Origin of the sequence: Methylobacterium indicum (assembly GCF_017347565.1) — a bacterium.
Classification (GTDB): Bacteria; Pseudomonadota; Alphaproteobacteria; order Rhizobiales; family Beijerinckiaceae; genus Methylobacterium; species Methylobacterium indicum.
The window spans coordinates 3,787,844-4,013,049 of sequence record NZ_AP024145.1 but is presented as its reverse complement, the minus strand read 5'-3'; the positions used below and the strand labels follow the sequence as shown (position 1 = coordinate 4,013,049).

The window sequence follows — 225,206 nt, the reverse complement described above, 5'->3', positions numbered from 1 at the left end:
CGGTGACCCGCCACTACCGCGAGCACCAGAAGGGCAAGGAGACCTCGACCAACTCGATCGCGTCGATCTTCGCCTGGACCCGCGGCCTGTCGCACCGCGCCAAGCTCGACTCGAACGCCGACCTCGCCAAGTTCGCCGAGACCCTCGAGAAGGTCTGCGTCGACACCGTCGAGGCCGGCTTCATGACCAAGGACCTCGCGCTGCTGGTCGGCCCCGACCAGAAGTGGCTCTCGACCACCGGCTTCCTCGACAAGATCGACGAGAACCTGAAGACCGCGATGGCGGTCTGAGCCGAGGCGGCCGGGCCCCGCGCCCGGCCGTCCGGCCCCGCGCCCTGCCAACCCGCCCGAGGCCGTCCGGCCCCGGGCGGGTTTTTTCATGGGTTCAGGTCACGCCCGTCGGCCCGTCGAGCACCGCCCGCACCCGGCGCGCCAGCTCCATCCGGCGATAGGGCTTGTTGATGATCTCGAACTCGGTACCGCCGGCATCGGTGCGCTCCAGCGAGGCCTCGGCGTAGCCCGTGGTGAGCAGCACCTTGAGGCGGGGCTGGCGGCGGCGCGCCTCGCGGGCGAGCATCACGCCGTTCATGCCGCCGGGCATGATCAGGTCCGAGAACAGGAGATCGACCTTGTCGCCGCCGTCGAGGAGTTCGAGGGCCTGGCGGCCGTCGGTGGCGAGCAGGGTGGTGTAACCGAAGTCGCGCAGGATCGCCCGGGCGAGCTCGGCGACGTCGCGGCGGTCGTCGACGATCAGGATCGTCTCGGTGCCCGAGCGGCCCGCCCCGCGGGTATCGGGGCCCGGCGCCGGGCGCTCGTCGCTGTCGCTCATCGGGAAGTAGAGCCGCACGGTGGTGCCGTGGCCGGCGCGCGACTCGATCACGACGGTGCCGCCGGACTGCTTGGCGAAGCCGTACACCATGGCGAGGCCCAGCCCCGTGCCGCGGCCCTCCTCCTTGGTGGTGAAGAACGGCTCCATCACCCGGGCCAGGATCTCGGGCGGCATCCCGGTGCCGGTGTCGGAGACCGAGACCGAGACGTAGCGCCCGGGCTGGGGCAGGCCGGAGGGCAGCTCGTCGGCGTCGAAGACGTGGTTCTCGGTCCGGATCGTCACGGTGCCGCGGCCCGGCAGGGCGTCGCGGGCGTTGATCAGGATGTTGAGCAGCGCGACCTCGGTCTGGGTCGGGTCGATGCGGGCGTTCCACAGCCCGTCGGCGAGTTCGGTCTCGACGCCGACCTCGTCCCCGAGGGTGCGGCCCGCGAGATCGCGCATGCCCTCGACGAGGTTGTTGAGGTTCACCGACCGCCCGTCGAGGCGCTGCTTGCGGGCGAAGGCGAGGAGCTGCTGCGTCAGGGTGGTGGCGCGCTCGGCGGCGTTGCGGATGTTGTCGACCGCCCGCATCATCCGGCGCGGGTCGGTCGCCGGGTCCTGCAGACCCGAATGCAGGATGTCGACGTAGCCGACCACCACCTGGAGCAGGTTGTTGAAGTCGTGCGCGATGCCGCCAGTGAGCTGGCCCAGCGCCTCCATCTGCTGCGACTGGCGCAGGGCCTCCTCGGCGTCGCGCCGGCGCGACACGTCGAGCTGCGAGCCGAAGAAATAGACCAGCTCGCCGCTCGGATCGTAGACCGGCGAGATGAACAGCGCGTTCCAGAAGGTCGAGCCGTTCTTGCGGTAGTTCAGGATCTCGGTGGCGATCTCCTTGCGCTCGGCGATGGCGCGGCGCACCTCCGCCACCGTCTCGCGATCGGTCTCGGGCCCTTGCAGGAAGCGGCAATTGCGGCCGACCAGCTCCTCGGGCGTGTAGCCGGTCATGCCCCGGAAGGCCTGGTTGGCGAAGATGATCGGATTGTCCGGCTGGCGCGGATCGGTCACGATCATCGGCATCCGCGTCATCTCGACGGCGGCGAAGAAGATGTCGCTATGGTGGTCCGAGACGTCGGTGGGCACGTCCGCCACGGTCGGCCGGGTCCCAAGTTCGGTCGGCGTTCGCTTCGCACTCATCGTCGTTCCGCTGGCCCCCGGCCTCTCGTCCCCGCGCCCCGCATCAGATCCTACACCCGGCCTCTTCGTACAACGGGGAAACCCGCCGTCGGCGACCGCGACCGGGCGTCGCTCCACAATCCGGCCCGGGCCGGCGCGCCCGGACGGCAATCATCCACCAGTCCGCCGGCCGACCGTAACGGATATCCCCCAAGGAAACCACGCCGCCGCGACTGGGATCATGCCGACCCCGCCCCGCGATGGACTTCGGACCGCCAATCCCGGATCTGGGAGAGACGACCGCGCGGCTGTCGCCGTTACGCCGCCCGGCGCCTGGTCGCGCCGGTCTCCGCCGCGCCCGACAGCGCCAGGGCGGCGTCGAGGGCGTCGCTGATCGTCGTGACCACGATGTCGGCGGAGGTCGCCCGGCGCAGGCGGTCGCGCCCGGCCGGGTCGCGCTCGCGCCACACCGCCACCATGACCCGCACGCCGGGAATCGCCCGCCGGGCGAGGCGGGCGGCGAGCCGGATGTGGGAGGTGCTGATCGGCTCGATATAGGACAGGCAGACCAGGGCGACGCCCTCGAGTTCCGGCCGCTCGCCCTTGTTGAGGGCGTCCTGGCTGGTGGTGCGGGCGTTGAGGCCGTGGCGCCCCATCACCTGGGCCAGCATGCCGGCGGCGGCGGCGTCGAACGGCCCGCGGGCCGCCACCACCAGGACGGGCGCCGGCCCGCGCCAGGCCGGGCTCAGATCCTCGGCCCGGCGCACGATCGCGGTCGAGGCCCGGTCGGGGCCGAGGGCGGCGACCGCGGCCTCGGTCTCGGCGCTGCGCAGGGAAGCGGCCTTCTTCGACACCGGCATGGCGCCCAGCGTCGTCACCACGGTCTCGATCGCCTGGCCGACGGCCTGCTGGCGGTCGGCGGCGAGCGCCCCGCTCGCCCGGTCGTTCTGGGCGAGCCGCAGGCCGCCGAGCGCGATCTCGTCGTAATAGGTCGCCAGCGCCCGCTCCTTCAGCACCTGGCGGGCCTTGTCGATCGCCTCGAGCGGGTCCCCGGCCAGCATGCGCTGGTAGAAGATCTCGGAGGGCGCCAGCGCCGGGCGGTCGCCCAGCATCACGTCGAGGAAGGCCAGGCGCTCGACGTGGCGGCCGAGCACCACGAGGCAGACGGTGATCGGGGTCGCGAGCACGAGGCCGACCGGCCCCCACAGGAAGGTCCAGAGCGTCGCGGCCAGGATCACCGCCACCGGCGAGAGACCGGTGGAGTGGCCGTAGAGCAGGGGCTCGACGACGTGCCCGGCGATCGGCTCGACCACGGCGAAGAGCAGGAGCGTCGCGATCAGCATCGACCAGCCCGGATCGACCGCGGCGGCGAGCATGAGCGGGAAGGCCATGCCGATGACCGCGCCGATATAGGGCACGAAGCGCAGGATCGCCGCGAGCACGCCCCACAGGATCGGGCTCGGCACGCCGATGACCCACAGACCGATCGCGATCACCACCCCGAAGGCGAGGTTGAGGCCGGCCTGGGCGAGGAAGAAGCGCGAGAGGCGGGCCACCGCATCGTCCATCGCCGCCGTGGTGGCGCGCAGATCGCCGGAGCCGGCGAGCCGGATGGCGCGGTTGCGCAGGTCCTCGCGCTGGGCGAGGAAGAACAGGGTGAAGAGCAGGATCAGGCCGACCGTGGCGAGCGGATGCAGCACCGGCGCGACCACGCTGCCCAGGGTGGAGAGGAGCCCGGCCTTCGGCTCGCGCACCTCGACCAGCATCGGCTTCTCGGGATCGGTGGGGCCCCGCGCCTTGGCGGGCTCCGGCGGCTGCAACTCCTGGCTCAGGTCCTGCACCGACTGGAACAGCCGCTCCAGGGTGGCGCCGCCGCCGGCATTCGCGCGCAACGCCCCGATCTTCTCGCGCATCGTCACGGTGTAGCGCGGCAGGTCGGAGGCGAGCTGCGAGGCCTCGTTGGCGATGAGGAGACCGAGGCCCCCGATGCCCCCGAAGGTCGCCAGCACCACGACCAGCACGGCCAGCGAACGCGGCAGGCGCCGGCGTTGCAGACCCCGCACCGCGGGCGCCAGCACGAAGCTGAGCAGCACCGCCAGCGTGATCGGCATCAGCACGTCCCGCCCGAGGGACAGGATCGCCCCAATGGCGAGAACCAGCAGGCAGGTGGCCAGGGCCGTGAACACCGGCATCGCGTCGCGCAGGCGGCGCGCCGTCACGGGATCGTCGATCATCAAACGCGCACCTGCATCAGCCGCGGACCGGCCGGGGTCTTGTCGTTACGGGGCGGCCGGCGTGCCGAGGGCGGCGCCGATCTGGGTCAGGAGCTTCGAGAAGTCGACCGGCTTCGGGTGGTAGTCGTCGCAACCGGCCTGAATCACCTTCTCGCGGTCGCCCGACATGGCGTGGGCGGTGAGCGCGATGATCGGGATCCGGGCGGTCTCGGCGTCGGACTTGAGCGCGCGGGCCGCCGACCAGCCGTCGAGAACCGGCAGGTTCATGTCGAGCAGGATGATGTCGGGCCGGCTGGTGCGGGCCTTCATCACGCCCTCCTCGCCGTCATGGGCGAGCACCACCTCGTAGCCCCGCCGCTTGAGCCGCCGGGAGAGGAAGTCCCAGATTTCCTCATGGTCCTCGACGAGAAGGATCTTTGCCACCGCCCGCACTCCGCGCTCGCACGATCCCCGGGGCGGCCGAGCCGCCCCGCAGGATCTTCGCCTGTCCGACTGGGCCGTCCTACACGGCCCTTCCCTGGCTGACGCCCGGGGAGGGCGAATGTTTCCGCCCGCTCTCCCAAAGTGGGCGGATCCGCCCGGATGTCACCCCTCGTGCGGCAAGCCGAACGCGACGCTCTCGGATTCCGCCCGCTCGAAGGCCTGGATGACGTGCTGGTAGGAGCGCCAGGTCTCGCTGGCATGGTCCACGTCCGTCGGGCGCAGCACGAACATCAGCATCGAACGGCCGGTGACCGCGTAGGTGTCGCCGACGGCGAAGCGGGCGAGGTCCTGGGTATCGGGCAGGTTGGTGTCGAGCACCCGCATCCAGGCATCGCCCCCCACCACCTCCGGCAGGGTGAACTCCACCATGTCGTGATGGGCGTTGAACAGGAGCATCAGGGTCGCCTCGCCGCCGCGGCGGTGGATGCCGCTCGACTGCGCCCGGCCGTCGAGGACCACGGCGAGCGCGCGGGCGCCGCCGTCGTTCCAGTTCTCCGGGGTCATGTCGGTCCCCGAGGGCGTGAGCCAGCTCACGTCCTTGACGCCGAGTTCCGCGTCGTAGGCACCGGTGAGGAACCGGCCGCGGCTCAGCATCGGCAGCGACCTGCGCAGGATCAGCAGGCGCTGGGTGAACTCGGCGAGGTCGCGTTCGTCCTCGCCGATCCCCTCCCAGTCGATCCAGGAGATTGCGTTGTCCTGGCAATAGGCGTTGTTGTTGCCGCGCTGCGTGCGGGCGAACTCGTCGCCGGCGAGCAGCATCGGCGTGCCGCGCGACAGGAGCAGCGTCGCCAGCAGGTTGCGCATCTGGCGCAGGCGCACCGCCTTGATCTCGGGATCGTCGGTCGGGCCCTCGGCGCCGTAATTGTACGAGAGATTGTGCGAATGGCCGTCGCGGTTGTCCTCGCCGTTCGCCGTATTATGCTTCTCGTTGTACGAGACGGTGTCGGCGAGGGTGAAGCCGTCATGCGCGGTGATGAAGTTCACCGAGGCCCAGGGGCGCCGGCCGCGCTTGTTGAACTTGTCGGCCGAGCCGGTGAGGCGGGAGGCGAGGGCCGGCAAAAGACCCTCGTCGCCCTTCCAGTAGCCGCGGACCTCGTCGCGGAAGCGGTCGTTCCACTCGGCCCAGCCGGGCGGGAAGCCGCCGACCTGGTAGCCGCCCGGGCCGCAATCCCACGGCTCGGCGATCAGCTTGACCGAGGAGAGCACCGGGTCCTGGCGGCAGGAATCGAGGAAGCCGCCGCCCTCGTCGAAGCCGTAGGGCTCGCGGCCGAGGATCGTCGCGAGGTCGAAGCGGAAGCCGTCGACCCTCATCTCGGTCGCCCAGTAGCGCAAGCTGTCCGTCACCATCTGGAGCACCCGCGGGTGCGAGAGGTTGACGGTGTTCCCGGTGCCGGTGTCGTTGATGTAGTAGCGCTTCTGGTCGGGCAGCAGCCGGTAGTACGAGGCGTTGTCGATCCCCTTGAAGGAGAGGGTCGGACCCTTCTCGTTGCCCTCGGCGGTGTGGTTGTAGACCACGTCGAGGATCACCTCGAGGCCGGCCCCGTGCATCCGGGCCACCATCTCCTTGAATTCGGAGAAGGCGAAGTCCGGCACCGCGGCGTAGCGGCGGGCGGGGGCGAAGAACGAGAGGGTGTTGTACCCCCAGTAATTCACCAGGTCCTTTTCCAGCAGGTAGCTGTCGTTGACGAAGGAGTGGATGGGCAGGAGCTCGACCGAGGTGACGCCGAGGCTGCGGATATAGGCCAGCACCTCGGGGGTGCCGAGGCCCGCATAGGTGCCGCGCAGGCGCTCCGGCACCGCCGGGTGCAGCTTGGTGAATCCCTTGACGTGGGTCTCGTAGAAGACCGTCTTGTCCCACGGCACGTTCGGCTTCTGGTCGCGGCCCCAGGTGAAGGCGGGATCGATCACCCGGCACTTGCGGGTGAAGGGGGCGCTGTCGCGGGTGTCGAAGGTGGTGTCGTCGCCGCTCTCCATCACGTAGCCGAAGAGCGCCGGGTTCCAGGTGACGGAACCGACGAGCGCCTTGGCGTAGGGATCGAGGAGCAGCTTGTTGGGGTTGAAGCGGTGGCCGGCCTCGGGCTCGTAGGGGCCGTGGACCCGGTAGCCGTAGATCGTCCCGGGGCGGGCGTCGGGCAGGTAGCCGTGCCAGACCTCGTCGGTGTATTCGGGCAGCTCGATCCGCTCGATCTCGGTCTCGCCGGTATCGTCGAACAGGCACAGCTCGACCTTGGTGGCGTGCGCGGAGAACAGCGCGAAGTTGACGCCGAGGCCGTCCCAGGTGGCGCCGAGCGGAAAGGGCTGGCCCTCGCTGATGTTGCGGGTCGCCCGGACGAGGGGCGAGGCCGCGGGGGCGGCCGGGGCGGGCTTGGACGTGAGTTCCATGTTCATGGGGGCGTTCGACGATCCCGGAGGCGAGAAGCCTGACTGTGGGCTGAACGCGCCGGACCTCGCCCAAGCTCCCCCGCCGTCGTCAAAATTTCATGGCCGCGGCCGCGTGGCCGCAAGGGTGCCGGGGTACAGGGTGGGACCATGGGTCCGGGACCCCGATCTCGGGCGTCGGGACCGCGATCGCACCACGGCGCGGGGGAGCCGCCGGCCGCCCTCGCGGGTTACCGGAGGGTGCAGACGGGGAGTCGGATGGGCGTGACGGTCGCGGACGTGATGAGCAGGGACGTGGAGTTCATCGCCGGGGAGGCCCCCGTGCAGGAGGCGGCGGTGCTGATGGGCGAACTCGATGTCGGCGCCCTGCCGGTCGGCACGGCGGATGCCCTCGACGGGGTGATCACCGACCGGGACATCCTCTACCGGGTGGTCGCCCAGGGGCTCGATCCGAGCAGGGCCCGGGTGAGCGAGGCGATGTCGCGCCCGGTCGTGTCCTGCGCCGAGGGCGATCCCCTGCGCACCGCCCTCGACCTGATGGCCGCCCACCACGTCCGGCGGCTGCCGGTGCGGGATGCGGGCGGGCGCGTCACCGGCTGGGTCACCCTGGCGGATCTGTCGCGGGCGCTGCTGCACGGCGGCGACGCGCTCCAGACCTCGCTCAAGCGTCTGACCGAGGAGGCGTGAGTGGCTCGGCGGCCGCGGCGGCGTTCGCCGCCGCGTTGGCGCGCTCGGCCTCCAGGATGGTCTGGCGGGCGAGGTAGCGGGTGACCAGCGCCTCGACGTCGCGGATGGTCTCCTCGACGAGGTGGGCCTGGAGCAGGGCGCGGGGCTCGTCGGGGGCGAGGTTCTCGCGCTCCTGGAGCCGGCGCATCGCCTGCTTGACCACCTGGTAGACCGCCTCGCGCTCCTCGCGGCTCATCGCCGGGGAGACCGCCCGGGCGACCAGGTCCGTGAAATCGGACATCGGGGTGCTGCTCGTCCTTGCCTTCTCGGACGCGATCCGTCGCGCCCACGGCCCACCTCATCGCACGACGCGCGCCCGGATCGAAGCCCCGGGCGGGAGCCCGACCGGGCGGGAGCCCGGCTACATGTTGTGGTCCTTGACGCCGGCGATGAGCAGGCTGCTGCAGCCCCACAGCACCATGAAGGCGAAGAACGCCACGAACAGGGCGTGGCCGCGCATCGGCACGGTGGAGAGCTCGGGCCGGGTCGGGGGCACGAAGACCGAGAGGTAGACGTGCTGGCGGTTCGCCGCCACCCGGGCACGGTCGAGCATGACGGTGGCGGAGTCGTTCAGCTTCTCGGCGATGGTGCGCTCGACCATCAGGCCCTCGTATTCGAGGATCGCGTCCGAGACGGGCTTTCCGCCCACCGCCATCCCGTCGCTGGTGAGCGAGTCCTCGAGCTGCTTGATCTGCTGGTTGGTGGCGGCGACGCTCGCGACGATGGTCTGGATCGAGCGGGACTTCTCGTCGAGGCCGGAGCCGCGCAGCACCTGGAGGTCGTTCTCCGACTTGATCTTGTCCTTGCGCAGGGAGAGCAGCGTGGTCATCGTCGCCTCCGCCGACTTCGCCGGATCGATGATGCCCCAGCGGTTGCGGAACTCGCGCAACGCCAGATGGGCCTTGCGCAGCCGCTCCTCGGTCGCCGCCAGGTCGTCCTTGCTGTGCTTGAGCATGTCCTGCTGGGCGCGCGACGAGATCGTGTTGATCAGCGCCTCGGCCCGGGCGACGACGTGGCGGCTGATCGCCAGGGCGTCGTCCGGCGTGAAGGCCTGCACGGTCAGGGTCATCACGCCCGAGACCAGGTCGATGTGGACCTGGACGCGCTTGCGCCAGTACTTCAGCAGTTCCTCGACCGGCTTGTCGCCGGAATAACGCGTCCAGAAATCGCCCTCGTCGCGGGTGAACATCCGGACGATGTCGAGCTCCTTCTGGGCGCTCTCGAGCATCGGCTGGCTCTCGATGTATTCCTTGACGATGTAGCTGTCCTGGCTGTTGTTCTTCTGGATCAGCGACGAGAACTCGCCGAGCGCGACGTTGCCCATCGGCTCGACCTCGCCGCGGACGGCGAAGCGGGCCTCGACCACGTACTGGTCGGCCGCGAAGACGAACAGGTAGATCCCGATGACCGCCGTCGGCAGCAGCACGAAGATGCCGATGTTGCGCAGGAGGCGGGCCAGGACGCGGTTCTGCATCCCCTCGCCGGGCAGGAGCGGCAGGCGGGTCCAGCGCAGCGGGTTGAGCAGGGCCGGGAGCCGGCTTCGGCCGTCGGCGGGGGCGATCGGCTCGACCGTCTCGGCGTTGCGGCGCAGGTCGGGCACGGTGCGCCGCGCGAACGCGATCATGCTGCCGAGCCTGTCGCGCCGTTTGACCTCGTCCGCGTCCATTCTGCCTGCTTTCCCGTGCGGCGCCGGCCGCGTGCGTGACCCCGAGGGCCAGGGTCTGCGGATGCTGCGGTTTTCGGCCTTTTTAATGGCGCCTCATGCCCCGGCGTCGTCCCGGAGTGCGGCGGCGAGGCGGTCCCAGGCCGGGACGTCGGGCGGCAGGCCGAAGCGCAGGCGCGCCGGCGCGGCCTCGAATCGGCGCACGAAGATCCCGGCCCGCCCGAGGCGGTCGAACAGGCCCGGCCCGTCGGGGAAGTCGGCGGTGCGAAACAGCTTCGTGCCGCCGACGATCCGGCCGCCGGCCTCGGCCAGGAGGGCGTCGAGCCGGGCGGCGTCCCGGCCCCGCGCGACGTCCGCCTCGCGCCGCCAGGCGGCATCCGCCAGGGCCTGCCGCCCGACCGCGATCGCCGGTCCCGACACCGCCCAGGGCCCGATCCCGCGGCGCAGGACACCGACGAGCGGCTCGCCCGCCACCGCGAAGCCAAGGCGCAGGCCGGCGAGCCCGTAGGTCTTGCCGAAGGAGCGCAGCACCAGGCAGGCGGGCGGCACCGCGCCGCACAGGCTCGCGACGGGTTCGAGGTCGGCGAAGGCCTCGTCGACCACGAGCCAGCCGCCGCGCGCGGCGAGGCCGGCGGCGGCGGCCGCGAGGTCCGGCAGGGGCACGACCCGGCCGTCCGGGTTGTTGGGGGTGACCACCACGGCGACGTCGGCCTCGCCGATCCCGGCGAGGTCGCCGACCGCCACGACGGTGTGGCCGGCCCGGGCCCAGGCGGCCGCGTGCTCGGCATAGGTGGGGCCGACCACCGCGACGCGGCCGGGGGGCCGCAACCGCGGGACGAGGTCGATCAGCGCTTGCGTGCCCGGCGCCGCGACGACCCGCTCCGGCGGGGCGCCGTAGGCCTCGGCCGCCGCGGCTTCGAGGGCGGCCAGGTCGGCCTTGGCCGGCAGCCGCGTGAAGGCGCTGGCCTCGAGCGCCGGCCACGGATAGGGGATCGGATTGATCCCGGTCGAGAGGTCGATCCAGGGCCGGGGGGCCTGCGGAAACAGGAAGCCCGCCTCGCCGAGGTCGCCCCCGTGCCGGATCGGCCCCTCCGCCGTCTCGTCCAATCGCCCGTCCAACCGTCCGCCCCTCGCGATGACCGCCCTGACGCACCCGCCCGACAGCCTCGTGCTGCTCGTCCTCGCCCTCGCGATCGAGGCCGCCCTCGGCTATCCGGACCGCCTCTACAGGCTGGCCGGCCACCCTGTCACCTGGATCGGTGCCCTGATCGCCGCCCTCGACCGCGGCCTCAACCGCGAGGGGGAGTCCCCGCGCTGCCGGCGCGCCGCCGGGATGCTGGCCCTCCTCCTCGTGCTGGCAGCGACGGGCCTTGCGGCGCTGGCCCTGTCGCTCGCCTGCGGGGCGCTCGGAGGGGCGGGCCTCGTCCCCTGCGCCCTCCTCGCCGCGAGCCTGCCGGCGCAGCGCAGCCTGCACGACCACGTCGCCCGGGTGGCGGCGGACCTGCGGCGCGACGGGCTCGCCGGGGGACGGCGGGCGGTGGCGATGATCGTCGGGCGCAACCCCGAGACCCTCGACGAGGCCGCCCTCTGCCGCGCCGCGATCGAGAGCCTGTCGGAGAACTTTTCCGACGGCATCGTGGCGCCGGCCGTCTGGCTCGGGGCCGGCGGCCTGCCCGGGGGCGCGCTCTACAAGGCGATCAACACCGCCGACAGCATGATCGGCCACCGCACGCCCCGGCACGAGGCCTTCGGCTGGGCCGCCGCCCGCCTCGACGACCTCGTCAACCTGCCGGCCTCGCGGCTCACCGCCGGGCTCATCGTGGCGGCGGCCGCGCTCACGCGGGGCGCCTCCGCCCGCGGGGCGCTGGCGGCGGTGCGGCGCGACGCCGGCCGCCACCGCTCGCCCAATGCCGGCTGGCCCGAGGCCGCGATGGCCGGGGCGCTCGGCCTGCGGCTCGCCGGCCCGCGGGTCTACGGCGCGACGCGGGTCGAGGATGCCTGGATGGGCTCGGGCCGGGCGGAGGCGACGGCCGACGACATCGCCCGGGCGCTGGTGCTGTACCGCCGGGCCTGCCTGCTGCTGTGGGGGCTGGCGGCGGGGCTGGCGGGGATCGCGGCGCTGGTTTGAGCGCTCCCCAGTCCGGCTCGATCGTCTCGCGCGCCGCACCCGGGACGGGCGGGATCTCGGCGGCCCGGTCGCGCAGGGCGCGCGGGATGGCACCGAGGGCGGGATCGTCGAAGGACAGGTGGGGCGGGTGCGCCCCACCCAGCCGGCGACGAGGCGAGCCTGAGCAGATTTCGCCGAAGCGGACACCGGTTCGGCGGCAGCGGCGGAATCAGGTCGACCCTGAAGCCGTCCCGGTTCACCGCCCGGAAACTGCCGGCTCCGGTCGGCGCGAACGAGCTATCGACGCTCCGCAGGAGGCCGATCATCCCCTCCCGCTCGAGATCGGTCCCGGGCCACGCCTCGGCGACGAGGCTTAGGCGGGCGCGGGCGTCGAGGAGGCGATCGATGTCGCCGGTGGCGAGATGGCCGCTGGCGATGCGGCGCCCCGCCAGACGCTCGTCGGCGGAGAGGGCGTGAGTGCCGACGACCCGGCCCCACCCCGGGGCAGCCCGGAAGCGGTATCGGTGTCACGCGCGCGGTGGGTCACGCGCGCGATTGTCAGTTCCGCGCCACCGCGAAGCGGGTCTTTAGCGCATCCCAGCCCCGGACGAGCTTGCGCAGCGCCTCGAAGGGGCGGATCTCCGGCCGCTCGCCCTTCGGATGGACCACCACGGTGGCGGTGCGCCCGACGGTGAGGCGCTCGCGGTCGACGGAGACATCGAGGGCGACCCGCACCGGCACGCGCTGGGCGAGGCGCACCCAGGCGAAGGTCGGGTTGACGTTGGCGAGCAGGCTGGCGCTGGCGCCGCGCTCGCGGTCCTCGATGCCGGCGGCGACGCTCTCGACCCGGCCGGTGATCGGCCGATCCTCGCCCATCAGCTGCACGGTGACGGGATCGCCGGGATGGATGCGGCCGAGCTTGGTCTCCTCGAAATAGCCCTGGACGTGCAGGGTGTCGCCGTCGACGAGGGCCATCACCGGCTTGCCGACCGCCACGTAGGCGCCGGGGCGCAGTTCGAGGTTGCTGATGCGGCCGTTGACCGAGGCGCGCACCTCGGAGCGGGCGAGGTTGAGCTTGGCGAGATCGCGGTCGGCCACCGCCTGGTCGTGGGCGGCCCGGGCGCTCTGCTCGGTGGCGAGCGCGGCTTCGAGCTTCTGCTGCGACACGACGTTGTCGCTGAGCTGGCGGTAGCGGGCGAGGTCGGCCTCGGCCTGGACCAGGGTCGCCTTGCGGCCGGCCACCACGGCCTCCGCCTGCCGCAGGGCGAGGGCGAAGCGATCGGGGTCGATGCGGAAGAGCAGATCGCCGCGCTTGACCTCCTGGTTGTCGTGCACCGCGACGTCGCGCACGAGGCCGGAGACGTCGGGGGCGACGCCGACCACCTCGGCCCGCACCCGCCCGTCCCGGGTCCAGGGGGCCTCGAGGTAGTAGTCCCAGAGCGCCGTCCCGACGACGAATGCGAGGGCGAGCAGGACGGCGGTGACGGCGAAGCGGCCGAGGAAGGCGAGCGCGCGGGTCATGATCTTCGATCTTCAGGTCAGGCGGCCGGCGAGCGTGACGACGCCGCCGAGGCACACGAGGTAGAGGCAGAGGTCGAACAGGGCCCGGTGCCAGACCAGGCGGTAGAGCCCGAGCGCGCCGATCAGCCGGCGCAGGACGAGATTGAGCAGGAAGGCGACGACCGCCCAGACCAGCAGGGCCGGCACGAAGACGCCGTAGAGGTCGATGTCGGCCATCAGGCGGCCTCCCTCGCGCGCAGGGGGGCGCCGACGGGCGGCGCCTCGGGAAAGAGCGCGCGGCGCAGGCCCGCGAGCCCGAGCAAGGCCTCGCGCCGGCCCGCGGCCGCAGCCCCCGCGCCGATGACGGCCAGCGCCGCGTCGATATCGGCGAGCAGCGGCGCGGAGGCCGGGCCGCGCGGTCCCTCGTAGTGCAGGGCCACCGCGTCGAGGGCGGCGTCGAGAGCCGCGACCGCGCCGGGCGGCAGGCCGTGGCGGGCGCGGCGCAGGGAGACGAGATTCATGCCGACCCGGAGCGCACCCAGGGTGTCGATCCGCGACAGGTCGCTGTCGGGCCCGGCGGCGGCCAGCCGCGGCACCAGGAGGCCGAGGCGGTCGAGCATCAGGTGGGCGAAGGCGGCCCGGTCGCCCCGCCCGCGCCGGCGCGCCGCCCGGGCGAGGTCGGCCCGGCTCGCCGCCACGAGGCGGCGGGCGCCGTGCTCGGCCCCGACCGAGCGCACCAGCCGGGTCACGACGGCGGCGAGGACGATGCCGACGACGAGCGCCAGGGCCGAGTTGACGTAGGCGCCGAACTCCGAGGCGTAGCGGTCCTGGATCGCCAGGAGGGCGTTGCCGTTGACCCCGAGCGCCAGCCCCACCGGCATGGTGCGGGGAATGGTCATCAGCAGGCCGCACAGGACGAGGGGCGGCGCCAGCACGAGCACCAGGGTGGCGAAGTCGTGGACCTGCGGCAGGATGCCGAACAGGAGCACGCCGATCGCCGCCGCCGCCACCGCGGTCCAGGTGGCGAAGCCCAGGATCGCCGGGGCCGGATCGTCCTGGGTGGCGAAGAGGCAGCACAGGACCGCGCCCATCATCGCCGCGGTGGCGCCGTCGGGCCAGGCGGTGGCGATCCAGGCCGTCACGCAGGCGAGGATGGCGAGGAAGACCCCGAGGGCGGAGCGCAGGGCCATGCCGTGGTCGCGGTGGCGCGGGGCGCGTCCGCCGAACTCGCCCGCGAAGGCGAGCGGGCGGCGGGGAGCGCGCTCGCCGCGGGCGATGCCGTCCTGGAGCGCCCGGCAGTCGCGGCCGATCGCCACCAGTTCGCGCAGGCGGTCGAGGAGGCTCGCCCGCACCAGCGCGGTCCAGAAGCCGGGACGGGCGGGGGAGAAGAGGTCGGCGTCGTCGGCCGCGGCGATGCGGGCGAGCAGCGCGTCGGCCTCGGCCGCCGGGGCGCCGGCTTCCGACCAGGCGGCGACGTCGGCGAGCAGCGTCCTCAGCGCCGGATCGAGGCCCGCGAGGTCGCGCAACGCCGCGATCCGGTCGGCCAGCGAGGACAGGACTGGCAGCAGCATCAGCATCCGGCCGCGCAGGAGCTGGACCAGCGGCACCGCCCGGCTCTGCGCCGAGGCGTCGTAGGCGAGATGGGTGGCGAGCGCGTCGATCTCGGCGGCCTCCGCGGCGAGCCGCAGGCGCCGCGCCCGGATTGCCGGCGCCTCGATGGCGCCCGACAGCACGTCGGCGGTCCAGCGCCCGGTCTCGCCGAGCCAGGTCCCGACCCGGGCCGCCAGCACCGGCCCGACGGATTCCGGCAGGACGAGGCCCGCCACCAGGGCGGCGCAGAGGATGCCGAGCGTGATCTCCTCGGCGCGCGACACCGCGGTCTCGAAGATGGTGTCGGGCGCCGTCACCGCCGGGAAGCCGATCAGCGCCGCGGTGTAGCCGGCGAGCATGAACAGGTAGGCCCGCGGCGAGCGGTCGAGGAGCGAGAGGTAGAGGCAACCGGCGGTCCAGAGCGCCAGCGCCAGCGTCAGCATCTCGGGTGCGCCGACGAGGGGCGGCACCAGCACGACCGCCATTGAGACGCCCGCCACCGTGCCGACCACCCGGTAGACGGCCTTCGAGCGGGTGGCGCCGGAGAGCGGCTGCATGGTGATGTAGACGGTCGCCATCGCCCAGTAGGGCCGCGGCAGGTCGAGCCACAGGGCGAGGCCCAGCGCGAGGAGCGCGGCACCCGCGATCTTCAGGGCGAACAGCCATTGGCGCCAGCCGGGCAGCATCAGGCGCGCCCTCCGGCGGCGGGCGCGTCGGACGGGCAGAGGCCCGCGCCCTTCGGGCCCTGGGCCTGGAGCGCGCGCAGGACCCGCAGGGCCGCCCGCAGGTCGTCGTCGCCGAGTTCCCCGAACACCGCCTCGCGCAAGCCGTCGAACCGCGCCTCGATGGCGGCGGAGCGGGCCTGCCCCTCCGGGGTCAAGGCCAGCACCTTGGCGCGGCGGTCGGTCGGGTCCTCCCGGCGGGTGACGAGGCCGGCCTCGCCGAGCTGGTCGAGGAGGCGCACCAGGCTCGGCCCCTCGACGCCGAGAGCTTCGGCCAACGCCGTCTGGCGCAGGTCGCCGCCGAGCCGGCCGATCAGCAGCAGCGGCAGCGCCGTCGCCTCGGTCAGCCCGTAGGCGGTCACGACCTCGTCCGCCGCCCGGCGCCAGACGCGGCCGGACTGGAGCAGGGTGAGGGTGAGGGTTTGCAGGAGGTCGCGTCGCATCCGGTCGCCCCGCCATCGAGGTACGGTCGTTGATCGTGCTTATTGATAGGATGCTAACGATCCGACGGGAAGCGTTCGCGACGCGTGCCGGCCATGCGCGGCGACGGCCTCGATGCGGCCTCGATGCGGCGGATCCGGCGGGCCTGCGGCCGTGCCTCGACGAGCCTGGCGTTGCGGATGGCGTACCGAGGAGGGGAGCGAAGTCCTCCCGTCCACCCGGAACCGTCCGGTTCGCGCCCCACCCGTTCCGAAACCCGGCTCGGGCCGCGACGCTTCCTTCGGTCGCCGATCCGGCGTCCAACGTGACGAGGGGATGGAGCTTCGCTATCACGATCGCCCAGGGATGGCGTCGGTCGCCAGGGGGCAGGCTCAACTCTCGATGGACAGCGATGTGCACCGCCTCTCGCGCGACGAGCTTGAGGCAGAAATTGCGCGCCTGCGGGCGAAGCTGGCTCGGCAGTCGGACCTCGACCCGGAAACGTCCCGTCAGCGGCCACGTCCCGCTCCGGCGGATGCGGACGTGCTGTTCTCCGCCGTCGACCAGACCAGCCTGCCGATGATCCTCACGGATCCCAACCAGGACGACGAGCCCATCGTCTTCACGAACCGCGCCTTCCTCGACCTCACGGGCTACGGCGTCGACGAGGTCGTCGGGCGCAACTGCCGCTTTCTCCAGGGTCCGGACACCCAGCCCGACCGCCTCGACGAGATCCGCGCCGCGCTCCGCGACAACCGCGATCTCACCATCGAGATCGTCAATCACCGCCGCGACGGCACGCCTTTCGTCAACGCCCTGTTCATCGGTCCGGTCTTCGACGGCGAGGGGCGGCTGCGCTACCGCTTCGGCAGCCAGATCGACGTCACCGAGGCGCACCGCACCCGGCTGCGGCTGGCCGAGAGCGAGGAGCGTCAGCGCGCCATCTTCAACAGCGCCAGCGAGATGGCGATCCTCGTCACCGATACCGTGGGCCGCGTGACCGACTGGAACGTCGGGGCCGAGCGCATCCTGGGCTGGTCGGCGGAGGAGATGCGCGGGCAGACCATCGAGCGGATCTTCACGGCCGAGGACCGGGCCCGGGGGCGCCTGGAGGAGGAAATGGCGGTCGTCCTCCGCGACGGGCATGCCGAGGACGTCCGCTGGCACCTGCGCAAGGACGGAGGTCGATTCTACGCGGTCGGCGACATGACCTCGCTCCGCGGCGTGGACGGAACGCATCGCGGTTTCGTCAAGGCGATGAGCGATCGCACCGAGCAGCGCGACGCCGCCGCCAAGCACGAGGCCGATGCCGAGTTCATGCGGGGCGTCCTGGCCTCCTCGGCCGACTGCATCAAGGTGCTCGACCTCGACGGCTCCCTGACGTTCATGAGCGAGGGCGGCCGGAAGGTGATGGAGGTGAGCGACTTCAACCTCATCAAGGGCTGTCCCTGGCCCGGCTTCTGGCAAGGTCAGGGGCATGCCGAGGCCGTCGCGGCCCTGGCCAGGGCCAAGGGCGGCGGTGTCGGACATTTCCAGGGGACCGCCGACACCTTCCTGGGCAATCCCAGGTGGTGGGACGTCCAGGTCACGCCGATTTTCGGCGCCGACGGCCGGCCGGAGAGGATCCTGTCCGTCTCCCGCGACATCACCGAGCAGAAGTCGCTCGAGGCGCGCCTGGCGGCGGGCGAGGCGCATTGGCGGGGCCTCTTCGAGCGCCTGAGCGAAGGGTTCGTCGTCGGCGAGGTCGTGCGCGACGCGACCGGGCGCATCACGGATTGGCGCTACACCGACGTCAACTCCGCCTGGGGTCGCCTCGTCGGGATTGATCCGGACAGCGTCGTGGGGCGCACGGTCCGCGAGGTGCTCCCCGGCATCGAGGACGCCTGGGTCAGCGAGTTCGCCGACGTGGTCGAGACGGGCCAGCCCGTGACCTTCGTCCGGCAGGTCGGCACCCTGGCGCGATGGTACGAGGGCCGCGCCTTCGCGCTGGGCAGCGAGCGCTTCGGCGTGATCTTCCTGGAGGTGACCGAGCGGGTGCAGGCCGATGCCCGGCGCGACGGCCTGCTGGAGCTGGGAGAGCGGCTGCGCGCCGACATCGACACCGAGGCGATCGCGATGGCGGGCTCGGCGATCCTCGGACGCGTGCTGGGCGTCGGCCGGGTCGGCTACGGCACGGTCGGTTCCGACGGCGAGAGCTTCGTCGTCGAGGAGGACTGGACCGCGGCGGACTTCCCGACGCTCGCCGGTCGCTACCGCATGGACGATTACGGCCTCTACGCCGAGGACCTCCGGCAGGGACGGGCGGTCGTCATCGCGGACGTGCGGGACGACCCGCGCACCGCCGCCTCCGCCGCGACGCTGGAGGCCGTCTCCGTCCGCACCCTGGTCAACCTGCCCGTCTTCGAGAAGGGCCGGACGGTGGCGGTGCTGTACGTCAACGACGACCGCCCGCGCTCCTGGAACGAGCAGGAGATCGCCTTCATCCGTCAGATCGCGGAACTGACCCGCCAGGCGGTCGAGAGACGACGGGCCGAGGAGCGGCAAGACCTGCTGAACCACGAGCTGTCCCACCGGCTCAAGAACACGATGGCGATGGTCATGAGCATCGCGCACCAGACCCTGCGCGCCATCCCGGAGCGCGAGCCGGTCGAGGCGTTCGAGAAGCGCATCCGGGCGCTGGCCTCGGCCCACGACCTGCTGCTGCGCAGGAACTGGACGGCGGCGGACCTGGGCGCGGTGTGCCGCGAAGTCCTGAGCACCGTGGCCGACGGTCGGCGTTTCACCCTCGACGGCCCCGACGTGCCGCTCGGCCCCGGGGCGGGTCTCTCCGCGTCGCTGCTCCTTCACGAGCTGGCGACCAACGCCGCCAAGTACGGCAGCCTCTCGGGAGACGAGGGGGGCGTCGAGCTGCGCTGGTGGATCGAGAGCGGATCGGGCGAACCGGAGCTGGTGCTCCGCTGGCGCGAGCACGGCGGACCTCCCGTGGTCGCTCCCACCCGGCGCGGCTTCGGATCGCGCCTGATCCGCACGGGCCTCGTCGGAACGGGTGGGGTCGACGTGACCTATCATGCGGAGGGGCTCGTCGCGATCATGCGGGCGCCGCTGGTCGAGGTGCAACGCGCATGACGGCAGGACGGACGACCGACGGCGGATCGCGGCCGGTGGTGCTCGTGCTCCAGGACGAGCCGATCCTCGCGATGACCATGAGCGATTTCGTCGAGGAGGCGGGCTGCGAGGCGGTGGTGGTCCGCACCGCGCAGGCGGCGATCCGCATTCTGGAGGCGCGCACGGACATCCGGGTGGTGTTCGCCGACCTCGATGTGCGCGGCTCGACGACGGGGCTGAAACTCGTGGCGACGATCCGGGATCGCTGGCCGCCGATCGAGCTCGTGCTGACGGGTGCGCTGGCGCCGGACCTCGACGCGATCCCGGCGCGAGGCGTGTTCTGCGACAAGCCTTTTCGCGAAAGCAAGATCGTCGAGGCCATCCGCCACTTCGCCGCCTGAGCGGGGAGCCATCGGCTCGCGCGGGCGGCACGCCGGAATCGGGCGCGCCGCCGGGGAGCCCGGGAGCCGGACGCCCCGACGGATCGGACGCGGTCGGGGGCTGACCCGCGCACGGCCGAACCGATCCGGTTCCGCCCTGACGGCGTCCGCCCCTACGGCTTGGCGGCGGAATCGCGCTCCGGCGTCCAGTCGACCTCGACCACCCGCTGGCCGTCCTGGCGGTTGTAGCGCAGCGCCGTCTGGCGCATCGCCTGCAGGGCCTTGGCGTCCTCGGCCCGGGGGCACTGGACGGGATCGTGGGCGCGGTGGGTGCGGTCGAGCATCTGCGCGAAGGCCGCGTCGAGGGACGGTATCGCCGCGACGGTGGAGAACGGCGCCGACAGGTAGACGGTGCGGCCGGGCCCGCGGGCGAGGCAGTAGCGCCAGTCGGCGGCGGCCGGCGCCGCGGCCAGCACGGCGGCGGCCAGGGCGCCGAGACGGAGGATTCTCATCGGATCGGCTCGGCTCGCGGCTTCGGGGGCGGTCCCGATGCGCGAGCCTTGCGGCCTCAGCAAGGCAGGATCGGCGCGATCCGATCAGACGCGGCGATCAGGCCCGGGCGGCCTCGGCCTCCGCGGCTTCGAGGCTCAGGCTCCACACCCGGGCGCCGTCCTCGGCGACGAGCCAGGCCTCGCCGGTGCGGTCCCCGAACATCTCGTCGGCCTGCCCGAGCACCCGGGCGGCGGCGTGGCGCACCGTCGGCGCCTGGATCGGCATGTCGTGGAGCGGACGGATCCGGCCTCGCTCGCGGATGATGGATCGCAATCGGTAGAGGGGCATGACGAGCGAACTCCGGAAGACGGGTGGGGTCCTGGCGGCCCCGGATGTCTGGCGTGAGCGGCGGTAGCCTCGTTGTCTCGAACCCTTGTTTCGCTCCCCGGCGATAACGGGAAACGTGTCTCGCAGCGTTCGTTCCACCACGGATGGATCCGCTGCGAATTCGTGGCCGCGGTCGCCTTGGCGGACGACACGAGGTGTCTTGTAACGCGTCCCCCGGATCGTTCAAGACCTGACGTTAAGCGACTCGCCTGCCGCAAGGGTATGGTAAACCAATCCGGGGCCCGGCCGCCAAGGCTAAGTATGCGGTCGGGGCTTGCCGGCGCGGGCCTGCCCGCCACCGCCAGGCCCTTGATCGCGCCCCGCCTTTTCCGCCGGAGCGGTATCCAGCGCCGTCGAAGATGATCTAGGGAGGAGATCGGACGCGGGCCGCGCGCCGTGCGAGGCCACCGGGACCGCCCCCACCAAAGGGGGAGGCCCCGGACGGGACGGCGGCCGCGCGGGAAAGGGACGGACACGATGGCAACGAGGGTCGCCTGCATCGGCGAGTGCATGATGGAGCTGTCGGAGCGGCCCGACGGCAGCCTGCTGCGCGGCTACGGCGGCGATACGCTGAACACCGCCCTCTACCTCGCCCGGCTCGGGGTCGCGGTCGATTACGTGACGGCGCTCGGCGACGATCCGTGGAGCGAGGAGATGCGGGCGGCCTGGGCGGCCGAGGGCATCGGCACCGACCGGGTGCGGCGCCTGCCGGGCCGGATGCCGGGGCTCTACATCATCCGCACCGACGGATCCGGCGAGCGCAGCTTCCACTACTGGCGCGACAGCGCGGCCGCCCGCGACCTTTTCTCCGGCCCCGGCGCCGCCGAGACCCGGGCGGCGCTGGCGGAGTACGACCTCGTCTACGCCTCCGGCATCAGCCTGTCGCTCTACGGCGAGGACGGCCGGGCGGCGCTCGCCGAGACCTGCCGGGCCGTGCAGGCGAAGGGCGGACGGGTCGCCTTCGACACCAATTACCGGCCCCGCGGCTGGCCCGACAAGGCGAAGGCGCAAGCCGCCTTCCGCGACGCGATGGCGGCGGCCGACCTGATCTTCGCCTCAAGCGAAGATCTCGACTGGCTCTACGGGCCCGAGGGCGAGGAGGAGGTGCTGCGCCATCGCGGCCGCTGCGAGATCGTGCTGAAGGGCGGCGGCTCGCCCCCCGGCGTGCGGGTGCTCGTGGGCCAGGACGACGTGAGCGTCCCGGCCTCGCCCGTCGCCTCGGTCGTCGACACCACCGCGGCGGGCGACAGCTTCGCGGCCGCCTACATGGCGGCGCGCCTCGCCGGCCGCTCCCCCGCCGAGGCCGCCCGGCACGGCCACCGCCTCGCCGGCACCGTGATCGGGCATCGCGGCGCCGTGATCCCCCGGGCGGCGATGCCCGATCTCTCCCTCACCCCCGACCAGGACGACCAGCCATGACCGCCGATTCCCGCGCCCGCCGCCTCGACGCGCTGCTCGCCGCCTCGCCGGTGATCCCCGTCATCACCGTGCCGGAACTCGCCCATGCGGTGCCGCTCGCCCGCGCCCTGGTGGCGGGGGGCATCACGACGCTCGAGATCACCCTGCGCACGCCGGTGGCCCGCGATGCGGCGCGGGCGATCATGGCGGAGGTGCCGGAGGCGGTGGTGGGTCTCGGCACGGTGCTGAATCCGGCCGACCTCCAGGCCGCGCACGACCTCGGCGCCCGCTTCGCGCTGAGCCCCGGGGCGACGCCGGAGCTGCTGGCGGCCGCGGCCGCCAGCGACATGGTGTTCATGCCGGGCATCGCCACCCCCTCCGACCTGATGCAGGTGCTGGCCGCCGGCTTCACGGTGGCGAAGTTCTTCCCCGCGGTGCCGGCCGGCGGCATGGCGGCGCTCAAGGCGCTCGGCGGCCCGTTCCCGCAAGCCCGCTTCTGCCCGACCGGCGGCATCGGCGAGGCCGACGCCAAGGCCTGGCTCGCCCTGCCGAACGTCGCGGCGGTGGGCGGCTCGTGGCTGGCGCCGGAGGCCGAGATCCGCGCCGGCAACTTCGCCGCCATCACCGAGCGGGCCCGCCGGACCCTGGCGGCCCTCCAGTAACACGCCGGAAAAGTGCCCGCGCCGCCCCGGTGTGGCGCGGGCACAACGCCAACTTCGCAACTGCGAAGCTTCGCCGGATTTAAGCTTGGCTTTGGATCGTGGGCGTTTACGGCTTGGCCATTGGTTCCGCCGTACGGTGCCGGACGCGTTCGCACCGTCCCGTCCCGCGCTTCCCCATCCGAGAGGCTTTCATGCGCCGCTTCGTTCCCGCCCTGGCCGGGCTGGTCTGCGCCGTCACCGCCTGGGCGGCGCCCGCCGCCGCCTACGAGATCGACCCGCTCACCCGCCAGCCCCTGGACCAGCCGCTCACCGTGACGGTGCGGTCCCCTGCCGCCGCGGCCGCCGCCGTCGATCCCCTCGACGCCGCGGTGCCGAAGCTGAGCCCGATCCCGCGCGAGACGGTGGCGTATGCCGGCCCCTACGGCGCCGGCACCATCGTGGTCTCGACCGCCGAGCGCCGTCTCTACTACGTGCTCGGCAACGGTCAGGCCCTGCGCTACGGCGTCGGCGTCGGCCGCCCGGGCTTCACCTGGAACGGCGTCCAGACCATCTCGATGAAGCGCGAATGGCCCGATTGGCGCCCGCCGGCCCAGATGATCCGCCGCCGGCCCGACCTGCCGCGCCACATGAAGGGCGGCCCCGAGAACCCGCTCGGCGCCCGCGCGATGTATCTCGGCGGCTCGCTCTACCGCATCCACGGCTCGAACGAGCCCGAGACCATCGGCACCGCCGTCTCCTCCGGCTGCATCCGGATGACCAACGACGACGTGATGGACCTCTACACTCGCGCCAAGGTCGGCACGAAGGTGATCGTGCAGCGCTGATCGGCGCAGGCATCGTTCTGTCGAGTGAAGAGGCCGGCCCTGCGCCGGCCTTTTTCGTGTTCGTGCGTCCGATATCTTGATCGCATGGCGCGGGTGTCCCCCCTCCCCCCTCTGCGGGGGAGGGGACGCCGCTTCCAGATAGGGCTGAACCGTTCTGACGGTCGCTCCCTGGAACAGCGTCGCGCTGCCCCTCTCGGCGGGACTTCGTCCCGCTGCCCCGGCTCCGCCGGGCACCCTCCCCCGCAGAGGGGGAGGGGAAAGCGCCAGACTTCCTAATGGCTTGGTCCCCTTCACCGCCCCAGCCCCACCGGCCTCCCCCGCATATAGGCCTGGGGCGCGCAGCCCATCTCGCGGCGAAAGGCGTACACGAAGGCCGAGGTCGAGCCGTAGCCGAGCGTCATCGCGGTGCGGGTCACGTCCATCCCGCCGCCCATCAGCTCGATCGCCTTGAACAGCCGCAGGCGCCGGCGCCAGGTGCGCAGGCTCATGCCGAGCTCGCCCTCGAAGCGGCGGGCGAGCGTCCGGCCCGACAGGCCGACGGCCCGCCCCCATTCATCCGGTCCCCGGGCATCGGCCGGCTCGGCGTAGAGCGTCTCGCAGAGCGCGGTCAGCGGACCCCCGCGCGGCCAGGGCAAGGCCCCGGGCAGGGGCGCGGCGCGGCGCAGCTGGTCGAGGATCAGTCCGGCGACGCGGCCGGCATAGCCGTCGTGATCCGGTTGCCCGTCGAGCGCCGCCGCCTCGACGATGAGGGCCTGGAGCAGGGGCGAGACGCCGAACACCGTCGCTCCCCCGGGAAGCCCCGCCCCGGCCGCATCGGCGATCCACAGGCTGCGGAACTCGGCGCCGAGCAGCGAGCCGACCCGGTGCCGGTGCCCGGTCGGCAGCCACACCGCCTGCTCGGGCGAGATTACGAAGGAGCGGCCGTCCACCGCCACGGTCAGCACCCCGGAGACGGCGTAGACGACCTGGTGCCAGTCATGGGCGTGCTCGGGAAAGGCGTGGCGGGCCGGGATCGACTGGACCCGCACCGTCAGCGGCTGCGGCGCCCGCGAGCCGGGTGGCGTCTCGATCGTCTCCCACCGCATGGCCGGGCTCCATTTTGGCCGCCAGTCTACAGGGACTGGCACCCCGTCGAAATACGGACAGGCGGTGCTCCGCTATGCAGGGGCGGTTCACCGTTCAAGACCCCCGTCATGGCCCATCACGACCGCCGCTTCCTGCCGCTCTCGACCGCCTCCGACCTTGCCGCCGCGCAGTACCGCGAGGGCATCGACCTGATGCTCGCCGCCTGGCCGGGCGCCGCCGAGGCGCTCGATGCGGCGATCGCGGCCGATCCCGGTTTCGCCCTCGCGCATGCCGCCCGGGCCCGCCTGCACGCGATGCGCGCCGAGCCGGCGGCGGCGCGGGCCCGCATCGCGGTGGCGGCCGAGCGGGTGGCGCAGGCCGGGACCGAGCGCGAGCGCAGCCACGTCGCGGTCCTGTCGCTGGCGATCGACGGCCGGTCGGGAGAGGCCCTGGAGCACGCGCTCGCCCACGCCGAGGCCTGGCCGCGCGATGCCCTGATCCTGTCGATGCCGCTCGGCGCCTTCGGGCTCCTGGCCTTCTCGGGACGGGCCGACCACGACCAGGCCCGGGTCGATCTCTGCGAGCGCCATGCCGGAGCTTACGCCCCGGACGATTGGTGGTTCGCAATCTCCCGCGGCTGGGCCCTGACCGAGAACGGCGCCGTGGCGCGGGGCCGGGCGCTGACCGAACGGGGTTTCGGGCTGCGGCGGGAGAACGCCAACGGCGCCCACGCCCTGTCGCACGCCCTGTTCGAGGACGGGGCCGGCGAGGAGGCCGAGGCGCTGATCGCCGGCTGGCTGCCGGGCTACGACCGCGCGGGCGTCCTGCACGGCCACATCGCCTGGCACGCCGCCCTCGCGGCGCTGGAGCGCGGCGATGCGCAAGCCGCCCTCGCCCTCTACGGCGCGCATGTCCGGCCGGGGGTGACGGCGGGGCTCGCCCTCAACGTCGTCACCGACGCCGTCTCGCTGCTCTGGCGCCTCTCGGCCTACGGCCACGCCGTCCCGGCCGGCCTGTGGGACGAGGTCCGGGCCTATGCCGCGCCGCGCTTCGGGGAGGCCGGCTTCGGCTTTGCCGACGCGCATATGGGGTTGCTCGCCGCCGCGACCGGCGACCGGGCGGGCGCGGCATCGCGCATCGCGGATCTCGTCGCCCTCGTCGAGGCCGGCACCCTGGCGGCGGGGCCGGTGGTGCCGGCGGTCTGCCGCGCCGCCCTCGCCTTCGCGGACGAGGAATGGGAGTCGTGCGTGCGGATCCTCGAACCCGTCGCCGCCGAGGTGGTGCGCCTCGGCGGCAGCGGCGCCCAGCGCGAGGTGATCGAGGACACGCTCCTCGTCGCCCTGATGCGCGCCGGGCAGACCGAGAGGGCGCACACGCTCCTCGACCGGCGCCTCCACCGCCGCCCCTCGCCGCGCGACGCGCGCTGGCAGGCCCAGCTCACCGCCTGACGAGACGAACGATGTCGAACCCCGCCATCCCCGCCCCGACGGACGCCGTCGGCTCCGCCCCGTCCGGCACCGGCAACGTCCTGCGCCTCGCCGTGGCGCAGGCGCTCGCCGGCGCCAACTCGGTCGTCGTCTACGCCACCGGCGCCGTCATCGGCAGCCAGCTGGCGCCGGACCCGGCCCTCGCCACCCTGCCGGTCTCGATCTTCGTCGTCGGCATGGCCGCCTGCACCCTGCCGGCCGGCCGCATCGCCCGCCGCCACGGCCGGCGCGCGGCGTTCCTCGCCGGCACCGGCTGCGGCGTGCTCGTCGGCCTCCTCGCCTCGCTCGCGGTGATGCTCGGCGCGTTCTGGCTGTTCTGCCTCGCGACCTTCTTCGGCGGGGCCTACGCGGCGGTGGTGCTGTCCTTCCGCTTCGCCGCCGCCGATTGCGTCGCGCCGGAGCGCCGACCCCGCGCCCTCTCGGCCGTGATGGCCGGCGGGGTCTTCGCCGGGATCATCGGGCCGCAGCTCGTCAGCCACACCATGGCGCTATGGCCCGCGCACCTCTTCGCCGCGACCTTCCTGGCCCAGGCCGCGGTGGCGGCCCTGTCGGCGGTGGTGCTCGCCGGGGTGCGGCTGCCGGGTCCGACGAGCGCCGATCTCTCGGGCGGGCGGCCGCTCGCCGTCATCGCCCGCCAGCCCCGCTTCGTCACCGCGGTGGTGTGCGGGGTCGTGTCCTACCTGCTGATGAATTTCCTGATGACGGCGGCGCCGCTCGCCATGCACCTGTGCGGCCTGACGCAGGACGACGCCAATCTCGGCCTGCAATGGCACGTCATCGCCATGTACGCCCCGAGCTTCTTCACCGGGCGGCTGATCGCGCGCTTCGGCGCGCGCCGCGTGGTGGCGGCGGGGCTCGCGCTCACCGCGGGCGCGGCCCTCGTCGGCCTGTCGGGGCTGGACCTCGCCCATTTCTGGATCTTCCTGGTCCTCCTCGGCATCGGCTGGAACTTCGGCTTCGTCGGCGCCTCCGCGATGGTGCTCGAATGCCACCGGCCGGAGGAGCGTACCCGGGTCCAGTCGCTCAACGACTTCGCGGTGTTCGGCACGATGGCGGTCGGCTCGTTCTCCTCCGGCGGGCTCTTGGCCCATTACGGCTGGGAGGTCGTGCTGTGGGTCTCGTTCGGGCCGCTCGCCCTGGCGGTGGCCGCGCTCGCCGTCGCGGCGGCGGCCGCGCGGCCCGCCCCCGCGGCCGGCTGACGCGCTCAGCGCCGCCGCGCCGGCTCGCGGCTCAAGTTGCGGGCCGCCAGTTCCTCCTCGTAGCGGGCGAACCGCGTCGCCTGCTCCTCGCCGAGGCGGCGCAGGAAGTCGAAGGCGTAGATCCCGGTATCGTGCATGTCGTCGAAGGTGAGCTTCACCGCGTAGTTGCCCACGGGCGCCACCGACAGGATCTCGACCTCGCGCTTGCCGGGAATCCATTGCCGCTCGGAGGGGGCGTGGCCCTGGACCTCGGCCGAGGGACTCTCGACCCTCAGGTACTCCGCCGGGAGCGCGTAGGCCGCACCGCTGGCATAGGCGACGTGGAGGGTACGCTTGTCGCGCGAGAGCCGGATCTCGGTCGGCCAGTCGGCGTCCGTGTTCGCGTCCGTCATGGCTGCGCGTCTCCCTGCTGCGCCGGCGTCGCTTGCCGGTCGGCCTGCGAGCGCTCATATGCAGACGGGACGCCGGCCGCCAGTGCCGCGCCCGAGGAAAGCCGTCTCCGTCGAGGATTGCAGCCGCATGTGGGGCCCCCGTACCGACGATCCGATGCCGGCGGCGTCCGTGCCGGCACGGCCCGCGCCGCTGATCGATCCGTTCCAGCGCGCGATCACCTACCTGCGCGTCTCGGTGACCGACCGCTGCGACCTGCGCTGCGTCTACTGCATGTCCGAGGACATGGCGTTCCTGCCCAAGCGCGACCTGCTCACGCTGGAGGAGCTGGACCGGGTCTGCTCGGTCTTCGTCGAGCGCGGCGTGAGGAAGCTGCGCATCACCGGCGGCGAGCCGCTGGTGCGGCGCGACATCATGCGGCTGTTCAAAAACCTCTCGCGCCACCTCGCCTCCGGGGCGCTCGAGGAGATGACGCTCACCACCAACGGCACCCGCCTGCGCCAGCACGCGGCCGAGCTGGCGGATCTCGGCATGCGCCGGATCAACGTCTCGCTCGACACCCTCGACCCGGACAAGTTCCGGGCGATCACCCGGCGCGGCGACCTGCCGACGGTGCTCGACGGCATCGCGGCGGCGCGCGAGGCCGGCCTGAAGGTCAAGATCAACGCCGTGGCGCTGAAGGGCGTCAACGAGGACGAGATCCCGGCGATGCTCGACTGGGCCCACGGGCTCGGCATGGAGATGACGCTGATCGAGGTGATGCCGCTCGGCGACATCGAGCCCGACCGGGTCGACCAGTTCCTGCCGCTCTCGGTGGTGCGCGAGCGCCTCTCCGAGCGCCTCACCCTCACCCCGCTGCCCGACCGCACCGGCGGCCCGGCCCGCTACGTGCGGGTGGAGGAGACCGGCGGGCGGCTCGGCTTCATCACGCCCCTCACCCACAATTTCTGCGAGAGCTGCAACCGGGTGCGCCTGACCTGCACCGGCCAGCTCTACCTATGCCTGGGCCAGGAGGACGCCGCCGACCTGCGGGCCGCCTTGCGCGCCTCGCCCGACGACGCCGTGGTGGCCGAGGCGATCCGGGAAGCGATCACCCGCAAGCCGAAGGGCCACGACTTCGTCATCGCCCGCGCGGCGAAGCCCGCGGTGCCGCGCCACATGAGCACGACCGGGGGCTGACGTCCCCGTTTCCCACGCCCCCCTCAGATCCGGAACCCCATCCTGAGCGCGCCCCAGTGCCGGCCATGGACCCGGATCGGGCTCGCGACCTCGCGCAGGGGAGGCCGGCCGGCCTCGTCCTGCGGGCAGGCCTGGACCAGGAAGGCCCGGGTCGAGCGGGCCGCCGACAGGCCGATGCGGTCGTCGTAGAGCCGGCGCTGGCGGGCGTGCAGGGCGTTCCAGGCCGGGTCGCCGGCCCGCGGCGCCTGGGCCTGGGCCCGGTTGTGGACCGGGGCGTAGCCGTTGCGGTCGACCGCGATGCAGAACGCCGTGCGGGGATCGGCGAGCAGCAGCGGCTCGAGGATCGGCGGCAGGATGTCTTCGAGGACCGGCACCGCGGCGGTGAGGTAGTGCGGCGGCTCGATGCCGGCGACCGGCCGGTAGGTCGTGTCGAACAGGGCGTGGCGGGCGAGGCGGCCCTCGGCCAGCACCTGCTCCAGCGCGGTGCCGACGGCCGCCGCGCCACCCGTCGCCGCCGCGATCAGCGGCCGGTTCTCCTCCTCGATCGCCACCAGGGCGTCGCGCATGCGGCCCTCGGAGGCGGCATCGCCCAGCGTGCAGTGCAGGCCCCGCGGGCTCGCGCCGACGACCTGGACCTGCATCCGGCCGAGGCCGCGCAGGTCGAGGGACAGGCGGGCGCCGACCGGCGCGGCGCAGCCCTCCGGCGGGGCGAGGAGCAGCCCGCCGCGGCTCACGTCGAGCACCCGTCCGAGGCCCCAATTGCCGACCCGGACCGCGAGATCGACCGGGTAGCGGTCGTGCTCGCGCCGGTCGCCGATCTCGGCCTGGCGCAGGGACGCGACGGTGCGCCCGGCGAGCCCTCCGGCGAGGCCCGCGACACCGGCGCCGACGGATCGGGCGGTCTCCATCCGCCGGGCCGCCTCGCGGGCGGCGGCCGCCGCCGCATCGGCGTCGCGGTCGACGAGGTCGGTCGCGGCGAAGAGGTCCTGCGCCGTCCCGGCGAGGTGCCGGGCCGCCGACGCCTGGGCCTGCGCCGCCGCCTCGGCGGTGGCGATCGCCGGACGCAGGCCGGCGAGCGAGGTCGCGACGCTGCCCGCCGCCACAGCCCCGGGGCCGGAGAGGCGGCGGTTCAGCGCCCGCACCGCCTCGACCGCCCGGGCGGCGTCGGCCGACAGGAGCTTGAACTCCTCCGCCATCTGCCAGAGCGTCCCGCCGCCGGTCCCGGCGCGGACGGCCTCGACGGTGGCGCCGAGGGCGAGGCGGTTGGCCTGGCGGGCCAGGGTCGCCACCGCCTCGACGAGGCGGGCGGAATCCTGTGCCGCCTCGGCCATCTCGGTCTCGAGGACGCGGCTCTGGGCGTCGGTGCGTTCGAGGTGGCGGGCGGCCTGGACCAGCACCCCGGCAAGGCCGTCGGCTTCCCCGGCGAGCGTGTCGGCGGCGGCCCCGAGGGCGAGGCCCCGCGCGCCCACCGTTCCGGCGCCGGCCGCCAGGGCGTCGAGGTTCCGGGCGAGGGCCGCGGCGTCCGAGGCCGCCGCGGCGGTCTCGGCGCAGCCGTCGCGGGCCGCGACCCCGACGGCGCGGGCGGCCCGCACCAGTTCCGCCTCGACCCGGTCGACGGCATCGCGCCCGGCCCGGTCCACGTCGCGCTCCGGCTCCCCGGCCGCCGGCCCGACGACGGGGAGCGGCGGCAGGATCTCGACCGTGTCGGCGCGGTCGCGGGGTGGATGAGGCGGGCGAAAGCTCAAGCGCATGGGCGGATGAGAGCGCGCGATTGTCTAAGGAGCGGTTAACCCTGACGGCGGGTTACCGTCGCCGGCGTGCGGGACCCCGGACGGGCTGCACGAGTTGCCTCCGCGGGCGTGGCCGTGGCAGGGTCCGCGCCGCCGTCGCGCGCCCGATCCCGCATCGGTCCCGCCCCGAGATGCCCCCCGGACGATCGTCCCCCAGTCGTCCCCTACGAGAGAACCCTGCCGGATGAGCCGCCTGCTCTCCCGCCTCCTGCTCCTGTCGCTGCTGGCCGCCCCGCCGGCCCTCGCCGAGCAAGCCCCTCCCCTGCCCTCGCCCGTGCGCATCGCCACCGAGGGCGGCCGTCCGCCGTTCAACTACGTCGAGGACGGCAAGCCGGCGGGGTTCGAGGTCGCCCTGGCCCAGGCCCTGTGCGAGCAGGCCAAGCTCACCTGCACGATCGTGCTCCACCAGTGGGACGGCATCATCAAGGGCCTGGAGGCCGGCGAGTACGACGCCATCATGGCGGCGATGGCGATCACCCCGAAGCGGGCCGCCCGCATCGCCTTCACCAAGCCGTACCTGCGGGTGCCGTTCTCCTACGTGGTACGGCGGGATTCCTCCCTGTCGAACCCGACCCCGGAGACATTGCGCGGGCTGACGATCGGGGTTGCGGCGCACGGGCCGCAGGTCGCCTTCCTGGAGCAGCGGGTGCCGGGCGCCACGATCCGCACCTTCGACACCCTCGCCGACGCGACCCTCGACCTCAGGGCCGGCCGGGTCGATCTGGTGCTCGGCGACAAGCTCGAACTCACCACCTTCCTCTCCCGGCCGGAGGGCGAGGCGTGCTGCCGCCTCGTCGGCGACGTGCCTCCCGGCGAGCCGCTCCTCGGAGAGGGCGCCGGCATCGGCCTGCGCAAGGGCGACACCGCCCTGCGCGAGGCCTTCGACCGGGCGCTCGCCGCGCTGATCGCCGACGGGCGCTACGACCGCATCCGGGCGAAATACGTCCCGTTCGATACCAAGTGACGACACCCGGGTGACGGCGCCCGTTTGACGGGCGTAGGCGCGGCTCACTACACCGGGGGCCGACCGCCGTGGAACGACGGCGTGGGAGGATCAGCGCATGGCAAAGGTCGCGTTTCTGGGTCTCGGCGTGATGGGAGGGCCGATGGCCCGTCACCTCGCCGCCAAGGGCCATGACGTCACGGTCTACAACCGTACCAAGGCCAAGGCGGACGACTGGGTGAAGGCTCACGGGGGCCGGGCCGCGGCGACGCCCCGGGAGGCGGCGGACGGCCAGGAGATCGTCTTTGCCTGCGTCGGCAACGACGACGACCTGCGCCAGGTCACGACGGGGCCGGACGGCGCCTTCTCGGCGATGGGCCAGGGCACGGTCTTCGTCGACCACACCACCGCCTCGGCGGAGGTGGCCCGCGAACTCGCGGCGGCGGCCGAGAAGGCCGGCTTCGGCTTCATCGACGCCCCGGTCTCCGGCGGCCAGGCCGGCGCCGAGAACGGCGTGCTGACGGTGATGTGCGGCGGCGATGCCGACACCTTCGCCCGGGTCGAGCCGGTGATCGGGTCGTATGCCCGCGCCTGCCGGCTGCTGGGGCCCGTCGGCGCCGGCCAGCTCGCCAAGATGATGAACCAGATCTGCATCGCCGGCCTCGTCCAGGGCCTGTCCGAGGCGGTGCATTTCGGCAAGCGGGCCGGGCTCGACATCGAGGCGGTGCTCGACGTGATCTCCAAGGGCGCCGCCGGCTCCTGGCAGATGGAGAATCGCGGCAAGACCATGAACGAGGGCAAGTTCGAGTTCGGCTTCGCCGTCGACTGGATGCGCAAGGACCTGTCGATCGTCCTGGCGGAAGCCCGCCGCAACAAGGCCAAGCTCCCGGTGACGGCGTTGGTCGACCAGTTCTACGCCGAGGTGCAGAGCCTGGGCGGCGGGCGCTGGGACACGTCGAGCCTGATCGCCCGGCTGGAGAAGTAGGAAGCGGGCGAGAGGCCCCGCGGCGCTGCCGCGGGGCTTTTTCAGGATCAGGCGCGCTGCGCGGCTTCGGGATCAGGCGCGCTGCGCGGCTTCGGGATCAGGCGCGCTGCGCGGCTTCGGGATCAGGCGCGCTGCGCGACTCGGGCCCGCGTCAGCTCGATCGCGGTCTGGGTCATGCAGTTGTCCGCGAAGTCGTTGAGCAGCACGACGAGCTGGTCGTTCGAGAGGTTCTTCGGGACGTTCTCGAGCAGCCAGGGATTGGTCACGGCATCGAACCGCCCCTTGGTGGACAGGAGAGGCGAGGACGCGTCGCTCAGCGACGTGACCGCGGCGGCGATCACGGCCTTGCCGGCGCTGGTGGCGGTACCCTGCATCTGCAGCACCGTGTAGTCATGCCCCTTCTGGCCGGCGGCGTTCATCCCGGCCAGGGCACCGACGATCGTCGCGGGATCGACCGTCGCGTAGGCGCCGTCATCGTACGAATCGTACTTGCTCGTCTCCCCTTCGATCTGGTTGAGGAAGATCAGCCGGGTGTGGGAGGCGACGAGCGCGGCGTAGCTCTGCGTCAGCGCGGTCTTGTCGCCGATGACGAGCGGCGAGGCCGGCTTCACGTTGGCGATCGCCTGGTCGAGATCCTGCTGCACTTGCGCCGCCGTCGGCTTCATGGCCGCATCGGAGAAGCCCTGCGTGTTGGCGCTGACCACCACGATCTCGGTCGGATGCTTGTCGAGCCAGGCGATCACGTCCTGCAGGAAGGCGACGTAAGCATAGCCGGGGATCACGCTGTGCTGGTGGTAGCGCACGCCCGGATTGAACGACGCGATTTTCGGGTAGAGCGTGCCCGGACGATAATCGAAGTAGCGGATGCCCAGGTCGAGCATCGTGGGGATCGTGTCCTTCTGCGTCAGCGCCAGGTTGGCGATCGCCCGCGGGGCCTGGGCCATCGTCAGGTCGCCCACGAGCGTACCGAACACCGACAGAATCGACAGGCCATCGAGGAGCTTCTTGGCATCGGGACCGGCGAGGACCGCCGTCACGGTGCTCAGCGTGAACATGCCGGCATCGTGGGCGCCGGGCAGGACGAAGCTGTTGAGGGGCGCGGCGGACAAGGCCGGCATGGCCTCGGCGAGGGTGCCCATCCAGTTGGCATGGCTGTCGGTCACGTAGACGTAGAGCTGGTCCTGGTCGGTGAGCGGCTTCACCCCCGGCCCGGCATCGTAGAACCCGTAGGACACGGCATAGCCGGACGTCACGGTCGACGGCGTCTTGAGCATGTTCGCCATGCTGCCGCCGCCGAGATTGCCGGTCAGCGAGCTGATCTCCTGGCTTCCACCGAGCAGCACGGTGCCGTTCTGGAGGGCCTGCCACGCCAGGGTACCGTCGAAACTCAAGATTCCAGAGATGTTCCCGGAATCGATCTGGAAACTCTGGTGCCGGAAGTTGTTCGACGGCCCACTGACACCGCCCACCTTGGGACCTGTCACGTTGACGCTGAAATAATCATTCGATGAAAAGGTAAAATAATCGACGCCCTTGCTGACCATATTGATGCTCCATGGCAGGGCATCCCTCACCCCCGCACGGACCAACATGGAGCCGTCGCCTTAAGAGCGAGTTTATTACATGATCTAACGTTTCGGCGCCACCCTCGCGGCGATATCTGGAATTTCAGATCTTCATGAACAGTCGCAAGAATTTAGCGTCTGTCAGCTGGCTATACGATGACTCGCCGATCCTTCCCGAATGACCGGGAGGGGCACAACCATCGCTCACGACAGCCCGGCCGGCCGCTGCGACGCCGGCCGGCCGTCGTGACGGACCGCCCTACTTCCCCACCAGGCACCCCACCGCCTCGCGCCAGCCGGCGAGCCGGCGCTCGCGTATCACCGGCTCCATCGCCGGGGCGAAGCGGCGCTCCAGGCGCCAGTGGTCGGCGAAGTGCTCGGGCTCCGGGTAGAGGCCGCAGGCCAGCCCGGCGAGGTAGGCCGCCCCCAAGGCCGTCGTCTCCTTCACCTCGGGCCGGTCGACGGGAGCGGCCAGAAGATCGGCGAGGCGCTGCATCGTCCAGTCGGAGGCGACCATGCCGCCATCGACCCGCAGCACCGTCGCGCTCCCCTCCCCGTCCGACCAGTCGGCCCACATGGCGGCGAGGAGATCGGCGGTCTGGAAGCAGACGCTCTCGAGCGCCGCCCGGGCGAGCTCGGCCGGGCCCGTGCCACGGGTCAGCCCGAACAGAGCGCCGCGGGCGTCGGGCTCCCAGTAGGGCGCACCGAGGCCGACGAAGGCCGGCACCAGGTAGACGTCCTGGGCCGGGTCGGCCCGCTCGGCGAGCGCCCCCGTCTCGGCCGCCGATTCGATCACGCCGAGCCCGTCGCGCAGCCACTGCACCGCGGCGCCGGCGACGAAGATCGAGCCTTCGAGGGCGTAGGTGCGCCGGCCGTTCAACTGGTAGGCGATGGTGGTGAGGAGCTTGTTCGTCGAGGTCACCGGCTGGTCGCCGGTATTGAGGAGGGCAAAGCACCCGGTGCCGTAGGTCGACTTGACCATGCCCGGCCGGAAGCAGGCCTGGCCCACCACCGCCGCCTGCTGGTCGCCGGCGACACCCCGGATCGGGATCGCAGCGCCGAACAAATCCGGGTCGGTCTCGCCGAAATCGCCGGAGGAATCGCGCACCTCCGGCAGCATCGCGGCCGGCACGCCCAGAAGCCCCATCAGCTCCTCGTCCCAGGCACCGCGATGGATGTCGAAGAGGAGCGTGCGCGAGGCGTTGGTGGCATCGGTGACGTGGAGCCGCCCGCCGGTGAGCCGCCACAGGAGATACGAATCGACCGTGCCGAAGGCGAGCTCGCCGGCCTCGGCCCGGGCGCGGGCGCCGGGCACGTTGTCGAGGATCCAGGCGATCTTGGTGCCGGAGAAATAGGGATCGAGGATCAGGCCGGTCCTGGCCGTGACCAGCGGCTCGTGGCCGGCCTCCTTCAGGCGGGAGCAGATCCCGGCCGAGCGGCGGTCCTGCCAGACGATGGCGCGGTGCACCGCCTCGCCGGTGCGCTTGTCCCAGACCAGCGTCGTCTCGCGCTGGTTGGTGATGCCGATCGCCGCGATGTCCCGCGCCGTCACCCCGGCCTGCCGCATCGCCGCCCGGCAGGTCTCGAGGGTGGTGCGCCAGAGGTCCTCCGGCTCGTGCTCGACCCAGCCCGAGGCCGGGAAATGCTGGGGGAACTCCGCCTGGGCGAGGCCGGCGATCGAGGTGTCGGGCCGGAACAAAAGGGCGCGCGAGGAGGTGGTGCCCTGGTCGATGGCGAGGATGAGGGAGGACATCGGGAGGCTCTTTCGCGCGGTGCGTTAGAGGGGTGGCGGCTCCAGGGTGGCGAGGCCGATCGCGTCGGCCGCCCGGCGAAGTCGCGCGTCGAAGGTGGCGAAGGGCAGGCCGGTGACCTGGAGCAGCGCGAGGTGCAGGGCGTCGGGGCCGCGCACGCCGAGGGCGGCGTCCTCGACGATGGTGCGGGCGAGAGTGAACATCTGGCGGGTGATGGTCATCGGACGGCCAAAAGTCTTGCGCCAAGCTTCAAATTCGCTCACGGCATTACGAGCGAGAGCATCGCTGAGCGTCCTCTCTCTGACGAGACGCGAGATCGTGGCGGAGAACTCCAGAACCACGAGGTCCGACACGACCGGCGTTACGTCCGGCGAGGAGATCCACGTCCTGATCCGGACACTCTGCGATCCGAGTATGATGATCGGCACCAGGATGTTGGTGTCGCAATAAACTCGGCTCACAAGCACTCATCTCGCATCTGACGGATGAGGGACGTCGAGTCGAAGGGCTTGAGCGGGACGACCTGATTCGCCTTGATGCGATCCATCTCCTCCTTCGTCATCGGCCGCGGCTCGGTCGGGACGAGCTTGACGAGATCTTCGTCGAGGCGGGTGATGATCACCTCCTCCCCGTCGGTCGCCTTGGCGAGCAATTCGGGCAGACGGGTAATGGCGTCTTCCAGCGTGTAATAGGCCATGACAGGCTCCGTGACGGCACCGGCCGCCAGGATAGCGGAGTCCGGCCGTCCGCGGAAAGGAGAGCCGGGGCTCGCGCGCCCCGGCTCCCGCAAGGTCAGCCGCGCTTCGGCGGCGAGGCCGGCCAGCTCTTGATGAGCGTATCGTAGTCGATCGTCTCACCCTTCGGCTTCTCGTCGGCGAGCTTGCGCTGGGGCGCCAGCGTGCCGTCCTTCTTGGCCTGCTCGTACCAGTGCTCGGCCGAGGTCTTGGGGTTCAGCTTCGGGCCGCACTCGCCCTGGACCTTGGAGCGCTCCAGGCGCGCCATCACGTCGTCCTGGGCGTTGGCGAGCGCATCCATCGCCGCCTGCGGGGTCTTGGCGCCCGAGGAGGCGTCGCCGATGTTCTGCCACCACAGCTGGGCGAGCTTGGGGTAGTCCGGCACGTTCACGCCGGTCGGGGTCCACTGGGTGCGGGCCGGCGACCGGTAGAACTCGACCAGGCCGCCGAGCTTCGGCGCCCGCTCGGTGAAGGACTTGTCCCAGATGTCGCTCTCACGGATGAAGGTGAGGCCGACATGGCTCTTCTTCAGGCTGACCGATTTCGAGACGATGAACTGCTGGTACAGCCAGGCCGCCTTGCGGCGCTCGAGCGGGGTCGACTTCAGCAGGGTGAGCGAGCCGGCATCCTGGTAGCCGAGCTTCATGCCCTCCTTCCAGTACGGCCCGTGCGGCGAGGGCGCCATGCGCCACTTCGGCGTGCCGTCCTGGTTCATCACCGGCAGGCCGGGCTTCACCATGTCGGCCGTGAAGGCGGTGTACCAGAACATCTGCTGGGCGACGTTGCCCTGCGACGGCACCGGGCCCGACTCCGAGAAGGTCATGCCGGCGGCTTGCGGCGGGGCGTACTTCTTCAGCCAGTCGACGTACTTGGTGACGGCGTAGACCGCGGCCGGGCCGTTGGTGTCGCCGCCGCGCTCGATCGAGGAGCCGACCGGACGGCAGCCCTCGATGCGGATGCCCCACTCGTCGACCGGCTTGCCGTTCGGGATGCCCTTGTCGCCGTTGCCGGCCATCGACAGCCACGCATCGGTGAAGCGCCAGCCGAGGGACGGATCCTTCTTGCCGTAGTCCATGTGGCCATAGACCTTGACGCCGTCGATCTCCTTCACGTCGTTGGTGAAGAAGTCGGCGATGTCCTCATAGGCCGACCAGTTGACCGGCACGCCGAGCTCGTAGCCGTACTTGGCCTTGAACTTCTGCTTGAGGTCGGCGCGGGTGAACCAGTCGTAGCGGAACCAGTACAGGTTGGCGAATTGCTGGTCGGGAAGCTGGTAGAGCTTGTTGTCCGGGCCGGTGCCGAACGAGCGGCCGATGAAGTCCTCGAGGTCGAGGGTCGGCGAGGTGACGTCCTTGCCCTCGCCCGTCATGAAGTCGGAGAGCGCCACGGTCTGGCCGTAGCGGAAATGGGTGCCGACGAGGTCGGAATCGTTGATCCAGCCGTCGTAGATGTTCTTGCCCGACTGCATCTGGGTCTGGATCTTTTCCACCACGTCGCCCTCCTGCAGGAGGTCGTGGCGCACCTTGATCCCGGTGATCTCGGAGAAGGCCTTCGCCAGGGTGCGGGCCTCGTATTCGTGCGTGGTCAGCGTCTCGGAGACGAAGTTGATCTCCATGCCGGCGAAGGGCTTCGCCGCATCGATGAACCACTGCATCTCCTTGAGCTGGTCCTCCTTCGACAGGGTCGAGGGCTGGAACTCGGTATCGACCCAGCGCTTGGCCTCTTCCATGCCCGCGAAGGCATGGCCGGCGGCGAGGCTGAGAACCAGCGCGCTCGCGGCCGTGAGCAGGTGATGGCGTGTCATCTGGCGTATCCTCCCTGGTGAATGCTGCGGCGGGCTCGCCCCGCCGATTGGTCGTTTCTTGCGCATCGCCCGGTGACGGGGCGATGTCGCTGTTCGCGCGCTTGGGCTTCAAGCCCTCACGCGAACCGGAACATCGCCGCCCCGTAGACGAGCGAGAGGGCGAGCGCCCATTCGAGGCTCGGGCCGACGAGGCCGAGCCAGGCGAGATTGATGAAGGCGGCGCCGACCAGCGTCAGGAAGAGCCGGTCGCCGCGGGTCGTCGGAATCCGCAGGATCCCGACCCGCTCGGTCTCCGGGCGACACACCGCGAGCGCGGTCATCAGGGCGAGCAGGCCGGCGATGACCGCGAAGAAGATCGCGGTCTGCCAGGTCCAGGCCATCCAGGCGAAATCGAGCATCGTCCGGAACTCCCGATCAGACCCGACCGAGGGCGAAGCCCTTGGCGATGTAGTTGCGCACGAACCAGATCACGAGCGCGCCCGGCACGATGGTGAGCACGCCCGCCGCCGCGAGCAGGCCCCAATCCATGCCGGCGGCCGAGACCGTGCGGGTCATGGTGGCAGCGATGGGCTTGGCGTCGACCGAGGTGAGCGTGCGGGCGAGCAGCAGCTCGACCCAGGAGAACATGAAGCAGAAGAAGGCGGCGACGCCGATGCCCGACGCGATCAGCGGCATGAAGATTTTGACGAAGAACCGCGGGAACGAGTAGCCGTCGATCGCCGCGGTCTCGTCGATCTCGCGCGGCACGCCGGACATGAAGCCTTCGAGAATCCACACCGCCAGCGGTACGTTGAACAGGCAATGCGCCAGGGCCACCGCCCAGGGCGTGTCGAACAGGCCGACCGCCGAGTAGAGGTTGAAGAACGGCAGCGCGAACACCGCCGGCGGCGCCATCCGGTTCGAGAGCAGCCAGAAGAACAGGTGCTTGTCGCCGATGAAGCTGTAGCGCGAGAACGCGTAGGCCGCCGGCAAGGCCAGACCGATCGACAGGACCGTGTTGATCGCCACGTAGGACAGCGAGTTCAGGTAGCCGCCATACCAGCTCGGATCGGTGAAGATCCGGATGTAGTTGTCGAACGTGATGGCATGCGGCCAGAGTGTCATGCCGGAATTGATTTCCTGGTTGGTCTTCAGGCTCATGTTCACGAGCCAGTAGATCGGGACCATCAGGAACAGGAGGTAGAGCGTCATCACGACGTGGCGCGGGCGCATCAGGCGGCCCTCCGGTCGAGCGGGATGGTGGTGGCGGGGGCCAAGCTGCCGGCGGCAGCCGCATCCGCCGGGTCGTCGGCCAGCACCGTGCGGTTGCCGGCATCCACGTTGGTCATCACGGTGTAGAACACCCAGCAGACGCTCAGGATGATGAGGTTGTAGACCAGCGACATCGCCGCCGCCCGGCCGAGATCGAACTGTCCCAGCGCCAGCTTGACGAGGTCGATCGACAGGAAGGTCGTGGCGTTGCCGGGCCCGCCGCCGGTGAGCACGAAGGGCTCGGTGTAGATCATGAACGAATCCATGAAGCGGAGCAGCACGGCGATCAGCAGGACGCGGCGCATCTTCGGCAGCTGGATGGTGCGGAAGATCGCCCACTGGCTCGCCCCGTCGATGCGGGCGGCCTGGTAATAGGCGTCCGGGATCGACTTGAGGCCGGCATAGCAGAGCAGCGCGACGAGGCTGGTCCAGTGCCAGACGTCCATGGTCACGATGGTGACCCAGGCGGCGAGCGCGCTGCCGGCGTAGTTGTAGTCGATGCCGAGGCTGTTGAGGGTCGCGCCCAAGAGCCCGATATCGGTGCGGGCGAAGACCTGCCAGATCGTGCCGACGACGTTCCACGGGATGAGGAGCGGCAGGGCCATCAGCACGAGGCAGAAGGCGACCGAGCGGCCCTCCCGCGGCATCGACAGCGCCACCGCGATGCCGAGCGGCACCTCGATCGCCAGGATGATCGCGGAAAAGAGCAGGTTGCGCCACAGCGAATCGAAGAAGCGCTCGCCGAACTGGGTCGACGGGTCGAGCAGCTCCTGGAACCAGCCGAGGCCGTTCCAGAAGAACTGGTTGTTCCCGAACGTGTCCTGGAACGAGTAGTTGACCACCGTCATCAGCGGCAGTACCGCCGAGAAGGCGACGACGGCGAAGACCGGCAGGACGAGGAGCCAGGCCTTCTGGTTGACGGTCTTGGTCATGCGGCCTCCCCGGGCACCAGGGCGCCGTCGGCGTAGATGTGGATCTGGCGCGGATCGAGGGTCAGCGCCGCTTCCGTTCCATCGAGGCTCTGGCCCTCGGCCACCGTGGCGACGAGCGGCCGGCCGCCGAGTTCGACCCGGGCGAGGCGCTGGCGGCCGATATCGTCGATGCGCTTGACCTGCACCGGGAGCCCGAGGCCCTTCGGCGCGAGATGCACGTATTCCGGCCGGACGCCGAGCTCGATGCGCTTCGCCGTCGGCAGGTGCGGATAGTGCCGGGCGAGCGGGATCGCGTGGCCCTCGATCGTCGCGGTCGCGCCCTGCACCTCGGCGGGAAGCAGGTTCATCCCCGGCGAGCCGATGAAGTGGCCGACGAAGGTGTGGGCCGGGCGCTCGAACAATTCGTCCGGCGTGCCGGTCTGCACCACGGCGCCGTCATGCATCACCACCACCGTGTCGGCGAAGGTCAGCGCCTCGGTCTGGTCGTGGGTGACGTAGATCATCGTCAGGTCGAGCTTGCGGTGCAGCTCCTTCAGGGTCGAGCGCAGCTGCCATTTCAGGTGCGGGTCGATGACGGTGAGCGGCTCGTCGAACAGGATCGCCGCCACGTCCGGGCGCACGAGGCCCCGGCCGAGCGAGATTTTTTGCTTCATGTCCGCTGTCAGGTTGTTGGCGCGGCGGTCGAGCACCCGGGTGAGATCGAGAAGGCCGGCGATCTCCTCGACCCGCGACCGGATGGTGGCGGGCGCGACGCGGCGGTTCTTCAACGGGAAGGCCAGGTTCTCCCGCACCGTCATGGTGTCGTAGACGACCGGGAACTGGAACACCTGGGCGATGTTGCGCCCCTCGGTCGGCACCGTGGTGACGTCGCGGTCGTCGAACAGGATGCGGCCGCGGGTCGGGACGACCAGCCCCGAGATGATGTTGAGCAAGGTGGACTTGCCGCAGCCGGAGGGCCCGAGCAGCGCGTAGGCGCCGCCCTGGCGCCAGACGTGGTCGATCTCCTTGAGCGCGTAATCCTGCGGGCCTTGCGGGTTCGGCCCGTAGGCGTGGGCGAGATGGTCGAGGGTGATGCGGGCCATGGATCTCCCCTCCGGATCAGGCCGCCGCCGGCAGGTCGAGGGCGGCTTTGCGGCCGCTCTCGTCGAACACCAGGACGTGGCGGGGATCGAGATGGACGGTGACCGGCGTGCCGGGCTCGAGCCGGCGCACGCCCGGGACGAGGGCGATCAGGCGGCTCTCGCCGGCATCGGCTTGCAGGTCGACATGGACGTAGCTCTCCGAGCCGGTGATCTCGGCGACCGAGACGGTGGCCGGCAGCGTGATCGATTCGCCGGGCAGGGGATCGAGGGAGAGGTGGTGGGCGCGAAAGCCGATCGCATAGGCGCCGTCCGGCACGCTCGCGAGCGGGCCGGTCGCCCGGACCTGGCCGCCGGTCGGCAGGGTGACCCGGCCGCCGCCCTTCACGATCCGCAGGGTGTTGAGCGGCGGGTCGGAGAAGACCTTTGCCGTGACGAGGTCGTCGGGCCGGCGGTAGACGTCCGGCGTCGGGCCGACCTGCGTGACGCGGCCCTGGTGCAGGGTGGCGGTACGCCCGCCGAGCATCAGGGCCTCGGCCGGCTCGGTAGTAGCGTAGACGAAGATCGCCCCAGTGGCCGCGAAGATGCGCGGCAGTTCCTCGCGCAGTTCCTCGCGCAGCTTGTAGTCGAGGTTCGCCAGCGGCTCGTCCATCAGCACGAGGTCGGCGCGCTTGCAGAGCGCGCGGGCGATGGCGGTGCGCTGCTGCTGGCCGCCCGAGAGTTCGAGGGGCTTGCGCTTCAGGTAGGGGGTGAGCCGCAGCAGACCCGCCGCCTCCTGCACCCGCGCCTCGATTTCGCCCTTCGCCACACCGGCGACCCGCATCGGCGAGGCGATGTTCTCGTAGACCGAGAGCGAGGGGTAGTTGATGAATTGCTGGTAGACCATCGCGACGTTGCGGCGTTGCACCGGCAGCCCGGTCACGTCCTTGCCGTCGGCGACGATCCGTCCCTCGCTCGGTGCCTCCAGCCCGGCCATCAGGCGCATCAGGGTGGTCTTGCCGGCGAGCGTCTGGCCGAGCAGCACGTTGAGCGAGCCCTTGGGCAGGACGAGGCTCACGTCGCGGATATGCGTCTCGGGGCCGACCCGCTTGGTGACGCTCTCCAGGATCAGGGTCATGGCGCCCTCCCGTCCATTCTCGAAAGTCAGGCCGCGTCGGAGGCGGCGGCGGCGCGGCGCATGAACGCGTCGAGGGCCTCGGCCTCGGCCGGGGTGACCCTAAGGCCGAGCTTCGAGCGGCGCCAGAGCACGTCCTCGGCGCGCGACGCCCATTCGCGGCGCATCAGGTGGCGCACCTCGCGCTCGGTCAGGTCGGCGCCGAACAGCCGGCCGAGATCGGCCAGGGACCGGGCGCCGCTCAGGATCTCGCGGGCATCGGTGCCGTAGGCCCGCACCAGCCGGGCGACCAGCGTCTCGGGGATGCCCGGATGCTGGCGCGCGAGGCCCGCCACCACGTCGTCGTAGCTCTCCTTCGGGAAGTTGCCACCTGGCAAGACCGCGCCCGAGGTCCAGGGCGCCTTGGCCGCCGCCGGCAGGTGGTCCTTCAGCCGGTCGAGCGCCGATTCGGCGAGCCGCCGGTAGGTGGTGATCTTGCCGCCGAAGACCGAGAGCATCGCCGGCTGGCCCTCCGGCGCGTCGAGGGTCAGCACGTAGTCGCGGGTGGCTTCCTGGGCCTTCGAGGCGCCGTCGTCGTAGAGCGGGCGCACGCCGGAATAGGTCCACACCACCTCGTCGCGGGTCACCGGCTCGCGAAAATATTCGCTGGCGGCGGCGCAGAGATAGGCGATCTCCTCCTCGCTCGCCTTCACGTCGGCGGGATCGCCCGTGTAGTCGCGGTCGGTGGTGCCGATCAGCGTGAAGTCGCGCTCGTAGGGGATCGCGAAGATGATGCGCTGGTCGGCGTTCTGGAAGATGTAGGCCCGGTCGTGCTGAAACAGGCGGCGCACCACGATGTGGCTGCCCTGGACCAGCCGCACGCCCTCGGTGGAATTGGCCCGCGCCACGCCGGTGAGCACGTTCGCCACCCAGGGGCCGGCGGCGTTGACGAGGGTGCGGGCCCGCACGGTGTCGCGGGCGCCGGTCTCCCGATCCTCGGCGGTGATCTCCCACAGCCCGTCGGTACGGGCGACGGTGACGACCCGGGTGCGGGTGCGGATCACCGCGCCGCGCTCGGCGGCGTCGCGGGCATTCAGCACCACGAGGCGCGAATCCTCGACCCAGCAATCCGAATATTCGAAAGCGCGGCGAAAGCCGGCTTTGAGCGGTTCGCCGGCGGGATCGCGGGTGAGGTCGAGGGTGCGGGTGCCGGGCAGGCGCTTGCGGCCGCCGAGGTTGTCGTAGAGCAGGAGCCCGAGGCGCAGGAGCCAGCTGGGGCGCAGACCCGAATGGTGCGGCAGCACGAAGCGCAGCGGCCAGACGATGTGGGGCGCCATGCCCCACAGCACCTCGCGCTCCATCAGGGCCTCGCGGACCAGGCGGAACTCGTAGTGTTCGAGGTAGCGCAGGCCGCCGTGGATCAGCTTGGTCGAGGTCGAGGAGGTGCCGCTGGCGAGGTCGTTCTGCTCGAACAAAACTACCGAGGCGCCGCGACCCACCGCGTCGCGGGCGATGCCGCAGCCATTGATGCCGCCACCGATCACCGCGAGGTCGAACACCCCGCGCACATCGCCGGGCTGCTGCCTGGGGGCCAAGCTGGGGGCCAAGGCCACCTCCCTGTCGGAGCCTTTCGGCTCTTTCGTTTGCATCCTGGCGCGAATCTAGCCGCAGCCAAACGCTGACGCAAGCGAAACCGAAAGGGATGGGGCGCGAACGAAAGTCTGATGCTTTCGGTTCGGGTGCCTTGCGGTTTCGGCTATTCCGCGGCGTCGGAGGTCTCGTGCGTGTTCAAGCCCGCTTCGACCAGCTCGACGCGGTAGGCCGCGCACATCTCCCGGAGAGCCGCGGAGGGCAGCGCGTCGGTGACGAAATAGTCGAGCTCGCGCAGGTGGCCGACCCGGATCGGCGCCGAACGTTCGAGCTTCAGCTTGTCGGCGACCAGGATGACCCGGCGGGCATTCTCGATGATCGCGCGGGCGACCCGCACCTCGCGGTAGTCGAAATCGAGCAGCGTGCCGTCCTCGTCGATCGCCGAGGCGCCGATCACCGCGTAATCGACCTTGAACTGGTTGATGAAATCGACCGCCGCCGAGCCGATCACCGCCCCGTCGGCCCGCCGCACCGGCCCCCCGGCGACGATCAGGTTCATCTTCGGGTGGCGGTAGAGCAGGGTCGCGACGTTGAGGTTGTTGGTGATGACCAGCAGGTCCTCGTGGTCGCCGAGCGCGCGCGCCACCTCCTCTGTGGTGGTGCCGATATTGATGAACAGGGAGGCGTTGTTGGGGATGAGGCGCGCGGCCGCCTCGCCGATCGCCCGCTTCTCGCCATGGGCGACGAGGCGGCGCGCCTCGTAGGAGACGTTCTCGACGCCCGAGGCCACCACGGCGCCGCCATGGATGCGCGACAGGAGCCGGCTGTCGCACAATTCGTTGAGGTCCTTGCGGATCGTCTGCGGCGTCACCTCGAACCGCGCCGCCAGGTCCTCGACGCTGACCCGGCCGTGCAGGCGGGCGAGGGCGAGGATGTCCTGCTGGCGTTGGGAAACCTGGTCGATCACGACGCGCATGCCTTGGTGTTAGCCCGTTGGGGCGCTTCTTGCGCGCCGAGGCGCGGGGGTGCGCATTGTCGGGGGAAGCGCGGGTGGGCGCAATCGGGATAGCCAATCCGAAGCGACGCTTGGCCAGACCACCCTGCTGGCGAAATACCACTTCTTGGTATATATGAAATGTGGAGGTGACCATGGCCCGCAACACGTCGGTTTCGCTCGGCGAGCACTTCACTCAATTCATCGATCGGCAAGTCGACGGCGGTCGATACAACTCAGCCAGCGATGTGGTTCGCGCTGGATTACGCCTGCTTGAAGAGCGAGAAGCAAAGCTTGATGCGTTGCGATCAGCTCTGATCGAGGGAGAAGCCAGTAGTGAGTTCCAGGATTTCGACACCGAACATTTTCTGAAATCCATGCGTCAGTCGGACGAGCAGTAGGTGCGTATCCGGCTCTCAGCCGCCGCTCGCCGTGACCTGTCTGGCATTTGGTCCTACTCGGCCGAAAAGTGGGACAGGGCACAGGCTGACCGATATATTCGGGTGATCGCGGATGGCTTCGATCGCCTTGCCGCCGGCACCGCGAAAAGCCGTAGCGCCGATGACATCAGGCGCGGCTACTTCAAACTCGTGGTCGGTTCACATGTCGTCTTCTACCGAAAAGGCGCCAGTGACGTCATCGAGGTCGTCCGCATCCTGCACCAGCAGATGGACTTTGATCGCCACCTGTGATGCGGCAGCGCTTTCGGCCGTGGTCGGGATGCGCTCTTCACACGATCCCCCACGCCCGGTACCGCCGCCGTTCCGTCAATTCCCGCGGCCGGGCGGAGCCCAGTTCCGCCAACATCCCCTCCACCGCCTGCGGGGTGACCGCGAGCGCTCGCGCCGCGCTCGCCACCGTGATCAGCGGCGTGCCGACGAACAGGTCGACGAGTTGCGGCAGACGCGAAGTCCGGCGCCGTCCGGCGCAGGCGCGCAGCATCACCTCGCGGGCGAGCGCCAGGCGGTCGAGGTCCCGCGCCATCAGGCGGGCGGCGGTCTCGACCGCGCCGAGGAGGCCGGCCAGGCGCTCGGGCAGAGGCAGCGCCCGCGACCAGCGCGCCCGGCTCTCGCGCAGGCCCAGCGCCAGGGCGGGCAGGTGGGCCCTGGCCTTGCCCCGGGCCCGCAGCAGGGCCGCCGCGGCAAGCGGCCCGCGATGGCCCTGGCGCGGCGCCGGGTCGAGGACCAGCCAGGCATCGAGGGCGATGGCGGCCGCCAGCACCGCCGGCAGGTCGCGGGTCTCGTCGAGCACCCGGCGCCAGGCGGCGACCGGGTCGTCCTGCGCGGCACCGGCCGGGATCGGCGCCCCCGCCTCGTGCGCCGCGAGGGTGCGGCGGGTGCGGGCGAGGAGGCGGTCGATGGCCGCGAAGTCGTCGTCGACGGCGTCCGCCTCCAGCAAGCCGCCCTCCTCGTCGTCGTCCGGCCTGCGCGAATCGGAGCCGGCGAGCAGGGCCCAGCCCTCCGCCGAGAAGGCCCAGCCCGGGGCCGCGGCGGCGAGCCGGCGGCGCTCGGCCAGCACCGCGACGGCGCGGCCGAGCGCCAGGTCCGGGCGGCGCACGTCCATCGCCGCCTCGTGCAGCACCAGATCCTCCAGGGCGACGAGCTCGCCCTCGAGATGCAGGGCGGCCTGCGCGTCGAACAGGTGCGCCCGCGCGCGGGCGCCCTCGGCAAGGACCGGATCGGCCCGGGCGAGGCGCTCGTCGAGGCGCACGAGTTCGTCGGAGGCGACATCCAGCGGCGCGGCGAGGCGTCGCCAGGCCGTCGGGAGCCGGATCGTGTCGAGATCGTAAACCATTGCGGCGGCACGATACGGATTCTCAATCCCAACGGAACCGGGTCTTGGCTTGGTCTTGGCTTGGGTCCACCGGCGATCGCGATCGGGGTCGGTGGCGCGGCCCGAACCGGGTCGCCGCAATTCCGCTGCCGCGGCGGCGTATTGACCGGTCCGATCCGACGGCCCTAGAGCATTTTCCGACGAAGCGGGGTCCGGTTCGTCGAAAGAAAATGCGGCAAGATCAAAGACCTAGGGCAGCGCCTGGTCGCAATGCGATCGGGCGCTGCCCTAGGGCGACGGGCCGCCCCCTCCGATCCAGCATGCCCGACATCTCGCCCCCGCCCCTCCCCTCCCCGGTCGCCATCGGCATCACGGTCTTCCGTCCGACGCCGGAGCAGGTCGCCGCCCTCCTCGCCCGGGCGGAGGCCGAGACGCGGCGAACGATCGTGTTCGACAATGGCGGCCTGCCGCCCGAGGCGGTGGCCCGGCTGTGCGCCGGCGGCGGCGTGGTGCTGTCGGCGGACGGCAATATCGGGGTCGGCGGCGCCCTCGACGCGATCGCGCGGGCCGCCGCCGCGGCGGGCGCGGGCCAGGTTCTGCTCCTCGACCAGGACGCCGCCTTCACGCCCGGTCAGGTCGCGGACCTGGAAGCAGCGATGGCGCAGCTGCGGGGATCGCATCCGCCGCCGGCGGTCGTCGGACCGCGGCCGGAGGCGGCGCCGGGCCGCAAGGCGCCGACCTATCCGCGCCGGCCGGGCGTACCGGATCGCGACGGGCTCGTGCCGGTGGAGTTCCTGGCGACCTCGGGCTCCCTCGTCGATCTCGCCGCCTATGCGGAGATCGGCCCGTTCCGCAGCGACTTCTTCATCGACGGCGTCGATCTCGAATGGTGCTTCCGCGCCTGGGCCCGGGGCCATGCCTGCTGGATGGAGCCCGGGACCGCCCTCCCCCACCGGGTCGGCGCCGGGGTGATCCGGTGGCGGGCGCTCGGCCTCGAGATGCCGCGACAGCCGCTGTTTCGCATGGCGGCCTACCTGCGCAACAGCGTCTATGCCTGGCGTCTGCCGCACGTGCCCCGGCGCTGGAAGCTGCGCCAGGCCGCCTACCTGCCACTCCAGGCCCTGCTCGTCTGGGCCGATTCCGGCTATCGCCCCGCTGTCGCGATGCGGCTCGCCGGCGCCGTGGCCGACGGCCTGCGCGGCCGGCTCGGGCCGCCCGAAGGATTGCCATGACGTCCGGGACTATCATGCCCCCCGCCCTCGACGTGGTGATCGTCAACTGGAACGGCGGCGCCCTGCTGCGGGCCTGCCTCGCCAGCCTGGCGACGGCCGAAGCCGCCCTCGGCGACGCCCTCGCCCTGCGCGTCGTCGTGGTCGACAACGCCTCGACCGACGGCTCGCTCGCGGGGCTGCCGCCGCTGCGCCACGGCGCGACGGTGGTCGCCAATCCCGACAACCAGGGCTTCGGGCGGGCCTGCAACGCCGGCGCGGCGCGGGGCGAGGCCGCCGCGATCCTTTTTCTCAACCCCGACGCGCGGGTCACCGCCGAGGCGCTCTTCGGTGCCCACGCGGCCCTGATGGCGGACGAGGGCACCGGCATCGTCGGGGCGCAGCTCCTCGACGAGGCGGGTGCCGTGCAGCGCGCCTGCGCCCGGCGGCCGACCGCCCGCTCGCTCCTCGGCCAGGCGCTCCTCCTCGACCGGGCCGGCCTCGTCCCCTCCCACTTCATGACGGAGTGGGACCACGGGGAGGATCGGCCGGTCGACCAGGTGATGGGGGCCTTCCTGATGATCCGCCGCCCGCTGTTTGCGGCGCTCGGCGGCTTCGACGAGCGCTTCTTCGTCTATTACGAGGATGTCGATCTCTGCGCCCGGGCCTGGGACGCGGGCTTCGCGGTGCGCCACCTCGCCGGCATCTCCGTGCGGCACGAGGGCCAGGGCACCACCCGGGCGGCCAAGGCGCACCGGCTCGCCTGCTTCCTCGAGAGCCAGATCCGCTACGCCGCCAAGCATCACGGCCGGGCGACCGCGCTCGCCCTCGTCGCCACGGCGTTTTGCGCACAGGTGCCGTTGCGCCTCGTCCAGGCGCTGGCGCGGCGCTCGGTGGGGCAAGCCGGCGAGGTCCTGCGCGGCGCGGGGATGCTGGCCCGCCGTCTTCCCGGCCTCGCGCGGTCCGCCGGTCCGTCGCCGCGCTGATCCCCTCCCCCGTGCCCCCTTCCCCCTTCGAGTCCAGATGAGCCCGCCATGCGCGCCCTGATCGACCTTCTCCGCGCCATGACCCCGCGCGAGCGCCGCCGCGCCGGGCTGATCGGGGCCGGGCTGGCGCTCGCGGCCCTGCTCGAGGTGGTCGGCGTCGCCTCGGTGGTGCCGTTCCTGACCCTCGTCGGCGATCCCGGGGCGGCCTCGCGCATCCCGGCGCTGGGCGCGATCCGCGACGGGCTCGGGCTGACCGACGACCGCGGCTTCCTGATCGTCGTCGGGCTCGCCGCCCTCACGGCGATCCTCGTCACCTCCTGCGTCAATGCCGGGCTCACCTACGCCCAGCTGCGCTTCAGCCACGCCGTCGGCTACGGCTTCGCCCGGCGCCTGCTGTTCCGCACCGTGGACCGGGAGCGGTTGTTCTTCTCCACCGCCAACAGCGCCGAGCTCGCCAAGACGATCCTGAGCGAGACCGACCGCCTCGTCGTCGGCGTGCTCACCCCCGCCACCGTCATCGCCTCGCGGGCGACCTCGGCGCTCGCCGTGATCGCGTTTCTGCTCGTCGTCTCGCCGCGCCTGGCGCTGATCCTCGGGGCCGGGTTCGGCGGCCTCTATGTCGGCATCTTCCTGGTGGTGCGGGCGCGGCTCGCCCGCATCGGCGCCCGGGCGGTCGCCGGCAACGAGGCCCGGTTCCGGGTGGTGCACGAGACGATCGGCGGCCTGACCGAGCTCAAGCTCTACGGCCGGGCGGAAGGCTTCGCGAGCCGGTTCGAGGCGCCGGCCCGGGCCTACGCGCAGGCGAGCGCCGAGAGCCTGCTCACCGGGCAATTGCCGCGCTTCGTCATCGAGGCCCTGGCCTTCGGCGGCGTCATCGTGGTGGTGCTGTTCGCGCTCTCGCAGGGGCTCGACACCGCCGGCATCCTGCCGCTGCTCGGCCTGTTCGCCTTCGCGGGCTACCGGATGCTGCCGGCGTTCCAGAACGTGTTCAACGCGCTCGCGCTCCTGCGCTTCACCCTGCCGGCGGTCCGGCTCGTGGTCGACGCCCTCGCGGGCGAGCGGGAGCCCGTCCGCCGCAACCCCGAGCGGCTGCCGTTCCGGGACGCGATCCGCCTCGAGCGCGTCGGGTTCGACTACGAGCCCGGCCGTCCGGCCCTCTCGGACATCGATCTGGTCATACCCGCCCACACCACGGTCGGCCTCGTCGGCCGCACCGGCTCGGGCAAGTCGACCCTGATCGGGCTGATCCTCGGCTTCCTCACGCCCACCACCGGCCGCCTCGCGGTGGACGGGGTCGCGCTCGAGGCCGGCACCCTGCCGGCCTGGCAGAACCGCATCGGCTACGTGCCGCAGGACATCTTCCTGGTCGACGGCACCATCGCGGAGAACATCGCCTTCGGCCTCGACGCGATCGATGCGGGCGCCGTCGAACGGGCGGCCCGGCTCGCCGGCGCGCACGACTTCGTCGCCGCCCTGCCGGAGGGCTATGCCACCCGCGTCGGCGAACGCGGCGCCCGGCTCTCCGGCGGCCAGCGCCAGCGCATCGGCATCGCCCGGGCGCTCTACCACGACCCCGACGTGATCGTGTTCGACGAGGCGACCTCCGCCCTCGACGACGAGACCGAGGGCGTGGTGATGCGGGCGGTCCAGGGCCTCGCCGGCACCCGCACCCTGATCATGATCGCCCACCGCCTCACCAGCCTCGCGGGGGCCGACGCCGTGCACGTCCTGGAGGGGGGACGGATCGTCGCCTCGGGCCCGCCCGGCGAGGTGCTGCCGCCGTTGGCACGAAGAGCGGAGCCTTCGACTGCGGCGTGATCCGGCAGCATCGCCCCCAGGCAAGCCGGCTCATTACCGAGAAAGTCGATCCCGATCTGCCTTCGACCAAGTCAATCGGCAATGAGAGCGTTTCATTAAGCACCCTGACGTACGGATGCGTATCCGCGACGCCAGGGCCGGTCGATGATCCTCAAGGGTAACCTGTCCACGAAGCTGACGCTGATCGCCGGATCGGCGATCGGCGTGACCGTTCTCGCCTTCGTCGGCGTCGCCGGATGGACGGCGGCCGAGCGGACGAACGCGGAGATCCTGCAGCTCGCCGCCGAGAAGGCGGCCGGCACGACGGCCCAGACCTCGATCCAGATCGTCGACGCGATCTCCGCCAGCCGGGCGCTCGCCGCCACGATGTCGGGGCAGCTGAGCGGCGGCGCCGTGCGCAAGACCGATGCGGTCGCGGCGGCCAAGTCCCTGATCCAGGACTACCCGGCCATCTTCGGGGCCTGGATGTCGGACACGACCGACAAGCGGGCGGCCAAGTCCCTGACGGGCTCGGGCTTCGAGAACGAGGCCGGCCTCTTCACCCCGTACTGGACCCGCAAGGACGACGGCACCCTCGATTTCGGGACCTTCCCGATCGTCGCCACGGAGGAATGGTACGCCAGCCCGGTCACGTCCGGCCGGAGCGTCCTCGTCGAGCCCTACGTGACCAACCAGGGCCAGCTCGTGACCTCGATCAGCTCGCCGCTCAAGGTCGATGGCCGGGTGGTCGGCGTGGCCGGGGTCGATATCCGGCTGAGCGGGCTCGCGACCACCTTCGCGGCCTTGCAGCCGTTCGAGGGCGGGCGCGTCCTGCTGCTGTCGAATGCCCGCAAGTGGATCGTCCCTCCGCAGAGCGAGCTCCTGATGAAGGAGTATGACGGGGTCGGGGCCCAGGAGGTCGCCGCCGCCCTGGCCGACCGGCATCCGCGCATCCTCCGGGGCAGCCCGGACGGCGCGGTCCGCTTCGTCTACCCCTTCACCCAGCCGGGCATGAACACGACCTGGGCCCTGGTGATGGACGTGCCGGCCGCGGCGTTCACGCAGCCGATCTACCGGCGCGTCGCCGAGACTGCCGCGGGCGGGCTCCTGATCCTCCTGGTCCTCGTCGGCGTCGTCGCGGCGGCGAGCCGGACCCTGATCGGCACGCCGCTCAAGCGGTGCCTCGATACGGTCCAGGCCCTGATCGACCGGCGTTACGACGTGACGATCACCGGCACCGCGCGCGACGACGAGATCGGCCGGATCAGCCGGGCGCTCGAAGTGTTCCGGGACAAGGCGCACCAGGCCGACCTCCTGACGAGCGAGAGCGAGGCGGAGCAGCAGCGCCGGGTGGCCCGCGCGCACCGCATCGACCGGCTCGTCTCCGACTTCCAGCACACCATCGCCGGCTCGCTCGGGATCGTCACCTCGGCGGCGACCGAGCTCGACGCCACCGCCCGCTCGATGACCCAGGTCGCCGACGACACCAACGGCCAGGCCGTCGCCTCGAGCGCGGCGGCCGAGCAGACGGCCATCAACGTGCAGACCGTGGCGGCGGCGGCCGAGGAGATGGTCTCCTCGCTCCAGGAAATCGAGCGGCAGGTGCTGCGCTCCAACGAGGTCGCCGGCCATGCCGCTCACGAGGCCGCGGCGACCGGAACCGCCATGGCGGCCCTGGGCAGCGCCACCGACCAGATCGGCGCCGCCGTGACCCTCATCTCGACCATCGCCGCGCAGACCAACCTCCTGGCGCTCAACGCCACCATCGAGGCGGCGCGGGCCGGCGAGGCCGGCCGCGGCTTCTCGGTCGTCGCGGCAGAGGTCAAGGAACTCGCGAGCCAGACCGGCCGGGCCACGGAGGAGATCACCGGCCAGATCGGCGCGATCCAGGCTGCCACCGGCCAGGCGGCGGAGGCGATGAGCCGGATCAACCGCACCATCGCCGGCATGAGCGAGATCAGCGCCGCGATCGCCGCGACGGTCACGCAGCAGACCGCCGCCACCGGCGAGATCTCCCGCAACGCCAGCGAGGCGGCCCATGGCACCCGCGACGTGTCGCACAACGTGTCGCGGGTGCTGGCCTCCTCCGGCGAGACCGGCAGTGCCGCCGCGCAGGTGCTGAGCGCCGCCGCCGCACTGGCGTCGCAATCGCTCGCCGTGAAGCGGGAGGTCGACGGCTTCCTGCGCGACATCCAGGCGGCCTGATCCCTTCCAGGCCGCCCTCCCCGTCCATGCCCTCCGACCCTCCGCGTCACGCGGAGGGTCTTTTCGTCACCACAGCGTCTGGCGCGCCCGCTCGGCCCAGGCCTCGTCATAGGCCGTGCCACCGACACGGCCCTCGCTCAACCCGGCCAGGATCTGGCCGGGACTCGGCAGGCTCTTCGGATCGACCTGCGCGTCGGCGCGCCACAGGCCGGAGCGGATCAGCGCCCGGGCGCACTGGAAATAGACCTCCCCGACCCGGATCACCATCACGGTGCGCGGCGCCCTGCCGTCGATCGCGAAGGACGCGCACAGGTCCGGATCGTCGTCGATCACCGCGCGGCCGTTGACCCGCAGCGCGTTGCCGACGCCCGGGATGAGGAACATCAGCCCGACCCGGGGATCGCGCACGACGTTGCGCAGGCTGTCGATCCGGTTGTTGCCGCGGCGGTCCGGCAGGAGCAGCGTCGTCGGATCGGCGACCCGCACGAAGCCCGGGCGGTCGCCGCGGGGCGAGCAATCGAGCCCTTCCGGACCGACGGTCGCGAGCGACACGAACGGCGCCGCGGCGATGAAGGTGTGGTAATGCGGCGTGATGTGGTCGGCCACCTTGACGGTCGAGGCTTCGCCGACCGCACCGAGATCGCCGTAAACCCGCTCAAGGTCGGCCACCGTTTCCAGGATCGCCATCGGCTCGTCTCCCCCTTCGCGATAACCGCGACCGGCTTACGGGCCGGTGGGCACCGACGCTATCGAATTGGGCTTACGGCCCCGTGACGTCCGCTCGAGGAGCACGGCTTGGCCGGAGTCGCCGCGCGGCCGCAGTTGCCATCTGGCAACCCAGGACGGCTGAAGGCTGGTTAATGATCGTTAACCAAAAAGCGTTTGCGTCGTCACGGCCAGGCTGGCATCGTCTTACGGAATTTTTCCGCGACGCGCTCGAAAGCCGTAAATGCCAGATTTGCCGCAGGAGCAGGCACCCGCCGCAGCCTCCGACCGCCCCTCGATCACCCGGATCATCGCCGAGGATGGCAATGCCCTGTCGAGCGAGCTGAACGCGCTGCGGCGCACCCTCTTTCCCCCGGCCTCGCACAAGCTGCTGCGCTCGTTCTCCTCCGGCGAGGCGGCGAAGCTGATCGGGGTTGCGGACGGCTACCTGCGCCAGCTCTCGCTCGCCAGCAAGGGTCCTCAGCCGGAGATCGGCCCGGGCGGGCGCCGCTCCTACACGCTCGGCCAGATCAACGAGCTGCGCCAGCTCCTCGACGACGGACCGAAATCGAAGCGCTACGTGCCTCACCGCTCGGGCGCCGAGCATTGCCAGGTGCTGGCCGTCGTGAACTTCAAGGGCGGATCGGGCAAGACAACCACGGCGGCTCACCTCGCCCAGTACCTGGCTCTGCGCGGCTACCGGGTGCTCGCGGTCGACCTCGACCCGCAGGCCTCGCTGACCGCCCTCCACGGCTACCAGCCGGAATTCGACGTCGGCCCGAACCAGACGCTCTATGCCGCGATCCGCCACGACGACGAGCAGAAGCCGCTCGCCGAGGTCGTACGAAAAACCTACTTCCCGGGCCTCGACCTCGTGCCCGGCAACCTCGAACTGATGGAGTTCGAGCACGACACCCCGCGGGTTCTGGCCGACCGCAATGCCGAGCCGTTCTTCGGCCGCATCGCCACGGCGCTCGGGAGCGTCGCCGACGATTACGACGTGATGATTCTCGACTGCCCGCCGCAGCTCGGCTTCCTGACGCTCGGCGCGCTTTGCGCCGCCACCGCGATGCTGGTGACGGTGCACCCGCAGATGCTCGACGTGATGTCGATGTGCCAGTTCCTCTTGATGGCCTCCGACCTCCTGGGCGTGGTGCAGGAGGCTGGGGCCGATCTCGACTACGACTTCCTGCGCTACGTCGTGACGCGCTACGAGCCGTCCGACGCGCCGCAGACCCAGATGGTCGGCTTCATGCGCTCGCTCTTCCGCGAGCGGGTGCTCACCCATCTGATGCTCAAATCGACCGCCGTGTCGGATGCCGGCCTGTCGAAGCAGACCCTCTACGAGATCGGCCGCGAGAGCTTCACCCGCGCCACCTACGATCGGGCGATCGAGGCGCTCGACGGGGTCAACGGCGAGATCGAAGGCCTGATGCACCGCGCCTGGGGACGCGTGCCGGCATGAAGCGCAAGGACGCCCTGCGCGCCGCCCTCGGCGCCCGCTCCCTCGACCGCGAGACGCCGCCGGCCGAGTTGCCAACTGGCAACCCGGTCGAGGCCCCGGCCACCGATCCCGCCACCGAGGCACCCCGCCAGCTGGTGCGCTCCGGCGCCGTCGGCGCCATGGGGCGCAGCCTCGGGCGCATCGCCAGCGCGGCGGCGGAGGCCCGTGCCATGGTGGCGTCGGGCGACCGGGTGGTCGAACTCGACACCGCCCTCGTCGACGGCTCCTTCGTCAAGGACCGCCTGTCGGTCGATCCGGAGGAGCATGCCGCCTTCGTGGCGCTGATCCGCGAGCGCGGCCAGCAGGTGCCGATCCTGGTCCGGCCGCATCCGTCCGAGGCCGGCCGCTATCAGGTCGCCTACGGCCATCGCCGGTTGCGGGCGGCGATCGAGCTCGGCCGCCCGGTCCGGGCGGTGGTCAAGACGCTCACCGACGAGGATCTCGTCGTCGCGCAGGGCCAGGAGAATTCGGCCCGGGCCGATCTCAGCTATATCGAGCGGGCCCTGTTCGCGATCGCGCTCGAGGATCGCGGCTTCGACCGCGCCACCATCATGGCGGCGCTCGCGGTGGAGAAGACCCAGCTCTCGCGCCTGATCGGCATCGGCCGGGCGGTACCGGTCGACATCGTGACGGCGATCGGCCCGGCGCCGAAAACCGGCCGGCCGCGCTGGACCGCCCTCGTCGAGGCGCTCGCCCGCGAGGGCGCCGGCGAGGTGGTCGGCCGCGTCCTGGCAACGCCGGACTTTTCGGAACTGTCCTCGGACGACCGCTTCGCCCGGCTGTTTTCGGCGCTCACCGCGCCGGCGCCGCGGCCGGCGCCGGTGCCGGCGGTCTGGACCACGCTCGGCGGACGGCCGGTGGTGCGGATCGACCGCGGCCGCCAGGGCACCCAGCTCACCGTCGACGACAGCCTCGAACCGGACTTCGCCGCCTACCTGATCCAGAGTCTTCCACAGCTCTACGCGGCGTTCGCCGAGTCGAAGACCCGAGACGACACCGATTAAGGTTCGTCCCATCTCCGAACCGGAGCGACGAAGACTCTCCGGTTAGCCACACCGATTCACAGGAATCTGGCGCTCTGCTTCGGAATCTCGCCCGACTCGACTCTGTCGAGTCGGGTTTCGCGCGTTAGGACTCCAACCCAACAGAGTCACGATGCGCGCCCGAAAGCCCGCATCCGCCTGCGGAGCCCCTTGGTGGAGATGACGACCCCGCCGCCATCCGTCCTCGAACCGGTCGAGGGCGTGCGCGACCCCGACCTCCTCGAGATCGTCGAGAAGGCGCGCGGCAGCGTCGCCTACAAGGCGACGCTCGCCTTCGTGCGCGCGAGCCAGGCCAAGCGCGACGCCGAGTCGGAGGCGCGCGACAAGCTGGTGGTGCTGAAGGCCGAGGCCGCCGCCGAGCGCGCCCGGCTGCCCCGCAACGCGCGCCGCCGCGACATGGTGCGCGAGGTGATCGAGAACGAGCCGGCGGCGCCCGAGAACATCCAGCACATCCACTCGGTGCTGGCGCTTTGCGGCCTGCCGTATCGCGAGCCGAAGGGCGTCACCAACGTTTCGCGGGAATACGGCCGCAACACGCTCGCCATCAATGCCGGCCGGCTGATCAACCCGACGACCGGCGAGATGGAGATGCAGGGGCTGCCCTACGGCCCGAAGGCCCGGCTCCTCCTGCTGCATCTCTGCACCGAGGCGGTGCGCCAGCGCAGCCCGAAGGTCGAGGTGGCGCAGAGCATGTCGGGCTTCATCCGCGACATGGGTTTCCCGGTCACCGGCGGCGAGCGCGGCACCCTCAAGCAGTTCAAGGAGCAGCTCAACCGGCTCGCCGCCTGCTCGATGCAGATCGGCCTGTGGGACGGCACCCGCGCCTCGACCCTCAACGTGCCGCCGTTCCGGCAGATGGACGTGTGGCTGCCGCTGCACAACCACCCGGACCAGGGCCTCCTATGGTCCTCGACCATCACCTTCCACCGCGAGTTCTACGACAACCTGATCCAGCACGCCCTGCCGGTCGACATCCGGGCCGCCCGGGCGTTTGCCGGCTCGGCGCGCAAGCTCGACCTGCTTTTTTGGGTCGGCTACCGGCTCTCGCGGCTGGAGCGGCCGCTGCGGCTCACCTGGGACAACCTCTACAAGCAGTTCGGCAGCGAGAACGGCTCGATCCGATCCTTTCGCCAGGAATTCCGCAAGGACGTCGCCCATCTCACCGAGGTGTTTCCGCGCCTGCGCCTGACCCTCGACGACGGCGGCATGCAGCTCTTGCCCTCCGATCCGAAGGACCTCCTGGTGCCGCCCAAGGCGGCGCTGGCGAATAGGCGAGCCCGCGCAAGGGCTTGATTCCGCCGACTTGCCTACGTGGCCGTCTCGTCGAGGGGCGGGACGTCGGAGGCGCACGACGCCTCGCGCCTCGAGCGTAGGATCGTCGACGTCGAGTCATGCCCGCTCATAGGATTTATTTCCTTTTATTCGGGAATGATGACGGGATCGGTCCGGGCGTAGCCGGTTAGATCGCCAGCGGACTCGCCGGAGGACGATCTTCCCGTCGAATGAACGCGAAAATCCGGTCTCCGGCAGGAGCGGCCGCGCCGCGAGGTGAGTGAACGGGAAGACGCGCCGTTCCGTATTCGGGCCGCCCCATCTGCCGGGGGGCGCACAGACCGTCGTCATCCCTGTTGCCAGTTGGCACGATCATGGGACGCGCACGCCGAAGCGCCACTTGGCGCCGAGATCGCGGCTGCGCCAGTCCGGCGTGACACCGGTCAGCCGGTCTCGCATCTCCGCCGGCCATGCCTCATGCGGAAAAAAAACCGCGCCGCCGGTTTCGCGAGCGGCGCGCAAGTCTCTCGCCGCGCTCCGGAGTCGTCGTTCGTGTCTCGCCCGGCTCTCCGCCTCGATGCGCAGCCTCGTGCATGTTCAGCGCACTCATCGACGCGATGATCGAGGGTTTTTTAGAGCAGAAATCTGGTTTTTTATTTTGTATTCAACCTCAAGGCAGCAATATTCGAGATATATACTTATATAAACAGTAAATCTACATCAGATTATCATTCGCCTTTTCTCTCGCTGCTGCCGCGGCGCGCGCCCGTCCTACGCCGAGTTGCCTACGCTTCGCCCGCAGCTGACAGACGTGCGGGCACGCTGAATTGCCTACGCCCCCGGACGCCGCCGCTCGCCCCGGAATCGGAGCCTTGTCCGTTGAGATTCCGCATCTTTTTCAGGATCAGGACCGCGCAGACCCGCCTACGGTCCGTCACCCGATCGACGCCGACTTGCCTACGCTCGTGCAGGCCGACGCAGGATCCCGGTAACCCTCGGGGGCGGCCGAGTCGTGAGTCGCGCCAAAGTATTGCCGACCTCCAGCAACGCCCGGCGAGTCGAGCGAGAGTCCCGCATCGGGACGGCGAATCATCAGACATCGTAGAGGTGAGTCGGTTCCCGCGGCTCAAGCCTCGGCTCGACTCATCCCCGGGGAAACGCGGCCGGCTGTTCTGGGCTTTGTGGGGCGACGACTCGGGGATTGCGAGGCTCAGACGCGCCGCCTCGGGCCTCAGGACTCTCGGCTCCGGTCGAACGACGGGCCCGACGTCTGACATCGGAGCCGGGAGGGCAGGGCGCTCCCACCGGGTCAGGCCGCGATCCGCCTCTCCGCCGATCGAGCCCTGGAACCCCCTAAATCCCGATCCCCAAATCCCTTTTTATGAGAGATTCAGAATCTAGATTCAGAGTCTGAATCCGTAGAGCTATATGGGTATTATATGGGGTGGCGATTTTCCCTTGCCGATCAAGGGCTTGACCCCTATTCGCGTAGGCAGGTCTGCGCGGTCGCGTAGGCAACTCGGCGCAGGCCCGTAGGCTCGTCTGCGTGGAATCCGGGGGGCCGGGAAGGCGACTCTGCGCAGGCCCGTAGGTTACTCGGCGCAGGGCCCCGATTAACAGCTTGGAAAGCTGTGTGAATCGCGGATGGCCCGCCGTAGGCAACTCGGCGTGCCGGTCGGGGCCCGCGGCAGGCCCCGGCGAGGCCCGATTCCGGGCTCGCGCCCGACGTCGATTCTCGCCCCCGGCACGGGCGGAGCCCGAAACCCCGGATTCTCCGCCAGGAGGCCCGTGGAGGCCCGTCCGTCCCGAGGACAGTTGTACGGCACCTGCCGGCCCCGAATCCAGCTCAGCGGCGATCCTGGCGGCTTGGCGCGGGTTGTCCCACGGCTATGCCCGAATCCGGCGCGGGCCCCGAGCCGGACCGATCGCGTTGTGGTCCAAGGCCTTGCGACTCGGGCCGAGGCCGTTGTCCCCGCTGCCGTCAACAGGCGACCGGGATTCCGGGGGCTGGTGAGGCGGTCCATCCACAGCCCCGGTTGACACCCCCTCGAAACCGAACAAAACAGGAACATATTCGGGTTTCGGTCGGTGATGGGCATGAGATGCGACAGGCCGGGCGGGAACGGCAGCTCGCGGCGTTGCGCGAGCAGATCGGCGGGCTGGCGCCCGAGGCGGCGGGACGTCCGGTCCTGTCCTTCGGCGTCGACCCGATCGACACCCATCTGCCGGGCGGGGGCCTACGCCTCGGCGCGGTGCACGAGGTGCTGGCCGCGGGCCCGGTGGACGGGGAGGGGGCGCTCGCGGCCCTGTTCGTCGCCGCTATCCTGGCCCGGCTCCCCGGCCCGGTCCTGTGGTGCCTCACCCGCCGCGACCTCTTCGCCCCCGGCCTCGCCGCGGTCGGGCTCCATCCCGACCGGGTGCTCTACGCCGAGACCCGGCGCGAGACCGAGGTGCTGCCCACCATGGAGGAGGGGTTGCGCCATCGCGGCCTCGCGGCGGTGGTCGGCGAGGTCGCCCGGCTCGGGCTCACCCCGTCGCGCCGGCTCCAGCTCGCCGCCGAGGGCAGCGGAGGCCTCGCCCTGGTGATCCGCCGCTGGGGCGCCGCCGTGCCCGAGCCCAACGCCGCCGCCACCCGCTGGGGCGTCACCGCGGCGCCCTCTCCCGCTCTTCCCGTTCCGGGCCTGTCGCGGGCCCGCTGGACCGTGGCGCTCGTCCGCGCCCGGGGCGCCGAGCCCCGCACCTGGCTCCTCGAGGCTCCCGATGCGAAGGGTCGTCTGCGTCTTCCTGCCGAGCTGGCCGACCGACCGCTGGCGGCGCCGGCACGGCGGGCTGCCGCCGGATGAGCCGGTGGTGGCCGCCGGCCAGGACGGCCCGCGCCGGGTGCTCACCGCCGTCGACCGCGCCGCCCGGGCGGCGGGCCTGCGCCCCGGCCTCGCTCTGGCCCAGGCCCAGGCGATGGTCCCGGGCCTCGCGGTGATCGCCGCCGACCCGGAGGGCGACGCGGCGGCGCTCCACCGCCTCGCGGCCTGGTGCCTGATCTACGCGCCCCTCGTCGCCCCCGACCCGCCGGACGGGATCTGGATCGACGTCGCCGGCGCCGCCCACCTGCAGGGCGGCGAGGCGGCGTTGCTCGGCTCCCTGCGGCGGCGCCTCGCCCGGGCCGGCTACCGGGTGCGGGTGGCGCTCGCCGACACGCCGGGCGCCGCCTGGGCCGCCGCCCGCTGCCTGCCGCCGGAGACCGTGCTGCCGCCGGCCGGGCAGCGCCCCCACCTCCTCGACCTGCCGCTCTGGGCCCTGCGCCTCGATCGGGGGACCGTCTCGGGTCTGGCCCAGCTCGGCCTCACCCGGGTCGCCCATCTCCTCGACCAGCCCCGGGGGCCGCTGCGCCTGCGCTTCGGCGAGGAGCCCGGCCGCCGCCTCGACCAGGCTCTCGGCCACGCCCCCGAGCCGCTCGCCTATCTCGCGCCCCCGGCCGAGCACGCCGTGCGCCTCGCCTTCCCGGAGCCGATCGGGGCGCCCGAGACCCTGGCCCGGGTGGCCGGGCGGCTCTGCGCCATGCTGGCCGAGGCGCTTACCCGGCACGGGCTCGGGGCACGCCGGCTCGACCTGGTGTTTCGCCGTGTCGACGGCCTCGACCAGGCGGTCAGCGTCGGCACCGCCCGGCCGAGCCGCGACCCCACCCACCTCGCCCGCCTGCTGACCGAGCGTCTGCCGCAAGTCGATCCCGGCCACGGCCTCGACGAGGCGCGGCTGTCGGCTCTCCGCGTCGAGCGGCTGGATGCGCGCCAGCTCGCCGCCCCCGGCGAGGAGCCGGATTCCGACGCGATGGCCGAACTCGTCGACCGGCTGGTGCTGCGCCTCGGGCCCGGCCGGGTGTTTCGCCGCAGCCCGGTCGAGAGCGAGTGGCCCGAGCGGGCGGTGCGCCGGGTCGCCCCCTTGAGCCCCGCCACCGGCGTCACCTGGCCCGCCGACCTGCCGCGGCCCGGCCGGCTGCTGCCCGTGCCCGAGCCGGTGGCGGTGCTGGCCGCGCTCCCCGACGCGCCGCCCACCGCCTTCACTTGGCGCGGCACCCGCCGCCGGGTGGCGCGGGCCGACGGGCCGGAGCGCATCTTCGGCGAGTGGTGGCTCGCCGAGGACGAGGTCGCGGCCACCCGCGACTATTACCGGGTCGAGGACGAGACCGGCGCCCGCTACTGGCTGTTTCGCGATTGCCTGACCCGGGAGGGCGCGCGCTGGTGGCTGCACGGCCTGGGGGAGGCGTGATGCGCCGGATCGCTCGACGCTTGCCGGCTGCGACCGAGGAATTTCATCCTACCCGCGACCTCATCCTGAGGTGTGGAGCGATCGGAGATCGCGGAGCCTCGAAGGAGGGCTCCAGGGCTCTCGGAGAGATCTGGAGCCCTCCTTCGAGGCTCCCTGCGGTCGCACCTCAGGATGAGGTCGTGGTGTGCGAGAGGAGAAGTGCTGGCGAGGCGACCGTCGGCAGCCGGTCGCGCCCCCGATGAGCATCGAGCTCCAGGTCACCACCCACTACTCGTTCCTGCGCGGCGCTTCCTCACCCGAGGAGCTTTTCGCCACGGCCGCCCTCCTGGGCATCCGGGCGCTCGCCGTCACCGACCGCAACTCGCTGGCCGGCATGGTGCGGGCGCATGCGGCGGCGCGGACCACCGGCTGCCGCCTGATCGTCGGCTGCCGGCTCGACCTGGCGGAAGGCTGGAGCCTGCTCGTCTACCCGACCGATCGGGCGGCCTATGGCCGGCTCTGCCGCCTCCTCACCCTCGGCCGATCCCAGGAGCGCGCGCCCCGTGGCGGTTGCCACCTGACAACTGGCGACGTGGCGGAGTGGAGCGAAGGGCTGCTCGCGGTACTGCCCGCCGACCGTGCCGACGCGGTGCTGACGGAGCGCCTGCGCCTCCTGAAGGGGATCTTCGGGACGAATCTCTCCTGCGGCCTGTCGCGCCGCTTCGGCGTCAACGACCACCTGCGGCTCTCCGACATCGCCGGTCTCGCCCGGGCGGCGCGGGTCCCGACCGTCGTCCTCGGCGACGTGCTCTACCACGTCCCGGAGCGGCGGATGATGCAGGACGTGGTCACCTGCATCCGCCTGAAGACCACGATCGAGGCGGCGGGCTTTGCCCGCGAACGCCATGCCGGGCGCCACCTGCACGAGCCCTCCGAGACCGCCCGCCTGTTCGCCCGCCACCCGGAGGCGCTGGCCCGGGCCGCGGCCATCGCCGAAGCCTGCCGCTTCTCCCTCGACGAGCTGACCTACACCTACCCGGACGAGGCCGGCGAGGACGGCCGGCCGGCCCAGGTGCGGCTGGCCGCGATGACCTGGGAGGGGGCGGCGAAGCGCTTTCCGGCCGGGGTGCCGGAGGCGGTCCGCAAGCAGCTCGCCGACGAGCTCGATCTCGTCGACTTCAAGGGGTACGCGCCGTACTTCCTCACCGTCGAGGCGATCGTCCGCTATGCCCGCTCCCAGGGCATCCTGTGCCAGGGCCGTGGCTCGGCGGCGAATTCGGCGATCTGCTACTGCCTCGGCATCACGGCGATCGATCCGGTGGCGCAGGGCCTGCTCTTCGCCCGCTTCATCAACGTCACCCGCGACGAGCCCCCCGACATCGACGTCGATTTCGAGCACGAGCGCCGGGAGGAGGTGATCCAGTGGATCTACGCCACCTATGGCCGCGCGCGCGCCGCCCTCACCGCCACGGTGATCCGCTACGGGGCCCGCGGCGCGGTGCGGGAGGTCGGCAAGGTGCTGGGCGTGCCCGAGGACGTCACCGGGGCCCTCGCCCGCCTGGTCTGGGGCTGGTCGCGCGACGGCGTCGGCGAGCGCGAGGCCAAGGCGCTCGGCCTCGACCTCTCGCAGCGCCGCTTGCGCTTGACCCTGGAGATCGCCCGGGCGCTGATCGGCACGCCGCGCCATTTCGGCCAGCATCCGGGCGGATTCGTCCTCACCCTCGACCGGCTCGACGATCTCTGCCCGGTGGTCCCGGCCCGGATGGAGAACCGCCAGATCATCGAGTGGGACAAGGACGACATCGAGACCCTGCGCTTCATGAAGGTCGACGTGCTCGGGCTCGGCATGCTCGGCTGCCTGCGCCGGGCCTTCACGCTGCTCGCCGAGCACCGGCCCGAGACGAACCCGCCGCGGGAGATCGCCGACATTCCGCCGGACGACGAGCCCACCTACGCGATGATCCGGAAGGCCGACACGATCGGGGTTTTTCAGATCGAGAGCCGGGCCCAGATGGCGATGCTGCCGCGGATGCAGCCAAAAAACCTCTACGACCTCACCATCGAGGTCGCGATCGTGCGGCCGGGCCCGATCCAGGGCGACATGGTCCATCCCTATCTGCGCCGCCGCCGCGGGATCGACCCAGTCACCTATCCGACCAGAGAACTGGAGAGCGTGCTCGGGCGCACCCTCGGCGTGCCTTTGTTCCAGGAGCAGGCGATGCAGGTCGCGATCGTCGCCGCCGGCTTCAGCCCCGCCGAGGCCGACGGCCTGCGCCGCGCCATGGGCACCTTCAAGGGCGACGGCACGATCAACCTCTACGAGGAGAAGCTCGTCGGCGGGATGATCGCCAACGGCTACGACCCGGATTTCGCCGCCCGCACCTACCGCCAGCTCGAGGGCTTCGGCTCCTACGGCTTCCCGGAGAGCCACGCCGCCTCCTTCGCCCTCATCGCCTACGCCTCGTCCTGGCTGAAGTGCCGGCACCCCGACGTGTTCGCTTGCGCGCTCCTCAACGCCCAGCCGATGGGATTCTACGCCCCGGCCCAGATCGTCCGGGATGCCCGCGCCCACGACGTCGAGGTCCGGCCGATCGACGTCAACGCCTCGCGCTGGGACTGCACCCTGGAGCCGGCCGGGGAGGGGAGGCTGGCGGTGCGGCTGGGTCTGCGGCTGGTGCGGGGCCTGGGGAACCAGGACGGCGCCCGGCTCGCCACCGTGCGGGAGGCCGACCTGTTTCGCTCGGTCGAGGACCTGTGGCGCCGGGCCGGTCTGTCGCTGAAGGGCCTGCGGAGTCTGGCCGCGGCGGACGCCTTCGCGGGCCTCGGCCTCGATCGCCGCGCCGCCCTGTGGGCGATCCGCGGCCTCGCGCCGGAGCCGCTGCCGCTCTTCGCGGCGGCCGACCGGCGCGAGGCCGCGCCCCTCCCCGAACTCGCCGAGCCGCCGGTGCGCTTGACGCCCTTGGGGGAGGGGGCCGCCGTGGTGGCGGATTACCGGGCGTCGGGCTTGAGCCTCGGCCGCCACCCGCTCGCCTTCCTGCGGGGGGAGCTGTCGCGCGACGGCGTCTCGGCCTGCGCGGCGCTCCGCCGGCTGCGCGACGGCGCCCGGGTGACGGTGGCCGGGCTGGTGCTGGTGCGCCAGAAGCCGGGCTCGGCCAAGGGGGTGATGTTCATCACGCTGGAGGACGAGACCGACACCGCCAACCTAGTGATCTGGCCATCCCTGTTCACCCGCCAGCGCACCCTGATCCTCCAAACCGGCCTGATGGCCGCCCGCGGCCGGGTGCAGCGCGAGGGCGAGGTGATCCACCTCGTCGCCGAGCACCTGATCGACCGCTCGGACCTGCTCGCCCGGGTGGCCGAGGATGCGCCGGGGGCGCCGGGGACGCCGCTGGCGGTCGATGGCGGCCGGGGGGACGAGGCGCGGCGCGGTGGCGGCGATGCGCGGGGCGCGGCCCGGCCGTTGCGGGTCGGAAGCCGGGATTTTCGGTAAGGACGTCTCCTGCCTCCGACCGGGAGGATGGGGTGGGAGGGGGCGAGTGCCCTTGCTGGATGGTCGCTAAGATCTCATCGTTCTAACGAAGGTTATAACGCCTGAGGACATCATGCTGGCGCTCAAGCTCACGGGGATCGGCAATTCGGTCGGCTTCGTGCTCCCCAAGGAAGCGGTTGCACGTCTCAAGGTCGAGAAGGGAGACACCGTGTTCCTCACGGAGACTCCGGACGGCTATCGCTTGACGCCCTACGACCCGACTTTCGAAGAGCAGATGGACAAGGCACGGGAGATCATGAAGCGCCGCCGCAACGCGCTCCGCGAGCTTGCGAAGTGACGCCGTGTTGGGTCGGAGTGGACGTCGTCCTCGCCATTCATGACGAGCAGCTCGCCGAGCATGGCGGTGCCGTAGGAATTCGAGACAGGGCGATGCTCGAATCGGCTCTGGATCGGCCTCGAAACCGTCCCGATCTCGGCGGCTGCCGCAATATCTGCGAACTCGCAGCGTGCTACGCGTTCGGGTTGGCTCGTAATCATGGCTTCTTGGATGGAAACAAACGTGTATCGGCTGTGGTGACCGAGCTTTTTCTCGCGCTCAATGGGTACGAACTGAGCGCGTCAGACGAGGCCGTTGTTCAGACCTGGACCGCCATCGCAGCCGGGGAGATGACGGAGGAGGAGATCATCGCCTGGATCCGACACTTCGCGTCGGGGCCTCCGTAGTCGAGGGATCGTCTTGGCAGATCTCGTGAACGACCCTCACCCCCCGAACCGGTCCGCCCGCGCCTGGTGCCCGGCGAGATCGACCAGATCCGCGAAGGCGCCGTAGCTCGTCATGGCGTCGGCGCGACCGCTCGGCGTACCGTCGCGCCGAAGGACCGCCAGGGTCTCCTCCATCGCCCGCACGGCCGAGAAGAGGGCGCTGAGCGCGTAGAAGGCGAGGCTGAAGCCCATCGCCTGGAGGTCGGCGGCCGTCAGCGCCACCGCCTCGGTGCCGTCGACGATCGATACCACCTTCGGCCCCGGCACGGCGCGGGCGATCGCCTCGACCTCGGCGACGCGCTTGACCCCGTCGACGAAGACGAGGTCCACCCCCGCCTGCGCGTAGAGGGCGGCCCGGCGGACCGCCTCGTCGAGGCCCATCGCCGGCAGCGCGTCGGTGCGGCCGATGATCAGGAGGTCGTCCTCGCCCCGCGCCTCGAGGGCGCAGGCGAGCCGCCGGGCGTTCTCCTCGGCATCGACGAGGCGGATGCCGGCGAGCTGGCCGCAGCGCTTCGGCGCCACCTGGTCCTCCAGGTGGATCGCCGCCACCCCGGCCTGGACGTGCTCGCGCACCGTGCGGTGGATGTTGGCCGGCCCGCCATAGCCGGTATCGGCGTCGGCGACGACCGGGATGGTCACCGCCCGGGTCATGATCCGGGCATGCTCGGTCATCTCGGTCTGCGACATCAGGCCGAGATCGGGCAGGCCGAGCCGGGCGGCCGTGGCGCCGAACCCCGTCATGTAGACCGCCGGGAAGCCGGCCCGCTCGACGAGGCGGGCCGTCAGGGCATCCGCCGCGCCCGGCGCCATGACGATGCCCTGCGCCATCCCGGCGCGCAGCCGGGCGGCGGGGCTGTTTTGCGCCGTCATGCCAGCGCCCCCTTGGAGGAGACGGCATCGGTGCGGGCCTCGTCCTTGAGCTCGGCCCGGGCCGGGATCAGCGCGACGAGGAGCGAGGCGAGGAGCGCGCCGCCGCCGATCACCCACAGGCCGGCGAGGCCGGTGCCGGCCCAGCCCTCGGCCGCGACCTTGAGGTTGGGGGCCACGAAGCCGCCGAGATTGCCGATCGCGTTGATGACCGCGATGCCGCCGGCCGCCGCGGCGCCGCCGAAATACCCCATCGGGAAGGTCCAGAAGATCGGCTGGGCGCTGATCAGCCCGGCGACCGAGACGCAGAGCGCCAGCACGGCGACCAGCGGCGGCAGGTAGCCGGACGCGATCATGCCGAGGCCGGCGCAGAGGAGCGAGACGACCGCGAAGGTCCGCCGGCGCCCGCTGCGCTGGGCGAGGCCCGGCCAGAACGCGCTGACCGCGAAGGCGCAGAGCCACGGGATGCTGGTGACGAGGGTCACGCCGAGGCCGATCTTGGTGCCGAGCAGCGCGCTCACCTGCGCCGGCAGGTAGAAGGCGATGCCGTAGCCGCAGATCGCGATCGAGAAGTAGGTGAGCGCGAAATGCGCCAGCAGCGGGTTGCGGAAGATCGCCCCGAGATGGACCGCGCCGTGCGCCGACTTGGCGGCATTCTCGGTGGCGATCGAGGCTTCCAGGGCCGCCTGCTGGCGGGCCGGCATCCAGGCGGCGTCGCGGGGCCGGTCGGTGAGGTAGACATAGGCCCACACGCCGACGAGCGAGGCGGCCAGGCCCTCGACCAGGAACATCAGCTGCCAGCCCTCCAGGCCGAAGGCGCCGTGCATGTCGAGGAGGAGCCCCGAGATCGGCCCGCCGAGGATGAAGCAGAGCGGCTGGCTCAGGTAGAACAGGCCGAGGATCTGGGCCCGCTCCTTGGCCGGGAACCAGTAGGTCAGGTAGAGCAGCACGCCCGGGAAGAAGCCGGCCTCGGCGATGCCGAGCAGCACCCGCAGCACCGCGAACGAGGTGTCGCCGTGCACGAAGGCCATGGCGGCGGCGAGCAGCCCCCAGGTCACCATGATGCGCGACAGCCAGACCCGCGCCCCAACCCGGTGCAGGATCAGGTTGCTCGGCAATTCGAACACCGCGTAGCCGACGAAGAAGATGCCGGCCGCGAAGGCGAAGGCCGCCTCCGTGATCCCGGTCGAGAGCTGGAGCGCCTGCTTGGCATACGCCACGTTGGCGCGGTCGAGATAGGCGAGCAGGTACATCAGCACCAGGAACGGCACCAAGCGGCGCCGGGCGGTGGCGACGGCGGCCTCGGTCTCCGAGGGCGGTGAGGCGACGGCGGGTGTCATCGGGCGTTTCCCCTTCGTTTGTTGTGGTGATTGTTGTGTCGCGGCTCGCGCGGGCGTCGGCGTTCAGTCCGCCTCGCCCGGCAGGACCTTGCCTGGATTGAGGATGCCGAGGGGGTCGAGCGCCCGCTTGATCGCCCGCATCACCCCGATCGCCGCCCCGTGCTCCAGCTCCATGAACTTGATCTTGCCCGAGCCGATGCCGTGCTCGCCGGTGCAGGTGCCCTCCATCGCGATGGCGCGGCGCACCAGCCGGTCGTTGATCGCGGCGGCTTCCGCCAGCTCCGCCTCGCTCGACGGATCGACGATCAGGCCGAGATGGAAATTGCCGTCGCCGACATGGCCGACCGTGGTGATCGGGAACGAGGCGCCGGCGATGTCCGCCCGGGTCTCGGCAAGGCAGCGCGGCAGGCTGGCGATCGGCACGCAGACGTCGGTGCTCCAGACCCGGCCGTTGGGGCGCAGGGCCTGGACCGCGTAATGCACGTCGTGGCGCGCCCGCCATAGCCGGGCCCGGGCGTCGGCATCGGCGGCGGTCTCGAAGCCGAGCGCGCCGTTCCCTTCGGCGAGCGCGCCCACCAGCGCCATCTGCTCGGCGGTCCCGGCCTGCGTCCCGTGGAACTCCATGAACAGGGTCGGCATCTCGGCGAGCGCGGTCCCCGAGTGGCGGTTCACCGCCGCGATGGTGACGGGATCGAGAAGCTCGACCCGGGCGATCGGCACGCCGCACTGGACGATCTCGACCACGGTGGCCACCGCCGCCTCGACGCTCGGAAAGGCGCAGACGGAGGCCGCGACCGCCTCCGGGATGCCGTGGAGCCGCACCGTCAGTTCGGTGACGATGCCGAGCGTGCCCTCCGAGCCGACCAGCAGCCGGGTCAGGTCGTAGCCGGCCGAGGATTTGCGCGCCCGCGAGCCGGTGCGGATCACCGTGCCGTCCGCCATCACGGCGGTGAGGGACACGACGTTGTCCTTCATCGTGCCGTAGCGCACCGCGTTGGTGCCCGACGCCCGGGTCGCCGCCATGCCGCCGAGCGTGCTCTCGCCGCCGGGATCGACGGGAAAGAACAGGCCGGTGTCGCGCAGGTGCGCGTTGAGCTGCTGGCGGGTGACCCCGGCCTCCACCGTCGCGTCGAGGTCGTCGGCCCGCACCGCAACGATGCGGGTCATGCGGCTCAGATCGAGGCAGACGCCGCCCTGCAACGCCGCGACGTGGCCCTCCAGCGAGGTGCCGCCGCCGAATGGGATCACCGGGACCCGGTGGCCGGCGCAGGCGCGCACGATGCCCGATACCTCGTCGGTCGAGAGGGCGTAGCACACCGCCTCGGGCGGGCATGTCGGGTGGTAGGACTCGTCGCGTCCGTGATGCTCGCGCTCGGGCAGGCTCCGGGTGAAGCGCTCGCCGAGGAGGTCGGTCAGGGCCCGCACCAGCGTATCCGGCAGGCCCGCCCGGAGCGGACGAGCCGCGATGCTTCCTTCCATGACGCCCTCCCGGCGATCCGATCGTTGCGCCGGACCGTGCAGCAATCGGCTGCGTCGATCAAGCATATTGTACCTTGGATACAATAGAAGGATCGGTCGCGGATGGGACGGGGCTGTGCGATAAGCCGGCATGCCCCCGATCCAGCTCGATCTCACGGTTCCGAAGTCGCTCTCCGCCGCCGTCGAGGAGCGGATCCGGGACGCCATCGTGAATGCGGAACTCGCCTTCGGCCAGGCCCTGCCGGAGGATGGGGTCGGCCTCGCCATGGGGGTGAGCCGTACCCCGATGCGCGAGGCCCTGACGCGGCTCCAGGCGCAGGGGCTGGTGGTGATCGTGCCGAAGAAGGGCACGTTCGTGTTCGATCCCTCGCCCGACGACGTCGACCAGCTCGCGGCGTTCCGGCTGATGCTCGAGAGCGAGGCGGTCCGGCTCGGCCTCGCGGTCGCCCCGGAGGCGGCACTCGCCGGCCTGCGGGCGGCGCAAGGGGCGATGGAGCAGGCGCGCCGGGGCGGCGACGGCCGCGCCTATGCCCGCGCCGACACCGTCTTCCACGCCAGCTTCTTCCATCATTGCGGCAACGCCTACCTGGCGAAGGCCTACGAATCCATCGCCTGGCAGGTGGCGGCCTTGCGCGCCCATCTCTCGGTGCCGCGCCTGCATGAGCAGGACACCTCGTTTGCCGAGCACGCGGCGATGATCGGGCATTTCGCGGCGGGCGAGGCGGAGGCCCTGCTGGCGATCCTCGGCCGCCACATCCTGCGCTCCGCCGCGGTCTACCGCGAGGCGATCCGGGTGCGCGGCGCGTAGGGGCCGGCGGCTGCGCCCGCCGGTCGCGGCGGCCCGCCCCGGGCGGGGCGTGCGCCATCCCTCAATGCGCCGACACGCTCCGCCCCGGCACGATGTCGTTGGCGATCACCTCGCCGAACGGGCCGTCGTTGCGGGCGTTCGTCGCCGCCCGGCCGGTGGTGCCGCGCAAGGGGAGCTTGGGGAAGACCAGCTCGGCGAAGCGGTAGGCCTCCTCCAGGTGCGGGTAGCCGGAGAGGATGAAGCGGTCGATGCCCAGATCGATGTATTCCTTCATCCGGTCGGCGACCTGATCGGGCGAGCCGACGAGCGCGGTGCCGGCCCCGCCCCGCACCAGGCCGACGCCGGCCCAGAGGTTCGGCGACACCACCAGCTTGTCGCGCCGGCCGCCATGGAGCTGCATCATCCGGCTCTGGCCGACGGAATCCTGGCGCGCCAGGGTCGCCTGCGCCTTGGCGATGGTGGCGTCGTCGAGGCGCGAGATCAGCGATTCGGCCGCCTCCCAGGCCGCGGATTCGGTCTCGCGCACGATGACGTGCAGGCGGATGCCGTACGAGAAGGTTTTTCCGCGCTTGTCGGCCGCCTCGCGGGCCCGGGCGATCTTCTCCGCCACCCCGGCCGGGGGCTCGCCCCAGGTCAGATAGACGTCGCAATGCTCGGCCGCGACCTCGATCCCGGCCGGCGACGAGCCGCCGAAATAGAGCGGCGGGTAGGGCTTCTGGACCGGCGGGAAGATCAGCCGGCCCTCCTCCACCTGCAGGTGCTCGCCCCGGTAGGTCACGGTCTCGCCGGAGAGGAGCCCGCGCCAGACACGCAGGAATTCGTCGGTCACGGCGTAGCGCTCGTCGTGGGACAGGAACACGCCGTCGCCGCGCAGCTCCACCGGATCGCCGCCCGTCACTACGTTGATGAGGAGCCGCCCGTCCGAGATCCGGTCGAGGGTCGCGGCCATGCGGGCGGCGGTCGAGGGCAGTTGCAGGCCGGGCCGCACCGCCACCAGGAAGCGCAGGCGCTGCGTGAGCGGCGCCAGCGCCGAGGCGACGACCCAGGAATCCTCGCAGGAGCGCCCGGTCGGCAGCAGCACGCCGAAATAGCCGAGCTCGTCCGCGGCCTGGGCGATCTGGCGCAGGTAGGGCAGGGTGACGGCCCGCGCGCCTTCCTGGGCGCCGAGATAGCGGCCGTCGCCGTGGGTGGGCAGGAACCAGAGGACGTCGGTCTGGCCGGTCATGGGGGAACTCCGGGGAATGAGAGTGCGCCTGTTCGGCGGCAGTGATCGAGTTTTCCAACCCGCAACCTCATCCTGAGGTGTCGGTCGATTGAACATCGACTGACCTCGAAGGAGGTCTCCAGGAAGCACAGTGGCTTCTGGAGCCCTCCTTCGAGGCTCACTTCGTTCGCACCTCAGGATGAGGTTGCGGGTGGGGCGAAGCTGGCATCTCGTCGGATTGTTCGATGAACGATCCGTCAGCCCCGCCCATCCAGCAGGTGATCGAGGATGCGCCCCTCCAGGGCCGCCAGGTCCGGGTCGCCGCGCCGGCGCGGGCGGGGGACCGTGACGGGCACGTCGAGGGCGATGCGGCCGGATTCGACGACGAGGATGCGGTCGGCGAGCGCCACCGCCTCGGCGACGTCGTGGGTGACGAGGAGCGCGGTGAAGCCTTGCGCGCGCCAGATCCGCTCGATCATCGCCTGCATGTCGATGCGGGTCAGCGCGTCGAGGGCGCCCAGCGGCTCGTCGAGGGCGAGAAGCCCCGGCCGGCTGACGAGGGCGCGGGCGAGCGCCACCCGCTGGCGCTGGCCGCCCGAGAGGGTGGCGGGCCATTGCTCCGCCTTCTCGGCGAGGCCGACCTCGCGGAGCGCCGAGGCGGCCCGCGTCTTGCGCTCCGCCGCCGTGCCGCCGCGCAGGCCGACCGCGACGTTGTCGAGGACGCTCGCCCAGGGCAGGAGGCGCGGCTCCTGGAACATGATCCGGCGCGGGGTGTCCCCGCCTTCCACCGCGACGCGGCCGGCGCTCGGCGCGTCGAGGCCGAGGATCAGGCGCAGCAGGGTGGACTTGCCGCAGCCCGAGCGCCCGACCACGGCGACGAACTGGCCGGCCGGGATGTGCAGGTCGAGCCCGTCGATGACCGGCCTGCCGCCGTCGAAGCTCTTGGACAGGCCGCGCAGGGTCAGGCCGAGGCCGGCCGTGCTCCGGTCGCGGGCGATCTCGCGGTCGACGGCCTCGCGGCGCAGGGCCGTGCGGGCGGCGGGAGCGCCCTCGAACCGGCGCAGGGTGCTGGCGAACATGGGGGTGATCCTGGGCGCGAATGGGGGTCAGGCGGCGCGGTAGGCGGGGTTCCAGGCGAGGCAGGCGCGCTCGAGCCGGCGGGTCGCGAGGTCGGCGACCTTGCCGAGCAGCGCGTAGATCAGGATCGCCAGCACCACGACGTCGACCAGCATGAACTCGCGCGCCTGCATCGCCATGTAGCCCAGCCCCGACGAGGCCGAGATCGTCTCGGCGACGATGAGGGTCAGCCACATGATCCCGAGCGCGTAGCGCAGGCCGACGAAGACCGACGGCAGGGCGCCGGGCAGCACCACGCGCCAGAACAGCTCGGGCTTCGACATGCCGTAGATCCGGCCCATCTCGATGAGCTGCGGATCGACCGAGCGGATGCCGTGCAGGGTGTTGGCGTAGATCGGGAAGAACACGCCGAGCGCCACCAGGAAGAGCTTGGCCTCCTCGCCGATGCCGAACCACAGGATGACGAGCGGGATCAGCGACAGGTGCGGGATGTTGCGGATCATCTGCACGGTGGTGTCGGTGAGCCGGTCCGACAGGCGCGACAAGCCATTGGCGAGGCCTAAGCCGAAGCCGATGCCGCCGCCGATCAGGAAGCCGGCCGCGGCCCGCAGGAAGCTGACGCCGAGATTGGTCCAGAGCTCGCCGGTCTCGGCGAGCCGCCAGCCGGCCGCGGCGACGTCGAGGGGGGCGGGCATCAGCCGGGTCGAGACCAGCCCGGCCGAGCCGGCGATCTGCCAGCCGACGAGGATCGCGGCCGGCAGGAGCCAGGGGGCGAGGCGCTGCGCCGCGGCGGCAGGGGAGGGGAGGGCGGGCATGGCGAGGTCAGCCGTTCTGGGAGACGGGAGTGCGCAGCGCGTCGGCGATCCGGATCGGCCGCGGGATCAGCGCGAGCGCGTGGAAGCGGTCGGCGACGCGCTGCTGCTCGGCCACCGCGCTCGGTGTCATCGGACCGATGGCGTAGTCGGTGCGGTCGACCGCCCGGCGGGTCGCGGCGAGCGGCACGCCGGTGCCCTTGGAGAGGAGGGCGGCCACCTCGCCGCGGTTGGCCTCGCACCAGCGCGCCACGCTGGCGAGCGCGTCGAGCGCGGCGTCGAGCACCGGGCCGCGCTCGGCCACGACGGACTTGTGGGCGAGGAAGAAGTTGTTGGGCTTGGCGATATCGGTGGCGAGCGCCAGCACCCGGGTCGTGGGCTGCATCTCCGCGATGGCGAAGTACGGATCCCAGATCGTCCAGGCATCGACGCTGCCGCGGGCGAAGGCCGCCGCGGCGTCGGCCGGCGCCAGGGTCACCGGCTCGATGTCGCGGTAGGTCAGCCCCGCCTTCTCCAGGGCCGCGATGGTGAGGTTGTGGGCGCTCGACGCCTTGGCGAAGGCGACGCGCTTGCCCCTCAGATCCGCGAGGGTGCGGATCGAAGAATCCTTCTGCACCAGCACCGCCGCGCCCGAGCCCGCGGCCTCCTGGGCCGCCACGTAGGCGATCGGGCCGCCCGCGGCCTGGGCGAAGACCGGCGGTGCGTCGCCGGTCTGGCCGAGATCGATGGCGCCTAAGCTGATCGCCTCGAGGAGCGGTGGGCCGAACGAGAACTCGACCCAGGCGACGGCGACGCCGAGGGGCTTCAACCGCGCCTCGATCACCCCCTGCTGCTTGGCGACGACCAGGATGCCGTTCTTCTGGTAGCCGATGCGCAGGGTGTCGGAGCCGGCGGCCGAGGCCGGTCGAGCGACCGGCAGGGCGGTACCGGCCAGAGCCGCTGCGAGAAGCGTGCGCCGGTCGATCACCGGGCGCCCCCGGCGACGCGGGCGAGGGGCGCGGCGGCAGCGGCGGCGCGGGCGCCGGCCAGCGTCGCGAGCTGATCCCCGGCCTCCGCCACCCGCTGGCGGATCAACGGGGAGTCGAGGCCGCCGTCGCGGAAGTCGGGATCGGACGCGTAGACCGCCGTCGGGACGGTCAGCGCGGTGAAGAAGCCGAAGAGCGGGCGCAAGGAATGCTCGACCACCAGCGCGTGGCGCGGGCCGCCGCCGGTGGCGGCGAGCGCCACCGGCGTGCCGGCGAGCGCCTCCGGCGCCACGAGGTCGAACAGGTGCTTGAACAGGCCCGTATAGGCGCCCTTGTAGACGGGGGTGCCGACCACGAGGGCGTCGGCCTCCTCCACCGCCTCGACGATGCGCCGGGCCGGCAGCGAGAGCTGGTCGCGGGAGAGCGCGCCGCCGAGGCCGGGGCCGGCATCGACGAGGTCGAAGATCCGCACCTCGACCGGCAGCCGCACGGCGGCCTCGGCGGCGATCGCCTCGACCAGGGTGCGGGTCTTCGAGGGCCGCTGGATGTTGGCGGAGAAGCCGACGAGGCGCAGGCGCGTCATGGAGGTCCGATCCGATGCTTAAGGAGGGCGGCACGGCCGGGGCGTCCCGCCCCCGTGCTGATGCCTCTACGATGCGGCCGGGCCCGAGATCAGTCAATGAAATGAGATTTCAAATGACTGTATAGCAAGAGTTGTTCTTGCCACGGCGACGATGTGCGGGAGAAAATACGGTTTCCCTCCGCTCGAAATCTGGAACGGCGACGCCGCGCCGTGGCGACGGGCCGCCATGCTCGACCGGACGAGGCCGGAACGGGCGTGGTCGCCATGCGGGTCCCGGATCGGCGGATCCGACGGATGTGGCGCACCGAGACCGGCCCGATCGCGCGACGCGGGTATGGGCGCGAGTATGGAATCGGGATTAAATCCGATCCACGAACGTAAGTGGTAATGGAGATCCGCTATATGGAGTGTCAGCCGGCAAAAATAAGACCGGACGGTGTAAAAATACTCTGACTCGACCAGGCTCGCGATGATCGACACCGGCACGGCATTGGGGTAATCGACCGCCTGCGCTGACGGATCGTTTCAGCCGAACCGACTCGACACAGTGCCAGAGCACCTTGCCAGGGGCCCCCGACGATGTTCAACATGTTCAAGTCGCAGACCTCGCTCGACCTCACGCCGCGGACCTGCCTCGCGGTCTCGCTGATCTACTGCATGGGCTCCGACGGCGAGATCGACCCGGAGGAGGTCGGCCATCTGATGTCGGTGCTCGGCCGCCACACCACGCGCCAGCACCTCGAATCCGCCGTCCGCTACGCCCGCGCCACCCAGCCGGCGCAGTTCCTGGCCGACGCGGCGCCCCGCCTGCGCCCGGACCAGCGGCTCTGCATCGTGCTCAACATGATCGACAGCGCCATGGCGGACGGCGAGGCCGAGCCGGGCGAGCAGCGCCTGATCCTGCAATTCGCCGAGGCCTTCGGCCTGTCCGAGCAGGAGCTGACCCCGTACTTCAAGGCCCTGGTGGCGAAGAACGACCGGGCGGTGCTGGACCGGTGAGGGGAGGGGGCGGGCGCGACGTGATCCGCCGGTTTCCGGGATAGGCGCGGATTTTCCCCTCTCCCCGCGGGCGGGGAGAGGACTTCACCCCCCTTGTCGTGGGTGAAGTGAGCGCAGGCGAAGCCGGAGCGAGGGTGAGGGGGTCTTGCCGAGCGAGGCTTTTCCGGAAACACCCCCTCACCCTCGCCCCGTGGGCTTGCCGTGTCCCCGACAAGGGGGACACGGCCCTCTCCCCGCCCGCGGGGAGAGGAGGGATGCGCACGCCCTGCCGCGCCATTGCGGATTGCGGGTGACTGTCTGCCGCCGCGCAATCCTCACACCACCGGGTTCACCAATTCCTCCCCCCGCCGCAGCCGCCCGAGATTCTCGATGAGCAGCGCGATCACCCGGCCCTCGTAGAGGCCGGTCTCGCCGGCGCTGTGGGGCGTGACGATCACGTTCGGCATCCGCCAGAACGGGGCGTCGGCGGGCAGCGGCTCCTCCCGGAAGCAGTCGAGGCCGGCACCGGCGATCCGGCCCTCGGTGAGCGCGCGGGCGAGCGCGTCCTGGTCGACCACCCGGCCGCGGGCGACGTTGATCAGGAGCGCGCCCGGCTTCATCGCTCCGATCGCCGCCGCGTCGATGAGATGTTCGGTCTCCGGCGTCAGCGGGCAGGCGAGCGCCACCACGTCGGCCTCTTTAAGAGCCTCGTGCAGCCGATCCGGAGAAAAGACCGCTTCGACCGGATCGCCCGCTTCGAGCGGGCGCCGTCGCAGGCCGATCACCCGCATGTCGAAGGCCTGGCCCAGCCGGGCGATGCGGGTGCCGATGCGCCCGAGCCCGATCACCAGGAGGGTCCGGCCGCCGAGTTCCTGTTCGCGCCTCGCCGGGTCGGCGATCATCGGCCGCCAGGTCGCGGCGGCCTGGTTCCGCAGGGCCTCGGGCAGGCGGCGGGTGAGGCCGAGCATCAGCGCGAGCGCGTGCTCGGCCACCGCACGCTCGTTGCCGCCCTGCGCGCTGGCGAGCCGGATACCGCGCTCGCGCAACGCCTCCTTAGGGAACTGGTCGGTACCGGCGCTGACCGACTGGACGAAGCGCAGGCGCGGCGCCCGCTCCAGCAGGCTGTGCCGCCACAGCCCCGAGACCACCAGGACCTCGGCCCCCGCCACCGCTTCCTCGAGGGCGGCGACGTCGCGCACCTCGACGAAGGGCTGGGGCGCACCCGCCGCCCGGTAGGCGTCGCCGAGGCGGTAGGCGGCGTGAGCGAGGACGATCGGGCTGGAGGGAGCGGTCATCGGCGGGCGGCTCGGATCCTGCGGTGGAAGCGGGGCCGCTCGAGTTCACACCGGGTCCGTCCCCGAGGCAAGGCAGAACGCCACGCATGCGAAAAAGCCCGCCCCCGCTCGCGCGGGGACGGGCTTCACGACGCGCGAGAGCGGGCTCCCGAACGGGGCGGAACGGGAGCTCGGCTCGATCAGCGGCCGTAGACGTACGGCGCGGCCGGGGCGTAGCCCGGGGGCACCTCGCGGACGAGCACGCCGCGCTCGTCCCGCGGATAGACGACGACGCTGCCGGTGCTGTCGACGGCCGGCGCACCGCCCGGGGCGCCGTAGGCGCGCTCGATGCCGCCGAGCGGGCCGCCGGCCTGCGAGCCGGAGCGGTTGTAGGGCGAGCCGCCCTGGGCGAAGGCGGGGGCGGCGGCGACGGTCAGCAGGGCGGCCGCGAGGGCGAGGCGGGTCTTCATCTCAGTACCTGTCAATCAAAGGGGACCGCTGGGCGGTTTCGCAGCGTCAACCGTCGTGCCGGCAAAAGGTTCGCTGCGACATGTGCGCTGCCGCACGCGGCCGCATCTGGGCGATGCGGCGACCCAGATTAGTTTGGAGCCCGTCTAGCCTGGAGGCCGACGCATGAGCTTCGACATCGTCCTGACGGTGAACGGCACGAGACGCACGATTCCGATCCCGGACCCGCGCGTGACCCTGCTCGACCTCCTGCGCGAGGGCCTGCATCTCACCGGGGCCAAGAAGGGCTGCGACCGCGGCCAGTGCGGCGCCTGCACGGTGCTGGTCGACGGCAGGCGGATCAATTCCTGCCTCGCTTTGGCCGTCAGCCTCGACGGGTCGGAGATCCTGACCATCGAGGGCCTGGCCGAGGGCGACCGCCTGCACCCGGTGCAGGAGGCCTTCATCGCCCATGACGGGTTCCAGTGCGGATTCTGCACCCCGGGCCAGATCATGAGCGCGGTCGGGCTGATCCGCGAGGCGCAGGCCGGCGACGATCCCGAGCGGGTGCGCGAGGCGATGAGCGGCAACCTGTGCCGCTGCGGCGCCTATGCGGGCATCACCGAGGCGGTGCTGGAGGCCCAGAACGCCCTGAGCCAGCACGAGACCCCGCGTCGGGGAGAGGCGGCATGATCCCGTTCGAGTATGTCCGCGCGACCGACGTCGCCGGGGCGGTCGCGGCGGGGTCCGCGCCCGGCGCGGCCTATCTCGCCGCCGGCACCAACCTCCTCGACCTGATGAAGGGCGGCGTCGCCCGTCCCACCCGCCTCGTCGACATCACCCGGCTGCCCGGCCTCGCGGCGGTCGAGCGGCGGGACGACGGCGGCTTGCGCATAGGCGCGCTCGCCCGCAACAGCGACCTCGCGCACGATCCCGCCTTCGCCAAGGCCTATCCCGCGGTGGCCGAGGCGCTCCTCTCCGGTGCCTCGGCGCAGTTGCGCAACGCGGCGACCGCCGCCGGCAACGTGATGCAGCGCACCCGCTGCCCCTACTTCACCGACCCGGGCAGCGCCTGCAACAAGCGCCGGCCCGGCAGCGGCTGCGATGCCGTCGGCGGCGAGACGCGCCTCCACGCGGTCCTCGGCTGGAGCGAGGCCTGCATCGCCACCCACCCGTCGGATTTCTGCGTACCTCTGGTGGCTTTGGACGCGGGCGTCGAGATCGCCGGGCCCGCCGGCACCCGCCTCGTCCCGCTCGAATCCTTCCACCGCCTGCCGGGCGATGCGCCGGAGCGCGAGACGGTGCTGGAGCCAGGCGAACTGATCACCGCGCTCGTCCTGCCGCCGGAGGCCGTCGCCTTCGCCGGCCACAGCCGCTACCTCAAGGTCCGCGACCGCACCTCCTACGCCTTCGCGGTGGTCTCGGCGGCGGCGGCCTTGCGGATCGAGGACGGGCGCATCGCCGAGGCGCGGCTCGCCCTCGGCGGCGTCGCGCTCAAGCCCTGGCGGGCCAAGGCAGCGGAAGGCCTGCTGGCCGGCCGCGCGCCCGACGCCACCGCCTTCCGGGCGGCGGCGGAGGCCGCGCTCGCCGACGCCAAACCCTCCGGCGACAACGCCTTCAAGATCGAGCTCGCCCGCCGCCTCGTGGTGCGGGCGCTCACCGCCGCCGCCGCCGGCACGCCCGCGCGCCTGCCGGCGCTGCCGGGTTCCGTCCTCGCCCCCGCCCCGGAGGCCGCGCATGCCTGAGACCGCTCCCCGCCCGATCCGCCACGGTTCGAATCTCGGCCAGCCGCTCACCCGCCGGGACGGGATCCTGAAGGTGACGGGCGCCGCTCCCTACGCCGCCGACCACCACCCGCCCGGGATGCTCTACGCCGTGATGGCGGTGAGCCGCATCGCCCGGGGCCGGGTCACCCGCCTCGACGTCGCGGCGGCGAAGAACCATCCCGGCGTCGTCGCGGTGATGACGCCGGACAACAAGCCGGTGCTGGCTCAGCACCCGGACGAGAAGCACGACGGCTTCACCTTCCGGCTCGACCTCCTGCAGGACGACCGCGTGCGCTACGCCAACCAGCCGGTCGCGGTGGTGATCGCCGAGACGCTGGAGGCCGCGACCGAGGGCGCCGCCCTGCTCGATCCGGCCTACGAGGTCGAGACCCCGGCGGTCGGGCTCGATGCGGCGGAGCCCTTCACGCCGGCGGCGATCGGCGTCGGCGACCCGGCCGACATGGAGACGGGCGACGTCGCGGCCGGGCTGGCCGGTGCGGCGCACACCGTCGCGGCGACCTACGAGACGCCCGCCCAGTACCACAACGCCATGGAGCCCCACGCCGTCGTCGCCACCTGGGACGGCGACCGGCTCGATCTCGACATGCCCTCGCAGGGGCTGGCGATGGCGCAAGGGCGCATCGCCGGCCTGTTCGGCATCGCTCCGTCGGACATCCACATCCGCAGCCCGTTCCTCGGCGGCGGTTTCGGCTCCAAGGGCATGATCGCGGGTCCCCAGGTGCTCGGCATCATGGCGGCCCGCCTCGTCGGCCGGCCTGTCAAGCTCGTGATGAGCCGCCCCCAGATGTTCGGCCCGGTCGGCCACCGCGCCCCGACCCGCCAGACCCTGCGCCTCGGCGCGGGCGCGGACGGAGCGCTGACCGCCCTCGACCACGAGACGCTCACGGCGACCAGCACCTTCGACGACTTCATCGAGCCGAGCGGCGGCGTCTCGCACACGCTCTACGCCGCGCCGGCTTTGGCTACGCGCCACCGCGCGGTGCGGCTCGATACCGGAACGCCGCTCTTCATGCGTGCGCCCGGGGAGGCCTCGGGCAGCGCGGCTCTGGAGGCCGCCATCGACGAGATGGCGGAGGCCTGCGGGATGGATCCGCTGGACTTCCGCCTGCGCAACTACGCCGAGACCGAGCCGGCCTCCGGCAAGCCCTTCTCCTCGAAGGCGCTGCGGGAATGCTACGCCCAGGGCGCGGCGGCCTTCGGGTGGAGCAGGCGACCGCTGGCGCCGCGGCAGATGCGCGACGCGAACGGGCTCCTCGTCGGCTGGGGCGTCGGCACCGCGACCTTCCCGGCCCTGATGTTCCAGGCCGAGGCGCGGGCGGTGGTGAGGGCCACCGGCGAGGCCTCGGTGGCGATCGGCGCCATCGACATGGGGCAGGGGGCCTGGACCGCGCTCGCCCAGATCGCCGCGGAAGAACTCGGCCTTCCCATCGACGCGATCGATTTCCGCATCGGCACCTCGGACCTGCCGAACGGCGGCATCGCCGGCGGCTCGGCCCACACCGCCACCGCCGGCACGGCGATCAAGGGGGCGGCAACGGATGCGATCGCGCAGCTCTCCGCGCTGGCGACGCAGGACCAGCGCTCGCCCCTCTACGGCGCCGGCAATGCCGGGGTGATCGCCCGCGGCGGCCGCCTGGTGCGGCGCGACGACGAGAGCCGGTCCGAAGCCTTCACCGACATCCTGTCCCGGGCCGGGAAGGACGCCGTGGAAGGCAAGGGCGCGGCCGGGCCCGACGCGGCGCGGGAGCATTACGCCATGCACGCCCACGGCGCGGTCTTCGCCGAGGTGACGGTCGATCCCGATCTCGGCCAGATCCGGGCGACGCGCCTCGTCGGCGCCTTCGCGGCCGGTCGGATCATCAACCCGCGCCTGGTGCGCAGCCAGTATTACGGCGGGATGATCTGGGGCGTCTCCTTCGCCCTGCACGAGCAGGCGGTGATGGACCCGCGCACCGGCCGGCCGATGAACGCCAACCTCGCCGAGTACCACGTCCCGGTGAATGCCGACGTGCCCTCGCTGGAGGCGATCCTGGTCGAGGAGGAGGACCCCCACGTCAACCCGCTCGGCATCAAGGGGGTGGGCGAGATCGGCGTCACGGGAAGCGCCGGGGCGATCGTCAACGCGATCTGGCACGCGACGGGGACGCGAGTGAGAACGCTGCCGGTGACGCTGGACAAGCTGCTGTAGGCGCCGTGACCCCTTCCCCGCAGAGGGGAAGGGGTCGGGCGGCCCGGGTCCTTCTACGTCCCGACCTTGCCCCCGCCCCGTTTCGTGATCGCCACCACCGCCGGGCGCGGCGGCAGGGCGGGGTCGAAGTCGGGCCAGCGGGTCGCCGGATTCTCGAAGGTGGCCGGCTGCGCGGTCGGGTCCTCCTCGTCGGCCTCGCCGGGATGCTGGACGGCGACGAAGAAGGTGGTGTCGTCGGGGGTGAAGTAGGGGCCGCACATCTCGGCTCCCATCGGCACCTGGAAGAAGTGCTTGGCGGTGCCGCGGCCGGGGCCTTGCGTCTCCATCGCCCAGATGCCGTCGGCGCGGCCGGTCTTCGAGGGCGAGTTGCCGTCGGTGGCGACCCAGAGGCGGCCCTCTCCGTCGACCGCGCAATTGTCCGGCATGCCGAACCAGCCGTCCTTCGTGGTCGCCGACGAGAAGGTGGCGCCCACCGCCGCGACCGACGGGTCGCCGCAGCGCACCAGCACCTCCCAGGCGAAGGCCTCGGCCGCGAAGTCGCCGCCCTCGGGCGAGAGCTCGACGATGTGGCCGAAGCGGTTGTCCGGCCGCGGATTCGCGGCGTCGACCTGGTCGGCCTTGCGGCGGGTGTTGTTGGTCAGCATCACGTAGACCTTGCCGGTCTTCGGGTTGGCCTCGACGTCCTCCGGCCGGTCCATCTTGGTGGCGCCGAGGAGGTCGGCGGCCCGGCGGGTCTCGATCAGCAGGTCGGCCTGATCGCGAAAGCCGTTCTCCGGCGTCAGCGGCCCCTGCCCGAACACGATCGGCAGCCAGGCACCGCGCCCATCGGCCTCGAAGCGGGCGACGAAAAGCGTGCCGTGGTCGAGGATGTCGCGGTTGGCGGAGCGGTCGGCCGTGTTCACCGGATCCTTGGTGACGAAGCGGTAGACGTAGTCGAAGCGCTCGTCGTCGCCCTGGAACACGACGTAGCGACCATCCTTCGCCATCGCGCCCGCCGCGCCCTCGTGCTTGAAGCGGCCCATGGCGGTGCGCTTCACCGGCACGCTCGTCGGATCGAACGGATCGATCTCCACCACCCAGCCGAAGCGGTTGGGCTCGTTGGGCTCCTTTCCGAGGTCGAAGCGCTCGTGGAAGCGGGCCCAGCCGTAGAGGTTGCCCGGCAGGCCGAGGCGCTTGTGGTTGCGGGCCTCCGCCGAGCCCTCGGGCAGCCGCCCCTGGAAGTAGTAGTTGACGTTCTCCTCGCAGGTCAGCCAGGTGCCCCAGGGCGTGACGCCGCCGGCGCAGTTGTTGAGCATGCCGAGAACCGTCGTCCCCTCCGGGTCGGCACCGGTGCGCAGGCGGGCCGAGCCGGCGGCGGGGCCGGACAGCCGCATCGGGGTCATGGCGGTGATGCGGCGGGCGTAGCGAGAGTCCGGCACCACCCGCCAGCGCCCGTCCTCGCGCTTCACCTCGATCACCGAGCCGCCATGGGCCGCCATCTCGATCTCGACGAGGTCGCGGTTCATGCCGGCGAAGGCCGCCTTGCCGTCCTGCCGGCCGAGGCCGGGGAACATCAGTTCCTCGTTCGTGTATTCGTGGTTGACGACGAGGAGGCCGTGGCCGGCCGGATCGCTCGCGCCGGGCAGGGGAAAGAAGCCCAGAAAATCGTTGTTGTAGCCGAATTGCTGCGCCTGCGCGGCGGCACTCTGCCGGTGCGGGTCGAAGGCCGGGGCGCCGGGCAGAACGGGATCGCCCCAGCGGATCAGCACCTCGGCGTCGTGGCCCTCGGCGACGTGGTGGCGCTCGTCGGCGCCGGCCGGCAATTCGCGGAACGGGAAGGTCTCCGGTGTCGCCGCTGCGACCGCCCGGGGGACGAGCGTCGCCGAGATCGCCGAGACCGCCAGGCTTCCGGCAAGACTCCCGGCAAGACCTCCGGCCAAACCTCCGCGCAGCACCGCGCGCCGGTCGAAGCGCCGGGCCACGACCTCGCCGAGGGTCGGGTTCGGGCTCGGATTCGAGCCGGCATCCTCGGCCGCCTCGGCCTGCTGCGAACGGTTCAGCGATGGCTGCGTCATCGGGTCCCCTCGGCGCTCCCTGTCATGCAAAACGAGAGCCTACCCGACGGACCATGGCGACCGGATGACGGCGTTCAGCGGTGCGTCCGCGTCCGCGTGCGGGCCGGGAGGGCGCGCACGGACCCGGTGGTCTCGGGTCCGGCGATCCCGGGCGTCGACCAGGGCGCCGGCCGGTCCAGCGGGCGCGCTTCGGCGGGCGAGCGAAGGGTCGCGTCGGGGGCGGTGACGTAGCTGCTCATGAAGGCGCCCCCGGCCGGCTCCCGGTCGCCGCCATTGGCGAGGGCCGCGACGGGCAGGGCGACGAGGGCGGTTGCGACCGCGGCGGTGGCGAAGCGGATCATGACGAGCCTCCTGCCGCAGCGTCCCGGCGTCTCGCATGCCAGCGTCCCACGGGGGCATGGCGGGGCCTGAGCGGCATGGGTCGGATCTAGGCTCGTTCGGTCCGGGACGGCGTGCGCCGCCGCACCCGCAAGGCGCGCCGAAAGGCTTTCGCTTGACGGGGCCTATCGGAGTCGTCGCGGTCGCATCCGCTCCGGCCGTGCCTCACGGCAGCAGGTGCGGGTCCAGCCAGGGCTTCGGGGCCGGGAAGGGCAGGCGGCGGGCGATCCAGTCGATCACCGCGTCGGGCGTGTCGAAGAGGGGAGCCCTGGCGAGGGTCGCGCAGGGGCCGTAGGTCTCGTCCACGCGCCATCGGTGGCGTTGCTCGGGAACCGGAGCGGTGCCGGGCTGCAGGCGCACCAGCCGCGAGACCAGCTCGTCTTCGAGATAGATCAGGCAGGTATCCTGGTCCGTCCCGCCGCAGTTCACCCGGACATGGCGCTGGACCAGCCTGCCCGACGGTCTCGTCCCGGTGCGTCGTCCGAACATCGCGCTCCTCGCGTTCCCGTCTCATGTGCCATCATTGCGATATAAGAAAACGTGAAAAGACTATCGACAATTCATGATGTCGGTTGCAATTCCAGTTGCGCACCCCGTGACTGGCACCGCCTTTCACCGGGAAGCGGCACCTCAACCGATTTTATGGTTAATCAACCGTAAATAGATACGACTCGATTGAGCGTCGCATGTTTCGGCGGGGCGCTCAAGTGGATCGATCGAGCGATCGACTGTCGGGAAGCGAGCGCCTGCTGCCTCGGCCTCGCCCTCGATTGTCGCGCTCGGCGCGACGCGGGGAGGCGCGTCCCGCGAAACCTGCTAGACCCCGTCCGGGCACCGGAAGACCGGGCCGGCGGGAGGAGCGCGGACGCGATGGACGACGAGACGTTTCGGGCCTGGGCGCACCGGGCCGCCGACTGGTCGGTGGATTACCTCGAAGGTGTCGGCGAGCGGCCGGTGCGGGCGCAGGTCGCCCCGGGCGAGATCTTCCGCCAGTTGCCCGAGGCTCCCCCGACCGCGGGCGAGCCGATGGAGGCGATCTTCGCCGATCTCGACCGGGTGGTAATGCCGGGCATGACCCATTGGCAACATCCGCGCTTCTTCGCCTATTTCCCGGCCAATGCCAGCCCGCCCTCCCTGGTGGCGGAGTTCGTCACCGCGGCCCTCGCGGCGCAGTGCATGCTCTGGCAGACCTCGCCGGCGGCGACCGAACTCGAGACCCGGGTGATGGACTGGCTGCGCCAGATGATCGGCCTGCCCCAGGACTTTTCCGGCGTGATCCAGGATTCGGCCTCGGGTGCGACGCTGGCCGCCCTCCTCACCGCCCGGGAGCGGGCGCTCGGCTTTGCCGGCAACGCGCAGGGGCTGGCCGGCGGGCCCACGGTGCGGGTCTACGCCTCGCAGCAGGTCCATTCCTCGGTCGAAAAGGCGGTGCGCATCGCCGGCATCGGCGACGCCAACCTGGTGCGTATCCCCGTCACCGGACCGCTCCACGGCATGGATCCGGACGCCCTCGACGCGGCGATCCGGGCCGACCGCGAGGCGGGGATGGTGCCGGCGGCCATCGTCGCTTGCCTCGGCGGCACCGGCATCGGCGCCTGCGATCCGATCGACGCCGTGGCCGCCGTGGCGCAGCGGCACGGGATCTTCCTCCATGTGGATGCCGCCTGGGCCGGCAGCGCGATGATCTGCCCCGAATTCCGCGACCTGATGCGCGGCGCGGAGCGGGCCGACAGCCTGGTGTTCAACCCGCACAAGTGGCTGTTCACTCATTTCGACTGCTCGGCGCATTTCGTCCGCGACCCGAAGGCGCTGACCGACACGTTGGGCCTGCGCCCCGCCTACCTGCGCACGCTCGGCCGGGACGGCGTCGTCGATTACAACGAGTGGTCGATCCCGCTGGGGCGCCGCTTCCGGGCCCTGAAGCTGTGGTTCGTGATCCGCTCCTACGGCGTCGAGACGCTGCGGGACATGATCCGCGCCCACGTCGCCTGGGCGCGGGAGCTGGCGGAGATCATCGATGCCGATCCCGATTTCGAGCTGACCTCGGCGCCGGTCCTGTCGCTGTTCAGCTTCCGCTACGCCCCTGCCGGTGTGGAGGCCGACGAACTCGACGCGGTGAACGCCCGCCTCGTCGAGCGCATCAACGACGACGGCCGCACCTACCTGACCCAGACCCGCCACGAGAACCGCTTCGTCATCCGCTTCCAGGTCGGCCAGACCACGACGACCCGGGAGGACGTGATGTCGGCGTGGGCGGCGGTGCGGGAACTGGCCGCCGGGTTGCGGGCGGGGTAAGCTGAAGGTCTGGTCACGGCGCGAAAGGCACCCCATTCGTTTCGGAGCGCCCACAGATCTCGGCCCTGACCTGCGCGAAGGCCTCTTCCAGGAACGGGGCGGCGCCCCGGTCGCCGCCGGCCTGGATCCAGGCCTCGATCGCCAGCCGCATCGCGCCGAGGGAGACCATCGCGACGAGGCGCAAGGCCTGGCTGCGGGCGGGGTCCGGCCAGCGCTCGACGAGGGCCTCGTGCAAGGCCCGCTCGTGCAAGCCGTAAGTCGCCTGCTTGCGCGCCTGCAGGGTCTCGTTCGCGCGCAGCACCCGGTCGATGCTGATGAATTCCTGGGTGCGGATGCCCGCCACGAGGTGCAGCATGGCGCCCCGGACGACGTCGACCGGCGCCGCGTCGGGCTGGGCCAGGACTGCCTCGCGCAGCTGCGCGCTGAAACCCCGCATCTGCCAGTCCAGCAGGATCTCTTCCTTCGACCGGAAGTAGGAGAAGAACGTCCGGCGCGAGATGCCGGCGGCCTCCGCGATGGCGTCGAGCGTCGTCGCCTCGTAGCCGCGCTCGCCGAACAGCCGCAGGCCGGTCTCGGCGATCCGCCGCAGCGTCTCCTGGCGCTTGCGCGCGCGCAGGCTCACGGGCTGTCCAGACTCGCTCTCCATGCGGCCTTCTCGCACGACGCTCCCCCCTTGAGAAGCTGCACCCGGTGCAGTAATAAATTTGCACTGAGTGCGATCATGCACTCGGTGAAAGGGAGTCGCGACCATGTCGGGCTGGACGCTGGCCGATCTTCCGTCCCAGGCGGGACGCACCGCGATCGTCACCGGGACCGGGGGCCTCGGCCTTGAGGACGCCCTGGCGCTCGCCGGGGCCGGGGCGGAGGTGATCGTGGCCGGTCGCAATCCTGACAAGGGCGCGGCGGCGCTCGCCCGGATCCGGCAGACGGTACCGGGGGCGCGGGTCGCGTTCGAGCTCCTCGATCTCGCACGCCTCGCCTCGGTCGCCGCCTTCGCCGAGCGGATGGCCGGAGGCCGCGACCGGATCGACCTCCTGATCAACAACGCCGCCGTGATGGCCCCGCCGACGCGGCAGGTCTCCGCCGACGGGCACGAGCTGCAATTCGCCACCAACCATCTCGGCCACTTCGCCCTCACCGCGCGCCTGCTGCCGCTGCTGCGCCGGGCCGATGCCCCGCGGATCGTGTCGCTGTCGAGCGTCGCGGCCCGCAGCGGACGTCTCGCCTTCGACGACCTCCAGGCCGAGCGCGCCTACCGGCCGATGGCGGTCTACAGCCAGTCGAAGCTCGCCTGCCTGATGTTCGCCCTCGAACTCCAGCGCCGCAGCGATGCGGCCGGCTGGGGCCTCGTCAGCGTCGCCGCCCATCCGGGCATCGCCCGCACCGACCTGCTGCCGAACGGCGCCGGGCCCCGCAGCGCGGCCGGCCTGGCGCGGAGCCTCCTGTGGTTCCTGTTCCAGCCCGTCGCGCAGGGTGCGCTGCCGACCCTCTACGCCGCGACCGCACCCGCGGCGAAAGCGGGCGGGTATTACGGCCCGGTGCGCCTCGGCGAGACCCGGGGTGCGCCCGGCCCGGCGCGGATCCCCGTCCAGGCGCTGGACGAGGCGGCCGCCGCGCGGCTGTGGGAGACGTCCGAACGCCTGGCCGGCATGCGCTTCCCGGAGGCCCGATGACCCCGATCCTCGTCCGCCTCGGCACCGCCGCTCTGATCGGCGCGGCGTCCTTCGCGAATCTTCCGGCCTGTGCCGCGAAGGGGGTGGGGCACGAGGGACGGCCCGCCGAACTCCCTCGGGGAGCTGCTTCGTCCCCCCTCGTTCGGGGGCGCGACGTCGTGCGGTCCCCTCCGGGCATGGCGGGAGGAAGCTCGCTCGCCGCAGCTCACCCCCGCCCCGGCCGCTCCGGCGGGGAGCGCAAAGCCGCCTCCACCTCCTCGCGGGACTTGCCCCGCACCGCGTAACCCATCGCCTCGAACCGCTCGATCAAGGGGGGGCTGTCCTCCGCCGCACAGGCGGCCCAGGCGGCCAGCCGCTCGTTCATCGTGTGGAGTTCGGCGGAGGGATCGCGGTGGGGAGGAGGCGTGTCGGTCATCGGGGCGGCCATCCTTGACGACGGAGTCTTGCCGGCGGGAGTCTTGCCGGCGGGAAGACGCAGGGTCAACGCGCCGGCAGCCGTCATGGTTGTGTCTTAAACCGCGCCGCCCTCACTCCATCGTGGGCGCGAGCTTCTTCACTCCCGGCACGTCCTCGCCGAGCCAGGCGGCGTTCTTGGCGGTGCCGTCGAAGGTGGCGCTCGTCTTGAACAGCTCGTACTTGCCCTCCAGCGCGTAGGGGCGGCTGCGGGCGAGCAATTCCGCCACCGTCGCCTTGTCCATCGGCTTGAAGGTCTTCACCGCCTCGAAGGCCTGGTCGAGGTCGCGCTGGTTCTGGATGCCGGTGATGACCACCGAGGTCTGGAGGTTCAGCGAGAAGTGCAGGTACTCGATCGGCTTGATCGGTGCGTCGCTCTTCAGGATCACCCCGTCGCCAAACGTCTTCATGGCGAGCGCCGCGATGCCGTTCTGGACGAGGTAGGGCAGCACGAGGTGGCCGAAGCTGCGGAAATGCGCATCCATCACGTTGAGCGGCATCTGCACGGAGTCGAAGTGGAAGCCGCGCTCGGCCGCCACTTCGAGCATCTGCAGATGGATGCGCGGGTCCTTGTGGCCGGTGAAGCCGATATAGCGCAGCTTGCCGGCCTTCTTGGCCTCCTGGAACGCCTCCATGGCGCCGCCCTCGGCGAAGACCCGGTCGGGATCGTCGTAGCGCAGGATCTCGTGGTGCTGGACGAGGTCGATCCGGTCGGTGCGCAGGCGGCGCAGCGACTGGTCGATCTGCTTCATCGCCTCTTGCTTGGTCCGCCCGTCCATCTTGGACATCAGGAAGACCTTGTTGCGATAGCCGTCCTGCTCGAGGGCGATGCCCATCCGCTCCTCGGAGCGGCCCTCGTTGTAGTCCCAGCAATTGTCCATGAAGGTGATGCCGCGGTCGACGCCTTCGTGGATCAGCCGCGTCGCCTCGGCATCGGTCACCGCGGATTTGCCGAGGTGGAAGCCGCCCATGCCGATCGCCGAGATCGTCTCGCCCGTGCGCCCGAAGGGCCGGTAGAGCATCTCGCCCCGGCGCTCGCCGGGATCGGTGACGAGCGGCAGGTCGGCGGGGTCGTTGGGCCGCGTGTTGGGCAGCGGGGCGGGCGGGGCGTTCACGGCCGCCCCCGCGGAGCCGGAGACCGCGAGACCGGCCCCGAGGGCCGCACCTTGCAGGAAGCTGCGACGTTCCATGGCGATTCTCCGTGAGTCATCGGGAGGCCTCCGCGAGCCGGTTTGCCGCGTGGAGCAGGCGCAGGGCCGCGCAGGCGGCGCCGTAGCCGTTGTCGATGTTGACGACCGCGATGCCGGGGGCGCAGCTCGCCAGCACCGCGTCGAGGGCGGCGCGTCCGCCCTCCGCGACGCCGTAGCCGACCGAGGTCGGTACCGCGATCACCGCACCGGCGACGAGGCCGCCGAGCACGCTGGGGAGCGCCGCATCCATGCCGGCCGCGCAGATGACGATCGGATGGGCCCGGATCTCCTCGATCCGCCGGGTCAGCCGCCACAGGCCGGCCACGCCGACATCGGCGATGAGCGTGGTGGCATGACCTTGGTAGGCCAGCGTCCGCTCGGCCTCGCGGGCCACCGGCACGTCCGAGGTGCCGGCCGCCACGATGGCGATGCGGGAGGGACCGGCGACCGGCCGGGCCGCGCCGAAGAACGCCGTGCGCGAGACCGGGCAGTAATCGAGCCGGTCGCGATAGCTGAGCGCCGCGTACCGCTCAGGGTCGAGGCGGGTGACGAGGAAGCGGGCGCCCCGCTCGTCGGCGGCGGCCAGGATCGCGTCGATCTGCGCCGCCGACTTGCCGGCGGCGAAGACCGCCTCTTCGAGGCCGATGCGTTCGGTGCGGGCGAAGTCGAGGGTGAATTCGTCCTGGAGGCTCACCGGGCCGGCCCTCCCGTCAGGAAGGCGCTGCCGGTGCGGTAGGGCGCGAAGGAGACCGGCGCCGCGGCGAGCCGGGCCGGCGCACGCGCGGCGATGCGGCGGCCGAGATCGGCCCGCATCGCGTCCGGCAGGCCGGCGAGGCTCCGGGGATCGAGCTCGACCACGATGCCGGCGGCGCGCACCCGGCAGCGCACGGCGCTCCTGGGTCCGGTCTCGGCACCCGTCGCCGTCAGATCCTCGCCCACCAGCCGCTCGACGGCATGGATGAAGGCCAGGGTCTCGGGCTCGATGCGGATGCCGGTCTCGACCCGGCTCGACAGGCAGGGGGCCGAGGGCAGGTCCGCCACGGCACCGAGGCCGAGGTCGCGGGCGAGCGCCCGCACCATCGCCTTGCTGAACTCCGCCTCGACGAAGGGATGGCGCACCCCGTGCTCGCGGGCGGCGTCGAGGCCGGGGCGGTACTCGCCGAGATCGTCGAGATTGGCGCCGGACACGATCTGGCGCCCGGTCACCTGCCGGATCGCCCCGTAGAGGTTGGTCTTGCAGAAGAAGCAGCGGTTGACCGGGTTCTCGCGGTAGGCCGGGTCGGCGAATTCCCCAGCCTCGATCACCCGGAGCCGCCAGCCCTCGCGGGCCGCCTCCGCCCGCACCCGCTCGGTCGCCTCGCCCGGCACGGCGGGGGAGACGGCATGCACCATCAGGGGCGGCTCTCGCATCGTGCGATGCGCGATCGTCGCCAGCGTCAGGCTGTCGACCCCGCCGCTCACCGCGACGGCGATCGGCCCGATCCCGCCAAGGACGGTGTCGAGGGGGGCGCTCATCGCTCGTCCTCCGGCCGTTGCAGGGCCAGGCGCTCGGCCTCGCGGCGCAGGGCCTGGCGGGCGGCGTGGCCCGCGGTTGCCAGCGCGTCGTCGGATTCCGCCTTGGCGGTGCGCCCACCCGGCCGCGCGACGCTCTTCACCCGGACCGCCTGGCCCGCGACCTCGACGGTGTCGAGGCGCCGCTCGAGCGCGGCCCCCGAGACTTTGTGGTGGCGCAGCCCGATCGTGGTGGTCTCGCGAAAGCAGGCCTCGATCGCCTCCTCGATCGCGTCGGCCCGGGTGAGCGCCCGGACATGGGTCATCATCCGGCCCTTCTTGCCGAAGACCGGCATCTGCACGACGTCGAAGATCTTGGGGTGCGCCCGCAGCCGGTCGAGCCCCATGGCGAGGTCTTCCGCCGACTGGTCGTCGACCTCGAACTCGATGATGCCCAGTTCCCTGTGGCCGGGCGAACCGGTCTCGCCCTGCTCCTCGAAAGCCAGCACCCGCAGCACGTTGCTCAGGCCGGGAAGAGTCTTGGTGCCGAAGCCGAGGCCGCTGCGCAGGAGCCGGCGCGGCCCGCTCTTCCGAGGCGCGCCGCCGCAGAGATGGCGTAGGATCGCCGCCCCCGTCGGGGTCACGCGCTCGCCCGGCACGCCGTCGTCGAGGGTGAGGAAGCCTTCGAGCAGGAGCGCGGTGGCGGGCGCCGGGACCGGCAGGGGACCGTGCTGGGTCCGCACCCGGCCGGACCCGAGCGGCAGCGCCGAGACCGACCAGCGGGTGGCGCCGATCGCGTCGATCAGGTGGGCCGCCGCCACGATGTCGGCGATCGAATCCCAGGCCCCGACCTCGTGGAACGCCACCGCCTCGACCGGGATGCCGTGCACCCGCGCCTCTGCCTCGGCCAGATGCCCGAAGATCGCGAGAGCGTGGGCGAGCACGGCGGGAGGCAGCCCGCTCGCCTCCAGGTCGCTGCGGATCGCGGACCAGTGCCGGTGCGCGTGGTGGCCGCCGTGATGGTGGTGACCGTGATGGTCGTGGTGATGAGGGTGATCGTGGTGTTGGTGATCGTGGCGGTGATGGCCGTGGTCGTCCGCCGGGCGGTCGGGCGCCTCGCCCTCCGGGCCGGTGACCGCGAAACGCCGGCCCTGGAGCACGCCGTCGCCATGGGCGAGGAGCGCGCACGTCGTGCGGCCGCGGCTTGCCCGCGCCACGCTCTCGCGCACCCCCGCCTCGTGCTCCGGAAAGGCGTCGAGGAGCGCCGCCGCCACCATGTCGCCGGCGACCCCGCCGACGGCGTCGAGATGAATCTGCATCGCGTCCTTCGTCCCGGCCTCGGACCTGACGCCGGTCGTTGGGCAGATCGGCCCGCGGGGCCTCACGGCAAGCGCCCCGGACAGACGGTCGCAGCGGGGACGGCCCGGACTTTCACGCCCCGCCCCGGTGGATCCTCCCCACGCCCCGGGGCATAAGCCCCACCAACGACACGACGCCGACCGCCCGGGCGGTCGCGCATCACAGGAGAGGACACGGACCCCATGCGGATCACCGGAGAGAACCTGATCGGCGCCACCGCCCGCCGCGGCGAGGGCGAGACCTTCCGGGCGGTCGAGGCCGCCACCGGAAACAGCCTGGAGCCGGCCTTCGCGGCGGCGACGCCGGCCGACGTGGACCGGGCCTGCGCGCTCGCCGCCGCGGCCTTCGACACCTACCGCGAGACCTCGCTCGAGGACCGGGCCCGCTTCCTCGAAGCGGTGGCCGAGGCGATCCTCGCCCGTGGCGACGAGCTGATCGTGCGCTGCATGGCCGAGAGCGGCCTGCCCCGCGCCCGGCTCGAGGGCGAGCGCGGCCGCACCGTCGGCCAGCTCAAGATGTTCGCCGCCGTGGTGCGCGACGGCGGCTTCCTGGAGGCCCGGGTCGATCCCGCGCAACCCGAGCGCAAGCCGCTGCCGCGCCCGGACCTGCGCCTGCGCCAGATCGCCGTCGGCCCGGTCGCGGTGTTCGGCGCCTCGAACTTCCCCCTCGCCTTCTCGGTCGCGGGCGGCGACACGGCGTCCGCGCTCGCCGCCGGCTGCCCGGTGGTGGCGAAGGCCCATCCGGCCCATCCGGGCACCTCGGAGCTGGTCGGCCGTGCGGTGCAGGCGGCGGTCAAGCAATGCGGGCTGCCCGAGGGCGTGTTCTCGCTGCTCCTCGATGCCGGCATCAGCGTCGGCCAGGCGCTGGTCGCCGATCCGCGCATCGCGGCGGTCGGCTTCACCGGCTCGCGCCGCGGCGGCGTCGCGCTGATGCAGGCCGCCGCCGCCCGCCCCGTCCCGATCCCGGTCTATGCCGAGATGAGCAGCATCAACCCGGTCGTCCTGCTGCCGGCGGCGCTCGAGGCGCGGGGCCGCGACATCGGCCGGGCCTTCGCGGGGTCGCTCACCCTCGGCTCGGGCCAGTTCTGCACCAATCCGGGCCTGATCCTGGCGGTCGAGGGCGCGGGCCTCGACGGCTTCGTCGAGGCGGCCTCCGCCGCGCTGACGGAGATCCAGGCCGCCACGATGCTGACGCCCGGCATCCACAAGGCCTATTGCGCCGGCGTCGCGGCGCTCGAGGCCAACCCGGCGGTGACCACCCTCGCCCGGGGGCTCGCCGGCGGTACCCACCAGGGCCAGGCGGCGCTCTTCTCCACGACCGCGGACGCTTTCCTCGCCGACCACACCCTCGCCGAGGAAGTGTTCGGCGCCGCCTCGCTCATCGTGCGCTGCCCCGATCTCGCGACGATCCGCGCCGTGCTGGAACGGCTGGAAGGCCAGCTGACCGCGGCCCTCCACCTCGACGAGGCCGACCACGAGGCGGCGCGGGCGCTCCTGCCGGTGCTGGAGCGCCGGGTCGGCCGCATCCTGGTCAACGGCTTCGGCACCGGCGTCGAGGTCGGCCACGCCATGGTGCATGGCGGGCCCTACCCGGCGACCTCGGATGGCCGCACCACCTCGGTCGGGAGCCTCGCCATCCACCGGTTCCTGCGCCCGGTGAGCTACCAGGACCTGCCGCAGGCCCTGCTGCCGGACGCCCTGAAGGACGCCAACCCGCTCAAGCTGTGGCGGCGCGAGGATGGAAAGACCGTGGCGCCGGGGGCCTGATCCCGCCCCGTCCCGGGAGGCCACGCCGCTTCCCGGGACGGGGGAACCCGCCCCCGGTATCCCCGTTGATCGCCGCACCAGCACAGGAGCGCGCGATGATCGACACCAGCCGCATCACGGAGCACATGCCCGTCGTCGGTTCCGATGGCGGCCATGTCGGCACGATCGATCACGTCGACGGACAGCGGATCAAGCTGACCAAGACCGACCCGGAGGCCGGTGGCCACCATCACTTCATCCACGTCGATTCCATCGCCAGCGTCGAGGGCGGGCAGGTACGCCTCAACCGCACCAAAGCCGAGGCCAAGGACGAGTGGGCGACGGCCTGAGAGGGCGGTGGTCGGGGCCGGAACGCCCCTCCCGGACGAAAAAAGGCCGCCTTGCTCAGGCGGCCCGGAGTCTAGGGAGGAAACGCCCGGGAGGGCGAGGGCCGCGCGGTGGCATCGCCATCGCGTTGCACGAGAAAAACCCTGCTCGCCGACGCACGGTTCCCGGACCGGCACTGCTACCAAGGTACGCGCCTGCGGGCCTTCTTTCCGCCGCGATCCGCGCGGCGGATCGTTTACGGGACGATGCAGGTCCGGGTGGTCACGACCTTCCGCATCCCCCACTCCGTCAGGCCGAACCGCTGTCGGGTCGAGCAGCCGTAGCCGGGACGGGGCGCGTCGACCGGGTAGCCTCCGGCAACGACGACGCGGCGCGGCCCGTCCGCGACGATGATCGGGCGCCGATCCAAGATCGGGCGCCGATCCAAGATCGGGCGCCGGTCGACATAGATCCGCGGGCCGCCCCGCACGAAGACGGGGCGCCGGTCGACGTAGATCCGCGGGCCACTCGAATGTCGGTGCCACCCGCCCCAGCCCCGATGCCCGCCCCAGCCCTCGTGCCCATGATGGCGATGGCCGTGATGGTGGTCGTGGTGGTGAGGCCCGTGGTGATGGTGGTGCCCGTGCGCGGAAGCCGGCGCGACCGCGAGGGCGCCGAGCACGAGGGCCGCCGCCGCGAGACCGAGTGTCTTGCTCATCCTGAGAGGACCTTCGCTGCGTCTACCTGGAATGATCGCCCCGCCCCGATCGTGGCCGTGTTCGCCTGAACGGCCCCGCTCCAGCCCGTTCATCGGCCGTGCAGACGAGCGGGCCCGGTCGGCCCGTCCCAGGTTTGTTATATCTTGCCCGGCCCCATGGTACGGATCGTGCTCCCATCCCGCGCCGCACCTCTCCCTCCGGTACGGCGCGCCCAGGCGAGGACGGCGAGGACCATGCCCGAGATCGACACCCAGGCCTTCCTCGCGGACCTCCACGCGTTGCGGGCGATCGGCCGCTTCCGCACCGGCGTGCATCGTCCGACCTACTCGCCCGAGGACATGGAATCCCGGCGCTGGCTGATGCGGCGGCTGGAGGAATGCGGGCTTGCCCCCACCATCGACGGGGTCGGCACCGTGCTGGGGCGCCATCCCGGCGCGGGGCCGCACCTTCTCGTCGGCAGCCACATCGAGAGCCAGAACGAGGCCGGCTGGCTCGACGGGGCGCTCGGCGTCGTGGCGGGGATCGCGCTGGCCCGGGCCGGCCTGCCGGTCGATGTCTGCGCCTTCGCCGACGAGGAGGGGCATTTCGATGTCGGCTTCCTCGGCAGTCGCTCCGCCATCGGCGAGGTGACGGAGGCCGCGATCGACGGCAGCCGCAACCGCACCGACGGCACGCCCCTGCGCGAGGCCCTGCAGGCTGCCGGTCTCGCCGGCCTGAAGCGGATGCAGCTGGAGGCGGGGCGCTACCGCGGCTTCCTCGAGATGCATATCGAGCAGGGCACGCAGCTCGAGGCGGCGGGCCAGCGCCTCGGCATCGTCACCGGCATCGTGGCGATCTGGCAGTTCCGGATCGTGATCGAGGGCCAGCAGGACCATGCCGGCGGCACCACGATGGCGGAGCGCCGCGACGCGGGCCTGACCGCCGTGCGCCTGCTCGCCGCCATCGACGAGGCCTTTCCGCGGATCTGCGGCGAGCGCAGCACCTGGACCACCGGCCGGATCACCCTCGATCCCGGCGCGCCGAGCATCATCCCGGGCCGGGCCGAGATCCTGTTTCAGTTCCGCGACGTGTCGGTGCCGGTGCTGGAGCGGATGGAGGCGACCCTGCGGGCGCTGATCCGCGAGAGCAACCGCCGCGAGCGCTGCACCGCGACCCTGGAGGAGATCTCCCGCAACAGCCCGGCCCTGTGCGATCCCGGCCTGATGGGCGCGCTGTCGCACGCCGCCGAGGCCCTGTGCCCCGGGGGCTGGCAGGCGATGCCCTCGGGCGCCGGCCACGACGCGCAGAACGTCGCCAAGGTGATGCCCGCCGCGATGCTGTTCGTGCCCTCGATCGGCGGCATCAGCCACCACTGGACCGAGGACACCCGGGAGGAGGATCTGGCGCTCGGCGTGCGCGTGCTGGGGGCGGCCGCGGCGCGGATCCTGGCCTAAGCAGATTTCGCCGACGTGGACACCGGTTCGGCGGCGAAAATCTGCGACGAAACAAGAACCTGAGCGGGCGAAGCGTTGGCCTTCCAGCGCAAGTCTGCTTGGGGCGGCGCCCGATCGCGGTGCGATCGGACGCTGCTCACGATCTTTGATTTTGCATAACTTTCCATCGACGAACCGGTCTCCACCCCGTCGGACAACGCTCCAGCGCGCGCAGCCCCGGCGGGCCGCTTCGCCCGCCGGACCGCGGATGCGTCATGGCCCGCTGATTGTATTTGTAGTTATTATAATGAAGATCATTTTCTCCACAAATCTACAATCGTTCTGATTTATTCTGATTGTTGACAATACGTATCTCGTGCCGTAGGGCGGCCCGATCGTATCGGCCGGCATAAATCTGTGGTTGTGATTGTGAAGACTATCAAGCGTGGTGCCGCCGTCGCGGCGCTCGTCTCGACGACCTGCGTGGGGGCCTGGGGCGGCCTGGGGCCTCGGGCCGCGGCGGCGCAGGCCGCGGCCGATACGTCCCCGGAGATCCAGCTCGACGAGATCTCGGTCGCGGGCGGGGGCGGCTCCGCGCCCCTGAGGGCCGAGGGCTATCTCGCCCGCACCAGCGTGAGCGCGACCCGCACGGACACGCCCCTGCGCGAGACGCCCCAGGCCGTGGTGCCGGTCCCCCGGCAGGTGCTGGAGGACGCGGCGGCGACGCGGGTCGACACCGCCCTCGACCTCGCCGGTGTCGGGCGCTCCAACAACTTCGCCGGCCTCGGGCTGACCGAGTTCACCATCCGGGGCTTCGCCACCGGCGAGTATTACCGCAACGGCTTCCCGATCAACCGCGGCTACCCGAACTCGCCCGACATCGTGTCGATCGAGCGGATCGAGGTGCTGAAAGGACCCTCGGCCTTCCTGTACGGACGCGGCGACCCGGGCGGCACCTTCAACATCGTGACGAAGCAGCCGACCGCCGAGCGCTCCTTCGCGATCGGGACGCAATATGGCAGCTACAACGCCAAGCGCAGCACCTTCGACGCCACCGGCGCCCTCGACGAGGGCGGCACCGTGCTCGCCCGCCTCACCGGCGCGGTCGAGGACAACGGCAGCTTCCGCGATTTCGTCCACAGCGACCGCTACTACCTCGCCCCCGTCATCGCCTGGAAGCCGAGCGCCGACACCACGGTGACCTTCGAGGGCGAGTTCATCAGTGCCGGCCAGATCTTCGACCGCGGCATCGTCCCGTTCCGCAACGACCTGCGGGCGGTGCCGCGCAACCGCTACATCGGCGAGCCGGGCCTGGCCCCGTTCCGCAACGACAACGCCCTGGGCCAGCTGCGCGTCGAGCACAGGTTCGACGCGGACTGGGTGCTGAACGCGGGCGCCCAGGTGATGGCCGGCAACATTGCCGGCGATGCGGTCCAGACCGTCGGCTTCCTCGGCAACGGCAACCTGCTCCGGCGCACCCTCGACCGGCGCGAGCTGACCTGGTCGGACCTCGATCTCCAGATCAACCTCGCGGGCAAGTTCGAGACCGGCTTCCTGCGCCATGCCCTGCTGGTCGGACTCGAGCGCGACAGCCTGCGCTACCGCGAGGACATCACCCGCTCGAACTTCAACACCAACCCCTTCGTCCTCGACCTGTTCGCGCCGCGCTACGGCCAGGCCCTGCCGGCCCTGACCGTGCGGAGCAGCAACCTGTTGCAGACCACGACGAGCTACGCCGGCTACGTCCAGGACCAGATCGACCTCACGCCGAAGCTCCATGCCCTTCTCGGCGTGCGCGTCGAGGACATCGCCCTCGACACGACCAACTACATCAACGGGGCGACGACGAAGCTCCAGGGCACGGCGGCGACGCCGCGCTTCGGCCTCGTCTACGACGTGACCGAGATCGCCTCGATCTACGGCAGCTACGCCCAGTCGTTCCGGCCCAATACCGGTGCCGACCGCTCCGGCCGGCCGTTCCCGTTCCAGCAGGCCGAGAGCTACGAGACCGGCGTCAAGCTGAGCCTGCTCGACGGGCGGCTGGACGCGACCGCGGCCTTCTTCGACATCCGCCGCACCAACCAGCTCGTCACCGATCCGGTCGACCAGAACTTCAGCGTCGCGACCGGAGCGGCGCGCAGCCGCGGCTTCGACATCTCCGTCGCGGGTTTCCTCGCCCCGGGCTGGCGGGTCATCGGCACCTACGCCTTCGTCGATGCGGCGATCACCCGCGATTCGACGCTTCCCGTCGGCACCCGGCTCGCCAACATCCCGCAAAACAGCGTCGCGCTCCAGAGCGTCTACGAGTTCCAGAGCGGGCCCCTGCGCGGCCTCGGCCTCGGCGGCGGCGTCACCCACGTCGATTCCCGCGTCGCCGGCACGGCGCTCTCGACCTTCACGATGCCGGCCTACACCCTCGCCAACCTGATCTCCTACTACCAGATCAGCCCGGGCGTGCGGGTCTACCTGAACGTCGACAACCTGTTCGACGAGCGCTACTTCGACCGCTCGTTCCAGAACCGCTACGCGACGCCGGGCCAGCCGCGCACGATCATGGGCGGGGTCGCCGCCCGGTTCTGAAGGCTGACGGCGGGGCGGGCTCCGCCACGAGGCAGCCATGAGCAGGGTGACCATGACCAGGGTCCACGACTTCGCGCCCGCCGCCCCGGACGGGACGCCCCATCCGCTGGCGCAGTATCGGGGCAGGGTGCTGCTCGTGGTCAACACCGCCTCGGCCTGCGGCTTCACCCCGCATTATGCCGGGCTGGAGGCGCTGTGGCGCCGCCACCGCGAGGCGGGCCTCGTGGTGCTGGGCTTTCCCTGCAACCAGTTCGGCGCCCAGGAGCCGGGCGACGCCGCCGAGATCGCCCGGTTCTGCACGCTGACCTACGACGTCACCTTCCCGCTCCTCGCCAAGGTCGAGGTGAACGGGGCGAGGGCCGAGCCGCTGTTCACCCATCTCAAGGAGGCCAAGCCCGGGCTCCTCGGCACCCGGGCGATCAAGTGGAACTTCACCAAGTTCCTGGTCGGCCGAGACGGCCGGGTGGTCGCACGGTTCGCGCCCCGGGTGACGCCGGCGGCGCTGGAAGGTGCGGTGGAGAAGGCGTTGGCGGAACGGGTGTGAGCGAAGCCGAAATCCGCATCGCGAGACGATCAGCCGGATTTCGTGTCAGGCCATCATCCGGCCAAAATGGCCGAGCTAGACCTTCGGGGCAGGACCGCCCGTCGCCGGCCGGATCCGGACCCCCGAGGACCCCCCATGTCGCTCTCCCGCCGCACCCTGCTCGCCGCGTCCCTGGCGACGCTGCCCGCCCTGGCCTCCGGCAGGGCCCTGGCGCAGGCGGAGGGCCAATGGCGCGCGATCACCGGCGACAACGGCCAGCCGCTCCCCAACACCCGCCTGCCGGGCGAACTCGTCTCCGAGATCGGCGCCTCGCGCGGCGTGACCTGGATCGGACCGCGCGAGGCCTCGGTCACGCTCTACGAGTTCTTCGACTACAATTGCCCGTGGTGCCGGGCAGCGGCGCGGGACCTCGACGACCTCGTCAAGGCCAATCCCGACCTGCGCATCGGGCTCGTCAACAACCCGATCCTGTCGGTCCAGTCGGCCCAGGCCGCCAAGGTGGCGCTCGCCGTGCAGCGGGCCGGCGGCTCGGCGGCGACCGCGAAGCTCTACGCCGCCCTCCTCGGGCCGGGGACCTCCGGGCGCATCGACGGGACGCGGGCGCTCGACGCCGCGGCCCGCCTCGGCCACGACCGCGCGGCAATCGAGCAGGCGGCGGATTCCGACGAGGTGCGCGAGGCCCTGAAGGCCCAGATGCGGCTCGCGGCGAATCTCGGCCTGCACGCCACCCCGTCCTACGTCGTCGGCACGGCGGCGCTCCTCGGCTATCCGGGGCCGAAGAGCCTCGCCCGGGTGCTCGCGGCGGTGGCCGAGTGCGACGAGATCGCCTGCGCGAGCTGAGGCCCGCCCCGGGGCCCGAGCCCCGGCGCACGAACCGGCGCGCCCGAAAACTTTCGGAAACCATCACGAAACCTCGCGCTCCCGTCGCGGCGGACACGGCGGCGGGAGCGCCGCGCCGCCGGCCCGGTTTTTCGAGGGGCAATCCGACCATCGTCGAAGGCCCGCCCGCGATGACGCGCGGACCGGCGCCGGATTGGATTAAACTCAGGGCCCGCCTCGCGATTGGCGTGCGCTTCCGCTCGCCTTGCGCCCCCCGAAAACCCATGCTAGGCCGGCGCCGCGCCGGGGGAGGGGGCTGTCTTCTCGCGCCGGAGCCTTTCCCATCATCGACGGGCCGCGCGCCGCCGCCGCTCTTTTCCAGACCGGCGCGATACGGCCGGACCCGTCGGGCCAGGACATGAAGAGAGAGCGCTGGTGGCTCAGAACGCATCGGAATCGGGTTCTCCCCTGGCGGGCGTCGCCGGGCGGTACGCCTCGGCGTTGTTCGAGCTCGCCCGCGAGGAGCGGTCCGTTGACGCGGTGGCCGAGGGGCTCGACCGGTTCGACGCCCTGCTGACCGAGAGCGCCGATCTGCGGCGCCTCGTGCGCAGCCCGGCCTTCTCGGCCGAGGATCAGGTCAAGGCGATCGAGGCGGTGCTGGCCAAGGCCGGCATCGGGGGTCTGGCCGGCAACTTCATCCGCCTGTCGGCCGCCAACCGCCGGCTCTTCGCCCTGCCGGACATGATCCGCGCCTACCGCGAGCTGGTGCGCGAGTCGAAGGGCATCGTGCGCGCCGAGGTGCGGCTCGCCGAAAAGCCCTCCGACGCGGTGCTCCAGGACATCAAGGCGTCCCTGAAGGACGTCGCGAAGGCCGAGGTCGACCTCGACCTGCGCATCGACCCGAGCCTGATCGGCGGCATCGTCGTCAAGCTCGGCTCGCGCATGGTCGACGCTAGCTTGCGCACCAAGCTCAACAGCATCCGCCTGGCGATGCAGGGCGCCCGCTAAGGGCCCCGACGCACCCGCCGACCCAGAACAACGCCCGACACGAACGAACGAGGGAAGGTCCAGATGGACATCCGTGCCGCCGAGATCTCCGCCATCCTGAAGGAGCAGATCAAGAACTTCGGCCAGGAGGCCGAGGTCACCGAGGTCGGTCAGGTCCTGTCGGTCGGCGACGGCATCGCCCGCGTCTACGGCCTCGACAACGTCCAGGCCGGCGAGATGGTCGAGTTCGAGTCGGGCGTGCGCGGCATGGCCCTGAACCTCGAGCAGGACAATGTCGGCGTCGTGATCTTCGGCTCCGACCGCGAGATCAAGGAAGGCCAGACCGTCAAGCGCACCGGCGCCATCGTGGACGTGCCGGTCGGCAAGGGCCTGCTCGGCCGCGTCGTCGACGCGCTCGGCAACCCGATCGACGGCAAGGGCCCGATCGTCGCCGAGAAGCGCAGCCGGGTCGACGTGAAGGCCCCGGGCATCATTCCGCGCAAGTCGGTGCACGAGCCGATGGCGACCGGCCTCAAGGCGATCGACGCCCTGATCCCGATCGGCCGCGGCCAGCGCGAGCTGATCATCGGCGACCGCCAGACCGGCAAGACGGCGGTGGCCCTCGACACCATCCTGAACCAGAAGCCGGCCCATGCCGGCACCGACGAGAAGGCCAAGCTGTACTGCGTCTACGTCGCGGTCGGCCAGAAGCGCTCCACCGTCGCCCAGTTCGTGAAGGTGCTCGAGGATAACGGCGCGCTGGAATACTCCATCGTCATCGCCGCCACCGCCTCGGACGCCGCGCCGATGCAGTTCCTGGCGCCCTTCGCCGGCTGCGCCATGGGCGAGTACTTCCGCGACAACGGCATGCACGCCGTGATCGTGTACGACGACCTGTCGAAGCAGGCCGTGGCCTACCGCCAGATGTCGCTGCTGCTGCGCCGCCCGCCGGGCCGCGAGGCCTATCCGGGCGACGTGTTCTACCTGCACTCCCGCCTTCTCGAGCGCGCCGCCAAGATGGGCGACGCTGCCGGCAACGGCTCGCTGACCGCGCTCCCGGTCATCGAGACCCAGGCCAACGACGTCTCGGCCTACATCCCGACCAACGTGATCTCGATCACCGACGGCCAGATCTTCCTCGAGACCGACCTGTTCTACCAGGGCGTGCGCCCGGCGGTGAACGTCGGCCTCTCGGTGTCCCGCGTCGGCTCCGCCGCCCAGACCAAGGCGATGAAGTCGGTCGCCGGCAAGATCAAGGGCGAGCTGGCGCAGTACCGCGAGATGGCGGCCTTCGCCCAGTTCGGCTCGGACCTCGACGCCTCGACCCAGAAGCTGCTCAACCGCGGCGCCCGCCTGACCGAGCTCCTGAAGCAGCCGCAATTCTCGCCGCTGAAGATGGAAGAGCAGGTCGCGGTGATCTACGCCGGCGTGAACGGCTACCTCGATGCGATCCCGGTCAACCGGGTCCGCGCCTTCGAGGACGGCCTGCTCTCGACCCTGCGCACCAAGCACGCCGACCTGCTCGACACGATCCGCTCCTCCAAGGAGCTGTCGGCCGACAGCGGCGCCAAGCTGAAGGGCGTGGTCGAGTCCTTCGCCAAGTCCTTCCAGTAAGCCTCCGGCTCGACACCAAAGGACCCTCCGATGGCGAGTCTGAAGGACCTGCGCAATCGCATCACCTCGGTGAAGGCGACCCAGAAGATCACCAAGGCGATGCAGATGGTCGCCGCCGCCAAGCTGCGCCGGGCGCAGATGGCGGCGGAGAGCGCCCGGCCCTATGCCGAGCGCATGGCGCAGGTGCTCGGTAACCTCGCCTCCAACCTGACGCCCGGGGCGGAGACGCCCCGGCTGCTCTCCGGCACCGGCCAGGACCGCACCCACCTGCTCCTCGTCTGCACGGCGGAGCGGGGCCTGTGCGGCGCGTTCAACTCCTCGATCTCGCGGCTCGCCCGTGACCATGCCCGGCGCCTGATGGCGCAGGGCAAGACGGTCAAGATCATCTGCGTCGGCAAGAAGGGCTACGACGTTCTGCGTCGCGAGTTCCGCGACCAGATCGTCGAGCTGATCGAGCTGCGCGGCGTGCGTCAGCTCGGCTTCGAGAACGCGGAAGGCATCGCCCGCAATCTGCTCGGCCGCTACGACGCGGGCGAGTTCGACGTCGCGACCCTGTTCTACTCGCGCTTCCGCTCGGTGATTGCCCAGATCCCGACGGCGCAGCAGATCATTCCGGCCGACATCGCCCCGACCGGCGCGGCCGCGGGTGCCTCGACGGACGCGGTCTACGATTACGAGCCCGGCGAGGGCGAGATCCTCGCCGCCCTTCTCCCGAAGAACCTCACCGTTCAGATCCTCCGGGCGCTCCTGGAAAACGCCGCCTCCGAGCAGGGCGCGCGCATGGGCGCCATGGACAGCGCCACGCGCAACGCCGGCGAGATGATCAAGAAGCAGACCTTGATCTACAACCGGACGCGCCAGGCGATGATCACCAAGGAGCTGATCGAGATCATCTCGGGCGCCGAGGCGCTCTGACCGCACGCAATCAGGGATTAGCATCATGGCGAACACTGCCACCCCCGTCGCCGGCTCGACCAAGACCGGCCACATCACCCAGGTCATCGGCGCCGTCGTCGACGTGCAGTTTCAGGGCCACCTGCCCGAGATCCTGAACGCCCTCGAGACCAAGAACAACGGCAACCGCCTCGTCCTCGAGGTCGCCATGCAGCTCGGCGAGAACACCGTGCGCTGCATCGCCATGGACACCTCCGAGGGCCTGGTCCGCGGCCAGGAGGTGACCGACACCGGCTCGCCGATCCGCGTGCCCGTCGGCGCCAACACGCTGGGCCGCATCATGAACGTCATCGGCGAGCCGATCGACGAGGCCGGCGAGATCAAGACCGAGTCGCTCCGCGCCATCCACCAGCCGGCCCCGTCCTACGCCGAGCAGTCGACCGAGGCCCAGATCCTCGTCACCGGCATCAAGGTGGTGGACCTGCTGGCTCCCTACGCCAAGGGCGGCAAGATCGGCCTGTTCGGCGGCGCCGGCGTCGGCAAGACCGTGCTCATCATGGAGCTCATCAACAACATCGCGAAGGCCCACTCGGGCTACTCGGTGTTCGCGGGCGTCGGTGAGCGGACCCGCGAGGGCAACGATCTCTACCACGAGATGATCGAGTCCAAGGTGAACATGGACCCCAAGGAGCACGGCTCCGCGGAAGGCTCCAAGTGCGCCCTGGTCTACGGCCAGATGAACGAGCCCCCGGGCGCCCGCGCCCGCGTCGCGCTGACCGGCCTCACCGTCGCCGAGCACTTCCGCGACGAGGGCCAGGACGTGCTGTTCTTCGTCGACAACATCTTCCGCTTCACCCAGGCGGGTTCGGAAGTGTCGGCGCTGCTCGGCCGCATCCCCTCGGCGGTGGGCTACCAGCCGACGCTCGCCACCGACATGGGCGCCCTGCAGGAGCGCATCACCACCACCACCAAGGGCTCGATCACCTCGGTCCAGGCGATCTACGTGCCGGCCGACGACCTGACCGACCCGGCGCCCGCCGCCTCGTTCGCCCACCTCGACGCCACGACCGTGCTGTCGCGCTCGATCGCCGAGAAGGGCATCTACCCGGCGGTGGATCCGCTCGACTCGACCTCGCGCATGCTCTCCCCGGCGATCCTCGGCGAGGAGCACTACAACGTCGCCCGCCGCGTCCAGCAGGTGCTGCAGCGCTACAAGGCGCTCCAGGACATCATCGCGATCCTGGGCATGGACGAGCTCTCCGAGGAGGACAAGCTCACCGTCGCCCGCGCCCGCAAGATCGAGCGCTTCCTGAGCCAGCCGTTCCACGTCGCCGAGATCTTCACCGGCTCGCCGGGCAAGCTCGTGGCGCTCGAGGACACCATCAAGGGCTTCAAGGGCCTGGTGGACGGCGAGTACGACAACCTCCCCGAGGCCGCCTTCTACATGGTCGGCTCGATCGAGGAGGCCAAGGAGAAGGCCCAGCGCCTCGCCGCCGCGGCCTGATCGGCAGCGATAAGACGGGCCCGGCTCGAGCGCCGGGCCCTTTCGCGCGCGTCTGACGAAACCGGAAACGACCTGACCCCATGGCCACCTTCCAGTTCGACCTCGTCGGCCCCGAGCGGATCCTGTATTCGGGCGCGGTCGATGCCGTGCAGCTTCCGGGTTCCGAGGGCGAGATGACGGTGCTGCCCGGGCACGCGCCCGTGCTCACCACCCTCAAGACCGGCGTGCTGGTCATCACCGAGAGCCCGCAGAGGGGCAAGCGGGTGCTGGTGCGCGGCGGCTTCGCCGAGATCAACGCCACCTCGCTGACCGTGATCGCCGAGCGCGCGACCCCGATCGAGGAGCTGACCCCCGCGATCATCGACGCCGACATCGCGGCGGCGGAGCTGCTCTACGACGCCACCAGCGATTACGACCGCAAGATCGAGATCGAGGGCCAGATCGCGCAGCTGCGCGAGGCCAAGGTGGCGCTGAGCTTCTGATCCTCGCGCCACCGGCGACGGGCGACGATTCCCATACGATGGTTTTTCGGAAGGGCGGCGGGGCTTTGGGCTCCGCCGCCCTTCCGGCGTTTCAGGGATTGGCGGCGGCGAGGCCCGTGGCCGGGACGGGCACCGGCGAGAGGCGGATCCACGGCACCCGGCCGGGCGCGAAGGCATCGCGGGCATTCCGGCGCCACAGGGGCGGGGCGTGGTCGCCGACGAGCAGGATCTCGGTCCCCGGATGGGCGACGGCGAGGCGCGCGACCGCCGCGAACACGTCCTGCCACACCTCCACCATGGCGCAGACCTCCCGGTCGGAAAACCGGCTCTCCGGCGTGCCGCAATGCTGGCGCGGGGTGCCCGTGCCGGGCGCCACCGGCACGTGCGACGACAGGGTGAGCCAGTAGACGAAGGCGGGGCCCGGCTTGGCGATCTCGGTCGCGACCGCCTCGGCCACGTCGGTGTCGCACGCGCCCGGGAACGGTCCGCCGCAGGGATGGGGGAAGCGGGTCTCCAGCTCGTGGGCGAACAGGCTGTGCTGGAATCCGGCCTGCGGGTACCAGTGCACCCGGTGATAGAAGCCGGCCTGGAACCCGTGCAGCGAGACCGTGCGGTAGCCGCGGGCGGCGAACCGCTCCGGCAGGCAGGCCGGGTCCTCGTCGACGAAGGCCTCGTCGTAGGAGCGGTAGGTCCCGCACAATTCACGCATCTCGCCCGACGCGGTCGCGCCGAAGAAGGCCGTGGTTCCGGTCGCGACGGTGTAGAGCCGGCGCAGGTCCGGATCCTCGAAGGGGGCGGTGAGGACCGCCTGCTCGCCCGGGTCGCGCAACAGCCCCAGGCTCTCCACCACCACCATCAGGACCCGTCGCGGCGGGCGGACCTGGTCGGGCAGGGCGTCGAAGCCCGAGAGCAGGCTCGCCGATTCGAACCGGTGGCCAAGGCTCGCCACCGCGCCGAAATCGTAGGCCGCGGTGCCGTTGGCGAGGCCGTCGCCGATTATCAGCGCGGCGGTCGCCGCCGCGAAGGTCAGGCGGCCGCCCCGGCGCATCGCCGGTCCCGCCCGCATCAGGAACGCCAGGTAGGCGACCGTGACGGCGACCATCACGGCGCTGCCCGCCGCGTAGGCCGGGGTCGCCAGGAGACCGGCCAGCACGTCGAGATCGATCGACCGCACGGTCGCGTCGAATCCGAGGAAGAACATCCGGCCGACGACTTCGGTGAGATCGAACAGAACCGTCGCGAGGCCGAGCAGAGCCAGGATCCAGCCGCGCACCCGCCCGGCCAGCAGGGCGAGCGCGGCGTAGAGCGCGATGGCGCTCGTGCGTGCCGGTACTCCGGCGACCGTGCCCGCGATGAGCGCCAGGATGTTCGGCAGCACGAGGCCGCCGACCAGCAGCAGCAGATCCGGCCGCTCCGGCCGCAGCCTTCTCAGGAATCTCCGGGCGATCTGGAGCATTGCCACCGGCATCGAGAGGTCATGTCGTGATGACATGGCCGAGCTTGGCCGTTTCGCGGTTAACGGCATCCTCCGAACTGGCCGGATTTCAGCGATGACCCAGGGTTATTCGGCGTGATGGAGAACAAGGTTGATGTTCTCGACATTTTGTTGGCAACAAATCAATAGGGTGCAATGAGACCGCTGCACCGGGGCCGGACGTCGAGGCCTGGGCCCGGCGGGCTGCCCCGCGCGGGCGTGCCGAGGCGCGAACCAGGGTGCCGATCCGGCCTACGCCTCGTCCCGCAGCACGCGGCGGATGATCTTGCCGGTGGTGGTCAGCGGCAGGCTCGCCCGGAAGGCGATCTCGCGGGGATATTCGTGTGCCGAGAGGCGGGTGCGCACGAAGGCCTGGATCTCCGCCGCCAAGGCGTCCGAGGGCGCATGGCCGGGGCGCAGCACCACGAAGGCCTTGACGATCTCGGTGCGGACCGGATCGGGCTTGCCGATTGCGGCGGCGAGCGCGACGGCCGGGTGGCGCAAGAGGCAATCCTCGACCTCGCCGGGGCCGATCCGGTAGCCCGACGAGGTGATCACGTCGTCGTCGCGCCCGACGAAGTGGACGTAGCCGTCCGCGTCCATCCGGCCCTGGTCGCCGGTGGTCATCCAGTCCCCGAGGAACTTGCGCTCCGTGGCCTCCGGGTCGTTCCAGTAGCGCAGGAACATCACCGGGTCGGGCCGCGCCACGGCGATCTGGCCGATCTCGTCGACCGCCGCCGGCTGGCCGTCCGGGCGGATCACCGCGACCCGGTGGCCCGGCACCGGCCGGCCCGTGGAGCCCGCCCGCGCCACGCCGAGGCCCGAGCAGGAGGCCAGCACCAGGTTGCACTCGGTCTGGCCGTAGGCCTCGTTGATGGTGAGCCCGAGCGCCTGCTTTGCCCAGTGGAAGGTCTCCGGCCCCAGCATCTCGCCGGCCGAGGCCAGGGTGCGCAGGGCGCGCAGGTCGAATCGTCCCCGCGGATCCTCGACGATGCGCAGCATCCGCAGCGCGGTGGGCGGCACGAAGGCGTTGGCGACCGCGAGGTCGGCCATCAGCCGAAAAGCCTCCTCGGGATCGAATTTTTCCGCCTTGCGCGCCACCACGGCGACGCCGTGATGCAGGCTCGGCAGGAGCGCGTTGAGCAGCCCGCCGGCCCAGGCCCAGTCCGCCGGTGTCCACATCCGGTCCCCGGGCTTCGGCATGAAGTCGTGCATCATCGAGAAGCCCGGCAGGTGGCCGAGCAGCACCCGGTGGCCGTGCAGCGCCCCCTTGGGCGGGCCGGTGGTGCCGGAGGTGTAGATCATCAGGGCCGGGTCGTCGGCCCGGGTGTCGACGGGCGCGAAATCGGCCGAGGCCGCTGCCAGCAGGTCGGCGTAGCCGAGCGCGCCGTCGCCGGCCCCGTCGGTCGAGATCACCAGGGCGAGGCCGGGCAGGGCGTCGCGCAGGGTCGCCAGCTTGGCGACGCCGCCCGCATGGGTCACCACCGCGGTCGCGCCGGCATCCGACAGCCGATGCAGCAGACCTTCCGGCCCGAACACCACGGCGAGCGGCAGCGCGACGGCGCCGAGCTTGTAGATCGCCAGGTGCGCCACCACCACGGCGGGGGATTGCGGCAGCAGCACCGCCACCCGGTCGCCGGCCCGGACGCCGTGGGCCCGCAGGCCGTTGGCGAGGCGGTTCGAGGCCTCGGCGAGGGCGGCGTAGCTCCAGGTCTCGACCCGGCCGGCCGGGTCGACGTCGAGGATCGCCGGGCGCGTCGGGTCGGCGGCGGCCCAGCGGTCGCAGACGTCGACCGCGATGTTGTAGCGCTCCGGGATCCGCCAGCGGAACCCGGAGACCCAATCCTCGTACGAGGTGGGGATCACGCCTCGCGCGGCGGGAACCCGCCCTCGAAGACGAAGTCGGCGAGGGGGTGGCGGCCGTTCGGGGTCTCGCGGGCGCGGGTCTCCTCCGGCAGGGACGCGGGATCCGCCTTGCGGCCGACCGCGAAGGCGGCCTCGACCCGGTGGTGCGGCGGCAGGTTCAGCGCGGCCGGCGCCCGCTCGTGGTCGAAGCCGGTCATGCCGTGGGCGTGCCAGCCCATCTTCACCGCCTGGAGCTGGAACAGCGCCGAGGCCGTGCCGGCATCGAAGGAGGCGCTGTAGGAGGGCTTCAGCCCGTCCGGGGTGTTCATCATCCCGTTCGAGGCCAGGAACACCAGCGCGCCGGCATTCTTCACCCAGCCCTGGTTGAACGGCACCAGGAGCCCGAACAAGGCCTCCCAGGCGGGGGTGTCGCGCAAGCCGTAGACGAAGCGCCAGGGCTGCGAGTTGTAGCCCGAGGGGGCCCAGCGCGCCGCCTCGATCATCGTCATCAGGTCGGCCTGGGGCACGGCCTCCCCGGTGAAGGCGCGGGGCGACCAGCGCTCGAGGAACAGCGCGTCGATCGGATGGTCGGCGGTACGGGAATTGGCGGTGGTCACGGGCGGAGGGTCTCCGTGGAACTCGCGCCGTCCTGCCAGCAAGCGCGGCGGTTGTCACGGCCTGCCGCCCCGGACTTCCGGGGGACCCGACCCGCGGAAACCTCATACCTCCGGCGGTGTTGTCCCCCACATGCCGGATCGGCCGCGACAGGAGACTTCCATGGACAAGACGGATCGGGCGCGGCCCAGCTTGCGCGACTTCGACCCCTATACCGACCGCAACGGCCAGGACATGGGGCAGGATTCCCCCCTCGACGTCGGGGTGCCGCCGCGCACGCAGGCCGACATGGCCCACGACCCGATGGGCCAGGCCCGGGACGCCCGCGTCGCCTCCGACTTCAACCGCCGCGACGCGATCGGTGCGACGGACGGAAGCCAGGCGACCGAGGACGAGACCCCGCCCGAGAACCTGCGCCGGATCAGCGACCCCTCGACCGGCGGACCCGTCACCCGGAATCCCGCCGCGAAGGAAGCCATCGACCGGGCGACCGCCGCGGTCGGCCAGGACGAGGGGGAGTGAGGCGATGACGAGGAAGCCCGACGACGTGGTCGGCAGCCGGGGCGAGCCCGCCGTCGGCGGCGGCCACCAGACGCCCGAGCAGGCGGCGATCACCCGGCAGGAGGGCGGCGGCCGCAACGAGGCCGAGCTGAAGAAGGAGTGGTCCTCCGCCGGCACACCCGGCCGGCCGCCGGTCTCGGTCGGCGGCAGCTCCGGCGGTCATTCCGACCAGATCGCCGCGCAGGGACCCCGCGAAGGCCAGAAGGTGGCCGACGGCGGGTCCCGGACCGAGAAGACCAGCGGCAAGACGGACGGGTGAGGAGAGCGGGATGGCCGAGCGCAAGGACGAATCGACCGATCGGGACAAGGCGCGCCGGGACACGATTACGGCCGAGGACCTGAAGGGCGTCGCGGCCGTGCCGCAGGACGGCGACGGCGAGAGCGAGGCCAACACCTCCGGCGCCAATGCAGGCGACCGGCAGACGGTCGAGGCCGACCCGGGGACGGGTTGAGCGGGCGGCGGTGCCATCCGGAAAGGGAAAGACGACGGGTTCTCCCCTCTCCCCGCCTGCGGAGGCTCCGCGCTCGGCTCTCAACGATGTGTGACCCGCCCGCACCGACCTGTGCCGTGTGATCGCTTGCGGCCAGGGCTTTGCGGGCGCAAACCGGGGACGTGACCGACTCCGTCCTCTCCCCCGCCGCCCGTTCCGCCCCCTCCGAACTCACGCCGGCCCGGAGAAAGCGGGCGACGGCCGCGATCCTGGCCGGCGTCGCGCTCGCCACCCTCGACACCGCGATCGCCAACACCGCGCTGCCGACGATCGCGGCCGATCTCGGCGTCGATCCGGCGGATTCGGTCTGGATCGTCAACGCCTATCAGCTCGCCGTGGTGGCCACGCTCCTGCCGATCGCGGCGCTCGGCGAGATCGTCGGGCAGAGGCGGGTCTACCTCGTGGGTCTGGCGCTGTTCACGGTCGCCTCGCTCGTCTGCGCGCTCGCCTGGTCGCTGCCGGCCCTGGTCGCCGCCCGGGTGCTCCAGGGCGTCGGCGCCAGCGCCCTGATGGCGGTCAACGTCGCGCTGATCCGCTTCGTCACCCCGCCCCACCAGCTCGGGCGGGGGATGGGCCTCAACGCCTTCGTGGTGGGCGTCGGCTTCGCCCTCGGGCCGACCGCGGCCTCGCTGATCCTGCTGGTGGCGTCCTGGCCGTGGCTCTTCGCCGTCAACCTGCCGATCGGGCTCGCCGCTCTGGCGCTCGCCCGGCGCGCCCTGCCGGAGACCGGGCGCTCGGGCCATGCCTTCGACGGGGTCGCCGCGCTCCTCAACGCCGCGACCTTCGCGCTCCTCGTCCTCGGCCTCGGCGAGGCCGCCCATGCCGGGCCGCTCTGGCGGGTGCTCGCCGAGTTCGCCGGGGCCCTCGCCTGCGGCGCCCTGCTCCTGCGCCGGCAGGCCGGCCACCCGGCCCCGATGCTCGCCGTCGACCTGTTTCGTCGTCCGCTCTTCGCGCTGTCGGCGGCGACCTCGGTCTGCTCCTTCGCCGCGCAGGGCCTCGCCTTCGTGTCGCTGCCGTTCCTGTTCCAGCACGCGCTCGGGCATTCGCAGGTCGAGACCGGCTTCCTGATGACGCCCTGGCCCCTGGTGGTCGCCCTGATGGCGCCGGTCGCCGGCCGCCTCTCGGACCGCTACCCGCCGGGTCTCCTCGGCGGGATCGGCCTCGCGCTCCTCGCCGTCGGCATGGCCTCGCTGGCGCTGCTGCCGGCCGCGCCGGACGTTTGGGGCACCGCCTGGCGGATGGCCCTGTGCGGGGCCGGCTTCGGCTTCTTCCAGGCGCCGAACCTGCGCGCCATCATGACGAGCGCGCCGGCCGCCCGCTCCGGCGGCGCCAGCGGCATCGTCGCCACCTCGCGGCTCGTCGGCCAGACCACCGGGGCGGCCCTGGTGGCGGCCTGCTTCGCGCTCGCCGCCGCGCACGGCCCGGTCCTGGCGCTCGGCCTCGGCGCCGCCTTCGCGGGCGTCGCCAGCCTGATCAGCCTGTCGCGCCTCGCGCTGGAGCGGGGGTGACGCCCGGGCGGGGGCGGCCTACCCCCGCGCCAGCACCTTGCCGGGGTTCATCAGCCCCTGCGGGTCGAGCGCCGCCTTGATCCGGCGCGCCAGCGCCATCTCGTCCGGATGGCGGTGGCGGGCGAGCTCGGCGACGCGGTACTGGCCGATGCCGTGCTCGGCCGAGATGCTGCCGCCGTAGCGGTCCACCACCCCGTGGACGAGACCGTTGATCGCCTCCGAGGCGTGGTCCGGCCCGATCAAGACGTTGTAGTGGATGTTGCCGTCGCCCATGTGGCCGAAGGCGTTGACGCGGGTGCCGGGGGCGCCCGCTTCCAGGACCCGGCCGGCCTCGTCGAGGAAGGCCGGGATCGCGGTGATCGGCACCGAGACGTCGTGCTTGACGCTCTTGCCCGCGCGGGCCTCGCACTCGGTGACGTGCTCGCGCAGGGCCCAGAGGTCGGCGGCCTGGCGGCCGGATTCGGCCAGCACCCCGTCGAGGGCGTCCTCGCGCTCGAGCGCGGTGCCGAGCACGCCCTCCATCGCCTCGCGCAGGCCCGAGAGCGACGAGGCCGCCTCGATCAGCACGGTCCAGCCCGCCGCCCCGACCGGGCTCTTGAGGCCGGCATGCGTCTCGACGAGGGCGAGCGAGGTGCCGGAGATCAGCTCGAAGGCCTGGATGCTGTCGCCGATCTCTTCCTGCGCCAGGGTGAAGAGGCGCAGGGCCGCCGCCGGATCGGGTACCGCGAGCAGCGCCGTCGCGGTGTGGCGCGGCTTGGGCACGAGGCGTAGGACCGCCGCCGTGACGATGCCGAGGGTGCCTTCCGTGCCGATGAAGAGCTGCTTCCAGTCGTAGCCGGCATTGTCCTTGCGCAGGGCCCGGAGGCCGTCGACGATGCTGCCGTCGGCGAGCACCACCTCGAGGCCGAGGACGAGGCCGCGGGTCATGCCGTAGCGCACCACGTTGATGCCGCCGGCATTGGTGGCGATGACGCCGCCGACGAGCGCCGAGCCCTCCGCCGCGAAGCTCACCGGCAGCAGCCGGCCGGCCGCCTCGGCGGCGTCCTGTGCCAGCTTGAGGACGCAGCCGGCCTCCGCCGTCAGCGTCAGCCCGACCGGATCGACCCCCCGGATCGCGTTCATGCGGGCAAGCGACAGCACCACCTGGGTGGCGGAGCCGTCCGGCACCGCGCCGCCGGCGAGCCCGGTATTGCCGCCCTGCGGCACCAGGGCGGCGCCGGCCTCGGCGCAGAGCCGCACCACGTCGGCGACCTCGGCGGTGGAGGCGGGGCGCACCACGCAGGCGGGCCGGCCCGGAAACAGGCGCCGCCAGTCGATGGCGAAGGGCGCCATGTCGGCCTCCTCGGTGAGGAGGCCGGCGGGGCCGAGGCGTGCCCCGAGGCGGTCGATCAGGGACTGGGTCATGACGGCATTCTGGGCTGACGAATTCACGATTGACGACATCATGCCGGGGCCCTCGCGCGGGAGGTCCCGCCGGTCAAGGGCGCATCTCCAGGAAATCCGCCATCAGGGCGAGCTGGCCCTCCAGCATCGGCAGGCCGGGATGGGTGCGGCAGCCCCGCGCGGCGGCGGCGGCGAGGAGCGGGGTCTCGGCCGGCTGCATGATGATCTCGGCGACGAGCTGACCGGTCCCGAGCCCGGCGGGATCGAGCGGCAGGGGGTCGTCCGGCCGCAGGCCCAGGGAGGTCGCGTTGACCACGAGGTCGTGGCCGACCGGGTCGGTGCCGAAGGCGAGCGGCAGGCCCGGATGGAGCCGGCGCAGGCGCGAGAACAGGTCCTCGACCCGCGCGGGCGTGCGGTTGTGCACGGTGAGGCGACTCACCCCGGCCTCGGCGAGCGCGAACGCGATGGCGTTGGCCGCGCCCCCCGCCCCGGCCAGGTAGGCGCTCGCTCCCCGCGGGTCGTGGCCCGCGGCCCGCAGGCCCGCGACGAAGCCGGCGCCGTCCAGGATCTCGCCGACGAGGCGGCCGTCGGGCTCGCGCCGCACGGCGTTGACGGCGCCGACGAGGCGGGCCGCGTCGCTCACCGCGTCGAGGAGCGGCACGATCGCGGTCTTGTGCGGTACCGTGACGATGGCGCCGCCGAAGCTTCGCGTCGCCCGCAAGCCCGCCACCACCGTGGCGAGGTCGGCGGCCGCGACGTGGAGCGGCACCATGACCCCGTCGACCCCGCGCTCGGCCATGATGCGGTTGAGGCCCTGCGGCGCCTTCACCTGGGCGATCGGGTCGGCGAGGATCGCGAAGACGCGGGTGCGGCCGGTGATCTCTGTCACGGTGTCTCTCCTCCGAAGCGCTCGGTGCGGATCGTGGCTGCCGGCACCCCGGCATCGACCAGGAGGTCGGAGACCGCGGAGACGAAGGGATTGCTCCCGCACACGAAGGTGTGGGCCGGAGGTCCCAGATCGGCGAGCGCCTCGCCGATCCGGGCGGCATCGATCCGCCGGCCGCCGGGCTCCCGGGTCAGCGCCAGCCGCAGCCGGAAGCCCGGCTCCCCGGCGTCGCGGCGCATCAGCTCGTCGCGGGCGATCACGTCCGCGGCGGTGCGGGCGGAATAGAGCAGCAGGGCCGGCACGTCGGGCGCGGCCTCCGCCCGGTGGCGCAGCATGGCCAGCAGCGGCACCACCCCGGAGCCGCCGCCGACCAGCAGCAGCGGCCCGCCCTGGGCCGGCTCCCACACGAAGGCGCCGCCGATCGGCCCGCGCAGCTCGATCGCGTCGCCAGGCTCGGCCACGTCGGCGAAGAACCCCGAGACCTCGCCGTCGTCGAGGCGCTCGATCAGGAGGTCGATCGTCCCCGGATGCGTCGGCGAGGAGGCGATCGAGTAGCTGCGCTGCGCCTGGTAGCCGTCCGGCGCGGTGAGCCGCACGTCGACGTGCTGGCCGGCCCGGAACGGCCGGGTCCAGCCGACCGCCAGGGTGAGGCGCCGCACCCGCGGCGTCTCGGCGGCGGCGGCGACGATCCGGGATTCCTGCCAGGTCGGCATCGCTCAATCGCCGGTGAAGCGCTGCTCGCGCCACGGATCGCCGTACATGTGATAGCCGCGCAGCTCCCAGAATCCGGCCTCGTCCACTTTCGTGAAGCGCAGGCCCTTCACCCACTTCGCGCTCTTCCAGAAGTAGAGGTGCGGCACCAGCAGGCGGGCGGGCCCGCCATGGTCGGGCGTGATCGGCTCGCCGGCGTAGCGGGTCGCCACCATGGCCTTGCCCTCCGTCAGGTCGGCGACCGGCACGTTGGTGGTGTAGTCGTCGTAGCCCTCCGCCAGCAGGTAGGCGGTCGGCGCCGCGATCCCGGCCGCGGCCAGGAGGTCGTCGATCGTCACGCCTTCCCAGGCGGTGTCGAACTTCGACCACTTGGTGACGCAGTGGATGTCGCCCTTCCAGCGGGTGCGCGGCAGGGAATCGAACTCGGCCCAGGTCCAGCTCTTGAGGGGCTTCGACCCCTCCCGAAGGGTGAAGCTCCAGCGGGCCGGATCGATGCGCGGCGTCGGGCCGAGCTGGAGAACCGGGAAATCCTCGGTCAGGTACTGGCCCGGCGGCAGGCGCTCGGCCTCCGGCCGCGGCGGGCGGCGTCCCGTGAACCCTCGCGTCACCATCGCGTACCTCCTCTCGACGGCCGGGATCAGCCGGCCTCACCATCGATGATCCGCCCGATGGCGTCGAGGAGGGAGGTATCCTCGCCGGCCATCCTGTCCATCCCGGCCATGCGGGCGATCACGGTGGCGGCCACCCGCTCCTCGACGGTGCCCTCCGCGTAGGCGAACAGGATCGCGGCGCGCTCGCCGTCGCGGTGGCAGCGCCCCTCGATCTGGCTGAGCTGGATCGCGCTGTGGCGCATGTCGTGGACGATCAGGCTGCGCGGGCGCTCGCCGCCGGGCAGTTCGTTGCGGTGGAGCGAGATCGATTCGGTGACGGTGAACACCACCGCGTCGAGCTCGCCGCGCTGGAAGGCGACCCGCACCGCCTCGTTGGCCTCCGCCGTCCGCGTGCCGTCGATGGTGCCGGCGCGCCAGCCGCGGCCGGTGAAGGCCTCGACCAGGGCCGCCCCGGTTTCCAGGAAGGCCACGGAGACCGCGACCTGCTCGCCGGCCTGCAGCAGGTCCTCGGCGAGGTCGACCGTGCCGGCGACGCGGATCAGGCTCGCCTTCTGGCGGAAGCGCAGGTCCGCCGCCCAGCCGGCGGCGCGCCGGTTCGAGCCGCCGGAGAGGCCCCATTCGCGGCGGAACTCGCGCCAGGTCGCGTCGTAGAGGCGCTTGGCCGGCGCATCGAGGGCGGTGGGGGCGAGGTCCCGCTGCACCTCGGGCCAGCCGGCGATGTCCGCCGGGCGGCGGCGCAGCCCGATCGCGTCCGGGCCGCGATAGAGCAGGCCGGCCATCGTCTCCTGGTCGCGGGCGTTCGGCTCCCACGACCAGTTCTGCCAGCGCCCCTTGGCCCGGCCGATCTTCAGGTGCTGCATCAGGGCGCGGAAATCGGCGGTCGTCTCGACCGGCCGGCCGACGGCGTGGCCGAGCAGCGCGCCGAGATAGGATAGCTCGTGCGGCGCCTGGCCGGCGGTGGCGCTGGCATAGACCGTGAAGGCGGCGGCCTCGGCCATGCGCCGGCAGGCCTGGCCCTGCTGCGAGGTCGGGTTGCGCAGGCGGTGCGCCTCGTCGAACACCACCAGCGGCCAGACGCGCTTGGGCCGGCCGAGCTTGGCGAGCTCGTTGTTCTTCGCCCGCACCGAGCGGCGTCCGCTCGCGGCCGGCAGCGCCAGCAGGGACTTGGTGCGCTCGTAGTTGAGGAGCGTCACGTCCTTGTCGGCGAGACCCGAATCCCGGATCGTGCGGCGCCATTGCGGCATCGCGCCCTTCGGGCAGACGATCAGCACCGCCCGCTCGGGCATCGCCGCGATCGCGCCCCAGACCGACAGGGTCTTGCCGAGGCCGGTCATGTCGCCGAGGAGGAAGCCCGGCCGCCCCTCGGCCCGCGCCGCCAGGATGGCGCGGATCGCCTCGGCCTGGTGCGGGCGGGGGACCAGGCGGGGGGCGTCGGAATCGGGTGTCATGGCGCCCCTATGCCGGGGGGCGGGGCCGGGCTCAAGCCCGCCCGGGTGCGACGCCTTTTTCGCCCGCACCCCGCGCATCGGCGCCGCCGACGCGGTATCGCGGTGGGACGCCGCAACGGAGGAACCCGCACGATGAGCCGCCGCATCGCCCTGATGGGCCTCGGCCAGATGGGCCGCCCGATCGCCCGCCACCTCGCCGCGAAGGGGGAGGGCGCCGACACGGTCGTGGCGATCGATTCCGACCCGGCGCGGGTCGCCGGGCTCGACGGGCCCGGGCTCGTCGCCACGACCGACCGGAGCGCGGCGGCCGGCGCCGACGTGCTGATCCTCTGCCTGCCGGACGGCGACGTGGTCGAGGCGGTGCTGCTCGGGCCGGACGGGCTCGCGGCGCGTCTCGCGCCCGGCGCCCTGGTGATCGACCTGAGCACCATCGCGCACGCGACGGCGGTGAGCCTCGGCCGGGCGCTCGCGGATCGCGGCCTGCGCTTCCTCGACGCGCCGGTCTCCGGCGCGCCGGCCGGGGCGGAGGCCGCGACCCTCACGGTGATGTGCGGCGGGACCCCGGAGGACTTCGCCGCGGCCGAGCCGCTGCTCGCCCGGATCGGCACGCAGGTGCTGCATATGGGCCCCCTCGGCAGCGGCCAGCTCACCAAGACCGTCAACAACGTGATCTACGACATCAACATCGCGGCCCTGGCCGAGGTGCTGCCGATGGCGGTGGCGATGGGCCTCGACCCGGCGCGGCTCGCGACCGTGGTCACCACCGGCACGAGCCGCAGCTACGCCTCGCAGTACTTCGTGCCGCGGATCCTGCGGGGCGCGTTCGACGAGGGCTATCCGCTGGCCAAGGCCTACAAGGACCTCGTCAGCGCCGCCGCGGTCGGGGCGGAGGGCGGCTTCCCGCTGCCGGTGACGGCGGCCGCCACCGCGACCTACCAGATGGCGTTGCGCCACGGCCACGGCGCGCGCGACAAGGGCGCCATGGTCCTGCCCTTCGAGGCGATGCTCGGCGTCGCGGTCCGGACGCCGCCGGAATAGCCGCGCCCGAGGCCGCCGTCCTTCGCGTTGTGGGGCCGGCCGCCCCTGCGCTAGAGAGCTTCACGATCGCGCTGCAATCGCGAAGCTCTCTAACTCTTTGTTTTGTCGCATTTTCTCCGACGAACCGGTTTCCACTTCGTCGGAAAATGCTCTAAGCCGGCCCCGACCCCGCGCAGGAGCCCATTGCCCATGCAGACCTTCGACTCGGACGGCGTGCCGATCGCCTATGTCGACGTCGCCCCCCAGGAAGGCACGGGCAAGGACGGCGCGGGCGACCCGATCCTGCTGATCCACGGCTTCGCGTCGAACCACCTGGTGAACTGGGTCAACACCTCCTGGGTGCGCAGCCTGACCGGGGCCGGGCGGCGGGTGATCGCCCTCGACAACCGCGGCCACGGCCGCAGCGGCAAGCTCTACGAGCCGGAGGCCTACGGCTCCGACCTGATGGCCGAGGATGCCCGCCGTCTCCTCGACCACCTCGACATCCCCCGCGCCGACGTGATGGGCTACTCGATGGGCGCGCGGATCACCGCCTTCCTGGCGCTCGCCCACCCGGACCGCGTCCGCTCGGCCCTGCTCGGGGGCCTCGGCATCCACCTCGTCGAGGGGAGAGGGCTGCCCCCCGGCATCTCGGAGGCGATGGAGGCGCCCTCCCGCGACACCGTCACCGACCCGACGGCGCGGATGTTCCGGGTCTTCGCCGAATCGACCGGCAGCGACCTGCGCGCGCTCGCCGCCTGCATGCGCGGCTCGCGCCAGACCCTGTCGCGGGCGGAGGTGGCGCAGATCGAGGTGCCGGTGCTGGTCGCGGTCGGCACCACCGACACCGTGGCGGGCTCGGGGCCGGCGCTCGCCGCCCTGATCCCGGAGGCGAAGGTCCTCGACATCCCCAACCGCGACCACAACCTCGCGGTCGGCGACAAGGTGCACAAGGCCGGCGTGCTGGCGTTCCTCGACGCGCGGCCCTGACCGAGCGTCGACCCGGCCGAGGGGCCGGGCTAAACTCCCCCTGAGGCATGGGAGACCGGGCGCGCACGACGCCCGGCCCCATGCGGGGGAGGGGACCATGGCGGCAGATCCGCGGCACAACAGCCGGCGCCTCTACGAGGGGCCGGACCGGGCGGTGGCCCGCTCGATGATGAAGGCGATCGGCGAGACCGACGAGAGCCTGGCGCGGCCGCAGATCGGCATCGCGCATTGCTGGATCGGCACGATGCCGTGCAACTGGAACCACCGCGAGCTCGCCGCCCTGGTGGCGCAGGGCGTGCGCGAGGCCGGCGGCACGCCGCTCGAGGTCAACACGGTGGCGATCAACGACGCCATCACCACCGGCACCGAGGGCATGAAGACCTCGCTCGTCAGCCGCGAGGTCATCGCCGATTCGGTCGAGCTCGTCGCCCGCGGGCACATGTTCGACGGGATCGTCACCATCTCGGGCTGCGACAAGACCATTCCCGCGATGGCGATGGTGCTCGGCCGCCTGAACATCCCCGGCACGATGCTCTACGGCGGCTCGATCGCGTCGGGCCGCTGCACGCAGGAGGGCGGCTTGTTCTCCGGCCGCACCCTCACGGTCCAGGACGTGTACGAGGCGGTCGGCGCCTACACGGCCGGGCGGATCACGGAGGCCGAGCTGCGCGACGTCGAGGACCATGCCTGCCCGGGGGCCGGCGCCTGCGGCGGCCAGTTCACCGCCAACACCATGGCGACCGCCTACCAGATGCTCGGCATCTCGCCGATGGGCACGAACGACATCCCGGCCGGCCACGCCGACAAGGCCGCGGCGGCCCTCGCCTGCGGCCGCCTCGCGGTGGATCTCGTCCGCCAGGGGCTCACCCCGCGGGCGATCGTGACCCGCGAGAGCTTCGAGAACGCGATCGCCGGCGTGATGGCGACGGGCGGCTCCAGCAACGCGGTGCTGCACCTCCTCGCCACCGCCTGGGAGTTCGGCATCCCGCTCGACCTCGACGATTTCGACCGCATCTCGCGCCGCATCCCGATCATCGCCGACATGCGCCCGTCGGGCCGCTACACCGCCCCGGAGATGCACGCGGCGGGCGGGATGGCGGTGGTCGGCAAGCGCCTGATGGAAGCCGGGCTCCTCCACCCGGAGGCCCGCACCGTGACCGGCCTGAGCCTCGGCGACGAGATCGCCCGCGCGCCCGAGCCCGCGGGCCAGACGGTGATCCGCCCCGTCACCGACCCGTTCAAGAGCGAGGGCGGCCTCGTCGTCCTGCGCGGCAACCTCGCGCCCGGCGGCGCCGTGATGAAGGTATCGGGGCAGACCAAGCGCCTGCATCGCGGCCCGGCCAAGGTGTTCGAGCGCGAGGAGGATGCCTTCGCGGCGATCCGGGACGGGCGGATCGTGCCGAACGACGTGATGGTGCTGCGCAACGAGGGACCGCGCGGCGGGCCCGGAATGCGCGAGATGCAGCTCGTCACCGGCGCCCTCCAGGGTTCCGGCCTCGGCGAGCACGTCGCGCTGATGACCGACGGCCGCTTCTCCGGTGCGACCCGGGGCTTCGTGATCGGCCATGTCGTGCCCGAGGCGTTCGAGGGCGGCCCGATCGCGGCGATCCGGGACGGCGACACGGTGACGATCGATGTCGATGCCCGCCGGCTCGACGTGGCGCTCTCGGACGACGAGATCGCGCGGCGCCTTGCCGGCCGGCCCGCCCCCCGGCCGGCCTATACCCGCGGCGTGCTGGGAAAATACGCCCGCCTCGTCGCCGATGCGTCGCGCGGTGCGGTCACCGATTGGGACCCGGGGCCTGTCTGATCGGCAGCGACACAATCCCCCTCTGCGTCCGTTCCGGGGCCGCGAAAGCGGGGCTCGGAACGGCCCGCGGTGTGTGCGACTGTGTCGGGGTATTCGATCTGTCGAGGCGACCGGGTACGCGCGGCAATTCCGGCTACATCGTTCCCTGCACCGAAGCCGTCTCCGGGAGAGACTGCACCGGACCGGATCGGGGGTGGGACGCGAACGACGCCATGGCGGAGCCGGACGAGTCGCCGGTTCCGCCGATGTCGTGAGGCGCGGCGGGACGGACAGGGCCCGCCGCGAAGGCGCGGATCAGTGGATCGGCTGGTCGGGCTTGCGCTCGCTCTGGGCCAGCGTCGCCTCGTAGCTCTCGGCCTGGGCGCGGGTCAGGCCGCTGACCAGTACGAGCGAACCGCGGTAGACCGTGTAGGTACCGTCCTGCGTGGGCTTGACGCGAATGATGTGGGACATGCGCTGGCTCCCTTGCGCGAATCACGACTGATTTTCTTGGATTTGAACGTGACGTTAACGACTCGGCGGGTGCGCGCAAGAGGGCTGCGCACGAAAACGCCCGGTTCTCGACACGATCGGACCAAAGTACAGACGCGTAAGGAACGACGCAGCGCCTCCGCTCGGAAGGGAGACGCGAAGTTGATCACGCGCGATGCTGTGTTGCCGGCTTAAGAGGCAGCACTCGACATCATGCGGAAACAATCGCGATGCGTGCGACTCCGTCGCTCAGGACGGGGCGCGGACGCTCGAGACGTGCACGGTCGGCGCGCTCTGTGCCGAGGGGGCCAGAATCGGCGCCCGGCCGGGCAGGGTCCACCACCCGACCGCCGAATGCACTGCCAGCGTCAGGCAGAGCAGCACCAGCATCGAGAGCGCGTGCCGGGTCATGCTCGGCTCCACCGGGGTCGGCGCGGTGTCCGTCTGCCGGGTCGGCGCACCGTCCAGCGGTTCGGGCGCCAGCGGCAGCAGCGAATCGTAGAACCCGGCCGGCTGGCCGGTCGCGCGGTGGAAGGGTCCAATGTTGAACATCGGCGTCTCCTGTCGAGGCCCCTGCGACGGAGGCTATCGGAACCGCCTAAAGTTAACACCTGATGAACGAGACGCTACCCCTCATCACGAACCCGTGAACGCCCACGCTTGTACACCGCTCGTTCAGGTTGGCAGCGTTGCGGATTTCCCTCAATCCCGGTCGGTCGTTGCGAACAGGCCGGGGTGCCGCAGGCGCAGGGTCTGGATCAGGCAGAGCGTCTTCATGTCGGCGATTTCCCCCGCCTCCGCCTCGGCGGCAAGGGTCGCGAGGGGCACCTCGACCACCTCGATGTTCTCGTGCTCCTCCGCTAGGCCGCCGCCGGCTCCCTCCTCGCGGTCGGCGGCGCGGTAGGGCGCGAGGAAGAGGTCCATCCGCTCGGTCGAGAGGCCGGGCAGGGACCAGACCCGGCCGGCGGGCTCGAAGGTGGAGAGCCGGAGGCCCACTTCCTCGAACGCCTCGCGGCGGGCGCAGGCCTCCGGGTCGTCCTCCTCGCGCAGGCCCGCCGGGGCTTCGAGGATCGACGCGGTGCCGTCGACGAAGCAGGGCGGCGTGCGGAACTGCCGCACCAGCAGGGCGACCCGGCGCTCGGGGTCGTAGGGCAGCACCGCGACCGCGGGCCCGTGATCCTCGACCTCGCGGCCGATCCGGGTGCCGTCCGGCATCCGCACCTCCGCCACGAGGTAGCGGGCCCAGCCCTCGTAGACCGTGCGCGTGCCGACGATGCGCGGCGCGTCGTCCTGGCTGTCCCGGCTCACGCGGCATTCTCCTGGGCTTCGTGCTCTCCGGTCTCGTCGTTCCGGGTCTCGCGGTCCGGCGCGTCGTCGATCCCGTCGCCGCGCCGGATCTCGAAGGTCAGGAGCCCGTCGTCCTTGAGCATCCGGTCGAGATGGTCGCCGCGCTCGCGCAGCAGGTTGGGAATGTCGATCGCCGCCATCGGGTCGGTGCAGCGCACGCTCAGGCTCTCGCCGGGCGTCAGCCCGCGCAGGGCCTTGGCGGTGCGCAGGACCGGCAGAGGGCATTTGAGCCCGCGCAGATCGAGGTCGTGTCGTTGCATGGTCGCCCGAGTTGCCGCACCGCGCCGTGGCGGCGAGACGCCGCCCCTGCGACGGTTTCGTGTCGCGTGACGATGGTTGGAGCACATCCGGTGCGAACGAGAAAGCCCGGCGCGGGGGCATCCCGCGCCGGGCTTTGATTTCAGGCCCGCCGGCTCGGCCCATGCGGGCCGGCCGGACGTGGTCTGGTCGATCAGTAGCCGTAGCCGTAGTAGCCACCGTAGGCCGGGTAGCTGTAGCCGTAGGACGGATAGCTGTAGCCGTAGCTGTAGCCGCCGACCGGGGCGTAGCCGCCACCGTAATAGCCACCATAGGCCGGGTAGCCGCCGTAGCCGTAGGACGAGGCCGAGCCGGCCGCGATGGCGCCGCCGATGATGCCGAGAGCCGCGCCGGCCGCCAGCGCGCCGCCGGCACCGATGCCGCGACGGTAGCCGTAGCCGCGGTAACCGCGGTAGCCGCCGTAATAGCCGCCGCCGCGCCAGCGCACCTGGTCGACGGTCGCGCCCGAGCCGGCGATGGCGGCCGAGGTGGCGGCCGGCAGCGGGGCGGCCTGCGCCCCGACGGTGCCGGCGGTGAGAGCGGCGGCGGCGCCGGCCGCGAGGGCGAGGGTGGTGATGCGCGACATGTCTGCGTCTCTCCGATCGTCTGAGGACCGTGCCTCGTAGGCCTCAAGAACGGGCAAGGGGCCGGATCTGTTCCAAGATCGGGAGAGAATTGACCGACCGTCATGCGGCTTCGGCCACGCTTACCGTGATCTGGCGCCCAGGGATCGACTGGTGCGACCGTGCGGGACGGGCCGTCTAAGCTTGAGCATGAGCCCGGCGCGTCCTCCGCCCCGGGCTCATCTCGTGTGCGATCAGAACGTGCAGGCGCCGAAGACCGGATCGACCGAGCCGTTCCAGGGCCCGTGATAGAGCGCCAGCAGGTCCTCGGCCCGGGTGCGCGTCGCCGCGATGGCCTGGAGCGGGGCGAGGTAGAGCGTCTCGTCGCGTCCCTGCGCGTCGCGGCGCGCCCGCGCCTTGAGGCCGGCCTCCGCCAGCGCGAGCGCATCGCGGGCGAGATCGCGCAGGGTGCGCCTGCCGGCCGGCGCGTCGAGCCCGAGGCGCGGAGCCTCGGCCCGCATCGTCTCGCGCTCCTCGGCCGAGAGTGCGCGCACCAGCTGCCAGGCGCCGTCGAGCGCGCCCTGGTCGTAGTAGAGCCCGGTCCAGAACGCGGCCTGCGCGGCGATCATGCCGGCATCGCCGACATCGGCCCCGCGCATCTCGAGGAAGCGCTTCAGGCGCACCTCCGGGAAGGCGGTCGAGGCGTGGTTGGCCCAGTCCGAGACCGTGGCGCGCTCGCCCGGCAGGGCGGACAGCCGCCCCTCCATCAGGTCGCGGAACGAGGCGCCGCTGACGTCGTGATAGGTCTCGCCGCGCTTGACGAAGTACATCGGCATGTCGAGGAGCCAATCCGCATAGGCCTCGTAGCCGAAGCCCTCGTCGAACGCGAAGGGCAGCATGCCGGTGCGGTCGCGGTCGGTGTCGCGCCAGATCTCGGAGCGGCGCGACAGGAAGCCGTTCGGCCGGCCGTCGGTGAAGGGCGAGTTGGCAAAGAGCGCGGTCGCCACCGGCTGCAGGGCCAGCCCGACCCGCATCTTCGTCACCATGTCGGCCTCGGACGAGAAGTCGAGGTTCACCTGCACGGTGGCGGTGCGCAGCATCATGTCGAGGCCCAAGCTGCCGACCTTGGGCATGTAGCCCTTCATGATGCGGTAGCGGCTCTTCGGCATCACGGGGGTTTCCTCCCGCGTCCATTTCGGGCTCATGCCGAGGGTGAGAAAGCCGATGCCGAGGGGATCGGCCGCCCGGCCCACCGCCTCGAGGTGCTGGCTCAGCTCGTGGGCGGTGGCGTGCACGTCCGGGAGCGGCGCGCCCGAGAGCTCGAACTGCCCGCCGGGCTCGAGCGAGATCGCGCCGCCGCCCTCGACCGCCGACAGCCCGATCACCCGGCCCGCATCCTCGATCGTTTCCCAGCCGGTAATGGCCCGCAGGCCGTCGAGCAGGGCCTCGATCCCGTGATCGCCCTCGTAGGGCACCGGCGCGTGGTCGGCGCGGTAGAACGGGACCTTCTCGTGCTCGGTGCCGATGGCAAAGGTGTCGTGCGGCTTCTCGCCGGCCGAAAACCACTCGATCAGCTCGGACCGCGCGCTGAGCGGGGTCGCGTCGGACACGTCGCGCGCCATGCGCCACCTCGTGCTTGAAGAACGAAAAACCGATGATGCCGGCGGGCGCGCGGCCCACCGCCAAGGTTGCGCCTAAATAGGCCGCGGACGACCGACCCGCAACGCGGCCGAGTTCACGCCCCCGAGGACCCATCCCCGGGGCACATGCGTCCGGGCCGGCGGCCCCGGCCGCATGCCCCGTCAACGATCCGTTCACCACATCGACCGGATCCGGCCCCGCACCCCTTTGACATGGAACAAAACAAGAACAAACATTGGGCCGTCGAAAGGGGACAGACCATGAACATACGCAAGATCCTCCTCGCTGTCACGGAGGTCGCTTCGATGGGCCTGCTCACCGGCGCCGTGGTGCTGTGGGCGGTGGCGCTCTCGCCGATGCACTGAGCCGACCCGGCTTTTCGCGCCGTGGCCCATGGGCCACGGCCCGGGCCGTTCGGCCCGAATCCGGTGGATTTCGCGCCGGTGGTGCGCCGGCAGCCGTGACTCTTAAGACCTCGGCGGGAATCCTGCCGCGCTCATGTCAGAGCGAGAGTCGCCTTGCAGATCCTGAAGCCCGTCGGCTACGTCCACCTGCACGTCCACTCCTCGTATTCCCTGCTCGAGGGCGCGCTCAAGATCGGCGACCTCGTGAAGGCCGCGGGCGCCGACCGGCAGCCCGCTTTGGCGCTCACCGACACCAACAACCTCTTCGGCGCGCTGGAATTCTCCGAGAAGGCCGCCGGATCCGGCATCCAGCCGATCGCCGGGATGCAGATCAGCGTGGCCTTCGAGCCGCCGGAGGCGAACGCCAAGCTGAACGCGACGCATCCGCACATCGTGCTGCTCGCCAAGGACGAGACCGGCTATGGCCACCTGCTGCGGCTCGCCAGCCGCGCCTATTTCGACAACCACCTCGGCGAGGTGCCGCGCGTTTCCGCCGCCGCCCTGGCCGAGTGTGCGGGCGGCCTGATCGCGCTCACCGGCGGCATGGGCGGCCCGGTCGATGCAGCGCTCAGGGCCAATCGCCCCGAACTGGCGCTGGCTCGACTCGAATCCTTGAAATCGGCCTTCGGCGAGGACCGTCTCTATGTCGAGTTGCAGCGCCACGGCTTGGCGGACGAGCGCGCTGTCGAGGCCGAGCTGATCCGGCTCGCCGACACGCACGGCCTCTCGCTGGTGGCGACGAACGAGCCCTACTTCGCCAAGCCCGAGGATTACGAGGCCCACGACGCGCTGCTCGCCGTCGCCGAAGGGCGGCTCGTCTCCGACGACAAGCGCCGGCGCCTGACCCCGCGCCACGCCTTCAAGACCCGAGCCGAGATGGCCGAGCTGTTTCGCGACCTGCCCGACGCGCTCCAGGCCACCGTCGAGATCGCGATGCGCTGCGCCTACCGGGTGCGCACCCGCAAGCCCATCCTGCCGAGCTTCGGCGCCCCGAGCCTGACGACCCCGTCGCAAGGCACGCCGGAGGGCGCTCGCCAGCAGGCGCTCGCCGCCGCCGCGACGACGGCTGTCGCGAAGGAGATCGCCCCCGACGAGGCCGCCGAATTGCGCCGCCAGGCGGAAGAGGGCCTGACCGAGCGCCTGCGCCAGCACGGCCCGGCCGAGGGGCTGACGGAGAAGGATTACCGCGACCGGCTCGAATACGAGATCCGCGTCATCACCAACATGAAGTTCCCGGGCTACTTCCTGATCGTCTCGGACTTCATCAAGTGGGCCAAGGAGCACGACATCCCGGTCGGGCCGGGCCGCGGCTCGGGCGCCGGCTCGCTGGTGGCGTGGTCGCTCCTCATCACCGATCTCGACCCGATCCGCTTCGGCCTGCTGTTCGAGCGCTTCCTCAACCCCGAGCGCGTCTCGATGCCGGATTTCGACATCGATTTCTGCGTCGAGGGCCGCGAGCGGGTGATCCGCTATGTGCAGGAGCGCTACGGCGAGGAGCAGGTCGGCCAGATCATCACCTTCGGCACCCTGCTCGCCCGCGGCGTCTTGCGCGACGTCGGCCGGGTGCTGGAGATGCCCTACGGCCAGGTCGACAAGCTGACGAAGCTGGTGCCGCAGAACCCGGCCAACCCCGTGACGCTGGCGCAAGCCATCGAGGGCGAGCCGAAGCTCCAGAGCGCGATCGAGGAGGAGCCGGTCGTCGCGCGGCTGATGAGCATCGCCAAGAAGCTCGAGGGCTTGCACCGCCACGCCTCGACCCATGCCGCCGGCGTGGTGATCGGCGACCGGCCGCTCGAAGAGCTGGTGCCGCTCTACCGCGATCCGAAGACCGGGATGCGGGTGACCCAGTTCAACATGAAGTGGGTCGAGCAGGCGGGCCTCGTCAAATTCGACTTCCTCGGCCTCAAGACCCTGACGGTGCTCCGCGCCGCGACCGACCTGTTGAAGCTGCGCGGGATCGAGGTCGACCTGCCCTCGCTGCCGATCGACGACACCCTCACCTACGAGCGCCTGAGGAAGGGCGAGACGGTCGGGGTGTTCCAGGTGGAATCGGCCGGCATGCGCAAGGCGCTGGTCGAGATGAGCGCCGACCGGTTCGAGGACATCATCGCGCTCGTGGCGCTCTACCGCCCGGGCCCGATGGCCAACATCCCGGTCTATTGCGAGCGCAAGCTCGGCCGCGACGCCGGCAACGAGAAGAACTGGTACCCGCACGAGAAGCTGGAGCCGATCCTCGCCGAGACTTTTGGGATCATCGTCTACCAGGAACAGGTGATGGAGGTGGCCAAGGTCCTGGCCGGCTACTCCCTCGGCGACGCCGACCTGCTGCGCCGCGCCATGGGCAAGAAGATCAAGGCGGAGATGGACGCCCAGCGCGACCGCTTCGTGAAGGGCGCGGTCGAGCGCGGCCTCGATAAAGCTAAGGCCAACGAAATCTTCGACCTTCTGGCCAAGTTCGCCGATTACGGCTTCAACAAGTCGCACGCCGCGGCCTACGCGCTGATCACCTACCAGACCGCCTATCTCAAGGCGAATTATCCCGTCGAGTTCATGGCCGCCTCGATGTCGCTCGACATCGACAACACCGACAAGCTCGCCGAATTGCGCCAGGACGCGCAGCGGATGAACATCAAGGTCGAGCCGCCGAACGTGAACCGCTCCGGCGTCACCTTCGAGGTGCATGACGGCGCGATCCGCTACGCGCTGGCCGCCATCAAGGGCGTCGGCCGCGCCGCCGTCGAGGCGATCGTCCAGGCCCGCGGCGACACGCCGTTCCGCGATCTCGGCGACTTCGCCCGGCGCCTCAACCCGAAGCAGGTCAACAAGCGCACGCTCGAAAACCTCGTCGCCGCCGGCGCCCTCGACGCGATCGAGCCCGACCGGGCCAAGGCCTTCGCCGCCGTCGAGCCGATGATGCGGCTCGCCCAAGGCGCGGCCGAGGCCGAGACCGTCGGCATGATGGACATGTTCGGCGGCGTCGCCGCCGCCGAGGTGGCGTTGCGCATCCCGGCTTACGAGAACTGGCCGATGGCCGACCGGCTCAAGCGCGAATACGACGCGGTCGGCTTCTTCCTCTCCGGCCACCCGCTCGACGAGTACGGCGACCTCTTGCAAAAGCTCCGGGTGCAGACCTGGGCCGAGTTCTGCCGCTCGGTCCGCGCCGGCACCTCGACGGTCGGCCGCGTCGCGGCCAGCGTGCTCGACCGCGCCGAGCGCCGCACCAAGACCGGCAACAAGCTCGGCATCGTCACGCTCTCCGACCAGACCGGCCATTTCGAGGCGATCATCTTTTCCGAAGGCCTCTCGCATTACCGCGACATGCTGGAACCCGGCGCCGCCCTGGTGCTCCAGCTCCAGGCCAGCACCGAGGGCGAGGACGTCCGCGCCCGCATCCAGACCTGCGAACCCCTCGACCAGGCCGCCGCCCGCCACCAGAAGGGCATGCGGATCTACCTGCGCGACGAGCGCCCGATCTCCAGCGTGCAGCAGCGGTTGCAGGTGAAAGGGGAGGGGGAGGTGTCGCTGATCCTGATCCTCGATGGGGGTGAGCGGGAGGTGGAGGTGAAGCTGGGGGGGAAGTACCAGGCGACCCCGCAGATTGCGGGGGCGCTCAGGGCGGTGCCGGGGGTGGTGCAGGTGGAGGTGAGTTGAGGTGAAGGCGCCCTGGGAATATGACTAGGGCGCCTCTTGTTTTATGATTTTTGAATTTTATCTATCCTTTTAATGTAATATATTTATCTAATTATTATTGGAAAAATCACATTATATTTATGATTCGGGCTGATTGTCGTATGTATAGTATTATCTTATGGATTTTATTATAACAAACGGAGCGGTTATTTTTAAGATTTGGCCGCTTTAATGTGGACGGCAACCCCGCTGTAAATTCCGATCCTTGCTGTGGCCAAGTATCCCCCGACATGAAAGCCATATGGGCCCCGCTGGTGCGAGGGATCAGCAAATCGCTATCGATCCCATCGCATGCGGAGAAAGTTCGCTGACAGCGAAAAAAGTTCTTGCTCTTCTGTGTGGCTGACGGCATGATGCAGGTGTTGGTTTGATAGGGGGATGTCCACCACTCCTTGGGGCTTCGAAAGAAGTCTCGTGGAAGGCGAAAGCCTTCTGACATCCGGCCGGCAGTGGCGCATCCCTCGGGGGCGCTCCTGGCGGAGCGGGCGTGGCCCCGGTGGCCGGGGCCACGCCCGTACAAGTAGGGTTTACCGTTCCTGCCCCCAGCCTTCTTCGCGCGGTGGGATCAAGCACTTGGGCTTGATCGAGAAGAAGGACTACCTCGATGGATACATCGAATCATCCCAGCCAGGAACGGCGGCGGGCTAAGTCCAGGAAGCGGCGTGCGTGGGCCAAGGTCCTCATGCGTCCGCAGACTTGGAAGGCTTTGGTAATGCTGGGCATTTGGATCACTCGAGTGATCTGGCTGCTTTACAGGATCATCGACTTCTTTCGGGCTTAGCCCGCCGCCCTGCTTTGTATGAAATTAGGAGGGCATCATGCTCAATGAGGCGCTACGCTTGATACGCGTGTATCACGACTTGCGCCAGTCAGAGGCGGCAACTAAAATTGGTATTTCTAAATCATATTTATCTGAAATTGAAAAAGGATCTAAAAAGCCAACTCTCGATTTGGTAGAAAAATATGCTACAGCTTTCGATGTCCCCGTTTCGTCCATCATGTTCTTCTCAGAAAACATGAATAAAGAGGGGTCTTACGAAAAAGCAAGGGGGTTCGTGGCTGCAAAAATAATCAGTCTTATGCAGTTTTTGGAAGCAAGAACGGGGCGTGCCGAAAATGAAGGAGACTAAGCGTTATGCTCTAGATCAATCGCCGCTTTACAAGCTCAGAAATCGTAAAAAACTTGCCGAAATTTTGCATATCAGCGCCCGCGATTTGCGATTTCTTTCGAAAAACGCGAATGCATTGTATCATGAGTTTCAGATAAAAAAGAAAGATGGAGGAGTGAGGGGTGTTGAGAATCCTTCGCGTCCTCTCAAGCTTGTGCAAGCGAATTTAGCTCGATTGCTAGCGCGGATTGCGCCGCCGGACTATCTTTTTTGCCCGGTTAAAGGACGCTGCTACGTAACAAATGCGGCGCGCCATAGGGGGCAGCGTGTTGTTCGTTGTCTTGACGTGCGAAAATATTTTCCAAGTACATCTTCAAAGCGCGTGTTTTGGTTTTTTCATAAGATAATGAAATGTGAGGCTGATATAGCTGCTACACTCACGTCTCTTTCGACTTATCAGGGGCACTTGCCAACAGGGAGCCCCTTGAGCCCGATGCTTGCATATTACGCTCATTACGATGTGTGGCAGACGATCGCTGACATCTGTGCATATCATAATTATAATCTATCTGTTTACATTGATGACGTAACGGTGTCTGGACCATCTGTTTCGGCGGTCGCCATGTGGCAAATTAAAACCGCGATACACCGGTCAGGGTTGCGTTACCACAAGGAAAAATTTTTCCACGGCCGTCCTTCTGAAATAACCGGAGTAATCGTAGCTGGGGATAAATTATCAGCTCCTAATAGGCAGCTAAAGAAAATTGCAAGCACAAAGCGGCAAATAAAAATTAGTAGACGCCCTGACGATAATGCAAAGCTGAAAGAGCAATTGACTGGATTAAATGGACAAATAAAACAAATCGCTTCGAGGCAAATCCAAAAAATATAGCTTCCGTGGTCTAGTTGCTGTTGCTGTGGGGGCTGTTAGCTCGTATGTCCCAACTCTAGCCCTAGCCATCCCCCTAAAGCCCCCAACTCCACCCTCAACGCTTCCCTTGCCCCCTCCACCACCCCCGGCTCCCAATGCACCGCATGCACCAGGAGCCGCCCCCCCGCCCGATCCGCCTTTAAATCCACCCGCCCCACCAGCTCCTCCCCGAACAGGAACGGCAGCACGTAATACCCGTATTGCCGCTGCGCCGCCGGGGTGTAAATCTCGATGCGGTAGCGAAAACCGAACAGGCGCTCGGTGCGGGCGCGCTCCCAGACCAGGGGGTCGAAGGGGGCGAGCAGGGCTCGGGCCGCGACGCGGCGGGGGATCGTGGCGTCGCGGTGGAGGTAGGCGGGGGGCCAGCCGGGCACCTCGGCCGGGAGCAGGAGGCCCTCCTCCACCAGACGGGCGATGGCCGAGGCGGCATCCGGGGCGTCGAGGCGGAAATAGTCGCGGAGTTCTGACGCCGTGGCGAGGCCGAGCGCCCGGGCGGAGAGGGCGACCAGCTGGGCCTGCGCCTCCGCCTCCGGCAGGTCGGGCAGAGACAAAATGTCCGGCGGGATCACCCGCTCGGTGAGGTCGTAGACCCGCTCGAAGCTGCGCCGCCGCGTCGCGGTGGTAACGTGGCCGGCGTAGAACAGCCATTCGAGCATGCGTTTGGGCTCGCTCCATGCCCACCAGCCGGCCCGGCCGGTCTGGATGTCGGAGGCCGAGAGCGGGCCCTCGTCGCGCAGGCGCGCGAGCAACGCCATCGCCTCGGGCCGGCGCTCGGTGGCGAAGGCCCGCATCGCCCGGTAGCCGGCCTCTCCCCGATCGGCCCGTTCCATGCGCCAGCGCAGGAGCGGGTGGAGGGAGAGCGGCAGGAGCGAGCATTCATGCGCCCAGTACTCGAACAGCCGCCGGTCGCGCTTGTGGCCCCAGGCGCGGCGGTCGAGGAGGGTCGTGTCGTAGGCGCCGAGCCGCGAGAAGGCCGGCAGGTAATGCGCCCGCACCAGAACGTTGACGCTATCAATCTGGTGCAGGCCGAGCCGGTCGATCGTGGCGGCGAGGTGCCGGGGACCGGCTTTGGTGGGGCGTGCGGCATGAAACCCCTGCGCCGCCAGGGCGACCCGGCGGGCTTCCTGAGGCGTCAGCCGCACGACCGTCATGGGTTTAGATCTTCCGCACGGCCCCGTGGGCGGCGCTAGTGGTCATGCTGGCGAAGGCTCGCAGCGCGGCGCTCACCTTGCGCTTCCTCGGCGCGGCGGGCTGCCAGCCCTTCGCGACTTGCGCGGCGCGGCGGCGTTCGATCTCGGCGGGATCGACCGCGAGGTGGATGCGCCGGTTCGGGATGTCGATCTCGATCCGGTCGCCCTGCTCGACGAGGCCGATCAACCCGCCTTCCGCCGCTTCCGGCGAGACGTGGCCGATCGACAGGCCCGAGGAGCCGCCCGAGAAGCGCCCGTCGGTGACGAGCGCGCAAGCCTTTCCGAGGCCCTTCGACTTCAGGTAGCTCGTCGGATACAGCATCTCCTGCATGCCGGGGCCGCCGCGGGGGCCCTCGTAGCGGATCAGCACCACCTCGCCGGCCTTGACCTTGCCGCCCAGGATGCCTTCGACCGCCGCGTCCTGGCTCTCGAAGACGTGGGCCGGGCCGGAGAAGCTGAGGATGCTGGCATCCACGCCCGCGGTCTTCACGATGCAGCCGTCTTCCGCCAGGTTGCCGTACAGCACCGCGAGGCCGCCATCCTGCGAATAGGCGTGGGCTGAATCGCGCACCACCCCGCCCTCGCGGTCGAGGTCGAGCTCGTCCCAGCGCGAGGCCTGGCTGAAGGCGACCTGGGTCGGGATGCCGCCGGGGGCCGCGCGGTAGAACTCGCGCACGCTTTCGCTGGTGGTGCGGGCGACGTCCCAGCGCGCCAGCGCCTCCTTGAGGGTGCCGGAGCCGACATTACCGACATTCGTGTCGATCAGGCCGGCCCGGTCGAGCTCGCCGAGGATCGCCATGATGCCGCCGGCGCGGTGCACGTCCTCCATGTGGACGTTGGCCACCGCCGGGGCGACCTTGCACAAAACGGGCACCCGGCGCGACAGCCGGTCGATATCGGCCATGGTGAAGGGCACCTCGCCCTCGTAGGCCGCGGCCAAGAGGTGCAGCACCGTGTTGGTCGAGCCGCCCATGGCGATGTCGAGGGTCATGGCGTTCTCGAACGCCGTCATCGAGGCGATGGCGCGCGGCAGAACCGAAAAATCGTCCTGCTCGTAGTGGCGCTTGGCGAGGTCGACGATGAGATGGCCGGCCTCGACGAAGAGGCGCTTGCGGTCGGCGTGGGTCGCCAGCACCGAGCCGTTGCCGGGCAGCGAGAGCCCGAGCGCCTCGGTGAGGCAGTTCATCGAGTTCGCCGTGAACATGCCCGAGCACGAGCCGCAGGTCGGGCAGGCCGAGCGCTCGATCACCTGCACGTCCTCGTCGCTGACGCGGTCGTCGGCGGCGGCGATCATCGCGTCGACGAGGTCGACCTTCTTGATCCCGGTCGAGAGGTTGACCTTGCCGGCCTCCATCGGCCCGCCGGAGACGAAGACCACCGGGATGTTGAGGCGGAGCGCCGCCATCAGCATGCCGGGGGTGATCTTGTCGCAGTTCGAGATGCACACCATGGCGTCGGCGCAGTGCGCGTTGACCATGTACTCGACCGAATCGGCGATCAGGTCGCGGGACGGCAGCGAGTAGAGCATGCCGTCGTGCCCCATCGCGATGCCGTCATCGACCGCGATGGTGTTGAACTCCTTGGCGACGCCGCCCGCCGCCTCGATCTCCCGCGCCACGAGCTGGCCGAGATCCTTGAGGTGGACGTGGCCGGGCACGAATTGCGTGAACGAATTCACCACCGCGATGATCGGCTTGCCGAAATCGGCGTCGGTCATGCCGGTGGCGCGCCACAGGCCGCGGGCGCCGGCCATGTTGCGGCCATGGGTGGTGGTGCGGGAGCGATAGGCGGGCATTGGAACTCTTCGAGGGTCGTTTCCCCTCGCGTCATGCCGCCGCCGGCCCGTCTCCCGCAAGTCCCATCGTTCGAGGAAGTCCCTGGATGCAGGGCAGGCCCGCTTTTGGCCGCTACTTCGAGCAGCCGATGCAGATGCCCTTCATGATCGCGTCCTCGCGCTTGGCCTCCCGGCGCATCTGCGGGGAGACGGTGCCGGTCTCGTTCGGGCCGAGCGCGCCGGGCTTCGGCACCGTCTGCCCGGTGCCGGTGGTGTTGGGCGCCTTGATCGTCGAGGCCGGCCCGCCGCCGGTGCCGGTCTCGCTCACCTGGGAGAGGGCGGGGAGGGGGGCGAGGATCGCGAGGGCGAGAAGAGGGGCGAGGAAGCGGGCCGACATGGGGGTGGTCCTTCATGAAACCTGGCCCGGGTCGACGCGGGGCACACGGCGAAGTTCCCGATGCGTGGTCACGCTTCGCGCGCCCGGACTCTTCCCCGCAGCGCGCCTCCCCTCTCCCGTGTGGGAGAGGGGCCTGGGGTGAGGGTGCTACGGTTCCGCAGAAAGCTTAAGCCGTCCCGCTGCCGGTACGATGGCCCGAGCTTTATTCGGAAACGTGTCACCCTCACCCCTACCCCTCTCCCACACGGGAGAGGGGATCCCGCGCTCGATTCTTGTAGGGATTTTCCCCGGACAAACCCGCCTCTGCGGGGGAGGGGCCGGGTGCGCCGGCTCCAGGACGTGGTGCGGCCGGCGAAAGCGGGGCCGGCCAACCTATATCCGCCTCCATGGATACCCCCGCCGAGAGCCGCCTCGATCGCCTGCGCCGCGCCGCGAGCGCCCGGCTCGGGCCGTTGCGCCACCTGCCCGCCCTGTTTCGCCTCGCGCTCGCGACCGATCCGCGGCTGACGGCGGCGAGCCTCGTCTTGCGCCTCCTGCGCGCCGGGCTGCCGGCGCTGATGCTCTACGTCGCCAAGCTCGTGGTCGATGCGGTGGTGGCGGGGCGGGCCGGTCCGCCGCCGGAGGCCGGGTGGCTGACCGATCCGCGGCTGCACCATCTCGGGCTCCTCGTCGGGATCGAGCTCGGGCTCGCGGTCCTGTCGGACCTCCTCGGGCGGGCGACCGCCTACGTCGACGGGGTGCTGGCGGAGAAGGTCGGCAATGCCACGTCCCTGCGCCTGATGACGCATGCCGCCTCCCTCGACCTGGAGCAGTTCGAGGACAGCGCGGTGCAGGACCGTCTCGAGCGGGCCCGGCGCCAGGTGGCGTGGCGCTCGAACCTGATCGGGCAATTGCTCGGCCAGCTCCAGGACCTCGTCACGGCGATCACGCTGGCGGTCGCGGTCGGCACGATGCTGCCGGGGCTGGTGCTGCTCCTGGTGCTGGCCCTGATCCCGGCCTTTCTCAACGAGCTGCACTTCAACGCCCGCGGCTACCGCCTGGCCTTCCGCCGCAGCCCGGACCGGCGCGAGACCGACTACCTGCGCTACCTCGGGGCCGACGCGGCGAGCGCCAAGGAGGTGAAGCTGTTCGGCCTCGCCGCCCACCTCGCCGCGCGTTTTCGCGACCTCGCCGCCCGGCTGCTCGCCGAGAACCGGGAGCTCGCCCGCCACCGGGCGCTCGCCGGCGGCGCCTTCGCGACCCTCGGCACGCTCGCCTACTACGCCGCCTACCTCGTCATCGCCGGGGAGGCGCTCGCCGGCACGCTCACCGTCGGCGACCTCACCTTCCTGGGCGGCGCCTTCCTGCGGCTGCGCGGCCTCGTCGAGGGGCTCTTGCTCGGCGCCTCGCAGGTGATGGGCCAGGCGCAGTACCTCGACGACCTCTTCTCGTTCTTCACCATCGCGCCGACCATCCGCTCGGGGAGCCGCCCGGTGCCGGAGCGCCTGCGCACGGGCTTCGTGTTCGAGGATGTGGGCTACCGCTATCCGGGCCAGAGCCGCTGGGCGGTGCGCCACCTCTCGCTCACGGTCGGGGCCGGCGAGGTGGTGGCGCTGGTGGGCGAGAACGGCGCCGGCAAGACCACGATCGTCAAGCTGCTCGCGCGGCTCTACGCCCCCACCGAGGGGCGCATCCTCCTCGACGGCCGCGACCTCGCCGAGTACGACATCGCGTCCCTGCGCGCCCGGATCGGCGTGATCTTCCAGGATTTCCTGCGGTTCGACTTCACGGCCGGCGACAACATCGCGGTCGGGCGCATCGAGGCGCGGGAGGACCGGGAGGGCATCGCGACCGCCGCCCGGCGGGCGCTCGCCGATGCGGTGATCGAGCGGCTGCCGGCCACCTACGACCAGCGCCTCGGCCGGCGCTTCGAGGACGGGGTCGAGTTGTCGGGCGGGGAGTGGCAGAAGGTGGCGATCGCCCGGGCCTACCGGCGCGACGCCGCGATGCTGGTCCTCGACGAGCCGACGGCGGCGCTCGATGCCGCCGCGGAGGCCGAGATCTTCCGCCGCTTCGCCGACCTCGCGGCGGGCCGCACCGCGCTCCTCATCTCGCACCGCTTCTCCACCGTGCGCCGGGCCGACCGGATCGTGGTGCTCTCCGGCGGCCGGGTGCTGGAGGAGGGCACGCATGCCGACCTCGTGGCCCGCGGCGGCCGCTACGCCGAGCTCTTCGAGCTGCAGGCGGCGGGCTACCGCTGAGGCGCCGCGATCCGGCCGCACGCCGCCTCGTAATCGGCGAGGTCGGCCGGATCGGTGATCGCCGCTCGGGCGGCCTGGTCGAGGCGCAGGGCCACCCGATCGACGGACGCGGTCGCGTAGGGCCGGGCGTCGCGCAGGGCGGCGAGCGTCTTGGCGAGGCGGATCGTCACCTCGATCTCCCCCAGGCCCTCCCGGATCATCGGCCGGAAGGCGTCGGTCAGCATGTCGTCGAGCGTCGGCCGCGGGACGTGGACCGGGGGCCGCCCGGCCAGTTCCTCGCCCTCCGGCTCCTCGGGCGGGAGATTGAGAAGGACCCGCAGGAGGGCGTTCAGCACCTCGATCGCCGTGCCGGGATCGTTGGTGGCCGGCGAGAGCGCCCGGCTGGCGATCTCCGAGAGTGCGATCAGGCCCAGGCGCGGATCCTGGTCGAAGCGCCGGTGCCGCTCGATCGCGAAGGCCTTCGCCAGGGTCTCGGCCAGGGTCTCGGCGAGTCGCCCGTCGAGTCTCCGCCCGCTCTCGCCGGCGACGTGCAGCAGCGGCCGGGTCGGATGGACGAGGGTGCCCGGCAGGGCCGCGACGTGCACCCGCACCCCGTGCTCCTCCGCGAGCGCCCCGAGCGCGGCGACGTCGATATGGGTGACGTAGCCGGTCTCCTCCGCGAAGACTGGCGTCGCACCGGCCGGCACCGCGACGGCGGGGCGGCCGCCGAGCCGCGGATCGGCCGCGAAGGCCCGCATCGCCTCGGCGGCGGCCTCCTCGACGCGGTCGATCACGTCGCCCATGCGGCCGAAGCTGGTGATGTGGCCGATCCAGCGCAGCAGCGTCACCACCACCACGGCGACGACCAGCACGGTGCCGGAAAACAGGACCACGCGCCCGCTGTCGCCGTAGACGCTCGATTGCAGCCCGATGATGCCGACCACCGAGAACACGAAGGCGCCCAGGAAGGTCGAGAGCGCGTTCTGCGAGGTCGGGTCGCCGATCAGGAGCTGGGTCGCCCGCGGCGTCGCCAGCTGGGTCGCCGAGCCGTAGGCGCTGACCATCGCGGTGAGCGAGAAGGTCGTCACCGCCAGCATGCTGGAGGCCATGATCTGAAGGATCGTCCCGACCGCGTCCTGCCCCACTTGGGCGTGCAGGTCGTCCGGCAGGAACGGGCCGACGAAGGCGGCCACCAGGGCCAGGCCCACGCCGAACAGGCTGATCAGCGCCGCCCGGAACCAGACCTGCCGGATGACCCGCCTGCCGATCCACGCCCAACGGCCCATCTGCGTCCACCCCTCCTCGTATCCGGCGGGTGGAACTAGAGCACTTCACGATCGCGTTGCAATCGCGAAGCGCTCTCTAAGTCTTTGCTTTGCCGCATTTTCTTCGACGAACCGGCATCCACTTCGTCGGAAAATGCTCAAGGACGGCTCTACCCCGAGGTCAGGGGCTGGAGACGTGTCGGCCGCCCTCAATGGTCCGGGCCGTCGTCCTGCCCGGCCCGGTCGCGGTCGAGCTGGCGCATCAGCTCGGCGAGGCGCGGGTCGAGCCCCTCGTCGAGCACGGGCTCGTAGAGAGCCTGGAGGTAGCGGCCGAGCCGCTCCCGGCTCGCCGCGTCGAGGCTCGGGGCGCCGCCCGACGGCTCGCGCAACCCGGGCGTATCGGAATCGGATGCGATCATCGGTCCTACATTTGGCACGCGGGCCGGCGCGGCAAGTCTCGCATGGCCGTCTTTGATCGAATCCTTTGTCCAGGCCCGATCGCGTGCCCGGGGCCGAGTCGAAGCGAGACCGTGCGCCGCAACCCGGGAACCGGTGCTGCGGGCCTCCGTTGGCGGACGGATGCCGGCTGCCGAACCGGCCGCACGGACCGGCCGCGACGGCCGGTCCCCACCGCCGGCCCCTCGAGGGGCGACCGGCGCTCGAAGGGACTCGATCGACGATGCGCCTCGCTACTCCGCTGATCCTCGCCTGCGGCCTGTCCGCCGCCGCCCTGGCTCCCGCCCTCGCCCAGGACCGGCCGCCGGCCCTCCTCATCCACGGCAATTACTGCGGCCCGGGCAACAACGCGCCGCTGCCGCCGATCGATGCCCTCGACGCGGCCTGCGCCCGGCACGATGCCTGCACGCCCCGCGGCGGGCTGGCCTCGCCGGCCTGCAACGCCCGCCTGCAGCGGGAGGCGAGCCTGATCGCCCGGGACCCGCGCCAGCCGGAGGACCTGCGCGACGCCGCCGGCTTCGTCGCCTTCGCGGCCGGCATGATGCCGTCGCGGTCCCGGGTCGCCTCCTCCACGCCGGCGTTGCGCACGATCGGGCATACCGTGCCGACGCCGACGGTCGACGGGGACGACGAGTAGGCCGCCGCGTCAGAGCGGAGAGGCGACGCCGGTCAGCGATTCGGACTGCGCCCAGAGCCGCGCTGCCGCATCCGGGTCGCGGGCATGGGGTTCGATCCTCGCCGGGCCCGGGGATCCGCGAATCTCCCACGGCCCGTCCGGGCCGTAATAGCCGCCGCCCTCGGCCTCGGGCGCGGTGGCGGCGTAGAGGAGAGGCAGGGCACCGCGCGCCGCGGATTGACCGAGAAGCCCGAGGAGACCCTTGCCGATGCCGGCCGCCAGCGGCCCGGCCCGGTCGCCGCGCCGGGCGATCGCCGTCGCGGCCAGCCCCGGATGGGCCGCGACCGATCGGACGGACGAACCGGCGGCGCGCAGGCGCCGGTCGAGTTCGAGGGCAAACATCAGCATCGCGAGCTTGGTCTGCCGGTAGGTCGATTGCGGGCCGTAGCCACGGCGCCTCTGCAGGTCGTCGAAGGCGATGACGCCCGACCGGTGGGCGATGCTCGCCACGGCGACCACCCGCGCCCCGGCCTCGTTCCGGAGATGCGGCAGCAGCAGCCCGGTCAGGGCGAAGTGGCCGAGATAGTTGGTGGCGAACTGGCGCTCGAACCCGTCCTCGGTCTCCTCGCGCCGCGGCACCGCGGCGATGCCCGCATTGAGGAGCAGGATGTCGATCGGCCTCGCCTCGGCGCGCCACTCCTCCGCGAAGGCCCGTACCGAGGCGAGACGCGCGGTGTCGAGGAGGCGGAACGCAACCTCCGCCCCCGGATGGGCGCGCCGGATCGCGCGCGCCGCGTCCTCCGCCCTGCCGGCGTCCCGGGCGGCGATCACGACTTCGGCCCCGGCCCCGGCCAGCGCGAGCGCCGCCTCGTAGCCGATGCCGCTCGTCGCCCCGGTGACGAGCGCGCGGCGCCCGGCCTGGGACGGGATCAGGGCGGTGGTCCAGGGCATTCGTGGCGGCTCCGTGGGCGGGTGGGTGTCCCCGAGATGGGGGTGTGGCGGGCCGCGGGAAGGGCCGGCGGACCGGGCGCGCGGATCGAAACGGCGCGCCCGCACGTTCCTTGCTTGCCAGATGCCCGAGGAACTCCAAGGACGCGAGAAACGACCCGCATGATCGGCCGGCTCTTCTCGACCCTGCGCGCACCGCCTCCCGGCGAGGATACCCCGCAGGATGCCGTCCTGGCGGCCCCGCCGGCGGAGACGGCCCGCTTCGCCCCGATGGTGCCGCTCATGCCTCCGTCCGCCGTCAACGACGATCCCGAGGGCGCCTTGTGCGACGCCGTCGAGGCGGCGTTGCGCGATGCCGGCTACCTGCCGGAGCCGCCCGCCGCGTGAGTGAGCCGGCCGGTGAATAGCCGTCCAGCTCAGTCCGTGAGGTCCGACGGGGCGAGATGGGCGGCGATCGTGTCTGCCATCCGCGCGCCGAGCCAGTCCGCCAGCCGCCGTTCCGGCCCGTCCGGCGCCATGGGGTGCTCGGTCAGGGCGACGTAGCGGCTGCCGTCCGTCCGGAACGGGTGCAGCGCCACGAGGCGCCCTGCGCGGAGGTCGTCCGCCACCATGTGGAGCGAGGCCAGGGCGACGCCCTGGCCTGCAATGGCCGCCTCGAGTGCCAGGGAGAAGTGCTCGAACTGCACGTCCGGCCCGCCGCGGAAGGACGGATGCCCCCGCCGCCGCCAGGCCGGCCAGGCGTCGGGCCGGCTCCGCGTGTGCAGAACCGGCAGGTCGGCGGCATCCGCGAGAGCGGGTGCGCAGACCGGCGCCATCGCCTCGGGGGCAAGGACCCGAACGGCGAGGTGGCCAGAGATCGGAAAGTCGTCCCGGCGGATCGCGACGTCGACGCGATCGCGCCGCAGGTCGATCCGCCCGCCAGCAGCGAGCACACGGATGTCGAGACCGGTCGCGGCGCGCAGGGCCGGCAGGCTCGGGATCAGCAGGCGCAGGCACAGGGTCGGCTCGCAGGAGACGACGAGGGGCCGGTCGTCGTCCCGGCGGGCGAACTCGGCCAGGGTGTCGTCGAGCTGCGCGACGATCGCCGAGAGCCGGCCGGCGAGCCAGCGGCCCCGTCCGGTGAGGAAGAGGCCACGGTTGCGCCGCTCGAACAGGGGCTCACCCAGTTCGACTTCCAGGATGCCGATCTGCTTGCTGACGGCGCCGTGGGTCACATGCAGCTCGGCTGCCGCCGCGACGAGGCCGCCGTGGCGCGCCACCGCCTCGAAGGCGCGCAGGCTCCCGAGCGGCGGTAGGCGGGGGCGGTGGATCTCCGTCATCCTGTGAGCAATCCTCACGCATTTCCGCGAGATCGTTTCGATTTTCGCGACCGATCCGCCGTGGTCCTGTCCCCAAGCGCCCTGCGGCGCAAGAGCCGTGCCGCCGACGGCGGCGGATTGAGGGGAAACCAGGATCATGGTCGACACCACCGGGGAGGCCCTGCTCATCGCCTCCGTCACCTGCCTCGCGGTGCTGAGCCCGGGGGCGGATTTCGCGGTCGTCAGCCGCAACAGCTGCCTGTTCGGCCGCCGTGCCGGGATCGCGGCGGCGACCGGCATCGCGCTCGCCTGCTGGTTCCACATCGCCTACGCGATGGCCGGGGTAGCCTTGGTCCAGCGCGTCGCCCCGGGCGCGCTCGACGTCGTCAGGATCGCGGGCGCGGCCTACCTGATCTATATCGGCCTCGCGACCGCCGCGACCCGGATGGCGACGGCGGACGCGACTGCCGCGCACCGGTCCCTCGCCCGCGACGTCGCGACGGGCGTCCTGACCAACAGCCTCAACCCTAAGACCTCGCTGTTCGTGCTGAGCCTCTACAGCCAGCTGATCGGGGCGCAGACACCGCTGCCGGTCCAGCTCGCCTGGGGCGCCTTCATCTCGCTGTCGCATTTCGCCTGGTTCGCGACGGTGTCGGTCTTCCTGTCGCGGGAGGCGGTGCGCGCCGCGGTGCTGCGGCGCCAGCGCGTCCTGCGGATGGCGATCGGCGCCGTACTGGTCGGCCTCGGCGTGGCGCTCCTCCTTACCCGCCTCGATCCTGCGCTCGGGACGGTCTCATGAGAGGATCACGGCGCCCGGAGGCCTGGCGATGCCGAGCCCGCGCGCCTGCCGCGGGAGGTGAGATACAGCGTGTCGAACGCCGCGCCGTCGACCAGCGCCGCGGCGCCGGGCCGGCCCATCTCGGCGTAGGACCGGTCCATGGTGTCGGTGCCGCGCGGGGAGAGGGCGAAGACCCGCGGCCTCACGGCCAGACCCTGATCGTCACCGCCCGCCGCACGAGGTCGCGGTCGGACGTGATCTCGCAGCCCTTGGTCTTGAGCGTGACATAGAAGAGCGTCGCGGCGTCGCCCACCGTGTCGAAGTTGCGGCCCGGCGCGGCGGGATCGATGAGGGAAGGGTAGCTGACGAGCGCGCCGCCCGACCCGCAGGGATCGTCGTAGAGGGTGGATCCGGCGATCAGCAGGCGCGGCACGTCCCAGGCCAGCAGGTCGCGCGAGGTGCTCCAGTAGATGCCCGAGCGCGGGAAGACGCCGCCGGCGGCGGCCTGGAACACCGCGATCCAGGCGCCGGTGCCGCGATGGCGGCTGACCGAGCCGACCGGGGCCGGGAACGGCGCCACCGGAGCGCAGGCGCCGCTCGCTTTCGCGCCCTTGAGGTAGGGGTTGGGGAAGCGGGCGGAAAAGTCCTTGCCGTCATAGGCCCGCCAGCGGGCGGGGTCTCTCACGTCGTCGCTGCGAAACAGGCAGACGCCGAAGGGCTGGCCGGCCCAGCCGGTGGTCGAGGCGTAGAAGTAGCGGTAGCGGCCGTCGGCGACGATGTTCGAGGGGTTGAAGAAGCCGCGGTGGCGGCCCTGCTCGACCTCCTGGCGGAAGGGGGGCGCCGCCACGACCGTCGGCGGCGTCGCAGGGGTGAAGCTGCGCCCGCCGTCGGAGGAGCGGGCGGCCAGCACGGCGTTGTACCAGCAGGCGAGCACCCCGGTGGTGCGGCAGCGGCCGTGCTCGTCGGCGTGGTACTCCTCGTGGAGCAGGGCCTCGATCCGCCGGCCGTCCTCGGTCCAGGTGGCGGTGATCCAGGTCCGGTCGTCGAAGGCCTCGGGCTCCGGCTTGAAGGCGGAATCGAGCACGATCGTGCAGTCGAGCGTCAGGCTGTCGAAGTCGCGCCCGCGCAGCGCCCGGTTGCGGTAATGCATGCCGAACAGCGCGATTCCCCCGTCGGCCTCGCGGAGCGCGCGGGCGGGCGCGTCCGGCACGTCGTGCCCGTCGCAGGCGTCGCGGCCGGCCTTGAACACCGTGCGGGGCGCGCCGACCAGGGTCAGCGCCGAGAGCGGCGGCTCGGCGGCACGGGCGGCGGCCGTCACGGCCGCGACGCAGAGACACGCGAGGAGGAGGCGGAGGAGCATGCGGCGTCCCTGGACTTGGCCTTGAAGCCTGCGCCAGAGTGCTTGCGGCTTGCTTGCGGCCTTTCCGCGAATCGCGCCTTTGTCCCGTTAAGGTTTCCCCCCGATGCTGCTCCTGCTCGCCGGCCTCGTGCTCTTCCTCGGCACCCACGCCTTCACGATGCTGCGCGGGCCCCGCGCCGCCCTGATCGGGCGGGTGGGGGAGGGGCCCTACAAGATCGGCTACTCGGTCGCCGCGCTCGCCGGTCTCGTGCTGCTCGGCTACGGCTACGGCCAGTACCGGGCGCACGGCTACATCGAGGTCTGGTCGCCTCCGGTCTGGACCCGGCACCTCGCCCTGCTGCTGGTGCTCCTCGCCTTCATCTCCTTCGTGGCCGCCTACCTGCCGGGCCGGATCAAGGCGCGGCTCAAGCACCCGATGCTGCTCGGGGTGAAGATCTGGGCGACGGCCCACCTTCTCGCCAACGGCGACCTCGGCTCGATCATCCTGTTCGGGACGATCCTGGCCTGGGCGGTGATGGCCCGCATCAGCGCCAAGCGCCGGGACGAGGTGCGGCCGCATGGCGGCCCCGCCGTGGCGCCGGCCGGCTGGCGCAACGACGCGCTCGCCGTGGTCATCGGCGTCGCCGCCTGGTTCGTGTTCGCCCGGGTGCTCCACCCCTGGCTCATCGGCGTCGCGGTCTGGCCGGGCCAGGCCTGAGGCGCTCCCAGCCTGATCGCATGTCAGGCCGGACTTCCCGCCGGGCAGGCCTGACTTCCCGCCACGACTGTGCTACGCGACCGGCCCTGTCGCATGGTCGCGGCGAAGAGCCCATCGGCTCACTGGTGGCGGCGAGCCAAGAGATCGAGCCAAAGAGATCATGAGCGAGAACGAGTTCATCCGCGAGGTCAACGACGAGTACCGGCGCGACCGCCTGGCCCAGATCTGGTCGCGCTACAGCGGCGTGTTCATCGGTCTCGCGGTGCTGGTGGTGCTGGGCGTCGGCGGCTGGCGCTACTGGCAGCATGCGCAAGCCCAGCAATCCGAGGCGGCGAGCCTGCGCTTCGAGGAGGCCCTGCGCCGCGCCAAGGACGGCACGCCCGAGGATGCCGAGAAGGCCTTCGCGGGCGTGGTCGCCGATGCGCCGTTCGGCTACCGCCTGCTGGCGCGCCTGCGGGCCGCGGCCGAGGCCGGCAAGGCCGATCCGGCGACGGGCGCCAAGGCCTACGTGGCCATCGCCGACGACACCGCGGTCGGCCAGTCGCTGCGCGACCTCGCCCGCCTGCGCGGCGCGCTCCTCCTCGTCGACAAGGACGACGCCACCGCGCTCAACACGCTCCAGAGCCTCGCCGCCCCGTCGAGCGCCTTCCGCCACACCGCCCGCGAGACGTTGGGCCTCGTGGCCCTGAAGAAGGGCGATTTCGAGGGCGCCGGCCGCTGGTTCGACCAGATCGCCGCCGACCGCGAGACCCCCGCCGGCCTGCGCCAGCGCCTCGAGATCTATGTCGGCCTGGTGGCCGGCGGTCCCGTGCAGGTGACCGCGGCGGCGGCCCCGGCTCCGGCCGCGCCGCGGCCGCCGACCTTCCTCGGGACCGCCGCGCCCGATCACGAGGCCCACGAGGAGGCCCCGGCTTCCGGGACGTCGGCACCCGAGACTCCTGGACCCGAGACTCCTGCACCCGAGAAGACCCCCGCGCCCGAGGCTCCGGCTCCTGCGACGCGATAAGCAGATTTCGCCGAACTGGACACCGGCTCGTCGACAGGACACGCGGCACAGCCGATAACCCGGAGGAGCGCCCGATCGCACGGCGATCGGGCGCTCCTCCGGAGATCCCCATAGCGCGGGGCGTTTGCGTCCCGCATCATCACCTCGACAGGGCGGCGCGCCTCGCGGCGTGCCCGCCCGCTGCTATTTTTTTAGGAAGACCTCCATGTCGATGCCCATCGTCGCGATCGTCGGGCGTCCCAACGTCGGCAAGTCGACGCTGTTCAACCGTCTCGTCGGCCGCAAGCTCGCCCTCGTCGACGACCGGCCGGGCGTGACCCGCGACCGGCGCGAGGGCGAGGTGCGCCTCGGCCATCTGCGCTTCCGCATCCTCGACACCGCCGGGCTGGAGGAGGCCGAGGCCGATTCGCTCGCCGGCCGGATGCGCGCCCAGACCGAAGCCGCCATCGCCGAGGCCGACGCGGTCCTGTTCGTGATCGATGCCCGCGCCGGCCTGCTGCCCGCCGACCAGCCCTTCGCCGAACTGGTCCGCCGGTCCGACAAACCGGTGATCCTGCTCGCCAACAAGGCCGAGGGCGGGGCCGGCATGGCGGGCGCCTACGAGGCCTTCGCGCTGGGCCTCGGCGATCCCGTCCCGCTCTCGGCCGAGCACGGCGAGGGCATGGGCGACCTTCTCGACGCGCTCGAAGCGGTGCTGCCGGAGCAGGACGACGACGACGACGAGGAGGGCGGCGAGGGCAAGCCGCTCAAGGTCGCGATCGTCGGCCGCCCGAATGCCGGCAAGTCGACGCTGATCAACCGGATGCTCGGCGAGGACCGGCTGCTCGTCGGCCCCGAGGCCGGCATCACCCGCGACTCGATCTCGCTCGACTGGGAGTGGCGCGGCCGGCGGATCAAGCTGCACGACACCGCCGGGATGCGCCGCCGCGCCCGGATCGACGACAAGCTGGAAAAGCTCGCGGTCTCGGACGGGTTGCGCGCCGTGCGCTTCGCGGAGGTCGTGGTGGTGCTCCTCGACGCCACGATCCCGTTCGAGAAGCAGGACCTGACCATCGTCGACCTCGTCGAGTCGGAGGGGCGCGCCCTCGTCATCGGCCTCAACAAGTGGGACCTCGTCGCCGACCAGCCGGGGCTCCTGAAGGAGCTGAAGGAGAAGGCGACGCGCCTGCTGCCGCAGGTCCGCGGCGCCGCGGTGGTGCCGCTCTCGGGTCTCGCCGGCGAGGGCATCGACCGGCTGATGCACGCCGTGACCTCGACCGCCGAGGTGTGGAACCGCCGCGTCTCGACCGCGAAGATCAACCAGTGGCTCAGCGAGGCGACGCAGGCCAACCCGCCCCCGGCGGTGTCCGGCCGGCGCATCAAGATTCGCTACGCCACGCAGGTGAAGTCGCGTCCGCCGCACTTCGCCCTGTTCGGCAACCAGCTCGACGCATTGCCGAAATCCTACACCCGCTACCTCGTCAACAGCCTGCGCGAGGCCTTCGAGCTGCCGGGCGTGCCGATCCGCCTGTCGCTCCGGACCTCGAAGAACCCGTTCGACAAGAGCGAGTAGGGCAGGGGTGCGGCGTCAGCGCGGCTTCTGGTCGGCGGGGAGGTTGCGGGCGTAGGCCTCGCGCTCCTCCTTCTCGCGGATCATCTTCTCGTAGGCCGCCTTGGCCTCGGGCGACACCGTGAGGGTGCGCGCCTGCGCGGTCTTGCGCTTGGGCGCACGCTTGAACCGGTCGGTGGATTCGCTCATCGCTCGACAACCCGCGTCTGACTGGTTGCCGACGGATCTACCGTGTTCGCGCCGTCTTGGCGACCGGCAATGACCGAGCGGCAGGCCGGATCGGCGGAGTTCGTCGGGCGCGCCCTTTCGCGCCGGCCCGTTCGGCCCCGCCCGGGCATGATCCATTCTGCCGGACGGCCGGCAAGAGCGGAAATATCGTGCATGATCTGACGATGATAGTGGCGCGACTTGGAGACTTTTGAAGCAGGCCGGCCGGCGAACGATACAATATCGGATCGTATACACATCCCGCCTTAACCGGCGGATCGATAGCGTCGTCTCCTGGGATCAATGCGGAGTGCGTGGCCGAGCGGGGCTGCGACAATCGTGCATCGGGAGCCGATCATGCGCGCCTTCAACGACCTCTCGCTCCTCGCCAAGCTCGCCCTGCCGGCGGCCCTCGTGCTCCTCGTCGCGGTCGGCCTCGTCGGGCTCGCCCGGAGCGGGCTCGACGCCCTGGGAGAGACGACGCGCGAGATCGTCGACGTGCGCACCAACCGGGCGGTGGCGGCGCAGCGGGTCGCGAACGCCGTCGCCGAGGCGGCGATCGCCCAGCGCAGCGTCATCATCGAGGGCAGCGACGAGGTTCGACAGACCCTGGCCCAGCAGCACCGGGCGGCGGAGGAGTCGGCCGCGGCGCAGGCCGAGCGGCTCGTGACCCTCGCGGCGACCGCGGAGGAGCGGGCGCAGGACGAAGCCCTGCGCAAAGGCGTCGCCGATTACCTCGCCTTCTCGGCCAAGGTGGTGACGAACGCCCAGCAGGGCATGACCGATGTCGCCTTCGCGCTCTCGAGCGAGCAGGATGCCGGACGGCGCGCCAAGGCGGCCGCGTCCATCGACGCACGGGTTCAGGCGACCCTCACCGATCTCGCCGCCGCCCGGGACGCGGCCGAGGCCGCCGCCGCCGCGACCAAGACGCGCCTGACCCTCGTCGCCGCGCTCGGGCTCGTCCTCGCCTTCTCGGTCCTCGCGGCCATCGCGGTCCTGGGGATCGCCCGGCCGCTCGCCCGGACGACCCGAGCAATGAACGCCCTCGCGGCGGGCGACCTGTCGGTCGCGGTGGCGGGCACCGGGCGCCGCGACGAGATCGGGGCGCTCGCCCGGGCGCTGCAGGTGTTCAAGGATTCGGCCGGCGAGATGCGCCGCCTGACCGAGCGCGAGAGCGAGCACAAGGAGGCCGCCGCGCGTCGCGCCGCGCTGGTCGACGGGCTGGCACGGGATTTCGAGGCCAAGGTCGGGTCCCTGTCCCGCGACCTCGCCGGGGCCGCCGGCACCATGGAGGCGGCCGCCCGGGCGCCAGCGGACCTCCGGCCATGTCCACGCCGTCGCCGCGGCGAGCGAGCAGATGACCGCGGCGATCCAGGAGATCGTCGGGCAGGTCGCCCAGACCTCCCGCATGGCCGGGCAGGCGGTGGAGGATGCCCGCCGCACCGATGCCACGGTCGGTGCCCTGTCGGTCGCCGCCGAGCGCATCGAGCGCGTCGTCTCGGTCATCGCCGACATCGCCGCGCAGACCAACCTGCTCGCGCTCAACGCCACCATCGAGGCGGCCCGCGCCGGGGCGGCGGGCCGCGGCTTCGCGGTGGTCGCCACCGAGGTCAAGGCGCTGGCCGGCCAGACCACCCGGGCGACGGACGAGATCACCGGCGAGGTCGCGGCGATCCAGGCGGCCACCCGGGCCGCCGTCGCCGACATCCAGCGCATCGGCCTCGTGATCGGCGAGATGTCGGCCTCCGCGGCCTCCGTGGCAGCGGCGATGGAGGAGCAGGGTGCGGCGACCCAGGAGATCGCCCGCAGCGTCGGCGAGGCGGCGCACGGCACCGGCCACGTCACCGAGACCCTGGGCGACCTGCGCCGGGAGGCCGGCGAGACCGGCGCCGCCGCCGGACGGGTCCTCGACGCGGCCCTCTCCCTGTCGCACCATTCCGAGGGACTGACCCGCGAGGTCGGCGGGTTCCTGGCGGCCGTGAAGGCGGCGTGAGCCGTCTTCATCCTGGGATCGGGGTCGAAACGGCTTGGCTTGTGCGGGGCGGGACTGCGTTCGACCCATTGCAGACGAGCGGCCCCTTTGCCGGTAGAACGTGCTGCATGAGGGAACACACGAGCATCCATGTGCGGCGCGCCGATCATGTCGGCTTCGCGGTCGGCTCCCTCGACGAGGCACTTCGGTTCTGGATCGACGGGCTCGGCGCACGCCTCGTGCGGACGGGCGAGATGGGGGGCGAGTTCCTCGGTCAGGTCACCGGAGCGCATGGGGCGACGGTGCGCCTCGCGATCGTTTCGCTGGCGGATCAGACGATCGAACTCCTGGAGTATCGGGGTCCGGACCGACCAAGCGTGCCAGCCAAGCCGTTCGACCCAGGCTTCGCGCATCTGGCCCTTGTGGTCGATGACATCGACGCGCTCCTGGTGCGGATCGCCGCCTACGGCTGGACGGCGCAAGGCACGCCGCAGCCGATCGCGAGCGGTGCGCGGGCTGGAACGCGGGTGATCTACGCCGTAGGCCCCGATGGCGCGACGATCGAGTTCATGCAGCCGCCAACTCCCGCCCAGGATCCCTGATCCCGCCGGGCGAGGGGCCGCTTTCCACCGTCAGCGGCCCTCCGCGAGGTCGAGCTGACGAGGTTTCGACCCCAGCGCAAGCCGGCTGCGCCGGGGCGGCTCAGTCCGCCAGGTAGGCCGCCAGCTCCTCCGGCGCCCCCGTCGGAAACGTCTCCCGCAGGTGCTCCAAAAAGGCCGAGACGCGGGCGCTGAGGAGCCGCCGCGACGGGTAGAGCGCCCAGAGCGCGATGTCCGAACCCGCCACGTCGCCCCAGGAGACCAGCCGGCCGGCGGCGAGGTCGTGGGCTACGAGGGAGACCGGCAGGCGCGCGGCGCCGAGGCCGGTGCGCACCGCGTCGCGGATCATCACCAGCGACGACAGGGCGAGCACCGGCGCGACGGCGAGCGATGCGCCGTCCGCCAGGGTCCAGACCACCCGGTCCTCCATCGCCCGGACCACCGCCGGGACGCACGCGCCCTCCGCGGGGCGCGGCAGGCCGGGAGCCGCCACCACCACCATCCGGTCGCGCAGGAAGGCCCGCCCGACCAGGCTCTCGTCCCGGTCCGGGTTGACCCGGATCACCAGGTCGTAGCCCTCCTCGATCATGTCGACGGCCCGGTCCTCCGTCGTCACGGACAGGCGGACCTCCGGGTATTTCAGCGCGAAGTCCGCTGCCACCTTGCCCATGGCGACCTGCGAGAACAGCAGCGGCGCGCTGATGCGCAGCCGGCCCCGGGCCCGGGCCCCGCCCGCCGCGATCGCCGCCGCCGTCTCGTCGAGTTCGGTCAGGAGCGCGCCGGCCCGCTCGTGGAGGGCGCGCCCCTCCTCGGTCAGCGTCAGGACCCGGGCGCCGCGCTCGAACAGGCGCAGGGCCAGACTGGCCTCGAGCTCCGCGACCCGCCGCGACAGGGTCGCCTTCGGCCGACCGCTCGCCCGGGCGGCGCGACCGAACCCGCCGTGGCGGGCGACGAGGGTGAAGTCGGCCAACGCCGGCAGGTCCATCCGGTCCCCCGAAGCGATCGTTCCACTCACGAGACGGTGCGTCCCAATCGAACGCCTATCCGCCCATCACTGGATCGCCGATCGTCCGGATGCATTCAACGACGAACCCGGAGCCATCCCATGACGATCCTCGTGACAGGCGCCACCGGCACGGTCGGCCGCCAGGTGATCCGGCAGCTCGCGCGACGCGGCGCCGATATCCGCGCCCTCGTTCGCGACCCGGCCAAGGCGGACCTCCCGGCGGGCGTCCCGGTGGCGACGGGCGACTTCCTCGACGTCGACGCGATGCGCGCCGCGCTGTCGGGCGTCTCCACCCTGTTCCTGCTCAACGCGGTGGTACCCGACGAATTCACCCAGAGCCTGGTGACGCTCAACCTCGCCCGCGAGGCCGGGATCGCCCGGGTGGTCTACCTGTCGGTGATCCACAGCGACCTTTTCGTGAACGTGCCCCATTTCGCGGGCAAGTTCGGCGTCGAGCGGATGATCGACGGGATGGGGTTCGAGGCCACCATCCTGCGCCCGGCCTACTTCATCGACAACGACCGCACGGTCGCCGACGTGGTCATGACCCACGGCGTCTACCCGATGCCGATCGGCCACAAGGGCCTGGCGATGATCGACGCGCGCGACATCGGCGAGATCGCCGCCCTCGAACTGATCCGCCGCGAGCAGGGCGCCGCGCCGCCCGCCCGCCTCACCCTCGTCGGCCCCGAGACCCTGACCGGGCCGGACGTCGCAGGACTCTGGTCGGAGGTGCTCGGCCGCCCGGTCGCCTATGGGGGTGACGACACGGCCGGGTTCGAGGGACGCCTGCGGGCCTTCATGCCGCCCTGGATGGCCTTCGACATGCGGCTGATGGCCGAACGCTTCCAGACCGACGGGATGCTCCCGGAGGCGGGCGACCGTGAGCGCCTGACCGCGATGCTGGGGCGCCCCCTGCACACCTACCGCGACTTCGCCACGACCGTCGCGGCCTCCGCCTGACCGCGATCCCGAAGGGGGACGGCCGTGATCGGCTCGACCGCCACCGTTCCGCCCCGTTGGCCATAGGGGCTGGCTCGGTCCCGCAAGCGACGGGGGCGGGTATCGGTCCCGGCCCCGTCTCACCAGCGACAGGGGTCGGGCGTCAGTCCCGGCCCCGTCTCACCAGCGACAGGGGTCGGACGTCAGTCCCGGCCCCGTCCCACCAACCAAGCCGGATCGAACCAGCGATCGGCCTCGCCGTCATAGGGCAGGCGGGTGATGTCCCATTGCTGGATGAACGGCGCGTAGACGTTCCAGACCGCGATGCCGCCGCCGACATAGACGCGCCGGCCGGGATAGCGCGCCAGCACCGCCCGCGGGTCCTCGTGCGAGCGGATGATCGCGATCGTCCGGTCCCGATAGGCGAAGTCCGGCACCGCCTCGATGGTCTTCGGCCCGGCGATCAGCACGTGGCCCTGCGTGACCGCGAAGAACCGCGTCACGTCCTCGACGTAGAGCGGATCGGTGTTGCCCTCCCAGGGCAGCCGCCCGTGGAGGCCGAGCTGGCCCCGCTGCCCGATGGCGCACATCGCCCGCACGTCGATCATCGGCTCTCGGTCCCCCCCGGCCGCCCACCCGGACGGGGCCGCGGCGCGCCCCGCCTGATAGCCCTTCGGACGGGCGCGGGCCAGCCGGCCGAAAGCCGTCACGACCCGGTGCCCGTCCGGACCGGCGCGGCGGCCTCCGCCCCGACGAGGCTGCCGTCCTCGTCGCGGATCGCCTCGATCACGGCATCGGCCGAGAACGACGTGCCGTCGCGGCGGAGGCGGCAGCCCCGGGTTCGAACCGCCGGTCTCGCGCTTGGCCCGTTCCGCCCGACGATCGACAGTGCGGCGGGGGGGACACCCTGATGATGGGTGGGCCGGCGGCGATGACCCACGAACACGGACGGGGCGACAGGGGCGATCGCGCGACGTCTGGACCGACGTCTCGCTCTCGGCGCCATGAGGCGAGAGGTCGGACCCCCTGTGAGCAGGGCAAGTGCGCCCTGATCGGCACGATCGATTGCCCGCGGTCGACACCGATCGCGGGCTCGTTCGCTCAGGCCGGCTTCTGCGGCGTCAGGACGCGGCCGGTCGGGAAGTCGAAGATGGTGCCACTCCCGGTCCAGTCCGGGCTCGCGAGCCGGACGATGTGGGGCGCCAGATCCTCCGGGGTGCGCAGCGTCTCCGGGTCCTCGCCCGGCATCGCGGCCTTGCGCATCGCGGTGCGCAACGGCCCGGGATTGAGCAGCATGGCCCGTACCGCCGTGGTCTCCGTCTCCGCCGCGTAGGTGCGCACCAGCGCCTCGAGCGCCGCCTTCGACACCGCGTAGGGCCCCCAATAGGCCCGGCACGACGAGGCCGCGCCGGAGCTGACGAACACCGCCCGCCCCGCATCGGAGCGGCGCAGGAGCGGATCGAGGGAGCGGATCAGGCGCCAGTTCGCCGTGACGTTGACGTCCATCACGGTCGCCCAGACCTTCGGGTCGATGTGGCCGAGCGGCATCAGCTTGCCGAGCACGCCGGCATTGCCGACCAGGATGTCGAGCCGGCCCCACCGCTCGTTGATCGCCGCGCCGAGCCGGTCGATGGCGTCGTAGTCGCACAGGTCGAGGGGGACGAGGGTGGCCGAGCCGCCCGCCGCCCGCACCGAATCGTCGAGCTCTTCGAGCGCGCCTTGCGTCCGCGCGACCGCGATGACGTGGGCGCCGGCCTCGGCGAGCGCCAGGGCCGCCGCGCGGCCGATGCCGCGCGAGGCCCCGGTGACGACCGCGATGCGATCCGCGAGGGATTTGTGGGCGAGAGGGGTGTCGGTCATCGGGTCGGTCGGCTCGGGATCGATCGGCTTGGCGGCGGCCACCCCTGGGAGGGCCACCTCGGATTCGGCCGGCTTGTGCGTCTGGCCGCCTTGGGCGTTTGGCCGCCTCGGGTTCAGTCGGCCTCGGCGAGGAGCGCCATGCGGCGCGGCGAGGCGACCGCGAGGTCGGTCAGCGCCGTCGGGTAATCGCCGGTGAAGCAGTGGTCGGTGTATTGCGGGCAGGCCGCGTCGCGGCTCTCCTCGCCCATCGCCCGATAGAGCCCCTCGATCGACAGGAAGGCGAGCGAGTCGGCGCCGATATACTCGCGCATGCTCTCGAGATCGTGGGTGGCGGCGAGCAGCTTCTCCTTCTCCGGCGTGTCGATGCCGTAGAAGTCGGGATGGGTGATCGGCGGCGAGGCGATGCGGAAATGCACCTCGCGGGCGCCGGCCTCGCGCATCATCCGGACGATCTTCACCGAGGTGGTACCGCGCACCAGGCTGTCGTCGACGAGCACGATGCGCTTGCCCTCGACCGCGGCGCGGTTGGCCGAGTGCTTCATCCGCACGCCCAACTCGCGCACCGACTGGGTCGGCTGAATGAAGGTGCGGCCGACATAGTGGTTGCGGATGATGCCGAGCTCGTAGGGCAGCCCGGTCTGCTGGGCGTAGCCGAGCGCCGCCGGCACGCCGGAATCCGGCACCGGGATGACGATGTCGGCCTCGGCCGGCGATTCCTTGGCGAGTTCCAGGCCGATATTCTTGCGCACGGCGTAGACACTCTTGCCGTTCACGGTCGAATCGGGCCGGGCGAAGTAGATGTACTCGAAGATGCAGGGGCGGAGCGGCTGCGCCCGGGCGAAGCGGATCGACTCGATGCCCTCGTCCGAGATCACCACCATCTCGCCGTTCTCGACGTCGCGCACGAAGCGGGCGCCGATGATGTCGAGCGCGCAGGTCTCGGAGGCCAGGATGTAGCGTCCGTCGAGCTCGCCGAGCACCAGCGGGCGGATGCCGAGCGGATCGCGGGCGCCGATCAGCTTCTTGTTCGTCATCATCACGAGGGCGTAGGCGCCTTCGATCTGGCGCAGCGCATCCATCACCCGGTCGACGATGCGGACGTGGCGCGAGCGGGCGACGAGGTGGAGGATCGCTTCCGTATCGGAGGTCGACTGGCAGATCGCGCCGTCGCGCACGAGCTGGCGCCGCAGCAGCAGGCCGTTGGTCAGGTTGCCGTTATGGGCGACCGAGAGGCCGCCGGTCTCGAGCTCCGCGAAGAGCGGCTGCACGTTGCGCAGGATCGTCTCGCCGGTGGTCGAGTAGCGGACGTGGCCGATCGCGGTCTGGCCCTTCAGGCGCTCGATCGTGGCGAGGTCGGAGAACGAATCGCCGACGAGGCCCATGCGGCGCTCGGAATGGAAGACCCGGCCGTCGAACGACACGATGCCGGCCGCCTCCTGGCCGCGATGCTGCAGGGCGTGCAGGCCGAGCGCGACGATCGCCGAGGCGTCCGGATGACCGTAGATGCCGAAGACGCCGCATTCCTCGCGCAGGGTGTCGCCGTCGAGGTCGAGATCGCCGCCGAACGCCTCGCTCGCCCCGGGGGCGCCCCGGAAGGTTTCGCTGCGTGCTGACATGATGAGAAGCCCCTGGTGGCCGGTCACCGCACGGCCTCGCCTCGCCGACCCCGCGCGTCCCGTGACGGTCGCCGCGCGGGCCTGATTCGCCTCGAGCGAAGCAGGAACCGGACCGCCCGCATCCGATGCGTTGCGTCCGATCGTTTGCCTCGCCGCCGGCTATGTAATCGCTGCCTTCGGCGGAACCAAGGCGTCAAAGGTGCGTTGCGGGGCTTACCTCACATGCAAAGGACGCCGGTCGGGCGTCCTTGGCGGAGTGTGTCCTTCGTGTGCGGTCTCAGCGCCGCGGGCTCGCATCGGTGCGCCGCTGGGGCGGGGCGTCGGCCTCCGCCGGCGCGTCGGTGCCGGGATCGACCTCGGGCTTGGGCTTGCGGAACTGCTTGAGCAGGCCTTCCGGATTGTCCGGCAGCATCGCCACCAGCTTCTGGCCGCTGTTTTCCAGAATCTCGCGGCTGCGGGCCTGCTGGGCCCAGTCCGGCACCTTGCCCTGGACGAGCCAGGCCAGGAACACCCAGCCGATGACGCAGATCAGGAAGCCGCGTCCCGCCCCGAAGGCGAGGCCGAGGCTGCGGTCGACCGCGCCGATGCGCGAATCGAGGATCAGGTCCGAGATCTTCACGGTGATCACCGAGACCACCAGCAGGGTGACGAGGAAGATCGCGGCGATCGACACCACCAGCGAGACGGTGTCGCTGGAGACGTGCTGCTTCACGGTCGGCAGCAGGAGCGGGTGCAGGGTCCAGGCGAGGCCCGCCGCCGCGACCCAGGCCACGATCGCCAGAACCTCGCGGGTGAAGCCCCGCACCGCCGCGAGCAGCGCGGAGATGACGACGACGCCCAGCACGACGAGATCGAGAACGGAGAACGGCATTGGCAGGAACAGGTTCGGGGGCGGGAGCGTTGGCTCGGGTCGCGGCTGCCCGGCACCGCCGGGGTTGTATACGCTGCCCGATGCGCTTCGTCACCCTGCCCTCGCAGAGCCGATGATGCGGCGCGGCGGGACGCCCTTCGTTGCTGTCACAGCCTGTTCGATGGCCCGCTCCCGTCGGCCAGGACCTCACCTCGTCATCCTGGGGCCGCGAAGCGGAACCCGGGATCCAGAACCGCTGACGGTGCAGGATGAGGCGGATGACGATGCGCCCTTGTCTTCGGTGTCAGCGGTTCTGGATCCCGGGTTCTCGCCTTCGGCGAGCCCCAGGATGACGGTGGGGGGTACGATGGGTAGGGCCCGCCAAGCAGGTGCTCAAACATCCTCGTCGTCGTAGGCCGGCAGCCGCTGCTGGGGGCGGCGCCCGCCACGGACCGGCTTGCCGCTGGCGGCGACCCCCGCGACGAGATCGGCGATATGGCGAAGCGACTCCGCCGGAAATCCCGTCCCGGACCCGTCGCGCCCGGCGCCCTCGCGGCCCTGCGGCATCAGCGCCTTGGCAAAGCCGAGCTTCTGCGCCTCCTTCAGCCGGGCCGGCGCCTGCGCCACCGGGCGGATCGCGCCGGACAGCCCGACCTCGCCGAAATACACCGCATCCGACGGCAGGGCCGAACCCGAGAGCGAGGAGACGAGGGCGGCGGCCACCGCGAGATCGGCCGCCGGCTCGCCGATGCGCAGCCCCCCCGCCACGTTGAGGTAGACATCGTGGCCGCCCAGCCGGATGCCGCCATGGGCCTCCAGCACCGCCAGCACCATCGAGAGGCGGTTGGGGTCCCAGCCGACCACGGCGCGCCGCGGCATGCCGAGCGCGGAGGGCGCCACCAGGGCCTGGATCTCGACCAGCAGCGGGCGCGTGCCCTCCATCCCGGCGAAGACCGCGGTGCCGGGCGCCGCGAGGTCGCGCCCGGCGAGGAAGAGGGCCGAGGGGTTCGGCACCTCGGCGAGCCCCCCGTCGGTCATCTCGAACACGCCGATCTCGTCGGTGGGGCCGAAGCGGTTCTTCACCGCCCGCAGGATGCGGAAATGGTGGCCCTGGTCGCCCTCGAACGAGGCGACCGCATCGACCATGTGCTCGACCACGCGCGGCCCGGCGATCTGCCCGTCCTTGGTGACGTGGCCGACCAGGATCACGGCGGTCCCCGACGTCTTGGCGAAGCGGATCAGGCTCTGGGCCGAGCCGCGGACCTGGGTCACCGTGCCGGGGGCCGATTCGACCGTCTCGGTCCACATCGTCTGGATCGAATCAATGATGGCGAGGGCCGGCGGCTTGCCCTGGCTCAAGGTGGCGATGATGTCCTCGACATTGGTCTCGGCGGCGAGCTCGACGGGGGCGCTGGCCAGCCCGAGCCGCTCGGCGCGCAGGCGCACCTGGCCCACCGCCTCCTCGCCCGAGATGTAGGCGACCCGCTCGCCGCGTTTCGCCAGCGCCGCGGAGGCCTGCATCAGCAGCGTCGACTTGCCGATGCCGGGATCGCCGCCGAGCAGGATCACCGAGCCGCGCACGAAGCCGCCGCCCGTCACCCGGTCGAGCTCGGCGATGCCCGACGAGGTGCGGGGCGCCTCCTTGACCTCGCCGGTCAGGCCTTCGAGCGGAAAGATTCGTCCCCGCGCCCGGCTCGGCCGGGTCGCGACCGGGCCGGAGACCGGGCTCGTGGCACCGGTCTCCTCGACGATCGTGTTCCAGCCGTTGCAGGCCTCGCAGCGCCCGCGCCAGCGGTTGTAGACCGCGCCGCAGGACTGGCAGGCGAAGGTCTGGTGGTTCTTCGCCATCGGCGGCGGGTCTCCGGGGGTTTTTAGGCCGCGCGCCGGCCTCCGTGTCGTGTTCCTGATATGTCCCGGGCGGCGAGCCGTTGCAACCGGGCCCGCCCCGCCGCCGGTGACGGTCGCGAAACGAACCCGCCGCGCTCGTGCCGCGATCGCCCGCGACAGCTCGGCCGTACGACGACGATGCACGCAGAGACGACCATGGCCCGGGCCGGCGAATCCTACACCTACGACCGCACCCAGCGCGGCTTCCACTGGCTGATGGCGGCCCTGATCCTGGTGGCGTTGGCTCTCGGCATCTACGCCGCCTGGCAGGTCCCCGGCACCTCGCCGCGGCGCGAGATCCTCGACATCCACAAATCCATCGGCCTGACCGTGCTCCTGCTCCTGCCCTTGCGCTTCGTCTACCGGCTCGTCGCCGGCGAGCCGGCCTACCGCACGCCGCCCTCCCGCTCGGCCCATCTGGCGGCACGGCTCGCGCATGGGAGCCTCTACGCCCTGATGCTGCTCCTTCCGGTCAGCGGCTACGTCTACTCGGCGGCCGGCGGCTACGGCCTGCCGTGGTTCGGCGTGTTCTCGTTCCCGCGCCTCGTGCCGGTCGACAAGGCGCTGTCTCTCGCCGGCTACACCGCGCATTACTGGATCGCCTGGGGCGTCGGGATCGTGCTCGCCCTGCACGTGCTCGCGGTGGCCTGGCACGCCTGGATCCGGCGCGACGAGGTGCCGGGGCGGATGTGGCCGCGTCGGGCGGTCGAGGGATGAGGCCGGTCGCGATCAATCCCGACGACTGCCTCGAGACCGAGGAGGGGCGGGTCTGGACCCCCGAGCGGAGCCGGCAGGCGTGGCAGGCCTGCTACGAGACGCTGCGGCGGGCGCTCCGGGCGGATGACGGGCCCCGTACCGTCGTGATCGTCTGCGGCCTTCAGGGCGCCGGCAAGACGACCTGGATCGGGCGCCAGGCCCGGCATCCGGAGGTCGTCTACTTCGATGCCGCGCTCCCGGGCGCGCGGCACCGCCGACCGATCGTCGAGATCGCCCGGTCGGCCGGCGCCCGCGTCGAGGCGGTATGGATCGACGTCCCCCTCGCCCTCGCCTTGACGCGCAACGCCTTGCGGCCCGCCGACCGGCGCGTCCCGGAGGAGGCGATCCGCTCGGTCGCCGGCCTCTTCGAGGCACCGACCGCTGCCGAAGGCTTCGACCGGATCACGGTCGTCCGGCCGGGCGCTGCTCCAGATCTTTGATCTTTCGTCTTTTTTGACGGACCGATATTTCCGTCGTCGGACGATGCCCGGGGCAGATTTCGCAAGAGCGGCCCTCGGTCTTGCGACAAAAATCTGCGATGAAATAATAATTCGAGCAGGCGAAACATCGGCCCGGCAGGGCAAGCCTGATCAGGTGCCGAGCGCCGGAGGCCCATCTCCCGCGGTCCCGTCGTCTCGCAGCGGGCCCGGGGGCAGACGGACGATCTGGTCGCCTGCCCGGATCGTCGCGATCCGGTGCGTGACCGAGACGATCGTCAGCCGGTCGGCGACGCCTCGCAGCCCGTCCATGACCTCGCGCTCGGTCTCCGCGTCGAGGGCGGAGCTGGCTTCGTCCAGGATCAGGATGCTCGGCGCGCCGTAGAGGGCGCGCGCGATGGCGATCCGCTGCCGCTCGCCGCCGGACAGCTTCAGCCCCCGCTCGCCCACCACCGTGTCGAACCCGTCCGGCATCGCCTCGATGCGAGGCAGGATCGAGGCCCGTTCCGCGGCCGCGCGCAGGCGGACGGCATCGAAAGGACGGCCGAGCACGATGTTGGCCGACAGGGTGTCATTGAGGAGCACCACGTCCTGCGGCACGACGCCGACCTGGGAAAACCAGTCCGTGTCGGTGACCCGCGTCAGGTCGATGCCGTCGACGAGGATGCGACCTTGCGTCGGCGCGGCGCCCTTGAGCAGCAGCTTCAGGACCGTCGACTTCCCCGATCCGGTCTCGCCCGTGAGGAAAGTCGGCGTCCCGCGCCTCGCGGTGAACGACAAGTCCGCGACCCCCCGTCCGTTGGCGTAGCGGAACGTGACGTCCTCGAACGCGATCGTGCCCTCGGCGGCCCGGTAGGGCACGGGGTCGTCCGGCTCGGCCTGCTCGGGTGCGGACCAGAGCGTCGTCAGCGGCCGCAGGCGGGCGGCCGCCTCCGTGCTCTCCTTGATCGCCATCCCGACGAGGCGGAACGGCTCGTTGAGCTGCAGGAGCAGCGTGTTGAACAGCACGATGTCGCCGACCGTCAGCGATCCGGCCTCGTAGCGCGGCATGAGGAGCAGGAACGTCACGGCCAGCTGAAGTGTCGCGGCGAGGCCAAGCGCGCCGCTGAAGGCGCTGCTCGCCAGCGCGTAGCCACGCCAGCTCGCGACGGTCTCGCCCGCCCCCCGGGCGAACCGATCCTTGATCCAGGCCTCGCCCCGGGTCTGGCGCAGCGTGTCGATCAGCGCGACGGCGTTGCCGACCAGCTTCGCGTTCTCCTGGCTGCTCGCCGTCGCGGCCTTCAGGAACGGACGGACGCGACCGATGCGGACGTAGTCGAGGCCGATCACGATCGCCCCGTAGACGAACACGATGACGGCGACGTCCCAGCTCAGGAGATGCCAGAGGAGGACGGCCGCAATCGTGATCTGGACGAGCCCCGGGAGCAGGCCGCCGACGACGAGCTGCGCGACGGTGTTGAGCGCCTGCGCGCCCGACTGCCGGGCGCTGCCGATCTCCGCCGAATTGTGCTCGAGAAAGAAATCCGGCGTCTTGCGCAGGAGAGCCGAGAAGAAGGCCGTGTTCGCCATGAAGGCGAGGCGCTCGGCACAGAGGAGGATGAGGAAGCGGGCGGCCTGACCGAGAGCCGCCGCGACGCCGACGAGGAGCGCGTAGAGGAGCAGGAGATGCAGGGCTGCGCCGGCTTCCGTCCCGGTCGTCAGCGCGTCGACGGCGCGGGAGAAGAGATAGGGCGCGGTGATCGCCGCGAGGGCGCCGACGACCGTGGTGCCGATCACCAGCAGGGTCGCCTGGCGCGCTTCGCGCCAATACGCCTCGAGCACCAGACGAATGATCGACCGCATCGAGACCGGTGTGGCTCTACCGCGCCGCCGGCGCGAACAACCCCAGGAACAGCGGCCGCGCGTAGAGGTCGGCCGCATTCTCCGGCGTCACCCCGGGCACCCAGGCGGGCAGCTCGGCCGCCGCGTTGACCATGCTCGACACGAGCTGCGCGGCGATGCCGGTGTCGAGCGGGCGGACCGAGCCGTCGGCCATGCCGTCGACGAGGCAGAAGCCGAAGCGCTCGGTGAGGCGGTTCATGGTACGCCGCGTCTCGGTGCGCAGGGCCTCCGGCAGGGCGCTGAAGGCGGTGACGCGCAGCAGCGGACCGCCGGGGCCGAGCTGGCTGCGCACCAGCGTGGCGGACGCCGTGCAGATCCGGTCCCAGCCGCTGCCGCCCTTGGCATCCGCCGCGTCCTGCACCGCCCGGATCTGGGCGAAGCTGCGCGAGAAGCAGTTGGCGACGAGATCGTCCTTGTTGTCGTTGTGGTGGTAGAACGAGCCCTTGGTGACCTTGAGGAGCCCCGAGATCTTTTCCACCGAGGCACCGCGATAGCCCTGCTGGTTGATGAGGATCGTCGCCGCGCGCAAAAAAGCCTCGGGCGAGACTTCGCTCTCCTCGGGCGGCTCGGCCTCGGGCAGCAGAGCGGGGCGCCACTCCGAGGCCGGGCCGGCGAGGCCGCGGGTGAGGAGGTCGGCCATCCGGGCGCCGGCCCGGGCGTAGTCCCGCGGCTCGTAGCGGTGGATCCACAGCCGGGTCGAGTGCATCACCGACAGCAGCAGGTGGGTGCGGGCGTTGCGGTCGGCCCGGTCGAGGCCAAGGTCGTCGAACAGGCCGCGCAGGCGGCGGAAGAGCGCGTTGTAGGCGGAGAACACGCTCTCGGCCTGGAGGGCGGGGAGCGCCCGCACGTCGTTGAGGACGGCGATGTCCGGCTCGTCGCCCACCGCCATGGCGGCCCGGTGGGCCACCGCGAGATCGAGGAGGCGGGCGAGCCGCGCCGGCCCGTCGGGCGCCGCCTCGGCCTGCGCCACCAGCCCGTCGAGCACCCCGATCGTGTGCAGGAAGCAGGCCGCCGCCAGGTCCTCCTTGCGGCGGTAATAATAGGTCACGCTGTTCGTCATCAGCCCGACGCCGCGGGCGACGTCGGCGAGCGTCGTGCCCTTCACCCCGGCCTCGTTGATCAGGGCGGCGGCGGCATGGAGGATCGCGTCGCGCTTCTGGGCGTAGCGCCGGGTCTGGCGCGGCGCCGCGTCGGGGGCGGGCACGATCTCGGGGTCGAGGCTGCGGGGCATGGGGGATTTGAGCATTGTCGCGGGGGGCGTGACAAGCCGTCGAGTGTCGCGGCCGGCGTGGTGATCGCAGGGTTCGTGGTGCCGTCTTCGGGCGCGGGCGGACGGAGGTGCCCCGTCGGATTCATCACGGCAGCCCCGCGCCGGGAGTGGCCTGTCGAGACACCCGGCGCCGGCAAGGACGGATGAAACAGATCGACAGGTATTCCGGCTTCGCCGACGCCCATCGACGTCAAACGACAGCATCGCCCTTCCTTCGTCTCGTCACCGCGCTGCGGCCGTCATGCCCTGTCCCATCGCGGGCGCGCGTTTCCCGGCCTTGTCGCGTGCGGAGCCCTATCGGGTTTCGTCTGTTCGGTGCGAATGGAATGTCGCACAGGAATTCCGCCTTCGATCCCCATCGATCGAATCACAGTCGCCGTTCTTCGTTTTTTCGTGGCGATTTTTTTTCTTGGGCGCTGGCATGAAAAACGAATCATGAAAAACAAATCATTGGCATTTGCCGACGCTGGGACCCGCGCATGCTTCGAAATCGGCACGTCGCCTGAAATCTGGAATGGCCTCGCATCGTGCGAGGCCATCCGCGAAGCCTGGGCCGGTCAACCATGCGGCCTCCCGCGACCGGCGGGCGGGCTCCTCAATGCTCGTGCGCATGCTCCGGCAGCGTCAGGCCGAAATGGGCCACCAGATCCTGCACCTGGGCCGGGGTCAGGTGGCGCGGGTTGAGGTTGCGCAGGAGCAGGTAGAGCTTGGCGGTCTCCTCCAACTCCTCGGTGGCGAAGACCGCGGCCTCCAGGGTGTCGCCGGCCACCACCGGGCCGTGATTGGCGAGCAGCACCGAGGAATATTGCCCGGCGAGGCCCCGGATCGCGTCGGCGACCGCTGGGTCGCCCGGGCGGAAATACGGCACCAGGGCCACCGCGCCGGCCCGCATCAGGCTATAGGGCGTCAGCGGGGGCAGCACGGCGCGGGGGTCGATCTCCGGCAGCATCGAGACCGCGACGGCGTGGGTCGAGTGCAGGTGGACGATCGCCCGGGCCGAGGACCGGCTGTCGTAGAGGGCGCCGTGGAGCGGGATCTCCTTTGTCGGCTTGTCGCCCGACAGGAGCTTGCCGTCCCGGTCGAGGCGGGAGATCCGGGCCGGATCGAGGAAGCCGAGGGAGGCATTGGTCGGCGTGACCAGCCAGCCGCCGTCGTCGAGCCGCAGCGAGATGTTGCCCGACGAGCCCGGCGTCAGGCCGCGCTCGAACAGCGAGCGCCCGAAGCGGCAGATCGCCTCGCGCAGGGCGGATTCGCTCATGGCCGATACATCCGTCACGCCGTCGCTCCCTCGATCAGCTCGAAGCCGAGATCCACCACCGTCGCCGGGCTCCCCGTGCAGAGCAGCCGTGCCGCCGTGGCGCCGGCCTCGACCCGCGGGGTGCGGATGGTGGCGAGCGGCTGCGGCATCAGCCGGCCGACATCGAGGCCGTTATAGCCGAACAGGGCGAGCCGCCCCGGCACCGCGATGCCGTGGGCGAGGCAGTGGAAATAGCCGCCGAGCGCCATGTCGTCGTTCGAGAAATAGGCCGCGTCGAGGTCCGGCACGCGCGCGAGCAGGGCGGCGAGCCCCTGCCGCCCGGCCTCGACCGAGGACGGGCTCGCCACCCGTTCCTCGCCCGCGAGCGCCAGGCCGGTCTCGCGCAAGGCGTCGCGAAAGCCCGCATAGCGCTTGGCGGCGCGCCGGTCCTTGGTCAGGTCGTGGCCGATATAGCCGATGCGGCGGTAGCCGCGGCCGGCGAGGTGACGGGCGCTCGCCTCGCCGGCGGCGCGGTTGGAATAGCCGACCACGATGTCGAGCCCCGGCCCGTCGGTGTCGAGGAGCTCGGCCACCCGGACGCCGCTCGCCGCGAGGCGGCGCCGCGTGCCGGGATTGTGCTCGAGCCCGGTGACGATCAGTCCGGCTGGGCGCCAGCTCAGGAGCGAGCCGACCACCGCCTCCTCGCGATCCTGGTCGTAGTCGGTCACCGCGATGACCGACTGGAAGCCCTCCTGCTCCAGGGCCGCGGTGGCGCCGCGCAGGAGATCGGGAAAGACGATGTTGGTGAGCGAGGGGATGACGATGCCGATCAGCCGCGAGCCGGTCGAGGCGAGGGTGCCGGCGATGCGGTTCGGCACGTAGCCGAGGCGGGCCACCGCGGCCTCGACCCGGGCCCGGGTCTTTTCCGAGAACGAGCCATGGCTGCGCAGGACGCGCGACACCGTGCTCTCGCCGACCCGCGCCTCGCGGGCGACGTCCGCGAGCGTGATCGGGCGGCGGCCGGCCATGTCGAACGGCTCCGCGTCCCCCGTCTCGAAGGCCTCGTTGCCTCCCTCGTCCATGCGTCCTCCCCCGGGCGCGCCGCGCCTTGTCATCGCCGCGCGGGAGCGCCACGATGTCATGGTTCCCAGGCCGGCTCAACGGATCGTTGGTCCGTATTGGCAGCGCTGCCAATTCGGTGCTAGACCGAACCTGCTAGAGCTTGGGACGATGGCGCGGCGTCAGATCGCGCGGGATAGCGGGCGCCCGGCGGCGTCCCGCAGGAGGAAACGGCATGAGCGACACATCCGCCCGCGTCGCGGTGATCGGCCTCGGCTCCATGGGCTACGGCATGGCTCAGGCCCTGCGGCGCGCCGGACTCGACGTCGCCGGCAGCGACGTCTCGTCCGAGAGCGTCGCGCGGTTCGTCGCCGAGGGCGGCCGGGGGGCTTCGAGCCCGGCGCAGGCCGCCGCGGATGCCGGCATCGTGGTCTGCGTCGTCGTCAACGCCGCGCAGACCGAGGCGGTCCTGTTCGGACCCGACGGCGTCGCCGCGGCGATGCCGGAGGGTGCGGTCTTCGTCTCCTGCGCCACCATGGATCCGGAGGTCGCCCGGCGGCTCGCCGCCCGGCTCGAAGCGACCGGCCGGCACTACCTCGACGCGCCGATCAGCGGCGGCGCCCAGCGCGCGGCGCAGGGCGAGCTGACGATCCTGGCCTCGGGCAGCCCGGCGGCCTTCGCGCGCGCCAAGCCCGCCCTCGATGCCATGGCGGCCAAGCTCTACGAGCTCGGCGACGCCGCCGGCGCGGGCGCGGCCTTCAAGATGATCAACCAGCTGCTCGCCGGCGTCCACATCGCGGCGGCGAGCGAGGCGATGGCCTTCGCGGCCCGCCAGGGGCTCGATCTGCGGCGCGTCTACGAGGTGATCACCGCCTCGGCCGGCAATTCCTGGATGTTCGAGAACCGGATGCCCCACGTCCTCGACGGCGACTACGCGCCGCGCAGCGCCGTCGACATCTTCGTCAAGGATCTCGGCATCGTCCAGGACATGGCCCGCAGCCAGAAATTCCCGGTGCCGGTGGCGGCGGCCGCCCTGCAGATGTTCCTGATGGCGTCCGGCGCCGGCATGGGCCGGGACGACGACGCCTCGGTGGCGCGCATCTACGCCCAGGTGACCGGGACCGCGCTGCCGGGCGGGGCGGGGTGACCCGGATCGATTCCCATCGACCGAACTGATCCCCTCCTGGTCGTTCCGGGGCCGCGCAGCGGAGCCCGGAACCCAGACGCTCCGATGGTTCAGGACAAAGCGGGCACGATGCCGCCTTCTTCTGGACATCCCGCGGTTCTGGATCCCGGGCTCCGCTGCGCGGCCCCGGGATGACCCTGCGAGGTGGTGATGTGAGGGGTCATTCCACCGGCTTTGCCGGTCCGCCAGGACTTTAAGTGCACCTCACGAAACTCCCGGTCGCCGTCGGCTCTCGATGAGGCGGCGTCGGCCCAGCGGGAGTTTCGTGAGAGACACTCAGCCCACCAAGACGCCCGGGAGGGAGAGCCTTCATGCCGCGCTTTGCCGCGAACCTGACCCTGATGTTCACCGAAGTCCCGTTCCTCGACCGGTTCGCGCAGGCCGCGGAGGCCGGGTTCGAGGCGGTCGAGTTCCTGTTTCCCTACGAGCATCCGCCGGAGGCGATCGGCGAGCGCCTGACGACCCACGGCCTGACCCAGGCCCTGTTCAACCTGCCCCCGGGCGACTGGGCGGCGGGCGAGCGGGGGCTCGCGGCCCTGCCCGACCGGTTCGAGGAGCTGAAGGCCGGCGTCGAGACGGGACTGGCCTACGCCCGCGCCACCGGCGTGAAGCGCCTGCACCTGATGGCCGGCATGGCCGACCGCAGCGATTCCAGGGCGCAGGACTCCTACCGCCGCGCCGTCGCCTGGACGGCGGAGCGGGTCGGCCGTGAGGGGCTCGACCTCGTGCTCGAGCCGATCAACGCCCGCAACATGCCGGGCTACTTCCTCAACGATTTCGATGATGCCGCCGACCTGATCCGTGCGCTGGCGCTGCCGAACCTGAAGCTCCAGTTCGACCTCTACCACTGCCAGATCCTGCACGGCGACGTGACCATGCGGCTGCGGGCCCTGATGCCGATGGTCGGCCACGTCCAGACCGCCAGCGTGCCCGAGCGGCACGAGCCCGGCAGCGGCGAGATGAACGACGCCTTCCTGTTCGCCGAGCTCGATCGCCTCGGCTATGACGGCTTCATCGGCTGCGAGTACAATCCGCGCGCCGGCACCCGCGAGGGCTTGGGCTGGTTCGACGCCTATAAGGGAGCCCGCGCATGACCCTGACCCTGGGCTGCATCGCCGACGACTATACCGGTGCCTCCGACCTTGCCAACACCCTGACCAAGGCGGGCCTGCGCACGGTCCAGACCATCGGGGTGCCGGCGGACGATCTCGCGCTGCCCGAGGTCGACGCCGTGGTGGTCTCGCTCAAGAGCCGGTCGATCCCCGCCGGGGAGGCGGTGGCGCGCTCGCGCGAGGCGGCGTCCTGGCTGAACGCCCGGGGCGCCGGCCACCTGCTGTTCAAGGTCTGCTCGACCTTCGATTCGACCGATGCCGGCAATATCGGCCCGGTCACCGACGCGCTGCGGGAGGATGCCGGCGAGGCGATCGCGCTCGTCACCCCGGCCTTCCCGGAGACGGCGCGCACGGTCTATCTCGGCCACCTCTTCGTCGGCATGGTCCCGCTCGCCGAGAGCCCGCTCAAGGACCATCCCCTCAACCCGATGCGCGATTCGAACCTCGTGCGGGTGCTGGCGCGCCAGAGCCGGGCGGGGGTCGGGCTGATCGACCTCGCCGCGGTGGCGCAGGGCGCCGAGGCGGTGGGGGCCCGGCTCGACGCGCTCGCCCGCGAGGGCAAGGGGGCGGCCATCGCCGATGCGGTGCTCGACCGCGACCTCGCGGTGCTGGGCGCCGCCGCCCTGACCCGCAAGGTCTCGACCGGCGCCTCGGGCCTCGGGCTGGGCCTCGCCCGCGCCCTGGTGGCGGCCGGCCGCGTCGCGCCCGCGGCGGCCGCAGCCGATCTCGGACCCGCCATCGGCGGCCCGGCGGCCTGCCTCGCCGGCAGCTGCTCGCAGGCGACCCTCGGCCAGATCGCCCGGGCCGAGGCCGCGATGCCGGTGCGCCGCCTCGATCCCGCCCGGCTGCTCGCCGGCGAGGACGAGGCCGGCGCGGCGCTGGCCTGGGCGCTCAAGCGAGTCGGCGACGGCCCGGTGCTCATCGCCAGCAGCGCCGGCCCGGAGGACGTGGCGGCGGTCCAGGCCCGCTACGGCCGCGACGCCGCCGGCCACGCCATCGAGGCCGCCATGGCGCGGATCGCCGAGGGGCTGGTGGCGCACGGGGTGCGCCGCCTGGTGGTGGCGGGCGGCGAGACGTCGGGCGCGGTCGTCGACCGCCTCGGGCTTCCGGCCTTCCGCGTCGGCCCCGAGATCGCCGCCGGCGTGCCGGTCCTGCGCACCACCGACCGCGACATGTGGCTGGCCTTGAAGTCGGGCAATTTCGGCGGGCCGGACTTCTTCGCCGATGCGCTGCGGTTGATGCCGTAGGCCGAACGCCCTTTCCCGGATGGCTGCAACGAAGTGGAATGGGATTCGGGATCCCGCACAGGATGTCGTGAAGCGCCGATGGGCCTGCAACGGTGCACCTTGCAGAGTCGCTCCGCGCCGCTTCTCCTCTGGCTCCCGGATCTCCTTCCGCTGACGCTCCAGTCGTCCGGGAAAGAGATGGCCGGGAGACGTGCGTCAGGGATCACCCGGTAGCTCCACCTCCTCCCCGTCCTGGGGCAGAGCCGGCGAGCTTGGCGCCTGTCCGCCAGGAGCGGTCGGCCCCGGCGTTGCAGCCGGACCGGGTGCTCCAGGCGCGGCCGGCGCCTTCGCCACCGGCTGCCACGGTCGCGTCTCTCCCGGGCGCTTGGCGGTCTCGACCACGACGCCGTCCGCCGTGAAGCGCAGGGTCGTCGCCCCGTGCGCCGCCAGGAACGGTCTGTCGAGGACGTGCTTGGCCGCGCACCCGGCCGGCGCCTGGAGCCGGCTCACCACCACGGTCGCGCGGGCGCAATCCTCCGGAAAGGCGCGCTTGTCGCGCACCAGGGCCACGCTGACGCCCTGCGGGCCGTGGCCGACGCAGCCGAGCTTGTCGCAGCGGGCCTGTGCGCTCAGGCCGGGATCGTCGCGGGAGCGGCCGTCGCCGTCGGCCTTCAGCCACTGTTCCAGCACGAAGCCGGGGGGCTTGCCCAGCACCACGAGGCGTCCGTCGGCCCCGCGCAGGGCCGCGCCGCCGCCCTCGCGGTCGACGTAGAGGTCGGGTCGAACCGGCGCCGCCGCGAGCGCCAGGCCGAGGAGGCCGGGGGCGAGGCCGAGCCAGCGCAGGCCGGAGACCGGCAGCACCAGGAGCAGGAGGGCCACCGTCATCAGCCCGAGCGCACCCGGGCCGAAGGCCGGCAGGACCACGGTGGCGCGGTCGAAGCCCTGGATCCAGGCCGAGATGTCGAGCATGCCGCGCACGGCGAGGCCCATCGCCCACCAGACCGGCCGGTCGAGGGCGAAGGGATGGGCCAGCATCCCGAGCACCGCCGCCGGCATCACCACCAGCGAGACGAGCGGCAGGGTGAGCGCGTTGCCAACGACGCCGAAGGGCTGGACGGTCTGGAAGTGGTAGGTGGCGAAGGGCGCGGTGGCGAATTGCGCCACCAGCGTGGTGGCCAGCGTGCCGACCACCGTCGCGAGGCCCCAGGCGAGGGCCTTGGTCACCGGCCCGCCGCCCTCCGGGTTCCACAGCCGCCCCTCGATCAGCCGGGCGCAGGCGACGAGCCCGGCCACCGCCCCGAACGACATCTGGAAGCTCGGGCCGAGCAGTCCCTCGGGCTCGCGGGCGAGCGAGATCAGCGCCGCCAGCGCCAGGTTGCGCAGGCTGAGCGCCGGCCGGTCGACCAGGATCGCGCCGAGCATCACCAGGGTCATGACCAGCGAGCGCTCGGCCGCGAGGTCCCACCCCGAGAAGGCGCAGTAGCCGGTGACCGCGATCATCGCCAGGAACGCCGCGATCTTCTTGATCGGCCAGGACAGCGCCAGTCCGGGGAGGAGGGCGAGAAGGGCCCGCACGAGCCAGAACACCACCCCGGCGGCCAGCACCATGTGCAACCCGGAAATGGAAACGACGTGATAGATGCCGGCCGCCCGCAGGGTGTCGTTGGTGGGCTGGTCGATGAGCCCGCGCTTGCCGGTGACGAGGGCGGCCGCCACCGCGCCGGCCTGGGTGATGCCGCTCTTGTCCCCGTTCGATTCGGCGATGCGGCGGGTCAGCGCGTTGCGGGCGTCGTCGAGGCCGGCGGCGAGTCGCAGGGGCCAGGGCGCCGGCTCGGGCGGCGGCTTGACGGCGGCGGCGCCCAGCAGCGAGCCGACGGCGCCGATGCCGCGGAAATACGCGTCGCGGGCGAAGTCGTAGCCGCCCGGCCGCGCCGGCTCCGGCGGCGGCAGCAGGCGCGCCTTGGCCTCGATGTAGTCGCCGGGCCGCAGCGCGTCGCCGCGGCGATAGGAGACGCGCACCCGCGCCGGGCGCTCGGCCGCCGGCATCTCGCCGAGCCGCAGGACCCGCACCACCAGCCGCGCGCCCTCTTCGCGCTCCTCCAGCGCCTCGACGAAGCCGTGGAGCGGGGCGATCACGGTGCGGGCGAGGACCGGCGCCGCGACGCTCGCCGTGCGGTAGGCCGCCGCCGCGAAGCCCAGGAAGACGAAGGACGCCGCCAACAGCAGGGCCGGGGCCACCGCCCGCGCCCGGAGCGCGACGGCGCCGCCCGCCAGGGCGAGGCCGGTGCCGAGCGGGGCGGCGAGGAGGACCGGCCCGTCCGCGAGCGTGAGGAACACGAGCGCCCCGGCCCCGAAGGCGACCGCCAGCCAGGGAAACAGCCGGCGCTGCCCGGCCTCCGCGGCGAGGCAGCCGGCGATCCGGCCGCGGAACGACGGGAGCAGCAGCACGGGCGCCGGCAGCGCGCCGACGGCGCGCGCCACGATCCCCGTTCCTGCGCCCGGCCCCGCCATCGCACCGCCCCGACGAGGCTGCGCGCAACCGCCGCTCCCCCGGGCCCCGGGCGCGGGCCCGGCCCCGATGACGGTTTCTTAACGGCTCGTCTCGCGCATGCTACAGGACCCGGCGCCGGCGGGTCGACTCGCCCGACCCTGCCCCGACGGCCCCGGCCACACCGTTTTTTCGCTCTCACCCCGGTTCTCGAAGCGCATGTCCTCCGTCGTCACCCGCTTTGCCCCGTCGCCCACGGGCTTCCTCCACATCGGCGGGGGTCGCACGGCGTTGTTCAACTGGCTCTACGCGCGCCGTCACGGCGGGCGGATGCTGCTGCGCATCGAGGACACCGACCGCGAGCGCTCGACGCAAGGCGCGATCGACGCGATCCTCGACGGGCTCGCCTGGCTCGGCCTCGATTGGGACGGCGACGTGGTCTACCAGTTCGCCCGCGCGGCCCGGCACCGCGAGGTGGCCGAGGGGCTGCTCGCCACCGGCCGGGCCTATCACTGCTACGCCACGCCCGAGGAACTGACCGAGATGCGCGAGAGCGCGCGTCGCGAGGGCCGGCCGATCCGCTACGACGGCCGCTGGCGCGACCGCGATCCCTCCGAGGCGCCGGCCGGCGTCAAGCCGGTGATTCGGCTCCGCGCTCCCACGGAGGGCGAGACCGTGGTCGAGGATGCGGTGCAGGGCCGGGTGGTCTGGCAGAACAAGGATCTCGACGATCTCGTCCTGCTGCGCTCGGACGGCACGCCGACCTACATGCTGGCGGTGGTGGTCGACGACCACGACATGGGCGTGACCCACATCATCCGCGGCGACGACCACCTGACCAACGGCGCGCGCCAGACCCAGATCTACCAGGCGCTGGGCTGGACCGTGCCGAACATGTCGCACATCCCGCTGATCCACGGGCCGGACGGGGCCAAGCTCTCGAAGCGCCACGGCGCCCTCGGCGTCGATGCCTACCGCGACCTCGGCTACCTGCCGGCGGCGCTCCGCAACTACCTCGTGCGCCTCGGCTGGAGCCACGGCGACCAGGAGATCTTTTCCACGCAGGAGATGATCGCCGCCTTCGACCTCGCCCAGGTCGGGCGCTCGCCGGCCCGGTTCGACTTCGCCAAGCTCGAGAACCTGAACGGGCACTACATCCGCTCGTCCTCGAACGAGGCGCTGGTCGAGGCGATCGAGGCGATCCTGCCGACGCAAGGACAGCGCTGGGGCCTCTCCGCGCCGCTGTCCCCGGAGATCCGCGACAAGTTCATCGCCGCGATGCCGGGGCTGAAGGAGCGGGCCAAGACCCTGATCGAGCTCGTGGACAGCGCCTACTACCTCTACGCGCCGCGCCCCCTCGCCCTCGACGAGAAGGCCTCGGGTCTCCTCGGCAATGGCGGGCGCGAGCGGCTCGCCGGGGCGCTGCCCCACCTCGAGGCGCTCGCCGAGTGGTCCGCCGCCTCGACCGAGGGTGCGGTGCGGCACTACGCGGAGAGCGCCGGGGTCAAGCTCGGACAGGTCGCCCAGCCCCTGCGGGCGGCGCTGACCGGCCGGGCGACCTCGCCGCCGCTCTTCGACGTGATGGCGGTGCTGGGCCGCGAGGAGAGCCTCGGCCGCCTGCGCGAGCAGGCCGCCTGAGGCACAACCAGGCCGTTTCCCCCCGCGAGATCCGCTCGCGGGGGATTCGACACCCCGATCCGACCACCCCTGAACAGAATCTGAATTCTGTCATCCGGGCGGGGAGGCGTGGTTGATGCCGGTGCGTCGATCCGCTAACCCGGGCGTTGAGTGAGCAACCGCAGCAAAGTCGCCGCCTGCCCCCGGGCGCCGCGGTCGAGGCGCCGACGCTCAGTCACGTTGATGGAAAGGGTCCGCAACCCCATGAGCCTCCCCACCAGCACCCTCACGGTGAACGGTCGCACGATCGAGCTGCCGACCAAGGCCGGCACGGTCGGCCCGGGTGTCGTCGACATCAGCAAGCTCTACGCGCAGACCGGGCAGTTCACCTACGACCCGGGCTTCACCTCGACGGCGTCCTGCGAGTCCAAGATCACCTACATCGACGGTGACGAGGGCGTGCTCCTCTATCGCGGTTACCCGATCGAGCAGCTGGCCGAGCACGGCGACTTCCTCGAGACCTGCTACCTGCTGCTGTACGGCGAGCTGCCGACCGCGGCCCAGAAGGCCGATTTCGACTACCGCGTCACGCGCCACACCATGGTGCATGACCAGATGAACCGCTTCTTCCAGGGCTTCCGCCGCGACGCCCACCCGATGGCGGTGATGGTGGCCTGCGTCGGCGCGCTCTCGGCATTCTACCACGACTCGACCGACATCACGGACGAGAAGCAGCGCATGGTCGCCTCCATGCGCATGATCGCCAAGATGCCGACGCTGGCGGCCATGGCCTACAAGTACTCGATCGGCCAGCCGTTCGTGTACCCGAAGAACGACCTCGACTACACCTCGAACTTCCTGCGGATGTGTTTCGCGGTTCCGTGCGAGGAGTACCAGCCGAACCCCGTGCTGTCGCGCGCGCTCGACCGGATCTTCATCCTGCACGCCGACCACGAGCAGAACGCCTCGACCTCGACGGTGCGGCTCGCCGGTTCCTCGGGCGCCAACCCCTTCGCCTGCATCGCCGCCGGCATCGCCTGCCTGTGGGGGCCCGCCCATGGCGGCGCCAACGAGGCGGCGCTGAAGATGCTGGCCGAGATCGGCACGCCCGAGCGCGTGGGCGAGTACGTCGCCAAGGCGAAGGACAAGAACGATCCCTTCCGCCTGATGGGCTTCGGTCACCGGGTCTACAAGAACTACGACCCGCGTGCCCGCATCATGCAGAAGACCACGCACGAGGTGCTGAGCGAGCTCGGCATCAAGGACGATCCGCTGCTCGACGTCGCGATGGAGCTGGAGCAGATCGCCCTCAAGGACGAGTACTTCATCGAGAAGAAGCTCTACCCGAACATCGACTTCTACTCGGGCATCACCCTCAAGGCGATGGGCTTCCCGACCTCGATGTTCACGGTGCTGTTCGCGCTCGCCCGCACCGTCGGCTGGATCAGCCAGTGGGCCGAGATGATCGAGGACCCGTCCCAGAAGATCGGCCGTCCGCGCCAGCTCTACACCGGCGCCCCGAAGCGCGACTACGTGACGACGGCCCAGCGCGGCTGACGCTGCCGATTGGTGAAATGAGAACGGGCGGCACGCGAGTGCCGCCCGTTTCTTTTTGTGCGTCGCAGGGTTTGAAAATCTGGCGCGGGTTCGTCCTCTCCCCGCCGGGCGAGGGTGAGGGGGATTTCCGGAGGAGCCTCATCCGGCACGTCACCCTCGCTTCGGCTGCGCCTGGGCTTGCCGTGTTCCCTGGACGGGAACGCAGCCCTCTCACCGCCCCCTCGTGGCGACGGCCTTGACGGAAGTAGGTCGCGTGCGATCGAGGTTCCGGCGAGCATAGCCGTCAAGCGTTCCCAGCCTCGGGCGACGACCTTGGGTCGGTGTGGCGTGTTGGGCGCGTTCCAGCCGCCATGGCGGGCCACGATCCACGACAGCCGGCTCGGGCTACCGGCGGGTGGGGGTTGCGCAGGCGGACCGTGCTGCCCTCACAGGCGCATCCAGGTCCGCGACGACCGGCAGGCACGCCGCGTCCAGCACGTCCTGCATCGGTCGCCGGCTGCCATCGCGCGCATCCACCGACAGCCGCATCATCTCCTGCGCGGGCGCCACATCCGGCACCCCCCGTGTCGTCAAGAGCCGCCAGCACAAGGGCGTCACGCCCGCGGGCGGATCAGGCGCCTGCACGCAGACGCACTGCAGGCTCGGGCAAGCCTGCTCGCGAGACTCCAGGGTGGAGGGGCACACCACCTCGACCGGCCCAGCGCGCCGCGTCACCTTGGCGGTGCGGGACGGCTGCCCGGGTCGGGCACCTCCACCGTGCCCTTGGCCGTCGCCGGCCATCGCGTCTCGCCCTGCAGGCCGCCGTCTTCGACCGGCGGCCGGTCGTGGCGCGCGCACCAGAAGGTCCGTGCCCGCAGGCCGGCGGGCGAAGTGGCCGACGGGCGAAGTGACTGTCGCCGTCGCCCTCCCGGTCGGCGATCACGATCGGACTCTGGGCCGCGTCGGACAGAGCCGTCGCGGCGGCCCTGGCTCCGGTGATCCAGTGCAGGCTCTCCTTCTCCTCGACCGGCCGCTGGTGGCGGGGGAGGATCGGGCGGGTGGAGCGGGTCCAGAACCGGGCATCGACCGGGCCCGGCACCGCCTCGTCTTCGGCTTCCACGGCGACGACCGGGTGCAGGACGAAGCCGGGATTGCGACCGGTGCCGGCCGGTCCCAGGCCGTGACGGCCGGCAGCAGCCGGCGTGACGTTGATCACGCTCGTGTCCCGGACCGCCACGATCGGCCGTCCGGCACAGGCCTGGGCGGTGCGGGCCGCAGAAGCCTGAACGATCCCGTCCCAGTCGGTACAGGGCGAAGACGGATAGCGGTGGGCCGCGGCCGTACCGGCTTCGCTGCCGCCGACCGTACTCGGCATCACGCTGCCGGTGGTGACGATCCGCTCGAACGGCCACGCCCCGCGCGCCTCCGTGCGCACGTCGCCCGATCACAACCCCCGCATCGGCCGTCCCCGCTCGGCCGCGGTGCTCCATCCGTGTGAAGCTCGGTGTTCGCGACGAAGTGTGGCCATCGTCCGTCCCGCCTCTCTCGTCAGGCGGTGAGCGATTTTGCCGGACTGAGTTTAGAATAGTTTCGAAAAAGCCTCGTGACGCAGTCGCGATTCAGCCTCGTTTTGTAGTCGCGGCGATGCTGCGGCCCTTCGACCCCCGGTCCGATCTTGTCGCGCGGGCGGGTTCCCGCCTATCAGGGGCCCGCGCCGTCCCCGGTCGCCTCCCGCCCGCTCCCACCGGACCGTCATGCTGAAGGCCTTCCTCGCCTATTACCGGCCGTACCGGGCCCTGTTCCTTCTCGATTTCGGCTGCGCCATCCTGTCGGGGCTGCTCGAGCTCGGCTTCCCGATGGCGGTGAAGGCCTTCGTCGACGTGCTGCTGCCGCGCCAGGACTGGAGCCTGATCCTGCTCGCGGCCGCGGGGCTCGCGCTGCTCTACGTCGCCAATGCCGGGCTGATGGTGGTGGTGACCTATTGGGGCCACGTGCTCGGCATCAACATCGAGACGACGATGCGGGCCCGAGCCTTCGATCACCTGCAGACGCTGTCGTTCCGCTTCTTCGACAACCAGAAGACCGGCCACCTCGTCGCCCGGGTAACGAAGGACCTGGAGGAGATCGGCGAGGTCGCCCATCACGGGCCCGAGGACCTGTTCATCGCCGTGATGACGCTGTTCGGCGCCTTCGGGCTGATGCTCACCGTCCATCCGCCGCTCGCCCTGATGACCGCCGCGATCCTGCCGGTCATCGCCTTCGTCACCGTGCGCTACGGCGGACGGATGACGCGGAACTGGCAGGCGCAGTACGGCCGGGTCGGTGCCTTCAACGCCCGCATCGAGGAGAATGTCGGCGGCATCCGGGTGGTGAAGGCTTTCGCCAACGAGGCGCACGAGCGGCGTCTCTTCGCCGCCGACAACCAGCGCTACCGCGCCACCAAGCTCGAAGCCTACAAGATCATGGCGGCGAGCCTGTCGCTCAACTACCTCGGCATGCGCCTCGTCCAGATCGTGGTGCTGCTGGGTGGAGCCGCCTTCGTGGTGCGGGGCGATCTCAGCCCCGGGGGCTTCATCGGCTTCCTGCTCCTCGTCGGGGTGTTCTACCGGCCGCTGGAGAAGATCAGCGCCGTCGTCGAGACGTATCCCAAGGGGATCGCGGGCTTCCGCCGCTACATGGCGCTGCTCGCCACCGCCCCCGACATCGTCGACCGGCCCGGTGCGATCCCGGCGCCGCCCCTGCGCGGCGAGATCCGGTTCGAGGGCGTGCGCTTCGGCTACGGCGACGGGCGCGAGGTCCTGAACGGCGTCGACCTCGCGGTCGGGGCCGGCGAGACCGTGGCCTTCGTCGGGCCGTCGGGGGCCGGCAAGACCACCCTGTGCTCGCTGGTGCCGCGCTTCTACGACGTCGAGGGCGGGCGCATCACCCTCGACGGCCACGACATCCGCGACCTGACGCTCGCGTCCCTGCGGAGCCAGATCGGCATCGTGCAGCAGGACGTCTTCCTGTTCGCCGGCACGATCCGCGAGAACATCGCCTATGGCCGGCTCGACGCGAGCGAGGCCGAGATCCGGGCGGCGGCGCACCGGGCCCGCCTCGACGCGCTGATCGAGACGCTGCCGGACGGCCTCGATACGGTGGTGGGCGAGCGCGGCGTCAAGCTCTCCGGCGGGCAGAAGCAGCGCCTCGCGATCGCCCGGGTCTTCCTGAAGAACCCGCCGGTCCTGATCCTCGACGAGGCGACCTCGGCCCTCGACACCCAGACCGAACGCGAGATCCAGCAGGCGCTCGCCGAGCTGACCGAGGGGCGCACGACGCTGGTCATCGCCCACCGTCTCGCCACCATCCGGCACGCCGACCGCATCGCGGTCGTCTCGGGCGGACGCATCCTGGAACAGGGCTCGCACGACGCCCTGGTGGCGGCGGACGGCGCCTATACGCGCCTGCACGCGGCGCAGGCGGGGGCGATGGCCGCGGAGTGATTCCGCGGCCCCGGCTCCTGACGCGAGCGACCGGAGACGGGCGTCAGTGCGCCGAGGTGTGGAGGGCCCAGACGTCTTCCTCGACGTCGAGCAGGGTTTCGTGGATCTGCCGCGCCAGGGCCAGCGCGGCCTCGTCGCTCGTCGCCGGGCCGTTGAAGCGGGCGATGACCGCCAGCGTCTCGACCGTCAGCGCCTGCCGGAAGCGGGCGAAGCCCCCTGGGCACTCAGCCTCGTAGGACAAGGCGAGGTCCCGCAGGACATGCGCGAGGAGATCCGCCGCAGGGGCTGCGGCGGGAGCGGGGGCGCGGCTCTCGGCGGCCGGCAGCAGGTCGAGCGTCGGGATCATACCCGCACAGGTAGGACCTGCAACGCCCGAGCAACATTCGGGCGTACAGCCTAGGTCTGACGGCATAATGCGCTGCGTCGGGCCAAGCCCGACGGCGCATCCGTCGATCATCGCATGCGGGCGTCGCGCAGCGTGGAGCGACGTCTCCCGTTGATCACCACGCGGGGTCAGTCCTGTCAACAGACCTGACGCAACTGTGAACGGCGTTGGTCTTCCACAAACCGGAGGCCGCCGGACGCTCCGGACTGTCGAACGCCGAACGGTGGACTGGGTTGTCGGGATCGCAACCTAAGCGGACTTGCGTTGGCAGGCCGGCGCTTCGCCCGCTCAGGTTCTTGTTGTGTCGCAGATTTTTGCCGCCGAACCGGTGTCCGCTTCGGCGAAATCCGCTTAGGCGCGGATGCGGCGTGCCCTCAGCCCATCACCAATCCACCATCGACGGTGAGCACCTGCCCGGTCATGAAGCGGCTGTCGTCGTGGGCGAGGAACAGGACCGGCCCGGCGATGTCCTCGGGGCTCGCGAGGCGGCGAAGCGGCGTCTGGGCGATCAGCGCCTCGCGCACGGCCTCCGGCGTGTCCCGGCTCGCGGTCGTCGGAACGACGAGGCCCGGCGCCACGCAATTGACCCGCACGCCGACCGGCCCGAGTTCGGCGGCGAGGTTGCGGCTGAAGCCGACGAGCGCCGCCTTGGCGGTGGTGTAGTCGTGATAGGGGATGCTCGGGCGCGCCACGAGGTCGCTCACGAGGTTGACGATGCTGCCGCCGCTCCGTCGCGTCAGCAGCGGCAGCAGGGCCTGCACGACGGTGTGGGTCGCCCGCACCGCCCCGTCGAACTGGCGCTGGTAGGCCTCCCACGGCAGGTCGCGGAAGCGGGTGCGGTGGTCGGGGTCGAAGCGGTAGGGCGCGAAGGCGTTGTTGACGATCGCATCGAGGCGCCCGACCTCCTCGGCGATCCGTGCCGCGAGCCCCGCCACCGCGTCCGGATCGGTGACGTCCGCGGCGACCGGGAGCGCCTGCCCGCCGAGGGTCCGGCAGCGCTCGGCCACCGCCTCGGCGCCGGCTTCGTCGCTGCGGTAGTTGACGACGACGAGGGCGCCCTCGGCGGCGGCGGCCCTGGCGATGGCGGCGCCGATGCCGCGGCTCGCCCCGGTGACCAGGATCGCGCGGTCGCGGAACCTCACGGTGTGTTCTCCTTCGTCGTCTCCCTGGCGGGGATCAGGTCGCTCTTCACCACCTGGCTCATGTCGAGGGCGCGGGTGACGAGACCGAGGCGCCGGAAGGTGTCGGCGCCCTGCTGCAGGACCGGCAGGTCGAAATGGCCGAGGCCCTCGCGCTCGGTCGTCGGCGACACGCTCGAGAGGTTGCGCAGGCGGATCACCTCGCGGTTGATCGCCTCGTCGCGGCCGTTGATCGCGCGGGTCACGGCGAGGCGGGCCGCCTCGTCCGGCTTGGCGATCATCCAGGCCGCCGAGTCGCGGTAGGCGGCGAGGAAGCGCCTGAGGAGCGGCTTCTTCGCCTCGTAATCCTTGCGCGTCACCACGAAGATGTCGCTCGGCAGGTTGAGGTGGTCGCGCACCTCGATCACGTCGACGTCGCCGAGACCCTTGGCGCGGCCGACGAGGAGCCCGGTATCGGTGGCGGCGGTCGCGTCGACCTGGCCCTGGATCAGGGGGGCGAAGTTGAGGAGGCCGGTGACCTCGACGGTCACGTCCGATTCCTTCAATCCCGCCGCGGCCAGCAGCAGGAGCAGGTGCTGGCGGGTGCCGCTCGCCAGGCTGTAGACGCCGACGCGCTTGCCCTTGAGGTCGGCGGCGGTGCGGATGCCGCGGCTCTTGGGCGAGACGACGTTGAACACGTTCTGCGGGTAGATATCGTAGATCGCCACCAGGTCCGCGCCCTTGTCGAGGGCGAGGTAGAACGAGGCCGGGTCGGTGAAGGCGACATCGGCCTGCCCCGCCAGCACGGCCTGGATCGCCGAGCCGCCGCCGTTGCCCGGCACGTAGTCGAGGGCGATGCCGCGGGCCTTGAACAACCCGTGATCCGGCTCGGCGAGCAGGTTGGTGATCTCGCTGATCGGCTGGCTCCAGCCGCCGACCGTGACCTTGTCGAGGGCCTGCGCGGCGGCCGGGGAACTGAGCCCCGCGAGAGCGAGCGCCGCGAGGGCGAGGAACGGCAGGGCACGCAGGCAACGTGGAATCGTCACGACGCTCAACCTCTCGGGTAGCGACGCAGGATCAGGGATTCGAGGGCGCGGGCGGCCTCGTAGACGGCCATCCCGAGGGCGGTGATGACCACGAACAGGGCGAGGATCAGGCTCGAATCCATCACGCTCTGGGCGGCGATGATCGCGGCGCCGAGGCCCTGGCGCCCGCCGACGAACTCGCCCACCACCGCCCCGACCAACGCGAGCACGATGGCGACCCGGAACCCCGCCAGGATCACCGGCAGGGCCGCGGGCAGCTTCAGGCGCCACAGGGTCCGGGCCCGGCTCGCCCCGAGCATGCGAAACAGCTCGCGCTTGGCCGCATCGACCTGCTCCAGCCCCGTCAGGGTGTTCTCGAGGAGCGGGAAGAAGCAGATCAGCGCGGTGATCACCACCGTCGGGGTCAGGCCGAAGCCGAACCACAGGATCAGCAGGGGCCCGAGCGCCAGCTTCGGCACCAGCTGGCTCGCCAGCACGTAGGGGTGGAGCACCCGGTGGAGCGCCGGCCACTCGGCGAGGAGGATGCCGGCGCCGAGGCCGAGGCCCGTCCCGGCGGCAAGCCCGAGCGCCATCTCGGTCGCCGTCGCCCGCAGGTGCGGCCAGAGCCGGCCCGACGCGATCTCGCCCCACAGGGTCTCGGCCACCGAGGAGGGGGGCGGCAGGACCAGGGCCGAGACCGCGCCCGTGCGGCACCACGCCTCCCACGCGCCGAGCAGTGCGACGAGGAGCAGGACGGAGGCGAGGCGCGGCCTCATGCGGCGCGCCCCGCGGCCGGGGAGGGGGCGTCCATGGCGGCGCGCAAGGTCCGGCAGGCGGCGCCGAACGCGGCGGCGTAGCGGATGCCGGGGGGGCGGGGACGCGGCAGCGGCACCGCCCCCTCGTGGACGAGGCGCCCGGCCGCCATCACGCCGACCCGATCGCCGAGATACGCCGCCTCGGCGATGTCGTGGGTGACGAACAGGGCCGCGGTGCCCCGCGCCGCGCAGAGGCGCAGGAGATCGTCCTGCAAGTCCTCGCGGGTGATCGCGTCGAGCGCCGCGAAGGGCTCGTCGAGGAGCAGGAGGTCGGGCGCGCCGATCAGGGCGCGGGCCATCGCGACCCGGCTCTGCTGCCCGCCCGACAGGGTGGCGGGGTGCCGTCCGGCGAGGGCGCCGAGCCCCATCGCCGCCAGGAGGTCGCGGGCGGCGTCCCGGTCGGCCGCGCGGGGGCGGCGCTTGAGCGAGACCGGCAGCAGCACGTTGTCGAGGACGCTGAGCCAGTCGAGCAGGGTCGGGGCCTGGAACACGAAGCCGACCCGCGGCGCCGGCCCGCGCACCGGCGCCCCGCCGACACGCACGAGCCCCTCGTCCGGCGCAATCAGCCCGGCGGCGATCTTGAGGAGCGTGGTCTTGCCGCAGCCGCTGCGGCCGAGCAGGCAATGCACCGCCCCGGGGGGAATTGCCCAGTCGACCCCGTCGACGGTCGCCACCGCGTCGCCGGGGAAGCGGTAGCGCACGCCCGCCAGGGACAGGGTGGCGTCACTCGGCATAGGGCGCGAAGTCGTCCGCCGCGGCCTCGGCGCCGGCCTCGATCTCCGTCATCGTGACGAGGTCGAGCAGGCTGAAGCGGCCGTCATGGTGCCAGCCGGCCTCCGGCGCGGTCATCCGGCCGATGGCGGTGATGCGGGTGACGCCGGCCGCCGCGAGGTCGTCCGCCAGGGTGAACAGCCGGGTAGGCGAGGCCGCGAGGCCCGCGCTTTGGAGGTAGGCGCGGTGAGGCGCTACCAGGGCCGGCACCTCGGCGAGATCATCCACCGCCACCACGGCGACGGTGCGGTTGAGGCCGGACGGGCTCAAGGGCACGGCCGCATCGAGGTGGACGACGCTCCAGGGATCCTCCGGGTCGCCGAGGAGCACGATCTCGTCCCCGTCGAGGGCCCGCATCTCGTGGCCGCTGCGCCAGGCCGCGATGGCGGCGGCCTCGCCCGGATCCAGACCCCGGCGCGGGTGGCGGGTGCTGAGCGCCGCGAGCGCATGGGCGATGTGCCGGGCGAACTCGTCCGGCGCCACCGGCCCGCCGCGCTCCACGAACAGCATCTGCGGCGCGTAGCAGCCCTGCTGCTCGTAGCGCACCACGTCCTGGGCGGCAGCATGGGCCACGGCGGCGGCCCGACGGCTGTCCAAAGCCTCGCGGCCGACCATGGCAAAGCCGATGCGGTGGCCGTGCGGCAGGAACCGGGCGGCGATCGGCACCCCGGCGCGCAACGCCTCCAGGGTGGCGTTGCCGCCATACGCCATGACGCAATCGGCCGATCCCAGGAACGTCGCCTCGACGCCGCTCTCGCCGCCCTTCCACCAGGTCACCGCCAGGCACTCGCCGAGCTCGGGATCGGCCTCGGCGAGTGCCTGCGCGAACCAGCCGGCGGTCAGCGGCTCGGCCGAGGCGAGCTTGCCGATGCTGCCGGCCTTGACTAGCAGACCGGCGACGAGGCTCCACAGCGGCAGGGCCGGGACGTTGCCGGCCCAGACATGCAGGAGCAGATCGGGCCCGCGCGCCCGCACGAACCCGCCCTTCACCGCCGGCCGGAAGCCGTCGAGCACGCCCGGATCGGAAAAGTCCTCGGCGAGGAAGCGCAGGAGCTGGGGCCGCCGGAAGGTCTTGAGGTAGCGCGTCAGGCCGAGCCGCACGGTCTCGGCATCGTAGCCGGTGACGACCGGCAGCAGTGCCTCGGCCTTGCGCCGCAGGGGATGCGTGCGGTCGAGGAGGCAGGCGCTCGCCCGGTCGATCGCCTGGACGATGCGGGCGGTCTCCATGCCCCGCAGGGTATCCCGGGCACGGACCCGGACATGGGCGCAGAGCGCCCGGGCCTGGGCCTCGTCGAGCACCGGCAGCGCCACCGCGACCGTCTCGCCCCAGGCCCGGTGCGCGACGACCCGCCGGCCGACCGCGCTGGCGAACGGCCCCGGCAGGTAGCCGGCCTCCTCGACCCCGCTCGTCCCGCGATCGCTCATGCTCTCGCCGGTCACCCTTGGGCGGCGGTCAGGAACTCGGCCACCGCGACCGAGCAGCCGCGGGACGCCGAACCCTCGACCCGGCCGAGCAGCCGGAAGCCGCCCGGCACGATCACGCCGGCATCCTCGGTCAGGATCGCCGAGACCGAGTTGAAATGGGCGAGGTCGTGGTGGACCAGCACGCCGGTCTCGCCCTCGGGCAGGTCCCGGCCGGTCAGCGGATCGACGACGCGGCTGCGGATCCAGTGCGGGCCGGACTTCACCGGCGGGCAGACCGCGTTGCCGTCGTCGTAGAACTGGGTGCTCAGCTCCGTCATGCCGTACATGTTGAGGCAGGCCTCGCGCGGCACCCCGAAGGTCCGCGAGAGCGCGTCGTAGAAGGCGTCTGGCTCGATCTCCCGCGACTGGCCCTTGAAGCCGCCGGTGTCGAACAGGACACTGCCGGGCGGCAGGGCGATGCGCCGGCCCCGTTCCGCGAGCGCGTCCAACACCGGCACGAAGGCGTAGGTGGCGCCGAGCAGCGCATAGGGCTCGCCCGAGGCCTCGGCCCGCTCCAGCGCCGCCACCAGCCCGTCGAGGTCGAGCCCGCCGGGGCCGATGAAGACCGCGCTGTCGGGCGTCCCGAAATGCGTCTTGGCCAGGGCCAGGTAATGGGCGAGCGACGAGTTGGGGAGCGCCGCCTCGTCGGGAAACAGCAGGCCCATGCGGATCGTGTCGCGCCCGCGCATCACCCGGGCGGCAAAGCCCTTCAGCATCGAACGGTCGTAGACCGCCAGCGTCGGGTGGTAGCTGCGGCCGCGCCCGCTGCCGGTGGTGCCGCTCGTCATGAACACCCGCGCGGCGTCGTCCGGCGGACAGCAGCTCAGGGTGAGGTCCTTGAACGCCTTGATCGGCACCGCCGGGATGTCGCGCCAGCGCCGCAGGCTAAGCGGCGTGCGCCCGCGCGCCTGGGCGAAGCGGCGATAGGGAGCGTTGTGCGCGTATTGGTGGGCGAAGAGCCGGAGCGCCATCGCCTCGAACTCCGCCTCGTCCGCCCCCGGCCGACCGATGAAGTCGATCAGGGCCTCGACGATCTCCGCTTGCGACATCACGGCCACCTCGCGCCCCATCGTGGGCGTCGGCCGTGCCGGGCGTGAGATCCTGCGCGAAAAGACGGCTGGCGGCAGCGCCCTCGTGGCGGCGCCAAGGCGGCCGTGCCGGTCCCGCATCCCTCCGCCGGCATGACCCGGATCAGGTTCATAGGGTCACCGCGGCGCCCGGACGGGTCCGGGCCGGCGGAATCTCAGCCTCCTCGCGAGGCTCCCCTGGGAGGGGAGGACAGTGGGGGGCGGGGGAGCGGGTGTCAAGGCGAGGCCTTACGGCCGCGACAGCCCCTCGGCGAGGCGCCGGAAGGCGTCGAGGGCCCTCTCCAACGTCGTCTCCGGCGCGTCCGACGCCGCGACCCAGAGGGCGGCATGGAGCGAGGCACCGGCGAGGAGGCGTGCCGCCGCCTCCGGGTCGACGGGTGGGATCGCGCCGTCGGCGACGAGACTCCGGATGCGGCGCGTCGTCTCGGCGAGGCAGGCATTCTGGCTCGGCCAGGTCGAGGGATCGCCCAGCACCGCCGGCCCGTCGAGGAGCACGATGCGCTGGATCTCGGGCTCCCGCGCCATCTCGATATAGGCCCGGTACTCGTCGAGGAGGCCCTGCCACGGGGTCTCGGCCCGCTCGCCGACGACGCGGAGGCGCGCCGCCATCTCGGCGTCGATCCGGTCGATGACCGCCTGGAGCAGGCCCTTCTTGTCGCCGAAATTGTGATAGAGCGCGCCCCGCGTCAGGCCGGCCTCGGCGGTCAGGTCGTCCATCGAGGCCGCCGCGTACCCCTTCGCGGCGAAGGCCTCGCGGGCGGCCTTCAGGAGCTTCTCCTTCGTCTGCTCCATCCCTTGCGCGCGTCGTCCGGCCACGGCTTCCCCCTCCCTCGACATACACATCGTATGTGAATTGACATACGGCGCGTATCCATGCTCTTTCGCATACGTCTCGTATATCGAAGTCGAGAGCGAAGGAGCAATCCATGCCGCAGACGACCGTGACCCCGACGCCGACCCGCGAGGCGATCTTTCCGCCCGGACGGCAGGCGCTCTACGACAAGCACCGCTACTCGGCGGCGATCCGCTCCGGCGACCTCCTGTTCGTCTCCGGCCAGGTCGGCAGCCGCGAGGACGGCTCGCCCGAGCCCGACTTCGAGGCCCAGGTCGCGCTCGCCTTCACCCGGCTCGACGCCGTGCTGGCGGCGGCGGGCTGCTCCTTCGCCGACGTGGTCGACGTGACGACCTTCCACACCGACCCGGAGGCGCAGTTCGACGCGGTAATGCGGGTGCGCGACCGCGCGATCGGCGCGGCGCCCTACCCGAACTGGACCGCCGTCGGGGTGAACTGGCTCGCGGGCTTCGCCTTCGAGATCAAGGCGATCGCGCGGATCCCGGCGCGCGGCTGAAGCCCCCTGTCCGGGCCTCAGGCCCTGCCGCTGCGCATCGCCATCCGGCCGCGCTCCAGGATACGGACGGGATCGCCGAAATGCTCGTCCATCTCCGCCTCCGTCTCGTCCGGGTGGCCGTGCCCGATGAAGTGGGCGAGGCGCTCGTGCTCCTCGACGAGCGCCCGGTTCTGGCGGTAGCCCGCCATCATGAGCCGCAGGCACAGGCGGGTCTCGGCCTGGAGCGTGTCGTAGCTGCGCGACAGGCGCTCGCTCCGCGCCTCCTCGACGATCCGCTGATGGTAGCGCAGGTCGAGATCGGCGATCTCCGCCCAGTCGCCAGCGCCGAGCAGGACCGCCATCCGGTCCGTCAGTTCCATGAGCTCCCGCGCCAGGACGGCCCGGCCCGGGCCGGCCATCACCCGCCGGATCGCCGCGATCTCGAGGGATTTGCGGGTGAAGTAGATGTCGACGATGTCGCCGGTGGCGAGATCGACGACGAAGACCCCGCGATGGGGCTCGGCGCGCAGGAGGCCTTCCTGGACGAGGCGCTGGATCGCCTCGCGCACGGGGCCGCGGCTGACGCCGAACTGGGTCGCGAGCGCCATCTCGTTCAGCTGTCCGCCGGCCGGAAAATGCCCGTCGAGGATGGCCGCCCGGATCTCGGAGGTGAGCTGGCCGGCCAGCGTGTTCCGGACGACGCGGCGCAGGCCCTTCGTCCGTCCGGGCGCTTCCGGGGCATTCGACACGATGATGGCTCTTCCGCTCCACGGGTCCCGGGACGGGCGCGATCCGGTTCGCGCCGCGATCGTCCCGGCCGGGGCGATACAGCACGAAGCGGGGGCCCCGTCGAGCGCGCCCGGAGGCTGAGCCCCGGTCTCCCGGTGGAAACCCCGGCGGGGTGTCCGCGGAGGCCGGGGGAGGGGAGGGCGCTCCCGGACGAGGCGGGCGGAACATCGGCCTGCGGGCGAACGATAACCCGGACGATCGAATCCGGCGCCGCCCTCCATCGGCGGCCTCCACGGGACCTCACGACATGACGCAGACAGCGACGCCCGTCTGGCTCATCACCGGCTGCTCCACCGGCTTCGGCCGGGAACTGGCCCGGCTCGTCCTCGACCGCGGCTGGCGCGCGGTGGTGACGGCACGCGACGCCGCCCGCGTCGCCGACTTGGCGTCCGGCGCCGAGGACCGGGCGCTCGCGCTCCCCCTCGACGTGACCAAGCCCGATCAGGTCGCGGCGGTGGTGGCGCAGGCGACGCAGCGGTTCGGCCGCATCGACGTCCTCGTCAACAATGCCGGCTACGGCTACCAGGCCTCGGTCGAGGAGGGCGAGGAGGACAAGATCCGCGCCCAGTTCGACGCCAACGTGTTCGGGCTCTTCGCGATCACCCGCGCGGTCCTGCCGGTCATGCGGGCGCAAGGGAGCGGGCACGTCGTCAACATCACGTCGGTCGCCGGGCTGATCGGGTTTCCCGGTTCGGGCTACTATGCGGCCAGCAAGCACGCGGTCGAGGGCTGGTCGGACGCGCTCGCCGCCGAGGTCGGGCCCCTCGGCATCCGGGTCACCTGCGTCGAGCCGGGACCGTTCCGCACCGACTGGGCCGGTCGTTCGCTGGTCCAGACCCCGAGCCGCATCGCCGATTACACCGAGACGGCGGGCGCCCGCATGGCATCCACCGCGGAAAAGAGCGGGACCCAGGCCGGCGACCCGGTGCGCGCCGCCGAGGCGATGATCCGGCTCACCGAGACTTCATCCCCGCCACGCCACCTGGTGCTCGGCGCCTTCGGCTTCGAAGCGGTGACCGAGCGGCTGCGCGGACGGTTGAAGGAGATCGAAGCGTCGGAAGCGGTGAGCCGCGGGGCGGATTATCCGGCGGGGGCTTGAGGGCGTTTCGGCGCGGTCAGGACACTCTCGATCCGGCAAAACGATCGGAAACCCTGTGCGTCATTCCCGGGTCCGCGGAGCGGAGCCCGGGATCCAGGAACACAGGTGGCCGAGAACAGGGCGGATCCCGGTCCGCTTCCGTGCGGCACGAACTGCGGTTCCGGATCCCGGGCTCCCGCCTTCGGCGAGCCCCGGGATGAGCTGGCGCGTGCGATGAATGTCGGTCTGCGCGGCCGGTATTCGTCGCCACGCTTTTCAAACCGCGTCCGCCCGCGGCATGCCCGCGCCCGCCCGGGCGAAGGGCGTGTCCGGCACCCGCGGCGCGAAGCGGAACAGGCCGGCGGGCGCCACTGTCTCCAGTTCGCCCGCCTCCAGGTCGCGGGCGATCACCACCAGGAAGGCCGGCGCGTCCTCGGCCGGCCGGCCGAAGGGGCGGGGACGTGAGAACAGCGTGCCGACGCTCTCGACCAGCACCGGCCGGTCCGATTCGACGACCCGTACCAGGCCCTTGAGGCGCAGCAGGCGCTCGCCGAGATGGCCGGCGAGGTTGTCGAGCCAGGCCGCCAGATCGTCGTAGGGGAGGGGGGCGGACGGACGCGCGAGCCAGACCGCGACGCGGGGATGGGTGCCGGCGGGCTCCGCCCGGAGCAGCGCCGGATCGAGGCCGATCCCCGGGAGCGGCGCGAAGGCAGCCGCCACCGCGGCCGCGCGGTCGGGATCGGCCACGATGACGGCGAGCGGGTTGAGGGCGGCGACCTCGGACATGGCCTCCGACGGACGGCCCGAGGATGCGGCGTCGAGCTTCGTCACGACGATGCGGTGGGCGGCGGCCCATTGCGCGGCGGCCTCCGCGAAGGCGGCGGAGTCGGGCCCGCGCAGCGCATCGTAGGTGGCGAGGACCGAGACCCGCATCGGGAAGCCGGCGAGGCTCGCCAGCTGGCGCAGGACCGGGCCGGGCTTCGACAGGCCGCTCGTCTCCAGCACGATCCGCCGCAGCGGCCCCGAGGCCTCCGGCCGCTCGGCGGCGAGCAAAGCCTCGACGGTGCGGGCGAGGTCGCTGGTCATCTGGCAGCAGACGCAGCCATTGGCCAGCATCGTCATCGGCACGTCCCCCCCGCTTTCGCGCAGGATCAGCCCGTCGAGTCCGATCTCGCCGGCTTCGTTGACGATGATCGCGGTATCGGCCGCCTCGGGACGCGCGAGATAGTCGCGCAGGAGCGTCGTCTTGCCGGAGCCGAGGAAGCCGGTGAGGACGACGACGTCGAGGATGTCGGTCACGGCGCCGCCTGCGGCGAGGTCGCGTATTGCGCCGGCACCGCCTCGTCCCAGGTCGCCTTGACGAGCGTGCGCACGTCGGCGAGCAGCTCGGCGGTGTCGTAGATCACCCCGTCCTTGATCGTGTATTTCAGGCCCCGGTGCCAGGTGGCGCCGTTCGTCGCCTCGTCGAGGCGGAGCGCCCCGGTGCCGTAGAGCAGTTTGAAGTCGGTGAGCGGGTTGTGGTCGTGGACCAAGAGGTCGGCGCGCTTGCCGACCTCGACGGTGCCGATCTCGTCCTCCAGCCCGCACAGGGCGGCGCCCTGCGAGGTCGCGGCGCGCACCACCTCCAGCGGGTGGAAGCCGGCCTCCTGCAGCAATTCCAGCTCGCGGATGTAGCCGAAGCCGAAGATCTGGTAGATGAAGCCCGAATCCGAGCCGGCGCAGACCCGGCCGCCGCGGTTCTTGTACTCGTTGATGAACGCCATCCAGAGCCGGTAGTTCTCCTTCCACTCGATCTCGTTCTGGGTCGACCAGCGATACCAGTACGAGCCGTGGCCGCCGCGCTGCGGCGTGAAGTAATCCCACATCGACTTCCAGGTGTAGTCCTTGTGCCAGTCGGCCTGGCGCGCCCGCATCAGGTCGCGGTTGGCGTCGTAGATCGTGAAGGTCGGCACGAAGGTGAAGCCGAGTTCCAGGAACCGCTCCAGGGTCTCGTTCCACTTCCTGGAACCGGGCTCGGCGCCCTGCCGGAACATCTGGCCGGAGACCGAGAAGCGGAAATACTCGTCGTTGTAATCGTAATCGAGCGGGAAGTTCTGGACGACCCGATCCTCGAACAGGGCCTCGGGCAGGCCGTAATAATGCTCGGCGCTGGTGAGGCCCCAGCCGGCGGTGGTGAGCGCGTTCATCCGCGTCACCGCCATCTGGGCGTGGTGGCAGCCCGACTTCAGCCCGAGCTTCGCGCACTCGTCGAGGGCCGCCTCCATGATGGCGGGGGGCGCCCCGAAGAACTTCACGCCGTCGGCGCCGCGCTCCTTGAGCTTGCGCAGCCACACCCGCCCCTCCTCGGGGGTGTGGATCAGCTTCAGCATGTCGTTGACGGCCGGGAAGTAGCTGTAGGCGAGCAGCCGGGGTGCTGCGATCTCGTTCGCTTCCGAGCGCTTCTTCTGGTCGAGCATCCAGTCGAGGCCGTTGAACGAACCCATCTCGCGCACCGTCGTCACGCCGTGGGCGAGCCAGAGCTTGTAGACGTACTCGACCGGCGGCACCCAGCCGTTGGCGGCGTGATAGGCGACGCCGGCATGGGCATGGCAATCGACGAAGCCGGGCGTCACCCACTTGCCGCGGCAATCGATCTCGTGGTCGCCGGGCGCGGGCCGGTTGGCGCTGTTGGCGAGGTTGCCGGTGACCTTCTTCAACTGCACGATGCGGCCGTTCTCGACCACGATGTCGGTCGGGCCGATCGGCGGCGCGCCGGTGCCGTCGATGACGGTGGCGGCCCGCAGCACCAGGCGCTTGTGCGGCCCGATCCCGCGGTCGCGGGAGGTCGAGGGCACCAGGGGCGGCTGGCCGGCCTTGGCGCGCTCGGCGGCGAGCTCGTTGCCGGCGAGAATCGTCTCAGGCATGGGGGCGTCGCTCATGGGGATCTCCCGTGTTCTTGTTAGATCTAAACGCCGGTCGCCGGCCCGGTCGCCGGCCCGGTCGCCGGCTTCAGCAGATTTCGCCGAAGTGGACACCGGTTCGGCGGCAAAAATCTGCGACAAGACAAACACCTCAGCGGGCGAAGCGTCGGTCTGCCAACGCAAGCCTGCTGAGGGCAGCCGAGGTGCCGGGCGGCGTGCGTCCGCTCAGCGGGCGTAGCGGCGGCCGAGCAGCGCGGTGCCGAGCACCGTCAGCACCAGGGTCGCGCCGAGCAGGATGAAGGCCAGCGCCGCGCCGAACGGCCAGTTCATGCCCTTCGAGAACTGGTCGTAGACGGCGGGCGCCATCATCTTGAACTGCGAGCCGCCGAGCAGCACCGCGGTCGCGTAGGTGTTCATGCACAGGATGAAGACGAGGACGCAGCCCGCCACCGTGCCGGGGAGCGCCAGCGGCCACACCACCCGGCGAAACACCGTGAAGGCGCTGGCGCCGAGATTGGCCGCCGCCTCCTCGACCGCCCGCGGGATGCTCTCGATCACCGAGGACAGGGTCAGGATCATGTAGGGCAGCACCACGGCGATCGTGCCGACCGCGACCGCGCCCGGCGTGTAGATCAGTTGAAGCGGGCTCGCGGTGATGTGAAGGCCGCGCAGCGTCGCGTTGATGAGCCCGTTGTTGCCGAGGAGCCCGAGCCAGCCCGCCGCACGCACGACGTTGCCGACCAGCAGCGGGATCAGGGTCAGCACGGTGACGAGGCTCTTCCAGCGGCTCTCCATCCGGGCGAGCCGGTAGGCCGCGGGAAAGCCGAGCGCCAGGGTCAGGGCCGTGCAGGTGAAGGCCATGACGAGCGTCGTGCCCATCACTCCGCGATAATACGGGTCGGCGACGGCGTTGAGGTAGTTCTGCGCCGTCGTCGCCTCGACCATCAGCTGCGTCGGGCTGTATTGGTTGAGCGAGATGCGCGCGAGCAGCACCATCGGGCCGACCAAGAGCGCGGCGACGACGAGGAAGGCCGGCAGGATGAGGGCGAACACGGCGGACCTTTAGCCTTGGGGATTCGTCGATTGCTGGGAGAAGAGGTTCGGCACTCACCTCTCCACCTCGCTGGGTCATCCCGGGGCCGCGAAAGCGGAGCCCGGGATCCAGACACTCGGATGGTTCAGGACGATGCGGGCAGCGGCCCGCCCCGTTCGCGAGCATCTGCGGTTCTGGATTCCGGGCTCCGCTTTCGCGGCCCCGGAATGACGCGGAGGATGAAAGGGCTATCGCGAGTAACGAGTCGATCCGACAGCCTACCCCTTGAATTCCTTGTTCCAGAAATCCGAGAACGCCGCCTGCTGCGCCTGCATCGTCGCGTAGTCGAGCGGGCGGAGCTTGGCCTGCTGGGCCTCCGTCAGGCTGATCTGCTTGGCGAGATCGTCCGGGAGCTTGGCGTCCTTGACGGTCGGCACGTAGCCCATCTTCTGCGCGAAGGCGACCTGGGCCTTCGCGTCGAGCATGGCGTTCAGGTACTTGAAGCCGCTGTCCTTGGCCCGCGAGTTCTTCGGCACGCCGGCCTCGAACAGGATCGGCAGGGCGCCCTCCTCGGGGATCGCCATCTCGACCGGGATGCCGGCCTGCTTCCACATGAAGCCGCGGGCGAGCCACATCAGCGAGATCCACACCTCCTCGGACTTGAGCGCCGCGGCCAGCGTCTCGTTCGACGGGTAGACCTTCGGCGAGAGCGCCTTCAGGTCCATCAGGGCCGCCTTGCCCTTGGTGAAGTCGGTCGGGGTGCCGCCGGCCCCGATATTGGCGCCGGCCATGTTGAAGTTCCAGAGGATGTCGGAGAAGCCGACCCGGCCCTTGTACTTGGGGTCGAAGATGTCGGCGTAGCGGGTCGGCGGGGTCGTGACCTTGCTCGGGTTGTAGAGGATGACCATGGCCGAGTAGATGTGCGGGATCGAGTGCGGCTTCTTGAACACGTCGATCACCTGCGACAGGCGCGGCACCTCGGCGGCCGGCACGGTCTCCAGCACGCCGAGCTGGCTCAGCATGTAGCTGTCGATGTCGTTGATGCAGGCGACGTCCATGCTGCCGCGGCGGCTGGTGCGCTCGGCGATCAGCTTGGTCCGGCGCGGATCCTGGTTGGCGATGTCCTGCGACACCTCGATGCCCTGCGGCTTCATCAGCGGCACGTCGATGTTCTGCTGCAGCAGCGCGCCGTAATCGCCGCCCCAGGTGCCGACGACGATCGACGAGGATTCGGCCCGGGCGGGCAGCGTGCCGGCGAGGCCGAGGGCGGCGCTGCCGACCATGAGATTGCGACGGGTGATCATCGGGCGGGGCTCTCTGCTGCCGGGATGACGCGGGCGGCGTCGGGGATCCAGGTGATGCGGACGGGATCGCCGGCCGCGAGGCGGCGGCGGGGATCGTCGGGAAGCGGCGTCGGGCTCACGGCGACGATCGCCTCGCCGGCCAATTCCAGGTGGTACTCGGTGCGCGCACCGAGATAGGTCACGGCCCTGAGCCGCCCGGTGCCGGCGGGATCGGGCGCGACCGCGATCCGCTCGGGCCGGATCGCCAGCATGCCGCGTCTGGCCGCGGCGTCGGGCGCGCAGGGAACGGCGGCGCCGCTCGCCAGGCGAAACACGTCGGCGCCCTCGCGCGTGCCGTCGAGGAGGTTGCAGCGGCCGACGAAGCCGGCCACGAAGGTGTTGGCCGGGCGCTCGTAGAGGTCTTCCGCGCTGCCGACCTGGAGCACGCGGCCGTGCTCCATCACCACCAGCCGGTCGGCCATCGCCAGGGCCTCGTCCTGGTCGTGGGTGACCATCAGGGTCGTGAGGCCGAGCCGCTTCTGCAGCTCGCGGATCTCCAGGCCGACCTCGGAGCGGAGCTTGGCGTCGAGGTTCGACAAGGGCTCGTCGAGGAGGAACACCGCCGGGCTCACCACCAGGGCGCGAGCGAGCGCGACGCGCTGTTGCTGGCCGCCCGAGAGCTGGCGCGGCAGCCGGTCGGCGAGCGCGTCGAGGCGCACGAGCCGCAGGGCCTCGGCGATGCGCCGGTCGCGCTCCGCGCGGCCGACCTTCCGCATCTCCAGCCCGAAGCCGACATTGTCGGAGACGCTCATGTGGGGAAACAGCGCGTAGGACTGGAACACCATGCCGGTGTCGCGGGCGTAAGGCGGCAGCCGCGTCACGTCGCGCCCGCCGATCACGACCCGGCCGGCACTCGGCTGGATAAAGCCCGCGACCATGCGGAGCGTCGTGGTCTTGCCGCAGCCCGACGGCCCGAGGAGGGCGACGAGCTCGCCCTGGCGGATGTCGAGGTCGACGCCGGCGACGGCGGTGGCCTCGCCGTAGCGCTTGGTGAGGCCGTCGAGGAGAAGCGTGCCCATCAGACGATCCGCGACAGCTTCACGAAGCGGTCGGTGACCAGCATCAGGATCGTCACCATCAGGATCTGCGCGGTCGCGACGGCGGCCAGGGTCGGGTCCATTCGGAATTCCAGGTAGCTCAGCATGGCGACGGGCAGGGTGGTGCGCCCCGGGCCGACGAGGAGGAGGTTGAGTTCGAGGTTCTCGAAGCTCGCCACGAAGGAGAACAGGGCGGCGGCGACGATGCCGGGCCGCAGCATCGGGAGCGTGATGCGGCGAAACACCGTGAAGGGCCGGGCGCCGAGATTGGCCGCCGCCTCCTCCGCCGCGCGGTCGAGGCCCGCCAAGCTCGCGGTGACGAGGCGCACCGTCCAGGGGATCGTGATCAGCACGTTGGCGGCCACCAGACCGCCCAGCGTCGCCTTGATGTCCATGTCGAGCCAGTCCTCGGCCCGGAGCGTGAACATGTAGAGGGCCGAGCCGGCGACGATCGCCGGTACCGCCAGCGGCGCGAGCAGGAAGGTGTTGAGGAAGCCGCGCCCCGGGAGGTTCGACCGCGCCAGGGCGAGCGCGGCCGCCGTGCCGAGGGGCACGCCGATGGCGGTGGCGGCCAGCGCGATCTGGAGCGAGGTGAGGAAGCCGCGGGCGAAGTCCCGCTGCGCCCAGGCGTTGAGGTACCAGCGCCAGGTCAGGCCCTCGGGCGGGAAGGTGACGATCTCCTGGTCGAAGAACGAGGTCACGATCACCGTCACGATCGGCGCGAACACGATCGCGTAGGCGAGGACGACCGCCGCCAGGAAGGCGATGCGGCCGAGCCGGACCGACAGGCCGGGACCGGCTGCGGGGGAGAGGGAGGCGACGCTCATGCGGTTCACGGGTTCGGGTCGGGCGCCGGCGCGGCAGCTGACCTATTTTTAAGACAGGTGTTTGCCCTTGTGGCAAGATGGATGCCAGGATGCCGGACGTTCACGCCACCGCCTCGCGGAAGCGGGGATCCGCGAAGGCGGCATCCCCCGCCGGACCGGCCACGAGCTGCGGCAGCACCGCCTTCCAGGCCTCGATCAGGTCGCGGTAATAGTCCGGGTCGGGCCGCAGCACGGTCTGCACCCCCATGCCGCGCATCAGGTTCACCGTCAGGTTGAGGATGATCCGGGCCTGCCGCGGCGGCCGGGCGTCGGAATCGCAGAACTCGACCCAGATCGCGTCGAGGGCGGCGTGGAAGCGCTGCACCACCGGGATCAGGCAGTCCCGCAGGTCCGCGTCGGTGCGGGACTCGTTGATGAGTTCCATCGAGAGATGGAAGAACCGGCCCGAGAAGAGCGGCCACAGGAACTCGACGAAGTCGGCGAGGGGCAGCGCCCCCGAGCGCACGTCCCGGGAGACCGCCTTGATCTCGGCCGTGCCGTCGGCGAGCACCGTCTCGAGCGCCGCGAGCACCAGGTCGGCCCGGGTCGGGAAGTGGTGCAGCAGCGCCCCGCGGGAGACCTGCGCCCGCTCGGCGATCTGTTGCGTCGTCGCGGCGTGGTAGCCGACGGCGTAGATCTCGTCGATCGTCGCGCGCACCAGCCGCTCGCGGGTCGCGAGGCTGCGCGCCTGGGGCTGCCGTCCGGTCTGCGTCACCGATCCTCCCGCCCATGAGCGCCTGAATAAAAAACAAGCTTGCCTGTTTTTTTCTCGCTGTCCAGTGTGCCGCCACGCCCGCGCGCCCTCATCCCCCGGTCGCGCCGCACGACACAGGGACTGCCCCGCATGAGCGCCGACCTCGTCCTGTTCCGCAACGCCCGGGTCCTCGACGGCACCCACGACACCGCCCTCGACGGACACGACGTGCTGGTCGAGGGGGGCACCATCCGGGAGGTGTCGGACAAGCCGCTGACCGCCTCCTCGGCGCGGGTGATCGATCTCGCCGGGCGCACCCTGATGCCGGGCCTGATCGACTGCCACGTCCACGTCATCGCGACGATCCCCGACCTCGGCGCCAATGCCGAATTGCCGGATTCCCTGGTGGCGCTGCGTACCGCCAAGATCATGCGCGGGATGCTGATGCGCGGCTTCACCACCGTGCGCGACCTCGGCGGCGCCGATCACGGGCTGGTCATGGCGGTGCGCGAAGGACTGATCGACGGCCCGCGGCTGGTGATCTGCGGCAAGGCCCTGTCGCAGACCGGCGGCCACACCGACTATCGCGGCCGCTACCATTCCCGCGACGTGAGCCACTACGGCACCAAGCTCGGCGCCATGGGCCGGGTCTGCGACGGGGTCGACGCGGTGCGTCGCGTGGCCCGCGAGGAGATCAAGGCCGGGGCCGACTTCATCAAGATCATGGCCAATGGCGGCGTCTCCTCGCCGACCGACCCGATCGCGTTCCTGGGCTACTCGGTGGAGGAGCTGCGGGCGATCGTCGAGGAGGCGACCAATGCCCAGACCTACGTCGCCGCCCATCTCTACACCGACGCGGCGATCCGCCGGGCCGTCGAGTGCGGGGTGATCTCGGTCGAGCACGGCAACCTGGTCACGCCCGAGACCGCGCGGCTGATCCGCGACAAGGGCGCCTACGTGGTGCCGACCAACGTCACCTTCGACGCGCTCGCGAAGGAGGGCGCATCCCTGGGCTTGCCGCCGGCCTCGGTCGCCAAGATCGAGGACGTGCGCGAGGCGGGTCTTGCCGCCCTCGAGACCCTGCACGCGGCGGGCGTGATGATGGCCTACGGCACCGACCTGCTCGGCGAGATGCACCGCCACCAGTCGGAGGAATTCGTGATCCGCGGCCGCTGCCTGCCGGCGATCGAGGTGATCCGCTCGGCCACGGTCAACGCCGCCAAGGTCGTGCGCCTGGAGGGCAAGGCCGGCGTGGTGGCGCCGGGCGCCTTCGCCGACCTGATCGTGGTCGACGGCGATCCGCTGGCCGATCTCTCGCTGCTGACCGGCCAGGGCCGGCACATGCCGGCGATCATGATCGACGGGCGGTTCGTGAAGGACGAGCTGGCCGCCTGACGCGCCGTCCGGGCGAAGGCATCCCCGCGCCGAGCGTGCCGGCGGATCGTTCGCCGATCCTGGTGCGGGGGGCACCCGCCTCAGCAGATGTCGCCGAAGTGGACACCGGTTCGGCGACAAAATCCGCGACGAAACAAGAACCTAAGCGGGCGAAGCGTTGGTCTGCCACGGTACGCGACCCTGGCCGGGAACCGTGCAGCCAAGCTTCATGACCCGTTGCAAACCAACCCCTTTTCCGGACGACTGAAGCGAAGCGGAAGGAGATCCGGAATCCAGCACGAAAAGCCGCGAAGCGTCTCATTGTCTGCGACGGTGCAACAGGGTGAGCCGCTTCGCGGCATGTCCTCTGCTGGATCCCGGATCTCCTTCCGCTGACGCTCCAGTCGTCCGGGAAAGGGGGTGGAACGCCCGCGGGTGGCCTCCACTTTCTTCAATGTCGTGTACCGTGTTGGCCTGCCAACCAAGTCCGATTAGCCGATGCACCGATGGTGCCCGGTCGAGACCGGGCCCATCGGCGTCGAGCGCTCGTCGCGCTCAGCAGACGCGCGACTTGACGCTGCCGCAGGTCGGGGCCGGCGGCGGGCAGGCCGGAGCCGGCGGGGGGCACGGGGGCGGGCAAGCCGGCAGGCAGCAGCCGCCGGCCACGGAGCCGAGGGACTTGGCGTCGAGCTTCTTCATGATGCCATTCTCTGTTGTTTGCAGGCCTGTGGTTCGGCTGCGAATGCAACTTGAGCGACGTCACGAATGCTGTCTATCGGCCATCCAATACTTTTACATTGAGCAATATATAGAAACATAAGAAATATTTTCTCCGCAAGGACTTAGATTGTTAGAGCGCAGAATGCGTAGGTATTCTTGATCCTGATCCGGCGACCGCACCGGCACGGACGGGTCGGGATCGGCCGCGTCGCGACGGTGGGCCTTCCAGGTCGGGCCCGGTGCGACGACGGCGGCCGTCTCTCCCACCGGGCCGGCCGTCCGGATCCGGGACGAGCGAACTCTACCCCGTAGAATTGGCCCGGATCGTCATGTTCGGCGAGATGCACCCGCCGCACCGACAGCTGTCCGGCAATTCTGTAAGTGCATCAAATCAGACCGAGCCGTGCCGGTCGATGCGCAAATACGCTTAACGATTCGCGATTACGAAGAACCCGATCCGATAGGATGACGACGGGGACGAAGTGCCATGCGGGGCGGAGTAACGATCGCGACGAAGCTGGGGCTCTGTCTCGCCGCCCTGGCCCTTCTGATCGGGGCGACGGGGGGCCTCGCGCTGCTGGAGCTGCGCCGGGTGAACACGGCGGCCTCGGACCTGCGCGACGTCCGCGTGCCGGCCACCGACATCCTCGGGTCGATCGGCATCAACATCATGCGCCAGCGGGTCAACGCCTCGCGCCTGCTCACCGCCGACACGCCCGAATTCCGGACCCAGGTCGCCGGACAGATCGCCAAGCGCGACGCGATCCTCGCCGAGCAGTTCACCCGTTTCGAGGCGCTGCCGCTGTCGCAGGCCGAGCGCGACCTCTACGCCGAGTTCCGCCGGCACCTCGCCGCCTATGCCGAGCACCAGCGCCGGGCCGTCGCGAAGGCGACCGAGGGCGACGTGGCCGGCGGCCAGCGGATCTACAACACCGACATGTCGAACGGCGTCATCGCCATCATGGGGACCTGGGAGAAGCTGGTCGCGCTGAACGGCACCGGCTCCAAGGCGAGCGGCGACCTGATCGAGGAGACCTATGTCAGCGCCAACCGGAAGATGCTGGCGCTGATCGGGCTGGGGCTGCTCGTAGCCGGCGGCGCGCTGGTGCTGGTGCGGCGCGGCGTCTCCGGGCCGCTGCGGGCCATCACCGCCGTGACCCAGCGCCTGGCCGGCGGCGACACCGCCGTCGCGATCCCCGGTCAGGGCCGGACGGACGAGATCGGCGCGCTGGCCGATTCGGTCGTGGTGTTCCGCGACAACCTGATCCGCAGCCGCGCGCTGGAGGAGGAGACCGCGCTCGCCCGCGCCTCGGCCGAGGAGCAGCGCAAGGCCGGGATGCGCCAGATGGCCGATACCTTCGAGGCGGCGGTGGGCGGCATCGTCGGCGGCGTCTCGGCGGCGGCCACCGAGCTCGAGGCCACGGCGCGCGCGCTGAGCGGCAGCGCGGCAGGAGCGGCCGGCCAGTCGGGCGCCGTCGCGAGCGCGGCCGGCGACGCGGCGGCCAACGTCACCGTGGCGGCGGCGGCGGCCGAGGAGCTCGGTGCCTCCGTCCAGGAGATCGGCCGCCAGGTCTCGGGCTCCGCCGAGCTGGCGCGGGCCGCCGTGACCGAGGCGACCGAGACGATGGCGCTGGTCCAGGACCTGTCGCAGGCCGCCGCCAAGGTCGGCGACGTGGTGGCGCTGATCTCCGGCATCGCGGCCCAGACCAACCTCTTGGCGCTCAACGCGACGATCGAGGCGGCGCGGGCCGGCGAGGCGGGACGCGGCTTCGCGGTGGTCGCCGCCGAGGTCAAGCAGCTCGCCAACCAGACCGCCAAGGCCACCGAGGAGATCACCGCCCAGATCGGCCGGATCCAGGGCTCGACCGGCCAGGCCGCCGCGGCGATCGACGGGATCGGCCGGCGCATCCGCGAGATCGACGGCGTCGCCGGTGCGATCGCGGCGGCGGTGGACCAGCAGGGCTCGGCCACCCAGGAGATCGTCCGCAACGTCGCCGAGGCCGCCACCGGCACCGGCGCGGTCACCGGCACCATCGCGACCCTAGCCGAATCGGCCGGGGAGACCGGGGCGGCGGCCGCACAGGTGCTCGGCGCCGCCTCCGAGATGTCGCGCCAGTCCGAGCACCTCTCGGCGGAGGTCGCGCGCTTCCTGGCGACGGTGCGGGCCGCCTGAACCAGTGGTCGGGCGGTCTATCCCGCCGCCCGGACCACCCGCGCCCCGGCGCCTTCCGCGTCCGCGCATTGCGCGTCCGTGGCGCCCGCGTCGGTCACCAGCGTCCAGCGGCCCGGCAGGGGCGCCCAGGCGCCCTGCGTCGCGCGGCCGAGCTTGGACGAATCCATCAGCACCACCACCTCGGCCGCCTGTTCCATCATCAGCGACTTGAGGGAGACCTGCTCGAGCGCCGCCTCGCACAGGCCGCGGCCGGCCACGAACCCGTCGCCGCTCACCACTGCCTTGTCGGCGGTGAGGCGGCGCAGGGCGGCCTCGGCGAGGGGGCCGAGCGTGCTCATGCTGCCGGGCCGCACGGCGCCGCCGAGCACCGTGAGCGCGAGGCCGGGCGCACCGGCGAGCACGCCCACCAGCGGCAGGTTGTTGGTGACGATCGCGTGGCGGCGCCCGGCGAGCCCGGCCCCGAAGGCCGCCACCGTCGAGCCGCCGTCGAGGATCAGGATGTCGTCGTCGGTCAGCAACGAGAGGGCGGCCCGCGCGATGGCGGCCTTCTCGGGCCGCGCCTGCGCCTCGCGCTCCGGCAGGCTCGTCTCGGGGAGCGGGTGGGCGATCACCGCGCCGCCATAGGTGCGGGTGATCGTCTTCTCGCTCGCCAGCCGTTGCAGGTCGCGCCGGATCGTCGAGGCGGAGACGCCGAAGCGCTCCGCCAGTTCCTCGACCACGACCTCGCCGGCCTGGAGCGCCTCCAGCAGCAGCGGGTGACGGTGCCGGCCGCGGGTCATGGCCGTCAGACCGCCCGGCGCGGGGCCAGATCGACCGCTTGGCGCAGGGCCTCGACCAGCGAGCCCTCGTCGGCGATGCCCTTGCCGGCGATGTCGAAGGCGGTGCCGTGATCGACCGAGGTGCGGATCACCGGCAGGCCGACGGTGATGTTCACCCCCGCCTCCAGGCCCAGCACCTTGATCGGGCCGTGGCCCTGGTCGTGGTACATCGCCACCACGAGGTCGTAGTCGCCCCGGCCCGCCAGGAAGAACAGGGTGTCGGCGGGCAGCGGCCCCTCGACCCGCCAGCCCCTGGCCCGGCAGGCTTGAACCGCCGGCGTGATTTTTTCCGCCTCCTCGCCGCGGCCGAAGAGGCCGTTCTCGCCCGCATGCGGGTTGATCGCGCAGACGCCGATCCGCGGATTCGCGAGTCCCGCCTTGACCAGGGTGTCGTGGCCGCGCGCGATCACCCGCTCGACGAGGCCCGGCTCGATCCGCGCGATGGCGTCGATCAGCCCGATATGCGTCGTGACGTGGATCACCCGGAGTTTCGGCGAGACCAGCATCATCGAGACTTCCGGCGTGCCGGTGAGCGCGGCCAGAAGCTCGGTATGGCCCGGATACTTGTGCCCGGCGGCGTGCAGCGCCTCCTTGCTCAGGGGCGCGGTGCAGATCGCCGCGGCCTCGCCGGCCTGGACCACCTGGACGGCGCGCTCGATGTAGCGGAACGCCGCCTCGCCGGAGACCGGCGAGACGCGTCCGAACGGATGATCCTTCGGGATCAGCCCGAGATCGACGCAGGCCACGGTGCCGGGCGCGTCGGTCGCCTCGCGGGGCGAGGCGACGGCCTGCACCGTCAGGTTGTTTTCGACGATGCGGCCGGCCTCGCGCAGGCGCTCGGCATCGCCGATCACGACGGGTCGGCAGAGCGCCGCGATGTCGGGCCGGGCGAGCGCCTTCATGATGATCTCGGGGCCGATGCCGGAGGCATCGCCCATGGTGATCGCGACGGTCGGTCGGCTCATGTCGGAGACCCTTCGTGTCTGATGGCCCGGAGGTGATGGACGGCGCGCAGGAGCGTGTCCTCGCTGCCGAAGGCGCCCGCCTTGGTGACGATCGGGACGGCGATCCGGCCCCGCGTCACCCCGAGGGAGACGCCGGGCTCGATCTCGTCGACCAGCGCCAGGCCGTCGACCCCGAATCCGGCCAGGAGCGCCGCCGCGGTCTCGCCGCCGGTCGCCACCAGGGCGCCGAGATGGGGAGCGGCCGGGGCGAGCAGCGTGCCGAGCGCGGTCGCGAGGCGCGAGCCGATGGCGAGATCCGGCGCCTCGCCCATCGCGACCTCGACCAGCACGTCGTCCCCGACGGCGAGGCGGGCGCCGACCGAGTCGCACCAGCGCCGCCGCTCGGCCTCGCCCGCGTCGAGGAGCCAGTCGGGCGCCACCGGGACGTGGCGCAGCCGCGTCCCGGCCGCCAGCCTGCGGGCCGCGGCGCGGGAGATGGCCGCGAGGCTCCCCACCACCACCAGCGTGCCGCCCGGGCCGCTCGCGACCGTCCGGGCCGGGGCGGGCGACGCGGCTTCCGCCGCCGCCAGGGCGTGGGCGAGGCCGGCACTGCCGACCCAGACGAGGCCGGCCGCGTCGAGGGCGAGGCCCGCCGCCGCGATCCGGGCGAGGTCGTCGTCCTCCACCGCATCGAGCACCGCGACCGCGGAAGCCCGCGACGCGGCGTCGAGCGCCGCGCGCAAGGATTCGCCGCCGGCCCGCACGGTCGCGAGCGGGATCGTCGTGCTGGTGAGCCCGGCCCCGTCCAGCATCGCGGAGAGCGCACCGGTCGGGTAGGTGTGGTCCCGGCGCCAGAGCTCGGTCTCCGCGAGCGGCCGGCCGGCGACCCGGATTTGCCCGTCCTCGGTGGTGCGGCCGGTCGCCGGGAAGGCCGGCGCCAGGATCGCGAAGGCGCCGCCCATGCGCCGGCGCAGGACGTCGAGGGTGGCGGCGAGTTCCGCCGCCGGCTGCCCGCGCAGGGTCGAGTCGATCTTCTTGAACACGGCCCGGTCCGGGTCGTGCAACCGCTCCGCCAGGGCGGCGTGGCGGGCCGCCGCGGCGTCCGGGCCGAGCTGGCGGCTGTCGGCATCGTGCGACAGGACGGCCTCTCCGGCACCGGGCCCCGCCTCGCCCCATTGCACGCAGGCCGTGGCCCCGCGCCGGGCGAAGGCGATGGCGCAATCGGCCGCGCCCGTGAGGTCGTCGGCGAGGATGAGCCAGCGGCGCGTCATGGCTCAGGCGCGCTCCGGCACGGGCGCGGCCTCGGCCGGCTCGGCCGCGCCGTCCGCCGGCTCGCCGAAATGCCTGGCGGTCCAGGCGGTGGCGAGCGGCGTGAGGATCGCGGTCACCACCACGGTCGCGGCGACCAGCACGGTCGCGGGGGCGGCGGCCTCCGCATAGGCCGGGTTGGCGGCGGCGATGATCGCCGGGACCGCGGCGGCGTTGCCGGCGGTCGAGGAGGCGGCCACCCCCGCCACCCCGGTGCCGCCGGTGAGCCGGTCGGCGAAGAAGAGCGGGATGCCGGTGAGCACCGTCACGGCGACGCCCAGACCGAGGCCGAGCAGACCCGCCTGCCAGATCTTGGTCAGGTCGAGCCCGGTGCCGAGCGCGAAGGCGAAGAACGGGATCATCACCGGCACGGCCCGGCCCAGGAAGGCGCGCATCTCGCGGTCGAGGTTGCCCAGCAGCATGCCGACGAGGAGCGGCAGGATGCTGCCGACCATCGTCTGCCAGGGAAACGCCGACAGGCCGGCGACGCCGAGCGTCACCATGGTGAGGAAGGGGCCGGATTCGAGGCACATGATCGTGTAGGCGCCGACGTCCCGCGGGCGGCCGTACTGGCCCATCAGCGCCATGTAGAGGCCTCCGTTGGTGTCGTTCATGGCGGCCACGATCGCCAGCGTCGAGAGGCCGGCGAACAGCCCGGCCCCGATCGGCGCCTCGCCGAGCAGGCGGCCGAACACCACCCCGAGGATCATCGCGATGCCGACCTTCACGACGAGCAGCGTGCCGCCCTTCTTGACGATGTAGGGCGTGGCGCGAAAGTCGATGCTGGCGCCCATGCAGACGTAGAACACCGCCAGGATCGGCAGGGCGCCGGTGAACAGCGCGCCGGTGAACGAGCCGAACACCTTCGGGGTCGTCGGGAACAGGGTGGCGATCACCGCGCCGATCAGCAGCGGGACCACCATCATTCCGCCCGGCACGCGCTCGATCGCGCGCTTGATGCGGATTCCGCCCAGGTCCTTGTCCGCTTCCGTCGCCATGCGTTCCTCCGATGCGGAAATCGCGCATCGAATGGCGCGATACTCCGTCTGTTATTGCTTGAAGAGCGCAGAACGACGGGGGAGTCAATCGCGAGATTGCGCGATGTACGCATAATAGGCGGGCGGAGTGCGCGGGACGGGCGGGATCGGGGCTCGGGTGGGTCGCTGCGGAGCCGGTGGACCGATCGACCGCGGGTAGTACGACTCCGTCATTCCCGGTCGTCGTCGCTCCGGAACAGGGTGTCGTCGGTCTCAAGCGCGAGATCCCCTCTCCCCGCGGGCGGCTGGCGTATTCACACAACTCGGTTCGAGCGCATTTCCATGTGAGAGTAACGAGCCCTTTCTTCCCCTGTGGCAGGGCTATCCGAGGAAAGAATAGCGCGCCTCCCCTCTCCCGAGTGGGAGAGGGGTCGGGGGTGAGGGTGACACGCTACAATGTAAAGCGCTGAGCATCGTGCCGGCAGCGGGACGTTTCGTACTTGATCCTGAACCGTGTCACCCTGCGCGATCTTCGATCGCCCCTACCCCTCTCCCACACGGGCTAGCATGTTCACACATCTCGGTTTGAGCCCTTCTCCTTTTGAATGTAGCGCGCCTCTCCTCCCCCTTGTGGGGAGGAGCCGGAGGTGGGGGTGGTGCCGGATAAGGCTCAGCGGTGCCTTCTGCACCACCCCCACGCGGGATCTTCGATCCCCATAGCCCCTCCCCACAAGGGGGAGGGGAAGCGCGCATACTTTCAATGGGTTAGCATTCAGAGGAGAAGTGTGAATCCGCTAGCCCACACGGGAGAGGGGATCCCCCGCACTTGCTTCTTAAGGGGATTTTCCTCCGGACAGACCTCCACACAACTTGCAGCCATACTCGATAGCCCGGGATCGCCTGAGGACGGGAAAGCGTCCGCTCTCATAAGGAGCTGGGCTTCAGAAGCGGCATGTAAATCCGCTAGCCGCGGGCGGGGAGAGGAGGGGAACCCACGCCTTCATTTTCCGACCAGCCCCATGCGGGCAGGAAGAGGACGAAACCTCGCGCTCGGCGTCGAAGCGATTTGCCCCGCCGGCCCTGCGGCCGGCGGGACGCCAGTGCCGTCTCAGGCCGCCTTGCCGGTCGGCACCGCGACCGCGGCGGGAGCCTCGGCCGTCTCGTCGGTGCCCTCCTGCATCTCGCCCTGCCAGCGGGCGACCGCGGCGGTGGCGAGCCCGTTGCCGAGCACGTTGGTGACGGTGCGGCCCATGTCGAGGATCTGGTCGACGCCCATGATCAGCAGGATGCCGGCGGCCGGCAGGCCGAACATCGGGACGGTGGCGGCCACCACGACCAGGGAGGCGCGCGGCACGCCGGCGATGCCCTTGCTGGTCACCATCATGACGAGCAGCATGGTGAGCTGTTCGGTGACGCCGAGATGGATGCCGAAGGCCTGGGCGATGAACAGCGAGGCCAAAGCCTGGTACATCATCGAGCCGTCGAGGTTGAACGAGTAGCCGAGCGGCAGAACGAAGCCGGTGACGCGGGGGCGCACGCCGAATTTTTCCAGCACCTCGACGGTGCGCGGGAAGGCGGCCTCGCTGCTGGCGGTCGAGAAGGCGACGATCATCGGAGTGCGCAGGAGGCGCAGGAGCCGCACGACGCTGTGGCCGAGCACCAGCCAGCCGGCACCGATCAGGAGCGCCCACAGGACGGCCAGCCCGAGATAGAACACGGCGATGAACTTGCCGTAGTCGATCAGCACGCCGAGGCCCTGGATGGTGACGACCGAGGCCATGGCGGCGAAGACCGCGAGCGGGGCCACCTTCATCACCGCGTCGGTGACCTTGAACATCACCGCGGCGAGGCCATTCAGCATGTGGACCATCGGATCGGCGTAACGGCGGTCGATCGCGCTGAGGCCGAAGCCGAAGAACACCGAGAAGACCAGGATCTGCAGCACCTCGTTCGTCGCCATCGCCGACACGATGCTGGTCGGGAAGACGTGGGTGATGAACTCGCGCAGGTTGATCGAGGCGGCCTTGAGCCCCGTCTGGGCCGCGGCGTCCGGCAGCGGCAGGCCGAGGCTGGCGCCGGGCTGGAAGATGTTGGCGACGAGGAAGCCGAGCGACAGGGAGACGATCGAGGCGGTGAGGAACCAGCCCATGGCGAAGCCCGCGACGCGGCCGACCGCCTTGGTGTCGCCGAAGCTCGCGATGCCCGACACGATGGTGGCGAAGACGAGCGGCGCGATGATCATCTTGATCAGCCGCAGGAAGATGTCGGTGCCGATGGTGAAGTAGCCGGCGATCTCCTTCGCCTCGGCCGGGCTGCCCGCCATGCCGTGCAGCACCGCGCCGACCGCGACGCCGAGCGCCAGGCCGATGCCGGTATAGAGGGTCAGCCGGCTCGACGAGCGTCCGGTCGATTCGACGTGTGCCATGGTGCGTGTTCCTCCCGAAGATGAACGGATGTGCGGAAAGAGCCCCGGGGCACGATCCTGTGCCCGGGGTCTCCCGCGGATGTCTGGCGTTTCCGTCCGGTGCGTGCCGGCGATCGAAGGATCGCGGCGAACGTCAGGTCACCGCGATCCCTCGATCGCCGCGAACTTTGGATTCCCGCGATCGTCAGATCGCCGTGAGGGCCTGCGGGCGCGTCAGCCGGTCGGGTTGCAGCACCCTGTCGAGCTGGTCGCGGGCCATCAATTGCTTCTCGAGCACGAGGTCGTAGACGCCCCGGCCCGTGGCGTGCGCCTCCATAGCGATCGCCGTGGCGTTGCGATAGCCGATATAGGGGTTGAGCGCGGTCACGATGCCGATGGAGTTCTCGACGCTGGCGCGCAGGCGCTCGCGGTTCGCCGTGATGCCGCGCACGCAGTTCACGTCGAGGGTGCGGCAGGCCGCCTCCAGGTGGGCGAGGCTGCGAAACAGGCTGTAGGCGATCACCGGCTCGAAGGCGTTGAGCTGGAGCTGGCCGGCCTCCGCCGCGAAGGAGATCGTCACGTCGTTGCCGATCACCTCGAAGGCGACCTGGTTGACGACCTCCGGGATCACCGGATTGACCTTGCCGGGCATGATCGAGGAGCCGGCCTGGCGCGCCGGCAGGTTGATCTCGTTGAAGCCCGCCCGCGGCCCGCTCGAGAGCAGGCGCAGGTCGTTGCAGGTCTTCGACAGCTTGACGGCGACGCGCTTGAGCACGCCGGAGACCTGCACGAAGGCGCCGCAATCCTGAGTGGCTTCCACCAGGTCCTCGGCGGTGATCAGCGGGATCTCGGTAATGGTCGAGAGCCGCTCGCGCACGAGGCCGGCATAGAGCGGGTGGGCGGTGATGCCGGTGCCGATCGCGGTGGCGCCGAGGTTGATCTCGCGGATCAGGAGCTCGGCTTCGCCGAGCCGCGCCTCGTCCTCGGCCAGCATCCGCCCGTAGGTGCCGAATTCCTGGCCGAGCGTCATCGGCACCGCGTCCTGGAGCTGGGTGCGGCCCATCTTGAGGACGTCGCGGAACTCCTCCGCCTTGGCCTCGAAGCTGCCCCGCAAGGCCGCCATCGCGTCGACGAGCCGGCGGATCGCCCCGATCCCGGCGATCTTCAGCGCCGTCGGGTACACGTCGTTGGTGCTCTGCCCCATGTTGACGTGCTCGTTGGGGTGGAGCCGGCCGTAATCGCCCCGCTCGGCGCCCAGCAATTCGAGCGCCCGGTTGGCGATCACCTCGTTGGCGTTCATGTTGGTCGAGGTGCCGGCCCCGCCCTGGATCTGGTCGACCACGAACTGGTCGTGGAGCGCCCCGGCCCGGATCTCGATGCAGGCCGCCACGATGGCGTCGCACCGCTCGGGATCCAGCAGGCCGAGCTCGCGGTTGGCGAGCGCCGCCGCCTGCTTGATCGCGGCGAGCGCCCGGATCAGGTCGGGGCAGGTGGCGAGCGTGGTGCCGGTGATCGGAAAGTTCTCGACGGCGCGCAGGGTGTGGATGCCGTAATAGGCGGCCTGCGGCACCTCCCGGTCGCCGAGAAGATCGTGCTCGATGCGGGTGGGGCTGGCGGTCACGGGAGGGCTCCTGGCGGATTTTTTGCGCGCGACCGCGCTCCGGCGCGCCGGAGGGCGGACCGGGTCCGGGGTCGCGTCGGATGGACGGATCGAGGCCGGATCGGGCGGGGCGGCTCGGGAGGAGCCGCGGCGCCGTCAGCGGATGGCGGCGGAATAATCCCGCATCGCGCCGGCCGCCAATGCTATGGTTGGCATGAACTATTCCGCATCCGAATAGTTTGGCGGGTCTTCCGCGGCGACCGCCCAGACCTCGTCGAGGAAGGAGCGGTGGCGCTCGGCGCTGCGGTAGAGCCGGATGTCCATCGGCATCTCGCGGCCGAGCACCGTCAGCGCCCCGGCGCGGATCTCGGGCTCGACCAGGCTGCGCGGCAGCCAGGCGATGCCGTGGCCGCCCAGCGCCATCGAGCGCAAGGCCTCGGCCATCGAGTTCTCGTTGGTGTGGACCGGGTAGGTCGCCGGCGCGTCCTCGCCCCCTTGCGCGATCCCCGCCAGCCGCCCGAGGAACGAGCCGCGGGAATATTGCAGGAGCGGCAGGCGGCCGCGAGCATCCGGCACCAGCCCGCGGGGGGCGGCCACCGCCGCCAGGCTGTCGCGGCCGACGATCCGGCAGGGATAGCGCTCGGGATCGAGCGGGATCGGGATGCCCGGATGGTGATAGGTCAGGAGGAGGTCGTAGCCGCCCTCGACCAGCGCCTGGACGCAGATGTTGAAGTTGTCCGGCAGGACCCGGCTCGCCACGGGCCCGAGCGCGTCACGGATGCGCCCGAGCCAGCGCGGCAGGAACGACAGGCAGAGCGAGTGGAGCGCCGTGATCGTCACCACCGGCAGCCCGGCCCCGTCGCTGCGGGCGCGGAAATCGGCCCGGCTCAGGGTGAGCAGCCGCACCACCTCCTCGGCGGTCTCGAGGAATTGCCGCCCGTCGGCGGTGAGCGTGATCGGGTAGGTGCTGCGGTCGAGGAGCGCGGTGCCGAGCCAGACCTCCAGCGAGCGGATGCGCCGGCTGAAGGCCGACTGGGTGACGGCACGGGCTTCCGCCGAGCGCGAGAAGCTGCGGGTCTCGGCGAGGCTCAGGAAGTCCTCGATCCACTTGAGTTCCATTCTGGGCGTCCGGATGGGGAAACCGCATCCCCCCTCGGTCAGATTACGGCAAGGAGCCCGCCTTGCGCACGGTTTTGGTCGCGCCGGCCCTGCCTCGAGGCGCCGGACGTTTTTTCGCGCGAATTCGCGCGGGAGGCTGAAACTTTCCCGCTCCCGCCCCGCGTAGGGGCCTGCGACGCCCGGATGGGGCGCATCGCGAGGAAGCAGACATGTCCAAGACCCTTCTCCGCCTGGCTCTCGGTCTCAGCCTCGGCCTTGCCGCGGCCCCGGCGCTCGCCAAGAACCCGATGGTCGGCGGCGCGCCGATGTATCCGAGCAAGACGATCGTCGAGAACGCGGTCAACTCGAAGGACCACACCACGCTCGTGGCGGCGGTGAAGGCCGCGGGCCTCGTCGATACGCTCTCCGGCCCGGGGCCCTTCACGGTGTTCGCGCCGACCAACGCCGCCTTCGCCAAGCTGCCGCCGGGCACCGTCGAGTCGCTGGTGCAGCCGCAGAACAAGGCGCAGCTCACCAGCATCCTGACCTACCACGTCGTCCCGGGGACCTACACGTCGAAGGACCTGATGGCGCTCGTCAAGCAGGGCGGCGGCGAGGCCACGCTGAAGACGGCGCAGGGCGAGCCCCTGACCGTCACGATGGCCCGCGGCGGCAAGGGGCTGGTCGTGACCGACGCCAAGGGGAACACCGCCCGCGTCACCATCGCCAACGTGATGCAGTCGAACGGCGTCATCCACGTGATCAACGGCGTGCTGATGCCCTGATCCGCACCCGGGATCCGGCCCCGGCCGGATCCCGCGATCCGAGGTCCCCCGCATCCCCTCGCGACGAGCGGGCTTGCGGGGGATCGTCCGCGTCCGGTCCAGCCGATCCGGCGCCCGACGAGGAATTCCGCGCGGGGGATCACTCGCGGATGAGGCGCCCGGAATAGACCACCGGCCCGGTCGGCGCTCCCGTGGGCGAGCCGCCCTTCGGCTCCACCGAGACCGCGAGGCTCGCGCCGTCGGCGACGCCGCCCAAGCCCGCCGGTAGCGTCAGCCGCGAGGGGCCGACGAGACCGAGCGAGCGGGGCGGGGCGCCCGCGCCGACATACCAGAGTTCGAGGCTGTGATCCGGTGGCGTCTCCGCCGCGAGGCTGCGCACCTGCACGGTCTGGCCGCCGAGATCGACCCGCACGATCAGGGCCGGCAGGGTGCCGCCCCGGTCGACCACGGCGAGGTATTGCCGGTGATCGGCGGCCGGATGCGGCACGACGATCCAGAGCGCGAGGCCGGCCGCGAGCGCGCTCGCCAACCCCGCCGCGATCCGCCACCGCCGCATTCCGCGCTCGAGCCGGACGATGCGGTCCCGGCCGATGCCGGAATCCGGCGCGTCCGCCCGACCGCCGGCGCCTCCGGTGCCGATCCGGGCTTCGATCGATTCCCAGACCCGCGGAGCGGGCACCACCACGGGGGCCGTTTGGGCGAGCGGTGCGAGCCGTCCCTCCCAGGCCGCGACGGCGGCGCGCAGGGACGCGTCCCCGCGCAGGGCCTGCGCGAAGGCTGCGCGCTCGGACGCGGACAGGGTGCCGAGCACGTATTCGCCGGCCGTCCCGTCGGGATCCTCCGCCCAGAACGGCACGCCGCGATCGGTGGTCCCGCCGCTCATGCCGCCTCCAGGCAGCCGCGCAGGCTCGTCAGGCCGCGGCGCAGCCAGGTCTTGATCGTGTTGACCGGCCGGTCGTGCCGGGCCGCCAGTTCCTCCCGCGACCAGCCCTCGCAATAGGCGAGGACGAGGCAGTCGCGGTGACCGGGCTCGACGCTGTCGAGGCAGCGGGCCAGGGCATCGCGCCGGGCGAGGTCGGTCTCCCCGTCGCGGGTGTCGGCGAGGCGCTCCAGCCAGCCGTCCTCGGCCTGGATCAGGCGCGCGGCCTTGTCCTGCCGGATGCGGTCGATCGCCTTGTGCCGCGCGATCGCCCCGAGCCAGACCAGAGGCGGTCCGGCCAGCGGATCATAGCTGTCTGCCCGCTGCCAGACGCGCACGAACACCTCCTGCAGCACATCCTCGGCCGCGCTTCGATCCTTGAGGATACGCAGGACGATCCCGAGAAGTTTCGGCGCCGTCGCCTCGTAGAGCGCGCGCAGGGCCGCGCGATCGCCGGCGGCCACGGCCACGATCGACCGCGCGAGATCCGCCTCGGCAGACACGCTCTCGTTCAGCACGGCTCCCCCTTCGCACCGTGCGGTCCCGCCCGTCCCGCGAGACCCGGCCACCGACGCGCCATAGCACGATTTCGGCGCGGTACGAGGCCGGGGACAAGCGCTTGAGGGGGCATCCTGTGCGGCCGGCTTCCCGCCTCGCGGGCCGCTGGACCAGGCGACGGCCATCCTTCACGGCTGGCCTGTTACCGTTGCCAGAGCGCACTCCTTGAAGTAAGATTTTTTCCTTACTTTTGGGGTGATGGAGGCGGCTATGTCGGCCCTTGTCCGCGAGCGCAGCAAGATCACGTCGAAGGGGCAGACAACGATTCCCAAGGTCGTGCGCCAAGCCCTCGGTGTGGGTTACGGCGGTGAGATCGATTTCGTCGTCGACGAAGGCGGCCGGGTGAGTCTTCTCGCGGCACAGGATGAGACGGACCCGGTGATCGAGTCCTTCCTGACGTTCCTCGCGCAGGACATGGCCCGTGATCCCGCGCGCATCACGGCCTTCCCGGCCGACCTCGCGGAGCGCATGGCCGTCCTCACGGAAGGAATGAGCGTCGATCTCGACGACGAGGTCGACGGGGCCGTGACGCTCTGAACCATGGTCGTCAACGGCTGGACCCTCTTTGCCCATCCGCTCCTGCTCGATCAGCTCGGGAGGGCGACGGCGGCGGTCGAAAAGGCCAAGGCGGCCGATCCCGAGGGATACCGGGGAACGGCCCAGGCGAAGCTCCTCGCGATGCTGGTGACGCTCATCTTCGAGACGATCCCGGCCGATCCGACACGTCCGGACTACCGCCAGGGCGGCACGCTCGGGAGCGCTCGAAAGCACTGGTTCCGGGCCAAGTTCGGCAATGGCCGGTTCCGGTTGTTCTTCCGCTACGACAGCCGATCGAAGGTCATCATCTTCGCCTGGGTGAACGATCAGAGCACGTTGCGAACCTACGGCGCGAAGACCGATGCCTATCGGGTGTTCAAGGGCATGCTCGACGCGGGCAACCCACCCGACGACTGGCAGACGCTGCTCGCGGCAGCGTCCGACCGTGCCGCCACCGAGCGGCTGGACCAGGCCAAGCCGCTCGACCATCCGCCCTCGGGGGCGGAATGAGCGTCCGGCCGGAGCCCTACTCCAGCCCCAACCCCTTCTTCAGCCACGCCGCGTAATGCCCGGCGATGTAGGCCACGCGCCGGCGCTCCGAGGCCGGGTCGTACCAAGCGCCGCCCGAACTGGCATTGGTGGCCGAGAGCTGGGGGTGGCGGAGCAGCACGGTGCCGCCCCGGTCGACCACCAGGGCCTCGCCTTCGAGATAGTCGGTGTTGGTGGCGTTGCCGCCTCCGCCGCCCCGGCCGCCGCTGCGCGTCTCGCTGCCGGCATAGGGGTTGAGCGAGAGGCCGGTCACCCGCACCACCAGGGTCGGGCCGGGACCGCCGACCCGGCCGGCGAAGGCCTGGGCGAGCGCCGCCTGCAACTCGGCCCGCACGCCCTCGGCATAGATGCCGAGGCCGGTGGCGAGGAGGGGGCGGACATCGACCTGGATGGCCGAGAAGCGCGTCGCCGGCGGCAGCGCGGCCTCCTGCGCGGAGGCGGGGAGGGTGGCCGCCGCCAGGGCGGCCGCGACCAGGGATCGGCCGATCAGGGAGCCGATCAGGGACTTGCACCAGCGCAGCATCGGCGTCGTCTCCACGGCGACCGGCGGGGCCACCTCGTGAGGGACGAGATAGCCCCCGGCCGCCGCTCCGGCAACGCTTCGCCGGTCGGCTTCCGGCGCTCGGGTGCAGAACATCCTTCGGCGTGGTTACGCGCCGAACGTCCTTCGGCGCATCAGGCGCCGGACGGTCTTCGGTGCATCAGGCGCCGAACTGGATGCCGACGATCTCGTAGGACTTGCCGCCGCCCGGGGTGACGACCTCGACGGTGTCGCCGACGCCCTTGCCGATCAGCGCGCGGGCGATCGGCGAGGTGATCGAGACCCGGCCGGCATGGACGTCGGCCTCGGGCTCGCCGACGATCTGGTAGGTCTTCTCCTCCTCGGTGTCCTCGTCGATCAGCTTGACGGTGGCGCCGAACTTGATCTTCGAGCCCGAGAGCTTCGACACGTCGATGACCTCGGCGCGGGAGATCAGGCTCTCCAGCTCCAGCACCCGGCCCTCGTTGTGGGACTGCGCTTCCTTGGCGGCGTGGTACTCGGCGTTCTCCGACAGGTCGCCGAGCGCGCGGGCCTCCGCGATCGCCTGGATGATCCGCGGACGCTCCTCCTGCTGACGGCGCTTCAGCTCCGCCTCGAGCGCCGCGAAACCCCGTACCGTGATCGGAACCTTGTCCATCGTCGTCTCGCGTCACAAATAATCGGCCCGGCGAGAGGGTGAGCCTCCCGACCGGGCCTGTTTCCGAATGTCTCGCGCGGGCGCGAGGGGATGAGATAGGGCTCTTTCGCGTTCTTACGACTTTACGCCGCGAAATATTCCTGCAGGGCCCGGACCTCGAGATCACCCCCGAGATAGGCCTTGATCCCCTCTGCTGCGGCCATCGCTCCGGCGAGAGTGGTGTAGTACGGCACTTTATGCAAGAGGGCGGCCCGGCGCAGCGACCGTGAGTCGGACAGGGCGCCCGCCCCCTCGGTGGTGTTGAACACCAGGTGGATGTCGCCGTTCTTGATCGCGTCGACGACGTGCGGGCGGCCCTCCAGCACCTTGTTGATGCGGGTGGCGGGCACGCCGTTCTCGACGAGGTAGCGCTGCGTGCCGGCGGTGGCCAGCACCGTGAAGCCGAGCTCGGCGAGCAGCTTCATCGCCGGCAGGATGCGCGCCTTGTCGTCGTCGCGCACCGAGACGAAGACCGTCCCGCTCTTCGGCACCTGGGTGCCGGAGCCGAGCTGGCTCTTGGCGAAGGCGACGCCGAAGCCGCGGTCGAGGCCGATGACCTCGCCGGTCGAGCGCATCTCCGGTCCGAGCAGCACGTCGACGCCGGGGAAGCGGGCGAAGGGGAAGACCGCTTCCTTGACGGCGATGTGCGGCAGCGTCTTGGGCTTGAGGCCGAAGGTGGCGAGGGGCTCGCCGGCCATCACCCGGGCGGCGATCTTGGCGATCGGCTCGCCGATCACCTTGGCGACGAACGGCACGGTGCGCGAGGCCCGTGGGTTCACCTCGAGGACGTAGATGTCGCCGTCCTTGATCGCGTACTGCACGTTCATCAGGCCACCGACCTCGAGCGCCAGCGCGAGGCCACGGGTCTGGCGCTCCAATTCGGCGATGGTCTCGGGCGACAGCGAGCGCGGCGGCAGCGAGCAGGCGGAATCGCCCGAGTGGATGCCCGCTTCCTCGATGTGCTCCATGATGCCGGCGATGAACACGTCCTTGCCGTCCGACACCGCGTCGACGTCGACCTCGATCGCGTCCGACAGGTAGCGATCGAACAGGAGCGGGTTCTTGCCCAGGACCGTGTTGATCTGGCCGGTCTTGTCGTTGGGGTAGCGCGCCTTGACGTCCGACGGGATCAGGCTCGGCAGGGTGTCGAGCAGGTAGTCGGCGAACTGGGTCTCGTCGCGGATGATCGCCATCGCGCGCCCGCCCAGCACGTAGGAGGGGCGCACCACGAAGGGCAGGCCGAGATCGGCGGCGATCAGACGGCTCTGCTCCACCGAGTAGGCGATGCCGTTCTTGGGCTGCTTGAGGTGCAGCTTGTCGAGCAGGCGCTTGAAGCGGTCGCGGTCCTCGGCGAGGTCGATCGCGTCCGGCGAGGTGCCGAGGATCGGCACGCCAGCCTCTTCGAGCGCCCGGGCGAGCTTCAGCGGGGTCTGGCCGCCGAACTGCACGATCACGCCGTGCAGCGTGCCGGCCTGGCGCTCGGTCTCGATGATCTCCAGCACGTCCTCGGCGGTCAGCGGCTCGAAATAGAGCCGGTCCGAGGTGTCGTAGTCGGTCGACACCGTCTCCGGGTTGCAGTTGACCATGATGGTCTCGTAGCCCGCGTCGGTCAGCGCGAAGCAGGCGTGGCAGCAGCAATAATCGAACTCGATACCCTGGCCGATCCGGTTCGGGCCGCCGCCGAGGATGATGACCTTCTTGGCGTCCGAGGGCTGGGCCTCGTCGGCCACCGCACCCGCGAACGGAGCGACGTAGGTCGAGTACATGTAGGCGGTCGGCGACTTGAACTCGGCCGCGCAGGTGTCGATCCGCTTGAAGACCGGCCGCACCGACAGGGCCCGGCGGGCGGCGCGCACGGCGCCTTCCTCGATCCCGGCGAGCACCGACAGGCGCGCATCCGAAAAACCCGCCGCCTTGAGCTGGCGGAAGGCGCCCTCGGTCTTCGGCAGGCCGAAGCGCTTCACCTTGGTCTCGAGATCGATGATGCCCTGGAGCTGCTCCAGGAACCACGGGTCGATCTTGCAGGAGGCGTGCACCTCCTCGTGGCTGACGCCGAGCCGCAGGGCCTGCGCCACCTTGAGGAGGCGATCCGGGGTGGGCGTGCCGATCGCCGCCTTGATGGCGTTGCGGTCGTCGCCCTTGCCGAGGCCCTCGATCTCGATGTCGTCGAGGCCGGTAAGCCCCGTCTCGAGCGAGCGCAGGGCCTTCTGGAGCGATTCCGCGAAGGTCCGGCCGATCGCCATCGCCTCGCCGACCGACTTCATGGCGGTGGTCAGCGTCGGCTCGGCGCCCGGGAATTTCTCGAAGGCGAAGCGCGGGATCTTGGTGACGACGTAGTCGATCGTCGGCTCGAACGAGGCCGGGGTGGCCCCACCCGTGATGTCGTTGGCGATCTCGTCGAGGGTGTAGCCGACGGCGAGCTTCGCCGCGACCTTGGCGATCGGGAAGCCGGTCGCCTTCGAGGCGAGCGCCGAGGAGCGCGAGACCCGCGGGTTCATCTCGATCACGATCATCCGGCCGGTGGCCGGGTCGACGGCGAACTGCACGTTCGAGCCGCCGGTCTCGACGCCGATCTCGCGGAGCACCGCGAGGGAGGCGTCGCGCATGCGCTGGTATTCCTTGTCGGTCAGCGTCAGCGCCGGTGCCACCGTGATCGAGTCGCCGGTATGGACCCCCATCGGGTCGACGTTCTCGATCGAGCAGACGATGATGCAGTTATCCGCCTTATCGCGGACGACCTCCATCTCGTACTCCTTCCAGCCGAGGACCGATTCCTCGATCAGGACCTCGTTGGTCGGCGAGGCATCGATGCCGCGCTCGACGATGTCGAGGAATTCCTCCCGGTTATAGGCGATGCCGCCGCCGGTGCCGCCCATCGTGAAGGAGGGGCGGATGATCGCCGGCAGGCCGACCTCGGCGAGCGCGACGAGCGCCTGGCCGATCGCGTGCTCGCCGTAGCGCTTGCGCCGGTCGTTCTCTCCGGAGGCCCACTTCTTCTCGAAGGCGGCGAGCGCCGTCTTGCGGGCCGCCTCGTCGCCCTCCGCGGCCTCGATGCGGGCCACCTCGGCGAGGTACTTCTCACGATCGGCCTTCTTGGCGGCGGAGGCGTTGGCGAGCGCCGATTTCGGGGTCTCGAGCCCGATCTTGGTCATCGCATCGCGAAAAAGGCTGCGATCCTCCGCCTTGTCGATCGCCTCGGCGGTGGCGCCGATCATCTGCACGCCGAACTTTTCCAGCACGCCCATGCGCTTGAGCGAGAGGGCGCAGTTCAGCGCGGTCTGGCCGCCCATGGTCGGCAGGAGCGCGTCGGGCCGCTCCTTCTCGATGATGCGGGCGACGATCTCCGGGGTGATCGGCTCGACATAGGTGGCGTCGGCCAGATCCGGATCCGTCATGATCGTGGCCGGATTCGAGTTGACCAGGATGATCCGGTACCCTTCCTCGCGCAGGGCCTTGCAGGCCTGCGTGCCGGAATAGTCGAACTCGCATGCCTGGCCGATGACGATCGGGCCCGCGCCGATGATGAGGATGGAGGAGAGATCGGTGCGCTTGGGCATCGGACGCTTCAGACTCGTGCGGCGCGCTGCCTCGTTCCAGAGGCCCGTCCTCGGGGCGCGTGAGGCGTCGAGGCGGGAGCGGAACGTCCGGGAGCGGCGGGGATTGCGTTGGGCGCCCTTAGCATAGGCGTGCAGATCAGGGGAAGGGCGTGGCCGGAGACCGGGACATGACGGCAGGGCAGACCGGGGGAGATGCGCGCTGGACGCTCGTCACCGGCGCGTCGAGCGGGATCGGGATGGAGATCGCCCGCGCCTTCGCGGAGCGGGGGCGCCCGCTGGTGCTGAGCGCCCGGCGCACGGAGCGGCTGGAGGCGCTGGCGGCGGAACTCTCCGTCCCGGTGGTCGTCGTGCCGGCCGATCTCGCGGCCCCGGGCGGGGCCGAGGGGCTGGCCGCGGCGATCGGGGCGCGGAGCCTCGTTCTCCACACCCTCGTCAACAATGCGGGCTTCGGCCTGCGCGGCCGCTTTTCCACCTTGCCGGCGCGGGACCAGGCCGAGATGGTGATGGTGAACGTCGCCGCGCCCACGATCCTGTCGCGGCTCGTGCTGCCCGGCCTGATCGCGCGGCGGGAGGGCGGCATCCTCAACGTCGCCTCGGTGGTGGGCTACCTGCCGGGCCCCAACATGGCGGCCTACTACGCCACCAAGGCCTACCTGCTGTCCCTGTCGGAAGCGCTCTACGAGGAGGCACGACCCCACGGCGTCGTGGTGACGGCGGTCTGCCCCGGCGCCACCGCCACGGAATTCTCGCAGCGGGCGGATGTCGGCGGGGCGAAGCGCTTCACCGGCAACGTCATGACCGCCGAGGCGGTGGCCCGCGCGGCGGTCGCGGGCCATCTCGCCGGCCGGGCGGTGGTGATCCCCGGTGCGGCCAACCGGGCGGCGGTGCTTGCCGCCCGCCTGATGCCGCGCTGGCTCAGCCGCAAGGTCGCGGCCCGCCTGCAGGGGTGAGCGATCGTCCCCGATTTCGCCCGGTTCGGGTCATCTTCGGTTCAGTGCCGGGCGCTAGACAGGGGGGAGGGCGCCGTCCGTTCGCCCGGTGATGACGAGTGGCGTCGTGGCGAGCGAACCGGAATCGAACCTGCGGACCCTCGACGCGCTGTCGGCGGTGGGACGGCAATTCGCGTCCTATCTCGGCGTCAGCCTCGCGGCGCTCGCCGTCCACTATGCCGTCCTCGCGACACTGGTCGAGACCGGTCGCGCCGACCCGGTTCCGGCGGCGCTCGCCGGCTACCTCGTCGGCGCCGTGGTCTCCTACGGGCTCAACCGCCGCCTGACCTATGCCAGCGACCGGCCCCATGCCGAGGCGACCTGGCGCTTCGGGGTTGTGGCCGCGATCGGGTTCGGGCTGACCTGGCTGATCATGGCAGGCCTCACCCGCGGCCTCGACCTGCACTACACGGCCGCCCAGGTGGTCGCGACCGGGGTGGTGGTGTTCTGGAACTTCCTCGGCCACCGGGTCTGGACCTTCGCGGACCGGTCGTCCCCGGTCCTGCCGGACGGGGCGCCGCGCGCCGGCTGAGCAGATTTTGCCGAAGCGGACGCCGGTTCGGCAGAAGGAATCTGTGACGAAGCAAGAGCTTGAGCGGGCGAGGCGTTGGCCTGCCGACGCCAGTCTGTTCAGGGCTGGCCACGCCACGGGCGCGAGGGCTTGGCACCGGGGCTGGGCACCGGGGCTTGGCGCGAGGGCGTGGCCGGAGCGTCCTGCGGCGGGATGCCTGCCGGCGCGCCGCAGGACGCCTGCGACCCGCCGGGATCAGAGCAGGGTGTGGGATCGTCTCCCGGCCTTGTAGTCGAGGTATTCCTCGATCGGCACCTGGGCGACGTGCACGCTCGACCTGATCCAGTCCGCCGCGTAGCGGCTGATCCGCGCCTCGCTCTCGGCGAAGAAGGCGTCGTCGCAGCGATCGAAGAACGGGCGGTGCGGCCCTTGATAGGGATCGGGCTGGCGGAGCATCCCGTGCATCAGTGCGGGGTTGCCGCGTCGCCATTCCACGAAATCGAGCAGAACCGCGAGGTGCCGCCGCGCGCCGACACGCATCAGGCCGGAGGCGACGGCCCGGTACGTCTCTTCGTCGTCGTTCGTGTTGCACACGAACTGGATGTGGCCGCCGTTGTTGATCTGCGCTTCGTAGAACAGCGCCTGGCAAACCTCGATCTCGGGGCAGTCCGTTTCGGCGATCGACCGGTCCGTGTCGTGGACGTGCCGGTCGAGGTAGGAATGGACGGAGTCGAAGAAGTTTTCGACGACGCTGTCGTCGTCCGCCATGTCGGCGTCCGAGGGAAACGGAACGATCAGTCTCGGCATCGCGGGTTCCTCGACGGTATCCCGCCGATTCTGCCGAACGCGATGACGATGGGGAAGCCCGCCCCCGCCAGCTGCGGGAGCGGGCCACGCGATTCCTTGCTAGCCGGGCAGCAGGGTCCCGGAGGCGCCGACGACGGCCACCACGAGTCCGCAGGCCAGGACACCGATCATCGCATAGGTGATGGTCTTCAGCATCGATGGTCCTCGATTGTCGGGAGTGGACGATGCCCGCCGCCACGCGCTGACGCGCCTCTGGCGATGGGCGGCACGAGACATCAACGGCCGTCGCGGCGAAAGGTTCACTGCACCGCACAAATCCCGACGGCTCGATTGAAACGGGGGCGTCTTATGCGGGCCGGGGGTATGGTGGGCGCGGATCCCCGACCGCTCGCCCGCCTCGATCCCTGCCCTGCGCGTCGGGTCCGCGACGACGCTCCCATCCGGCACGCCGCACCAAAAAAGCGTGGCGCCCGCCTCCCGACCGGGACACGGGCGCCACGCTCACGTCGCTCGCCAGGGGGGAGCCGGACGAGGGGCCGGCTCCCCGATCGTCATGCCGCCTCGCGCGACAGCTTGATCGTCTCGCGCTGGATCAGGTCGCGGTAGAACCCGTCGAGATGGACCAGGCGCTCCGGGGAGCCGTCCTGGATCACCTGGCCGCCGTCGAGCACGACGATCCGGTCGAAATCCTTCAGGGTCGAGAGCCGGTGCGCGATCGCGATGGTGGTGCGGCCCTTCATCAGGTTGCCGAGCGCCTCGCGGATCGCCTCCTCCGACTCGGTGTCCAGCGCCGAGGTCGCCTCGTCGAGGAGCAGGATCGGCGAGTTCTTCAGGATGGCGCGGGCCACCGCGATACGCTGGCGCTGGCCGCCCGAGAGCTTGACGCCGCGGTCGCCCACGATGGTGTCGAAGCCGCCCGGCAGGTCGTTGATGAAGTCGGTGCAGCGGGCGGCCTCGGCGGCGGCCCACACCTCCTCGTCGGTGGCCTCCGGCCGGCCGTATCGGATGTTCTCCCGCAGGCTCCGGTGGAACAGCGAGATGTCCTGCGGCACGACCGTGATCGCTTCGCGCAAGCTCTCCTGCGTCACCCGGCCGATATCCTGGCCGTCGATGAGGATGCGGCCGGTCTGCGGGTCGTAGAAGCGCTGGAGCAGGGTGAATAGGGTCGACTTGCCGCCGCCCGAGCGGCCGACGAGGCCGACGCGCTGGCCGGGCTGGATGTCGAGGTTGAAGTCGCCGAACACCTCGCGCCCGTCGGGATAGTTGAACGCCACGCCCTCGAAGGTGATGCGCGCACCCTCGCCGACGAGGGGCTTGGCCTCCGGATGGTCGCGCAGGTCGTGCGGCTGCAGCAGCGTGCGCAGGGCCTCCGACAGGCGGGCGGTGTGCTGGGTGACGTCGACGAGGGCCACCGCGAGGTCGCGGGTCGCCGCCAGGATGGTGATGCCCAGCGTGCAGACCAGCACGACCTGGCCGGCGGTGGCGCTGCCCGCCTGCCACATCTTGATCGCCCAGAACAGCAGGCCGAGCACCGCCACGACGGTGATCAGGGCGTGCATGATCCGCAGGCGCTCGAGGTAGAGCAGCGAGCGGCTGCGCGCCTTCATCTCGGTGCCGATGGTCTGGTCGAAGCGGGCGAACTCGCGCTTGTAGGCCGAGAAGGCCCGCACCAGCGGCATGTTGCTCACGAGGTCGACCATCTCGCCGTCGACGGAGGCCGCCTTCTCGGCGAAGTCGTGGTGCAGCGGCTTGCCGGCGGCGGCGATGCGGAACATCAGCACCACCACGCCGCCGCAGATCACGAGCAGGCCCAGCGCCATCGGCACGCTGACGCTGCCGACGTAGAGAATCGCGCCGAACGCCGCCGCGCAGGGCGGCATCACGTTCCAGACGAACATGTTCTCGGCGGTGAAGATCGCGTTCGAGGTCGCCGTGATGCGGCTCGCGAGCGTACCGGGCTGCCGGTCGGCGAAGTAGGACGGCGAGTGGCCGGTCAGGTGCTGGAAGAGGTCGCGGCGGACGTCGCCCGTCACCTTCACGAAGGTGAAGCTGGCGATCAGGCTCGCGACCCGCCACAGCATGTTGTCGGCGGCGATGAAGCAGATCAGGACGGTGAGCGCCGGCCAGATCAGCTGGTTGTTCTCGGGGCCCTTGCCGAGGGCGTCGACGACGCCCTTCAGGCCGTACTGGGTGCTGACCGAGCAGGCCACGGCGCCCAAAACCGCGACCAGGATGGCCGCGTGGGGCACGATGCGGCGCCGCAGGTAGCGGGCCACGAAGGCCCAGGGCCGGTTGGCGTACGCGCAGAGGTCATCCATCGTGGCGATCGATCCCGGTTCTTCGCACGCGTGCGGCTCACGGTCGGGAGAGGAGCGGGATGCAAGAACCCCGCCGCAGCCTCTCCGCTCTCTTCCGCAAGCCCCACCCGCTTCTCGCAACGCGCAAGCGTCGCCATGTGTTGCAGTCGATGTGTTGCAGGCAAAGACTGTGTTGCAGGCAAACGGCGCGGCCCATCGATACGCCGCCGTTCCTGAACGGGAGTTGAGCGGGTGCTGCACCGCAACCCGCCGCTCCCCCGCCCCGGTGCATCAATCCCCGGCATCCGGGAGAGCGGGGGCGCGGCGCGTCTCCGGCATGATCGCCACCACGAGGACGAGCGCGACGAGCGCCACCCCGGCGAGGCCGATGAAGGCGGCGTGGGAGCCGAAATGGTCGGCCATGTAGCCTGACAGGGTGGTGCTGGCCGCCGCCCCCAGCCCCATGGCGGTGCCGACGGCGCCGAGCGCCATGTTGAAGCGGCCGGTGCCGCGGGTGCAGTCGGCGACGATCAGCGGCACCATCACGCCGAGCACCGCGGCCGAGATCCCGTCGAAGACCTGAACCGCCACCAGGAGCTCGGGCGCGTCCGTGTAGGCGAACAGGAGGCCGCGGATCGGCAGGGCGGCAAAGCCGATGATCAGGAGCGGGCGCCGGCCATAGGCCTGGGCGGCCCGGCCCACCGCCGGGGCGATGAGCGCCATCACCACTTGCGGCGCCATGATGCAGGCGGCGATCAGGATGGTGGCGGTGTGGCTCGCCCGCACCGTGAGCACGCTGCCGACGAGCGGCAGCATCGCCGCGTTGGCGACGAAGAACAGGGTGATGCAGGCGGCAAAGCACAGGAGCGCCCGGTTGGTGAGCAGGAGCTTGAGGCTCGCCCAGCCGCCCGGCGCCGTGCCGCCCGCGGGCGCCTGCGGCCGCACCATGTCGATCTCGCTCGCCCGCACGAACCACAGGGCGGCGAGCGTCGGGATGGCCAGCGCCGCCGTGACGTAGAACACCGCCTCGCTCGACAGATAGTAGCCGCAGGCCCCCATGCCGGCGGCGGCGAGGGCATTGCCGATCGAAGAGAAGCGGGCGTTGCGCCCGAGCCGTTCGCCCAGGCCCGCATGGCCGACGAGGCCGAGGCTGATCGCGGCGATCGCCGGGGTGAGCGTACAGCTCGCGATCGAGTGCGCCGCCATCGAGAGCGCGACGATCAGGAAGGTCGGAAACAGCGCAAGGCCGGCCGCGGAGGCGCCGATGATCGCCACCGACAGGGCGGCGACGAAGCGCTTCGAGGTGACCCAATCGACGAAGGCGCCGCCGGGCACCTGCCCGAACAGGCTGAACAATCCGCCGATGGTGAGGACCAGCCCGATATCGGACTGGGTCCAGCTCTGGGACGTGAAGTAGACCGCCACGAACGGGCCGAAGCCCGTCTGCAGGTTGGCGACGAAGAACGTGAAGGCGTCGAGGCCGCGGCTGCTGGTCAGCGACGGCGCCGGCTTCTCGCCGCGCCGGCCCGCCGCGCCGGCCCGGAGCGGGTCCTGACGCGGGTCCTGGCGCGACGCATCCTGCCTCGGGTCCTGGCGGGGGTCCGGTCGCATCTCGGAACGAGGGACCTCCCGGTCACGGTGGGCGAGGGGGCGGCGATGGGCCTGGCGCGGGCGCGTCATTTGTCCGGGGGGTTGCGCGCCGCGGCCTGGTCGGCGTCGGGGATGGCGGGTGCCGTCGCGGCCGCCGGGGGCGGCGCGGCCGGTGCGGTGCCGGCGGGAGCGGCCGCGGTCGGGGCGGGCGTCGGAGCCGGGCCGGCCGGGCCGAGCACGACGATCGGATCGCCGGGCTTGTACTCGGGCGACACGCGCACCTGGTTGCGGTTGAGCTGCAGCACCGCCCGGCCCGGCTTGTTGTCGGCCGAGAAGTGCAGTGCCCGCCAATCGACCGCGATCTTGCGCGAGCCGACGCCGAGGAAGCCGCCGAAATCGATGATGGCCGCCCGGGGCTTGCCGTCCCGGTCGACGATGATGTCGATGATCCGGCCCATATCCTCGCCGGCGGCGCTGCGCACCGGCTTGCCGATCACGCTGTCGTAATCCTGCGTGTCGAGGACCGTGGCCGGGGTGCCGGGCGGGATCGCCGGCGCCTGCGCGGCGGGGGGCTGGGCCGCGGGAGCCTGGCCAGCGGGAGCGGGGGTGGCGGGAGCCTGGGTCGCGGCCGGCGGGCTGGCAGGCGCCGTCGCCGGGGCGGCGGGAGCCGGACTCGCGGGGGCCTGCGCCGCCGGGGCCTGGGATTGTGCGGGCACCTGCGCGGGCGCCGGGGCCTGGGCGGCCGGCGCCGCCGGGGCGGGGATCGCCGCCGGAGGCTTGCCGGCATCCGCGGGCGCCGAGCCCTGCTGCGCCTGCACCGCCGTCACGACGGAGAGCGCGGCGCAGGCCGTCAGGATCAACCGCTGGGTTCCGGACAAGCAGGCCTCTCGCAGGGTCATGCGACGCGTCCCCCTGGAAACTGTCGCTCGGGCCGGGGGTTCCGGTCGCGCGGATCCAGGCTGGGGGACGAACGTGGCGAAGGTGTGGGGGCGGGGCGGCAGGGGCAGCCGGGCGGGCGCGTCACCGCCGCGGTCGAGCCGTCGAGCAGACATCGTGGGCCTCCGGGGCGGGCGCGGCGGCCCGCCCGAGCATCGGTCGTCGGGTTGTCGCGGCGGGGTGTGCCGCGCCGGGCGGGCCTGCGGGCCCGCGCCGCGGAGGCCGCACAGTGCGGCGCACCGGGCGAGGTGTCCAGGCGGATGAGCCCGGCCTCGCACGCTTTGCGGGGGAGTGTTGTTCCACGGGCGGGGCGGGACGGGTCGGCCGGGGGGCGGCCGAGGGGTTGGCCAAGGGGTTGTCCAAGGGGTTGGCCATGCGGGCGGGTGGCGGCGCCCGGCGGGCGACGCTACATCGCGGTCAATTGTCCGGAGCCCGCCCGATGCCCGCCTCGTCCCTCCGCCTCGGCGTCAACGTCGATCACGTCGCCACCCTCCGCAACGCCCGCGGCGGCGCGATGCCGGATCCGGTCCGGGCGGCGCACGCGGCGATCGCGGCCGGCGCCGACGGCATCACCGCCCACCTGCGCGAGGACCGCCGCCACATCCGCGACGCCGACGTCGAGCGGCTGCGGCGCGAGATCGACCGGCCGCTGAACTTCGAGATGGCGGCGACCGACGAGATGGTGGCCATCGCCCTGCGGCTGAAGCCCCATGCCGCCTGCCTGGTGCCCGAGAAGCGCGAGGAGCGCACCACCGAGGGCGGGCTCGACATCGTCGGCGGCCGCCAGCACCTCGCGCCCGCGATCGCCCGCCTCGTCGAGGCCGGGGTGCGGGTCTCGCTCTTCGTCGAGCCGGAGGTGCACGTGATGGAGGCGGCCCGCGCCCTCGGCGCCCCCGTGGTCGAATTGCACACCGGCACCTATTGCGAGGCGGTGATCGCCGGGGATGCGGCCGCGGTGCGGGCCGAGCTCGCCCGCCTCGCCCGCGCCGCCGAGCACGGCCACGCCCTCGGCCTCGAGATCCA

General features: G+C 71.4%; 200 protein-coding genes, 3 pseudogenes and 1 riboswitch (2 of these 204 running past the window's edge). Of the genes and pseudogenes, 84 read left to right on the top strand and 119 right to left on the bottom strand.

Annotated features, from left to right (window positions below):
- Nucleotides 1-290: the 3' portion of an NADP-dependent isocitrate dehydrogenase gene (locus miv_RS18695; RefSeq protein WP_058618808.1), read on the top strand. Its footprint begins 925 nt before the window's first position; the window shows 290 of its 1,215 coding nt (coding positions 926-1,215); its start codon lies off the left edge, out of view; the stop codon is at nt 288-290.
- Between the two features lie 94 nt (nt 291-384).
- Here miv_RS18695 and miv_RS18690 read toward each other — a convergent pair whose 3' ends face one another.
- From miv_RS18690 to glgX, 4 genes are all read right to left on the bottom strand, one after another.
- Nucleotides 385-2,001 carry a hybrid sensor histidine kinase/response regulator gene (locus miv_RS18690; RefSeq protein ID WP_207178180.1) on the bottom strand — a complete coding sequence of 539 codons (1,617 nt, stop codon included), beginning with the start codon at nt 1,999-2,001 and terminating at the stop codon, nt 385-387.
- A gap of 296 nt (nt 2,002-2,297) precedes the next feature.
- Nucleotides 2,298-4,214 (bottom strand): AI-2E family transporter, encoded by a 1,917-nt coding sequence (locus miv_RS18685; RefSeq protein ID WP_207178178.1) that lies wholly within the window; start codon nt 4,212-4,214, stop codon nt 2,298-2,300.
- Between the two features lie 45 nt (nt 4,215-4,259).
- Nucleotides 4,260-4,637 carry a response regulator gene (locus miv_RS18680; protein WP_048430842.1) on the bottom strand — a complete coding sequence of 126 codons (378 nt, stop codon included), beginning with the start codon at nt 4,635-4,637 and terminating at the stop codon, nt 4,260-4,262.
- Between the two features lie 162 nt (nt 4,638-4,799).
- Nucleotides 4,800-7,085 carry a glycogen debranching protein GlgX gene (gene glgX / locus miv_RS18675; RefSeq protein WP_082171601.1) on the bottom strand — a complete coding sequence of 762 codons (2,286 nt, stop codon included), beginning with the start codon at nt 7,083-7,085 and terminating at the stop codon, nt 4,800-4,802.
- A gap of 273 nt (nt 7,086-7,358) precedes the next feature.
- Here glgX and miv_RS18670 point away from each other — a divergent pair, with 273 nt between their 5' ends.
- Complete coding sequence (locus miv_RS18670) at nt 7,359-7,763, top strand: CBS domain-containing protein (RefSeq protein ID WP_048430840.1); 405 nt, start codon at nt 7,359-7,361, stop codon at nt 7,761-7,763.
- Here the strand turns inward: miv_RS18670 and miv_RS18665 are convergent.
- The 3 genes from miv_RS18665 to cobD all read right to left on the bottom strand — a co-directional run bounded on the left by miv_RS18665 (nt 7,738) and on the right by cobD (nt 10,572).
- On the bottom strand, nt 7,738-8,043 hold the full coding sequence (locus miv_RS18665) for a hypothetical protein (protein ID WP_048430836.1): 306 nt from the start codon (nt 8,041-8,043) through the stop codon (nt 7,738-7,740). The genes miv_RS18670 and miv_RS18665 overlap by 26 nt on opposite strands.
- 120 nt (nt 8,044-8,163) lie before the next feature.
- On the bottom strand, nt 8,164-9,468 hold the full coding sequence (locus miv_RS18660) for a KpsE/RkpR family capsule polysaccharide export protein (RefSeq protein ID WP_207178176.1): 1,305 nt from the start codon (nt 9,466-9,468) through the stop codon (nt 8,164-8,166).
- 93 nt (nt 9,469-9,561) lie between these two features.
- Nucleotides 9,562-10,572 (bottom strand): threonine-phosphate decarboxylase CobD, encoded by a 1,011-nt coding sequence (gene cobD / locus miv_RS18655; protein ID WP_244748588.1) that lies wholly within the window; start codon nt 10,570-10,572, stop codon nt 9,562-9,564.
- Between the two features lie 28 nt (nt 10,573-10,600).
- Between cobD and cbiB the strand changes: the two genes are divergently transcribed.
- Entirely contained in the window at nt 10,601-11,593 is a 993-nt protein-coding gene (gene cbiB / locus miv_RS18650; protein ID WP_207178174.1) for an adenosylcobinamide-phosphate synthase CbiB, read from the top strand.
- A 251-nt stretch (nt 11,594-11,844) separates the two neighbouring features.
- On the opposite strand, the pseudogene miv_RS18645 reads toward cbiB, so the two are convergent.
- The 5 genes and pseudogenes from miv_RS18645 to miv_RS18625 form a co-directional block, all read right to left on the bottom strand.
- Nucleotides 11,845-12,009, bottom strand: a pseudogene (locus miv_RS18645) (hypothetical protein); the annotation flags it as partial.
- Nucleotides 12,010-12,130: 121 nt separating this feature from the next.
- Nucleotides 12,131-13,093 (bottom strand): efflux RND transporter periplasmic adaptor subunit, encoded by a 963-nt coding sequence (locus miv_RS18640; RefSeq protein WP_207178172.1) that lies wholly within the window; start codon nt 13,091-13,093, stop codon nt 12,131-12,133.
- A 12-nt stretch (nt 13,094-13,105) separates the two neighbouring features.
- Complete coding sequence (locus tag miv_RS18635) at nt 13,106-13,309, bottom strand: DUF1656 domain-containing protein (protein ID WP_048430831.1); 204 nt, start codon at nt 13,307-13,309, stop codon at nt 13,106-13,108.
- On the bottom strand, nt 13,309-15,348 hold the full coding sequence (locus miv_RS18630) for an FUSC family protein (RefSeq protein ID WP_483310126.1): 2,040 nt from the start codon (nt 15,346-15,348) through the stop codon (nt 13,309-13,311). The genes miv_RS18635 and miv_RS18630 overlap by 1 nt, the downstream gene beginning before the upstream one ends.
- Nucleotides 15,348-15,827, bottom strand: coding sequence for a MarR family winged helix-turn-helix transcriptional regulator (locus tag miv_RS18625; protein WP_207183549.1), 480 nt, complete (start codon nt 15,825-15,827; stop codon nt 15,348-15,350). Before miv_RS18625 ends, miv_RS18630 begins: the two co-directional genes overlap by 1 nt.
- A 520-nt stretch (nt 15,828-16,347) precedes the next feature.
- Between miv_RS18625 and miv_RS18620 the strand changes: the two genes are divergently transcribed.
- Together miv_RS18620 and miv_RS18615 are read left to right on the top strand one after the other, a co-directional pair.
- Nucleotides 16,348-18,930, top strand: coding sequence for a PAS domain S-box protein (locus tag miv_RS18620; RefSeq protein WP_053221121.1), 2,583 nt, complete (start codon nt 16,348-16,350; stop codon nt 18,928-18,930).
- Nucleotides 18,927-19,310 carry a response regulator gene (locus miv_RS18615; RefSeq protein ID WP_048430829.1) on the top strand — a complete coding sequence of 128 codons (384 nt, stop codon included), beginning with the start codon at nt 18,927-18,929 and terminating at the stop codon, nt 19,308-19,310. Before miv_RS18620 ends, miv_RS18615 begins: the two co-directional genes overlap by 4 nt.
- Nucleotides 19,311-19,462: 152 nt before the next feature.
- On the opposite strand, the gene miv_RS18610 is transcribed toward miv_RS18615, so the two are convergent.
- Together miv_RS18610 and miv_RS18605 are read right to left on the bottom strand one after the other, a co-directional pair.
- On the bottom strand, nt 19,463-19,801 hold the full coding sequence (locus tag miv_RS18610; protein WP_048430828.1) for a hypothetical protein: 339 nt from the start codon (nt 19,799-19,801) through the stop codon (nt 19,463-19,465).
- 97 nt (nt 19,802-19,898) lie between these two features.
- The gene (locus tag miv_RS18605) at nt 19,899-20,129 is read right to left on the bottom strand and encodes a hypothetical protein (RefSeq protein ID WP_048430827.1); all 231 of its coding nucleotides are present in this window, start codon (nt 20,127-20,129) and stop codon (nt 19,899-19,901) included.
- A gap of 516 nt (nt 20,130-20,645) precedes the next feature.
- On the opposite strand from miv_RS18605, the gene miv_RS18600 reads away from it, so the two are divergent.
- The 3 genes from miv_RS18600 to miv_RS18590 all read left to right on the top strand — a co-directional run bounded on the left by miv_RS18600 (nt 20,646) and on the right by miv_RS18590 (nt 23,052).
- The gene (locus miv_RS18600; protein ID WP_048430826.1) at nt 20,646-21,587 is read left to right on the top strand and encodes a sugar kinase; all 942 of its coding nucleotides are present in this window, start codon (nt 20,646-20,648) and stop codon (nt 21,585-21,587) included.
- Nucleotides 21,584-22,228 (top strand): bifunctional 4-hydroxy-2-oxoglutarate aldolase/2-dehydro-3-deoxy-phosphogluconate aldolase, encoded by a 645-nt coding sequence (eda, locus tag miv_RS18595; protein ID WP_048430825.1) that lies wholly within the window; start codon nt 21,584-21,586, stop codon nt 22,226-22,228. Before miv_RS18600 ends, eda begins: the two co-directional genes overlap by 4 nt.
- A 191-nt stretch (nt 22,229-22,419) precedes the next feature.
- Nucleotides 22,420-23,052, top strand: coding sequence for a L,D-transpeptidase (locus miv_RS18590; protein ID WP_048430824.1), 633 nt, complete (start codon nt 22,420-22,422; stop codon nt 23,050-23,052).
- Nucleotides 23,053-23,342: 290 nt separating this feature from the next.
- Here the strand turns inward: miv_RS18590 and miv_RS18585 are convergent, their stop codons facing one another.
- The gene (locus miv_RS18585; protein ID WP_207178170.1) at nt 23,343-24,137 is read right to left on the bottom strand and encodes an AraC family transcriptional regulator; all 795 of its coding nucleotides are present in this window, start codon (nt 24,135-24,137) and stop codon (nt 23,343-23,345) included.
- Nucleotides 24,138-24,245: 108 nt separating this feature from the next.
- On the opposite strand from miv_RS18585, the gene miv_RS18580 reads away from it, so the two are divergent.
- The gene (locus tag miv_RS18580) at nt 24,246-25,565 is read left to right on the top strand and encodes a tetratricopeptide repeat protein (protein ID WP_207178168.1); all 1,320 of its coding nucleotides are present in this window, start codon (nt 24,246-24,248) and stop codon (nt 25,563-25,565) included.
- Nucleotides 25,566-25,576: 11 nt separating this feature from the next.
- Nucleotides 25,577-26,803 (top strand): MFS transporter, encoded by a 1,227-nt coding sequence (locus miv_RS18575; RefSeq protein WP_207178166.1) that lies wholly within the window; start codon nt 25,577-25,579, stop codon nt 26,801-26,803.
- A gap of 5 nt (nt 26,804-26,808) precedes the next feature.
- On the opposite strand, the gene miv_RS18570 is transcribed toward miv_RS18575, so the two are convergent.
- The gene (locus miv_RS18570; RefSeq protein ID WP_048430819.1) at nt 26,809-27,195 is read right to left on the bottom strand and encodes a gamma-butyrobetaine hydroxylase family protein; all 387 of its coding nucleotides are present in this window, start codon (nt 27,193-27,195) and stop codon (nt 26,809-26,811) included.
- Between the two features lie 127 nt (nt 27,196-27,322).
- Between miv_RS18570 and moaA the strand changes: the two genes are divergently transcribed.
- Complete coding sequence (gene moaA / locus miv_RS18565; protein ID WP_425312923.1) at nt 27,323-28,372, top strand: GTP 3',8-cyclase MoaA; 1,050 nt, start codon at nt 27,323-27,325, stop codon at nt 28,370-28,372.
- A 23-nt stretch (nt 28,373-28,395) separates the two neighbouring features.
- Here moaA and miv_RS18560 read toward each other — a convergent pair whose 3' ends face one another.
- Entirely contained in the window at nt 28,396-30,123 is a 1,728-nt protein-coding gene (locus tag miv_RS18560) for a chemotaxis protein (protein ID WP_207178164.1), read from the bottom strand.
- A 223-nt stretch (nt 30,124-30,346) separates the two neighbouring features.
- Here miv_RS18560 and miv_RS18555 point away from each other — a divergent pair, with 223 nt between their 5' ends.
- A complete protein-coding gene (locus tag miv_RS18555; RefSeq protein WP_207178162.1) occupies nt 30,347-31,126 on the top strand; it encodes an ABC transporter substrate-binding protein in 780 nt (259 codons plus the stop codon).
- Between the two features lie 97 nt (nt 31,127-31,223).
- Entirely contained in the window at nt 31,224-32,090 is an 867-nt protein-coding gene (locus miv_RS18550) for an NAD(P)-dependent oxidoreductase (protein WP_207178160.1), read from the top strand.
- 122 nt (nt 32,091-32,212) lie between these two features.
- On the opposite strand, the gene miv_RS18545 is transcribed toward miv_RS18550, so the two are convergent.
- The 12 genes from miv_RS18545 to miv_RS18490 form a co-directional block, all read right to left on the bottom strand.
- Nucleotides 32,213-33,481 (bottom strand): PI-PLC domain-containing protein, encoded by a 1,269-nt coding sequence (locus miv_RS18545; protein ID WP_207178158.1) that lies wholly within the window; start codon nt 33,479-33,481, stop codon nt 32,213-32,215.
- 433 nt (nt 33,482-33,914) lie between these two features.
- Nucleotides 33,915-35,408 (bottom strand): glycerol kinase GlpK, encoded by a 1,494-nt coding sequence (glpK, locus tag miv_RS18540; RefSeq protein ID WP_207178156.1) that lies wholly within the window; start codon nt 35,406-35,408, stop codon nt 33,915-33,917.
- Nucleotides 35,409-35,432: 24 nt separating this feature from the next.
- On the bottom strand, nt 35,433-35,834 hold the full coding sequence (locus tag miv_RS18535; RefSeq protein ID WP_244749069.1) for a type II toxin-antitoxin system VapC family toxin: 402 nt from the start codon (nt 35,832-35,834) through the stop codon (nt 35,433-35,435).
- Between the two features lie 29 nt (nt 35,835-35,863).
- The gene (locus miv_RS18530; RefSeq protein ID WP_207178152.1) at nt 35,864-36,103 is read right to left on the bottom strand and encodes a type II toxin-antitoxin system Phd/YefM family antitoxin; all 240 of its coding nucleotides are present in this window, start codon (nt 36,101-36,103) and stop codon (nt 35,864-35,866) included.
- Between the two features lie 95 nt (nt 36,104-36,198).
- Entirely contained in the window at nt 36,199-37,944 is a 1,746-nt protein-coding gene (locus tag miv_RS18525; RefSeq protein WP_058620128.1) for an ABC transporter substrate-binding protein, read from the bottom strand.
- Between the two features lie 116 nt (nt 37,945-38,060).
- The gene (locus miv_RS18520; protein ID WP_207178151.1) at nt 38,061-38,342 is read right to left on the bottom strand and encodes a DUF2160 domain-containing protein; all 282 of its coding nucleotides are present in this window, start codon (nt 38,340-38,342) and stop codon (nt 38,061-38,063) included.
- A gap of 16 nt (nt 38,343-38,358) precedes the next feature.
- Nucleotides 38,359-39,156 (bottom strand): carbohydrate ABC transporter permease, encoded by a 798-nt coding sequence (locus tag miv_RS18515; RefSeq protein WP_048449309.1) that lies wholly within the window; start codon nt 39,154-39,156, stop codon nt 38,359-38,361.
- Nucleotides 39,156-40,127 carry a carbohydrate ABC transporter permease gene (locus miv_RS18510; protein WP_207178149.1) on the bottom strand — a complete coding sequence of 324 codons (972 nt, stop codon included), beginning with the start codon at nt 40,125-40,127 and terminating at the stop codon, nt 39,156-39,158. The genes miv_RS18515 and miv_RS18510 overlap by 1 nt, the downstream gene beginning before the upstream one ends.
- Nucleotides 40,124-41,209 carry an ABC transporter ATP-binding protein gene (locus miv_RS18505; protein WP_207178147.1) on the bottom strand — a complete coding sequence of 362 codons (1,086 nt, stop codon included), beginning with the start codon at nt 41,207-41,209 and terminating at the stop codon, nt 40,124-40,126. Before miv_RS18505 ends, miv_RS18510 begins: the two co-directional genes overlap by 4 nt.
- A 16-nt stretch (nt 41,210-41,225) precedes the next feature.
- Entirely contained in the window at nt 41,226-42,323 is a 1,098-nt protein-coding gene (locus miv_RS18500) for an ABC transporter ATP-binding protein (protein WP_207178145.1), read from the bottom strand.
- A gap of 26 nt (nt 42,324-42,349) precedes the next feature.
- Nucleotides 42,350-43,906, bottom strand: a complete 1,557-nt coding sequence (gene glpD, locus miv_RS18495; protein ID WP_244748586.1) for a glycerol-3-phosphate dehydrogenase — start codon at nt 43,904-43,906, stop codon at nt 42,350-42,352.
- A 149-nt stretch (nt 43,907-44,055) separates the two neighbouring features.
- Nucleotides 44,056-44,865, bottom strand: a complete 810-nt coding sequence (locus miv_RS18490) for a DeoR/GlpR family DNA-binding transcription regulator (RefSeq protein WP_058620123.1) — start codon at nt 44,863-44,865, stop codon at nt 44,056-44,058.
- Between the two features lie 173 nt (nt 44,866-45,038).
- Between miv_RS18490 and miv_RS18485 the strand changes: the two genes are divergently transcribed.
- Nucleotides 45,039-45,284 carry a type II toxin-antitoxin system ParD family antitoxin gene (locus miv_RS18485; protein ID WP_082711384.1) on the top strand — a complete coding sequence of 82 codons (246 nt, stop codon included), beginning with the start codon at nt 45,039-45,041 and terminating at the stop codon, nt 45,282-45,284.
- A complete protein-coding gene (locus tag miv_RS18480; protein ID WP_048427813.1) occupies nt 45,285-45,575 on the top strand; it encodes a type II toxin-antitoxin system RelE/ParE family toxin in 291 nt (96 codons plus the stop codon). It abuts the gene before it with no gap.
- Between the two features lie 37 nt (nt 45,576-45,612).
- On the opposite strand, the gene miv_RS18475 is transcribed toward miv_RS18480, so the two are convergent.
- Nucleotides 45,613-46,677: an RHE_PE00001 family protein gene (locus tag miv_RS18475; protein ID WP_207178141.1), complete on the bottom strand. Its 1,065-nt coding sequence runs from the start codon at nt 46,675-46,677 to the stop codon at nt 45,613-45,615.
- 299 nt (nt 46,678-46,976) lie between these two features.
- On the opposite strand from miv_RS18475, the gene miv_RS18470 reads away from it, so the two are divergent.
- The 4 genes from miv_RS18470 (at nt 46,977) to miv_RS33395 (ending at nt 52,852) form a co-directional block, all read left to right on the top strand.
- Nucleotides 46,977-47,888, top strand: a complete 912-nt coding sequence (locus tag miv_RS18470) for a glycosyltransferase family protein (protein WP_244748584.1) — start codon at nt 46,977-46,979, stop codon at nt 47,886-47,888.
- Nucleotides 47,885-48,850, top strand: coding sequence for a glycosyltransferase family 2 protein (locus miv_RS18465; RefSeq protein ID WP_244748582.1), 966 nt, complete (start codon nt 47,885-47,887; stop codon nt 48,848-48,850). The genes miv_RS18470 and miv_RS18465 overlap by 4 nt, the downstream gene beginning before the upstream one ends.
- A 48-nt stretch (nt 48,851-48,898) precedes the next feature.
- Nucleotides 48,899-50,668, top strand: coding sequence for an ABC transporter ATP-binding protein (locus tag miv_RS18460; protein WP_207178138.1), 1,770 nt, complete (start codon nt 48,899-48,901; stop codon nt 50,666-50,668).
- A 144-nt stretch (nt 50,669-50,812) separates the two neighbouring features.
- On the top strand, nt 50,813-52,852 hold the full coding sequence (locus miv_RS33395; RefSeq protein WP_244748580.1) for a methyl-accepting chemotaxis protein: 2,040 nt from the start codon (nt 50,813-50,815) through the stop codon (nt 52,850-52,852).
- A 66-nt stretch (nt 52,853-52,918) separates the two neighbouring features.
- On the opposite strand, the gene miv_RS18450 is transcribed toward miv_RS33395, so the two are convergent.
- Nucleotides 52,919-53,539 carry a pyridoxamine 5'-phosphate oxidase family protein gene (locus tag miv_RS18450; RefSeq protein ID WP_207178136.1) on the bottom strand — a complete coding sequence of 207 codons (621 nt, stop codon included), beginning with the start codon at nt 53,537-53,539 and terminating at the stop codon, nt 52,919-52,921.
- Nucleotides 53,540-53,801: 262 nt separating this feature from the next.
- Between miv_RS18450 and repA the strand changes: the two genes are divergently transcribed.
- The 8 genes from repA to miv_RS18410 all read left to right on the top strand — a co-directional run bounded on the left by repA (nt 53,802) and on the right by miv_RS18410 (nt 65,831).
- Entirely contained in the window at nt 53,802-55,022 is a 1,221-nt protein-coding gene (gene repA, locus miv_RS18445; RefSeq protein ID WP_048427314.1) for a plasmid partitioning protein RepA, read from the top strand.
- The gene (gene repB, locus miv_RS18440; protein WP_207178134.1) at nt 55,019-56,065 is read left to right on the top strand and encodes a plasmid partitioning protein RepB; all 1,047 of its coding nucleotides are present in this window, start codon (nt 55,019-55,021) and stop codon (nt 56,063-56,065) included. Before repA ends, repB begins: the two co-directional genes overlap by 4 nt.
- Before the next feature lie 198 nt (nt 56,066-56,263).
- Nucleotides 56,264-57,397: a replication protein RepA gene (locus miv_RS18435; RefSeq protein ID WP_058617675.1), complete on the top strand. Its 1,134-nt coding sequence runs from the start codon at nt 56,264-56,266 to the stop codon at nt 57,395-57,397.
- Nucleotides 57,398-59,478: 2,081 nt separating this feature from the next.
- Entirely contained in the window at nt 59,479-60,219 is a 741-nt protein-coding gene (locus miv_RS18430; RefSeq protein ID WP_207178132.1) for an ImuA family protein, read from the top strand.
- On the top strand, nt 60,137-61,639 hold the full coding sequence (locus tag miv_RS18425) for a DUF6504 family protein (protein WP_207178130.1): 1,503 nt from the start codon (nt 60,137-60,139) through the stop codon (nt 61,637-61,639). Before miv_RS18430 ends, miv_RS18425 begins: the two co-directional genes overlap by 83 nt.
- Nucleotides 61,640-61,877: 238 nt before the next feature.
- A complete protein-coding gene (locus tag miv_RS18420) occupies nt 61,878-65,108 on the top strand; it encodes an error-prone DNA polymerase (protein ID WP_207178128.1) in 3,231 nt (1,076 codons plus the stop codon).
- Nucleotides 65,109-65,220: 112 nt separating this feature from the next.
- The gene (locus tag miv_RS18415; protein ID WP_058617669.1) at nt 65,221-65,445 is read left to right on the top strand and encodes an AbrB/MazE/SpoVT family DNA-binding domain-containing protein; all 225 of its coding nucleotides are present in this window, start codon (nt 65,221-65,223) and stop codon (nt 65,443-65,445) included.
- Between the two features lie 17 nt (nt 65,446-65,462).
- Complete coding sequence (locus tag miv_RS18410) at nt 65,463-65,831, top strand: type II toxin-antitoxin system death-on-curing family toxin (RefSeq protein ID WP_244496589.1); 369 nt, start codon at nt 65,463-65,465, stop codon at nt 65,829-65,831.
- A 36-nt stretch (nt 65,832-65,867) separates the two neighbouring features.
- On the opposite strand, the gene miv_RS18405 is transcribed toward miv_RS18410, so the two are convergent.
- The 3 genes from miv_RS18405 to miv_RS18395 form a co-directional block, all read right to left on the bottom strand.
- Nucleotides 65,868-66,740, bottom strand: coding sequence for an isocitrate lyase/PEP mutase family protein (locus miv_RS18405; protein WP_244748578.1), 873 nt, complete (start codon nt 66,738-66,740; stop codon nt 65,868-65,870).
- Nucleotides 66,737-68,077 carry an MFS transporter gene (locus miv_RS18400; RefSeq protein ID WP_207178126.1) on the bottom strand — a complete coding sequence of 447 codons (1,341 nt, stop codon included), beginning with the start codon at nt 68,075-68,077 and terminating at the stop codon, nt 66,737-66,739. Before miv_RS18400 ends, miv_RS18405 begins: the two co-directional genes overlap by 4 nt.
- Nucleotides 68,078-68,140: 63 nt before the next feature.
- Entirely contained in the window at nt 68,141-69,556 is a 1,416-nt protein-coding gene (locus miv_RS18395) for an FAD-binding oxidoreductase (protein ID WP_048427320.1), read from the bottom strand.
- A gap of 130 nt (nt 69,557-69,686) precedes the next feature.
- Between miv_RS18395 and miv_RS18390 the strand changes: the two genes are divergently transcribed.
- Nucleotides 69,687-70,364, top strand: coding sequence for a GntR family transcriptional regulator (locus tag miv_RS18390; protein WP_058617664.1), 678 nt, complete (start codon nt 69,687-69,689; stop codon nt 70,362-70,364).
- Nucleotides 70,365-70,425: 61 nt separating this feature from the next.
- Here miv_RS18390 and ssuD read toward each other — a convergent pair whose 3' ends face one another.
- The 5 genes from ssuD to msuE all read right to left on the bottom strand — a co-directional run bounded on the left by ssuD (nt 70,426) and on the right by msuE (nt 75,005).
- Complete coding sequence (gene ssuD / locus miv_RS18385; RefSeq protein WP_048427322.1) at nt 70,426-71,589, bottom strand: FMNH2-dependent alkanesulfonate monooxygenase; 1,164 nt, start codon at nt 71,587-71,589, stop codon at nt 70,426-70,428.
- Between the two features lie 236 nt (nt 71,590-71,825).
- A complete protein-coding gene (locus miv_RS18380) occupies nt 71,826-72,647 on the bottom strand; it encodes an ATP-binding cassette domain-containing protein (RefSeq protein WP_207178123.1) in 822 nt (273 codons plus the stop codon).
- A 27-nt stretch (nt 72,648-72,674) separates the two neighbouring features.
- Nucleotides 72,675-73,460: an aliphatic sulfonate ABC transporter permease SsuC gene (ssuC, locus tag miv_RS18375; RefSeq protein WP_207178112.1), complete on the bottom strand. Its 786-nt coding sequence runs from the start codon at nt 73,458-73,460 to the stop codon at nt 72,675-72,677.
- A gap of 7 nt (nt 73,461-73,467) precedes the next feature.
- Nucleotides 73,468-74,424: an aliphatic sulfonate ABC transporter substrate-binding protein gene (locus tag miv_RS18370; RefSeq protein WP_207178110.1), complete on the bottom strand. Its 957-nt coding sequence runs from the start codon at nt 74,422-74,424 to the stop codon at nt 73,468-73,470.
- Nucleotides 74,421-75,005, bottom strand: a complete 585-nt coding sequence (gene msuE / locus miv_RS18365) for an FMN reductase (protein ID WP_207178108.1) — start codon at nt 75,003-75,005, stop codon at nt 74,421-74,423. The genes miv_RS18370 and msuE overlap by 4 nt, the downstream gene beginning before the upstream one ends.
- Nucleotides 75,006-75,584: 579 nt before the next feature.
- On the opposite strand from msuE, the gene miv_RS18360 reads away from it, so the two are divergent.
- Nucleotides 75,585-76,004: a tellurite resistance TerB family protein gene (locus tag miv_RS18360; protein WP_048430633.1), complete on the top strand. Its 420-nt coding sequence runs from the start codon at nt 75,585-75,587 to the stop codon at nt 76,002-76,004.
- Between the two features lie 314 nt (nt 76,005-76,318).
- On the opposite strand, the gene miv_RS18355 is transcribed toward miv_RS18360, so the two are convergent.
- Together miv_RS18355 and miv_RS18350 are read right to left on the bottom strand one after the other, a co-directional pair.
- Nucleotides 76,319-77,278: a D-2-hydroxyacid dehydrogenase gene (locus miv_RS18355; protein WP_207178106.1), complete on the bottom strand. Its 960-nt coding sequence runs from the start codon at nt 77,276-77,278 to the stop codon at nt 76,319-76,321.
- A 179-nt stretch (nt 77,279-77,457) separates the two neighbouring features.
- Nucleotides 77,458-77,727 (bottom strand): hypothetical protein, encoded by a 270-nt coding sequence (locus tag miv_RS18350; RefSeq protein ID WP_207178104.1) that lies wholly within the window; start codon nt 77,725-77,727, stop codon nt 77,458-77,460.
- 163 nt (nt 77,728-77,890) lie between these two features.
- On the opposite strand from miv_RS18350, the gene miv_RS18345 reads away from it, so the two are divergent.
- Genes miv_RS18345 through miv_RS18335 form a run of 3 tightly spaced genes read left to right on the top strand, consistent with a single transcriptional unit; the run spans nt 77,891 to nt 81,679 of the window.
- On the top strand, nt 77,891-78,397 hold the full coding sequence (locus miv_RS18345; RefSeq protein WP_048430636.1) for a (2Fe-2S)-binding protein: 507 nt from the start codon (nt 77,891-77,893) through the stop codon (nt 78,395-78,397).
- Complete coding sequence (locus miv_RS18340) at nt 78,394-79,449, top strand: FAD binding domain-containing protein (RefSeq protein WP_207178102.1); 1,056 nt, start codon at nt 78,394-78,396, stop codon at nt 79,447-79,449. Before miv_RS18345 ends, miv_RS18340 begins: the two co-directional genes overlap by 4 nt.
- The gene (locus miv_RS18335; RefSeq protein WP_058619663.1) at nt 79,442-81,679 is read left to right on the top strand and encodes a xanthine dehydrogenase family protein molybdopterin-binding subunit; all 2,238 of its coding nucleotides are present in this window, start codon (nt 79,442-79,444) and stop codon (nt 81,677-81,679) included. The genes miv_RS18340 and miv_RS18335 overlap by 8 nt, the downstream gene beginning before the upstream one ends.
- Before the next feature lie 53 nt (nt 81,680-81,732).
- Here miv_RS18335 and miv_RS18330 read toward each other — a convergent pair whose 3' ends face one another.
- The 3 genes from miv_RS18330 to miv_RS18320 all read right to left on the bottom strand — a co-directional run bounded on the left by miv_RS18330 (nt 81,733) and on the right by miv_RS18320 (nt 84,600).
- Nucleotides 81,733-83,733: a PhoX family protein gene (locus miv_RS18330; protein WP_207178100.1), complete on the bottom strand. Its 2,001-nt coding sequence runs from the start codon at nt 83,731-83,733 to the stop codon at nt 81,733-81,735.
- Between the two features lie 74 nt (nt 83,734-83,807).
- Nucleotides 83,808-84,074: a hypothetical protein gene (locus tag miv_RS18325; protein ID WP_058619665.1), complete on the bottom strand. Its 267-nt coding sequence runs from the start codon at nt 84,072-84,074 to the stop codon at nt 83,808-83,810.
- A 202-nt stretch (nt 84,075-84,276) separates the two neighbouring features.
- On the bottom strand, nt 84,277-84,600 hold the full coding sequence (locus miv_RS18320) for a hypothetical protein (protein WP_131800233.1): 324 nt from the start codon (nt 84,598-84,600) through the stop codon (nt 84,277-84,279).
- A gap of 381 nt (nt 84,601-84,981) precedes the next feature.
- Here miv_RS18320 and miv_RS18315 point away from each other — a divergent pair, with 381 nt between their 5' ends.
- Nucleotides 84,982-86,406, top strand: a complete 1,425-nt coding sequence (locus tag miv_RS18315; protein ID WP_207178098.1) for a pyridoxal phosphate-dependent decarboxylase family protein — start codon at nt 84,982-84,984, stop codon at nt 86,404-86,406.
- Between the two features lie 13 nt (nt 86,407-86,419).
- Here the strand turns inward: miv_RS18315 and miv_RS18310 are convergent, their stop codons facing one another.
- Nucleotides 86,420-87,028, bottom strand: a complete 609-nt coding sequence (locus tag miv_RS18310; RefSeq protein ID WP_244276627.1) for a TetR/AcrR family transcriptional regulator — start codon at nt 87,026-87,028, stop codon at nt 86,420-86,422.
- Nucleotides 87,029-87,155: 127 nt separating this feature from the next.
- Between miv_RS18310 and miv_RS18305 the strand changes: the two genes are divergently transcribed.
- Nucleotides 87,156-88,079 carry an SDR family oxidoreductase gene (locus tag miv_RS18305; protein ID WP_048461692.1) on the top strand — a complete coding sequence of 308 codons (924 nt, stop codon included), beginning with the start codon at nt 87,156-87,158 and terminating at the stop codon, nt 88,077-88,079.
- Between the two features lie 205 nt (nt 88,080-88,284).
- On the opposite strand, the gene miv_RS18300 is transcribed toward miv_RS18305, so the two are convergent.
- The 5 genes from miv_RS18300 to larC form a co-directional block, all read right to left on the bottom strand.
- A complete protein-coding gene (locus miv_RS18300) occupies nt 88,285-88,494 on the bottom strand; it encodes a hypothetical protein (protein WP_058620422.1) in 210 nt (69 codons plus the stop codon).
- A 112-nt stretch (nt 88,495-88,606) separates the two neighbouring features.
- Nucleotides 88,607-89,722 carry an aldo/keto reductase gene (locus miv_RS18295; RefSeq protein ID WP_207178096.1) on the bottom strand — a complete coding sequence of 372 codons (1,116 nt, stop codon included), beginning with the start codon at nt 89,720-89,722 and terminating at the stop codon, nt 88,607-88,609.
- Nucleotides 89,723-89,738: 16 nt separating this feature from the next.
- A complete protein-coding gene (gene larB, locus miv_RS18290; protein WP_048431080.1) occupies nt 89,739-90,416 on the bottom strand; it encodes a nickel pincer cofactor biosynthesis protein LarB in 678 nt (225 codons plus the stop codon).
- A complete protein-coding gene (gene larE, locus miv_RS18285) occupies nt 90,413-91,237 on the bottom strand; it encodes an ATP-dependent sacrificial sulfur transferase LarE (RefSeq protein ID WP_207178094.1) in 825 nt (274 codons plus the stop codon). Before larE ends, larB begins: the two co-directional genes overlap by 4 nt.
- Nucleotides 91,234-92,532: a nickel pincer cofactor biosynthesis protein LarC gene (gene larC / locus miv_RS18280; RefSeq protein ID WP_207178092.1), complete on the bottom strand. Its 1,299-nt coding sequence runs from the start codon at nt 92,530-92,532 to the stop codon at nt 91,234-91,236. The genes larE and larC overlap by 4 nt, the downstream gene beginning before the upstream one ends.
- Before the next feature lie 222 nt (nt 92,533-92,754).
- Here larC and miv_RS18275 point away from each other — a divergent pair, with 222 nt between their 5' ends.
- Entirely contained in the window at nt 92,755-94,338 is a 1,584-nt protein-coding gene (locus miv_RS18275; protein WP_207178090.1) for an aldehyde dehydrogenase (NADP(+)), read from the top strand.
- 95 nt (nt 94,339-94,433) lie between these two features.
- A complete protein-coding gene (locus miv_RS18270; RefSeq protein WP_048431084.1) occupies nt 94,434-94,667 on the top strand; it encodes a DUF2171 domain-containing protein in 234 nt (77 codons plus the stop codon).
- Between the two features lie 233 nt (nt 94,668-94,900).
- Here the strand turns inward: miv_RS18270 and miv_RS18265 are convergent, their stop codons facing one another.
- Nucleotides 94,901-95,362, bottom strand: a complete 462-nt coding sequence (locus miv_RS18265; protein WP_207178088.1) for a hypothetical protein — start codon at nt 95,360-95,362, stop codon at nt 94,901-94,903.
- A gap of 234 nt (nt 95,363-95,596) precedes the next feature.
- On the opposite strand from miv_RS18265, the gene miv_RS18260 reads away from it, so the two are divergent.
- The 9 genes from miv_RS18260 to atpC all read left to right on the top strand — a co-directional run bounded on the left by miv_RS18260 (nt 95,597) and on the right by atpC (nt 106,199).
- Nucleotides 95,597-96,796 (top strand): Zn-dependent hydrolase, encoded by a 1,200-nt coding sequence (locus tag miv_RS18260; RefSeq protein ID WP_207178086.1) that lies wholly within the window; start codon nt 95,597-95,599, stop codon nt 96,794-96,796.
- Nucleotides 96,797-97,213: 417 nt separating this feature from the next.
- Nucleotides 97,214-99,355: a TonB-dependent siderophore receptor gene (locus miv_RS18255; protein ID WP_425312988.1), complete on the top strand. Its 2,142-nt coding sequence runs from the start codon at nt 97,214-97,216 to the stop codon at nt 99,353-99,355.
- Between the two features lie 52 nt (nt 99,356-99,407).
- The gene (locus miv_RS18250; RefSeq protein ID WP_207183542.1) at nt 99,408-99,899 is read left to right on the top strand and encodes a glutathione peroxidase; all 492 of its coding nucleotides are present in this window, start codon (nt 99,408-99,410) and stop codon (nt 99,897-99,899) included.
- 135 nt (nt 99,900-100,034) lie between these two features.
- A complete protein-coding gene (locus tag miv_RS18245) occupies nt 100,035-100,739 on the top strand; it encodes a DsbA family protein (protein WP_207178084.1) in 705 nt (234 codons plus the stop codon).
- 414 nt (nt 100,740-101,153) lie between these two features.
- On the top strand, nt 101,154-101,726 hold the full coding sequence (locus tag miv_RS18240; protein ID WP_207178080.1) for a F0F1 ATP synthase subunit delta: 573 nt from the start codon (nt 101,154-101,156) through the stop codon (nt 101,724-101,726).
- Between the two features lie 63 nt (nt 101,727-101,789).
- The gene (gene atpA / locus miv_RS18235) at nt 101,790-103,319 is read left to right on the top strand and encodes a F0F1 ATP synthase subunit alpha (RefSeq protein WP_048430074.1); all 1,530 of its coding nucleotides are present in this window, start codon (nt 101,790-101,792) and stop codon (nt 103,317-103,319) included.
- A 30-nt stretch (nt 103,320-103,349) separates the two neighbouring features.
- Nucleotides 103,350-104,234 carry a F0F1 ATP synthase subunit gamma gene (locus miv_RS18230; protein ID WP_048430075.1) on the top strand — a complete coding sequence of 295 codons (885 nt, stop codon included), beginning with the start codon at nt 103,350-103,352 and terminating at the stop codon, nt 104,232-104,234.
- Between the two features lie 25 nt (nt 104,235-104,259).
- A complete protein-coding gene (gene atpD, locus miv_RS18225) occupies nt 104,260-105,717 on the top strand; it encodes a F0F1 ATP synthase subunit beta (RefSeq protein ID WP_207178077.1) in 1,458 nt (485 codons plus the stop codon).
- An 80-nt stretch (nt 105,718-105,797) separates the two neighbouring features.
- Nucleotides 105,798-106,199 (top strand): ATP synthase F1 subunit epsilon, encoded by a 402-nt coding sequence (gene atpC / locus miv_RS18220; RefSeq protein WP_207178075.1) that lies wholly within the window; start codon nt 105,798-105,800, stop codon nt 106,197-106,199.
- Between the two features lie 91 nt (nt 106,200-106,290).
- Here the strand turns inward: atpC and miv_RS18215 are convergent, their stop codons facing one another.
- The 3 genes from miv_RS18215 to miv_RS18205 all read right to left on the bottom strand — a co-directional run bounded on the left by miv_RS18215 (nt 106,291) and on the right by miv_RS18205 (nt 110,135).
- Nucleotides 106,291-107,691: a sulfatase-like hydrolase/transferase gene (locus miv_RS18215; protein ID WP_207178073.1), complete on the bottom strand. Its 1,401-nt coding sequence runs from the start codon at nt 107,689-107,691 to the stop codon at nt 106,291-106,293.
- Nucleotides 107,692-107,925: 234 nt separating this feature from the next.
- Nucleotides 107,926-109,539, bottom strand: coding sequence for an AMP-binding protein (locus miv_RS18210; protein ID WP_207178071.1), 1,614 nt, complete (start codon nt 109,537-109,539; stop codon nt 107,926-107,928).
- Nucleotides 109,536-110,135, bottom strand: a complete 600-nt coding sequence (locus tag miv_RS18205) for a nitroreductase family protein (protein WP_048430080.1) — start codon at nt 110,133-110,135, stop codon at nt 109,536-109,538. Before miv_RS18205 ends, miv_RS18210 begins: the two co-directional genes overlap by 4 nt.
- 160 nt (nt 110,136-110,295) lie before the next feature.
- On the opposite strand from miv_RS18205, the gene miv_RS18200 reads away from it, so the two are divergent.
- The 4 genes from miv_RS18200 (at nt 110,296) to miv_RS18185 (ending at nt 112,693) form a co-directional block, all read left to right on the top strand.
- Nucleotides 110,296-110,655, top strand: a complete 360-nt coding sequence (locus miv_RS18200) for a hypothetical protein (RefSeq protein WP_207178068.1) — start codon at nt 110,296-110,298, stop codon at nt 110,653-110,655.
- 4 nt (nt 110,656-110,659) lie between these two features.
- A complete protein-coding gene (locus miv_RS18195; protein WP_207178066.1) occupies nt 110,660-110,953 on the top strand; it encodes a hypothetical protein in 294 nt (97 codons plus the stop codon).
- 10 nt (nt 110,954-110,963) lie between these two features.
- The gene (locus miv_RS18190) at nt 110,964-111,146 is read left to right on the top strand and encodes a hypothetical protein (protein ID WP_207178064.1); all 183 of its coding nucleotides are present in this window, start codon (nt 110,964-110,966) and stop codon (nt 111,144-111,146) included.
- A 161-nt stretch (nt 111,147-111,307) separates the two neighbouring features.
- Complete coding sequence (locus miv_RS18185; protein ID WP_207178062.1) at nt 111,308-112,693, top strand: MFS transporter; 1,386 nt, start codon at nt 111,308-111,310, stop codon at nt 112,691-112,693.
- 18 nt (nt 112,694-112,711) lie between these two features.
- Here miv_RS18185 and miv_RS18180 read toward each other — a convergent pair whose 3' ends face one another.
- From miv_RS18180 to miv_RS18160, 5 genes are all read right to left on the bottom strand, one after another.
- On the bottom strand, nt 112,712-114,097 hold the full coding sequence (locus miv_RS18180) for an FAD-binding oxidoreductase (protein WP_058619107.1): 1,386 nt from the start codon (nt 114,095-114,097) through the stop codon (nt 112,712-112,714).
- Nucleotides 114,098-114,170: 73 nt separating this feature from the next.
- Nucleotides 114,171-114,965 carry a shikimate dehydrogenase family protein gene (locus miv_RS18175; protein ID WP_207178060.1) on the bottom strand — a complete coding sequence of 265 codons (795 nt, stop codon included), beginning with the start codon at nt 114,963-114,965 and terminating at the stop codon, nt 114,171-114,173.
- Entirely contained in the window at nt 114,962-115,675 is a 714-nt protein-coding gene (locus tag miv_RS18170) for an FAD-binding oxidoreductase (RefSeq protein ID WP_207178058.1), read from the bottom strand. Before miv_RS18170 ends, miv_RS18175 begins: the two co-directional genes overlap by 4 nt.
- A gap of 3 nt (nt 115,676-115,678) precedes the next feature.
- Nucleotides 115,679-116,284 carry a sulfite oxidase-like oxidoreductase gene (locus miv_RS18165; protein WP_048428380.1) on the bottom strand — a complete coding sequence of 202 codons (606 nt, stop codon included), beginning with the start codon at nt 116,282-116,284 and terminating at the stop codon, nt 115,679-115,681.
- A 26-nt stretch (nt 116,285-116,310) separates the two neighbouring features.
- Nucleotides 116,311-117,732: a DEAD/DEAH box helicase family protein gene (locus miv_RS18160; RefSeq protein ID WP_207178055.1), complete on the bottom strand. Its 1,422-nt coding sequence runs from the start codon at nt 117,730-117,732 to the stop codon at nt 116,311-116,313.
- A 132-nt stretch (nt 117,733-117,864) separates the two neighbouring features.
- Here miv_RS18160 and miv_RS18155 point away from each other — a divergent pair, with 132 nt between their 5' ends.
- From miv_RS18155 to ilvD (miv_RS18145), 3 genes are all read left to right on the top strand, one after another.
- On the top strand, nt 117,865-118,770 hold the full coding sequence (locus miv_RS18155; protein ID WP_058619101.1) for an NAD(P)-dependent oxidoreductase: 906 nt from the start codon (nt 117,865-117,867) through the stop codon (nt 118,768-118,770).
- 189 nt (nt 118,771-118,959) lie between these two features.
- Complete coding sequence (locus miv_RS18150) at nt 118,960-119,739, top strand: alpha/beta fold hydrolase (protein WP_207178053.1); 780 nt, start codon at nt 118,960-118,962, stop codon at nt 119,737-119,739.
- Nucleotides 119,740-119,836: 97 nt separating this feature from the next.
- On the top strand, nt 119,837-121,549 hold the full coding sequence (ilvD, locus tag miv_RS18145; RefSeq protein ID WP_207178051.1) for a dihydroxy-acid dehydratase: 1,713 nt from the start codon (nt 119,837-119,839) through the stop codon (nt 121,547-121,549).
- Nucleotides 121,550-121,843: 294 nt separating this feature from the next.
- Here the strand turns inward: ilvD (miv_RS18145) and miv_RS18140 are convergent, their stop codons facing one another.
- The 6 genes from miv_RS18140 to miv_RS18115 all read right to left on the bottom strand — a co-directional run bounded on the left by miv_RS18140 (nt 121,844) and on the right by miv_RS18115 (nt 125,849).
- Nucleotides 121,844-122,002 carry a hypothetical protein gene (locus tag miv_RS18140; RefSeq protein WP_165602088.1) on the bottom strand — a complete coding sequence of 53 codons (159 nt, stop codon included), beginning with the start codon at nt 122,000-122,002 and terminating at the stop codon, nt 121,844-121,846.
- A gap of 267 nt (nt 122,003-122,269) precedes the next feature.
- Nucleotides 122,270-122,572 carry a hypothetical protein gene (locus miv_RS18135; RefSeq protein ID WP_048428375.1) on the bottom strand — a complete coding sequence of 101 codons (303 nt, stop codon included), beginning with the start codon at nt 122,570-122,572 and terminating at the stop codon, nt 122,270-122,272.
- Between the two features lie 150 nt (nt 122,573-122,722).
- A complete protein-coding gene (locus tag miv_RS18130) occupies nt 122,723-123,328 on the bottom strand; it encodes an NUDIX domain-containing protein (RefSeq protein WP_048428374.1) in 606 nt (201 codons plus the stop codon).
- Nucleotides 123,325-123,627 carry a sulfurtransferase TusA family protein gene (locus miv_RS18125; RefSeq protein ID WP_048428373.1) on the bottom strand — a complete coding sequence of 101 codons (303 nt, stop codon included), beginning with the start codon at nt 123,625-123,627 and terminating at the stop codon, nt 123,325-123,327. The genes miv_RS18130 and miv_RS18125 overlap by 4 nt, the downstream gene beginning before the upstream one ends.
- A 191-nt stretch (nt 123,628-123,818) precedes the next feature.
- The gene (locus tag miv_RS18120; RefSeq protein ID WP_048428372.1) at nt 123,819-124,250 is read right to left on the bottom strand and encodes a hypothetical protein; all 432 of its coding nucleotides are present in this window, start codon (nt 124,248-124,250) and stop codon (nt 123,819-123,821) included.
- A 231-nt stretch (nt 124,251-124,481) separates the two neighbouring features.
- Nucleotides 124,482-125,849, bottom strand: a complete 1,368-nt coding sequence (locus tag miv_RS18115) for a glutamate--cysteine ligase (protein WP_207178049.1) — start codon at nt 125,847-125,849, stop codon at nt 124,482-124,484.
- A 537-nt stretch (nt 125,850-126,386) separates the two neighbouring features.
- On the opposite strand from miv_RS18115, the gene dnaE reads away from it, so the two are divergent.
- The 3 genes from dnaE (at nt 126,387) to miv_RS18100 (ending at nt 131,963) form a co-directional block, all read left to right on the top strand.
- A complete protein-coding gene (gene dnaE, locus miv_RS18110) occupies nt 126,387-129,923 on the top strand; it encodes a DNA polymerase III subunit alpha (RefSeq protein ID WP_207178047.1) in 3,537 nt (1,178 codons plus the stop codon).
- Between the two features lie 857 nt (nt 129,924-130,780).
- Complete coding sequence (locus tag miv_RS18105) at nt 130,781-131,092, top strand: helix-turn-helix domain-containing protein (protein WP_207178045.1); 312 nt, start codon at nt 130,781-130,783, stop codon at nt 131,090-131,092.
- Nucleotides 131,079-131,963, top strand: a complete 885-nt coding sequence (locus miv_RS18100; protein WP_207178043.1) for a reverse transcriptase family protein — start codon at nt 131,079-131,081, stop codon at nt 131,961-131,963. Before miv_RS18105 ends, miv_RS18100 begins: the two co-directional genes overlap by 14 nt.
- A gap of 35 nt (nt 131,964-131,998) precedes the next feature.
- Here miv_RS18100 and miv_RS18095 read toward each other — a convergent pair whose 3' ends face one another.
- From miv_RS18095 to miv_RS18085, 3 genes are all read right to left on the bottom strand, one after another.
- On the bottom strand, nt 131,999-133,153 hold the full coding sequence (locus tag miv_RS18095) for a winged helix-turn-helix domain-containing protein (protein WP_207178041.1): 1,155 nt from the start codon (nt 133,151-133,153) through the stop codon (nt 131,999-132,001).
- A gap of 4 nt (nt 133,154-133,157) precedes the next feature.
- Nucleotides 133,158-134,987, bottom strand: coding sequence for a dihydroxy-acid dehydratase (gene ilvD / locus miv_RS18090; protein WP_207178039.1), 1,830 nt, complete (start codon nt 134,985-134,987; stop codon nt 133,158-133,160).
- 112 nt (nt 134,988-135,099) lie between these two features.
- Nucleotides 135,100-135,363 carry a hypothetical protein gene (locus tag miv_RS18085; protein WP_207178037.1) on the bottom strand — a complete coding sequence of 88 codons (264 nt, stop codon included), beginning with the start codon at nt 135,361-135,363 and terminating at the stop codon, nt 135,100-135,102.
- Nucleotides 135,364-135,749: 386 nt separating this feature from the next.
- Between miv_RS18085 and miv_RS18080 the strand changes: the two genes are divergently transcribed.
- Nucleotides 135,750-137,603, top strand: coding sequence for an ABC transporter ATP-binding protein (locus miv_RS18080; protein WP_207178035.1), 1,854 nt, complete (start codon nt 135,750-135,752; stop codon nt 137,601-137,603).
- Here miv_RS18080 and miv_RS18075 read toward each other — a convergent pair.
- Nucleotides 137,594-138,868, bottom strand: a complete 1,275-nt coding sequence (locus miv_RS18075) for a DUF2254 domain-containing protein (protein ID WP_207178033.1) — start codon at nt 138,866-138,868, stop codon at nt 137,594-137,596. The genes miv_RS18080 and miv_RS18075 overlap by 10 nt on opposite strands.
- Before the next feature lie 188 nt (nt 138,869-139,056).
- Nucleotides 139,057-139,266, bottom strand: a complete 210-nt coding sequence (locus miv_RS18070; protein WP_207183690.1) for a hypothetical protein — start codon at nt 139,264-139,266, stop codon at nt 139,057-139,059.
- Nucleotides 139,267-139,526: 260 nt separating this feature from the next.
- On the opposite strand from miv_RS18070, the gene miv_RS18065 reads away from it, so the two are divergent.
- Nucleotides 139,527-139,940 (top strand): phospholipase A2 family protein, encoded by a 414-nt coding sequence (locus tag miv_RS18065; RefSeq protein WP_058620311.1) that lies wholly within the window; start codon nt 139,527-139,529, stop codon nt 139,938-139,940.
- A gap of 9 nt (nt 139,941-139,949) precedes the next feature.
- Here the strand turns inward: miv_RS18065 and miv_RS18060 are convergent, their stop codons facing one another.
- The gene (locus tag miv_RS18060) at nt 139,950-140,870 is read right to left on the bottom strand and encodes an oxidoreductase (protein ID WP_207178031.1); all 921 of its coding nucleotides are present in this window, start codon (nt 140,868-140,870) and stop codon (nt 139,950-139,952) included.
- A gap of 159 nt (nt 140,871-141,029) precedes the next feature.
- On the opposite strand from miv_RS18060, the gene miv_RS18055 reads away from it, so the two are divergent.
- Complete coding sequence (locus tag miv_RS18055) at nt 141,030-141,254, top strand: hypothetical protein (protein WP_207178029.1); 225 nt, start codon at nt 141,030-141,032, stop codon at nt 141,252-141,254.
- A gap of 29 nt (nt 141,255-141,283) precedes the next feature.
- Here miv_RS18055 and miv_RS18050 read toward each other — a convergent pair whose 3' ends face one another.
- Entirely contained in the window at nt 141,284-142,186 is a 903-nt protein-coding gene (locus tag miv_RS18050; RefSeq protein WP_207178027.1) for a LysR family transcriptional regulator, read from the bottom strand.
- A gap of 136 nt (nt 142,187-142,322) precedes the next feature.
- Here miv_RS18050 and miv_RS18045 point away from each other — a divergent pair, with 136 nt between their 5' ends.
- Entirely contained in the window at nt 142,323-142,964 is a 642-nt protein-coding gene (locus miv_RS18045) for a LysE family translocator (protein ID WP_207178025.1), read from the top strand.
- Nucleotides 142,965-142,969: 5 nt separating this feature from the next.
- On the opposite strand, the gene miv_RS18040 is transcribed toward miv_RS18045, so the two are convergent.
- Nucleotides 142,970-143,149 carry a hypothetical protein gene (locus miv_RS18040; protein WP_207178023.1) on the bottom strand — a complete coding sequence of 60 codons (180 nt, stop codon included), beginning with the start codon at nt 143,147-143,149 and terminating at the stop codon, nt 142,970-142,972.
- Entirely contained in the window at nt 143,146-144,303 is a 1,158-nt protein-coding gene (locus miv_RS18035) for a glycoside hydrolase family 183 protein (RefSeq protein ID WP_207178021.1), read from the bottom strand. The genes miv_RS18040 and miv_RS18035 overlap by 4 nt, the downstream gene beginning before the upstream one ends.
- A gap of 103 nt (nt 144,304-144,406) precedes the next feature.
- Here miv_RS18035 and miv_RS18030 point away from each other — a divergent pair, with 103 nt between their 5' ends.
- From miv_RS18030 to der, 3 genes and pseudogenes are all read left to right on the top strand, one after another.
- Complete coding sequence (locus tag miv_RS18030; protein ID WP_058619219.1) at nt 144,407-145,000, top strand: NnrU family protein; 594 nt, start codon at nt 144,407-144,409, stop codon at nt 144,998-145,000.
- A 157-nt stretch (nt 145,001-145,157) separates the two neighbouring features.
- Nucleotides 145,158-145,859, top strand: a pseudogene (locus miv_RS18025) (tetratricopeptide repeat protein); the annotation flags it as partial.
- A gap of 352 nt (nt 145,860-146,211) precedes the next feature.
- The gene (gene der / locus miv_RS18020; protein ID WP_048425973.1) at nt 146,212-147,558 is read left to right on the top strand and encodes a ribosome biogenesis GTPase Der; all 1,347 of its coding nucleotides are present in this window, start codon (nt 146,212-146,214) and stop codon (nt 147,556-147,558) included.
- A gap of 15 nt (nt 147,559-147,573) precedes the next feature.
- Here der and miv_RS18015 read toward each other — a convergent pair whose 3' ends face one another.
- Nucleotides 147,574-147,744, bottom strand: a complete 171-nt coding sequence (locus tag miv_RS18015) for a hypothetical protein (protein WP_165602025.1) — start codon at nt 147,742-147,744, stop codon at nt 147,574-147,576.
- Between the two features lie 321 nt (nt 147,745-148,065).
- On the opposite strand from miv_RS18015, the pseudogene miv_RS18010 reads away from it, so the two are divergent.
- From miv_RS18010 to miv_RS18000, 3 genes and pseudogenes are all read left to right on the top strand, one after another.
- Nucleotides 148,066-148,842: pseudogene (locus miv_RS18010) on the top strand (MCP four helix bundle domain-containing protein); the annotation flags it as partial.
- A 277-nt stretch (nt 148,843-149,119) separates the two neighbouring features.
- On the top strand, nt 149,120-149,755 hold the full coding sequence (locus miv_RS18005; protein ID WP_207178019.1) for a methyl-accepting chemotaxis protein: 636 nt from the start codon (nt 149,120-149,122) through the stop codon (nt 149,753-149,755).
- Between the two features lie 131 nt (nt 149,756-149,886).
- Nucleotides 149,887-150,336, top strand: a complete 450-nt coding sequence (locus tag miv_RS18000; protein ID WP_244749068.1) for a VOC family protein — start codon at nt 149,887-149,889, stop codon at nt 150,334-150,336.
- A gap of 100 nt (nt 150,337-150,436) precedes the next feature.
- On the opposite strand, the gene miv_RS17995 is transcribed toward miv_RS18000, so the two are convergent.
- A complete protein-coding gene (locus tag miv_RS17995; protein ID WP_207183539.1) occupies nt 150,437-151,318 on the bottom strand; it encodes a LysR family transcriptional regulator in 882 nt (293 codons plus the stop codon).
- A gap of 120 nt (nt 151,319-151,438) precedes the next feature.
- Between miv_RS17995 and miv_RS17990 the strand changes: the two genes are divergently transcribed.
- Nucleotides 151,439-152,302 carry an SDR family oxidoreductase gene (locus miv_RS17990; protein WP_207178017.1) on the top strand — a complete coding sequence of 288 codons (864 nt, stop codon included), beginning with the start codon at nt 151,439-151,441 and terminating at the stop codon, nt 152,300-152,302.
- A gap of 182 nt (nt 152,303-152,484) precedes the next feature.
- Here the strand turns inward: miv_RS17990 and miv_RS17985 are convergent, their stop codons facing one another.
- The 5 genes from miv_RS17985 to radA form a co-directional block, all read right to left on the bottom strand.
- Nucleotides 152,485-152,889 (bottom strand): dihydrofolate reductase family protein, encoded by a 405-nt coding sequence (locus miv_RS17985; RefSeq protein WP_048425978.1) that lies wholly within the window; start codon nt 152,887-152,889, stop codon nt 152,485-152,487.
- A 493-nt stretch (nt 152,890-153,382) separates the two neighbouring features.
- A complete protein-coding gene (locus miv_RS17980) occupies nt 153,383-154,141 on the bottom strand; it encodes an SDR family NAD(P)-dependent oxidoreductase (RefSeq protein WP_048425981.1) in 759 nt (252 codons plus the stop codon).
- 113 nt (nt 154,142-154,254) lie between these two features.
- Nucleotides 154,255-155,757, bottom strand: a complete 1,503-nt coding sequence (gene purF / locus miv_RS17975) for an amidophosphoribosyltransferase (protein ID WP_207178015.1) — start codon at nt 155,755-155,757, stop codon at nt 154,255-154,257.
- Nucleotides 155,758-156,034: 277 nt separating this feature from the next.
- Complete coding sequence (locus tag miv_RS17970; protein WP_048425979.1) at nt 156,035-156,628, bottom strand: CvpA family protein; 594 nt, start codon at nt 156,626-156,628, stop codon at nt 156,035-156,037.
- A 372-nt stretch (nt 156,629-157,000) separates the two neighbouring features.
- Nucleotides 157,001-158,455 (bottom strand): DNA repair protein RadA, encoded by a 1,455-nt coding sequence (radA, locus tag miv_RS17965; protein ID WP_048430630.1) that lies wholly within the window; start codon nt 158,453-158,455, stop codon nt 157,001-157,003.
- Nucleotides 158,456-158,632: 177 nt separating this feature from the next.
- Here radA and miv_RS17960 point away from each other — a divergent pair, with 177 nt between their 5' ends.
- Both miv_RS17960 and miv_RS17955 read left to right on the top strand, forming a co-directional pair.
- Complete coding sequence (locus miv_RS17960) at nt 158,633-159,211, top strand: cytochrome b (protein WP_244748576.1); 579 nt, start codon at nt 158,633-158,635, stop codon at nt 159,209-159,211.
- A complete protein-coding gene (locus tag miv_RS17955; protein ID WP_048430631.1) occupies nt 159,208-159,690 on the top strand; it encodes an AAA family ATPase in 483 nt (160 codons plus the stop codon). The genes miv_RS17960 and miv_RS17955 overlap by 4 nt, the downstream gene beginning before the upstream one ends.
- A gap of 150 nt (nt 159,691-159,840) precedes the next feature.
- Here the strand turns inward: miv_RS17955 and miv_RS17950 are convergent, their stop codons facing one another.
- The 4 genes from miv_RS17950 to miv_RS17935 form a co-directional block, all read right to left on the bottom strand.
- Entirely contained in the window at nt 159,841-161,529 is a 1,689-nt protein-coding gene (locus miv_RS17950) for an ABC transporter ATP-binding protein (RefSeq protein ID WP_207178013.1), read from the bottom strand.
- A gap of 16 nt (nt 161,530-161,545) precedes the next feature.
- Nucleotides 161,546-162,799, bottom strand: coding sequence for a TetR/AcrR family transcriptional regulator (locus tag miv_RS17945; RefSeq protein ID WP_207178011.1), 1,254 nt, complete (start codon nt 162,797-162,799; stop codon nt 161,546-161,548).
- Between the two features lie 634 nt (nt 162,800-163,433).
- On the bottom strand, nt 163,434-164,096 hold the full coding sequence (gene otnC / locus miv_RS17940; protein WP_207178009.1) for a 3-oxo-tetronate 4-phosphate decarboxylase: 663 nt from the start codon (nt 164,094-164,096) through the stop codon (nt 163,434-163,436).
- 14 nt (nt 164,097-164,110) lie between these two features.
- The gene (locus miv_RS17935) at nt 164,111-165,103 is read right to left on the bottom strand and encodes a LacI family DNA-binding transcriptional regulator (RefSeq protein WP_207183537.1); all 993 of its coding nucleotides are present in this window, start codon (nt 165,101-165,103) and stop codon (nt 164,111-164,113) included.
- A gap of 266 nt (nt 165,104-165,369) precedes the next feature.
- On the opposite strand from miv_RS17935, the gene ltnD reads away from it, so the two are divergent.
- The 3 genes from ltnD to otnK all read left to right on the top strand — a co-directional run bounded on the left by ltnD (nt 165,370) and on the right by otnK (nt 168,679).
- Nucleotides 165,370-166,281, top strand: coding sequence for an L-threonate dehydrogenase (gene ltnD, locus miv_RS17930; protein WP_207178006.1), 912 nt, complete (start codon nt 165,370-165,372; stop codon nt 166,279-166,281).
- 350 nt (nt 166,282-166,631) lie between these two features.
- Nucleotides 166,632-167,414 (top strand): 2-oxo-tetronate isomerase, encoded by a 783-nt coding sequence (gene otnI, locus miv_RS17925; protein WP_207178004.1) that lies wholly within the window; start codon nt 166,632-166,634, stop codon nt 167,412-167,414.
- Nucleotides 167,411-168,679 (top strand): 3-oxo-tetronate kinase, encoded by a 1,269-nt coding sequence (gene otnK, locus miv_RS17920; protein ID WP_207178001.1) that lies wholly within the window; start codon nt 167,411-167,413, stop codon nt 168,677-168,679. The genes otnI and otnK overlap by 4 nt, the downstream gene beginning before the upstream one ends.
- A gap of 195 nt (nt 168,680-168,874) precedes the next feature.
- Here the strand turns inward: otnK and miv_RS17915 are convergent, their stop codons facing one another.
- Complete coding sequence (locus miv_RS17915; protein WP_207177999.1) at nt 168,875-171,169, bottom strand: ComEC/Rec2 family competence protein; 2,295 nt, start codon at nt 171,167-171,169, stop codon at nt 168,875-168,877.
- A gap of 196 nt (nt 171,170-171,365) precedes the next feature.
- Between miv_RS17915 and gltX the strand changes: the two genes are divergently transcribed.
- From gltX to miv_RS17900, 3 genes are all read left to right on the top strand, one after another.
- Nucleotides 171,366-172,784, top strand: a complete 1,419-nt coding sequence (gene gltX / locus miv_RS17910; RefSeq protein WP_207177997.1) for a glutamate--tRNA ligase — start codon at nt 171,366-171,368, stop codon at nt 172,782-172,784.
- A gap of 243 nt (nt 172,785-173,027) precedes the next feature.
- A complete protein-coding gene (gene gltA / locus miv_RS17905; protein ID WP_048427695.1) occupies nt 173,028-174,320 on the top strand; it encodes a citrate synthase in 1,293 nt (430 codons plus the stop codon).
- Between the two features lie 1,733 nt (nt 174,321-176,053).
- A complete protein-coding gene (locus miv_RS17900) occupies nt 176,054-177,781 on the top strand; it encodes an ABC transporter ATP-binding protein (RefSeq protein ID WP_048427697.1) in 1,728 nt (575 codons plus the stop codon).
- A 43-nt stretch (nt 177,782-177,824) separates the two neighbouring features.
- Here the strand turns inward: miv_RS17900 and miv_RS17895 are convergent, their stop codons facing one another.
- From miv_RS17895 to miv_RS17860, 8 genes are all read right to left on the bottom strand, one after another.
- A complete protein-coding gene (locus tag miv_RS17895; protein WP_048427698.1) occupies nt 177,825-178,127 on the bottom strand; it encodes a hypothetical protein in 303 nt (100 codons plus the stop codon).
- 413 nt (nt 178,128-178,540) lie between these two features.
- Complete coding sequence (locus miv_RS17890; protein WP_207177995.1) at nt 178,541-179,308, bottom strand: SDR family oxidoreductase; 768 nt, start codon at nt 179,306-179,308, stop codon at nt 178,541-178,543.
- Complete coding sequence (locus tag miv_RS17885) at nt 179,305-180,330, bottom strand: ABC transporter substrate-binding protein (protein WP_207177993.1); 1,026 nt, start codon at nt 180,328-180,330, stop codon at nt 179,305-179,307. Before miv_RS17885 ends, miv_RS17890 begins: the two co-directional genes overlap by 4 nt.
- A 5-nt stretch (nt 180,331-180,335) precedes the next feature.
- Nucleotides 180,336-181,085, bottom strand: a complete 750-nt coding sequence (locus miv_RS17880; protein ID WP_207177991.1) for an ABC transporter permease — start codon at nt 181,083-181,085, stop codon at nt 180,336-180,338.
- Nucleotides 181,082-181,858, bottom strand: a complete 777-nt coding sequence (locus tag miv_RS17875; RefSeq protein WP_207177989.1) for an ABC transporter ATP-binding protein — start codon at nt 181,856-181,858, stop codon at nt 181,082-181,084. Before miv_RS17875 ends, miv_RS17880 begins: the two co-directional genes overlap by 4 nt.
- Entirely contained in the window at nt 181,848-183,320 is a 1,473-nt protein-coding gene (locus miv_RS17870) for an acyl-CoA reductase (protein ID WP_207177987.1), read from the bottom strand. The genes miv_RS17875 and miv_RS17870 overlap by 11 nt, the downstream gene beginning before the upstream one ends.
- 11 nt (nt 183,321-183,331) lie before the next feature.
- Nucleotides 183,332-184,408, bottom strand: a complete 1,077-nt coding sequence (locus tag miv_RS17865) for a LuxE/PaaK family acyltransferase (RefSeq protein WP_207177985.1) — start codon at nt 184,406-184,408, stop codon at nt 183,332-183,334.
- Between the two features lie 119 nt (nt 184,409-184,527).
- A riboswitch (TPP riboswitch) is annotated at nt 184,528-184,626 on the bottom strand.
- A gap of 49 nt (nt 184,627-184,675) precedes the next feature.
- Nucleotides 184,676-185,263, bottom strand: a complete 588-nt coding sequence (locus miv_RS17860; RefSeq protein WP_244496482.1) for a TetR/AcrR family transcriptional regulator — start codon at nt 185,261-185,263, stop codon at nt 184,676-184,678.
- 110 nt (nt 185,264-185,373) lie between these two features.
- On the opposite strand from miv_RS17860, the gene miv_RS17855 reads away from it, so the two are divergent.
- Entirely contained in the window at nt 185,374-185,796 is a 423-nt protein-coding gene (locus miv_RS17855; protein WP_207177981.1) for a RidA family protein, read from the top strand.
- A gap of 17 nt (nt 185,797-185,813) precedes the next feature.
- On the opposite strand, the gene miv_RS17850 is transcribed toward miv_RS17855, so the two are convergent.
- Complete coding sequence (locus miv_RS17850) at nt 185,814-186,524, bottom strand: GntR family transcriptional regulator (RefSeq protein ID WP_122984086.1); 711 nt, start codon at nt 186,522-186,524, stop codon at nt 185,814-185,816.
- 287 nt (nt 186,525-186,811) lie between these two features.
- On the opposite strand from miv_RS17850, the gene miv_RS17845 reads away from it, so the two are divergent.
- Complete coding sequence (locus miv_RS17845; protein WP_207177979.1) at nt 186,812-187,663, top strand: oxidoreductase; 852 nt, start codon at nt 186,812-186,814, stop codon at nt 187,661-187,663.
- Between the two features lie 255 nt (nt 187,664-187,918).
- Here the strand turns inward: miv_RS17845 and miv_RS17840 are convergent, their stop codons facing one another.
- The 7 genes from miv_RS17840 to miv_RS17810 all read right to left on the bottom strand — a co-directional run bounded on the left by miv_RS17840 (nt 187,919) and on the right by miv_RS17810 (nt 195,536).
- Nucleotides 187,919-188,941, bottom strand: a complete 1,023-nt coding sequence (locus miv_RS17840) for a CobW family GTP-binding protein (RefSeq protein WP_207177977.1) — start codon at nt 188,939-188,941, stop codon at nt 187,919-187,921.
- Nucleotides 188,938-190,560 (bottom strand): amidohydrolase family protein, encoded by a 1,623-nt coding sequence (locus tag miv_RS17835; RefSeq protein ID WP_207177972.1) that lies wholly within the window; start codon nt 190,558-190,560, stop codon nt 188,938-188,940. The genes miv_RS17840 and miv_RS17835 overlap by 4 nt, the downstream gene beginning before the upstream one ends.
- 207 nt (nt 190,561-190,767) lie before the next feature.
- The gene (locus miv_RS17830; protein WP_207177970.1) at nt 190,768-191,595 is read right to left on the bottom strand and encodes an ABC transporter permease; all 828 of its coding nucleotides are present in this window, start codon (nt 191,593-191,595) and stop codon (nt 190,768-190,770) included.
- A gap of 258 nt (nt 191,596-191,853) precedes the next feature.
- The gene (locus miv_RS17825) at nt 191,854-192,879 is read right to left on the bottom strand and encodes an extracellular solute-binding protein (protein ID WP_048429013.1); all 1,026 of its coding nucleotides are present in this window, start codon (nt 192,877-192,879) and stop codon (nt 191,854-191,856) included.
- A complete protein-coding gene (locus miv_RS17820) occupies nt 192,876-193,937 on the bottom strand; it encodes an ABC transporter ATP-binding protein (RefSeq protein WP_207177968.1) in 1,062 nt (353 codons plus the stop codon). Before miv_RS17820 ends, miv_RS17825 begins: the two co-directional genes overlap by 4 nt.
- Nucleotides 193,937-194,782 carry an ABC transporter permease gene (locus miv_RS17815; protein ID WP_207177966.1) on the bottom strand — a complete coding sequence of 282 codons (846 nt, stop codon included), beginning with the start codon at nt 194,780-194,782 and terminating at the stop codon, nt 193,937-193,939. Before miv_RS17815 ends, miv_RS17820 begins: the two co-directional genes overlap by 1 nt.
- Before the next feature lie 100 nt (nt 194,783-194,882).
- Nucleotides 194,883-195,536: a TetR/AcrR family transcriptional regulator gene (locus tag miv_RS17810; protein ID WP_048429016.1), complete on the bottom strand. Its 654-nt coding sequence runs from the start codon at nt 195,534-195,536 to the stop codon at nt 194,883-194,885.
- Between the two features lie 129 nt (nt 195,537-195,665).
- On the opposite strand from miv_RS17810, the gene miv_RS17805 reads away from it, so the two are divergent.
- On the top strand, nt 195,666-196,910 hold the full coding sequence (locus miv_RS17805) for a metal-dependent hydrolase family protein (protein ID WP_207177964.1): 1,245 nt from the start codon (nt 195,666-195,668) through the stop codon (nt 196,908-196,910).
- 534 nt (nt 196,911-197,444) lie between these two features.
- Here miv_RS17805 and miv_RS17800 read toward each other — a convergent pair.
- Complete coding sequence (locus tag miv_RS17800; RefSeq protein ID WP_165602103.1) at nt 197,445-197,588, bottom strand: hypothetical protein; 144 nt, start codon at nt 197,586-197,588, stop codon at nt 197,445-197,447.
- Between the two features lie 508 nt (nt 197,589-198,096).
- On the opposite strand from miv_RS17800, the gene miv_RS17795 reads away from it, so the two are divergent.
- Complete coding sequence (locus miv_RS17795) at nt 198,097-199,782, top strand: methyl-accepting chemotaxis protein (RefSeq protein WP_207177962.1); 1,686 nt, start codon at nt 198,097-198,099, stop codon at nt 199,780-199,782.
- A 17-nt stretch (nt 199,783-199,799) separates the two neighbouring features.
- Here the strand turns inward: miv_RS17795 and miv_RS17790 are convergent, their stop codons facing one another.
- The 7 genes from miv_RS17790 to miv_RS17760 form a co-directional block, all read right to left on the bottom strand.
- Nucleotides 199,800-200,561, bottom strand: a complete 762-nt coding sequence (locus miv_RS17790; protein ID WP_207177961.1) for a DeoR/GlpR family DNA-binding transcription regulator — start codon at nt 200,559-200,561, stop codon at nt 199,800-199,802.
- A 5-nt stretch (nt 200,562-200,566) separates the two neighbouring features.
- Nucleotides 200,567-201,565 carry a 4-hydroxythreonine-4-phosphate dehydrogenase PdxA gene (gene pdxA / locus miv_RS17785; RefSeq protein WP_058619873.1) on the bottom strand — a complete coding sequence of 333 codons (999 nt, stop codon included), beginning with the start codon at nt 201,563-201,565 and terminating at the stop codon, nt 200,567-200,569.
- Complete coding sequence (locus miv_RS17780) at nt 201,562-202,815, bottom strand: four-carbon acid sugar kinase family protein (RefSeq protein ID WP_207177960.1); 1,254 nt, start codon at nt 202,813-202,815, stop codon at nt 201,562-201,564. The genes pdxA and miv_RS17780 overlap by 4 nt, the downstream gene beginning before the upstream one ends.
- Nucleotides 202,816-202,818: 3 nt before the next feature.
- Nucleotides 202,819-203,850: a 2-keto-3-deoxygluconate permease gene (locus tag miv_RS17775; protein WP_280529451.1), complete on the bottom strand. Its 1,032-nt coding sequence runs from the start codon at nt 203,848-203,850 to the stop codon at nt 202,819-202,821.
- A 1,087-nt stretch (nt 203,851-204,937) separates the two neighbouring features.
- Nucleotides 204,938-206,254 carry a dicarboxylate/amino acid:cation symporter gene (locus tag miv_RS17770; protein WP_048428837.1) on the bottom strand — a complete coding sequence of 439 codons (1,317 nt, stop codon included), beginning with the start codon at nt 206,252-206,254 and terminating at the stop codon, nt 204,938-204,940.
- Between the two features lie 184 nt (nt 206,255-206,438).
- Nucleotides 206,439-207,854, bottom strand: a complete 1,416-nt coding sequence (gene aspA, locus miv_RS17765) for an aspartate ammonia-lyase (RefSeq protein ID WP_207177959.1) — start codon at nt 207,852-207,854, stop codon at nt 206,439-206,441.
- Nucleotides 207,855-208,052: 198 nt separating this feature from the next.
- Complete coding sequence (locus tag miv_RS17760; protein ID WP_048428839.1) at nt 208,053-208,952, bottom strand: LysR family transcriptional regulator; 900 nt, start codon at nt 208,950-208,952, stop codon at nt 208,053-208,055.
- A 209-nt stretch (nt 208,953-209,161) separates the two neighbouring features.
- On the opposite strand from miv_RS17760, the gene miv_RS17755 reads away from it, so the two are divergent.
- Nucleotides 209,162-209,716, top strand: a complete 555-nt coding sequence (locus miv_RS17755; RefSeq protein ID WP_048428840.1) for a fasciclin domain-containing protein — start codon at nt 209,162-209,164, stop codon at nt 209,714-209,716.
- Between the two features lie 139 nt (nt 209,717-209,855).
- Here miv_RS17755 and miv_RS17750 read toward each other — a convergent pair whose 3' ends face one another.
- Together miv_RS17750 and miv_RS17745 are read right to left on the bottom strand one after the other, a co-directional pair.
- Nucleotides 209,856-210,599 carry an anti-sigma factor gene (locus miv_RS17750; protein ID WP_207177958.1) on the bottom strand — a complete coding sequence of 248 codons (744 nt, stop codon included), beginning with the start codon at nt 210,597-210,599 and terminating at the stop codon, nt 209,856-209,858.
- Nucleotides 210,596-211,153: a sigma-70 family RNA polymerase sigma factor gene (locus miv_RS17745; protein ID WP_420865533.1), complete on the bottom strand. Its 558-nt coding sequence runs from the start codon at nt 211,151-211,153 to the stop codon at nt 210,596-210,598. Before miv_RS17745 ends, miv_RS17750 begins: the two co-directional genes overlap by 4 nt.
- Before the next feature lie 250 nt (nt 211,154-211,403).
- On the opposite strand from miv_RS17745, the gene miv_RS17740 reads away from it, so the two are divergent.
- Nucleotides 211,404-211,730: a type II toxin-antitoxin system PrlF family antitoxin gene (locus miv_RS17740; RefSeq protein WP_058619881.1), complete on the top strand. Its 327-nt coding sequence runs from the start codon at nt 211,404-211,406 to the stop codon at nt 211,728-211,730.
- 3 nt (nt 211,731-211,733) lie between these two features.
- The gene (locus miv_RS17735; protein ID WP_058619882.1) at nt 211,734-212,240 is read left to right on the top strand and encodes a type II toxin-antitoxin system YhaV family toxin; all 507 of its coding nucleotides are present in this window, start codon (nt 211,734-211,736) and stop codon (nt 212,238-212,240) included.
- A gap of 16 nt (nt 212,241-212,256) precedes the next feature.
- Here the strand turns inward: miv_RS17735 and miv_RS17730 are convergent, their stop codons facing one another.
- The 3 genes from miv_RS17730 to carB form a co-directional block, all read right to left on the bottom strand.
- Nucleotides 212,257-212,802 carry a hypothetical protein gene (locus miv_RS17730; RefSeq protein ID WP_244748574.1) on the bottom strand — a complete coding sequence of 182 codons (546 nt, stop codon included), beginning with the start codon at nt 212,800-212,802 and terminating at the stop codon, nt 212,257-212,259.
- A gap of 178 nt (nt 212,803-212,980) precedes the next feature.
- Entirely contained in the window at nt 212,981-213,457 is a 477-nt protein-coding gene (gene greA, locus miv_RS17725) for a transcription elongation factor GreA (RefSeq protein ID WP_048428844.1), read from the bottom strand.
- 122 nt (nt 213,458-213,579) lie between these two features.
- Nucleotides 213,580-217,053: a carbamoyl-phosphate synthase large subunit gene (gene carB / locus miv_RS17720; protein ID WP_058619883.1), complete on the bottom strand. Its 3,474-nt coding sequence runs from the start codon at nt 217,051-217,053 to the stop codon at nt 213,580-213,582.
- A gap of 167 nt (nt 217,054-217,220) precedes the next feature.
- On the opposite strand from carB, the gene miv_RS17715 reads away from it, so the two are divergent.
- Nucleotides 217,221-218,003, top strand: coding sequence for an SDR family NAD(P)-dependent oxidoreductase (locus miv_RS17715; RefSeq protein ID WP_207177957.1), 783 nt, complete (start codon nt 217,221-217,223; stop codon nt 218,001-218,003).
- A gap of 106 nt (nt 218,004-218,109) precedes the next feature.
- Nucleotides 218,110-218,574 carry a GtrA family protein gene (locus miv_RS17710; RefSeq protein WP_244748572.1) on the top strand — a complete coding sequence of 155 codons (465 nt, stop codon included), beginning with the start codon at nt 218,110-218,112 and terminating at the stop codon, nt 218,572-218,574.
- Between the two features lie 234 nt (nt 218,575-218,808).
- Here miv_RS17710 and miv_RS17705 read toward each other — a convergent pair whose 3' ends face one another.
- The 4 genes from miv_RS17705 to miv_RS33390 all read right to left on the bottom strand — a co-directional run bounded on the left by miv_RS17705 (nt 218,809) and on the right by miv_RS33390 (nt 224,146).
- Nucleotides 218,809-219,321, bottom strand: a complete 513-nt coding sequence (locus miv_RS17705; protein WP_207177955.1) for a DMP19 family protein — start codon at nt 219,319-219,321, stop codon at nt 218,809-218,811.
- Nucleotides 219,322-219,911: 590 nt separating this feature from the next.
- Nucleotides 219,912-221,678 (bottom strand): ABC transporter ATP-binding protein, encoded by a 1,767-nt coding sequence (locus miv_RS17700; protein ID WP_048428848.1) that lies wholly within the window; start codon nt 221,676-221,678, stop codon nt 219,912-219,914.
- A 270-nt stretch (nt 221,679-221,948) separates the two neighbouring features.
- Nucleotides 221,949-223,337, bottom strand: a complete 1,389-nt coding sequence (locus tag miv_RS17695; RefSeq protein ID WP_058619886.1) for an MFS transporter — start codon at nt 223,335-223,337, stop codon at nt 221,949-221,951.
- On the bottom strand, nt 223,334-224,146 hold the full coding sequence (locus miv_RS33390; protein WP_244748571.1) for a PRC-barrel domain-containing protein: 813 nt from the start codon (nt 224,144-224,146) through the stop codon (nt 223,334-223,336). Before miv_RS33390 ends, miv_RS17695 begins: the two co-directional genes overlap by 4 nt.
- A gap of 476 nt (nt 224,147-224,622) precedes the next feature.
- Here miv_RS33390 and miv_RS17685 point away from each other — a divergent pair, with 476 nt between their 5' ends.
- Nucleotides 224,623-225,206 carry the 5' portion of a pyridoxine 5'-phosphate synthase gene (locus tag miv_RS17685; RefSeq protein ID WP_207177954.1) on the top strand. Its footprint extends 175 nt past the window's final position, so only the first 584 of its 759 coding nucleotides appear in the window; its start codon is at nt 224,623-224,625; its stop codon lies off the right edge, out of view.

Bases quoted from the DNA above. Each gene is read 5' to 3' on its own strand.
- miv_RS18690 (WP_207178180.1), bottom strand. From the start codon at position 2,001: ATGAGTGCGAAGCGAACGCCGACCGAACTTGGGACCCGGCCGACCGTG.
- miv_RS18685 (WP_207178178.1), bottom strand. From the start codon at position 4,214: ATGATCGACGATCCCGTGACGGCGCGCCGCCTGCGCGACGCGATGCCG.
- glgX (WP_082171601.1), bottom strand. From the start codon at position 7,085: ATGAACATGGAACTCACGTCCAAGCCCGCCCCGGCCGCCCCCGCGGCC.
- miv_RS18670 (WP_048430840.1), top strand. From the start codon at position 7,359: ATGAGCAGGGACGTGGAGTTCATCGCCGGGGAGGCCCCCGTGCAGGAG.
- miv_RS18665 (WP_048430836.1), bottom strand. From the start codon at position 8,043: ATGTCCGATTTCACGGACCTGGTCGCCCGGGCGGTCTCCCCGGCGATG.
- miv_RS18660 (WP_207178176.1), bottom strand. From the start codon at position 9,468: ATGGACGCGGACGAGGTCAAACGGCGCGACAGGCTCGGCAGCATGATC.
- cbiB (WP_207178174.1), top strand. From the start codon at position 10,601: ATGACCGCCCTGACGCACCCGCCCGACAGCCTCGTGCTGCTCGTCCTC.
- miv_RS18640 (WP_207178172.1), bottom strand. From the start codon at position 13,093: ATGACCCGCGCGCTCGCCTTCCTCGGCCGCTTCGCCGTCACCGCCGTC.
- miv_RS18635 (WP_048430831.1), bottom strand. From the start codon at position 13,309: ATGGCCGACATCGACCTCTACGGCGTCTTCGTGCCGGCCCTGCTGGTC.
- miv_RS18630 (WP_483310126.1), bottom strand. From the start codon at position 15,348: ATGCTGCCCGGCTGGCGCCAATGGCTGTTCGCCCTGAAGATCGCGGGT.
- miv_RS18625 (WP_207183549.1), bottom strand. From the start codon at position 15,827: ATGCGACGCGACCTCCTGCAAACCCTCACCCTCACCCTGCTCCAGTCC.
- miv_RS18615 (WP_048430829.1), top strand. From the start codon at position 18,927: ATGACGGCAGGACGGACGACCGACGGCGGATCGCGGCCGGTGGTGCTC.
- miv_RS18610 (WP_048430828.1), bottom strand. From the start codon at position 19,801: ATGAGAATCCTCCGTCTCGGCGCCCTGGCCGCCGCCGTGCTGGCCGCG.
- miv_RS18605 (WP_048430827.1), bottom strand. From the start codon at position 20,129: ATGCCCCTCTACCGATTGCGATCCATCATCCGCGAGCGAGGCCGGATC.
- miv_RS18600 (WP_048430826.1), top strand. From the start codon at position 20,646: ATGGCAACGAGGGTCGCCTGCATCGGCGAGTGCATGATGGAGCTGTCG.
- eda (WP_048430825.1), top strand. From the start codon at position 21,584: ATGACCGCCGATTCCCGCGCCCGCCGCCTCGACGCGCTGCTCGCCGCC.
- miv_RS18590 (WP_048430824.1), top strand. From the start codon at position 22,420: ATGCGCCGCTTCGTTCCCGCCCTGGCCGGGCTGGTCTGCGCCGTCACC.
- miv_RS18585 (WP_207178170.1), bottom strand. From the start codon at position 24,137: ATGCGGTGGGAGACGATCGAGACGCCACCCGGCTCGCGGGCGCCGCAG.
- miv_RS18580 (WP_207178168.1), top strand. From the start codon at position 24,246: ATGGCCCATCACGACCGCCGCTTCCTGCCGCTCTCGACCGCCTCCGAC.
- miv_RS18575 (WP_207178166.1), top strand. From the start codon at position 25,577: ATGTCGAACCCCGCCATCCCCGCCCCGACGGACGCCGTCGGCTCCGCC.
- miv_RS18570 (WP_048430819.1), bottom strand. From the start codon at position 27,195: ATGACGGACGCGAACACGGACGCCGACTGGCCGACCGAGATCCGGCTC.
- moaA (WP_425312923.1), top strand. From the start codon at position 27,323: ATGTGGGGCCCCCGTACCGACGATCCGATGCCGGCGGCGTCCGTGCCG.
- miv_RS18560 (WP_207178164.1), bottom strand. From the start codon at position 30,123: ATGCGCTTGAGCTTTCGCCCGCCTCATCCACCCCGCGACCGCGCCGAC.
- miv_RS18555 (WP_207178162.1), top strand. From the start codon at position 30,347: ATGAGCCGCCTGCTCTCCCGCCTCCTGCTCCTGTCGCTGCTGGCCGCC.
- miv_RS18550 (WP_207178160.1), top strand. From the start codon at position 31,224: ATGGCAAAGGTCGCGTTTCTGGGTCTCGGCGTGATGGGAGGGCCGATG.
- glpK (WP_207178156.1), bottom strand. From the start codon at position 35,408: ATGTCCTCCCTCATCCTCGCCATCGACCAGGGCACCACCTCCTCGCGC.
- miv_RS18530 (WP_207178152.1), bottom strand. From the start codon at position 36,103: ATGGCCTATTACACGCTGGAAGACGCCATTACCCGTCTGCCCGAATTG.
- miv_RS18525 (WP_058620128.1), bottom strand. From the start codon at position 37,944: ATGACACGCCATCACCTGCTCACGGCCGCGAGCGCGCTGGTTCTCAGC.
- miv_RS18520 (WP_207178151.1), bottom strand. From the start codon at position 38,342: ATGCTCGATTTCGCCTGGATGGCCTGGACCTGGCAGACCGCGATCTTC.
- miv_RS18515 (WP_048449309.1), bottom strand. From the start codon at position 39,156: ATGCGCCCGCGCCACGTCGTGATGACGCTCTACCTCCTGTTCCTGATG.
- miv_RS18510 (WP_207178149.1), bottom strand. From the start codon at position 40,127: ATGACCAAGACCGTCAACCAGAAGGCCTGGCTCCTCGTCCTGCCGGTC.
- miv_RS18505 (WP_207178147.1), bottom strand. From the start codon at position 41,209: ATGGCCCGCATCACCCTCGACCATCTCGCCCACGCCTACGGGCCGAAC.
- miv_RS18500 (WP_207178145.1), bottom strand. From the start codon at position 42,323: ATGACCCTGATCCTGGAGAGCGTCACCAAGCGGGTCGGCCCCGAGACG.
- miv_RS18490 (WP_058620123.1), bottom strand. From the start codon at position 44,865: ATGCGCGTCGTGATCGACCAGGTTTCCCAACGCCAGCAGGACATCCTC.
- miv_RS18485 (WP_082711384.1), top strand. From the start codon at position 45,039: ATGGCCCGCAACACGTCGGTTTCGCTCGGCGAGCACTTCACTCAATTC.
- miv_RS18475 (WP_207178141.1), bottom strand. From the start codon at position 46,677: ATGGTTTACGATCTCGACACGATCCGGCTCCCGACGGCCTGGCGACGC.
- miv_RS18470 (WP_244748584.1), top strand. From the start codon at position 46,977: ATGCCCGACATCTCGCCCCCGCCCCTCCCCTCCCCGGTCGCCATCGGC.
- miv_RS18465 (WP_244748582.1), top strand. From the start codon at position 47,885: ATGACGTCCGGGACTATCATGCCCCCCGCCCTCGACGTGGTGATCGTC.
- miv_RS18460 (WP_207178138.1), top strand. From the start codon at position 48,899: ATGCGCGCCCTGATCGACCTTCTCCGCGCCATGACCCCGCGCGAGCGC.
- miv_RS33395 (WP_244748580.1), top strand. From the start codon at position 50,813: ATGATCCTCAAGGGTAACCTGTCCACGAAGCTGACGCTGATCGCCGGA.
- miv_RS18450 (WP_207178136.1), bottom strand. From the start codon at position 53,539: ATGGCGATCCTGGAAACGGTGGCCGACCTTGAGCGGGTTTACGGCGAT.
- repA (WP_048427314.1), top strand. From the start codon at position 53,802: ATGCCAGATTTGCCGCAGGAGCAGGCACCCGCCGCAGCCTCCGACCGC.
- repB (WP_207178134.1), top strand. From the start codon at position 55,019: ATGAAGCGCAAGGACGCCCTGCGCGCCGCCCTCGGCGCCCGCTCCCTC.
- miv_RS18435 (WP_058617675.1), top strand. From the start codon at position 56,264: ATGACGACCCCGCCGCCATCCGTCCTCGAACCGGTCGAGGGCGTGCGC.
- miv_RS18430 (WP_207178132.1), top strand. From the start codon at position 59,479: ATGCGACAGGCCGGGCGGGAACGGCAGCTCGCGGCGTTGCGCGAGCAG.
- miv_RS18425 (WP_207178130.1), top strand. From the start codon at position 60,137: ATGCGAAGGGTCGTCTGCGTCTTCCTGCCGAGCTGGCCGACCGACCGC.
- miv_RS18420 (WP_207178128.1), top strand. From the start codon at position 61,878: ATGAGCATCGAGCTCCAGGTCACCACCCACTACTCGTTCCTGCGCGGC.
- miv_RS18415 (WP_058617669.1), top strand. From the start codon at position 65,221: ATGCTGGCGCTCAAGCTCACGGGGATCGGCAATTCGGTCGGCTTCGTG.
- miv_RS18405 (WP_244748578.1), bottom strand. From the start codon at position 66,740: ATGACGGCGCAAAACAGCCCCGCCGCCCGGCTGCGCGCCGGGATGGCG.
- miv_RS18400 (WP_207178126.1), bottom strand. From the start codon at position 68,077: ATGACACCCGCCGTCGCCTCACCGCCCTCGGAGACCGAGGCCGCCGTC.
- miv_RS18395 (WP_048427320.1), bottom strand. From the start codon at position 69,556: ATGGAAGGAAGCATCGCGGCTCGTCCGCTCCGGGCGGGCCTGCCGGAT.
- miv_RS18390 (WP_058617664.1), top strand. From the start codon at position 69,687: ATGCCCCCGATCCAGCTCGATCTCACGGTTCCGAAGTCGCTCTCCGCC.
- ssuD (WP_048427322.1), bottom strand. From the start codon at position 71,589: ATGACCGGCCAGACCGACGTCCTCTGGTTCCTGCCCACCCACGGCGAC.
- miv_RS18380 (WP_207178123.1), bottom strand. From the start codon at position 72,647: ATGTTCGCCAGCACCCTGCGCCGGTTCGAGGGCGCTCCCGCCGCCCGC.
- ssuC (WP_207178112.1), bottom strand. From the start codon at position 73,460: ATGCCCGCCCTCCCCTCCCCTGCCGCCGCGGCGCAGCGCCTCGCCCCC.
- msuE (WP_207178108.1), bottom strand. From the start codon at position 75,005: ATGACGCGCCTGCGCCTCGTCGGCTTCTCCGCCAACATCCAGCGGCCC.
- miv_RS18360 (WP_048430633.1), top strand. From the start codon at position 75,585: ATGTTCAACATGTTCAAGTCGCAGACCTCGCTCGACCTCACGCCGCGG.
- miv_RS18355 (WP_207178106.1), bottom strand. From the start codon at position 77,278: ATGACCGCTCCCTCCAGCCCGATCGTCCTCGCTCACGCCGCCTACCGC.
- miv_RS18350 (WP_207178104.1), bottom strand. From the start codon at position 77,727: ATGAAGACCCGCCTCGCCCTCGCGGCCGCCCTGCTGACCGTCGCCGCC.
- miv_RS18345 (WP_048430636.1), top strand. From the start codon at position 77,891: ATGAGCTTCGACATCGTCCTGACGGTGAACGGCACGAGACGCACGATT.
- miv_RS18340 (WP_207178102.1), top strand. From the start codon at position 78,394: ATGATCCCGTTCGAGTATGTCCGCGCGACCGACGTCGCCGGGGCGGTC.
- miv_RS18335 (WP_058619663.1), top strand. From the start codon at position 79,442: ATGCCTGAGACCGCTCCCCGCCCGATCCGCCACGGTTCGAATCTCGGC.
- miv_RS18330 (WP_207178100.1), bottom strand. From the start codon at position 83,733: ATGACGCAGCCATCGCTGAACCGTTCGCAGCAGGCCGAGGCGGCCGAG.
- miv_RS18325 (WP_058619665.1), bottom strand. From the start codon at position 84,074: ATGATCCGCTTCGCCACCGCCGCGGTCGCAACCGCCCTCGTCGCCCTG.
- miv_RS18320 (WP_131800233.1), bottom strand. From the start codon at position 84,600: ATGTTCGGACGACGCACCGGGACGAGACCGTCGGGCAGGCTGGTCCAG.
- miv_RS18315 (WP_207178098.1), top strand. From the start codon at position 84,982: ATGGACGACGAGACGTTTCGGGCCTGGGCGCACCGGGCCGCCGACTGG.
- miv_RS18305 (WP_048461692.1), top strand. From the start codon at position 87,156: ATGTCGGGCTGGACGCTGGCCGATCTTCCGTCCCAGGCGGGACGCACC.
- miv_RS18300 (WP_058620422.1), bottom strand. From the start codon at position 88,494: ATGACCGACACGCCTCCTCCCCACCGCGATCCCTCCGCCGAACTCCAC.
- miv_RS18295 (WP_207178096.1), bottom strand. From the start codon at position 89,722: ATGGAACGTCGCAGCTTCCTGCAAGGTGCGGCCCTCGGGGCCGGTCTC.
- larE (WP_207178094.1), bottom strand. From the start codon at position 91,237: ATGAGCGCCCCCCTCGACACCGTCCTTGGCGGGATCGGGCCGATCGCC.
- larC (WP_207178092.1), bottom strand. From the start codon at position 92,532: ATGCAGATTCATCTCGACGCCGTCGGCGGGGTCGCCGGCGACATGGTG.
- miv_RS18275 (WP_207178090.1), top strand. From the start codon at position 92,755: ATGCGGATCACCGGAGAGAACCTGATCGGCGCCACCGCCCGCCGCGGC.
- miv_RS18270 (WP_048431084.1), top strand. From the start codon at position 94,434: ATGATCGACACCAGCCGCATCACGGAGCACATGCCCGTCGTCGGTTCC.
- miv_RS18265 (WP_207178088.1), bottom strand. From the start codon at position 95,362: ATGAGCAAGACACTCGGTCTCGCGGCGGCGGCCCTCGTGCTCGGCGCC.
- miv_RS18260 (WP_207178086.1), top strand. From the start codon at position 95,597: ATGCCCGAGATCGACACCCAGGCCTTCCTCGCGGACCTCCACGCGTTG.
- miv_RS18250 (WP_207183542.1), top strand. From the start codon at position 99,408: ATGACCAGGGTCCACGACTTCGCGCCCGCCGCCCCGGACGGGACGCCC.
- miv_RS18245 (WP_207178084.1), top strand. From the start codon at position 100,035: ATGTCGCTCTCCCGCCGCACCCTGCTCGCCGCGTCCCTGGCGACGCTG.
- atpA (WP_048430074.1), top strand. From the start codon at position 101,790: ATGGACATCCGTGCCGCCGAGATCTCCGCCATCCTGAAGGAGCAGATC.
- miv_RS18230 (WP_048430075.1), top strand. From the start codon at position 103,350: ATGGCGAGTCTGAAGGACCTGCGCAATCGCATCACCTCGGTGAAGGCG.
- atpD (WP_207178077.1), top strand. From the start codon at position 104,260: ATGGCGAACACTGCCACCCCCGTCGCCGGCTCGACCAAGACCGGCCAC.
- atpC (WP_207178075.1), top strand. From the start codon at position 105,798: ATGGCCACCTTCCAGTTCGACCTCGTCGGCCCCGAGCGGATCCTGTAT.
- miv_RS18215 (WP_207178073.1), bottom strand. From the start codon at position 107,691: ATGTCATCACGACATGACCTCTCGATGCCGGTGGCAATGCTCCAGATC.
- miv_RS18200 (WP_207178068.1), top strand. From the start codon at position 110,296: ATGGACAAGACGGATCGGGCGCGGCCCAGCTTGCGCGACTTCGACCCC.
- miv_RS18195 (WP_207178066.1), top strand. From the start codon at position 110,660: ATGACGAGGAAGCCCGACGACGTGGTCGGCAGCCGGGGCGAGCCCGCC.
- miv_RS18190 (WP_207178064.1), top strand. From the start codon at position 110,964: ATGGCCGAGCGCAAGGACGAATCGACCGATCGGGACAAGGCGCGCCGG.
- miv_RS18180 (WP_058619107.1), bottom strand. From the start codon at position 114,097: ATGACCCAGTCCCTGATCGACCGCCTCGGGGCACGCCTCGGCCCCGCC.
- miv_RS18170 (WP_207178058.1), bottom strand. From the start codon at position 115,675: ATGCCGACCTGGCAGGAATCCCGGATCGTCGCCGCCGCCGCCGAGACG.
- miv_RS18165 (WP_048428380.1), bottom strand. From the start codon at position 116,284: ATGGTGACGCGAGGGTTCACGGGACGCCGCCCGCCGCGGCCGGAGGCC.
- miv_RS18160 (WP_207178055.1), bottom strand. From the start codon at position 117,732: ATGACACCCGATTCCGACGCCCCCCGCCTGGTCCCCCGCCCGCACCAG.
- miv_RS18155 (WP_058619101.1), top strand. From the start codon at position 117,865: ATGAGCCGCCGCATCGCCCTGATGGGCCTCGGCCAGATGGGCCGCCCG.
- miv_RS18150 (WP_207178053.1), top strand. From the start codon at position 118,960: ATGCAGACCTTCGACTCGGACGGCGTGCCGATCGCCTATGTCGACGTC.
- ilvD (WP_207178051.1), top strand. From the start codon at position 119,837: ATGGCGGCAGATCCGCGGCACAACAGCCGGCGCCTCTACGAGGGGCCG.
- miv_RS18140 (WP_165602088.1), bottom strand. From the start codon at position 122,002: ATGTCCCACATCATTCGCGTCAAGCCCACGCAGGACGGTACCTACACG.
- miv_RS18135 (WP_048428375.1), bottom strand. From the start codon at position 122,572: ATGTTCAACATTGGACCCTTCCACCGCGCGACCGGCCAGCCGGCCGGG.
- miv_RS18125 (WP_048428373.1), bottom strand. From the start codon at position 123,627: ATGCAACGACACGACCTCGATCTGCGCGGGCTCAAATGCCCTCTGCCG.
- miv_RS18120 (WP_048428372.1), bottom strand. From the start codon at position 124,250: ATGTCGCGCATCACCACCCTCGCCCTCGCGGCCGGCGCCGCCGCCGCT.
- miv_RS18115 (WP_207178049.1), bottom strand. From the start codon at position 125,849: ATGGCGCGCGACGTGTCCGACGCGACCCCGCTCAGCGCGCGGTCCGAG.
- miv_RS18105 (WP_207178045.1), top strand. From the start codon at position 130,781: ATGCTCAATGAGGCGCTACGCTTGATACGCGTGTATCACGACTTGCGC.
- miv_RS18100 (WP_207178043.1), top strand. From the start codon at position 131,079: ATGAAGGAGACTAAGCGTTATGCTCTAGATCAATCGCCGCTTTACAAG.
- miv_RS18095 (WP_207178041.1), bottom strand. From the start codon at position 133,153: ATGACGGTCGTGCGGCTGACGCCTCAGGAAGCCCGCCGGGTCGCCCTG.
- ilvD (WP_207178039.1), bottom strand. From the start codon at position 134,987: ATGCCCGCCTATCGCTCCCGCACCACCACCCATGGCCGCAACATGGCC.
- miv_RS18085 (WP_207178037.1), bottom strand. From the start codon at position 135,363: ATGTCGGCCCGCTTCCTCGCCCCTCTTCTCGCCCTCGCGATCCTCGCC.
- miv_RS18080 (WP_207178035.1), top strand. From the start codon at position 135,750: ATGGATACCCCCGCCGAGAGCCGCCTCGATCGCCTGCGCCGCGCCGCG.
- miv_RS18075 (WP_207178033.1), bottom strand. From the start codon at position 138,868: ATGGGCCGTTGGGCGTGGATCGGCAGGCGGGTCATCCGGCAGGTCTGG.
- miv_RS18070 (WP_207183690.1), bottom strand. From the start codon at position 139,266: ATGATCGCATCCGATTCCGATACGCCCGGGTTGCGCGAGCCGTCGGGC.
- miv_RS18065 (WP_058620311.1), top strand. From the start codon at position 139,527: ATGCGCCTCGCTACTCCGCTGATCCTCGCCTGCGGCCTGTCCGCCGCC.
- miv_RS18060 (WP_207178031.1), bottom strand. From the start codon at position 140,870: ATGCCCTGGACCACCGCCCTGATCCCGTCCCAGGCCGGGCGCCGCGCG.
- miv_RS18055 (WP_207178029.1), top strand. From the start codon at position 141,030: ATGATCGGCCGGCTCTTCTCGACCCTGCGCGCACCGCCTCCCGGCGAG.
- miv_RS18050 (WP_207178027.1), bottom strand. From the start codon at position 142,186: ATGACGGAGATCCACCGCCCCCGCCTACCGCCGCTCGGGAGCCTGCGC.
- miv_RS18045 (WP_207178025.1), top strand. From the start codon at position 142,323: ATGGTCGACACCACCGGGGAGGCCCTGCTCATCGCCTCCGTCACCTGC.
- miv_RS18035 (WP_207178021.1), bottom strand. From the start codon at position 144,303: ATGCTCCTCCGCCTCCTCCTCGCGTGTCTCTGCGTCGCGGCCGTGACG.
- miv_RS18030 (WP_058619219.1), top strand. From the start codon at position 144,407: ATGCTGCTCCTGCTCGCCGGCCTCGTGCTCTTCCTCGGCACCCACGCC.
- der (WP_048425973.1), top strand. From the start codon at position 146,212: ATGTCGATGCCCATCGTCGCGATCGTCGGGCGTCCCAACGTCGGCAAG.
- miv_RS18015 (WP_165602025.1), bottom strand. From the start codon at position 147,744: ATGAGCGAATCCACCGACCGGTTCAAGCGTGCGCCCAAGCGCAAGACC.
- miv_RS18005 (WP_207178019.1), top strand. From the start codon at position 149,120: ATGACCGCGGCGATCCAGGAGATCGTCGGGCAGGTCGCCCAGACCTCC.
- miv_RS17995 (WP_207183539.1), bottom strand. From the start codon at position 151,318: ATGGACCTGCCGGCGTTGGCCGACTTCACCCTCGTCGCCCGCCACGGC.
- miv_RS17990 (WP_207178017.1), top strand. From the start codon at position 151,439: ATGACGATCCTCGTGACAGGCGCCACCGGCACGGTCGGCCGCCAGGTG.
- miv_RS17985 (WP_048425978.1), bottom strand. From the start codon at position 152,889: ATGATCGACGTGCGGGCGATGTGCGCCATCGGGCAGCGGGGCCAGCTC.
- miv_RS17980 (WP_048425981.1), bottom strand. From the start codon at position 154,141: ATGACCGACACCCCTCTCGCCCACAAATCCCTCGCGGATCGCATCGCG.
- purF (WP_207178015.1), bottom strand. From the start codon at position 155,757: ATGTCAGCACGCAGCGAAACCTTCCGGGGCGCCCCCGGGGCGAGCGAG.
- miv_RS17970 (WP_048425979.1), bottom strand. From the start codon at position 156,628: ATGCCGTTCTCCGTTCTCGATCTCGTCGTGCTGGGCGTCGTCGTCATC.
- radA (WP_048430630.1), bottom strand. From the start codon at position 158,455: ATGGCGAAGAACCACCAGACCTTCGCCTGCCAGTCCTGCGGCGCGGTC.
- miv_RS17960 (WP_244748576.1), top strand. From the start codon at position 158,633: ATGCACGCAGAGACGACCATGGCCCGGGCCGGCGAATCCTACACCTAC.
- miv_RS17955 (WP_048430631.1), top strand. From the start codon at position 159,208: ATGAGGCCGGTCGCGATCAATCCCGACGACTGCCTCGAGACCGAGGAG.
- miv_RS17950 (WP_207178013.1), bottom strand. From the start codon at position 161,529: ATGCGGTCGATCATTCGTCTGGTGCTCGAGGCGTATTGGCGCGAAGCG.
- miv_RS17945 (WP_207178011.1), bottom strand. From the start codon at position 162,799: ATGCCCCGCAGCCTCGACCCCGAGATCGTGCCCGCCCCCGACGCGGCG.
- otnC (WP_207178009.1), bottom strand. From the start codon at position 164,096: ATGAGCGAATCCGCCCTGCGCGAGGCGATCTGCCGCTTCGGGCGCTCG.
- miv_RS17935 (WP_207183537.1), bottom strand. From the start codon at position 165,103: ATGGCCGGCCGCCGCCCGATCACGCTCGCGGACGTCGCCCGCGAGGCG.
- ltnD (WP_207178006.1), top strand. From the start codon at position 165,370: ATGAGCGACACATCCGCCCGCGTCGCGGTGATCGGCCTCGGCTCCATG.
- otnI (WP_207178004.1), top strand. From the start codon at position 166,632: ATGCCGCGCTTTGCCGCGAACCTGACCCTGATGTTCACCGAAGTCCCG.
- otnK (WP_207178001.1), top strand. From the start codon at position 167,411: ATGACCCTGACCCTGGGCTGCATCGCCGACGACTATACCGGTGCCTCC.
- miv_RS17915 (WP_207177999.1), bottom strand. From the start codon at position 171,169: ATGGCGGGGCCGGGCGCAGGAACGGGGATCGTGGCGCGCGCCGTCGGC.
- gltX (WP_207177997.1), top strand. From the start codon at position 171,366: ATGTCCTCCGTCGTCACCCGCTTTGCCCCGTCGCCCACGGGCTTCCTC.
- gltA (WP_048427695.1), top strand. From the start codon at position 173,028: ATGAGCCTCCCCACCAGCACCCTCACGGTGAACGGTCGCACGATCGAG.
- miv_RS17900 (WP_048427697.1), top strand. From the start codon at position 176,054: ATGCTGAAGGCCTTCCTCGCCTATTACCGGCCGTACCGGGCCCTGTTC.
- miv_RS17895 (WP_048427698.1), bottom strand. From the start codon at position 178,127: ATGATCCCGACGCTCGACCTGCTGCCGGCCGCCGAGAGCCGCGCCCCC.
- miv_RS17880 (WP_207177991.1), bottom strand. From the start codon at position 181,085: ATGAGGCCGCGCCTCGCCTCCGTCCTGCTCCTCGTCGCACTGCTCGGC.
- miv_RS17875 (WP_207177989.1), bottom strand. From the start codon at position 181,858: ATGCCGAGTGACGCCACCCTGTCCCTGGCGGGCGTGCGCTACCGCTTC.
- miv_RS17870 (WP_207177987.1), bottom strand. From the start codon at position 183,320: ATGAGCGATCGCGGGACGAGCGGGGTCGAGGAGGCCGGCTACCTGCCG.
- miv_RS17865 (WP_207177985.1), bottom strand. From the start codon at position 184,408: ATGTCGCAAGCGGAGATCGTCGAGGCCCTGATCGACTTCATCGGTCGG.
- miv_RS17855 (WP_207177981.1), top strand. From the start codon at position 185,374: ATGCCGCAGACGACCGTGACCCCGACGCCGACCCGCGAGGCGATCTTT.
- miv_RS17845 (WP_207177979.1), top strand. From the start codon at position 186,812: ATGACGCAGACAGCGACGCCCGTCTGGCTCATCACCGGCTGCTCCACC.
- miv_RS17835 (WP_207177972.1), bottom strand. From the start codon at position 190,560: ATGAGCGACGCCCCCATGCCTGAGACGATTCTCGCCGGCAACGAGCTC.
- miv_RS17825 (WP_048429013.1), bottom strand. From the start codon at position 192,879: ATGATCACCCGTCGCAATCTCATGGTCGGCAGCGCCGCCCTCGGCCTC.
- miv_RS17820 (WP_207177968.1), bottom strand. From the start codon at position 193,937: ATGGGCACGCTTCTCCTCGACGGCCTCACCAAGCGCTACGGCGAGGCC.
- miv_RS17815 (WP_207177966.1), bottom strand. From the start codon at position 194,782: ATGAGCGTCGCCTCCCTCTCCCCCGCAGCCGGTCCCGGCCTGTCGGTC.
- miv_RS17805 (WP_207177964.1), top strand. From the start codon at position 195,666: ATGAGCGCCGACCTCGTCCTGTTCCGCAACGCCCGGGTCCTCGACGGC.
- miv_RS17800 (WP_165602103.1), bottom strand. From the start codon at position 197,588: ATGAAGAAGCTCGACGCCAAGTCCCTCGGCTCCGTGGCCGGCGGCTGC.
- miv_RS17795 (WP_207177962.1), top strand. From the start codon at position 198,097: ATGCGGGGCGGAGTAACGATCGCGACGAAGCTGGGGCTCTGTCTCGCC.
- miv_RS17790 (WP_207177961.1), bottom strand. From the start codon at position 200,561: ATGACCCGCGGCCGGCACCGTCACCCGCTGCTGCTGGAGGCGCTCCAG.
- pdxA (WP_058619873.1), bottom strand. From the start codon at position 201,565: ATGAGCCGACCGACCGTCGCGATCACCATGGGCGATGCCTCCGGCATC.
- miv_RS17780 (WP_207177960.1), bottom strand. From the start codon at position 202,815: ATGACGCGCCGCTGGCTCATCCTCGCCGACGACCTCACGGGCGCGGCC.
- miv_RS17775 (WP_280529451.1), bottom strand. From the start codon at position 203,850: ATGGCGACGGAAGCGGACAAGGACCTGGGCGGAATCCGCATCAAGCGC.
- miv_RS17770 (WP_048428837.1), bottom strand. From the start codon at position 206,254: ATGGCACACGTCGAATCGACCGGACGCTCGTCGAGCCGGCTGACCCTC.
- miv_RS17760 (WP_048428839.1), bottom strand. From the start codon at position 208,952: ATGGAACTCAAGTGGATCGAGGACTTCCTGAGCCTCGCCGAGACCCGC.
- miv_RS17755 (WP_048428840.1), top strand. From the start codon at position 209,162: ATGTCCAAGACCCTTCTCCGCCTGGCTCTCGGTCTCAGCCTCGGCCTT.
- miv_RS17750 (WP_207177958.1), bottom strand. From the start codon at position 210,599: ATGAGCGGCGGGACCACCGATCGCGGCGTGCCGTTCTGGGCGGAGGAT.
- miv_RS17740 (WP_058619881.1), top strand. From the start codon at position 211,404: ATGTCGGCCCTTGTCCGCGAGCGCAGCAAGATCACGTCGAAGGGGCAG.
- miv_RS17735 (WP_058619882.1), top strand. From the start codon at position 211,734: ATGGTCGTCAACGGCTGGACCCTCTTTGCCCATCCGCTCCTGCTCGAT.
- miv_RS17730 (WP_244748574.1), bottom strand. From the start codon at position 212,802: ATGCTGCGCTGGTGCAAGTCCCTGATCGGCTCCCTGATCGGCCGATCC.
- greA (WP_048428844.1), bottom strand. From the start codon at position 213,457: ATGGACAAGGTTCCGATCACGGTACGGGGTTTCGCGGCGCTCGAGGCG.
- carB (WP_058619883.1), bottom strand. From the start codon at position 217,053: ATGCCCAAGCGCACCGATCTCTCCTCCATCCTCATCATCGGCGCGGGC.
- miv_RS17715 (WP_207177957.1), top strand. From the start codon at position 217,221: ATGACGGCAGGGCAGACCGGGGGAGATGCGCGCTGGACGCTCGTCACC.
- miv_RS17705 (WP_207177955.1), bottom strand. From the start codon at position 219,321: ATGGCGGACGACGACAGCGTCGTCGAAAACTTCTTCGACTCCGTCCAT.
- miv_RS17700 (WP_048428848.1), bottom strand. From the start codon at position 221,678: ATGGATGACCTCTGCGCGTACGCCAACCGGCCCTGGGCCTTCGTGGCC.
- miv_RS17695 (WP_058619886.1), bottom strand. From the start codon at position 223,337: ATGACGCGCCCGCGCCAGGCCCATCGCCGCCCCCTCGCCCACCGTGAC.
- miv_RS33390 (WP_244748571.1), bottom strand. From the start codon at position 224,146: ATGACCCTGCGAGAGGCCTGCTTGTCCGGAACCCAGCGGTTGATCCTG.